At 72.8% G+C, this 230,686-nt stretch carries 176 protein-coding genes and 3 tRNA genes (2 of these 179 running past the window's edge); 85 read left to right on the top strand and 94 right to left on the bottom strand.

Annotated elements, in window-relative coordinates; translation table 11 throughout:
• The 6 genes from mtnP to WME75_RS19630 all read right to left on the bottom strand — a co-directional run.
• Nucleotides 1-827 carry the 5' portion of an S-methyl-5'-thioadenosine phosphorylase gene (gene mtnP, locus WME75_RS19655; protein ID WP_437493033.1) on the bottom strand. 61 nt of this gene lie to the left of the window's left edge, so only the first 827 of its 888 coding nucleotides appear in the window; it begins with the start codon at nt 825-827; its stop codon lies beyond the left edge, outside the window.
• Nucleotides 824-1,462: a guanylate kinase gene (gene gmk / locus WME75_RS19650; RefSeq protein ID WP_437493031.1), complete on the bottom strand. Its 639-nt coding sequence runs from the start codon at nt 1,460-1,462 to the stop codon at nt 824-826. Before gmk ends, mtnP begins: the two co-directional genes overlap by 4 nt.
• A gap of 9 nt (nt 1,463-1,471) precedes the next feature.
• Nucleotides 1,472-2,341: a YicC/YloC family endoribonuclease gene (locus WME75_RS19645; RefSeq protein ID WP_437494872.1), complete on the bottom strand. Its 870-nt coding sequence runs from the start codon at nt 2,339-2,341 to the stop codon at nt 1,472-1,474.
• A 26-nt stretch (nt 2,342-2,367) separates the two neighbouring features.
• A complete protein-coding gene (locus tag WME75_RS19640; RefSeq protein WP_437493029.1) occupies nt 2,368-3,414 on the bottom strand; it encodes an SDR family oxidoreductase in 1,047 nt (348 codons plus the stop codon).
• Nucleotides 3,415-3,436: 22 nt separating this feature from the next.
• Nucleotides 3,437-3,754, bottom strand: coding sequence for a hypothetical protein (locus tag WME75_RS19635; protein ID WP_436618698.1), 318 nt, complete (start codon nt 3,752-3,754; stop codon nt 3,437-3,439).
• A gap of 208 nt (nt 3,755-3,962) precedes the next feature.
• Nucleotides 3,963-4,475, bottom strand: a complete 513-nt coding sequence (locus WME75_RS19630) for a DUF507 family protein (protein ID WP_437493027.1) — start codon at nt 4,473-4,475, stop codon at nt 3,963-3,965.
• Nucleotides 4,476-4,686: 211 nt separating this feature from the next.
• On the opposite strand from WME75_RS19630, the gene WME75_RS19625 reads away from it, so the two are divergent.
• Complete coding sequence (locus tag WME75_RS19625; RefSeq protein WP_437493026.1) at nt 4,687-5,448, top strand: Crp/Fnr family transcriptional regulator; 762 nt, start codon at nt 4,687-4,689, stop codon at nt 5,446-5,448.
• Nucleotides 5,449-5,858: 410 nt separating this feature from the next.
• Here WME75_RS19625 and WME75_RS19620 read toward each other — a convergent pair whose 3' ends face one another.
• From WME75_RS19620 to WME75_RS19600, 5 genes are all read right to left on the bottom strand, one after another.
• Nucleotides 5,859-6,950: a TIGR04552 family protein gene (locus WME75_RS19620; protein WP_437493024.1), complete on the bottom strand. Its 1,092-nt coding sequence runs from the start codon at nt 6,948-6,950 to the stop codon at nt 5,859-5,861.
• A gap of 736 nt (nt 6,951-7,686) precedes the next feature.
• On the bottom strand, nt 7,687-8,151 hold the full coding sequence (locus tag WME75_RS19615) for a hypothetical protein (protein WP_437493022.1): 465 nt from the start codon (nt 8,149-8,151) through the stop codon (nt 7,687-7,689).
• A gap of 6 nt (nt 8,152-8,157) precedes the next feature.
• Nucleotides 8,158-8,601 carry a c-type cytochrome gene (locus WME75_RS19610; protein WP_437493021.1) on the bottom strand — a complete coding sequence of 148 codons (444 nt, stop codon included), beginning with the start codon at nt 8,599-8,601 and terminating at the stop codon, nt 8,158-8,160.
• 214 nt (nt 8,602-8,815) lie between these two features.
• Nucleotides 8,816-9,403 (bottom strand): OmpA family protein, encoded by a 588-nt coding sequence (locus WME75_RS19605; RefSeq protein WP_437493019.1) that lies wholly within the window; start codon nt 9,401-9,403, stop codon nt 8,816-8,818.
• Nucleotides 9,404-9,904: 501 nt separating this feature from the next.
• A complete protein-coding gene (locus tag WME75_RS19600; RefSeq protein ID WP_437493017.1) occupies nt 9,905-10,987 on the bottom strand; it encodes a hypothetical protein in 1,083 nt (360 codons plus the stop codon).
• Nucleotides 10,988-11,220: 233 nt separating this feature from the next.
• Here WME75_RS19600 and dnaE point away from each other — a divergent pair, with 233 nt between their 5' ends.
• A complete protein-coding gene (gene dnaE, locus WME75_RS19595) occupies nt 11,221-14,859 on the top strand; it encodes a DNA polymerase III subunit alpha (protein WP_437493015.1) in 3,639 nt (1,212 codons plus the stop codon).
• Here the strand turns inward: dnaE and WME75_RS19590 are convergent.
• Entirely contained in the window at nt 14,852-15,853 is a 1,002-nt protein-coding gene (locus WME75_RS19590) for an AAA family ATPase (RefSeq protein ID WP_437493013.1), read from the bottom strand. The two genes, dnaE and WME75_RS19590, sit on opposite strands and share 8 nt — an antisense overlap.
• Before the next feature lie 96 nt (nt 15,854-15,949).
• Between WME75_RS19590 and WME75_RS19585 the strand changes: the two genes are divergently transcribed.
• Nucleotides 15,950-17,236 (top strand): DUF4388 domain-containing protein, encoded by a 1,287-nt coding sequence (locus WME75_RS19585; protein ID WP_437493012.1) that lies wholly within the window; start codon nt 15,950-15,952, stop codon nt 17,234-17,236.
• 23 nt (nt 17,237-17,259) lie between these two features.
• Here the strand turns inward: WME75_RS19585 and WME75_RS19580 are convergent, their stop codons facing one another.
• The 4 genes from WME75_RS19580 to WME75_RS19565 form a co-directional block, all read right to left on the bottom strand.
• Nucleotides 17,260-17,871 carry an HAD-IIIA family hydrolase gene (locus tag WME75_RS19580; protein ID WP_437493010.1) on the bottom strand — a complete coding sequence of 204 codons (612 nt, stop codon included), beginning with the start codon at nt 17,869-17,871 and terminating at the stop codon, nt 17,260-17,262.
• Between the two features lie 7 nt (nt 17,872-17,878).
• On the bottom strand, nt 17,879-18,499 hold the full coding sequence (locus WME75_RS19575; RefSeq protein WP_437493008.1) for a D-sedoheptulose-7-phosphate isomerase: 621 nt from the start codon (nt 18,497-18,499) through the stop codon (nt 17,879-17,881).
• A 69-nt stretch (nt 18,500-18,568) separates the two neighbouring features.
• Nucleotides 18,569-19,564 carry a GHMP family kinase ATP-binding protein gene (locus WME75_RS19570; RefSeq protein ID WP_437493006.1) on the bottom strand — a complete coding sequence of 332 codons (996 nt, stop codon included), beginning with the start codon at nt 19,562-19,564 and terminating at the stop codon, nt 18,569-18,571.
• Complete coding sequence (locus WME75_RS19565) at nt 19,561-20,307, bottom strand: nucleotidyltransferase family protein (RefSeq protein WP_437493004.1); 747 nt, start codon at nt 20,305-20,307, stop codon at nt 19,561-19,563. The genes WME75_RS19570 and WME75_RS19565 overlap by 4 nt, the downstream gene beginning before the upstream one ends.
• Before the next feature lie 122 nt (nt 20,308-20,429).
• On the opposite strand from WME75_RS19565, the gene WME75_RS19560 reads away from it, so the two are divergent.
• The 6 genes from WME75_RS19560 to WME75_RS19535 all read left to right on the top strand — a co-directional run bounded on the left by WME75_RS19560 (nt 20,430) and on the right by WME75_RS19535 (nt 25,296).
• Nucleotides 20,430-20,702 carry a hypothetical protein gene (locus tag WME75_RS19560; RefSeq protein WP_437493003.1) on the top strand — a complete coding sequence of 91 codons (273 nt, stop codon included), beginning with the start codon at nt 20,430-20,432 and terminating at the stop codon, nt 20,700-20,702.
• 327 nt (nt 20,703-21,029) lie between these two features.
• Nucleotides 21,030-21,683, top strand: a complete 654-nt coding sequence (locus tag WME75_RS19555; protein WP_437493001.1) for a hypothetical protein — start codon at nt 21,030-21,032, stop codon at nt 21,681-21,683.
• Nucleotides 21,684-21,999: 316 nt separating this feature from the next.
• On the top strand, nt 22,000-22,575 hold the full coding sequence (locus WME75_RS19550; RefSeq protein ID WP_437492999.1) for an ATP-binding protein: 576 nt from the start codon (nt 22,000-22,002) through the stop codon (nt 22,573-22,575).
• Complete coding sequence (locus WME75_RS19545; protein ID WP_437492997.1) at nt 22,572-23,138, top strand: SpoIIE family protein phosphatase; 567 nt, start codon at nt 22,572-22,574, stop codon at nt 23,136-23,138. Before WME75_RS19550 ends, WME75_RS19545 begins: the two co-directional genes overlap by 4 nt.
• A gap of 7 nt (nt 23,139-23,145) precedes the next feature.
• Nucleotides 23,146-23,703, top strand: a complete 558-nt coding sequence (locus WME75_RS19540; RefSeq protein ID WP_437492995.1) for an STAS domain-containing protein — start codon at nt 23,146-23,148, stop codon at nt 23,701-23,703.
• A gap of 87 nt (nt 23,704-23,790) precedes the next feature.
• Nucleotides 23,791-25,296, top strand: coding sequence for an HAD-IG family 5'-nucleotidase (locus tag WME75_RS19535; RefSeq protein ID WP_437492993.1), 1,506 nt, complete (start codon nt 23,791-23,793; stop codon nt 25,294-25,296).
• Nucleotides 25,297-25,305: 9 nt separating this feature from the next.
• Here WME75_RS19535 and dusB read toward each other — a convergent pair whose 3' ends face one another.
• On the bottom strand, nt 25,306-26,292 hold the full coding sequence (dusB, locus tag WME75_RS19530; protein WP_437492991.1) for a tRNA dihydrouridine synthase DusB: 987 nt from the start codon (nt 26,290-26,292) through the stop codon (nt 25,306-25,308).
• Nucleotides 26,293-26,699: 407 nt separating this feature from the next.
• Between dusB and WME75_RS19525 the strand changes: the two genes are divergently transcribed.
• Nucleotides 26,700-28,298: a serine/threonine-protein kinase gene (locus WME75_RS19525; protein ID WP_437492989.1), complete on the top strand. Its 1,599-nt coding sequence runs from the start codon at nt 26,700-26,702 to the stop codon at nt 28,296-28,298.
• A 238-nt stretch (nt 28,299-28,536) separates the two neighbouring features.
• Entirely contained in the window at nt 28,537-29,913 is a 1,377-nt protein-coding gene (locus WME75_RS19520) for an MFS transporter (protein WP_437492987.1), read from the top strand.
• A 245-nt stretch (nt 29,914-30,158) separates the two neighbouring features.
• Here the strand turns inward: WME75_RS19520 and WME75_RS19515 are convergent, their stop codons facing one another.
• Complete coding sequence (locus tag WME75_RS19515) at nt 30,159-30,644, bottom strand: hypothetical protein (protein WP_437492985.1); 486 nt, start codon at nt 30,642-30,644, stop codon at nt 30,159-30,161.
• A 343-nt stretch (nt 30,645-30,987) separates the two neighbouring features.
• Here WME75_RS19515 and WME75_RS19510 point away from each other — a divergent pair, with 343 nt between their 5' ends.
• Entirely contained in the window at nt 30,988-31,179 is a 192-nt protein-coding gene (locus tag WME75_RS19510) for a PAS domain-containing protein (RefSeq protein ID WP_437492983.1), read from the top strand.
• Between the two features lie 144 nt (nt 31,180-31,323).
• Here WME75_RS19510 and leuB read toward each other — a convergent pair whose 3' ends face one another.
• From leuB to WME75_RS19475, 7 genes are all read right to left on the bottom strand, one after another.
• On the bottom strand, nt 31,324-32,388 hold the full coding sequence (leuB, locus tag WME75_RS19505; RefSeq protein ID WP_437492981.1) for a 3-isopropylmalate dehydrogenase: 1,065 nt from the start codon (nt 32,386-32,388) through the stop codon (nt 31,324-31,326).
• The gene (gene cimA, locus WME75_RS19500; protein ID WP_437492979.1) at nt 32,385-34,031 is read right to left on the bottom strand and encodes a citramalate synthase; all 1,647 of its coding nucleotides are present in this window, start codon (nt 34,029-34,031) and stop codon (nt 32,385-32,387) included. The genes leuB and cimA overlap by 4 nt, the downstream gene beginning before the upstream one ends.
• Before the next feature lie 84 nt (nt 34,032-34,115).
• Complete coding sequence (locus WME75_RS19495; protein WP_437492977.1) at nt 34,116-35,819, bottom strand: 2-isopropylmalate synthase; 1,704 nt, start codon at nt 35,817-35,819, stop codon at nt 34,116-34,118.
• Nucleotides 35,820-35,853: 34 nt separating this feature from the next.
• A complete protein-coding gene (gene ilvC, locus WME75_RS19490; RefSeq protein WP_437492975.1) occupies nt 35,854-36,867 on the bottom strand; it encodes a ketol-acid reductoisomerase in 1,014 nt (337 codons plus the stop codon).
• Nucleotides 36,868-36,919: 52 nt separating this feature from the next.
• Nucleotides 36,920-37,468 carry an acetolactate synthase small subunit gene (ilvN, locus tag WME75_RS19485; RefSeq protein ID WP_437492973.1) on the bottom strand — a complete coding sequence of 183 codons (549 nt, stop codon included), beginning with the start codon at nt 37,466-37,468 and terminating at the stop codon, nt 36,920-36,922.
• Nucleotides 37,469-37,605: 137 nt separating this feature from the next.
• Nucleotides 37,606-39,315, bottom strand: coding sequence for a biosynthetic-type acetolactate synthase large subunit (ilvB, locus tag WME75_RS19480; protein WP_437492971.1), 1,710 nt, complete (start codon nt 39,313-39,315; stop codon nt 37,606-37,608).
• Nucleotides 39,316-39,406: 91 nt separating this feature from the next.
• On the bottom strand, nt 39,407-39,835 hold the full coding sequence (locus tag WME75_RS19475) for a hypothetical protein (RefSeq protein WP_437492969.1): 429 nt from the start codon (nt 39,833-39,835) through the stop codon (nt 39,407-39,409).
• Nucleotides 39,836-39,985: 150 nt separating this feature from the next.
• Here WME75_RS19475 and WME75_RS19470 point away from each other — a divergent pair, with 150 nt between their 5' ends.
• The 5 genes from WME75_RS19470 (at nt 39,986) to WME75_RS19450 (ending at nt 47,721) form a co-directional block, all read left to right on the top strand.
• Complete coding sequence (locus WME75_RS19470) at nt 39,986-40,174, top strand: hypothetical protein (protein WP_437492967.1); 189 nt, start codon at nt 39,986-39,988, stop codon at nt 40,172-40,174.
• A gap of 435 nt (nt 40,175-40,609) precedes the next feature.
• Nucleotides 40,610-41,587: a hypothetical protein gene (locus WME75_RS19465; protein WP_437492966.1), complete on the top strand. Its 978-nt coding sequence runs from the start codon at nt 40,610-40,612 to the stop codon at nt 41,585-41,587.
• A 202-nt stretch (nt 41,588-41,789) separates the two neighbouring features.
• Nucleotides 41,790-43,250 (top strand): amidase, encoded by a 1,461-nt coding sequence (locus WME75_RS19460; protein ID WP_437492964.1) that lies wholly within the window; start codon nt 41,790-41,792, stop codon nt 43,248-43,250.
• Nucleotides 43,251-43,288: 38 nt separating this feature from the next.
• Nucleotides 43,289-44,488 carry a saccharopine dehydrogenase family protein gene (locus WME75_RS19455; protein ID WP_437492962.1) on the top strand — a complete coding sequence of 400 codons (1,200 nt, stop codon included), beginning with the start codon at nt 43,289-43,291 and terminating at the stop codon, nt 44,486-44,488.
• Between the two features lie 455 nt (nt 44,489-44,943).
• Entirely contained in the window at nt 44,944-47,721 is a 2,778-nt protein-coding gene (locus WME75_RS19450) for a serine/threonine-protein kinase (protein WP_437494870.1), read from the top strand.
• A gap of 120 nt (nt 47,722-47,841) precedes the next feature.
• Here WME75_RS19450 and gyrA read toward each other — a convergent pair whose 3' ends face one another.
• The 3 genes from gyrA to WME75_RS19435 all read right to left on the bottom strand — a co-directional run bounded on the left by gyrA (nt 47,842) and on the right by WME75_RS19435 (nt 53,076).
• A complete protein-coding gene (gene gyrA, locus WME75_RS19445) occupies nt 47,842-50,472 on the bottom strand; it encodes a DNA gyrase subunit A (protein WP_437492960.1) in 2,631 nt (876 codons plus the stop codon).
• 294 nt (nt 50,473-50,766) lie between these two features.
• Nucleotides 50,767-51,888, bottom strand: coding sequence for a hypothetical protein (locus tag WME75_RS19440; RefSeq protein WP_437492958.1), 1,122 nt, complete (start codon nt 51,886-51,888; stop codon nt 50,767-50,769).
• A 462-nt stretch (nt 51,889-52,350) separates the two neighbouring features.
• Nucleotides 52,351-53,076 carry a hypothetical protein gene (locus WME75_RS19435; protein ID WP_437492957.1) on the bottom strand — a complete coding sequence of 242 codons (726 nt, stop codon included), beginning with the start codon at nt 53,074-53,076 and terminating at the stop codon, nt 52,351-52,353.
• Nucleotides 53,077-53,369: 293 nt separating this feature from the next.
• Here WME75_RS19435 and WME75_RS19430 point away from each other — a divergent pair, with 293 nt between their 5' ends.
• A complete protein-coding gene (locus WME75_RS19430; protein ID WP_437492955.1) occupies nt 53,370-54,893 on the top strand; it encodes a protein kinase domain-containing protein in 1,524 nt (507 codons plus the stop codon).
• Nucleotides 54,894-54,988: 95 nt separating this feature from the next.
• Nucleotides 54,989-55,885, top strand: coding sequence for a sugar phosphate nucleotidyltransferase (locus WME75_RS19425; protein WP_437492953.1), 897 nt, complete (start codon nt 54,989-54,991; stop codon nt 55,883-55,885).
• 56 nt (nt 55,886-55,941) lie between these two features.
• On the opposite strand, the gene WME75_RS19420 is transcribed toward WME75_RS19425, so the two are convergent.
• The gene (locus tag WME75_RS19420; protein ID WP_437492951.1) at nt 55,942-57,519 is read right to left on the bottom strand and encodes a phytoene desaturase family protein; all 1,578 of its coding nucleotides are present in this window, start codon (nt 57,517-57,519) and stop codon (nt 55,942-55,944) included.
• A 175-nt stretch (nt 57,520-57,694) separates the two neighbouring features.
• Nucleotides 57,695-58,777 carry a DUF72 domain-containing protein gene (locus WME75_RS19415; protein WP_437492949.1) on the bottom strand — a complete coding sequence of 361 codons (1,083 nt, stop codon included), beginning with the start codon at nt 58,775-58,777 and terminating at the stop codon, nt 57,695-57,697.
• 82 nt (nt 58,778-58,859) lie between these two features.
• On the opposite strand from WME75_RS19415, the gene WME75_RS19410 reads away from it, so the two are divergent.
• Together WME75_RS19410 and WME75_RS19405 are read left to right on the top strand one after the other, a co-directional pair.
• On the top strand, nt 58,860-60,134 hold the full coding sequence (locus WME75_RS19410; RefSeq protein WP_437492947.1) for a hypothetical protein: 1,275 nt from the start codon (nt 58,860-58,862) through the stop codon (nt 60,132-60,134).
• 17 nt (nt 60,135-60,151) lie between these two features.
• Nucleotides 60,152-60,868: an ABC transporter ATP-binding protein gene (locus tag WME75_RS19405; RefSeq protein WP_437492945.1), complete on the top strand. Its 717-nt coding sequence runs from the start codon at nt 60,152-60,154 to the stop codon at nt 60,866-60,868.
• Between the two features lie 22 nt (nt 60,869-60,890).
• Here WME75_RS19405 and WME75_RS19400 read toward each other — a convergent pair whose 3' ends face one another.
• Genes WME75_RS19400 through folD form a run of 3 tightly spaced genes read right to left on the bottom strand, consistent with a single transcriptional unit; the run spans nt 60,891 to nt 63,253 of the window.
• A complete protein-coding gene (locus WME75_RS19400; RefSeq protein ID WP_437492944.1) occupies nt 60,891-61,634 on the bottom strand; it encodes a hypothetical protein in 744 nt (247 codons plus the stop codon).
• A 9-nt stretch (nt 61,635-61,643) separates the two neighbouring features.
• Nucleotides 61,644-62,387 carry a class I SAM-dependent methyltransferase gene (locus WME75_RS19395; RefSeq protein WP_437492942.1) on the bottom strand — a complete coding sequence of 248 codons (744 nt, stop codon included), beginning with the start codon at nt 62,385-62,387 and terminating at the stop codon, nt 61,644-61,646.
• Nucleotides 62,384-63,253, bottom strand: coding sequence for a bifunctional methylenetetrahydrofolate dehydrogenase/methenyltetrahydrofolate cyclohydrolase FolD (gene folD, locus WME75_RS19390; RefSeq protein WP_437492940.1), 870 nt, complete (start codon nt 63,251-63,253; stop codon nt 62,384-62,386). The genes WME75_RS19395 and folD overlap by 4 nt, the downstream gene beginning before the upstream one ends.
• A 173-nt stretch (nt 63,254-63,426) precedes the next feature.
• On the opposite strand from folD, the gene WME75_RS19385 reads away from it, so the two are divergent.
• Both WME75_RS19385 and WME75_RS19380 read left to right on the top strand, forming a co-directional pair.
• Nucleotides 63,427-64,803, top strand: a complete 1,377-nt coding sequence (locus WME75_RS19385) for a nicotinate phosphoribosyltransferase (RefSeq protein WP_437492938.1) — start codon at nt 63,427-63,429, stop codon at nt 64,801-64,803.
• An 84-nt stretch (nt 64,804-64,887) separates the two neighbouring features.
• The gene (locus tag WME75_RS19380; protein WP_437492937.1) at nt 64,888-65,571 is read left to right on the top strand and encodes a cysteine hydrolase family protein; all 684 of its coding nucleotides are present in this window, start codon (nt 64,888-64,890) and stop codon (nt 65,569-65,571) included.
• Between the two features lie 55 nt (nt 65,572-65,626).
• On the opposite strand, the gene WME75_RS19375 is transcribed toward WME75_RS19380, so the two are convergent.
• The gene (locus tag WME75_RS19375; RefSeq protein WP_437492935.1) at nt 65,627-67,618 is read right to left on the bottom strand and encodes an EAL domain-containing protein; all 1,992 of its coding nucleotides are present in this window, start codon (nt 67,616-67,618) and stop codon (nt 65,627-65,629) included.
• Between the two features lie 320 nt (nt 67,619-67,938).
• Between WME75_RS19375 and coaE the strand changes: the two genes are divergently transcribed.
• The 3 genes from coaE to WME75_RS19360 all read left to right on the top strand — a co-directional run bounded on the left by coaE (nt 67,939) and on the right by WME75_RS19360 (nt 70,807).
• Nucleotides 67,939-68,571 (top strand): dephospho-CoA kinase, encoded by a 633-nt coding sequence (gene coaE, locus WME75_RS19370; protein WP_437492933.1) that lies wholly within the window; start codon nt 67,939-67,941, stop codon nt 68,569-68,571.
• A gap of 42 nt (nt 68,572-68,613) precedes the next feature.
• Nucleotides 68,614-70,053 carry a ribonuclease H-like domain-containing protein gene (locus WME75_RS19365; RefSeq protein ID WP_437492931.1) on the top strand — a complete coding sequence of 480 codons (1,440 nt, stop codon included), beginning with the start codon at nt 68,614-68,616 and terminating at the stop codon, nt 70,051-70,053.
• A gap of 103 nt (nt 70,054-70,156) precedes the next feature.
• A complete protein-coding gene (locus WME75_RS19360) occupies nt 70,157-70,807 on the top strand; it encodes a DUF72 domain-containing protein (RefSeq protein WP_437492929.1) in 651 nt (216 codons plus the stop codon).
• A gap of 84 nt (nt 70,808-70,891) precedes the next feature.
• Here the strand turns inward: WME75_RS19360 and lnt are convergent, their stop codons facing one another.
• Entirely contained in the window at nt 70,892-72,592 is a 1,701-nt protein-coding gene (gene lnt, locus WME75_RS19355) for an apolipoprotein N-acyltransferase (RefSeq protein ID WP_437492927.1), read from the bottom strand.
• Nucleotides 72,593-72,904: 312 nt separating this feature from the next.
• Between lnt and WME75_RS19350 the strand changes: the two genes are divergently transcribed.
• Both WME75_RS19350 and WME75_RS19345 read left to right on the top strand, forming a co-directional pair.
• Entirely contained in the window at nt 72,905-74,167 is a 1,263-nt protein-coding gene (locus WME75_RS19350) for a hybrid sensor histidine kinase/response regulator (protein WP_437492925.1), read from the top strand.
• 37 nt (nt 74,168-74,204) lie between these two features.
• Complete coding sequence (locus WME75_RS19345) at nt 74,205-75,377, top strand: cysteine desulfurase family protein (protein WP_437492923.1); 1,173 nt, start codon at nt 74,205-74,207, stop codon at nt 75,375-75,377.
• Nucleotides 75,378-75,845: 468 nt separating this feature from the next.
• On the opposite strand, the gene WME75_RS19340 is transcribed toward WME75_RS19345, so the two are convergent.
• Genes WME75_RS19340 through WME75_RS19330 form a run of 3 tightly spaced genes read right to left on the bottom strand, consistent with a single transcriptional unit; the run spans nt 75,846 to nt 78,158 of the window.
• Nucleotides 75,846-76,592 carry a TrmH family RNA methyltransferase gene (locus WME75_RS19340; protein WP_437492921.1) on the bottom strand — a complete coding sequence of 249 codons (747 nt, stop codon included), beginning with the start codon at nt 76,590-76,592 and terminating at the stop codon, nt 75,846-75,848.
• Nucleotides 76,589-77,371 (bottom strand): orotidine-5'-phosphate decarboxylase, encoded by a 783-nt coding sequence (pyrF, locus tag WME75_RS19335; RefSeq protein ID WP_437492920.1) that lies wholly within the window; start codon nt 77,369-77,371, stop codon nt 76,589-76,591. Before pyrF ends, WME75_RS19340 begins: the two co-directional genes overlap by 4 nt.
• 19 nt (nt 77,372-77,390) lie before the next feature.
• Entirely contained in the window at nt 77,391-78,158 is a 768-nt protein-coding gene (locus tag WME75_RS19330; RefSeq protein ID WP_437492918.1) for a hypothetical protein, read from the bottom strand.
• 458 nt (nt 78,159-78,616) lie between these two features.
• On the opposite strand from WME75_RS19330, the gene WME75_RS19325 reads away from it, so the two are divergent.
• Nucleotides 78,617-78,832 carry an acetyl-CoA carboxylase biotin carboxyl carrier protein subunit gene (locus tag WME75_RS19325; RefSeq protein ID WP_437492916.1) on the top strand — a complete coding sequence of 72 codons (216 nt, stop codon included), beginning with the start codon at nt 78,617-78,619 and terminating at the stop codon, nt 78,830-78,832.
• Nucleotides 78,833-78,933: 101 nt separating this feature from the next.
• Here the strand turns inward: WME75_RS19325 and WME75_RS19320 are convergent, their stop codons facing one another.
• Entirely contained in the window at nt 78,934-79,956 is a 1,023-nt protein-coding gene (locus WME75_RS19320; protein WP_437492914.1) for an MlaD family protein, read from the bottom strand.
• Nucleotides 79,957-80,102: 146 nt separating this feature from the next.
• Here WME75_RS19320 and WME75_RS19315 point away from each other — a divergent pair, with 146 nt between their 5' ends.
• Nucleotides 80,103-80,843, top strand: coding sequence for an ABC transporter ATP-binding protein (locus WME75_RS19315; protein ID WP_437492912.1), 741 nt, complete (start codon nt 80,103-80,105; stop codon nt 80,841-80,843).
• A 39-nt stretch (nt 80,844-80,882) separates the two neighbouring features.
• On the opposite strand, the gene WME75_RS19310 is transcribed toward WME75_RS19315, so the two are convergent.
• Both WME75_RS19310 and WME75_RS19305 read right to left on the bottom strand, forming a co-directional pair.
• Nucleotides 80,883-81,740 (bottom strand): MlaE family ABC transporter permease, encoded by an 858-nt coding sequence (locus WME75_RS19310; RefSeq protein WP_437492910.1) that lies wholly within the window; start codon nt 81,738-81,740, stop codon nt 80,883-80,885.
• A gap of 15 nt (nt 81,741-81,755) precedes the next feature.
• Nucleotides 81,756-82,631 (bottom strand): MlaE family ABC transporter permease, encoded by an 876-nt coding sequence (locus tag WME75_RS19305; RefSeq protein ID WP_437492908.1) that lies wholly within the window; start codon nt 82,629-82,631, stop codon nt 81,756-81,758.
• Nucleotides 82,632-82,932: 301 nt separating this feature from the next.
• On the opposite strand from WME75_RS19305, the gene WME75_RS19300 reads away from it, so the two are divergent.
• Nucleotides 82,933-83,871 (top strand): DMT family transporter, encoded by a 939-nt coding sequence (locus tag WME75_RS19300; RefSeq protein WP_437494868.1) that lies wholly within the window; start codon nt 82,933-82,935, stop codon nt 83,869-83,871.
• 37 nt (nt 83,872-83,908) lie between these two features.
• On the opposite strand, the gene WME75_RS19295 is transcribed toward WME75_RS19300, so the two are convergent.
• From WME75_RS19295 to WME75_RS19280, 4 genes are all read right to left on the bottom strand, one after another.
• On the bottom strand, nt 83,909-85,657 hold the full coding sequence (locus tag WME75_RS19295; RefSeq protein ID WP_437492906.1) for a cation:proton antiporter: 1,749 nt from the start codon (nt 85,655-85,657) through the stop codon (nt 83,909-83,911).
• A gap of 124 nt (nt 85,658-85,781) precedes the next feature.
• On the bottom strand, nt 85,782-86,453 hold the full coding sequence (locus WME75_RS19290) for a glutathione S-transferase N-terminal domain-containing protein (protein ID WP_437492905.1): 672 nt from the start codon (nt 86,451-86,453) through the stop codon (nt 85,782-85,784).
• A gap of 51 nt (nt 86,454-86,504) precedes the next feature.
• The gene (locus tag WME75_RS19285; protein ID WP_437492903.1) at nt 86,505-87,467 is read right to left on the bottom strand and encodes an NAD-dependent epimerase/dehydratase family protein; all 963 of its coding nucleotides are present in this window, start codon (nt 87,465-87,467) and stop codon (nt 86,505-86,507) included.
• Nucleotides 87,464-88,096: a class I SAM-dependent methyltransferase gene (locus tag WME75_RS19280; protein ID WP_437492901.1), complete on the bottom strand. Its 633-nt coding sequence runs from the start codon at nt 88,094-88,096 to the stop codon at nt 87,464-87,466. The genes WME75_RS19285 and WME75_RS19280 overlap by 4 nt, the downstream gene beginning before the upstream one ends.
• 440 nt (nt 88,097-88,536) lie before the next feature.
• On the opposite strand from WME75_RS19280, the gene WME75_RS19275 reads away from it, so the two are divergent.
• A complete protein-coding gene (locus tag WME75_RS19275; protein ID WP_437492900.1) occupies nt 88,537-91,146 on the top strand; it encodes a S8 family serine peptidase in 2,610 nt (869 codons plus the stop codon).
• A gap of 9 nt (nt 91,147-91,155) precedes the next feature.
• Here the strand turns inward: WME75_RS19275 and WME75_RS19270 are convergent, their stop codons facing one another.
• The 12 genes from WME75_RS19270 to WME75_RS19215 all read right to left on the bottom strand — a co-directional run bounded on the left by WME75_RS19270 (nt 91,156) and on the right by WME75_RS19215 (nt 102,737).
• Complete coding sequence (locus WME75_RS19270) at nt 91,156-92,283, bottom strand: RtcB family protein (RefSeq protein WP_437492898.1); 1,128 nt, start codon at nt 92,281-92,283, stop codon at nt 91,156-91,158.
• Nucleotides 92,280-92,663 (bottom strand): ribosome-binding factor A, encoded by a 384-nt coding sequence (locus WME75_RS19265; protein ID WP_437492896.1) that lies wholly within the window; start codon nt 92,661-92,663, stop codon nt 92,280-92,282. The genes WME75_RS19270 and WME75_RS19265 overlap by 4 nt, the downstream gene beginning before the upstream one ends.
• Nucleotides 92,664-92,931: 268 nt before the next feature.
• Nucleotides 92,932-93,582, bottom strand: a complete 651-nt coding sequence (locus tag WME75_RS19260) for a hypothetical protein (RefSeq protein ID WP_437492895.1) — start codon at nt 93,580-93,582, stop codon at nt 92,932-92,934.
• Between the two features lie 349 nt (nt 93,583-93,931).
• Nucleotides 93,932-95,305 carry a 3-deoxy-7-phosphoheptulonate synthase class II gene (locus WME75_RS19255; RefSeq protein WP_437492893.1) on the bottom strand — a complete coding sequence of 458 codons (1,374 nt, stop codon included), beginning with the start codon at nt 95,303-95,305 and terminating at the stop codon, nt 93,932-93,934.
• A gap of 72 nt (nt 95,306-95,377) precedes the next feature.
• Nucleotides 95,378-96,361 carry a hypothetical protein gene (locus WME75_RS19250; RefSeq protein ID WP_437492891.1) on the bottom strand — a complete coding sequence of 328 codons (984 nt, stop codon included), beginning with the start codon at nt 96,359-96,361 and terminating at the stop codon, nt 95,378-95,380.
• A 66-nt stretch (nt 96,362-96,427) separates the two neighbouring features.
• Nucleotides 96,428-98,098: a serine/threonine-protein kinase gene (locus WME75_RS19245; protein WP_437492889.1), complete on the bottom strand. Its 1,671-nt coding sequence runs from the start codon at nt 98,096-98,098 to the stop codon at nt 96,428-96,430.
• 420 nt (nt 98,099-98,518) lie between these two features.
• The gene (locus WME75_RS19240) at nt 98,519-99,475 is read right to left on the bottom strand and encodes an RNA polymerase sigma factor (protein WP_437492887.1); all 957 of its coding nucleotides are present in this window, start codon (nt 99,473-99,475) and stop codon (nt 98,519-98,521) included.
• Entirely contained in the window at nt 99,472-99,894 is a 423-nt protein-coding gene (locus WME75_RS19235) for a hypothetical protein (RefSeq protein ID WP_437492885.1), read from the bottom strand. The genes WME75_RS19240 and WME75_RS19235 overlap by 4 nt, the downstream gene beginning before the upstream one ends.
• Before the next feature lie 187 nt (nt 99,895-100,081).
• Complete coding sequence (locus WME75_RS19230) at nt 100,082-100,399, bottom strand: PEGA domain-containing protein (protein WP_437492883.1); 318 nt, start codon at nt 100,397-100,399, stop codon at nt 100,082-100,084.
• Between the two features lie 2 nt (nt 100,400-100,401).
• Nucleotides 100,402-101,976 (bottom strand): glutamine-hydrolyzing GMP synthase, encoded by a 1,575-nt coding sequence (gene guaA / locus WME75_RS19225; RefSeq protein WP_437492881.1) that lies wholly within the window; start codon nt 101,974-101,976, stop codon nt 100,402-100,404.
• Between the two features lie 78 nt (nt 101,977-102,054).
• A complete protein-coding gene (locus tag WME75_RS19220; RefSeq protein WP_437492879.1) occupies nt 102,055-102,357 on the bottom strand; it encodes a hypothetical protein in 303 nt (100 codons plus the stop codon).
• A complete protein-coding gene (locus WME75_RS19215) occupies nt 102,354-102,737 on the bottom strand; it encodes a hypothetical protein (RefSeq protein WP_437492877.1) in 384 nt (127 codons plus the stop codon). Before WME75_RS19215 ends, WME75_RS19220 begins: the two co-directional genes overlap by 4 nt.
• A 70-nt stretch (nt 102,738-102,807) precedes the next feature.
• On the opposite strand from WME75_RS19215, the gene WME75_RS19210 reads away from it, so the two are divergent.
• From WME75_RS19210 to WME75_RS19200, 3 genes are read left to right on the top strand one after another with little or no spacing between them, the layout of a single operon-like run.
• Entirely contained in the window at nt 102,808-104,103 is a 1,296-nt protein-coding gene (locus tag WME75_RS19210; protein WP_437492876.1) for a glutamate-5-semialdehyde dehydrogenase, read from the top strand.
• 59 nt (nt 104,104-104,162) lie between these two features.
• Nucleotides 104,163-105,056, top strand: a complete 894-nt coding sequence (gene rsfS / locus WME75_RS19205; protein WP_437492874.1) for a ribosome silencing factor — start codon at nt 104,163-104,165, stop codon at nt 105,054-105,056.
• Nucleotides 105,057-105,064: 8 nt separating this feature from the next.
• Nucleotides 105,065-105,502, top strand: coding sequence for a 23S rRNA (pseudouridine(1915)-N(3))-methyltransferase RlmH (locus WME75_RS19200; protein ID WP_437492872.1), 438 nt, complete (start codon nt 105,065-105,067; stop codon nt 105,500-105,502).
• 81 nt (nt 105,503-105,583) lie between these two features.
• Here WME75_RS19200 and WME75_RS19195 read toward each other — a convergent pair whose 3' ends face one another.
• Nucleotides 105,584-106,537, bottom strand: coding sequence for an SDR family oxidoreductase (locus tag WME75_RS19195; RefSeq protein WP_437492870.1), 954 nt, complete (start codon nt 106,535-106,537; stop codon nt 105,584-105,586).
• A gap of 188 nt (nt 106,538-106,725) precedes the next feature.
• On the opposite strand from WME75_RS19195, the gene WME75_RS19190 reads away from it, so the two are divergent.
• Nucleotides 106,726-107,772: a helix-turn-helix transcriptional regulator gene (locus WME75_RS19190; RefSeq protein ID WP_437492869.1), complete on the top strand. Its 1,047-nt coding sequence runs from the start codon at nt 106,726-106,728 to the stop codon at nt 107,770-107,772.
• Nucleotides 107,773-107,923: 151 nt separating this feature from the next.
• Here the strand turns inward: WME75_RS19190 and WME75_RS19185 are convergent, their stop codons facing one another.
• On the bottom strand, nt 107,924-109,312 hold the full coding sequence (locus WME75_RS19185; RefSeq protein ID WP_437492867.1) for a glucuronyl esterase domain-containing protein: 1,389 nt from the start codon (nt 109,310-109,312) through the stop codon (nt 107,924-107,926).
• 397 nt (nt 109,313-109,709) lie between these two features.
• Between WME75_RS19185 and WME75_RS19180 the strand changes: the two genes are divergently transcribed.
• Nucleotides 109,710-110,255: a HAMP domain-containing protein gene (locus tag WME75_RS19180; RefSeq protein WP_437492865.1), complete on the top strand. Its 546-nt coding sequence runs from the start codon at nt 109,710-109,712 to the stop codon at nt 110,253-110,255.
• On the opposite strand, the gene WME75_RS19175 is transcribed toward WME75_RS19180, so the two are convergent.
• Entirely contained in the window at nt 110,224-110,841 is a 618-nt protein-coding gene (locus WME75_RS19175) for a DUF47 domain-containing protein (protein WP_437492863.1), read from the bottom strand. The two genes, WME75_RS19180 and WME75_RS19175, sit on opposite strands and share 32 nt — an antisense overlap.
• A 722-nt stretch (nt 110,842-111,563) precedes the next feature.
• Here WME75_RS19175 and WME75_RS19170 point away from each other — a divergent pair.
• From WME75_RS19170 to WME75_RS19140, 7 genes are all read left to right on the top strand, one after another.
• On the top strand, nt 111,564-111,833 hold the full coding sequence (locus tag WME75_RS19170; protein ID WP_437492861.1) for a hypothetical protein: 270 nt from the start codon (nt 111,564-111,566) through the stop codon (nt 111,831-111,833).
• A 126-nt stretch (nt 111,834-111,959) separates the two neighbouring features.
• Nucleotides 111,960-113,231, top strand: a complete 1,272-nt coding sequence (locus tag WME75_RS19165; protein ID WP_437492859.1) for a hypothetical protein — start codon at nt 111,960-111,962, stop codon at nt 113,229-113,231.
• A 9-nt stretch (nt 113,232-113,240) separates the two neighbouring features.
• The gene (locus WME75_RS19160; RefSeq protein ID WP_437492857.1) at nt 113,241-115,655 is read left to right on the top strand and encodes a DUF2169 domain-containing protein; all 2,415 of its coding nucleotides are present in this window, start codon (nt 113,241-113,243) and stop codon (nt 115,653-115,655) included.
• Nucleotides 115,652-117,397 (top strand): pentapeptide repeat-containing protein, encoded by a 1,746-nt coding sequence (locus tag WME75_RS19155; RefSeq protein WP_437492856.1) that lies wholly within the window; start codon nt 115,652-115,654, stop codon nt 117,395-117,397. The genes WME75_RS19160 and WME75_RS19155 overlap by 4 nt, the downstream gene beginning before the upstream one ends.
• 11 nt (nt 117,398-117,408) lie before the next feature.
• Complete coding sequence (locus WME75_RS19150) at nt 117,409-117,996, top strand: DUF3540 domain-containing protein (RefSeq protein ID WP_437492854.1); 588 nt, start codon at nt 117,409-117,411, stop codon at nt 117,994-117,996.
• Between the two features lie 5 nt (nt 117,997-118,001).
• Nucleotides 118,002-119,177 carry a S41 family peptidase gene (locus tag WME75_RS19145; protein ID WP_437492852.1) on the top strand — a complete coding sequence of 392 codons (1,176 nt, stop codon included), beginning with the start codon at nt 118,002-118,004 and terminating at the stop codon, nt 119,175-119,177.
• Between the two features lie 6 nt (nt 119,178-119,183).
• Complete coding sequence (locus tag WME75_RS19140; protein WP_437492851.1) at nt 119,184-119,324, top strand: hypothetical protein; 141 nt, start codon at nt 119,184-119,186, stop codon at nt 119,322-119,324.
• A 177-nt stretch (nt 119,325-119,501) separates the two neighbouring features.
• Here WME75_RS19140 and WME75_RS19135 read toward each other — a convergent pair whose 3' ends face one another.
• On the bottom strand, nt 119,502-120,914 hold the full coding sequence (locus WME75_RS19135) for a hypothetical protein (RefSeq protein ID WP_437492849.1): 1,413 nt from the start codon (nt 120,912-120,914) through the stop codon (nt 119,502-119,504).
• A 330-nt stretch (nt 120,915-121,244) separates the two neighbouring features.
• Here WME75_RS19135 and WME75_RS19130 point away from each other — a divergent pair, with 330 nt between their 5' ends.
• Nucleotides 121,245-122,072, top strand: coding sequence for an SPOR domain-containing protein (locus tag WME75_RS19130; RefSeq protein WP_437492847.1), 828 nt, complete (start codon nt 121,245-121,247; stop codon nt 122,070-122,072).
• Between the two features lie 27 nt (nt 122,073-122,099).
• Here WME75_RS19130 and nikR read toward each other — a convergent pair whose 3' ends face one another.
• Together nikR and WME75_RS19120 are read right to left on the bottom strand one after the other, a co-directional pair.
• A complete protein-coding gene (nikR, locus tag WME75_RS19125) occupies nt 122,100-122,531 on the bottom strand; it encodes a nickel-responsive transcriptional regulator NikR (RefSeq protein WP_437492845.1) in 432 nt (143 codons plus the stop codon).
• Nucleotides 122,532-122,666: 135 nt separating this feature from the next.
• A complete protein-coding gene (locus tag WME75_RS19120) occupies nt 122,667-123,788 on the bottom strand; it encodes a hypothetical protein (RefSeq protein ID WP_437492843.1) in 1,122 nt (373 codons plus the stop codon).
• A gap of 340 nt (nt 123,789-124,128) precedes the next feature.
• On the opposite strand from WME75_RS19120, the gene WME75_RS19115 reads away from it, so the two are divergent.
• The 3 genes from WME75_RS19115 (at nt 124,129) to WME75_RS19105 (ending at nt 130,314) form a co-directional block, all read left to right on the top strand.
• The gene (locus WME75_RS19115; protein ID WP_437492842.1) at nt 124,129-125,361 is read left to right on the top strand and encodes an SPFH domain-containing protein; all 1,233 of its coding nucleotides are present in this window, start codon (nt 124,129-124,131) and stop codon (nt 125,359-125,361) included.
• Nucleotides 125,362-125,480: 119 nt separating this feature from the next.
• A complete protein-coding gene (locus tag WME75_RS19110; RefSeq protein ID WP_437492840.1) occupies nt 125,481-127,301 on the top strand; it encodes a protein kinase domain-containing protein in 1,821 nt (606 codons plus the stop codon).
• Nucleotides 127,302-127,482: 181 nt separating this feature from the next.
• Nucleotides 127,483-130,314 carry a response regulator gene (locus WME75_RS19105; RefSeq protein ID WP_437492838.1) on the top strand — a complete coding sequence of 944 codons (2,832 nt, stop codon included), beginning with the start codon at nt 127,483-127,485 and terminating at the stop codon, nt 130,312-130,314.
• Between the two features lie 19 nt (nt 130,315-130,333).
• Here WME75_RS19105 and WME75_RS19100 read toward each other — a convergent pair whose 3' ends face one another.
• The 3 genes from WME75_RS19100 to WME75_RS19090 are packed head-to-tail and all read right to left on the bottom strand — an operon-like array spanning nt 130,334 to nt 135,020.
• Nucleotides 130,334-131,386 carry an ABC transporter permease gene (locus WME75_RS19100; protein WP_437492836.1) on the bottom strand — a complete coding sequence of 351 codons (1,053 nt, stop codon included), beginning with the start codon at nt 131,384-131,386 and terminating at the stop codon, nt 130,334-130,336.
• A gap of 53 nt (nt 131,387-131,439) precedes the next feature.
• A complete protein-coding gene (locus tag WME75_RS19095; protein WP_437492834.1) occupies nt 131,440-134,130 on the bottom strand; it encodes an ABC transporter substrate-binding protein in 2,691 nt (896 codons plus the stop codon).
• Nucleotides 134,127-135,020 (bottom strand): alpha/beta fold hydrolase, encoded by an 894-nt coding sequence (locus WME75_RS19090; RefSeq protein ID WP_437492832.1) that lies wholly within the window; start codon nt 135,018-135,020, stop codon nt 134,127-134,129. Before WME75_RS19090 ends, WME75_RS19095 begins: the two co-directional genes overlap by 4 nt.
• Before the next feature lie 374 nt (nt 135,021-135,394).
• Here WME75_RS19090 and WME75_RS19085 point away from each other — a divergent pair, with 374 nt between their 5' ends.
• Nucleotides 135,395-135,892 (top strand): MerR family transcriptional regulator, encoded by a 498-nt coding sequence (locus WME75_RS19085; protein ID WP_437492830.1) that lies wholly within the window; start codon nt 135,395-135,397, stop codon nt 135,890-135,892.
• 239 nt (nt 135,893-136,131) lie between these two features.
• A complete protein-coding gene (locus tag WME75_RS19080) occupies nt 136,132-136,917 on the top strand; it encodes a sigma factor-like helix-turn-helix DNA-binding protein (RefSeq protein ID WP_437492828.1) in 786 nt (261 codons plus the stop codon).
• Here the strand turns inward: WME75_RS19080 and WME75_RS19075 are convergent, their stop codons facing one another.
• From WME75_RS19075 to WME75_RS19065, 3 genes are all read right to left on the bottom strand, one after another.
• Nucleotides 136,918-139,410, bottom strand: coding sequence for a hypothetical protein (locus WME75_RS19075; RefSeq protein WP_437492826.1), 2,493 nt, complete (start codon nt 139,408-139,410; stop codon nt 136,918-136,920).
• Nucleotides 139,398-140,282, bottom strand: coding sequence for a hypothetical protein (locus WME75_RS19070; protein ID WP_437492824.1), 885 nt, complete (start codon nt 140,280-140,282; stop codon nt 139,398-139,400). The genes WME75_RS19075 and WME75_RS19070 overlap by 13 nt, the downstream gene beginning before the upstream one ends.
• A gap of 61 nt (nt 140,283-140,343) precedes the next feature.
• Nucleotides 140,344-140,985, bottom strand: coding sequence for an RNA polymerase sigma factor (locus WME75_RS19065; RefSeq protein ID WP_437492823.1), 642 nt, complete (start codon nt 140,983-140,985; stop codon nt 140,344-140,346).
• A 362-nt stretch (nt 140,986-141,347) separates the two neighbouring features.
• Between WME75_RS19065 and WME75_RS19060 the strand changes: the two genes are divergently transcribed.
• Both WME75_RS19060 and WME75_RS19055 read left to right on the top strand, forming a co-directional pair.
• On the top strand, nt 141,348-141,893 hold the full coding sequence (locus WME75_RS19060; RefSeq protein ID WP_437492821.1) for a hypothetical protein: 546 nt from the start codon (nt 141,348-141,350) through the stop codon (nt 141,891-141,893).
• Entirely contained in the window at nt 141,893-142,465 is a 573-nt protein-coding gene (locus WME75_RS19055) for a septal ring lytic transglycosylase RlpA family protein (RefSeq protein WP_437492819.1), read from the top strand. Before WME75_RS19060 ends, WME75_RS19055 begins: the two co-directional genes overlap by 1 nt.
• A 45-nt stretch (nt 142,466-142,510) precedes the next feature.
• On the opposite strand, the gene WME75_RS19050 is transcribed toward WME75_RS19055, so the two are convergent.
• Complete coding sequence (locus WME75_RS19050; protein ID WP_437492817.1) at nt 142,511-144,931, bottom strand: PQQ-binding-like beta-propeller repeat protein; 2,421 nt, start codon at nt 144,929-144,931, stop codon at nt 142,511-142,513.
• 231 nt (nt 144,932-145,162) lie between these two features.
• Here WME75_RS19050 and WME75_RS19045 point away from each other — a divergent pair, with 231 nt between their 5' ends.
• From WME75_RS19045 to WME75_RS19035, 3 genes are all read left to right on the top strand, one after another.
• On the top strand, nt 145,163-145,789 hold the full coding sequence (locus tag WME75_RS19045) for a CDP-alcohol phosphatidyltransferase family protein (RefSeq protein ID WP_437492816.1): 627 nt from the start codon (nt 145,163-145,165) through the stop codon (nt 145,787-145,789).
• 171 nt (nt 145,790-145,960) lie between these two features.
• A complete protein-coding gene (locus WME75_RS19040) occupies nt 145,961-146,551 on the top strand; it encodes a Uma2 family endonuclease (protein WP_437492814.1) in 591 nt (196 codons plus the stop codon).
• A gap of 195 nt (nt 146,552-146,746) precedes the next feature.
• On the top strand, nt 146,747-147,802 hold the full coding sequence (locus tag WME75_RS19035) for an outer membrane protein assembly factor BamB family protein (protein WP_437492812.1): 1,056 nt from the start codon (nt 146,747-146,749) through the stop codon (nt 147,800-147,802).
• Between the two features lie 21 nt (nt 147,803-147,823).
• Here WME75_RS19035 and WME75_RS19030 read toward each other — a convergent pair whose 3' ends face one another.
• A complete protein-coding gene (locus WME75_RS19030; RefSeq protein ID WP_437492810.1) occupies nt 147,824-148,558 on the bottom strand; it encodes a hypothetical protein in 735 nt (244 codons plus the stop codon).
• Nucleotides 148,559-148,965: 407 nt separating this feature from the next.
• On the opposite strand from WME75_RS19030, the gene WME75_RS19025 reads away from it, so the two are divergent.
• Complete coding sequence (locus WME75_RS19025) at nt 148,966-150,444, top strand: hypothetical protein (protein ID WP_437492808.1); 1,479 nt, start codon at nt 148,966-148,968, stop codon at nt 150,442-150,444.
• 260 nt (nt 150,445-150,704) lie between these two features.
• Nucleotides 150,705-153,575 carry a serine/threonine-protein kinase gene (locus WME75_RS19020; protein WP_437492806.1) on the top strand — a complete coding sequence of 957 codons (2,871 nt, stop codon included), beginning with the start codon at nt 150,705-150,707 and terminating at the stop codon, nt 153,573-153,575.
• Between the two features lie 527 nt (nt 153,576-154,102).
• Here WME75_RS19020 and WME75_RS19015 read toward each other — a convergent pair.
• On the bottom strand, nt 154,103-154,525 hold the full coding sequence (locus tag WME75_RS19015) for a hypothetical protein (protein ID WP_437492804.1): 423 nt from the start codon (nt 154,523-154,525) through the stop codon (nt 154,103-154,105).
• Nucleotides 154,526-155,452: 927 nt separating this feature from the next.
• Between WME75_RS19015 and WME75_RS19010 the strand changes: the two genes are divergently transcribed.
• On the top strand, nt 155,453-157,219 hold the full coding sequence (locus WME75_RS19010; protein WP_437492803.1) for a hypothetical protein: 1,767 nt from the start codon (nt 155,453-155,455) through the stop codon (nt 157,217-157,219).
• Nucleotides 157,220-157,552: 333 nt separating this feature from the next.
• On the opposite strand, the gene WME75_RS19005 is transcribed toward WME75_RS19010, so the two are convergent.
• The gene (locus WME75_RS19005) at nt 157,553-162,721 is read right to left on the bottom strand and encodes a pentapeptide repeat-containing protein (RefSeq protein WP_437492801.1); all 5,169 of its coding nucleotides are present in this window, start codon (nt 162,719-162,721) and stop codon (nt 157,553-157,555) included.
• 164 nt (nt 162,722-162,885) lie between these two features.
• Between WME75_RS19005 and WME75_RS19000 the strand changes: the two genes are divergently transcribed.
• Nucleotides 162,886-165,633, top strand: coding sequence for a dynamin family protein (locus tag WME75_RS19000; RefSeq protein WP_437492799.1), 2,748 nt, complete (start codon nt 162,886-162,888; stop codon nt 165,631-165,633).
• Nucleotides 165,634-165,661: 28 nt separating this feature from the next.
• On the opposite strand, the gene WME75_RS18995 is transcribed toward WME75_RS19000, so the two are convergent.
• From WME75_RS18995 to WME75_RS18985, 3 genes are all read right to left on the bottom strand, one after another.
• Nucleotides 165,662-167,218 (bottom strand): protein kinase domain-containing protein, encoded by a 1,557-nt coding sequence (locus WME75_RS18995; protein ID WP_437492797.1) that lies wholly within the window; start codon nt 167,216-167,218, stop codon nt 165,662-165,664.
• Between the two features lie 64 nt (nt 167,219-167,282).
• Nucleotides 167,283-168,872, bottom strand: coding sequence for a 3,4-dehydroadipyl-CoA semialdehyde dehydrogenase (locus tag WME75_RS18990; protein WP_437492795.1), 1,590 nt, complete (start codon nt 168,870-168,872; stop codon nt 167,283-167,285).
• Between the two features lie 134 nt (nt 168,873-169,006).
• Complete coding sequence (locus WME75_RS18985) at nt 169,007-170,461, bottom strand: TolC family protein (RefSeq protein WP_437492793.1); 1,455 nt, start codon at nt 170,459-170,461, stop codon at nt 169,007-169,009.
• 324 nt (nt 170,462-170,785) lie between these two features.
• On the opposite strand from WME75_RS18985, the gene WME75_RS18980 reads away from it, so the two are divergent.
• Complete coding sequence (locus WME75_RS18980; protein WP_437492791.1) at nt 170,786-171,664, top strand: hypothetical protein; 879 nt, start codon at nt 170,786-170,788, stop codon at nt 171,662-171,664.
• A gap of 15 nt (nt 171,665-171,679) precedes the next feature.
• Here the strand turns inward: WME75_RS18980 and WME75_RS18975 are convergent, their stop codons facing one another.
• Nucleotides 171,680-173,155: a hypothetical protein gene (locus tag WME75_RS18975; RefSeq protein WP_437494866.1), complete on the bottom strand. Its 1,476-nt coding sequence runs from the start codon at nt 173,153-173,155 to the stop codon at nt 171,680-171,682.
• A 226-nt stretch (nt 173,156-173,381) separates the two neighbouring features.
• Here WME75_RS18975 and WME75_RS18970 point away from each other — a divergent pair, with 226 nt between their 5' ends.
• The 8 genes from WME75_RS18970 to WME75_RS18935 all read left to right on the top strand — a co-directional run bounded on the left by WME75_RS18970 (nt 173,382) and on the right by WME75_RS18935 (nt 181,436).
• Complete coding sequence (locus WME75_RS18970; RefSeq protein WP_437492789.1) at nt 173,382-173,915, top strand: hypothetical protein; 534 nt, start codon at nt 173,382-173,384, stop codon at nt 173,913-173,915.
• Between the two features lie 39 nt (nt 173,916-173,954).
• Nucleotides 173,955-176,402, top strand: a complete 2,448-nt coding sequence (locus WME75_RS18965) for a DEAD/DEAH box helicase (protein ID WP_437492788.1) — start codon at nt 173,955-173,957, stop codon at nt 176,400-176,402.
• Between the two features lie 204 nt (nt 176,403-176,606).
• The gene (locus tag WME75_RS18960; RefSeq protein ID WP_437492786.1) at nt 176,607-177,296 is read left to right on the top strand and encodes a hypothetical protein; all 690 of its coding nucleotides are present in this window, start codon (nt 176,607-176,609) and stop codon (nt 177,294-177,296) included.
• Nucleotides 177,297-177,844: 548 nt separating this feature from the next.
• Nucleotides 177,845-179,194: an STAS domain-containing protein gene (locus WME75_RS18955; RefSeq protein ID WP_437492784.1), complete on the top strand. Its 1,350-nt coding sequence runs from the start codon at nt 177,845-177,847 to the stop codon at nt 179,192-179,194.
• Nucleotides 179,195-179,217: 23 nt separating this feature from the next.
• The gene (locus WME75_RS18950) at nt 179,218-179,613 is read left to right on the top strand and encodes an STAS domain-containing protein (RefSeq protein WP_437492782.1); all 396 of its coding nucleotides are present in this window, start codon (nt 179,218-179,220) and stop codon (nt 179,611-179,613) included.
• A complete protein-coding gene (locus WME75_RS18945; protein WP_437492780.1) occupies nt 179,594-180,379 on the top strand; it encodes an anti-sigma regulatory factor in 786 nt (261 codons plus the stop codon). The genes WME75_RS18950 and WME75_RS18945 overlap by 20 nt, the downstream gene beginning before the upstream one ends.
• Complete coding sequence (locus WME75_RS18940) at nt 180,376-180,960, top strand: SpoIIE family protein phosphatase (protein WP_437492778.1); 585 nt, start codon at nt 180,376-180,378, stop codon at nt 180,958-180,960. Before WME75_RS18945 ends, WME75_RS18940 begins: the two co-directional genes overlap by 4 nt.
• Nucleotides 180,957-181,436 (top strand): ATP-binding protein, encoded by a 480-nt coding sequence (locus WME75_RS18935; protein WP_437492777.1) that lies wholly within the window; start codon nt 180,957-180,959, stop codon nt 181,434-181,436. The genes WME75_RS18940 and WME75_RS18935 overlap by 4 nt, the downstream gene beginning before the upstream one ends.
• Nucleotides 181,437-181,538: 102 nt before the next feature.
• Here the strand turns inward: WME75_RS18935 and WME75_RS18930 are convergent, their stop codons facing one another.
• Complete coding sequence (locus tag WME75_RS18930; protein WP_437492775.1) at nt 181,539-182,564, bottom strand: tetratricopeptide repeat protein; 1,026 nt, start codon at nt 182,562-182,564, stop codon at nt 181,539-181,541.
• Between the two features lie 226 nt (nt 182,565-182,790).
• Complete coding sequence (locus tag WME75_RS18925; protein ID WP_437492773.1) at nt 182,791-184,713, bottom strand: L,D-transpeptidase; 1,923 nt, start codon at nt 184,711-184,713, stop codon at nt 182,791-182,793.
• A 294-nt stretch (nt 184,714-185,007) separates the two neighbouring features.
• Here WME75_RS18925 and WME75_RS18920 point away from each other — a divergent pair, with 294 nt between their 5' ends.
• The 3 genes from WME75_RS18920 (at nt 185,008) to WME75_RS18910 (ending at nt 188,079) form a co-directional block, all read left to right on the top strand.
• The gene (locus WME75_RS18920) at nt 185,008-186,375 is read left to right on the top strand and encodes a hypothetical protein (RefSeq protein ID WP_437492772.1); all 1,368 of its coding nucleotides are present in this window, start codon (nt 185,008-185,010) and stop codon (nt 186,373-186,375) included.
• A gap of 115 nt (nt 186,376-186,490) precedes the next feature.
• Nucleotides 186,491-187,783, top strand: a complete 1,293-nt coding sequence (locus tag WME75_RS18915) for a hypothetical protein (RefSeq protein ID WP_437492770.1) — start codon at nt 186,491-186,493, stop codon at nt 187,781-187,783.
• A 53-nt stretch (nt 187,784-187,836) separates the two neighbouring features.
• Nucleotides 187,837-188,079 carry a hypothetical protein gene (locus tag WME75_RS18910; RefSeq protein ID WP_437492769.1) on the top strand — a complete coding sequence of 81 codons (243 nt, stop codon included), beginning with the start codon at nt 187,837-187,839 and terminating at the stop codon, nt 188,077-188,079.
• Nucleotides 188,080-188,104: 25 nt separating this feature from the next.
• Here WME75_RS18910 and WME75_RS18905 read toward each other — a convergent pair whose 3' ends face one another.
• The 5 genes from WME75_RS18905 to WME75_RS18885 form a co-directional block, all read right to left on the bottom strand.
• A complete protein-coding gene (locus WME75_RS18905; RefSeq protein WP_437492767.1) occupies nt 188,105-189,790 on the bottom strand; it encodes a hypothetical protein in 1,686 nt (561 codons plus the stop codon).
• Nucleotides 189,791-190,025: 235 nt separating this feature from the next.
• On the bottom strand, nt 190,026-194,177 hold the full coding sequence (locus WME75_RS18900; protein WP_437492766.1) for a hypothetical protein: 4,152 nt from the start codon (nt 194,175-194,177) through the stop codon (nt 190,026-190,028).
• Between the two features lie 104 nt (nt 194,178-194,281).
• On the bottom strand, nt 194,282-195,250 hold the full coding sequence (locus tag WME75_RS18895) for a hypothetical protein (protein ID WP_437492764.1): 969 nt from the start codon (nt 195,248-195,250) through the stop codon (nt 194,282-194,284).
• A gap of 195 nt (nt 195,251-195,445) precedes the next feature.
• Complete coding sequence (locus WME75_RS18890; RefSeq protein ID WP_437492762.1) at nt 195,446-196,972, bottom strand: methyltransferase domain-containing protein; 1,527 nt, start codon at nt 196,970-196,972, stop codon at nt 195,446-195,448.
• 39 nt (nt 196,973-197,011) lie between these two features.
• Nucleotides 197,012-197,662, bottom strand: coding sequence for a transaldolase family protein (locus tag WME75_RS18885; RefSeq protein WP_437492760.1), 651 nt, complete (start codon nt 197,660-197,662; stop codon nt 197,012-197,014).
• Nucleotides 197,663-197,886: 224 nt separating this feature from the next.
• Here WME75_RS18885 and WME75_RS18880 point away from each other — a divergent pair, with 224 nt between their 5' ends.
• On the top strand, nt 197,887-199,431 hold the full coding sequence (locus WME75_RS18880) for an ATP-binding protein (protein WP_437492758.1): 1,545 nt from the start codon (nt 197,887-197,889) through the stop codon (nt 199,429-199,431).
• 55 nt (nt 199,432-199,486) lie between these two features.
• Here WME75_RS18880 and WME75_RS18875 read toward each other — a convergent pair whose 3' ends face one another.
• A complete protein-coding gene (locus tag WME75_RS18875; protein WP_437492756.1) occupies nt 199,487-200,995 on the bottom strand; it encodes a sigma-54-dependent transcriptional regulator in 1,509 nt (502 codons plus the stop codon).
• A gap of 117 nt (nt 200,996-201,112) precedes the next feature.
• On the opposite strand from WME75_RS18875, the gene WME75_RS18870 reads away from it, so the two are divergent.
• The 6 genes from WME75_RS18870 to WME75_RS18845 all read left to right on the top strand — a co-directional run bounded on the left by WME75_RS18870 (nt 201,113) and on the right by WME75_RS18845 (nt 208,986).
• A complete protein-coding gene (locus WME75_RS18870) occupies nt 201,113-201,973 on the top strand; it encodes an outer membrane protein assembly factor BamD (protein WP_437492754.1) in 861 nt (286 codons plus the stop codon).
• Nucleotides 201,970-202,284: a hypothetical protein gene (locus tag WME75_RS18865; protein ID WP_437492752.1), complete on the top strand. Its 315-nt coding sequence runs from the start codon at nt 201,970-201,972 to the stop codon at nt 202,282-202,284. Before WME75_RS18870 ends, WME75_RS18865 begins: the two co-directional genes overlap by 4 nt.
• Nucleotides 202,285-202,400: 116 nt before the next feature.
• Nucleotides 202,401-202,877: a transcription elongation factor GreA gene (greA, locus tag WME75_RS18860; protein WP_437492750.1), complete on the top strand. Its 477-nt coding sequence runs from the start codon at nt 202,401-202,403 to the stop codon at nt 202,875-202,877.
• 302 nt (nt 202,878-203,179) lie between these two features.
• Nucleotides 203,180-206,404 carry a sulfatase-like hydrolase/transferase gene (locus WME75_RS18855; RefSeq protein ID WP_437492748.1) on the top strand — a complete coding sequence of 1,075 codons (3,225 nt, stop codon included), beginning with the start codon at nt 203,180-203,182 and terminating at the stop codon, nt 206,402-206,404.
• On the top strand, nt 206,373-207,728 hold the full coding sequence (locus WME75_RS18850; RefSeq protein WP_437492746.1) for a hypothetical protein: 1,356 nt from the start codon (nt 206,373-206,375) through the stop codon (nt 207,726-207,728). Before WME75_RS18855 ends, WME75_RS18850 begins: the two co-directional genes overlap by 32 nt.
• Complete coding sequence (locus WME75_RS18845) at nt 207,715-208,986, top strand: outer membrane protein assembly factor BamB family protein (RefSeq protein ID WP_437492745.1); 1,272 nt, start codon at nt 207,715-207,717, stop codon at nt 208,984-208,986. The genes WME75_RS18850 and WME75_RS18845 overlap by 14 nt, the downstream gene beginning before the upstream one ends.
• Nucleotides 208,987-209,805: 819 nt before the next feature.
• On the opposite strand, the gene WME75_RS18840 is transcribed toward WME75_RS18845, so the two are convergent.
• Nucleotides 209,806-210,399, bottom strand: a complete 594-nt coding sequence (locus tag WME75_RS18840) for a GNAT family N-acetyltransferase (protein ID WP_437492743.1) — start codon at nt 210,397-210,399, stop codon at nt 209,806-209,808.
• 73 nt (nt 210,400-210,472) lie between these two features.
• A complete protein-coding gene (locus WME75_RS18835) occupies nt 210,473-212,113 on the bottom strand; it encodes a hypothetical protein (RefSeq protein WP_437492741.1) in 1,641 nt (546 codons plus the stop codon).
• 502 nt (nt 212,114-212,615) lie between these two features.
• On the opposite strand from WME75_RS18835, the gene WME75_RS18830 reads away from it, so the two are divergent.
• Complete coding sequence (locus tag WME75_RS18830) at nt 212,616-214,043, top strand: serine/threonine protein kinase (protein WP_437492739.1); 1,428 nt, start codon at nt 212,616-212,618, stop codon at nt 214,041-214,043.
• Between the two features lie 42 nt (nt 214,044-214,085).
• Here the strand turns inward: WME75_RS18830 and WME75_RS18825 are convergent, their stop codons facing one another.
• From WME75_RS18825 to WME75_RS18815, 3 genes are read right to left on the bottom strand one after another with little or no spacing between them, the layout of a single operon-like run.
• Nucleotides 214,086-214,889: a hypothetical protein gene (locus WME75_RS18825; RefSeq protein ID WP_437492737.1), complete on the bottom strand. Its 804-nt coding sequence runs from the start codon at nt 214,887-214,889 to the stop codon at nt 214,086-214,088.
• A gap of 43 nt (nt 214,890-214,932) precedes the next feature.
• Nucleotides 214,933-216,060, bottom strand: coding sequence for a carboxylate-amine ligase (locus WME75_RS18820; RefSeq protein ID WP_437492735.1), 1,128 nt, complete (start codon nt 216,058-216,060; stop codon nt 214,933-214,935).
• A complete protein-coding gene (locus WME75_RS18815) occupies nt 216,057-217,040 on the bottom strand; it encodes an ATP-grasp domain-containing protein (RefSeq protein ID WP_437492734.1) in 984 nt (327 codons plus the stop codon). Before WME75_RS18815 ends, WME75_RS18820 begins: the two co-directional genes overlap by 4 nt.
• A 318-nt stretch (nt 217,041-217,358) precedes the next feature.
• Here WME75_RS18815 and WME75_RS18810 point away from each other — a divergent pair.
• The 3 genes from WME75_RS18810 (at nt 217,359) to WME75_RS18800 (ending at nt 217,776) form a co-directional block, all read left to right on the top strand.
• Nucleotides 217,359-217,430, top strand: a tRNA-Val gene (locus WME75_RS18810).
• A gap of 43 nt (nt 217,431-217,473) precedes the next feature.
• A tRNA-Asp gene (locus tag WME75_RS18805) sits at nt 217,474-217,550 on the top strand.
• Nucleotides 217,551-217,699: 149 nt separating this feature from the next.
• Nucleotides 217,700-217,776: transfer RNA gene (locus WME75_RS18800), tRNA-Asp, on the top strand.
• Nucleotides 217,777-217,862: 86 nt separating this feature from the next.
• Here the strand turns inward: WME75_RS18800 and WME75_RS18795 are convergent.
• A complete protein-coding gene (locus WME75_RS18795; RefSeq protein ID WP_437492732.1) occupies nt 217,863-222,197 on the bottom strand; it encodes a PAS domain S-box protein in 4,335 nt (1,444 codons plus the stop codon).
• Nucleotides 222,198-222,530: 333 nt separating this feature from the next.
• Here WME75_RS18795 and WME75_RS18790 point away from each other — a divergent pair, with 333 nt between their 5' ends.
• The gene (locus tag WME75_RS18790; protein WP_437492730.1) at nt 222,531-223,232 is read left to right on the top strand and encodes a PA14 domain-containing protein; all 702 of its coding nucleotides are present in this window, start codon (nt 222,531-222,533) and stop codon (nt 223,230-223,232) included.
• 27 nt (nt 223,233-223,259) lie between these two features.
• Here the strand turns inward: WME75_RS18790 and WME75_RS18785 are convergent, their stop codons facing one another.
• From WME75_RS18785 to WME75_RS18775, 3 genes are all read right to left on the bottom strand, one after another.
• Nucleotides 223,260-224,798, bottom strand: coding sequence for a hypothetical protein (locus tag WME75_RS18785; protein ID WP_437492728.1), 1,539 nt, complete (start codon nt 224,796-224,798; stop codon nt 223,260-223,262).
• A gap of 117 nt (nt 224,799-224,915) precedes the next feature.
• Complete coding sequence (locus WME75_RS18780) at nt 224,916-226,280, bottom strand: TIGR03013 family XrtA/PEP-CTERM system glycosyltransferase (RefSeq protein ID WP_437492726.1); 1,365 nt, start codon at nt 226,278-226,280, stop codon at nt 224,916-224,918.
• Between the two features lie 388 nt (nt 226,281-226,668).
• Entirely contained in the window at nt 226,669-228,132 is a 1,464-nt protein-coding gene (locus WME75_RS18775; protein WP_437492724.1) for a hypothetical protein, read from the bottom strand.
• Nucleotides 228,133-228,398: 266 nt separating this feature from the next.
• Here WME75_RS18775 and WME75_RS18770 point away from each other — a divergent pair, with 266 nt between their 5' ends.
• Together WME75_RS18770 and WME75_RS18765 are read left to right on the top strand one after the other, a co-directional pair.
• The gene (locus tag WME75_RS18770; RefSeq protein WP_437492722.1) at nt 228,399-229,691 is read left to right on the top strand and encodes a glycosyltransferase family 4 protein; all 1,293 of its coding nucleotides are present in this window, start codon (nt 228,399-228,401) and stop codon (nt 229,689-229,691) included.
• 256 nt (nt 229,692-229,947) lie between these two features.
• A protein-coding gene (locus tag WME75_RS18765; protein WP_437492721.1) for a hypothetical protein crosses the window boundary here: on the top strand, nt 229,948-230,686 show its 5' end (the start). Its footprint extends 1,778 nt past the window's final position; 739 of the gene's 2,517 nt are visible here — the first part of the coding sequence; the start codon lies at nt 229,948-229,950; the stop codon falls past the right edge of the window.

Here is a 230,686-nt window from a genome sequence, read left to right as displayed (position 1 = left end):
GTCGCGCCGGCCGAGGTCATGATGGATTTCTGCAGCACGTGGCGGGCCGGGCTCTGCGACACGTCGGGGAGGCTGTGGGCGAGGGCCTTCGCGACGTCCCGCGCGTGCACGATGTTGCGGTTCAACACGGCGATGACCGCCTCGACGCTCACCGCCTCCTCGGTCACGCGCCAGCAGTCGAAGTCGGTCGTGAGCGCGAGCGTGGCGTAGGGGAGCTCTGCCTCGCGCGCGAGCTTCGCCTCGGGCAGGTTGGTCATCCCGATGACGTGCGCGCCGAAGGACCGGAACATGTGGCTCTCGGCCCGCGTCGAGAACTGCGGGCCCTCGATGCAGACGTAGGTGCCGCCGCGGTGGACGCGCGCGGCGGTGGAGCGCGCGGCGTCGTGGACGGCGCTCGCCATGAACGGGCACACCGGATCGGCGAACGGCACGTGGGCGACCACACCGTCGTCGAAGAACGTCGAGGTCCGGCGCTTCGTGAAATCGATGAACTGGTCGACGACGACGAGGTCGCCGGGCTCGATCTCCTCGCGCAGCGAGCCAACGGCGCTCACGCTGAGCACGTGCGTTGCGCCGAGCATCTTCAGCGCGCAGATGTTCGCGCGGTAGTTGATCGTCGAAGGGGAGAAGCGGTGTCCGCGCCCGTGGCGCGGCAGGAAGAGGACGGTCGCGTCGCCGCCCTTGACCTGGCCCCGGAGCACGACGTCGCTCGGCAGACCGAAGGGCGTGGACACCGAGACCTCCTCGACGTCCTCCAGCCACCCCATCTCGTAGAGCCCGCTGCCGCCGATGACGGCGAGCACGTCGTGCGTCGCGCTGGTGCTCATCGCTCGAACCTCCTCTCCGCGAGCAACCGCTCGCAGAGCGACGCGCGCCGCTGGCGGCGGCACCGCTCGGCGAAGACGAGCGACCTCAGCTGCTCGTACGCGCGGTTGATCTCGTCGTTCACGATCACGTAGTCGAAGAAGCCGTAGTGCTCGATCTCCCCCTTCGCGTTGCGGAGGCGCCGGAGCGTCGTCTGCTCGTCCTCGGTGCCGCGGCCGCGCAGGCGCCGCTCGAGCTCGGCGAGCGACGGGGGCAGGATGAACACGGCGACCGCCTCGGGCAGGCTCGCCTTGATCTGCCTCGCGCCCTGGTGGTCGATGTCGAAGAGGACGCCGCGCGCCGTGGCGCGGGCGATCTCGATCTCCTTCAGGCTCGTCCCGTAGAGGTGATCGTGCACGCGGGCCCACTCGGCGAACGCGCCGATGCGGATCATCTGCTCGAACGTGCTCGGGTCGACGAAATGGTACTCGCGGCCGTCGACCTCGTTCGGGCGCGGGCGCCGCGTCGTGTGAGAGACCGAGAAGCGCAGGTCGGGGAACTCGCTGCGCAGCCTCCCGCAGAGCGTCGTCTTCCCGGCGCCGGACGGGGACGACACGATGAGGAGGAGGAAGTCGTCACTGAGTGCTTCGGTCGACATGCTCTCCTGTCACTCGATGTTCTGGACCTGCTCCCGCAGGCGTTCGAGCTCCACCTTCATCGCCACGACGTGATGGGAGATGGCGGCGTCCTGCGCCTTGGAGCCCAGCGTGTTCGCCTCGCGTACCATCTCCTGAAGCAGGAAGTCGAGCCTCCTTCCGCAGGGGTCGCCGCCCGGCGCCGCGAGCGCGCCGCCGAACTGGTCGAGGTGGCTCCGGAGGCGGGTGACCTCCTCGGTGATGTCGCTGCGCTCGGCGAGCAACATCACCTCCGCCTCCATCCGCGTCGCCTCGAAGCCAGCCTCGACCCCCTGGAGCAGGCGCTCGACGCGCTCGCGCAGGCGCCGCCGGAGCGCCTCGCGCGCGTCGTCGGCGCGCGCTACGACCTCCGAGGCGAGCGCGCGGAGCGTCGCCACGCGCCCGCGCATGTCGCAGGCGAGCGTCTCGCCCTCGCGGTGACACATGCCCTCCATCGCGTCGATCGCGCGCTCGATCGCGACCTTGAGCGCGGCGCGGACGGCGGCGATCTCGTGGCCGCCGGCGGGCGCGAAGAGGTCCGGCACGGCGCAGAGCAGCGAGAGCGGCACGTCGGCGCCCGGCGCGAGCTCGTCGCGGAGCTCGGCGAGCGCGAGGAACGCCGCGCGCGCCTTCGACTTATCGAGCGTGCTCGGGGCCAGCACAGCCCCCTCGGTGCGCACGATGATCTCGATGCGGCCCCGGCGCAGCCGCTCGCGCGCCACCTGCTCGGCGAACATTGTCAGATCGACGAGCTCACGCGGGAGCCGCGCGCGCACATCCAGGAAGCGCTGGTTCACCGAGCGGATCTCGGCGACCACGCGCCCTTCGGTGAGCGAAGCGTCACCGAGCCCGAAGCCGGTCATGCTCCGCACGAGCCGCCCCGCTCTACCTAGCTCGCCTGAGGCCCGGTGTCCGAGGCCGCCTGGGCCTTGGGCAGCGGAACCTTGCCACAGGTGACCGTGGCCGACGCGGCCGCGGGGCCCTTCTCACGGAGCGTCCGCAGGTACGTGACGGTGGGGGCGATGCCGTCCTCCCAGCGCACGCGGGGCTCGTACCCGATGAGCTCGGACGCGCGCGAGATGTCGGCGAGCGAGTGGCGGATGTCCCCCGCGCGGGCCGGGAGGTGCTCGATGGCGACGTCTCGCCCGAGGGCCCGCGAGATCTCCTTGCAGAGCTCGTTCAGCCCGATCCGGCGACCGCCGGCGATGTTGATGATCTCGCCCCTGAACTTCTTCGGCGACGTCGCGCCGAGCAGGTTCGCGGAGACGGTGTTCTCGATGAAGCAGAAGTCGCGCGTCTGCTCCCCGTCGCCGAAGATCGGGATCGGCCGGTTCTGCAAGGCGGCGTCGACGAACCGCGGGATCGCCGCGGCGTAGGCGCCGTCCGGCGTCTGGTTCGGCCCGAAGACGTTGAAGTAGCGCAGGCTCAGCGTCTCCAGGCCGTAGATGCCCGCGAAGACCTTCATGTAGTGCTCGCAGGCGAGCTTCGTGACCGCGTACGGCGACAGCGGCATCGGCTCCATGCCCTCGTGCTTCGGGAGGACGGGCGTCTCGCCGTACGCGCTGGAGGACGCGGCGAAGATCACGCGGCGCACGCCCTGCCGGCGCGCGACGTCGAGCACCGTGACCGTGCCGCCGACGTTGACGGCGTTCGACTCGACCGGCGTCTCCACGCTGCGCGGGACCGAGCCGAGCGCGGCCTGGTGGAGGATGACCTCGACCCCCTTTGCCGCCGCCGCGACCGCCGCCGCCTCCCGGATGTCCCCGGTGATGCGCTCGATCAGCGACTGGTGCGGGAGCCCGTCGAGGTTCTCCCACCGGCCCGTCGCGAGGTTATCGAGGACGCGGACCCGCTCCCCGGCGGCGGTCAGCGCCGCGACGAGGTTGCTTCCGATGAACCCGGCACCGCCGGTGACCAAGTAGCGAGGCGTGGACATGTGCGTGCTCCCCAGCGGGCGCCTACTTCTTCTTGAAAAGGTTGTCGAGCTTGGAGCGCGAATCCGCGATGCGCTTCGAGTTATCTTCCGGTACGCCGTTCTTGAACGTGAAGAAAGTACAATAGTTCGCGCTTTCCCGATCCGGGATGTACTCGGCGATGTGCTCTTTGCACTGATTATGCGCGGCCGGGTCCCAGTTCTCGCAGTTCTTGCAGCAGTGGAGGTCGACACCGCAATGGGGGCAGGTGTCCGCGCGCTGGAGCTTCACCTCGAAGATGAGCTCGTTCTTGCATTTATGACAGAAGTGCCGCTTCGCCTCGACCTTGGGAATCCAGCTCATGATGTCCTCCGGTACCACGACGGAGCCCGATCTGGCAGGCGGAACGTTCCACACGGGGAATGGTCGCAGGCAGTGCGCTCCTGTCCTACAGAAGCATTCCTGTGGAACGGGCGCCGCGGCGCGGTTCGGGCGAGGTCTCGCTGGATCCGACGGACGTCAGGGGCGGCCTGCTCGCTCTGCGGCGAGCTCGTCCGCCTGGCGCCGGCGGCTACAGCAGCCCCTTGCGACGCTGGATCTCGCCCATGACCCGCTGGTACTCGACCTCCCAGGTGCGGGAGCCTTCCTGCACGTGGCGGAGCTTGCCGCGCACCTCGGTGTCGAGCGCCTCGTCCATCTCGAGGTACTTCCGCAGGATGGGCCTCATCCGGCGCCGCAGGTCGTGGTCCTCGACGAACACCTCCCCGACGTTGTTCGAGTGCATCAGCATCTCGAGCAGCTGGTCGAGGAGATAATCCATCGTTTCCTCGCCGATCTTGATCCCCTTCTGCTCCGCGGCCAGGCGCTTGACCCGGTTGAACTCGCCCTGGGGCAGCCCGCGTGCCTGAAGGATCTCTTTCGCCCGCTCGGTCGCTTCCCGCTCGGCGTGCAGGTAGCTCGTGAATACCGACTCGACGTCGAGCGCGACCTCTTTTTTCGACTCGACTTCGATGTCACGGTTGTCCACGAGCGCGCGGACGATTTCTTCTGTGAGAGGAGTAATTTTGCCGCTAAAGAGGCGCATCCAACGTCCGTAGCTGGAGGAGCGGTCGAACTGGCTCCCCCGTGCAGGGGTTCATTCACGGGGCGTGCCCGGCTCAAACCGAAAGGTACGGGCCGCGTCTCCGAGATGTCAACGCAAGTGGGAGGTTCCGGCACAAGTCGGCGCCCCCCGGCCGGCGGGGCCCTCAGGGAACAGCAGGACCGCGACACCGCAAACCGCAGGAGCAGCCGCGATGATGATGGGTAAGGATGCGATGGCACGGAGCGTCAGGGTCCAGCCTGGCGCACTCGGGAATGACGGCGGACTCGACCTAGACTCGCGCAAGCGACGGGTGGTCCGGCGTGGGGCGATCGGCAATGCGGCATCCCCGGCCACGCAGGCGGCGCTGGCCGACGGGGGGACGATTCAACGCGTCGCGAAAGGGCGTCACCTCGTGACGCAGGGCGACGCATCGACCGCCCTCGCGATGCTCAGCCTCGGCCGGGTCCGGCTGGTGCGAGGGATGAGCGACGGGCGCAGCCTGTCGCTCGGTTACAGAGGGGCCGGCGACGTGCTCGGCGAGGCCGCGCTCGGGGGCGTCACGGCCCACCGGGAGAGCGCGATCGCCACCGAGGACGTCGAGGCGCTCATCATCCCCCTGACGACGGTGCGCAACCTGATGGCGAGCGACGCCAACTTCGCCGCCGCGATCGTGACAACGCTGGTCGAGCGCCACACGGACACCGAGGAGCGCCTGGCCTCGATGCTCTTCCGCAACGTGGAGGCCCGCCTCTGTGAGTTCCTGCTCAAGGCCGCGACGCGCTGGGGCATCCCCGATCCGCGCGGGGTGCTCATCTCCGCGCCATTCACCCATCAGGAGATGGCGAGCATGATCGGCTCCACGCGCGAGACCGTCACGCTCACCCTCGGCGATCTCCGCCGCAAGGGGGTGATCGAGATCGATCGCCGCCGGATCGTCGTCCTCGATCGCGATGCGCTGAAGGGCCGCATCTGAGCTCGCTCGCACGGCGGCGTCGCTGAGGGACTGCGCGTCTCCTCCTCCACGCACGCCCGTCACTGCCCTGGCTGCTCGCTCGGCGGCTCCTGCTTCGACAGCCCGACTGCTCCCGGCCTCCCGGCGGCGTCCGCCTCCCTGCTCCAAGCGCTGCTTCCTCCAGGGACCCCCCATCCAGAGATCCTGCGGGCCTCTCCCAGCTCTCCGCTGGGCTCTCGCAGCTCCATCCCGCGCCACGTGCCGCGACGACGTCGCGGTCACGCCTGCGGCCAGCGCCTCGCGCGATCGGCTCCGCGTACGATCGCGCCTCGCGCGATCGGCGCATGGTGCGATCCGCGCGCCGTTGCGCACCGCGCGCGCCGATGGCCCTGTCGATCCGGAGCGTGATCCGCGCCCGCGCTGCGGCGCGCCTAGCGGTCGCGCTTGGGCCCGCCGCTCACCGGGTCGCGGGTGGAGCGCACGCCGAGCTTGAGCCTGCGCATGACCGCGTGCTTCTGCCGCTCTTTGTACCTGGCGTGGCTCGCCTCGCCGATCTCGTTCGCCGCCTCGGTCTCGCGGTCGATCAGCTGGAACTCGCAGAGGACGAAGATGATCGGGCCGAGCGCCCAGGCCGCGGGCGGCGCCATGTCGAGGATCTCGGCGGGGAGGCGCACCGGCAGATCGACGACGAAGTGGATCACGCGGTAGCTCCGATCGCTGAAGCTGTTGTCGCCCGCTGTCAGCCCGTCGTCGACGTCCGTCTGCAGCGCCTCGAGCATCGGCTGGAGGAACGGCCGCGCCTCGCAGTAGCTCCGGAACCGCAGGATCGTGTTCGTGCTCTCGCCGGGCACGACGTAGTTGAACGGGAACAGGCGCTCGGAGAGATAGAGAAGGACGGGCAGCAGATCGTCCACGCTGCGGCAGACGATGCGGAAGCGGAGCTTGTCGTAGATGGCCGCCGCGGTCGTGTCCGTCTTTGACAGCAGCTTCGTGTAGAGCGAGTCCTTGTTCTTCCGCCCGCCGATGAACTCGGTGATGGGGAAGCCCGCCGCGAGCATGCCGCCGATCACCCGGTACACCTTCTCCTCGACGAGGTGGAAGACGTCCTGGTCCGACATCGGGATCGAGAAGAGGAGCTCGCGCCCGGCCAGGTGATGGATGATGTGCATCGCCTTGAGGATCGTGCAGGCGCAGAGCTGGCGGTGGCCCTTGCCCGAGGCGAGCATCAGGATCTCCTCCACCGACGCGCGCGCGACAGGGCTCGGGATCGGGAACTCGAAGTGGCGACGCAGGAACGCGATCGCCTCGTTCTTGACGCTCTCGAGGTGGGCGCGATCCCCCGGCTCGTCGGGGCGGAACTCCTGCGCGAGCAGGAGTTCGCGCGCGTCCTGCGCGCTCTGAAGGTTGAGCCTCCGCCAGTCGATGACCGATTCACCGCGCAGGATGAGGTGCACGGACTCCAGGTCCATGAGCGTGAACTCTTCAAGCCGCTTGAGCCGGCCGACGGAGGCGTCGTGCGTCATGACCTCACGCCCCCCGAGCGTAAGCGCCGGCGCGGTCGAGCGCTCGGGAAAGCGTCGCGTCGACGCGCGGCAGGCGGCAATTGGGCGAGAAAGTCAGGAGACAGGGGCGTTCGGCGGGGCAGGGCGAGAGCTCGGAGTACGGCCGAGCGAAAGGGTCCCGAGGAAAATGCCGATCGTCAATGCCACGACGGTGGCGTGGCCGAGGTACGCGCCACTGCAACCAATGGCGGCGAACGGGGCGAGCGCAGCCAGATACCACGGGGTGATCCTCATCGGTTCTCCTTCTCCGCCTCCAGCGGCACTGTAAAGGCCGCATGGTCGCTCGCTCCGGGAGGGCACCACGATGTGTCACGGTTGTCCCGGTCAGAGCGTGTAAGTGGTTGTAGGATAAGGTGCCACGCCCTGCTGCTGCGGGCCAAGAAGTAGCGGTTCCGGGGTGAACGCATCAAGGGAATTCGTTCTCATATTCCATTCCCATCCGAACCGCCGCCGTGCCTTACGCGAAAAACTGAACAAAAACAAATGCTTGTCGCGGAAGTTGAAGCTTTTGCATCAAGGGCTGCGCGCGGCCCGCTGGACGCGAAGTGGTGCCTCAGGGACACGCTTCCAACTCACGGCAGTGCCTGGCTTGTCAGTTTCCGGGAGTCAACGGTCTCGTGCACCCGCCGACAGCGGCCGGCGAGGGGGCGGATCGCCGGTCCTCCGCAGGCTGTCGCGCGCTTCAGGAGGGCGCTGTTCAGCGCACGAAGAGCGTGATCCGGGAGGTGTCCGCCAACGTGACGGTCCGGCTCACGACGTCGTGCCCGCGCTTCCGGCCGACGGCGATCTCGACATGGTAGAGGCCGTCCGGAAGCGACACCTTGGTGAGGACCGTTCTCGGCGCCGTCCCCTCGGCGAACTGCCACGAGCTGTCGATGATCGGCGCGGCGTCGGTCGCAGGCTGACCCGAAGAAGGATCCGTCCAGGTCACCTCGAGCCGCACGACCGTCGCCGCGTCGTCCAGCCGCAGCTCGACCTCGCGTTCCTCGGGTAGGTTCTTGAAAAGGATGCTCCCCGCGAACAGCGCACCCAGGACAAGGATCGCCGGAGCGAGCCGCCGGACCCAGGGCGGGCGCCCCTCCGGCGCGTCCGGCCGTTCTTCCGGCGCGTCCGGCCGTTCTTCCGGCGCCTGATCGAGATCCTCCTGCGAGGGCGAGCTCATCGGGGTTCAGCGCGCTTTGCCGGTGCGGATCCGCTTCACCAGGCCGTCGATCACCTGCTGCGGCAGGTCGAAGGCGGGCATCTTGTTCTTGCCCTTCCGGATCACGTCGGCCACCTGGGCGTCGGTCACCCGCTCCTGCCACGCCGCGTCGGTGAGGTCCGGGGCGCGGACCATCGGACCTTGCGGGCCATCGCCGCGGCCGGCCCTGCCGTGACAGCTGGAGCAGTTCCGCTGCCAGGCGAGCTCGATCAGCCCCGGGTCGGTCTCGTTCGAGGCGACCGGCCGCGCGGCGACCTTGCCGCCCTGCCCCTCGTTGGGGCTCGGCGGATCGTGATCGGCCGGCGTCCACTCGCGGACGTCGCCCGTCCCGGGGTCGCAGCCGAAGAGGCCGAGCGAAAGGACGGCCGTGAAGAGGAGGCGGCCCAGGGGCTTGTCGTGGCGTCTCCGCATGTCGTGGAGGAGTACGGATAGTGAAGATGGTGGGGGAGGCAAGCAAAGAAGGACAACAAGACGACGTCCGCCGCCGGCGCGCCCGGAGGGACGCGGCGCGGCGGCGAGCGGGGCTCCGCCATCAGCTGTCAGCTGTCAGCCCGCCGAGCGCACCTCGGACGCGCGCCGCGGGGAGCGCGGCGCGCCATCCGGAGCGCGCCCGGGCGGAGCGCCGTCACTTGCAGGCATCGCCGGCGACCTTGCCGCCGCCGTCCACGGGCTGCTTGTCGACCGCCTTGCCCTCGATGGCCGCGATGAAGAACCCGGTGCGGCGGTTCTGGGCCTTGCCGTCGGGCGTGTTGTTGTCGGCGATCGGCTTGCTCTCGCCGAAGCCGACCGCCATGAAGCGCTTGCAGTCGTGGCCCTTCGCGACGAGCCAGCGGGCGACCGACATCGAGCGCTTCTCGGACAGCGTCTGGTTCGCGGCGTCCTCGCCGTCGGAGTCGGTGTGGCCCTCGACGCGGAGCAGGGTGACGTCCTTCCGCTGCTTCAGGAAGTCGTCGACGATGTTGAGGACCTCGTCGCTCTCGGGCAGGAGCTTGTCGCTGTTCGTCTCGAAGACCACCGGGCCGGGCAGCTCGACCTGGTTGCCCTTGAGCTTGAAGGTCATCTTGAAGCGCGGGCGGGGCTTCTTCTCCTCCTTCGGCTCGGGCGCCGGCTCCGGCGGGGGCGGGGGCGGGGGCTCGGCCACCGGCTCCTTGCCGGTGTTGAACGAGGCGCTGGCCGTGCAACCCGCCGTCGCGGCGGCAGTGCCAACCATCATCACGGCGCACAGAACGGAAGCGACGTATCTACGCATGGGACGTTGTTCTCCTCTGAGGGACACGAGCCACAGCTCGCGTCGGCAACCCGCCGGGGCTGACGCCCTGGGACGGCAGCTCGCCATGAATCTTCACTGCCATCGGGTATTTGCGTGGTGGACGCTCGAAGCGATGCCGACTTCTAGCGAAAAGTCGGGACAAACGAAACCAGGAAGAGGGCGTCTCTCGGACCCCACGAGCGGGCGGACCGAGAGAGCACGCCGCCGAGGTCTCCCTCGTCTGAGCGCGCACCCTGGACGGGCGGGGTCGCTTCTAGAGACGCTCGCGGGGCGCGCGACGGCTCAACGGCGAGCACGATCTTCGCGCAGGGCGCGGTCAGGCTGAGCTGGCTGCACGTCGCAGGCTGTGTGGAGCTCTGGCGAGAGGGCACCCGGGAGGCGCCCGCGGAGCCCTGAACGAGGGCTCGCCGCGATGGCCGCAGGCGGAGGGGAGCCGCGCCGCGCTCAGCCTTCGTCCGCGGGAGCCGTCTCGCACGGCGCGCCGGTCGTCTCGGCCGGGGGGGCGATCTCGCCCAGCTGGACCTCCTTCGCCGTGAACCCGATGCCGATGGAGATGGCATCGCAGTCCTGGCTCGGGTCCTGGCTACCATCCTTCATGATGTCCGAGGCGTGACGGACCGAGTCGAGGATCGTCTCCAGCGCGGTGCCCTCGCAGACGCCCGGCTGGACAGCGCCGATGACGCCGCGCAGCTCCTCGACGAGGACAGCCGTCTCGAGCACGCCCGCGAGGGTGCCTTTGACCACCGACTTGTGATCGGACGCGAGGTCCATCGCGATCCTCAGGTTGCGGATCGTGAGGCCGATGGTGGTCCCCGAGATCGTCAGGTTCAGCTTGAAGGCGACCTGCGACTCCGGGCCCGAAACCCACGTGTCGTCGACGACGTAGCTCTCCGGGAACACGATCTTGGCGCTCTCGACGTCCTGAGCGTCATCGAGCAGCTCCGGAACGACGGGCCACGCATCGCTGCCATCCCAGGTGGGCGCCGCGCCCAGCGTGGCGCCGCCGTAGAGCTTCGCGGTGAGCGGGTTGTACGACGACTGCGCGCCGAGCCCGTCGACCTTCAGGATCACCGTGAAATCACCGTTGGCGATGGCGTCGGTGACCCTCGTCGAGGGGTCGCTCAGGAGAGTCCCAATGAGGCCGACGAGCTTGCTTCCGAAGGAGTTGTCGATCCCGTCGAGCCCGTCCGGATAGACATCGGAAGGGCTGGCGTTGTCGACCGGCCTGCACAGGTCCTCCGAGAGGGTGCTGGACACCTTGCCGTCGATGTTGAAGCCGTACTGCTTCCAGCTGCCAGCCGCCTTCTTCCCGTCGCGATCGGTGTCGCCGAGGAAGAGGCGGTCGATCGCGAACGCGACCCCCGCGCCGTCGCCGGCCTGCGCCGGGCCCGGCCCGGGGGGCTGGCCGCGGTCGACGTCCTGGTCTTGTTCGGCAGGCGGCGCCGCAGGATCGGAGCCACAACCGGCCACGGACAGGAGCGCCGTCGCCAAATAGACCGCGACGGCGATACGGGAATGACGCATCATCGACCTCACTTTCTGGAAACCCCACCCCAAATCAGGCAAGTGCTCTCAAACGGGCGCATAGGCTAGCGCCGGCTCGAGCGCCTCATCAAGGGCGATCCCCGCTGCGCAATGCGCTATATGTGAGCTCGCCGGCAAGCGACGGTTGGTCGTCCAATTGCCTTCGGATTCCGTTCTCCCTGATTACCTATCTTTCCCGACTCGCACGACGATGAGAAGCCACCTGGAAGCCCGCTGTGACCGCTGAGTTCATCCACCTCCACGTGCACTCGCAGTACTCGCTCCTCGACGGCGCGCTGCGCATCAAGGACCTGGCCGCGCGCGCCAAGTCGCTGGGAATGCGCGCCGTCGCCCTGACGGACCACGGGAACATGTTCGGGGCGATTCAGCACTACAAGGCCTGCAAGGAGCAGGGCATCGGCGCGATCGTCGGCTGCGAGGTGAACGTGGCGCGCAGCTGGGGCGCGGCCGCGGGGCAGGTGTCGCGCTCGGGCGTGGACGAGACGCCCGTCGATCACCTCGTGCTGCTCGCGGCGTCCGAGGAGGGCTACAAGAACCTCGTCCGCATCGTGTCCAAGGGGCACGTCGATCCCGCGAGCGGGCTCGCGCCGAGCGTGCGGCTCGACATGGTGGCGCAGCACAGCGCGGGGCTCATCGGCCTGACCGGCTGCATGGGCGGCGTGGTCGCCCAGCGGATCCTGGAGCAGGGCGAGGAGGAGGGGCGCGAGGCGCTCAGCCGGCTCCGGGACTGCTTCGAGCCGGGGAGCCTCTACGTCGAGCTGCAGGACCACGGGCTCGTCGAGCAGTCGGTGCTCAACGGCATCCTGGCGCGCGCGGCGGGCAACCTGGGACTGCCGCTCGTCGCGACGAACGACGCCCACTTCGGCGCGCGCGAGGACGGCGAGGGGCAGCTCTACCTGTCGTGCATCGCGGCGAACCGCACGTTCGCCGAGGCGAGCGACGCGCACCACGGCAGCTTCGAGATGTTCCTGAAGCCCGCCGACGAGATGTCGCACCTCTTCCGCGACTACCCGGAGGCGGTCCGCTCGACGCTCGAGATCGCCGAGCGGTGCTCGGCGCTCAAGCTCAAGCTCGGCAAGCCGATGCTGCCGACGTTCCCGCTGCCGAGCGGGTTCGCCGACACGGGGTCGTACTTCCGGCACGTGGCGCACGAGGGGCTCACGAAGCGGCTCGCCCAGATCGCGCGCTCGGGCCGGAAGGTGGACGAGGCCGTCTACCGGACGCGGCTCGACATCGAGCTCGGCGTCATCGTGCAGATGGATTTCCCGGGCTACTTCCTCATCGTCTGGGATTTCATCAAGTACGCCAAGGACCACGGCATCCCGGTCGGGCCGGGCCGCGGGTCGGGCGCGGGCTCGCTCGTGGCCTATGCCATGGAGATCACCGATCTCGATCCGCTCCCGTACAACCTGCTGTTCGAGCGCTTCCTGAACCCGGAGCGCGTCAGCATGCCCGACTTCGACGTCGACTTCTGCATGGACCGGCGCGACGAGGTCATCTCGTACGTCACAAAGAAGTACAGCAAGGAGGCCGACAAGCCGTCCGTCGGGCAGATCGCGACGTTCCACGAGCTCAAGGCGCGGAGCGTGATCAAGGACGTCGCCCGGGCGATGGCGTTCCCGGCGATCGAGGCGCAGAAGATCGCGAGCCTCATCCCGCAGAAGTCGCCAGGGATCATGTACACGATCCCCGAGGCGCTCGAGATCGAGCCGAAGCTCAAGGCGCTCAGGGAGAGCGACCCCACGGTCGCGGAGCTCCTGAAGCAGGCGCAGAAGCTCGAGGGCCTGACGCGGCACGCGGGCATGCACGCCGCCGGCGTCGTGATCAGCGAGGGGCCGCTCTGGGACCACGTCCCGTGCTTCAAGAACGGCGAGCAGCTCGTCACCCAGTACTACAAGGACGACGCCGAGCTGGCCGGGCTCGTCAAGTTCGACTTCCTCGGGCTGAAGACGCTCACCGTCATCGACATCGCCGTGCGGCTCGTGAACGCGCGACCGGACGTCGCCGCGAGGGAGGGCGCGCGCTTCGACGTGAGCGCGGTGCCGCTCGACGACACCGCCACCTACGCGCTCCTCCAGTCGGGCGAGACCACCGGGGTGTTCCAGCTCGAGTCGAGCGGCATGCAGCAGCTCTTCAAGGACCTGAAGCCGGACGCCTTCGAGGACATCGTCGCCGCCGTGGCGCTCTACCGGCCCGGGCCGCTCGGCACCGGCATGGTGAAGGACTTCGTCGACTGCAAGCACGGCCGCAAGCCGATCGAGAAGATGCACGCGCTCGTCGACGAGCTCCTCAAGCCGACGTACGGCGTCATCGTCTATCAGGAGCAGGTCATGCAGATCGCGCAGCAGCTCGCGGGCTACACGCTCGGCGGCGCCGATCTGCTCCGGCGCGCCATGGGCAAGAAGAAGCCCGAGGAGATGGCGAAGCAGAAGGCGACGTTCGTCGACGGCGCGCTCAACAACGGGGTCAAGGCGGAGGACGCCGAGCGCATCTTCGGGCTCCTCGAGTACTTCGCGGGATACGGCTTCAACAAGAGCCACTCGGCCGCGTACGCGCTGCTCACTTACCAGACGGCCTACCTGAAGGCGCATTACCCGGTCGAGTTCCTCTGCGCGCTGATGACCGCCGACCGCGACAAGATCGAGAAGGTCGTGCGGATCATCGCGGAGGGGCGCGCGTGGGGGGTCGATATCCTGCCGCCCGAGATCAACGAGTCGAAGATGGACTTCACCGTCGTCTACAGCGCAACGCCGGGGACGAGCGGCAAGCGCGTGACCGGAACCCGGCGCGGAGGCTCGCGGGTGAAGGATCCGTACGACCCGAAGATCCGCTTCGGAATGGGGGCGATCCGCGGCGTCGGCGAGTCGGCGCTCGAGGCGATCCTCGAGGCGCGGGAGGCGGGCGGCGCGTTCTCGGATCTGTTCGACTTTGCCGAGCGCGTCGATCCGCGGCGGGTCAACAAGGGGGTGTTCGAGGCGCTCGTGCAGTGCGGCGCGTTCGACGCGAGCCTCCAGGCGCGGGGCATCTCACGGGCGCGGGCGTTCGCCGGCATCGACAGGGCGCTGGAGCGCTCGCGCTCCGCGAGCAAGGAGCGGAACAGCGCGCAGATCGGCCTGTTCGCGGCGGTCGCGTCCAAGAGCGACGTGAGGCTGGACGATTACCCCATGGCCGAGGACTGGGATCTGCGCGAGACCCTCTCGCGCGAGAAGCAGTCGCTCGGTTTCTACGTCTCGGGGCACCCGCTCGATCGGTACGGCGTGGATCTGAACCGCTTCGACGTGACCGCGGTGAGCGCGCTGGCCGGCATGGATCCCTGGTCCAGGGTGCGCGTCGGCGGGATGGTCGAGGGCTACCGCGAGCGCATCTTCAAGGGGGGCGGCGGCAAGATCGCGTTCTTCGTGCTCGAGGACACGGCGGGCCGGGTCGAGGTCAAGGTGCGCGAGAAGCAGATCGAGGCCTACAGCGAGCTCCTGAACCGGGGAGAGCCGGTCTTGATCTCGGGGAAGGTCAGCTTCCCCATGGTGGAAGAGGGCGCCGAGGAGACCGAGTCCGCGCCGCGCGAGCCGACCCTCCTGCTCGACGAGGTGCAGCCGCTCTCCGACGCGATCCTCGCGCAGACGCGGAGCGTGGCGATCACGCTGAAGTCGCGCAGCGCGAGGCGCGAGCACATCGATCGGCTCGGCGCGCTCCTGCGGGCGAGCCCGGGTGTGTGCCCGGTGCAGCTCGTGATCCAGCTCGACGACGGGGCGGAGGCGGTGCTGTCGCTGGGGCGCGATCTCCGCGTCGAGCCGAACGACGCCATGCTCGGGCGGCTCGAGAAGCTGTTCGGCGAGAAGGTGGCCGAGCTCAGGTAGGCGGCTCGCCCGCGCCCGCGTGCTCGGCCGCCTTCACGAGGGCGCCGAGCTTCGCCTCGGCGTCGCCGCGGTCGCCCTGGTGCTTGAGCAGGACGCCGAGCGTGTCGCGGGCGACCTCCTGGGTGATCGCGCGCTTGCCGAGCAGGAGCAGCGCGCGGGTCCAGTCGATCGTCTCGCTGATGGCGGGGGACTTCCGCAGATCCATGGCCCGTAAGGCGCCGACGAACGCGACGATCTGCGCGGCGAGGCGGGATTCGATGCCCGGGATGGCGACCTTCAGGATGGCGACCTCGCGCGACGGCGGCGGGTAGTCCAGGAACGCGTGCAGGCAGCGGCGGCGCAGGGCCTCGGTCATCTCGCGCGTCGCGTTCGTCGTGAGCAGGACGAGCGGCGGGCGCGCGGCGCGGATCGTGCCGAGCTCGGGGATCGTGACCTGCATGTCGGAGAGCACCTCCAGCATGAACGCCTCGAACTCCGGGTCCGCGCGGTCGACCTCGTCGATGAGGAGGACGACGGGAGCGGGGCTCCGCAGCGCCGCGAGGAGCGGGCGCGCGATCAGGAAGTGCTCGCTGAAGAACGACGCCTCGCTCCCCGCGATCGCCCGCGCGGCGGCGGCGAGGCTCGTCGCGCCGACGATCTCCTTCGCGACCGCGTCGCGCAGGAGCTGCGTGTAGAGCATCTGCTTCGCGTAGTCCCACTCGTACAGCGCCTTCGCCTCGTCGAGGCCCTCGTAGCACTGGAGCCGGATGAGCCCGCGGCCGAGCGCCTCGGCCGCGGCGCGGGCGAGATCGGTCTTGCCGACGCCCGCCGGTCCTTCGAGCAGCAGCGGCCGCTCCATCCGGAGGGCGAGCCAGAGCGCGAGCGAGGTCGCTGGATCGGAGATGTAGCGGGCCGCCGAGAGGCGCGCGTCGAGCGCGTCCGCGGTGGCAGGGATGTCGTCGCGGGCGCTCGGATCGCCGGGCGCGCCGCCGTCGTGATCCGGGGGGGGCGTCACGGCGGGACGGTAGCACGCCGCGCGGCCCCTCCGGATGACGCGGCGCCAGAGGCCGGCCGTGGCCCCCCTCTCGGTGCTGGGTTAGAGATCGCGACGATGACCGAAGAGCAACGCTCGCTCGTGCGCATCGACGCGACTGGCACGGCTCACCCCGTCGACCTGGACGCCAGCAAGCACCTGCGCGCGCGGCAGGGGGTGTTCCAGCTGCTGCCGGCGCCCGACCACCTCGTCGTGATGCGCCACGTGGGGGAGGAGGCGCCGCGCGACGCGGGGACCGGCGCCGCGCTCCGGCTCGCCGGGCAGATCACGGGGCCGGGCGCGCTCTGCGATGTCGTGTCGCTCATCGGGCAGGCGGCGTGGTGCGGCGAGCTCATCGTGATCGACGGCGGGGAGAGCCGGTCCCTGTTCTTCGAGCCCGGCCACGCCGTCGCCGCGCGCTCGACCGTCGAGGGCGAGCGCATCGGCGAGGTGCTCTACCGCTACGGCGCGCTCTCGCGCGCGCAGGTCGAGCAGACGCTCGCCGCCGCTGCGCCGGACGTGCGCTTCGGCGAGGCCGCGGTGAAGCTCGGCTTCGTGCCCCGGGAGCGGCTGTACCAGCTGCTCAGCACGCAGGCGGAGGAGATCGCCTACCGGGTGCTCCTCGCGGGCGAGGGGATGTTCTACTTCCTCGCGGGCTTCGACGAGGAGCAGATCCCGACGCGCCACAACCTCCCGGTCCACGCGCTGCTCCTGGAGGCGGTGCGCCGCATGGACGAGATGCGCTACTTCCGCGAGCGGATCCCGTCGGACCAGCACGTTCCCGCGCGCGTCTCGGATCGCGGCCCGGCGCCGGAGGAGCTCCGCGCGGTGTACGACGCCGTCGACGGCGAGCGCTCGGTGGCGGAGGTGGCGCGCGCGATCGGGCAGGGAGAGTTCGAGACCACCCGGGCGCTCTTCCAGCTGGCGCAGTCCGGACGGGTGGTGATGCGCGCGCCGGGGCCGACGGGCGCCGCCGCCGGCATCGCGCTCTTCAACGAGGCGATCGCGTCGATCCTCTCCGCCGCCGACGGGATCCAGCGGGGCGACGAGGTGCGCTGGCAGCTCGCCGCGTTCGTCGATGGCGCGGGCCTCTACGACGCTCTCTTCCGCGGGGCGGGGCCGGCAGCGGACGGGACGTTCGAGCCCGCGAGGATGATCGAGAACGCGACGATCCTCGCCGGCCCCGAGCAGGCCGAGGCGAGGCTCTCGCAGTGGCTACACGAGTACATCTCGTTCGCCATGTTCGTCGCGGAGCCGTGCCTGCGCCTCTCGCCCGAGGGCATCCCGCTCTCGAGGCGCAGCGACAACCAGCCCCCGCTGTCGAAGCGCGTCGCCGCGCTGGTGGGCCCGCTCGCGCCCAGGTAGCCGCCGACGGCGGCTGTACGGGACTAGCCGCGCGGCTCGGCGAGGATCTCCGCGGCCAGGAGATCGAGCCGCGGCGCCGCGCGATCGGGGCAGGGGAGGTCGGCCTCGCCCCGGAGCGGGCACAGCTCGCAGCGGCGTCGATCCAGGATCAGCCCCGCCCGCATGCCCGCGGCGCGCGCGGCCGCCACGTCGCTCGGCGCGTCGCCGATCATCCAGCTCGCGGCGACGTCGAGATCGAGATCGCGCGCGAGCCCCGTGAGCATGCCCGGCTTCGGTTTCCTGCAGTCGCAGGGGCCGATCAGCGCCGGATCGCCGCCCGGGCCGCCCTCGGGGTGGTGCGGGCACACCGCGAGCGCCGCGATCGCGACGCCCGCCGCGCGCAGGCCGTCGACGAGCGCGCGGTTCGTGCGCTCGATCGCCCCCCACGGGACCTGGCCCTTCGCCGCCCCCGGCTGGTTTGTCGCGATCGCCAGCAAGAACCCCGCGTCCGCGAGGCGCCGCAGGCCCTCGAGCGCGCCGGGGAGGAGGCGGAGCTGGTCCGGGTGGAACGCCGTCACGACGACGCCGAGCTCGGGATCGCGCACCACGTCGATGAGGGTGCCGTCGCGGTCGAGCACGACCCCGCGCCTCGCCACGCGGCGCTCAGCTCTCGGCCACGAGCTGCAGGAGCCGCTCGCAGATCAGGTGGTGGTAGACCTCGTGGAAGCCCTCGACGTGCGGCGTCGACGTGTAGCCGGCCCGCGTCCTCGGCACGATCACGCTGGCGTCGGCCATCTGGCGCAGGGCGCCGCCGTCGTAGCCGACGAGCGCGACCACCTTGGCCCCCGACTTCTTCGCGAAATCTGCGGCGGCCACCAGGTTCTGCGACCACGGGCCGGCCCGATCGGCGCCCGAGCCGCCGTGCACGCTGAGGCACACGAGCACGTCGCCCGCGACGACGCGGCCGTCGAGCTGCTCGAGGAAGATCCGGTTGAAGCCGACGTCGTTGGTCAGGGCGCTGAGGAGGGCCGCGTTGTCGCAGAGCGAGGTGCACTTGAAGCGCGGCTTGCCTTCGACCCACGTGAACTTGGCGATGTCGCACGCGAGGTGGCTCGCGTTGGCCGCCGAGCCGCCGTTGCCGCACGTGTAGATGGTGCGGTCGTTCCGGTACGCCTCGAAGAGGAGCTCGATGACCCGCGTCATGTCGTCCGGGCTCGTCGCGAGGGCGATCTCGGACGTCTCGCGAAGGTATTTTTCAACGAAGTCGTGCGTGCGCTGAGGCATGATCGATTTATAGCCAGAGTCCCGCGGAAATGCCCAGCGGGAGGCGCGCCGATGCGCCGGCGCGCCCGCTCACGATCGGTGCAGGTTCGCGACGATGCGCGCGCCGTCGAGATCGAAGCGGAAGCGCAGCACGCGCAGGCCCTTCGCGGCGAGCGCCTCCAGCACCCGGCGCTTCTCCGCCGGGCGGACGTAGAACATGAAGAACCCGCCCCCGCCGGCCCCCATCAGCTTGCCGCCGAGCGCCCCGGCGCCCCGGGCGACCTCGTAGATCTCGTCGAGGACCTCGTCGGTCATCTTGGAGGCGAGCTTACGCTTCTGGGTCCAGTGGGCGTGCAGGAGCTCGCCATAGTCGTCGAGCCTGCCCGAGACGAGGATGCGGTGCACGTCGCGGCCGATCTCCTTGATGCGATGCATCCGCTCGACCACCGCGGGCTCGAGGTCGTGCAGCCGTCGCCCCTGCTCCGAGAGCACGATCCTGGCCGGTCGCTCGATGCCGCTCCACACGATGAGCAGGTTGCTCTCGAGCTCGTCCAGCACCTCGTCGCGGACCGGCACGGGCTCGACGTGCACCGAGCCGTCCGGCGAGAACGTGAACGCGGTGACGTTGCCGTAAGCGGCGATGTACTGATCCTGCTTGCCGATCGGCTCCCCGAGGCGATCGATCTCGATCGCGCACGCCTCGCGCGCGAGCTGCTCGGACGACACGAAGTCGCGCTTGTACGCGTGCAGCGCGTTGAGGAGCGCGACCGTGAACGAGCTCGACGAGCCGAGGCCCGAGTTCGCGGGGAGATCCGCGACGCTCGTGAGCTCGATCGAGTGCTCGATCCCCATCATCCGGAGCGCCTCCCGGAAGATCGGGTGCTCGATCCTGTCGACCGAGGGCACGATCTCGGTCTTGGAGTAGGCGAGGCGGATGTCGCGGTGGAAGCGCTTGTTGGCCGTGACGTAGATGTACTTGTCGATGGAGGCCGACAGGAGGTAGCCGCCGAAGCGGTCGGAGTAGGCGGGCAGATCGGTCCCGCCGCCGCCGAGGGAGAAGCGGACCGGGGCGCGGGAGACGATCATCCCCGCTCCTCCGCCGTGGCCGATGCCGCCAGCGCGGCCTCGAGATCGCGGAGGCCCCGCTCGGAGCCGATCTCGTGAAAGCGCGCCGCGACCGCGAGGGCCCGCAGGCGGCCGCGCGACGCGAGATCGCGCTGCACCGCATCGAAGCCGAGCGGCGTGTCCGCCGGCAGCGCCTCGACGACCCCGCGGCGGAGCGCGGTCGCGCCGTAGTCGATGTGATCGAGGGCAGGGTCGGGCGGGGCGCCGGCGCGGAGCTTCTCGTAGCGCACCACGAGGTCGCCCGAGATCGCCGCGTTCGACGCGTCGAACCGACCCTCGTTCCGGAACACGGCCATCGTACCGAGGGCGCCCGGGTGAGCGGAAAGGTCCCGGAGCGGCGCGAGGTAGTCGAAGGGGAGATAGGAGTCGCCGTAGGTCATGAGGAACACAGGGGCCAGGTGGGGCAGCGCGCGGCGTAGCGCGCCGGCCGTGCCCAGGAGCTCGGGGCCATCGTCGGCATAACGGAGCGGCAGCCCCGCGAACCGGTCGCCCATCGCCGCTCGGATGGCGTCGCCGAGGTGACCGACGCAGAGGACCACCTCGCCGAAGCCCGCGGCGGCGAGCCGCTCGAGGAGCCACGCCCCGAACGGCCTGCCGACCACCGGCAGGAGGAATTTCGGCGTGCGCTCCGTCCGCGGGCGCATCCGGGTGCCGAGCCCGCCGGCGAGGATCACGGCTTGAAGGGAGGAGGCGTCGGGGCGCACCAGCGGGACGTACCATAGACGACGGCCGCTTTCGGCGCGCCTCGGGCGCTCCCGCCGGCGGCCCAAAGAAATCGTGGCCACAAACTGTACGACCGTTCAGCTACTGAACTAGGTTCGGTCCCATGACGGACAAGGACCTCGTTCCTCATCTTCTCCGGACGCTGGTTGCCCTCCAGAGCGAGGGCAAGACGGTGACCCTTGAAACATTGACCACGGCCCTCGCGGTGCGCCGGACCGACGTCCGCCGGGTGATCAACGCCCTGCACCGCGAGGGTTACCTCGATGCCCTCCGGATGCGGCTGACGTTCCGCGGGCTCGCGCTCGGCGCGGCGTTCGCGGCGGCGCCGCTCCGCCCGCTGCGCCGCCCGTCGCTCCACGCGGTCAAGGCGGCTTGAATCACCCGCCCCGGCAGCCGCCCCCCGGGGAGAGCCGCCGGCGCGGCCGCGAGCGACGAGTCGACCTCTGCTCCACGACGTGGCCCGCGCCCGCGGCCCACGCCGCGGACGGAGGGTCCCGACATGGATTGTCGATGGGTTTCGGATCTTGCCCGCATTTCATTTGATAGAGCGGCAAATTCACACTGGGCTCGCGCCGCGGCCAGCGATCGAGCGCCGGGTCGTGGACGCCGGCCGGCGCGTGATCGTCCGGGTTTCTCCGGTATCTGCGGGCCACTCCGCGCGGAAGACGTTGACATTCCGGGGGATTCGTGAGACGGCGGCTGCGTGATATCCGATGTCGAGATCGAGAATGAGATTCGTTCTTTGGTGGCCAAGTTCCTGGAGGGCATGAGAGCGCTGGCCCGTAAGGATGTTGTCCAGAACGCGGCGCGGTACCTGGAAGTCGACATCAAGGCCGCAGGGATATCGACCGGGCCCGCCGCGACTCCCATGAAGCCGTCCCGCAAGGCCGAGCGCGCTCCGGCGCCGAGCCGCCCGGCGCCGAGCCGCCCGGCGCCGAGCCGCCCGGCCGCGCCGGCCCGCAGCGCGCCGTCGCGCAAGGCCCCCACCCCCAAGCGCGCTGCGCCGCGCAAGAAAGCGGTCGCACCGCGCACCACCGGGGGGGCCGCGCGTCCGGCGGCCGCACCGGCCAGGGCGCGCGCCGCGAGCGCCGGCGCCCTGGCGGCGCCCGCCGGGAAAGGGGCCGAGCAATCCCGTCCGGTGAGCCCGGAGAACCCGCCGTCCGGGATCCCCGGGGACGAGATCGCCGAGGCGCTGCTCGCCCATGTGGAAATTGAGCCGGGCCAGGGCATCGACGACCTTGCGCTGGCGATGGGCACCCCCGCAGCCGAGCTCAAGGAGCCGATCAAGAAGCTTCTCGCGGAAAACAAGATCACCGAGGAGCTGAGCCAGGGGCAGACGTCGTACTACCCGACCTGAGCGACGTCGATGCGCCTGCCATCCGGGCATGAGCGTTGCCAGGAGCCGGACAGATGACGAGCGGCCGTCGCGGACAGGCGCCGGTGCGGCGTTACCGAACAAACCACCAGGCCGCGGGCCGCAGGCGACGAGCCGAGCGAGCCCTGCGGACTCATCTGGCCGGACAGATCTGTGTGTTGGCTGACGTGCCCTGCGAGGCCGTCGCCGCGCACTCGACGCGGACACGGGGCCCCGGTAACCTGCCCTTCCAGGCTCTTCCCGGATGACTCCCGCGCACGAACAGATTCTCAACGTCCTGCTCGGCTATCTCTCGGCGATGAATGCAGAGGGAGTCCTGCTCCGGGCCATGCGGGAGGCGGAGATCCAGCCCGAGAGGTTCTCGCTCGACGACCTCCCGGACATCATTCCCAGCATCGAGCGCCGGGCCCGCCTCTATGTCGATCCGGCGCGGCTCGGGCGGCTCAAGTCGGAAATTTCTGCAATCGGCGGCGATCGACCTTCGCGGCGCTCGAAGGTCATGGTCATCCACGTGGAGGCCGACATCAGCGAGGCGCGCCTGAGCGCGAAGGCCATTTGCGACGCGGCCGGCGCAAAGAGCTTCACCTCGCACAAGGTGGCGACCATCGTCAGCGAGCTCGCCCGGAACATCGTTCATTATACCCCGGGCGGGACGATCGAGATCGCCGTGCAGCGCGACAGCCCGGTCCGCTTCCTCATCGTCGCGGTGGACGAGGGCAGCGGTATCCAGAACCTGCAGGAGATCCTCGCCGGCCGCTACAAGAGCAAGACCGGCATGGGCCGTGGCCTCATCGGCGTCAAGCGGCTGGCCGATCGCTTCCAGATCGACTCGGGACCGAAAGGCACGCGGGTGGAGATCGAGGTCCACCTGTGAAGCTCGCCGTCGAGTACACCATCCTCCCCAAGGACGGAGAGCGCGTCAGCGGCGACGCTGCCTTCGTGCGGGCCGGCGAGGACGGCGTCGTCTTCGCGGTCATCGACGCGCTGGGCCACGGCGAGCACGCGGCGGCCGCGGCGGACGTCGCGCTCAAGGCGCTCGGCGACGCGCCGAGCGGCGAGGACGTCCGTGCCCTCGTCGACCGCCTCCACGCGCGGCTCCGCGGGACCCGCGGCGCCGCCGGGATGATCTGCCGCTTCCGGGAGGGGCGGCTCCAGGGCTGCGGCGTCGGCAACGTCGAGCTGATGTCTCACGGCACGCGCGTGCAGTGGCTCCAGAGCCCGGGCATCCTCGGCGCGTCGCTCGGAAAGGTCCGGATCTTCGACGCGCAGCTCGCGCCGGGCGACCGACTCGTCGTCTTCTCCGACGGGGTCTCCCCTCGCTTCGACCTCTCGCTGTTGCGCGGGACGAAGGCCGCGGAGGCGTGCCGCGTCCTCATGAGCCGACACCGGCGCTCGCACGACGACTCAACGGTCTTGATCGCCGACATCGAACCTTAGGATGACCATGGAGCTCAAGCGCCTTCCGATCATCAACCTGTGGGACCGGATCCTGGTGCCCATCCAGGGGGACGTGACCGACGACCTCGCGGAGCAGCTGAACACCGAGGTGCTGCGGGCCATCCACGAGAGCGGGGCGAAGGGGCTGGTCATCGATCTCACGGCCGTATGGATCATGGATAGCCACCTGTGCGCCGTGCTCTCGAACCTGGCCTCCGCCGCGCGGCTCATGGGCACGCCCACGATCCTGTCCGGGCTGAGCCCGGAGATCGCGATGACGTTGCAGGCCATGGGGGTCGAGCTCGAGGCCGTGAAGACGGCGCTGACGCTCGAGCAGGCGCTCACCATGCTCGGGCTCGAGGTGCGCCGAGCCGAGGCGCGCGACGAGGACGACGACGACGACGACGATCTCTTCGACGACGAGGAGGACGAGGACGACGACGACGGATGGGAGGCGGACGACCGCAGCGACTCGACGCGCGCGCCGGCGGCCGGGCGGTCGCCGCGATCCAGCGCGAGCACCGATCGGCGGGACAACGGCAAGAGCCGGCTCAGGCGCCGCTGATCTTGACGGCCGCGTGACGGCGATGGTCCCGGTGGGCAACGCCGTGGGTCCCTGGTATGCCTCACGACCGCTCTGCGGGCGATCACCATGGACAAGCTGGATTGCCTCTGCGCTCCGCCGCCCAAGCAGCGGGGGATCTTCTGCAACCGGACGCTGAACCTCCGTTCGATCAAGGCGATCGGGTACGACATGGATTACACGCTGATCCACTACCGGGTGGAGGCGTGGGAGCGTCGGGCGTATGAGCACCTCCGCCACCTGCTGGAGAACGAGGGCTGGCCGGTCGGGGAGCTGACCTTCGAGCCGGACCTCGTGATCCGGGGGCTCATCCTGGACACCGAGCTCGGCAACCTGCTCAAGGTCAACCGGTTTGGGTACGTGAAGCGGGCCTACCACGGCACGAAGCCGATCGACTTCGAGGCCCAGCGCGCGACCTACGCGCGGACGATCGTCGACCTCGCGGACGGGCGCTACGTCTTCCTGAACACGCTCTTCTCGCTCTCGGAAGGGTGCATGTATGCGAAGCTCGTCGACCTGCTCGATCAGCGCCGGCTTCCCGAGGTGCTCGGCTACAGCGATCTCTATCGCCGCGTGAAGGATCGCCTCGACGCGACGCACATGGAGGGGCAGCTGAAGGCCGAGATCATCGCGGATCCGGAGCGGTTCGTGCTGCTCGATCCGGAGACCCCGCTCACCGTGCTCGACCAGAAGGAGGCGGGCAAGAAGCTCGTCCTGATCACGAACTCCGAGTGGGTCTACACGCACGCGATGATGAGCTACGCCTTCGATCGCTTCTTGCCGGACGGCATGACGTGGCGCGACCTGTTCGACGTGGTCATCGTGTCCGCGCGGAAGCCGGAGTTCTTCTCGAGCCGCAGCCCGCTCTTCGAGGTGGTCACGGAGGACGGCCTCCTGCGCCCGGCCGGCCGGCTGCGCGAGGGCGGGCACTACCTCGGCGGCAACGCCGGGCTCGTCGAGCATCACCTCAGGCTGTCCGGCGACGAGATCCTCTATATCGGCGATCACATCTATGGAGATGTGCATGTGTCGAAGAGCGCCCTGCGGTGGCGCACGGCGCTCATCATCCGGGAGCTCGAGGACGAGATCCTCGCCATCGAGGAGGCGCGGGGGGCCGAGGCGCGCCTCGATCTCTGGATGCGGGAGAAGGAGGACGCGGAGCGCATCTACGCCAGGCTGCGCCTGGAGCTCCAGCGGATGCGCGCCGGCTACGGGCCGGTCGTCGGGGCGACGGAGGCCGAGGTCCAGGCGAAGATGAACGAGCTCAAGGTGAGCCTCGCGGCGCTCGACGCGCGGATCGCTCCGCTCGCGAAGGCGTCGGCCGAGACGCTGAACCCGCGGTGGGGGCTGCTCCTCCGCGCGGGGAACGACAAGAGCCACCTGGCCCGGCAGATCGAGCGCTCGGCGGACATCTACACGTCCCGCGTCTCCAACTTTCTCCTGGCGACGCCCCACGTGCTGCTCCGCTCGCACCGCGGGAGCCTGCCGCACGACCCCATGGGCGCGCCGCCGGGCGCCGAGCCGCAGAACGGCGAGCCCGCCCCGATCGACGACGCGACCCCGGTGGGGATGTAGGCGGCCGCCTCAGGCCGCGAGCCGCTGCGCGGCGCTGTCGAGGATGTCCAGGCACCCCGCCAGGCTGTCGCAGAAGAGCAGCTCGCGCCGGATGGCGGACGCGCCAGGGAGGCCGCGGAGGTAGCCGGTCAGGTGGCGCCGCGTCACGCGCACGCCGTGCGGCTCGCCGCGCGCCTCGGTGTTCGCGAGGAGGTGCGCGCGGCACAGGGCGAAGCGCTCCTCGGCCGTCGGCGGCGGCAGCCGCGCGCCGTGGTCGAGCAGGGCCCGGGCCTCGCGGAAGACCCAGGGGTGGTCGATCGCGGCGCGGCCGACCATCACGCCGGCGCAGCCCGTCTCCTGGAGCGCGCGGGCGGCGTCGTCGGCGGTCTTGATGTCGCCGTTCACCACCACAGGGATGGACACGCCCTCGCGCGCGCGGGCGGCCCAGCTCCAGTCGGCCGCGCCGCTGTGCCCCATCTGGGCCGTGCGGCAGTGGATCGTGAGCGCGGCGACGCCGGCGTCCTCGAGGCGGCGCGCCAGGTCGACGATCGGCATGTGGGACTCGGGTCCCCAGCCGATGCGCGTCTTCACGGTGACCGGGAGCGCGACCGTGCGCGTCACGAGCCGGGCCATCGTCACCATCGCCTCCGGATCGCGCAGCCAGCCCGCGCCCGCGCCGCGGCCGGCGATCTTCGGCACCCAGCAGCCGCAGTTGACGTCAAGGAACGCCGGCCCTGCCTGCTCGGCGACCTGCGCGGCCTCGGCGAGGCGCTCCGGGTTGGCGCCGTAGATCTGGATCGCCGTCGGCTGATCGTCGGCGGACAGGGTGAGCTTGCGCCGCGCGGTCTTGCACCCGCGCAGCAGCCCCTCGACGTTGACGAACTCCGTCACGCACAGCTCGGCGCCGAGCTCCCGGCAGATGCGGCGGAAGACGGCGTCCGTCACGTCCTCCATGGGCGCGAGGACGACGGGGCGGCTTTCGAACAGCCGGCGAAAGCTTTCAGGCGAGAGCGGCACGATGGCGAGCTTTCAAGCATGGATCCGGCCGGTTGACCAGGGCGACGCCGCGACCTCGGGCGCGCGGCGCGCGGGGGGGCCGCGCGCCGAGCGGCCGGGCCCGCCGAGCTCGATCCCGCGCCGCGACGCGGAGGCGCGGCCGGCATTCATCACCTCGGACCTCGGGGCGTGTATGCGATCAGCGCACGAACACGGCGGGTCGGACGGCGAGTGACCTTGTTGGTATGACATCCTGGGTGCGAGACGGCGAGCGGCGCAGCCCGCCATCGTGACCGAGGAAACCAGCCGCGCCGAAGCCAGCAACGCTCGCTTGACGTTCGGCGCGGCTCTGGCGACCCTCGAGTGTCGCCATGAAGCGTGCGCTGACCAGAGAGGCTCTCCGCGCTGAGCGCTCGGCCTCGTCACGCATGCTCAGGGAGCGCGAGACCCGCCCGATCGGCGCGCCGCGGAGCGCGCTGTCCGCCCACGACACCGAGAGCGTCCGTCGCGCGGTCCGCCGCGCTTTCCGGGTCGCGCTCTGGATCTGGCCCGCGTTCACGCTCGTCGACGTGTTCATGGCGACCGTGCTGTACCCCGGGGCGCCGGTGTGGCGCTGCATCGTCATGCGCATGATCGAGCAGGCGATCGCCATCGCCGTGTACCGGCTCACGGGTCGACCGACGCTCTCGGGGCGCGTCGTGCTGCTCGGGTACGACGCGGCGTTCCTCGTGGCCGCGCTCTTCATCTCGCTCATGGCGCTCGATTTCGGCGGCCTGACCAGCACGTACATGCACGGGCTCTCCATCGTCGTGCTGCTGCGCACGGCGCTCGTGCCGGCGCCGTTCGGCAAGGCGCTCGTCGCCTCCGCGCCGATGTTCCTCGCCTTCCCGGCCGTCATGGGCGTCGCCGCGCTCTTCTCCCCATCGATCCTGGCGGCGTGGCTCGACCCGACGACGCTGCTCACGGCCGCGAGCCATTACATCTTCGTCCCCTCCTCGGGGGTGATCGGGGCCCTGTCGAGCCACGTCGTCTGGGCCGCGCGGCAGCAGGTGTATCAGGCGCGCAAGCTGGGCAGGTATCGGCTCGAGGCGCCGATCGGCAAGGGGGGGATGAGCGAGGTCTGGCTCGCCTGGGACGAGACGCTCCAGCGCGGCGTCGCCCTCAAGCTCCTGAGGACCCGTGACGCGCCGGACACGGCGTTGCTGAAGCGCTTCGAGCAGGAGGCGCACGCGGCCAGCAAGCTCAGCGATCCGCACACCATCCGGATCTTCGACTTCGGCGCGAGCGACGACGGCATCTACTACATCGCGATGGAGCACCTGCGCGGGGCGGATCTCGCCGCGATCGTGCGCAGCTACGGCCCCATGCCCGTGGCGCGCGCCGTGCGCTTCGCCCTGCAGGCCTGCCGCTCGCTCATCGAGGCGCACGAGGCCGGGATCATCCACCGGGACATCAAGCCGCAGAACCTCTTCGTCACCCGCGCTGGCGACGATCACGACTTCGTCAAGCTGCTCGACTTCGGCGTCGCGCGGATGGTCGAGGGCGGCCGGGACGCCGAGCTGACCAACAGCGGCATGCTCTGCGGGACGCCCGCTTACATGGCGCCCGAGGTGTGCCGCGGCGACCGCGCGGATGCGCGCAGCGACGTCTACTCGCTCGGCGGCACGCTCTATTTCCTCCTCACCGGGGAGCTGCCGTTCGAGGGCTCGTCGTCCGGGCAGCTCTTCGTCGCGCACATGACGAAGGCGCCCCTCGCGCCGTCGGTGCGCCGCGGCCCGGTCGTCCCCCGCGCGATCGACCGCCTCGTCCTGCGGTGCCTCGCCAAGGACCCGCGCCACCGCTTCCAGAGCGCGCGCGCCCTGTTCGACGCGCTCCTCCCGCTGCTGGACGAGTCCGCCTGGAGCGCGGCAGACGCGGAGCGCTTCTGGGTGGCCGATCGAGCGGAGAAGCTCGGCCAGATCGAGGCGCCGCCCGAGCGCGTCGCCCCGACGCGCGGGGGCTCGACGCACACCGCCTCAGCTCGATAGAGCCGGGACACCGCGCGGCGTCGTGCGCTGTCGTCGCCGCGCCATCGACCGTCCACGAGATCGACGCCGCGCGGGAAAAATGCGTCGAAACGGTTCGGAAACACACGAGAAACTCCGATTTTGGATCTCCACCGGTATGACGCGAGGGCCGATGCAGAGCAGGAATTGATCGGAGAGCGGCGGCTTCGACTCGCCATGTTTCAAGGCGGCCGCGCACCGGTCTCGGTGAGGAGGACAGATGTCGACTTTGATTACCGAGTGGAATCCCGATGATGATGCGTTCTGGGAGAAGACAGGGAAGCGGATCGCCCGTCGGAACCTCATCTGGTCGATTATCGCCGAGAACATCGGCTTTTCCGTCTGGCTGCTCTGGAGCGTGACGGCCACCCGGCTCCCCAAGGTCGGCTTCAACTACACGCTGGACCAGCTCTTCCTGCTGGTCGCGATCCCGGGCCTCGTCGGCGCGCTGATCCGGTTCCCTTACACGTTCGCCGTCCCGAGGTTCGGCGGGCGCAACTGGACGGTCGTCAGCGCGCTCTTGCTGCTGATTCCCGCGATCTCGCTCTCGGTGCTCGTGACCAGGCCCGACACGCCGTTCTGGCTGATGGCGATCGCGGCGGGGACCGCGGGGCTCGGCGGGGGCAACTTCGCCTCCAGCATGGCGAACATCTCGTTCTTCTATCCGGACAAGAAGAAGGGGCTGGCGCTCGGGCTCAACGCCGCCGGCGGCAACGTCGGCGTCAGCAATGTGCAGCTCATCGTGCCCCTCCTCGTCGGGCCCGGCGCGGTCGCGACGGCGATCGGCGGGTACCACACCGAGTCGGGGATTTACCTGCAGAACGCCGGGCTGATGTGGATCCCGTTCATCCTCATCTCGGCGGCCGGCGCGTATTTCTTCATGAACAACCTGGCGTCGGCGAAGTCGAATTTCAAAGACCAGCTGGCCGCCACAAAGAACAAGCACACCTGGATCATCGCCTGGTTGTACATCGGGACATTCGGCTCGTTCATCGGCTACTCGGCGGCCCTCCCGCTCCTGCTCAAGATGCAGTTCCCCACCGTGACGCTCGAGCTCACGTTCCTGGGCGCGCTCATCGGCTCGGTGGCCCGCCCGCTGGGCGGCTACCTCGCGGACAAGATCGGCGGAGCGCGCATCACGTTCTGCAACTTCGTGGTGATGGGCCTCTCGTCGCTCGGGATCATCCACTTCCTCGACGAGAAGAGCTACGCCGGGGTCGTCACGATGTTCATGGTCATGTTCATCACGACCGGCATCGGCAACGGCTCGACCTTCCGGATGGTCCCCATCCTCTTCCGGCGCGACCATCTCCGCGCGGCACAGGGCAGGGGCGAGGCGGCGCGCGAGGAGGCGCTGGTCACCGCGCGCCGCCAGAGCGCCGCCGTCCTCGGGTTCACCTCGGCGCTCGGGGCGCTCGGCGGCTTCTTCATCCCGCGGAGCTTCGGCGCCTCGATCAAGGCGACGGGCGGGGCCTCGACGGCGCTCATGTATTTCTTCGTCTTCTATCTCACCTGCATGGGGCTCACGTGGTGGTGCTACATGAGGACCCGCTTCCTCGTGAACCGTATCCCGAGCCTCGCCGAGGCCGACGCCTGATCCAGGCGTGTCCCGGGGGGGCGAGGAGCACGCGGGCGCGTCCCGCGGCTGCTGGGCGCCCCTGGAGCCTGAGGCTCCCTCGCGGGGGGACGAGGAGCCTCGGTGAATCCGGACACGCGAGGGCCTTGTCGCGCGGTCGTGAGGGCCCAGGCGCGGCGCCGTGACGAGGACCGAGCCACGGCGCCGCGTTCATCGGCCCCCGGCCGCGCCCCTGGAGCAGAAGCCGCGGCCGGCGGCGCTCCTCGCTAGATGCCGCAGAAGCCGCCGCAGCCGCCGCCCCAGCCGCCCCAGCCGCCGAAGCCCCAGGGCCGGAAGCCCCAGCCGCCGAAGCCCCAGGGCCGGAAGCCAAAGCCGCCGAAGCCCCAGGGCCGGAAGCCCCAGCCGCCGAAGCCCCAGGGCCGGAAGCCCCAGCCGCCACCCCAGAAGCGCGAAGCCGCGTCGGGGTTCTCGCCGACGCTCTCCTCCTCACCGGTGCTCGTCGGGCCGAGGTCCGCCGAGCCGGGGTCCGCTGCGCTCGGGTCCTCCGGGCTCACGCCCGTCGCCGGCGCCGCGCTCGACTCCTGATCTGCGGAGTCCATCTCCTCGCCCTGAGACGCCTGCTTCGCCTCATCGGTCTGGACCGTCGTGTCGTCCGTCGTCGCCTCCGACGCCATCGCCTCGGCCACGCATCCGGCCGCGGAGAGGGCCGTCGCGAGGGCGACGAGCGATGCGAACTTCGTCAATTGGCTCATGTTCCCATTCTCCTGTGCACATCAATTCATGTGGATGGAGTCAACGCCCGTCTCGACGACGAGCGTTGACACGCGGGGACCTGAGCTTCCCCGTCACACGTTCATGTGTGGTGTCCGGGGAGTGATGTCGATTGCCCCAGGAAGGACACCTGAGACACCATGGACGCTTTCGGCGACACCCTCCGCGGCCCATGCTCGAAGGCGGCCCTGGTGGCGCCCTGAAATACAAGCATCTCGGTCAACCGAGATGGCGCGGCGCTCCCGAGGCTCCGGCCCCCGAGCGAGCGCTGTGCGGCAAGCGCGGCGCGCGGAACCTCCTCTCCGCGATCCCGACGCGCTCCCCGTGCTCCGGATGGACGGGTCGATCGAGCGCGTGAACCGCGCGGCCCTGGAGCTCCTGGGCTACGCGAGGGGCGATATCTTGGAGCAGCCGGTGGGACCGGTGCTCGTGGAGGACACGGCGTTTTCGGTGATCGCGCGCCTGCGGCCGACGAACCGGATCACAGGGCCTGGAGCGCCGGACCGGGGGCGGTGAGGGTGTTGACGACGATGAAGATGGCGGATGGCTGGCGGCGCGCCGGAAGGCGGCAACGCGAGGCCCCGGAGGGCCGGCGGTGGACCGGCCCCGGGGCCGGCGGTGGACCCGGCCTTGGGCTGCCAGGCCGCCCCGCGCGGGCGTTCAGGTCGCGAGCTTCGCCCGCACCGCGCCGCCCATCGCCTGGGTCGACAGCTTGCCGCCGAGGTCCGCCGTCCTGGCGCCGCCGGCGATGGCCTGCGCCACGGCGCGCTCCAGCACGGCGGCCTCCTTGTCGAGCCGCAGCGAGTGCCGGAGCAGCATCGCGGCGCTCAGGATCGTGCCGATCGGGTTGGCGATCCCCTTGCCGGCGATGTCGGGCGCCGAGCCGTGGATCGGCTCGTAGACCCCGCGCGTGCCGTCGCCCAGCGACGCGCTCGGACAGAGCCCCAGGGACCCGGCCAGCACGGCGGCCTCGTCGGTCAGGATGTCGCCGAACATGTTCTCGGTGACGATGACGTCGAACGCCGACGCGGACGTGATGAGCCGCATCGCGCACGAGTCGACGAGCTGGTGCTCGACGCGGATCTCCGGGTGACGCGCGGCGACCTCGTTCGCCACCGTCCGCCAGAGCCGCGACGACTCGAGGACGTTCGCCTTGTCGACCGACGTGACGAGGCGCCTGCGCGACGACGCGAGGCGGAAGGCGAGCTCGACGACGCGCTCGATCTCCTCGTCCGTGTACTCGAGCGTGTCGACCGCGCGCCTGCGCCCGTTCACCTCCTCGCGGAGGCGCGGCTTGCCGAAGTAGAGCCCGCCCGTGAGCTCCCGGACGACCAGGATGTCGACGTCCGCGAGCCGCTCCGCCTTGAGCGGGGAGGCCTGGATGAGCTCCGGGAACAGGCGGATCGGCCGCAGGTTCGCGTACAGACCGAGGCCCTGGCGCAGCGCGAGCAGCCCCTGCTCGGGGCGGACATTCGCGCTCGGGTTGTCCCACCTGGGGCCGCCGACCGCGCCGAGGAGGACGGCATCCGCCGCGCGGCACGCGTCGAGCGTCTCCGGCGTGAGCGCGGTGCCGGTGGCGTCGATGGCGCACCCGCCGATGAGGTGCTCCGAGTAGGTGAAGCTGTGGCCGAACTGGGCGGCGACAGCATCGAGGGTGGCGCGGGCTTCGGCGACCACTTCGACGCCGATGCCGTCGCCGGGCAAAAGAACGATATTGGCCTTCATGCGACCTCGCTGGCAGGCAACGTGGATGTGTACTGCTCTGGCTCTCTCGCTGCGAGCGTGAGCCCATACTCGATCCCGTCCGCGAGCGCATGCCAGGAAGCGTCGATGATGTTCATCGAGGCGCCGACGGTGCTCCACTGGCGCTGCGCGTTGCGGCTGTCGATGAGCACGCGCGTCGTCGCCGAGGTGCCGTCGCGCCCGTCGAGGATGCGGACCTTGTAGTCGACGAGCTGGATGTCGCGCACGGCCGGGAACACGGGCGCGAGCGCCTTGCGGAGCGCGCCGTCGAGCGCGTTGACGGGGCCGGACCCCTCGGCCGCCGTGATCACCACCTCGCCGCCGACCGCGATCTTGATCATGGCCTCGGCGAAGGTGCCGACGCCCTCGCGCTGGCCCGCGGTGACCTTGAAATCGAGCAGCCGGAAGGGCGGCTTGTAGCCCTGCGAGCTCCGGTGGAGCAGGAGCGCGACCGACGCCTCGGCCGCCTCGAACGAGGAGCCGCGCGCCTCGCGCTCCTTGATCTGCTCGAGCACCTCCACCTCGGCGCCGATCGGCACCTGGAGCCCGAACTCCTCGGCCTTGCTGAGGAGGTTGCCGCGGCCCGACAGCTCGCTCACCACGGTGCGCATCGCGTTGCCGACGAGCGCCGGGTCGACGTGCTGGTAGGACGCAGGCTCGCGCCGCATGGCCGCGACGTGCACGCCGCCCTTGTGCGCGAAGGCGCTCCGGCCGACGTAGGCCATGTGATCGTCGGGGGCGAGGTTCGCCACCTCGGCGACGTAGTGCGAGAGCTCGGTGATCCCGCCGAGCGCCCCCTCCGGCAGCGCCGGGAGGCCGAGCTTCAGCTCGACGTTCGGGATGATCGCGCAGAGGTTCGCGTTCCCGCAGCGCTCGCCGTAGCCGTTGATCGTGCCCTGGACGTGGCGGGCGCCCGCGCGCACGGCGGCGAGCGAGTTGGCGACCGCGCACTCACCGTCGTTGTGCGCGTGGATGCCGAGCGGGTGGCCGAGCAGCGCCTTGATCTCGGCGACCACCGCCTCGATCTGCCACGGCATCGAGCCGCCGTTCGTGTCGCAGAGCGTGAGCACCTCCGCCCCGCCGCGCACCGCGGCGCGCAGCGTCTCGGTCGCGTACGACCGGTCGAGCGCGAACCCATCGAAGAAGTGCTCGGCGTCGTAGATCACGCGGCGGCCGTGCGCCCGCAGGAAGGCGACGGTCTCCTCGATCATCCGGAGGTTCTCGTCGAGCGTCGTGCGCAGCACCGCCGTCACGTGCTGGGTCGAGCTCTTGCCGAAGATCGTGCAGACGCTCGTCCCGGCGGCGAGGAGCGCGCGCAGCCCGGCGTCGTCCTCGGGCGCGAGCGAGGCCCGGCGCGTCGAGCCGAACGCGGCGATCTTCGCGTGCTTCCACTCGATGTCCTTGGCCTGCTCGAAGAACTGCGCGTCCTTCGGGTTCGAACCGGGCCAGCCGCCCTCGATGAAGGTCAGGCCGAACGCGTCGAGGTGGCGCGCGATCCGCAGCTTGTCCTCGCACGCGAGCGAGATGCCCTCGCGCTGGGTGCCGTCCCGTAGGGTTGTATCGTAGATGTCGACGCGGTCCGTGGGGCGGGCGCCCTGCTCCGCGCCGTTGAGAGGCGGATTCATAAGCTTCAACTTCCTTGTGCAGCGAGAGCAGGCCGCCGAGCTCGTCGGGCCCTCGCGGGGGCCCTCTGCGCTCCGCTCATCGACCTACCTCGCGGTCTCGACGGCGGCGCCGCGGCCGCTCTGGTTGCTCTCGTTGCTCTCGGACGCCGCCGCGTCGTCCCTGGGCTCGACGCCGTAGGTCGCGAGCAGCCGGTTCAGGGCGGTGAGGTACGCCGTCGCGCTCGCGACGAGGATGTCGGTGTCGGCGCCGTGGCCGTGGAAGACCCGCGGCGCGGCGTCGTGCTGCGGGTGCCGCTTGCCCGACGTCGCGTCCGCCCGGACCCGGACGCTCACCTCGCCGAGCGCGTCGATCCCCTCGGTCACCGCGTGCACGGAGAACTCGAGGAGGCTGCTCGGCACGCGGACGATCTCGTCGATCGCCCGATAGGCGGCGTCCACTGGCCCGGTGCCGATCGCGGCGCGGACGTGCAGCGCCCCGTCCGGCCCGCGGAGGCGGACCGTGGCCGTGGGCATCCCGGTGGTCCCGCAGGCGACCTGGAGCGCGTCGAGCGTGTAGAGCTCGGGGCCCTGCGCCCGCGTCGTCGAGACGATCGCCTCGATGTCGGGATCGGTGACGTGCTTCCTCTTGTCGGCGAGCGCCTTGAAGCTGGCGAACGCCGCCGCGAGCTGGGCCTCGTCTAGGTGGTAGCCGAGCTCCTCGAGCCGGTTCCTGAGCGCGTGCCTGCCCGAGTGCTTGCCGAGGACGAGCCGGGTCTGCGCCACCCCGACCATCTCCGGCCGCATGATCTCGTAGGTCTCCTGGTGCTTCAGCATCCCGTCCTGGTGGATGCCCGACTCGTGCGCGAAGGCGTTGGCGCCGACGATCGCCTTGTTCGGCTGGACGTTGAAGCCCGTGGCCGCGCTGACGAGCCGGCTCACGGTGGCGATCTGGGTCGTGTCGATGCCGGTGCGCAGCCCGAAGACGGCCCGGCGCGTCGCGAGCGCCATGACGACCTCCTCGAGCGCGGTGTTGCCGGCGCGCTCGCCGATGCCGTTGATGGTCACCTCGGCCTGGCGCGCGCCCGCGCGGATGCCCTCCAGCGCGTTGGCCGTCGCGAGCCCGAGGTCGTTGTGGCAGTGCACCGAGAGGATGGCGCGGTCGATGCCCGGGACGTTCTGGCGGATCCCGGCGATGAGCGCGCCGAACTCGCTCGGCATGGTGTAGCCGACCGTGTCCGGGATGTTGAGCGTTGTGGCCCCGGCGGCGATCGCGGCCTCGAGCACCTGGTAGAGGAACTCGGGCTCGCTCCGGCCGGCGTCCTCGGGGCTGAACTCCACGTCGGCGCAGAGGTCGCGCGCGTACGCGACCATGGCCCGCACGCGGTCGAGCACCTCGGCCCGGCTCATCCGGAGCTTGTGCTCGAGGTGGATGTCGCTCGTGGCGAGGAAGGTGTGGATCCGCGGGTTCGCGGCCCGCCTGACGCCCTCCCACGCCTTGTCGATGTCGACCTTCGTGGCGCGGGCGAGCGCGCAGATGATCGGCGGGGTCGCGGCGGGGCGGCCGGGGACCGCGGCCGTGCCCACGCGCTCGGCGATCGTCTGGACGGCGAGCAGGTCGTCGGGGGAAGCGGCGGGGAAGCCCGTCTCGATGACGTCGACGCCGAGCTTCGCCAGCGCGAGCGCGATCTCGAGCTTCTCCGAGGACGTCATCGTCGCGCCCGGCGACTGCTCGCCGTCTCGCAGCGTGGTGTCGAAGATGCGCACGTAATCGGACTGGGGCATCGCTTGATTCGCAATCATCTCAGGCATGGTGTCCTCCGCCGCCTCCCACGAGTGGAGAGGCTCAGTCGCCGGGCTTGATGGTGACGGGGTCGATGAACGGCATCATCTTGCGCAGGTTGGCCCCCACGACCTCGAGCCGCTGCTCCCGCTCCTTGGCCCGCGTCGCCTCGAAGTTCGGCCGACCCTCCTCGTTCTCCGCGATCCACTTGCGGGCGAACTCGCCGCTCTGGATCTCGGCGAGGATGCGCTTCATCTCCTCGCGCGTCTTGTCGGTGATGACGCGCGGGCCGGAGACGTAGTCGCCCTGCTCGGCGGTGTCGCTGATCGAGTACCGCATGTAGTTGAGGCCGCCGCGGTACATGAGGTCGACGATCAGCTTGAGCTCGTGCAGACACTCGAAGTAGGCGATCTCCGGCTGGTAGCCGGCGTTCACGAGCGTCTCGAACCCGGCCTTCACGAGCTCGCTCGCGCCGCCGCAGAGCACCGCCTGCTCGCCGAAGAGGTCGGTCTCGGTCTCCTCCGCGAACGTCGTGCAGAGCACCCCGGCGCGCGTCGCGCCGATGCCCTTCGCGTAGGCGAGCGCCTGCGCCTCCGCCTTGCCGCTCGCGTCCTGGTGGACGGCGAGCAGGGCGGGGACGCCGCCGCCGGCCTCGTACGTCTCGCGCACCCGGTGCCCGGGGCCCTTCGGGGCGATCATCGAGACGTCGACCGACGCGGGGGGCGTGATCGTGTTGAAGCGGATGTTGAACCCGTGCGCGAACATGAGCGTTTTGCCCGGGCCGAGGTGCGGCGCGATCTGCTCGTTGTAGATGCGCGCCTGCGACGTGTCGGGCGCGAGGATCATGATGACGTCGGCGGCCTTCGCGGCCTCGGACACCGTGGCCACCTGCAGCCCCGCGGCCTGCGCCTTGGGCCGGCTCTTGCTGCCCTCGGGCAGGGCGACGATCACCGTCACGCCGCTGTCGCGCAGGTTCAGCGCGTGCGCGTGCCCCTGGGAGCCATAGCCTACGATCGCGACCTTCTTGCCCTGGATGAGCGATAGATCCGCGTCGTTATCATAGAAAATTTTAGCCATCTCAATCTCCTTCAACAGGGACCGCACCTCGCGGCTCCCTTCCTTCACGTCGTCAGGCGGCGCCGCTGTCGGCCGGGCGCGCAGGCATCGAGTCGAACCTGGCCTCCGCCTCCTCTGCGCCGCGGGTCATCACGATCATCCCTGTCCGCACCATCTCGATGATCCCGAAGGGGCGGAGCACGTCGAGCAGGCCCTCGATCTTGTCGCCGGTCCCGGTGATCTCGATGGTCAGCGCCTCGGGGGCGACATCGACGGTGCGCGCGCGGAACACCTCGCAGAGCTGGAGCACCTGCGCCCGGGTCGTCGCGTTCGCCTTCACCTTGATCAGCGCGAGATCGCGCGCGACCGAGGCGGTGTGGGTGACGTCCCGGACCCAGAGGGTGTTGACCAGCTTGTACAGGTTCGCCTCGAGGCGGCGCGCCCCGTCCTCGTCGGCCTCGAGGACCAGGGTCAGGCGCGAGATCCCGGCGATGTGGGTGCGCCCGACGCTCAGCGACTCGATGTTGTAGGCGCGGCGCCGGAAGAGGGACGCCACTCGGTTGAGCACGCCGGGGCGGTCTTCGACGTAAGCGATGAACGTGCGCAGGATGGGTCGATCCATGGATGCCTCTCGAAAGTCCCTCTTGTCAGTGGTGCGCGCAGCTATGGCCGCGTCGCGTTCGGACGCGCGCCGCCCGTCCGACGGAGGCGACGGGGGCGCCGGACGGGCGCTCGGGGCGCGCGCCTCTACCGGTGCGTTCACGGGTCCTCCCCGGTCTCCACGATGGGGCTCGGGCGGCGGATCATGTCGTTCAGGTCGGCGCCGGCGGGCACCATCGGATAGACGCTGTCCTCCTGCTCGACGCGGAAGTCGACGACCACGGTGCCCGGCGTCGCCCGGGCGCGCTCCACCGCGCCCGCGATCTCCTCGCGCTTCGTGACGCGGATGCCGGTCAGCCCGTGGGCCTCGGCGAGCTTCACGAAGTCCGGGCTGCGCATCGGGGTCGCCGAGTAGCGCCGGTTGTAGAAGAACTCCTGCCACTGGCGCACCATGCCGAGGTAGCCGTTGTTGATGATGGCCACGTGGACCTTGATGCCCTCCTGCGCGCAGGTCGAGAGCTCGCACGCGGTCATCTGGAAGCCGCCGTCGCCCACGACCACCCAGATCTCGTCGTCCGACTTCGCGAAGCGCGCGCCGATCGCCGCCGGCAGGGCGAAGCCCATCGTGCCGAGCCCGCCGGAGGTGATGAGCTTCCGCGGGTAATCGTGCTTGTAGTACTGCGCTTCCCACATCTGGTGCTGGCCGACGTCGGTTACCACAAGCGCCTTGCCGTCGGTGAGCCGCCAGAGGTCGTGCAGCACGTGCGCGGCGTACAGTTTGTCGTGGTACGGCAATTGTTGAATGTCACGGACCGCCGAGTCGCCCTTCAGCAGGCTGATGCGCTCGATCCACTCGCTCCGGTTGCGCTGCTTGCACCCGGGGATGAGCGACAGGAGCGTGTCCCGGACGTCGCCGACGAGGCCGACGTCGACCTTGACATTCTTGTTGATCTCGGACCGGTCGATCTCGACGTGGATCTTCTTCGCCTTCACGGCGTAGGTCTTGAGGTTGCCGGTCACGCGGTCGTCGAAGCGCATCCCGAGCGCGATGAGGAGGTCGGCCTCCTGGATGGCGTTGTTCACCCACGCCTCGCCGTGCATCCCCATCATGCCGAGGCTGAGGGGGTGCGTCGCCGGGAAGCCGCCGAGGCCGAGCAGCGTGCACGCGACGGGGATGCCCGCCTTCTCCACGAAGGAGAGCAGCTCGCGCGTCGCCTCCGCCCTGACGATGCCCTGACCGGCCAGGATGAGCGGCCGCTGGGCGTCGTCGATGAGCTCGATCGCCTTCTCGATCTCCGTCTGGATGGCTTGCTGCGAGGGGCGGTAGCCGGGCAGCCGGACCTCGCCCTTGGGCGGCTCGAAGTCCATCGACGCCTGCTGGGCGTCCTTGGTGATGTCGACGAGCACCGGGCCCGGGCGGCCCGAGCGCGCGATGTAGAACGCCTCGCGGATGGCGGGGGCGATGTCCTGGACCTCGGTCACGAGGTAGTTGTGCTTGGTGATCGGGAGGGTGACGCCCGTGATGTCGGTCTCCTGGAAGGCGTCGGTCCCGAGCAGCTTCGAGGGGACCTGCCCGGTGATACAGACGATCGGCGAGGAGTCGAGCATCGCCGTCGCGATCCCGGTGACGAGGTTCGTCGCGCCGGGCCCCGAGGTGGCGATCGCCACGCCGACCTTGCCCGAGGCGCGGGCGTAGCCGTCCGCCATGTGCGCCGCGCCCTGCTCGTGCCGGACGAGCACATGGCGGATCGGGTAGCCGAGGATCGTGTCGTAGGCGGGCATGATCGCGCCGCCCGGATAGCCAAAGACCACGTCCACGCCTTCGCGGACGAGGACTTCCCAGATAATCTGTGCACCGGTTCGTTTCATATTCCTGACTCCGATCGAGTCACGCTGGTGAAGGTGGCGCCCGGGGGCGCCTTGGCCGCGGGGTTCTGCCGTCTCTGAGAGGCCCGGCGAGTTAGGCGATCGCGCGCTGCAGGTCCTCCCGGGGGCCGTCGCCGCTCGTCTCCTCGCGGCGGATGGCCTCGAGCACCCTGCGCGCGTCGTCGAGCGAGACGACGCGCGAGGAGCCCGGGGTGCCAGCGTGGAGGTCCGAGCCGGATCGCGCGGAGGGCGGGTCGGAGTGGAACTCGAACGAGGCCTCGTCCGCGCCGTCCGGGCGCGTGCCCTTCAGGTGCGTCGAGGAGCGCTGGGGCGCCCGGGCGGCGCCGCCGCCGGCGCGCGCGCGGATCTGGCCGACGAGCGCCTCGAGCTCCTCGCGCACGGCGCTCGACGCGACGGGCATCCCACAGCCCGCGGCGACGAGCTCCGCGAGCTCCGCGATGCGCTGGCCAACGGCCTCGCTCGAGGCGTCCTCGCGATTCTTCCTCGAATGTTCCTTGCTCACCTGATCCTCCTTGACGACGGCTGCTCTTCGTGAACCCACAGGCCAGAAAAAAGAAAGCCCCCGGACCTTCTCGGTGCGGGGGCCTATCTCCATGCTGCTTCAGCTCAGAGCGGCGGCCCGCACCCGTTCCCGACGCGAATCAGCCCGACGATGTCGGTTAGGCTGACGAGCGCAGGAATGGTTAGGCCCGCTAGGAGCCCGACGGACACGCCGCCCTCGACGACGAGCGAACGGGTCGTCGAGGACGCCGACGAAGCGCGGTGCACCAGCTTCACAGCGGAGGTCCCATCGCCGGAGGCGTGGGCGCTGGCGGTGCATGTCGACTTCTGCATAGCGTGAGGGTCTCTACCTTGCAGAGCTGCTGCGTCGCGTCAAGCTGTTTCTTTACAGATCGCTTGTTTCGACGGCATTTCGAGATGTTTTTTGTTCGAGCAATGCCTGCAAGAAGCGCGCGATGTTCCGCACGAACGGTCGCCGTCCGGGTCGTTCAGTCGTTCAGTCGTTACCCAGGCGCGTCTCTCGAGCGGCGATGTCCGCGACGGAGGCGCGCGCGGTGTGCAGGGAAGCGTCGCTCGATCGCGACGCCGAGCGGGTCGAGCGAGGCGCATCGAGCGCATCGAGCGCATCGCGTGGAACGCGCAGAGGCGAGCGGATCCCGGAGCGCCGGGGGGAGGTGTGCGCAAACGCCGGACCTCGGCTCGTGCGCGCCCGCGGTGCGGAGTGCTGCCTTGAACCGACTGCCGACGGATCGCGCGACGCCACCATGGATCCGCCATGCAAGCGCATCGCGTGGCGCAGGCGTGCCCTGCCAGTCGAACGATCTCGCCCTGCTGCCGCCGACGCCGACGCGCGGCCTCTTCCGCCGCGGTCGGGCTCCTCGCGCTGTGCAGCGCCTCGACCGGCGCCGCCGCGGATCGCGTCGATCCCGCGCGCCGAGCGGACGTCGCGGCGCTCGCGAGCGCGCAGCCCGGGCGGCCGGTGGCGCCTGCGCCCCCGCGCCGCGGGCCGGGGCGCCGTGACGCCGCGGCGCCCCGGACGCAAGCGACGGCGGCCGCCAACCTCAGCACCTTCATCGAGCTCCGGGACGATTACGTCTCGCGCGGCAGCAGCGGCTTCTTCAACGCCGCGGTGCTGCGGGGCGATTACGCCTTCAACAGGAGCTTCTCGCTGCGCGCGGACGTGCCGCTCGCCTACGCGGGCGGGCTCGAGGGACAGCGCGACGTGGGGCTCGGCGACATCCTGATCCGGCCGCTCGTCCGCGCGATCGCCACGCCGCGGTTCGCGCTCGTCCTCGGCTCGGATCTCGTCCTCGACTCGGCGGCGCGCCGCGCGCTGGGCTCGGGCAAGAACCAGGTCGCGCCCCTCGTCCAGGCGTACGTCCGCGTGGCGCGGCCCGCGCGGCTGGGGCTGCAGCTGCAGCATGCGGTGTCGTTCGGCGGCGATCCGCGGCGGAACGACATCCAGACGTCGGTGGTGCGGCCCTTCGCGATCATCGAGCTGCCGCGCGGGTTCTGGGTGGGGCCGGACCAGAGCTTCCAGTTCAACCACCGCGGCGCGCCCCGCGTCGTGTCGACGAGCGTGCTGGAGGTCGGCGCAGAGCTCAGCGACCGCGTGCAGGTGTACGTCGATCCGGGCATCCAGGTCGACAGCCGCGGCGCGGTCGACTGGCTGGTGACCGTGGCCGTGCGGTGGGCCTTCCCGCAGCGAGCGCGGGGGCGCGCGGTCGCAGCGGGGACCGCCGCGGGCGAGTAGGCAGGCGGCGGTCGTCCGCGCGGCTGCGCCCGGCGAGGGGGGCGCGCGGCTGCCCTCGGCGAGGGGTGCGCGGGGCTGCGCCCGGCCAGGGCCCACGCGCGGCTGGCGTTCAGGAGGGCGGGTGGGCCATTGTCGGGCCCCGGGAGGCGGACCCTTGACCTGGGCCGCCGTCCCGAGCCTGATCCCTTATCCCACCCCGCCCATGCTTTCACGAGATCCGCTGCTCCTGCTCTCTGCCACGCGGCTGGCTGCGCTGATCCGCGCCCGAGCCGTGACGTCGGCCGAGGTCGTGGACGTCCATATCCGGCACATCGAGCACGTGAACCCGAGGCTCAACGCGATGGTGGCGAGCCGGTTCGACGCCGCCCGCGCCGAGGCGCGCGCCGCCGACGGGCTCCTCGATCGCGGTGAGGCCGCCGGCGCGCCGCCGTTCCTCGGGGTCCCGTGCTCCATCAAGGAGAGCTTCGCCGTCTCGGGCATGCCGAACTCCGCGGGGCTCGTCGCCCGCGCCGGCGTGCGCGCGAAGGAGGACGCGGTGACGGTCGCGCGCATGCGCGCCGCCGGCTTCATCCCGCTCGGCGTCACAAACGTCTCGGAGCTCTGCATGTGGATGGAGACGAACAACCGGCTCTACGGCCGGACGAACAACCCCTACGACCCGACGCGCACCGCGGGCGGCAGCTCGGGCGGCGAGGCCGCCGTGGTCGGCGCGGGCGGCGCGCCGGTCGGGCTCGGCTCGGACATCGGCGGATCCATCCGGATGCCTGCGTTCTTCAACGGCGTCTTCGGCCACAAGCCGACCGGCGGGCTCGTGCCGACCTCGGGCCAGTTTCCGCTGCCCGGCGAGCGAGGGCTCCGCTTCATGACGACCGGCCCGATCGCGCGACGCGCCGAGGATCTCATGCCGGTGCTCCGCATCCTCGCGGGCCCCGACGCGGGCGATCCGAGCTGCGCGCCGCTGCCCCTCGGGGACCCGGCCTCGGTCGACCTCGGTGGGCTGACGGTGCTCTCGGTCGAGGACGACGGCGTGCACCGGGTGAGCGACGATCTCCAGGCCGCGCAGCGGAGGGCGGAGGAGGCGCTCGCCGCGCGCGGGGCGACGGTCCGCAAGGCGCGCGTCGAGCTCCTCGCGCGGGCGCTCGACATCTGGACCGCGATGCTGGGCGTGGCCGGGGGCGTCACGTTCCGGGCGCTGCTCGGGGGCGGCCGTCCGATCAGCCTGCCGCGCGAGCTCGCGCGCTGGTCGATCCGCCGCTCGCCGCACACGCTGCCCGCGCTCGGGCTCACCTTGCTGGAGGACGTCGGCAGGCTGGTCCCCTCGCGCATCGCGCGCGCCCTGGAGCTCGGCGAGGCGCTCCGCGCCGAGCTCGTGTCGCGCATCGGCGAGCGGGGCGTGATGCTCTACCCGTCGTATCCGACGCCCGCGCCGCGGCACTACGCGCCTCTCCTGCCGCCCTTCCAGTGGACGTACACGGCGGTGCTCAACGTGATGGAGATGCCGGCGACGCAGGTCCCGCTGGGCCTCAACGCCGAGGGGCTGCCGCTCGGCGTCCAGGTGGCGGCGATCCACGGCAACGATCACGTGACGATCGCCGTGGCGCAGCACCTGGAGCGCTCGTTCGGCGGCTGGGTCCCGCCGTCTCTGTCGTGGTGCCGACGGTGACGTTCCCGCCCGCGGTCGTGGTATCAAGGCTCCCCCCCATGACCATCGACCGCACGTACGACGTGATCGTCTTCGGCGCGACCGGCTTCACCGGTCGCCTCGTCGCCGAGTATCTCGCCACCCAGGGCAAGGAGGCCTCGGCCCGGGACGACGCTGCAGGACGATCCATCCGCTGGGCGATCGCCGGCCGGAACGCGGGGCGCCTCGCCGAGGTGAAGGCGGCGCTGGAGGCGATCGATCCGGCCTGCTCCTCGGTGGGCGTCGTCGAGGCGACCTCGGAGGACGCGGCGTCGCTCGATCGCATGGCCAGCCAGGCGCGCGTGGTCATCACGACGGTCGGCCCGTACTCGACCCGCGGCGAGCCGCTCGTCGAGGCGTGCATCCGCGCGGGCACCGACTACGCGGATCTCACCGGCGAGCCCGAGTTCGTCGACCGCCTCGTCGAGCGCCACCACGAGGCCGCCCGCGCGCGCGGCGTGCGGATCGTCAACTGCTGCGGCTTCGACAGCATCCCGCACGACCTCGGGGCGCTCTTCACGGTGACGAGGCTCCCCGCGGGCGAGCCGATCGTGGTGGAGGGCATCGTGCGCGCGCACGCCAGCTTCTCCGGCGGTACCTGGCAGTCGCTGCTCGAGATCATGGCGCGCGGCGGCCGCGAGAAGCGCGAAGCGCGCTCCGAGGGGGCGCCCGGCGCGCGGAAGGTGCAGGGGCTCAAGGCGCGCATCCGCTACGAGAAGGGGCTGCGCGCCTGGGTCTGTCCGATGCCGAGCATCGATCCGCAGGTCGTGCTGCGGAGCGCGCGGGAGCTCGACGTTTACGGCCCTGACTTCCAGTACGGGCACTACATGCAGGTCAAATCCGGGCTGCAGCTCGTGGTCGGGATCGCCGGCTTCGGCGCCGTCGCGGCGCTCGCCAAGGTCGGGCCGGCGCGGGAGCTGCTCCGCAAGGTGCGCAGCCCGGGGGAGGGGCCGAGCGCCGAGGAGCGGGCGCGCAGCTGGTTCCAGGTGACCTTCCAGGGCAAGAGCGCGTCGCGCAGGGTGGTGACGCGGGTGAGCGGCGGCGATCCGGGCTACTCGGAGACGGCGAAGATGGTGGCGGAGTCGGCGCTCTGCATGGCGTTCGACCGCGAGCGGCTGCCGGCGCGCGCCGGGGTCCTCACGCCGGCCGTCGCGATGGGGGAGCGGCTCATCGAGCGGCTGCAGGCGGCGGGGATCCGGTTCGAGCTGCTCGAGGGGTGAGCTGCGGCGGGGATCCGTTGGAGATGGGAGCCACTCCCAACGTACAAGGCCGCACTGCCCATCTCGGGGTGGTGGGGGTTCTGTCCAGAGAGATGTCCCATGAAGGCGGGAAGATCCTTGATCTTTTCTTCCCGCCTTCCCGCCTTCATGTTCAAATGACCCCACCCTCTGACATTGTGAAGGGCTGAGTCCCTGGAGTATCCTCGGGGGAAGTGACCGGCACGGAGGAGACCCGCCTTGGCGGGGAGGAGACGGCGCCCCTGTCGCTCGGGCCCGGGGCCGGCAGCCGTGTGCTGACGAGCTCCTTGCCGGCGGAATCCGCGGTCGCCGGCGCGTCGCTCGTCACGTTGCCTGTGGGGTCGCCCGACCCCGCGCAGCGCCCGGAGGAGAGCTTAGCGAGCAGGACGGCCCCTCTGCGGCGATCCTCGGTGGCCCAGGAGCCCGGCGGCCCGCCCATGTCGAGCCGGCAGGCCGCCGGTCCGGCCATCCGCGCCGGGACCCTCATCGGGCATTATGAGCTCATCCGCGAGCTCGGCCGAGGGGGCATGGGCACCGTCTTCCTCGCCCGCGACGTTCGCCTGGGGCGTCTGGTGGGCATCAAGGTCGTCACCACCCTGACCGGCGCCAGACTCCAGCGGTTCCTTGTCGAGGCCCGCGCCACCGCGCTCTGCAAGCACGAGAACATCGTGACGATCCACGATGTGAACGAGCACGACGGATACCCGTACATGGTGCTCGAATACATCGAGGGCCAGAGCCTCCGCGCCTGGATGGATCAGCGCAGGCCCGCCGACGCGGACGAGGCGGTCGCGACCGCGCCGGTGTCCGCGAGCGCGGCCGTGGAGATGATGGTGCCGGTGGTGCGCGCCCTCTCCTGCGCCCACAAGCTCGGCATCGTCCACCGCGATCTCAAGCCCGAGAACATCATGCTGGAGGCGTCCGGCGCCATCAAGGTGCTCGACTTCGGCATCGCCAAGCTCCTCGACACGGACGTCGCCAGCTCGATCGAGCGGCCTCCTATCTCGCTCCGGACGACCTTGACGCGCGAGGGCGCGATGATGGGGACGATACCGTACATGTCCCCGGAGCAGTGGCTCGGGGAGGGGATCGATCACGAGAGCGACATCTGGGCCATGGGCATCATGCTCTACGAGCTCGTCACCGGCGCGCACCCGCTCGCGCCGGTGACGGTGCACAGCCTCATGCAGGTCGCCCTGCTCGACCAGCCCATGCCCGAGCTCGACGGCGAGCGCCCGGAGCTCGGCGCGATCGGCGCGATCGTCGATCGCTGCCTGCGCAAGCGGAAGGCCGAGCGCACCGCCTCGGCGCAGCAGCTCCTCTCCGAGCTCCTGCCGCTCTTGCCCGGGCGTCACGAGATCGTCCTCGGGGCCGACGAGAGCCCGTTCGCGGGCCTGTCGGCGTTCCAGGAGGCCGACGCGGACCGCTTCTTCGGCCGCGCGGAGGACGTCGCCAGGATGGTGACGCGCCTCCGCAGCCAGCCGCTCCTCGCCATCGTCGGCGCGTCGGGCGTCGGGAAGTCGTCGCTCGTCCGGGCGGGGATCGTCCCGGCGCTCAAGCGGTCCGGAGGAGGGTGGGAGTCGCTCATCCTCCGGCCGGGGCGCGAGCCCATGGCGGCGCTCGCCGAGCTGCTCAACCATCCCTCCTTGCTGTCGAGGGGCGGCTCGGAGCGGCCGGAGTCGCTCGACATCGAGGCCTCGCGCGGGCGCGTGTTGCGCGAGAGGCTGCGCGCCGAGCCAGGCTACCTCGGGGCCGAGCTGCGCGCGTGGTCGGCCCGGAAGCAGCGCCGCGTCGTGCTCTTCGTCGATCAGTTCGAGGAGCTCTACACGCTCTCGTGCGACGCCGGAGAGCGCGCCGCGTTCCTCTCGTGCCTCGGCGGCGTCGCGGACGACGCCTCGTCGCCCCTGCGCGTCCTCCTGTCGATCCGGTCGGACTTCATCGAGCGGGTGGCCGAGGACAGGCATTTCATGACGGCGGTGACGCGCGGGCTCGTGGTCCTGCCGCCCATCGGCCGCGCCGGGCTGCGTGAGGCGCTGACCCGGCCTGTCCAGGCGGCGCGGTACGAGATCGACGAGCCGGCGCTCGTCGAGGAGATCCTCGACGTGCTGGAGACCACCCGCGGCGCGCTGCCGCTCTTGCAGTTCATGGCGGCGCGGTGGTGGGATCTGCGCGATCGCGGGCGCCGGCTCCTGACGCGGGCGAGCTACGAGGCGATCGGCGGCGTGGCCGGCACGCTCGCGAGCCACGCCGACACGGTGCTGGCCGGGATGAGCGGGCGCCAGGCGAAGCTCTGCCGGGCCGTGTTCGAGCGCCTTGTCACGCCCGAGCGCACGAGGGCCATCGCCAGCCTGCGGGAGATCCGCGAGCTGCCGGGGGAGCCGGACGAGCTCGAGGGGGTCGTCCACGTCCTCTCGGATGCGCGGCTGCTCGCGGTCGAGACGGGCCGCGACGACGCCGGCAACCGGGTGGAGATCGTGCACGAGTCGCTCATCGAGCGCTGGCCGACGCTGCTGCGCTGGCTCGACGAGAACCAGAAGGACGCGGCGTTCCTCGACAAGCTGCGCGTGGCGGCGAGGCAGTGGGAGTCGAGCGGCTGCGCCGACGACACCCTCTGGCGCGGCAAGATCGCCCAGGAGGCGCGCCTCTTTCGCGACAGGGTTTATTATCAAGGCCAGTTGCCCGCGCGGGAGCAGCGGTATCTCGACGCGGTGCTCCGGCTGGCGAGCCAGGCGCAGCGCAGGCGGCGCACGCTGATCATCGGCATCATGACGGGGCTCTCCCTGCTCGTCGCCCTGGCCGCCCTGGGGATCATCAAGGTGGTCCGTCAGAACCAGGTCATCACCGCGCAGCTCGAGGAGATCCGCCAGACCGAGTACAACCTCGAGCAGGCGCTCGCCAACGAGCGCGCGGCCCGCGAGGCGGCCGAGCGGGCCCGGAAGAACACGGAGGACGAGCGGCTGCGGGCCGAGGTCCTGCAGAAGGAGGCCGAGGAGGCGCGGTACAGGGCCGAGGACGCGGCCGAGCGAGCGCGCAAGGCGGCCCGGGAGGCCCGGACGGCGCGCGACATGGCGCGGGCGTCCGCGACCGGGGCCCGCGACGCCGAGGCCCGGGCCGGCGCCGAGGAGCGGCGGGCCAGGGAGGCGGCCGAGCACGAGCGCCGCAGCAAGGAGGCGCTGGAGCAGCTCATCCAGCGCACCGTGGGCAACATCCGGTAGCGGGCGTTCCTCGGGGCCATCGAACCCGGGAACCACCGCAGGCCCCGAGGGGGGTCGCGCGCGCGGGGCCGGGCTGCCCGGGATCCCCGCGCTCGCCTCGGCCCCCTGCTCGGTCAGCCGCTAGTTGACCTCGCTGCCGCCGTTGCCGCCCGTGTGATCTGCGACCCCGTTGGTCCCGTCCGCCCCCGCCGCCGGCGGCGTCGACCCGCCGCCCTCCTCGGCCTCGGCCACGGCCGCATCCGCCGCGAACGCCTCGACCGCGACCACCCGCTCGTCCTGGCCGACGTGCATGATCCGCACGCCCTGCGCGTTGCGCCCCGTCTCGCGGATCTCGCTCGCCTTCGTGCGGATCATCTGCCCGCGGTCGGTCACGATCAGCACCTCGTCGCTCGGGCTCACCATGGCGACGCCCACCACCGGCCCGTTTCGATCGCTCGCGTCGATCAGGATCACGCCCTTGCCGCCGCGGCTCTGGAGGCGGAACTCCTCGAGCGGCGTCTGCTTGCCGTACCCGCGCTCGCACACGGCGAGCACCCGGTCGCGCCCGTCGCCGCTCACGCCGAGGCCCACCACGACGTCGCCGTCGTCGAGCTCGATGCCCTTCACGCCCATCGTCGCGCGGCCGGTCGGGCGCACCTGATCCTCGGGGAAGCGGATGCTCATCCCGCTCCGCGTCGCGATCACGAGCTCGCGCTTGCCGTCGGTGAGCGCCGCCGTGAAGAGCTGGTCGCTCTCCTCGATCCGGACCCCGATGATCCCCTTGTCCCGGTAGTTCTCGTACTCGTTGAGCGCCGTCTTCTTGATCTGCCCGCGGCGGGTCAAGGTCACGACGAACGTCTCGCCGTCGAAGCTCGGCACCGGCGTGATCGCCGCGACCTTCTCGCCCGGCTCCATCCCGACGAAGTTCACGATCGCCCGGCCCTTCGCGTTCCGCGGCGCCTGCGGGATCTCGTAGACCTTCTTGACGTAGACCTTGCCCTTGTCGCTGAAGAAGAAGACGTACGAGTGCGTCGACGCCACGAAGAGCTGGCTCACCCAGTCCTCCTCGCGCGCCTCCATCCCCACCATCCCCTTGCCGCCGCGGCGCTGCGCCCGGTACGTCGAGGTCGGCGTCCGCTTCAGGTAGCCGGCGTGCGAGATGGTCACGACCATGTCCTCTTCCTGGATCAGGTCCTCCATCTGGATCTCGGCCTCGGCCGGCACGATCTCGGTGCGCCGCTTGTCGTTGAAGCGCGCCTTGATCTCCTCGAGCTCCATCACGATCACGTTCATGAGCAGCTCCATGTCCGCGAGGATCGCCCGGAGCCGCTCGATCGTCTGCGACAGCTCGCCGTACTCCTTCGCGAGCTTCTCCCGCTCGAGGCCGGTCAGGCGCGACAGCCGCATCTCGAGGATCGCCTTGGCCTGCCGCTCGGACAGGAAGTAGTCGCCGCGCCCGTCGGCCTCGGCGCACTCGGGCTCCGGACGGCCGGCGCGCCGGAGGAACTCGCCGAGCCCGCGGAGCGCCAGCTTCTGCAGGTTCTCCCGCGCCTCCTCTGGATCGCTCGAGGCCCGGATCGTCGCGACGATGCGATCGATGTCGCTCGTCGCCATCCCGAGCCCCTCGATGAGCTCGCGCTGCGACTCGGCCTGCCGGAGCTCGAAGCGACAGCGCCGCGTCACGACCTCGCGCCGGTGCTCGATGAAGTGCGAGAGCGTGTCCTTCAGGCTCAGCACCGCCGGGCGCCCGTTCGCGATCGACAGGTTGATGACGCCGAACGTCGCCTGGAGATCCGTCAGCCGGAAGAGCTGGTTCAGGACCACCTGCGGGAAAATGTCCTTCTTCAGCTCGACGACGACGCGCATCCCCTCGCGGTCGCTCTCGTCGCGCACCTCGCTGATCCCCTCGATGCGCTTCTCCTTCATGCACTCGGCGATCTTCGCGACCATCCGGGCCTTGTTCACCTGGTAGGGGATCTCGGTGATCACGAGCTGCTCGCGGTCGCCCTTCATCGTCTTCTCGACGTGGCTGCGCCCGCGCATCGTGATCGAGCCGCGGCCGGTCGTGTACGCCTGCACGATCCCGCTCTTGCCGTAGATGAGGCCGCCCGTCGGAAAATCGGGGCCCGGGACCAGGTGGAGCAGCTCCTCCAGCGTGATGTCAGGGTTGCGGATGATGGCGATCGTCGCGTCGATGATCTCGCCGAGGTTGTGCGGCGGGATGTTCGTCGCCATGCCGACGGCGATGCCGCCGGAGCCGTTGACGAGCAGCTGCGGGAACTTCGCCGGCAGGACGCTCGGCTCGAGCTCCGAGTCGTCGTAGTTGGGGACGAAGTCGACCGTGTCCTTGTCGAGGTCGGCGAGCAGCTCGACCGCCATGCGGGACAGGCGCGACTCCGTGTACCGCATGGCCGCGGGCGAGTCGCCGTCGACCGAGCCGTAGTTGCCCTGCCCGTCGATGAGCGGATAGCGCAGGCTGAAGGTCTGCCCCATGCGGACGAGCGCGTCGTAGACCGCGAGATCGCCGTGGGGGTGGTACTTGCCGAGGACGTCTCCGACGACGCGCGCGCACTTCTTGTGCGAGCCGCCGGGGCCGATCTTCTGCTCGTTCATCGAGTAGAGGATCCGGCGGTGCACCGGCTTCAGGCCGTCGCGCACGTCCGGGATCGCGCGGCCGATGATCACGCTCATCGCGTAGTCGAGGTAGCTCGTCCGGAGCTCGTCCTGGATGCTGACCGGGATCTTCTGCTGGATGTTCGACGTCTCTTCCATGGGATCTGCACCCGAGGCACGGGGGCGAGCGCGGCGCGCACGGCCCCGTCGTAGAGGCCCATCCCAGCGCGGCTCGAGCGTCGAGCGGATCGGTGGAGGCATCTCGCGGCCTCGATCGACGATCGATGAGGTCGAGTCTGGCCTCCGCCGAGCGCCCTTGACCCGCGCTGTTCAGGGGATGCGACGGATGCGTTCAGGTACTCCAAGGGGCAGGCCGGCGCAAAGGGTTTGCCGGCCTGAAGACGTCGCGGCGTCAGGCTCACCGGGCAGCGCCGGGAGGCGCGGCGGAAGGGGTCAGCGGGGCGCGCGGGACGCGCTGGGCGCGCACGTGGCGCGGGTGGTCGCGCCGGGGCGGACCTCACCGGCGCAGCTGGCGGAGAGCACCGACGTTCCCGTCGCGTCGAGCACCTCGACGGACGTCTCGTACGTGCCCGGGGAGAGGGCCGACAGGAGCGCGCGCTGGCCGCAGGGCACGGGGCCGACGTAGGGCGCCGTCCCGGACTGCTCGCCGTCGGGCAGCGGCTCGGTCGCCGTGTAGGTCGCCGTGTAGGTGGACGCGCCCGCGCCGCAGGCGAGCTGCTCGGCCGCGAGGAGCGCGTCGAGGTCGAGCTCGAGCGCTCCTGTGTCGGACAGCGGGGCGCAGGTCGCCGTCACCGTGATGCCCGCGCTCGCCGTCGCGAAGCAGCTCGAACCGAACAGGAGGTCACCCGCGGCGTTCTTCGCCTCCAGGCGGAAGAAGTGGGCTCGGCCCGGGGCGGCGCCGAGGTCGTAGACGACCGGCTCGGCCGGCGGACAGCCGACCCCGAGCACCGGCGCGAGCGCGCTGCCCTCGGGGAGGACATCGAACGACGCGACCTCGCGGTCGTCGGCCCCGCAGCGCAGCGCGCCGAGCGCGCTCGCCGGGTCGAGCACGATGGCCGCGCTCGGCGCGTCGTCGGGGCCGGCGACCGAGGCGCACCCCTGGACGACGACGTTGACGCCCGTCTTCGCCACGAGCTTGCCGGCGTCGTCCGTGGCGTCGGGGCCGGGGCAGGCCCACGTCCAGCGCGGCGCGACCGGGGCTCCGTCGACGAGCATGTGGGGGCTCCCGGAGGTCTCGTCGCCGACGGGCGCGAGCTCCTCGGCGCGCTGCGCGTAGCCGTCGATCCTCGCCGTGTACTCGTGCCCTTCGACGACGTAGGTGAACGACACGCGCGACGAGCAGGGGATCGGCGGCGACGAGGCGAGGGTGAACGGCCCGCCCTCCGCGCTCTCGTCCGTGAGCGTGGCGACGTAGCTGCGGATCGCCCCCGGCTCGCTCGAGCACCGCACGTCGCCCAGGAAGGCGAGCGGGTCGATGGTGAGCGACGTCTGGATCCGCCCGTCGTCGTCGTCGTCGTCGCTGCTCCCGCTGGTGCAGGCCGCGATCGCGAGCACGGCGAGCGCCAGGGCGTGCCGGCCGTACCGTGGCCGCGGGGGGAGCCCGCCGCCGCGATCCGCACCGAACGAGGTTCCAACACCAGCACGAGCTCGGCCCATCGGCAGGGGGCACTAGTCCAAGCCGGGGAATGGCGCCACATGAAACGCGGCCCGCTCGGGCGGCGAGGCGGCGCAGCGACCCTGCGTGGACGTGGGGCCCCGGCCGTTGCAAGGCTTGAAGCAAGCGTTGAAACGGGCGACTCGGGAGGCGAGTGGGCCGTTTCAAGGCTCGAGATGGCCCACTCGGAGACCGAGGAGGCCATCTCGAGCGTTGAGAGCGCCGGCTCGGGTCGCCAGGAGGGCGTTTCAAGCGTTGAAATGGGCGACTCGGGAGGCGAGTGGGCCGTTTCAAGCCTTGAAACGGGCGACTCGAGGAGATCCTCGAGCGCGACGAGCGATGCAGGCGCTCAGATCCGGGGATCAGCCGTCAGCGCCGCCGCCGCCGCCCGCACCAGCGCCGCCGGTACCACCAGCGCCGCCGGTACCACCAGCGCCGCCGGCACCACCAGCGCCGCCGGCACCACCAGCGCCGCCGGTACCACCGGCGCCGCCGGCACCGCTGGCGCTTCCGCCGCCCTCACCAGCGCCGCCGGCACCGCTGGCGCTTCCGCCGCCCTCACCAGCGCCGCCGCTCCCGCCGGTCGGGGCGACCACGAACGCGCAGGCCGCGAGCTCATGCGCCTTCTCGGTGATCACCTCGCAGGGGCTGATCGCGCGATCGACGCCCTCCGCGAGCGGCGCAGCGGAGCACTCCGCCATGGAAGCGACCTTGTCGCCGGCGCACTTGCGCGCGGCGCCGACGGCGTCGACACAGGCCTTCACCTGGCCGTCCGTCGGCTCCGCCGCGGCGCGGTTGTCGCCGCCGGTGCCGTCGTTCTCGATGCCGTGGAGGCACTGATCCCAGTAGAACTCGACGCAGGTCTTCACCCGCTCGTCGGCGTCGGCCGAGCCGACCCACCCCGGGCACGCGGCGGCGGCCTCGCACCGGGCCGCCTCGATCTGCCGGCAGGCGTCGATGCCCACGGCGTCGTTGCCGCAGCTCTGCGTTGCGAGGGTCACGGCCCCGAGGCCGAGCAACCCGGCCGCGGCCCAGGTTGCGGAGCTCCGCCTCGCGGCGGAGAGGACGGCGAGCGCAGAGGAACCCACCCGGCGGAGCTACCACGTGGCCGCCGGTGGCGTCGAATTTTCAGCCGCCCACCACCTCGCAGCGCGCACGCAGGGCGGCCGGCGCGCCCGCAGCGGAGCAGCCGTCCGCAGGCCGGCGCGCGTCCAGGATGCAACCGGCAGGGTGCAACCGAGCCGGCGCAGCCGCAGCGCCGGGCGTGTCGCGCCGACGCAGCGCTCTCGGAGGTCGCGCCGCGCCCCGGCGCCGCGCTCGTCGCGAACGGTGACCGGCCCAGGCTCTGTCCGATCTATGCTCCCAGCGCCTCGATCCCCCGATGGAGCCGCCGAGCCTCGCACAGCTCAGACCCGATACGCTTTTCCATGGGCGATACCGCGTCATCCGGTCGCTCAAGGCGGGCGGGATGGGGGCGGTGTACGAGGTCGTGGACGAGGTCACGGACCGCCGCCGCGCGCTCAAGGTGATGCTCCCGGGATCCATCCAGGACCCCGCCATGCGCGCCCGGTTCGCGCAGGAGGCCAGGATCACCGGCGGGATCGAGAGCGATCACATCGTCCCTGTCTCCGACGCCGGCATCGACGCCGAGTCCGGGATGCCGTTCCTCGTCATGGACCTGCTCCAGGGCGAGGAGCTCGCGAGCCTGTCGGCGCGCCGCGGCCCGCTGCCGCCGGTCGAGGTGGTGCTCTACCTGGGCCAGGTCGCGCGCGCGCTCGACAAGATGCACGCGGCGGCGATCGTCCATCGCGACCTCAAGCCGGCGAACCTCTTCTTGACGCGGCGGGACGACGGTTCGCCGTGCGTCAAGGTCCTCGATTTCGGCCTGGCGAAGGTCGCGGCGCAGAGCAGCATGGCGGACCGCACGGCGATGGTCGGGACGCCGCTCTACATGGCGACCGAGCAGATCCGCGGCGACGGCGCCGTCGGGCCGAAGGCCGACATCCACGCGCTCGCGCACGTCGCCTTCACGCTGCTCGTGGGCAGCCCGTACTGGCTGACCGAGGCCAACGTCCTGCCCTCGATCTTCGCGCTCCTGCAGCGGATGGCGGCGGGGCTGCCCGAGCCGGCGAGCGTCCGCGCCGCCGCGCGGCGCCGCAACGTCCGGCTGCCGCCGGCCTTCGACGCCTGGTTCCAGCAGGCGACGGCGATCGATCCGAAGGACCGGTTCGACCGCGCGACAGCGGCCGTCACGCTGATGGCGGAGGCCCTCGGCGCGCCCGCGCCGTCGAGCCCGCCCCCCGCGCCCGTTCCGCCCTCGAACCCCCCGCCGTCGTCGCGCCGCAGCCGCGAGCCCGACGACCGGCGCGCCGCCGCCCCGCCGGACCCCGGACCGAAGTCGCAGGATGCCGGGTCGAAGCCCGCGGGAGACACGCGGCACCGCGACGAGGACCTCGCCGCGGTCGTCCACGAGGAGCGGCTCCGGGCCTTCCTGAAGAAGGAGATCCAGCGCGCCAGGGAGCAGCGGACGAGGAGGCTCTCCTTGCTGCTGCTCGGCGTGAACGGCCTCCAGGAGATCGAGGAGAAGCACGGGCGGGCGGCGGTCGATCGCATCCTGGGCGACCTCGCGCGCGTCGTCCGGATCTACGTGCCGGAGGACGGGCTGCTCGGGCGCTACCGCCGCGACATCCTCGCCATCGTCCGCCCCGGGATCGGACGGACGCGGGCGTCCGCGTTCGCGAAGGTGCTCGGCGAGAAGGTGCGCCAGCACCGCTTCCGGCGCATCCCGTCGATGCCCTTCCCGATGACCCTCCGCATCGGCGTCGCCCACCTCGAGGAGGACGACACGACAGGGCACGACCTGCTCGAGCGCGCGGCGCGGGAGCTGCTCGAGCGGGGCGAGTGAGCGCCCGGCGGCTTCCGGCCTCGGCCTGCGGCCACGCGCTCGAGCTTCTTGGACGTTCCTCGCGGAGGGGCGATCCTCGGCGCATGGTCTCTGCCATGATCCTGGCAGCGGGGCTCGGGACGCGGCTCCGCCCGCTCACCGACGAGCTGCCGAAGCCGCTCCTGTGGCTCGGCGATCGCCCGCTCATCGCGCACATCGCCGATCAGCTCGCCGCGGGCGGTGTCCTTCGCGCCGCGCTGAACAAGTCCCACCTCGCCGAGCGCTTCACGCGGGAGCTGCTCGCGGCGTTCCCGGTGCCGGTCGAGGTCCTGCACGAGCCGGAGCCGTTCGGCACCGCGGGGGGACTCGCGAACGCGGCGGGCGCGCTCGGCGACGGGGACGTGGTCCTCTGGAACGGCGACATCCTGATCGACCTCGACGTGGCGGCGCTCCACGCGGCGCACGCCGGGCGCGGCGCGGCCGCGACGCTCGCGGTGGCGCCGCGGCCGGTCGGGAAGGGGACAGTGGGCGTCGGCGGCCGGGGCGAGGTGGTCCGGCTGCGCGGGGAGCGCTTCGGCGAGGAGGTCGCGGGGGGCGACTTCGTGGGCGTGCAGGTCGTCGGCGAGGCGCTCCGGCGGCGGCTGCCGCCGCGCGGCTGCATGGTCGGGGACGTGTACCTGCCGTGGCTGCGCGAGGGGCGCGCGCTCGCGACGTTCGCGGCGCCCGCCGTGTGGCATGACATCGGCACGATCGCCGCGTACCTCGCGGCCAGCGCGCGCTGGCTCTCGCAGCGCGGCCTGCCGAGCTACGTCGGCCCGGGGGCGTCCGTGGCCGAGGGCGTGGACGTGACGGGCAGCGTCGTCGGCGCCGGAGCGCGGGTCGAGGGGGCCGGGGCGCTGCGCGGGTGCGTGGTGTGGCCGGGGGCGCGGGTCGCCGTCGGGGTGGACGTCGGCGCGCCGTGCGAGCGCGCGGTGGTGACGACGCAGGGACGGGTCGTGCGCGCGGCCGGGTGATCGCTCGGCCGGGGGCGGCCCACGACCGGGAGCGCTCGCACGGCGCGCCGCTCGAATCACTCCTCGAATTGCTTGCCGAGGTCGGCGAGCGCGGCCCTGGCGGCGTTGTGCCCGGCCGCGCCGATCACCGACCCGGCCGGGTGCGTGCCGGCGCTGCACGAGTAGAGCCCGGCGAGCCCGAACCGGTAGGGAACGCGATCGGCGAAGCCGAAGCCGTTGTCGATGTGGTGGATGTGCCCCCGCGTGATCCCGAAGTGCCGCTCGATGTCCGGCGGCGCCAGCGTGAACGTGTCCAGCACGAGGTCGCTCATCCCCGGCGCGAAGCGATCGCAGATCGAGAGGAGGTGCTTCACGTAGCGCGGCGCGGCCTCGCCCCACGTCTCGCCGTCCGCGAGCGCGTAGGGCACCCACTGCACGAAGAGCGCGGCGTTGTGGTGCCCCTCGGCGTCGCGCAGGCTCGGGTCGATCGGCGTGTGGAAGTACCACTCGATCGCGGGGAACTCGGGGAGACGACCGCTCATCGCGTCGCGGTGGGCCTGGCGCAGCACGTCCATCACGACGTCCTCGTCCGGCAGGAGGTGGATGGTCGGACCGAACTGCCCGCGATCCTCCGGGAGGCACGTGAACCTGGGCAGGCCGGTCAGCGCCATGTTGACCTTGAGCGTCGAGCCGTCCCTCGCGAGCGCGTCGAGCCGAGTCGACAGCGCCGCCCCGATCGCGGCGCTGCCGGCCAGCGCGCGGGTGCGGAACGGATCGGCGTTCGAGACGACCGCCCCGGCGGCGATCCGCGTGCCGTCCTCGAGGAGCACGCCGGAGACGGCGCCCCCGGACGACTCGATCTGCGCGACGCGGGCGCCCGTCACGATCCTCGCGCCCTCGGCCCGCGCCTTCTCGGCGAAGAGGCGGGTGACGGTGCCCATGCCGCCCTCGACGATCATCCAGGTCCCGTCCGCGCCGGGGAGGCGGCACATGTTGTGGACGAGGAAGTTCATCCCGGTGCCGGGCGTGTCGAAGCCGCCCGCGAGCCCCGAGAAGGCGTCGGTCGCGGCGTACATCGCCTGGAGGAGATCGCTCTTCCAGGGGAACCGCGCGAGGTAGTCCGAGATCGTGCCCCGGCAGAGCGCCACGAACGTCGGCCGGAGGGCGGGCCGCACGTAGCGCTCCGCGGTCTCCTCGATGGAGAGCGGCTCCTCGAGCCACGTCGGGGCGATGTCGTCCCGGAGCGCGGCGAGCTCGGCCTGGAGGGCGCTGTTCGCGTCCCAGTCTTCCTGGGAGAAGAACTCGAGGAACTGCCGCTTCATCGCGGCCTCGTCCGAGCCGAAGAGCAGGTAGCGCCTGTCGGTCGTCGGGAGGAAGTAGTGCGGATCGCGCCTTCTCAGGGGAAGGGTGACGCCGACCTCGCGGAGCAGCTCGGGCGGAGCGAGCCCGAGCAGGTAGGCGCCGCTCGAGACGCCGAGGGACGGCGCCTTCTTGAAGGGGTGCTCGGTCTTCACCGCGCCGCCCACGGCGTCCTTCTCCTCGAGCACGACAACGTCGAGCCCGCGGCGGGCGAGGAGGACGGCGGCGACGAGTCCGTTGTGGCCGGCGCCGACGATGACGACGTCGGCGCGGGCCGGAGCTTCACTGCGTTTCACTGGGCACCTCCAAGCGCTGTGCGCGTCCGCTGCCGCGGCCGGCGCTGGGGCCGCCGCGCGCGAGGTGTTGCACGGATGGCGCGACGAGGAGAGGCCTTTTCGCGCGCCGGAATCCGGAGGAGCACGCCGCGCCGGCCTCGAGGCCGCCCGCACGGGGACCCTTTCCAGCCTGTCCTCACCGCGTCTCGCGCGCGGTGGGCCCCTGCCACGCCGCGGCGACCTCCTCGGCGATGGCGCGCACGGTCAGGGGGGCAGAGCCCTCGGCCTTGTTGTTCACGAGCACGAAGCTCTCGATGCGCAGCGCCGCGGCCTCGCACAGGATCCGCGCGACCTCCGCGCGCATGGCGGGATCGGGCTCGACGATCCGGTTGAACGGGTGGAACCGCCGCAGCTCTGCCTCGTAGCGGCGGCCGGGCTTGAGCGAGAGCCGGACGAGCGCGAACGGCGCGTTCGAGACGGGCACCACGTCCGCCTGGGCGCCGGGAGACGGCATGTTGCGCCAGTAGCTGTAGGCGTGGGCGACGCCGTGCGCGCCGAGGATCTCCCGGTACTCGCCGGTGAAATAGGCGCGCTCCCTGAGCTCGACGGCGCAGGCGAGCTCGCGCGGCAGCGCGCCGAGGAAGGCGTCGAGCCGCTCGAAGAAGGCGCGCGGCGGGAGCCGGTCGGGCGGGGCGATCGGGGGCAGCTCGAGCAGCACCGGCCCCGCGTGCGCCCGGAAGACCGAGAGCAGCGGCGCGGCGACGCGCGACAGGAAGAGCGGGACCGACAGGAAGTCCGGGTTCGGCTCGACGCGCGCGCGGTGCGCGCCGCGACCTTCGCCCTCGTCCGGCGGCGTCTGCGCGCGCTGGAGCGTCTGGGACACGACGGCGTGCAGCGCCTTGGACACGCAGCGGAAGCCGTCCGGCAGCTGCGCTCGATAACGAAGGAAGTCGCTGTCGGGGATGGGGGCGTAGAAGCTCCTGTCGATGCCGACGGTCGTGAGCAGCGGGTGCCGCGCATACTCGGCGAGGCCGTCGCGCGCGAGCTCCTCCGTGCTCCGCCGCCGGGCGTAGACGAGGCCCTGCCAGCCCGGGAAGCTCCACGAGCTCGTGCCGAGGTGCAGCCCTGCCGGCAGCCGCGCCGCGAGGCGGGCGGCGTCGTCGTGGACCGCCGCCATCGCGTCGAGCTCGAGCGCCTCGGCGGCGGCGGGCTCCGGCGCTGGAGCGAACAGCGAGAGCTGCGAGGGGACGGGGCCACGGCGCCCGGGAGACCGGCTCACCCGGGCGAGTCTACCGCTTCCGGCGCTCTCCGCGACACAGGCTGCGCCGGACGGCGCTGCCCGGTTGTACCCTGCACCCGACGTGCTGCGCCGCTTCGCCCTCGTTCTGCGCGTCCTTGTCTCGACGGCCGGCAAGGACGCCTTCGCCCGCGCCATGCCGCTGTACATGGGGCTGGGCCTCGTCGGGGCGGTCGTGTTCGGCGGCAACGGGATGGACCCTGCGCGGCTCACCGGCCTCGCGGGCGAGTCGCTCCCGTTCCGGCTCGCGCTGTGGGCGGCGTGGCTGCTCGTCGGGATGTCGGCGGCGCGCGCGCTGCTCCGCGCTCCGGCGACCTTCTTCCTCCGCGCGCTGCCGGTCCCGCGCCCCCTGCTGCTGTCGGCGCATGCGCTGCTCCTCGCCGTCGCCGAGCTCCCGTGGGTGGCGCTCTGGGCGTTCGGCGCCGGCGCGCTCGCCGCGAGCGCCGCCTGCGTCGCCGCGCTCGCGGCCCATTGCATGCTCCTCGCCCGGCCGCGCGGCGCGCGCGAGCTCGCGGCCCTCTCGCTGCTCGCCGGCGCGATCCTGCTCGGGGCGCCGGCGTCGATCCTGCTCGCGTGCGCCGCGCCCGCGCTCGCCCTCGGGCTGCGCGCGGCCGTCGTCCGCGCGCCGGAGGTCCCGCTCGGCCGCGAGCGCCCGCTGATCCCGTCGGCCGTGCCCGTCCTCGGCGGCGGGCTCGTCGCGCTCTCGCTCGCCTACCTGGCGGCGCTCCTGCGCGGCCATCGCGCGGTGCTGGTGCGCGGCCTCGCGCTCACCGCCCTCGGCGCGCTCGCCATGGCGGCCTGGGCCCGCACCCACGGACCGCTCGGGGCCGCGCCGCTCGCCGAGGGATCGCTCGTCGCGCTGGCGCCGGTCGCGCTCTGCCTGGGCGCCGGCCTCTCCGGTCCCGTGCTGCGCGAGGAGCGGCGGATCACGTGGCTCCTCGACGCGTGCGGCGCGGCGGCCCCGCTCCGGGCGATCGCAGCGGCGGCGGCGGTCGCCGCGCCGCTCGTCGCCCTCGCGCTCGCGCACGGGGCGGCGGTCGGCGCGCTCACCCGCGCGGCGCCCCTCGCGGCGCTGCGCCTGCTCGGCGGCGCGGGCCTCGCGGGGCTGCTCCTGGCCGGGGTTGCGCTCGGCTGCGTGCGCTGGTCCGTGCGGCAGGACGGCCGCGACAGCAGCCGGGTGCTCCTCTCGGTGCTCGCCGCCGTCGTGGTGGCGACCGCGTCGGTGTGGACGTGGGGCGAGCTCGCGCTCGCGGCCTGGGCTCCGGGGGCCGCGCTGCTCGCGGGGCCCGCCGGCGCGCGCTGGATCTCGTCGCGCCGCGAGCGCGGCGCCGCGGTATGAGAGAGGAGGGTGGGGGGATGCTGGAAGGGGGGATGCTGGAAGCGACGGGGATCCACAAGCGGCTCGCGGGCAGGGACGTGCTCTCGGGCGTCGACCTCCGCTGCGGACCTTCGAACGTGGTGGTCGTGATGGGCGGCAACGGCGCCGGCAAATCGACCTTGCTGCGGATCGTCGCCGGGCTGCTGGAGCCCGATCGCGGCGCCGTCGTCCTCTGCGGCGATCCCCTCCACGGCGGCGGCGTCGCGGCGCGGCGCCGCCTCGGGTATGCGCCCGACGCCACCGAGGCGCTGCCGGACCTGCAGGTCTGCGAGCTCGTCGCCCTCGTGCGGGCGCTCAAGCAAGCGCCGCCGCTCGATCGCGCGTGGATCGACCGGGTCGGCGCGGGGTCGTTCTGGCGACAGCGTCTCTCCGGGCTCTCGTTCGGGCAGCGCAAGCGCGCGCTCCTGCTCACCGCGCTGGTGGGCGACCCGTGGCTGCTCGTCCTCGACGAGCCGACGAACGGGCTCGACGCCGATGGCGCGCGCGTGGTGCTGGGCCTCATCGAGGAGCGCCGCGCCGAGGGGAAGGCGACCCTGCTCACGACGAACGACCCGGCGCTCGCGCCGGCGCTCGGGGGGCGGCCGCGCTGGCTCAGCGCGGGTCGGCTCGGCGTGGACGGGGCCGCTCCTGGCCCCGAGGTCGCCGGCGGCGTGGCCATCGAGCGGAGGGCGACGCACGGCGTTCGCGACCCGTGAGGGCCGCGCCGCCGGACGTGGCCTACCCGCCGGTCTGCCGGGGCGGCTGCGGGCAGAGCAGCTTCTTCAGCTCGTCGATCGCCTCTGCGCCCCGCAGCGCGACCGAGGCGATTCGCTGGACCTTGGGCGCGAAGGAGCAGTCGACACGCTCGTTCGGCGCCTCGTGCAGCAGGGATTCGACCTTGTCGGGGGGGCCCTGCACGCTCTTCTTCAGGCAGAGGATCGGGCTGCCCTGGTGGTAGTAGTACCGGCGCTGCAGAAGGCGGAGCTCCGTGAGCCCGCCGAACGGCTCGGCGTCGTTCAGGGCGAAGATGAGCTGTCCGTTGTCGTAATAGAAGAGGTAGGTGGACCCGGCGTCTCCCGCGGCGTGGTCCTTCAGCTCCGCTCTCAAGACATCCTTGTTCTTCCGGTGCAGCCGGAGCTCGGCGCTCCCCTCGCGACCCGGGCAGGCCATGCGGACCTCGCTCGTGCTGAGCCCCTTGTCCGCCTGGATCTCCTCGTATCTCTTCCGGATCTCATCGATGCGAGGGTCGCCCGACGCCTCCCTGGCGGCCCCGGGGCTTCCGGCGTCGGCCGCTGCGTCGGGGGCCGCCGTGCGCGGCGCAGGCTGGCCGGAGGCCGGGGCGGCGGGCGGGGGCGGCTGAGCTCCGTCCTCGCCGCGGGACACCGCCGCGGTCCTCGATGCGGAGGAGGCGGGGGCCACGTCGCCGCGCCCGCAGCCGGTGACGAGCAGGACGCCCGTGAAGACCATCGCCGATCGACTCATGAAACGCCCCTATTCGCCATCGTGGGTTGCGTCCAGCTCGGCGGCCCGGGGGAGCGGCAGCAGCCGCAGCACCCGCGCCTCGCGCACCTCGCGCCCCTCCAGATCGAGCGACGTGGGGACGAGGCAACGCGCGAGCTCCTCGACGCCTTCCGAGGGGCAGTAGGCGCGCCCCGGATCCCCGACGAGCACGGCCGCAGTCCAGGCGGCCTGACGCCGCAGCCAGGGGAGCATCCGGTCGACCATCGCGCGCTCGTAGAAGATGTCGCCCGCCACGATGACGTCCCACGCGCCGCGCGCGGCGCTCGCCGTGAGATCCTCCGTGATGACGTCGACGGCGACGCCGTTGAGGGCCGCGTTCAGCTGGAGCGCGGCGGCGGCGAACGGATCGATGTCGGCGGCGCTGACGTGCGCCGCGCCGGCGCGGACCGCGGCGATCGCGACGACGCCGCCGCCGGCGGCGAGGTCGAGCACGCGCTTGCCCGAGACCGCGGCGGGGTGATCGAGCAGGTACCGCGCGAGCGCCTGCCCGCCGGCCCACGCGAACGCCCAGTACGGCGGCGGCACGCCCGCGCGCGCGAGCGTCGCCTCGGTCGCGTGCCAGAGCGGCGTGACCTCGGTCGCGAGGTGGAGCCTCACCTCGGGGACGAGCGGCGGGCTGGCCACGGCGGTCTCGCGCGCCACGAACGCCGCGGCGCCCGCGGCAGGGGCGAGGGCCTCGACGGGCCCGTAGGGCTCCGGCGCCCGAGCGGTCACGGCCGCTGCTGCGCGACCCGCGCTTCCGCCGCGCGCAGCGTCGCCTCGAGCAGCGAGGCGATCGTCATGGGGCCGACGCCGCCCGGCACCGGCGTGATCCAGGCAGCGCGCTCCCTGGCGGCCTCGAAATCGACGTCGCCCACCAGCTTGCCCGCGTCGTCGCGGTTGATGCCGACGTCGATCACCGTGGCCCCTTCCTTGATCCAGTCGCCCCCGATGAGCTTCGCCTTGCCGGCGGCGGCGACGAGGACGTCGGCCTCGCGGCAGATCGCCCGCAGATCGCGCGTGCGTGAGTGGGCGATCGCGACCGTCGCGTGCTGCGCGAGCAGCAGCTGCGCCATCGGCCTGCCGACGAGGTGGCTCCGCCCGACCACCACCGCGCGGGCGCCGGCGAGCTCGACGCCCGCCTCGGCGAGCAGGCGCATGCAGCCGACCGGCGTGCACGGCGCGAGGCCGCCTGGGCGGCCCAGCGCGAGCAGGCCTGCGTTCACCGGGTGGAGGCCGTCGACGTCCTTCGCGGGAGCGATGGCGTCGAGCACGGCGTGCTCCCGGAGGTGCTCCGGCAGCGGCAGCTGGACGAGGATCCCGTCGACCGCGTCGTCCGCGTTGAGCTCCGCGATGAGCGCGAGCAGCTCGGCCTCGGTCGTCCCGGCCGGGAGCGCGCGGAGCCGGCCCCGGATGCCGACCTCGTTCGACACCCGCTCCTTGCTCCGCGTGTGGGTCACGCTGGCCGGGTCCTCGCCGACGAGCACCACCTCGAGGCCGGGGGGCCGGCCGTGGGCGGCCGCGAAGCGCGCCACCCCCTCCCGCACCTCGTCGCGGACCTTCTGAGCGATCGCCTTGCCGTCCAGGATCTTGGCTGCCACGGCCGCGGAGCTTAGACCAGCCGCGGCCGTCGCGGGAGCGCGGCCCGCTCGGCCTGCCCGGGGGTCGCGTCGACCCGCGACGAACGGCCGCGGGCCGCGGCGTGAGGCGACCGCCACGTCGGCGGCGCGATCTTCAGGTTGACCCTTCCGTCCAGCGTCTCTAGCCATGAGCGGTGGACGCGCTGCACACCGATCTCTACCAGTTGACGATGGCGGCGGGGTACTTCCACCGCGGCATGGCCTCGCGCGTCGCGACGTGCGAGCTCTTCGTGCGGCGGCTGCCCAGGCACCGGCGCTTCCTCGTCGCGATGGGCCTCGAGCGCGTCCTGCGCTACCTCGAGCAGCTCCGCTTCACCGACGAGCAGATCGCCTACCTGAGCGCGCTCCCCGCCCTCGCGGACGCGATGACGCCGGCGTTCTGCAGCTACCTGCGGGACTTCCGCTTTCACGGCGACGTGTGGGCCGTCCCCGAGGGGACGGTGTTCTTCCCGAACGAGCCGCTCCTGCGCGTCACCGCGCCGATCATCGAGGCGCAGCTCATCGAGACGTTCGCCCTGTCCGCCGTCAACCACGCCACCACGATCGCGTCGAAGGCCGCGCGCATCGTCCTGGCCGCCGGCGACGCGGGGGTCATGGAGTTCGGCACCCGGAGGGCTCACCCGGAGGCGGCGCTCGACGCGGCGCGGGCCGCGTACGCGGTCGGCTGCGTCGGCACCTCCAACGTGGAGGCCGGCATGCGCTTCGGCATCCCGGTGCACGGGACGGCCGCGCACATGTGGACCATGGCCCACCCATCGGAGGAGGCCGCGTTCGAGGGCTACGTCGCCGTCTTCCCGAACGCGGCGATCCTGCTCATCGACACGTACGACACGCTCGTCGGCGCCGCGCGCGCGGCGGCGATCGCGCGCGACAAGCTGAAGGGGGTCCGGCTCGACTCCGGCGACCTCGGCGCGCTCAGCGTGGCCGTGCGGAGGATCCTCGACGCCGCCGGGTGCGCGTCGGCGAAGATCGTCGCCTCGGGCGATCTCAACGAGCACCGGATCGCCGAGCTGAGGCGCGCCGGGGCGCCCATCGACCTCTACGGCGTCGGGACGGACCTCGTGACGTCGATCGATTCCCCCGCGCTGGGCGGCGTGTACAAGCTCGTGGAGATTGGAGGCGTCGAGCCGGGCTCCGGAGCAGCGCGCACGCCCATCGCGAAGTTCTCGGAGGGCAAGGCGACGCTGCCCGGAGCGCACCAGGTGCACCGCTTCCGCGACCCGGCCGGGAGGCTCGCCCGCGACGTCATCGCGCTCGACGGCGAGCCCGCGGGCCCCGGGGCCGAGCCGCTGCTCGCGCCCGTGATGAGGCAGGGTGCCCGTGTCGCGCCGCCCGAGGGGCTCGACGCGGTCCGGGCGCGTGTGCGCGCCGAGATCGCCGGGCTGCCGGAGGCGCTGCGGCGCATCGACGACGACCCCTCGCCGGGCGCGCCCTTCCCGGTCGAGGTGTCACCCAAGCTCGGCGCGCTCGTGGAGACGGTGCGCGCCCGCGTCGTCTCCGGCGTAGGATAGCGAGATCGAGCGAGGCGCCGCGCGCGCGGCCGCGGTGGCGCGGCGGCGCGCCCCACGTGAGCGGCGCGCGAGAGGAGAGAGCACATGGCGAGTGGCAACGTGACCCGGCAACCTCCGCCCCCGAGGGTGTTCGTCGACGTGGACGTGCAGCGAGACTTCTGCGAGGAGGCCGGCGCGCTCTACGTGAAGGGCTCGCCGAACGCGCTGTTCCGGAGGCTCACGGAGCACGCCGTCGCGCACGGGATCCCGATCGTCGGCTCGGTCGACTCGCACGCGTGGGACGCGTGGGAGTTCGCGTCGAACGACGTCCCGGCCCCGGAGGGCGACAAACCGGGCTTCCCGGACCACTGCGTGAAGGGGACGCCGGGCTGGCTGAAGGTCGAGGGGACGCTGCCGCCGCGCTTCCGCTTTCTCCCGAACGTCGAGCGCGCGCCCATCGACGCGGCGGTGCGCGAGCTCGCGACGGGCACGATCCACGCGGTCTACTTCGAGAAGGAGGTCTACAGCCTCTTCGCGAACCCCCTCGCCGAGGGGTTCCTGCGCGAGCTCGCCGCGGCGCTCGGCGGCGCGCCGGAGCTCGTCGTGTACGGCGTGGCGACCGACTACTGCGTCCGCTCCGCCGCCCTCGGGCTGGCGCGGCGCGGCTACCGCACGACGCTCCTGACCGACGCCGTCGCCGGCATCACCGAGGCCGGCGTCGCCGCCGCGCTCTCCGAGATGCAGGCCGCCGGCGTCACGCTCACCACGTCGTCCGCCCTGCTTCGCTAGCGAGCCCGGCGGGGTCCCCGCGCCGCGATCACCCGGGCGCGCCCGCGAGGCGTCGTCAGCGGCCCTCCGGAGAGCCCGTCGCGCCGGGATCGCTCGGCTCGCCCTGGACGCGCAGCGACGCGCAGAGGTCGACGAGCGGCTGCGGCTTGTCGAAGTGCCACCCCTGCGCGTAGTGGATGCCCATCGTCGTGAGCAGATCGGCGATCTCCTTGTTCTCCACCTGCTCGGCGACGGTCTTGATGCCGAGCGTGTCGCCGATCCGCTGCACCGACTCGACGATCGCGCGGTGGAGCGTGTTGTCCTGCAGATCGCGCACGAACATGCCGTCGATCTTCACGTAGTCGACCGGCAGGCTCTCCAGGTAGCCGTACGACGCGTGCCCGCTGCCGAAGTCGTCGATCGCGAACCGGCACCCCATGGCGCCGAGCTCCTGCATGAACCACAGCACCTCGCCGAGGTTGGCGAGCGCCGCCGTCTCGGTGATCTCGAAGCAGATCTTGCTCGGCGGCACCTGCGCCCGGTGCAGCTGCTCGACGAGGAAGTCGAGCAGGCCCTCGCGCAGGAGAGACACGCCCGACAGGTTGATCGAGCACGTGTCGAGGCGCCGGAGCGCGTGCTGCGGCATCGCGCCGATCAGCCGGAACGCCTGCCGCGCGACGTAGCGATCGATGACGTGGATCAGGCCGCTCTGCTCCGCCGCCTGGATGATGCCCACGGGCGAGTAGAGCCGGCCGTCCTCGCCGAGCTGCCGCACGAGCACCTCGAAGTGCGCGCCGTGGGGGCGGGGCGCCGCGCCCGGCATGACGAGCGGGTGGATGCCCTGCGAGTAGAGCCGCAGCCGCCCCTCGGCGAGGTGGCGCTGCAGGCTCGCCACCCACTGCATCGAGCGCCGGCTCGTCGTCATCTGCTGGTCGTCGAGGTAGACCTGCAGCCGCCCGCGCCCGTTCTCCTTCGCGATCCGGCACGCGTGATCGGCGGCGCCGAGCACGTCGACCGCCCGCTCGAAGTGGGGCGTCAGCACCACGAGCCCGATGCTGGCGCCGATCGAGAACGTCTTCTCCGCCCACCCGAACCGGAACTCGAGCAAGCAGATCTGCAGATCGCGCGCGATCCGCTCCGCCTCTCGCTCGCTCTTGCCCGCGAGCAGCAGCACGAACTCGTCGCCGCCGATGCGCCCGGCCGCGTCCTGCGGGCCGACGATCTCGTGCACGCGCGTCGCGACCCACTGGAGCAGATCGTCCCCCGCCTCGTGCCCGCAGGTCGCGTTGACGAGGCGGAAGCGATCCAGGTCGATGTAACAGAGCGCGTACGGCGTCCCCGTCTTCCTGCAGTCGTTGAGCGCCTCCTCGATGCGATCGATGATCGCGTACCGGTCGAGGAGGCGCGTCAGCGCGTCGTAGCGGGGCTTGGCCGGGTGGATCGGCAGGGGCCCCGGCGCGCCGAGCTCGCGGAAGAGCACGATCTGCCCGGGAGGAGGCGGCGGCTTCGAGTCGCGCTGGCCATCGCGCGAGGGCCGCCCCGCGATCGCGCCGATCGTGTGGAGGATCGGGATGACGGAGCCGTCGCGGCGCTCGAGCAGCGCGGTGTACCGCGCCGGCGGCCGGGTCGCCTCGGGGGCGGCGAGCGGCGCGCCCGGCGTGCGCAGCGCGCCCTCGTCGATGATCACCGGCGAGATCGGCACCGCGGGCTCGCGCCGCGGCGTGAGCGCCGGCGGCGGCGCGGGCTTCGCGGGCGCGCCGTCGTCGAACAGCTCGTTCATCTCTCCGACGTCGATGTCCGGATCTCCGCTCGTCGTCCCCGCCGCCGGGATCAGGCGGAGCACGCGATCGAGCAGCGCGCCGCGCGCCTCGACGATCGACCAGCCGGTCAGCCGCTCGGCCGCGCCGTTGCAGCGCACCACGCGCTGCTCGGCGTCGATCTCGATCAGCCCGACGTCGACCTCGGACAGCCACGCAGCGAGGTGTTTGTCCGGCGAGCCACGGTGCGCGTCCGAGCGATCGAACGCGGCGTGCAGGCTCGACTCCGGCCGGTCATCGATCTTTGCCACCACCCCGTTATGGTAGTTGCATTCCCGGAGAAGCGGACTTCTTAAGCGCCGGCGGCGAGGAAACTCGACGGCCACGACCCACCGCTGGGGTAGGCTCGGGTCATGGGTGGTCACGAGGAGAGCAGGCGCTCCGGGCCGGGGCTCGGGGCGCCTGCGCGCCGTGCTTTCGCCGGCGCCGCGGCGATTTGTCGAGCTTCAGCGAAAAACGCCTGGCCACAGGCCGACGAAGGACTGGGCTAACGCGATGCGTTGTGGTGACGTGTCGGGATCGGGGGACGGTGTGGGAGCGCGGACCGCGCTCGGTGCGGGCTGAGGCATCGATGGGGCTTGTCCTGTTCGGGCTCACCGGCGGCCTGGGATCCGGCAAGAGCACGGTGGCGGCGCGCTTTCGCGCGCAGGGGCTTCCGGTCATCGACGCCGATGCGCTCGCCCGCGACGTGGTGGCGGAGGGGACCGAGGGGCTCGGCGAGGTGGTCCGCGCCTTCGGTCCGGAGGTGTTGCTGCCGGACGGCTCGCTCGATCGCGCGCGCGTCGCCGCGAGGGTGTTCGACGACCCGGGCAAGCGCCGGCAGCTGAACGCGATCGTGCACCCGCGCATCGCGGCGCTCCTGCTGGAGCGCGCCGCGGCGCTCGCGGCGCGAGGCGAGCCGCTGGCGTGCTACGAGGCGGCGCTCCTCGTCGAGAACGGGGTCGCCGACGCGTTCCGTCCGCTCGTGGTCGTCGCGGTGCCCGAGGCCGTCCAGATCGCGCGCGCGATGGCGCGGGACGGCGCGACCGCGGAGCAGGTGCGCGCCCGGCTCGACGCGCAGCTCCCGCTCGCGAGCAAGGTCGCGGTCGCCGACTACGTCATCGACAACGCCGGCGATCGCGCCGCGACCGAGCGCCAGGCCGACGAGGTGCTCGCCTCGATCCGGGCGAAGCTCGGCGGCCGCGCTGAACGGGCGGGACGCTGACTTGATGCGCAGTGCCCGGCGTGGAAGTCTCGCGACCGGCCGATGACGTCGTTCAAGTCGAAGCTCGCGCGGCTCGGGCCGCTCCCGACGGAGCCACGCGCCGGCGCGGTCCCGGGCGCGAGCGCACAGGGCGAGGCGTCGCGGCCGCCGGTCGCGGCGGCGGGAGCGCCCGCCGCGGTCGGCGCTCGACCGTCGCTGGACGAGCTGCGCGAGCGCATCTCTCGCATCGTCGCGCGCGGCGCGCCGCCGACGCCCAGGGCCGATCCGGCGCGCGGCGAGCTGCCCTTTTATGTCGAGCAGACGCCCGGGGGGCCGCTCTACGTGAGCCGCACCCGCTCGCTCGCGGCGGCCCGCGTCGGCCGCGCGCCGCTCGTCGCCGCGCGCGACGCCGACCCGGCGATGCTCGCGCTCCTGGCGCTCGACCCGGCGCTCGCCGGCTGCGACCTGCGGAGGGCGCTGTTCCTCGACACGGAGACGACGGGCCTCGCCGGCGGCACGGGCACCGTGCCGTTCCTGATCGGCCTCGCCTGGTTCGACCCCGGGGCCGCCGGCGCGGGGCCGCTCGGCGAGCCGTCGTCCGACGCCTTCGTCATGGAGCAGCTCCTCCTGCGCCGCCTCGGCGAGGAGGAGCCCATCCTGCGCCGCCTCGCCGAGCGCCTCGCCGACGCCTCGATGATCGTCACGTACAACGGCAAGGCGTTCGACATGCCGCTCCTGCGCACGCGCTACGTGATGAACCGCCTGCCGCCGCCGCCGGAGCTGCCGCACCTCGATCTCGTCCACGTCGCGCGCCGCATCCACAAGGCGCGCCTGAAGACCTGCACGCTCATCGCCCTGGAGCACGACGTGCTCGGCCGGGTGCGCGTCGGGGACGTGCCCGGCGGCGAGATCGTCGCGTGCTACGCCCACTTTCTGCGCACCGGCGACGAGGACGCGCTGCTCGGCGTCGTCGAGCACAACGCGGCCGACGTGCTCGCGATGGTCGCGCTGGTCGGCCTCTACGGCGAGCCGCTCGGCGGCCTCGCCGCCGGCGATCTCGCCGGGGCGGCGGCGACGCTGCGGCGGGCGGGCGCGCTCGAGCGCGCGGCGGAGCTCGCGGACGCGGCCGTCGAGCGCGGCGGGGGCGCGGTCGCGCGCCGCGCGCGCGGCGACATCGCGAAGGCGCGCGGGGACAAGGCGCGGGCGCTCTCGGACTACGAGGCGCTCGCCGCCGAGATCGACGATCCCGCGGTGCGCCTCGCGCTGGCGAAGCTCTACGAGCACCACGTCCGCGCCTTCGCCCGCGCCCTCGACCTGGCCGACCAGGGCACCGCCGAGCCCGAGCCCGCGCAGGCCCGCCGCAGAGCCCGCCTGCGGCGCAAGCTCGATCGCAGCGCCGCCGGCGCCGCGCTCGCGCTGCCGTTCGAGCGCGCCGAGGCCGCCGCCGGAGCGCGGCCTTGCCCCCTGCCCGCCGCCGCGCCGCGACGCAAGGGCGGAGCGTGAGCGGGCACCCCGCAGTCCCGCGGTTCGGGGGTCCGGACGGTCCGATCGAGAAATCCATCCGTCTGGCTTCTCGCCGGGGCGTGCGTGGGCTAGGGTGGGGGCGATGATTACCGTCGGCTGCGCCGGTTTCCCCGTCCCAGCGACGCGCTATTTCCGCGAGTTTATGTTCGTGGAGGTGCAGGAGACCCATGTGTCCCTTCCGGGACCTGGAACGATCCGGCGCTGGCGGCGCGAAGCTCCGGTCGGCTTTCGATTTGCCCTGCTCGGTCCGCGTGAGATCGGGCAGGAGGGGTTCAGGGACGGCAAGGTGATCGAGACGGCTCTCAAGAGCATCGAGGCCGTCGCCGACGAGCTCGAGGCGAAGAGCGCCGTCTTCGTCGGTCCCCCGGAGTTCACGCCGACGCGCGCGAACAAGGCCATCCTGCGCGAGTTCCTTGCCAGCGTGAAGAAGCGCTTCGAGCGCGTCGTCTTCGAGCCGCCGCCGGGGTGGGCTCCGGACGAGAGCGACGAGCTCACCCAGGAGGTCGGCGCCCTCGCCGCGCGCGATCCGCTGATCGCGGGGCTCTCGCGGCTGAAGGTCGCCTACTACCGCCTGCACGGCCCGGCGGGGCACAAGTCGCGCTACGAGGACCCGGCGATCGAGCGGCTCGCCGAGATCGCGCGCGGCGCGAAGCACGACGACGCGACGTACGTGTTCACGAACGTCGACATGTTCGCCGACGCGAAGCGCTTCAAGAAGGCGATGAAGATCTGACGCGGGCGCGCCGCGCGGGCGGCGCGCCCCGGCGGCGAGGCTCAGCGTCCGGCGCGCCGGGGAGCGGCGCTCCGGACGCGTGGCTCAGCGCTCGGCGCGCCGGAGGCGCAGGCGCTCCGGACGCGTGAACAGCGCCATGGCGACGCTCACGACCGCGGCGACGTACCACGGGATGTCCTTCACGGTCCCGTAGACAGTCTGCGCGCGCATGAACCGCGCCTCGCCGAGGAGCGATTGCTCCTTGAACGTGTCGCTCTGCACGACGACCCGGCCGACCGGGTCGACGATCGCCGAGACGCCGCTGTTCGTGGCGCGCACGAGGTAGCGGCGGTGCTCGATGGCGCGCATCTTCGCGAGCGCGAGGTGGATCCACGGCTCCGTCGAGTCGCCGAACCAGGCGTCGTTCGTGAGGTTGACGAGGAGGTCGGGGTCGCCCTCGGCGACCAGCTTGTTCACGAAGTGCGGCAGGATGTCCTCGTAGCAGATCATCGTCGCGATCCTGTGGCCGTCCCACTCGAGCGGGGCGAGCGACGTGCCGGGGCTGAACCGGCCCGAGTTCGGCGACAGCGTGTAGAGGTACGGGATCGTGTCGCCGAGCGGGAGGTACTCGCCGAACGCGAGCAGGTACTGCTTGTCGTACCGTCCGAGGATCTCGCCGTCCTTGCCGGCCATCAGCGCCGTGTTGAAGCTCACGCCGCGCTCGTTCCGGTCGGCCGGGAGCCGGTGGATGACCGTGCCGACCACGGTGGGCACGCCGAGGCGGCCCGTGAGCGACCGCTGGACCTCGGTCTTGTAGGCCGACTCGCGGAACGCCTGCGGCACGCCCGCCTCGCTCCACACGACGAGCCCAGCGCCCTGCTTCGCGAGCTCCTGGGTCCTCTTCAGGTGGATCTTGACCGCGTTCCGGCGGTCGAAGAGCGCGAGGTTCGGCTGGACGATGCCGATCTTGATCGGCTCGGCCGCGGCGACGGCCGCGTCCACGGCGCGCATCCGGACGAGGCCGTACACGGCGGCGAGGGCGGGGGCCGCGACGCCCACCGCGACGACCGCGCGGTTCAGCGGGCGGCCGGGCCGCGACGGGCCGGCGTCGCCGCCCGCCTCGCGCGGCGCGCGATCCAGCCAGAGCTTCACCATCTCGGCGATCGCGAGGTTCGCGGCGACAAGCACCAGCCCGACGAGGTAGGGGCCGCCGAGATCCGCGACCTGGCCCATCACCGGGGCGTTGTGGACCGAGGCGCCGTAGTACCAGGGGAAGAGCAGCGGATAGACGAGCTCGCTCGTCACGAACGCGAGCGCGAACGCCACGGCGCCCGGCCAGCCGCGCGCCTCGGCCCGCCCGTAGAGCCAGCCGCACAGGGCGATCCGTCCCGCCTGGTAGGCGCAGAGGATGGCCATGAAGACCGTGCAGAGGATCGTGGGGAAGCCGCTGAACACCCGCAGCATCTCGAGCAGCCAGTAGAAGCCGGTCATCGTCATGACGAAGCCGGCGATCCAGCCGAGCAGCGCCGCGCGCCGCGGCGTCTGTCCGCGCAGCGCCACGATCAGCGGGACGAGGCCGAAGAACGAGATCGGCCAGAGATCCATCCCCGGAAACCCGAGGAAGTAGAGGAAGCCGGAGAGCGCCGCGAGCCCGTAGGAGAGGCGCGCGGGCAGCGGCCGCGCCGCGCCGTCGGCGCTCGCGCGCGGGGCGCTCGCGCTGCCCGGCGCTTCCGGCCGAGGAAGGTGCTCGGCCGCTCCGCCTCCGACGTCGGCGGCCTCGCTCTCTTGCTGGTGCGCGGTCGTCATCGGGAGCGCCGGGGGAAGGGGAAGCAGCGCGCCGCGGCGAAGGCGCGGTGGAACCTGAAGGGGCCGGGCATGGCGCCCCCGTATTGGATGGGCGCCGCCGGTCGTCAACCCGCTCGGCGCTCGCCTGGCAACCCGCTCGGCGCGCGCGGGGACGAGCTCAGCACGACCGCAGGAACGAGCGCGGCGCAAGCGCGCGCTCCAAGCGGACGACCCGGGCACCGGCCGGGCCGGCGGACCCGGTCAGGCGGTGGAAAGTAACGCAGAACGTGCCTGACCCCCGTCGATCGCGACTACTATGCGCACGCAGAGCCCATGTCGAAGATACTTCACATCGAGGATGATCCCGCGAACCGCCTGCTCGTCCGCAAGCTGCTCCAGAGCGCCGGCTACGAGGTCGTCGAGGCCGCCGACGGGCTCGAAGGGGTGCGCCTTGCCTGCACGCTTCGCCCGGACCTCGTCCTCGTCGATCTGAACATCCCCGGCCTCGACGGGTTCGAGGTCACCCTGCGCCTGCGCGGCGAGGCGTCGCTCGCCGGCGTCCCCATCGTCGCGATCACCGCCGAGGGGGATCGGGACACGAGCCTCGCCGTCGGCTGCGACGGCTTCCTCCAGAAGCCGATCGACGCGCGCTCCTTCTCGGCGGTCATCGCCCGCTACCTCAGCGGCGCGCGCGAGGAGCTCCCCGCGTCGCAGGGGCCGCTCCGGCTGCGCGAGCAGAGCCAGCGCATCGTCGCCCACCTCGAGCAGAAGGTGGCCGAGCTCTCGCGCGCCAACGCCCGGCTCCGCGAGCTCGACGCCGCGCGCACCGAGTTCTACCGCAACATCTCGCACGAGCTCGCGACCCCGATGACCCCGATCGTCGGGTACGTGAAGCTGCTCGCCGACGAGGAGCTCGGCCCGCTCAACAAGGCGCAGAAGAAGGCGCTGCTCGCGATGGAGGACTGCGTTCGCAGGCTCCGGTCGCTCATCGACAACCTGCTCGACGTGACCGGCATCGAGACGGGCCGGATGCGCTTCATGCACTCGGAGTACGATTTCCTCGACACCACGCGGCGCGCCCTCGCGCAGGTGGCCGACCGCTTCGCCGAGGGGAAGGTGCAGCTCGTCGAGGACCTGCCGCGCGGCCCGCTCCCCGCCTGGGGCGACGCGGGCCGGCTGCAGCGGGCGATGATCCAGCTGTTCGAGAACGCCGCGAAGTTCACGCCGGCCGGCGGCACCGCGGGCGTGCGCGTCAGCGTGCTCCAGTCGGGGCACTACGAGCTCTGCGTCGCCGACACGGGGCCCGGGGTCAAGGCGGACCGCCTGCAGCGCATCTTCGAGCCGTTCTACCAGGTCGACGGCTCGGCCACGCGCGCCTACGGCGGCGTCGGCGTCGGGCTCGCGATCGCGCGGCGCACCGCCCGCGGGCTCGGCGGCGACCTGCGCGTCGTGTCGCCCAGCAACGAGGTGATCGAGGGCGAGACGCTCACCGGATCGGCGTTCTACCTGACCGTCGCCCGGCGCGCGCCCCTCCAGGACGACGGCAGCTCGCCGGGCCGGCTCGGCCCGCCCTCGTCGCCGCCCGCCGATCCGTAGTCGTCCTGATGCGCCCTGCCTCTCCGTCGCCGTCCTGATGCGCCCTGCCTCCAGCGTCATCTATCTCGACTGGAACGCCACGACGCCGCCGCACCCCGAGGTCCTGGCGGCGATGCAGGCCGCCGCCGAGGTGGCCTGGGCCAACCCGGCGAGCGTGCATGGACCGGGGCGGCGGGCGCGCGCGTTCGTCGAGCAGGCGCGGGAGGCGGTCGCCCGGCTGACCGGGTTCGACGCGCGCGACGTGACCTTCACCTCGGGCGGGACCGAGGCCAACAACCTCGCGCTCGGGCACGCCTTCGGGGACGAGGCCGGCGCGCTCGTGGTCTCGCGGATCGAGCACCCCTCGGTGACCCGCGCCGCGGAGGGGCTCGCCGCCCGCGGCGTGCACGTCGCCTGGGTCGATCCCGAGCCGTCCGGCCGGGTCGCGCCGGAGGCGATCGCCGACGCCATCGATCGGGCGGCAGCGGTCGCGCCCGTGCGGCTCGTGAGCCTCCAGGCGGTCAACCACGAGACGGGGGTCGTCCAGCCGGTCGCCGAGGCGGCGGCGATCGTCCACGCCCGCCGGGCGCGGCTCCACGTGGACGCCGTCCAGGCGGTGGGACGCCTCCCGCCGGAGGCGTGGGCCGGGGCGGATCTCGTGTCGGTTGCGGCCCACAAGATCCGGGGCCCGAAGGGGATCGGAGCGCTCGCGGGGCGGCCGGGCCTCCGGCTCCGGCCCGTCCTGCTCGGCGGCGCCCAGGAGCGCGGGATGCGGCCCGGGACACAGGACCCGCTCGCCGCGGCCGGCTTCGCCGTGGCCGCCGGGCGAGCGATCGACGCGCCCGCCCGGTACGCGGCGCTCGCCCCGCTCCGCGATCGCCTCGAGGCCGCGCTCACCCAGGTTGGGCGCGCGGCCGGCGCGGCGCCCCTCCGCAACGGGGACGGCGCGCGCGCCCCCCACGTCACGAACCTGTCCTGGCCCGGCTGGCGCGGCGACGAGCTCTGCGCCGCGCTCGACCTGGAGGGCGTCGCCGCGTCCAGCGGCGCGGCCTGCAGCGCCGGGACCGCCGAGCCGTCCCCGGTCCTCACCGCGATGCTCGGCCCCGAGCGCGCAGCCTCCGCCGTGCGCTTCTCGATCGGCGAGGACACGACCGAGACCGACCTGGCCGAGGCCGCGCTCCGGATGGCCCGCGTGCTCTCCCGCCTGCGGTCACTTCCAGCCCGAAGCTGAGCCGATCCAGCCGCTTACCGGGACCCCCCCGATTCTTGAACCATCCCTCGAGCCATTCCGGATAACCGCGCAGAGAAGGGTGAGTCCACAGGGGTAACCCTCCGCAGTGACTGAGCTTTTCGAGGGGGGTGTGGATTCTTTTTGTCGATCCATTGAATGGATCGAATCGGTCGTCTTCCTGCGAGCCTGTTCAGCAATGGAGGCGCTGCTCGAACCCACATCACACATCACGCGTATCCACGCAAATTTGTTACAAATTTTGCCTGGCTAAGGGTTTGACCTACGGCGTTCCCGGACGACCTCGCAGCGCGCGGTCGCACCGAGCCCAGACCGATTGCGCGCGCTCAAACGAGCGATATTCCCGTGAGGCTACGGGAATGCCTACGGCGCTGGTCGTACGGGCGCATGGCGCGCGGATCGCCGTGGTCGCCGGGCGGCTGGCGTCGCGGGGCGAGGGCTGCTGCCGGACTACGCGCGCGACGTGCGGCGCTGCCGGACGACTTCGTAGAGCGCGATCGCCCCGGCGACCGAGGCGTTCAGCGAGGAGATCGGGCCGGTCATCGGGAGCCGGGCCACGTGCTGGCAGACGCGGCGGACCGAGCGGCGCGTGCCCTTGTCCTCGGCGCCGATGACGATGCAGACAGGGCCGGTCAGGGGCAGATCGCCGAGCTCCACCGGGCCCTGGGCGTCGAGCGCGATCGCGGCGACGCCGCGGGCGGCGAGGGACTCCAGGGCGTCGGGCAAGGAGCGGACACGGCAGAGCCTCGCGTGCTCGATCGCGCCGGCGGAGGCGCGGAACGTCGCCGGCGTGAGCGGCGCCGAGCTGTGCTCGGGCCACAGGATGGCCCGCGCGCCGAGGGCGACGGCGCTGCGGATCACCGCGCCGAAGTTCTGCGGATCCATCACGCCGTCGAGCGCCACCGTGATCGTGCCGGCGCCGGGCTCGCCCTCCTCGACGACCGGGATCGCGTCGACCCCGACGATCTGGAGCTCGGGCGCCGACGCGACGGCGCCCTGGTGGCGGCCGCCGGCGCTGCGGCGATCGAGCTCGTTGCGGGGCGCGCGCTCGGTCGGGATGCCCTGGCCCTCCGCGAGGCGCGCGAGCGCGTCGAGCTTCGGGCCGCCGTCGCGCTGGACGAGGGCCCAGCTGACCCGCGCGCCGTGCGCGCGGATCGCCTCCCGGACCGGCTGAAGACCGTAGACGAGGCGGCTCACGTGCGCGGCGGGTGGAGCGTGTGCGCGATCTCCTGGACGATGGAGCGCGCGGTGGCGAGTGGATCGGCGGCGTCCCGGATCGGCCGGCCGACGACGAGGAGATCGGCGCCGGCCGAGATCGCGGCCGACGGCGTGGCGATGCGCTTCTGATCGTCGGCGCGCGCGCCGGCCGGGCCGGGGCCGAGGCGGATGCCCGGCGTCACGAGGAGCTCGCCCCGCCCGAGCGCCTGCCGCAGCGCCGGCACCTCCTGCGGGGAGGCGACGAACCCGTGGATGCCGGCGCCGCGCGCGAGCTGCGCCAGCCGGACCACGTGCTCCGAAGCGCTCCCCTGGACGCCCTGCGCGGCGAGATCGCCGTCGTCCAGCGACGTGAGCACGGTGACGGCGAGGAGGATCAGCTCCTGGGAGCGCGCCGCCTCCTGGGCCGCGCGCTTCAGCATCTCGGCGCCGCCGGCCGCGTGCACCGTCAGGTAACGGACCCCGTGCGCGGCGGCGCTCGCCACCGCGCGCGCCACCGTCTCGGGGATGTCGTGCAGCTTCAGATCGAGGAAGACGTCGAGGCCGAGCGACCTGCCGATCTCGATCGCGGCCGGCCCCTCGCGGACGAACAGCTCCAGGCCGACCTTGAGCACGCCGACCGAGGGAGCGACGCGGGTCGCCGCCGCCCTCGCCTCGTCCAGGGTCGCAAAATCGAGCGGGAAGACGAGCCTGCGGCGCGCCTCGTCGAGCGAGCTGCCGCCGAGGCTCGTCCGCTGCCTGACGGAGCCGGTGTTCGCCATTCGGTGTTCCCGTTCCGCGTCAGAGGCAGCTGCAGAGCGGATCGCCAGGGGCGCAGTTGCAGGGGGCCTTGGTGCCGCCGCCGCTCGCCGGCTGGCCGCCCGCGGCCGGACGCCCGCTGCCGCCGCCGCGGCGCAGCTGCTCCTGCTTCTGCTGCTCGGCCTCGAGCTGCTTCTGCAGGGCGAGGCGCGTCGCCTCGTCCTTGGCGCTCGAGAGCTGGTCGCGCAGCCCGGACATCTTGGACTCGGACTCCTTGAACTGCGCCTCGAGCCGCTTGTTCGCCTCCTCGAGATCGCGGGCCCGCGCGGCCTCGGCGGCGATGCGCGCCTCGTTGTCCTGGGACGACTTGACGGCGGCGACGGTGACGATGCCGATCACCAGCGCGCTGGCGATGGCGCCGCCGATGAGGAGCTTGCGCAGCTTGTTCTTCGACTCGTCCTGCTGCAGCGCCGCGAGCGAGCGCTCGTGGTGCTGCTGCGCGGCCATCGCCTCGAGCCGCGCCCGCTGCTCGGCCTCGACGCGCGCCTTCTCGATCTCGGCCTGCCGGATCGCCTCGAGCCGCGCCGTCTCCTCGCGGGAGCGACGCTCCTCGTTGCGACGGCGCTCCTCCTCGGTGCGAATGCGCAGCTCCTCGGCCTCGCGCGCGGCGCGCTCCGCCTCGACGCGCGCCTTCTCGGCGGCGGCGGCGGCGGCGGCCTTCTGGGCCTCTTCGGTCTTGATGCGATCCTCCTCGAGGTTCATCAGCTCCTTGAGCGAGAACAGGACCGAGCTTTCCTTCTGTTCCGACATGACCTCGTGGCTCCTTCGATCGAGCGCGTGCGGTTGGGCTACCAAGGGGCGGCGCGGAGAACCTGCAGGTCGCCCTGGGTGGGGCCACCGAGCAAGACGATTCTGACCCGCAGAGCGGCTTTCACGCAATTATTCGCGATCACCGCGACCCTCGCGATGTCGAGGAACCGCGGAACCGCCAGCCAGATTATCGCCGTGGTGCACCGCAGGTACCAGCGGAAATCGCAGCGCTCCGTCCCTTCCACGTCTCCACGTCCCCTCCACGTCCCTTCCACGTCCCCACGTCCGTTGCGCGCGCACCTGCCCACCGGCGCCGTCCTGCGTGTCCGCGCCACCGGGCGACCTCGACCGTCCAGAGAGGGTGCCTGGGGGACGCCCGAGCACGGACCGCCCGAGGCCGCGCCGCGCGCCACGGTCCCGTTGGATTCTCGGTGGCTCTCCGGTAGGTTCGCGCGCCCATGGCAAACGTCATCAAGGCGCACATCACCGGTACGGTCTGGAAGATCGAGGTCAAGCCGGGCGACAAGGTCGAAGAGGGGACCGTTGTCGTCATCCTCGAGTCGATGAAGATGGAGATGCCCGTCGAGGCCGAGGAGGAGGGGACCGTCGAGGAGGTCCTCGTCACCGAGGGGGCCTCGGTCACCGAAGGTGCCCCGCTGATCAGGCTGGCCTGACCGCCCGGGCCGACCCGCGTCCGCGTTTTCACGGACTTGCCCCGCGCCGGCGCGCGGCCGCCCCTCGCAAGGGCGGCCGCGGGGCTCGGCCACGGCGCCGATCACTCGCGCCAGAAGAATTTCCAGGGGTTGTGCTTGAGGTCGCGGGCGAGCTCCTGCAGGTCGTCGAACAGCTGCTCATCCATCACCAGCGCGCCCACCGTCCCTTTGCCGCGCTTGACGTGGGCGAGGACCGCCTGAGCGTCGGCGGTCGCCGACCTCGCTCTGCCCGCGATCTCGGCGATGTCGTCGAGCGTCTTCTTGATCTTCGCCTGCTCCGTCTCGCCGCCCACCGTGGTCGACAGCCGGCGCGCGTTGGCCAGCGTCTCGCGCGCGTCCGTCATGAGCGGCGGCAGATCGCGCGCGGCCGTGCTGCTCACCTGATCGGCGTTCGCGAGGATCCGGTCGATCTGCGGGTTGTGCACGTACTTCTGCCGGGCGTCCTTCACGAGATCCGTGCCGTCGAGGCTCATCTGCTCGACGTTCTCGGCGATGCGATCGAGCCGGTCCTGGTTCCGGTGCATGAACTCGCCGGTGCCCTTCAGCGTCTTCCGGAGCCCGTCGAACGCCTCGCCGACCTCCTCGCGGTGCTCGCGCATCGCCGTGACGGTCGCGTGCAGGAGCTCGTAGCCCTCGGCGAGGAGCATGTCGAGGCGCGGCGGATCCAGCCCCCGGACGACCGCGTTCGCGGGGAGCACCGGCCGATCGGTCGAGCCGGGCTCGATCGCGAGGAACTGCTCGCCGAGCACGCCCTGCGTCGTGACGTAGAACGTGGCGTTGTCGTGGATGCTCTGCTGGTAGCGCTCCTCGACGCGCAGCTGGATCCGCACGAGCGGCTCGCGCCTGCCGTCCTTGCCGAGCTGGCCGCCGCGGAAGTGGATCTCGCTGAGCTTGCCGACCTCCACCCCGGCGATCTTCACCGGCGCCCCGGTCTGCAGGCCGCCCGGGTTATCGAACTCGACGTAGAGGGAGTACTTCGGCTGAAAGTTGACTCCGCCCATCACGAGGATGAACGTGGCGAGGAGCCCGAGCGCCGTGAGTATGAGGATCCCGACCTTGACCTCGATCGATCGCGGGCTTGCCATGGGGTCTTCATCTTCTCCGATCTGCGGCGGGGAGGTGAGGGAAATAGGCCAGGATCCAGCTGCCCTGACGCATTGTTCTCGGCGCGCGTCGTGACGCTTCGCGCTGCCTTTGCCCTGACGCAACCGTACTTGCCTCCCAGGCCGCGATGATTTCGTTCCGAAATGTCAGAAAATCCTTTGGGCCCAAAGAGGTCCTCAAGGACGTCTCGTTCGACGTCGAGGACGGCGAGGTGTTCTTCATCATCGGGCAGTCGGGCGTCGGGAAGAGCGTGCTCATCAAGCACCTCGTCGGCCTGCTCTACCCGGACGGCGGAGAGATCTGGCTGGACGGCGAGGAGGTGAGCCGCTTCGACGAGGCCCGGATGTACCCGGTCCGGATGAAGTGCGCGATGGTGTTCCAGCACTCGACGCTGTTCGACTCGATGACGTGCGCCGAGAACGTCGCGCTCCCGCTCCGCAAGCACAAGGGGCTCAAGCCGAAGGAGGCGCTCGCGGAGGCGCGGCGGCGGCTCGAGCAGGTGCACATGCGCGAGTTCGGGGACCGCTTCCCGCCGGAGCTCGGCGACGGGATGCGCAAGCGCGTCGCCATCGCCCGCGCGCTCACGCTCGACCCGCGCTACGTGCTCTTCGACGAGCCGACCACGAGCCTCGACCCGGTGAGCGCGCGGCGCGTCGACAAGCTGATCCGCGAGCTGAGCGACACGCTCGGCGTGACGAGCATCGTCGTGAGCCATGATCTCGTGAGCATCTTCACGATCGCCGACCGCATCGTCATGCTCTATCAAGGGCTCGTCCGCCTGCTCGGAGATCGCGGGGGGTTCCAGGGCTCGCAGGACGCGATCGTCCAGCAGTTCATCACCGGGAGCGCCGAGGGGCCGATCGAGTGAGGCGCCGGGCGCCGCGCGGCGACGCGGGAGGCGGCCTGGCTAGCGGAAGATCAGGAAGGCAGCCGCCGAGATCAGCATGTTGAGGATGATGACGGCGAGCGAGGAGTTCACGACCGCGCGCGTCGTCGCCCAGCCCACGCCCTCGCTGCCGCCGAAGGTCGAGAGGCCGGAGTGGCCCGAGACGATCGGAATCGCGGCGCCGTAAGCCAGGCACTTGGCGAGGCCGGTCGCGAGATCGCCCGCGTCGACGAGGCTCACGTTCATGAACGTCTCGGGGCTCACGTCGAACATGCTGTAGGCGGTGACCATCCCCGTGGTGAACGCGACCGCGGCGCTCCAGACGATGAGGCACGTGGTCATGAGGAGGCTCGCGATGAACCGCGGCTTGATGAGGTAGTCGATCGGATCGGCCGCGCACATGCGGAGCGCGTCGACCTGCTCGGTCACCACCATCGAGCCGATCTCGGCGGCGATGCCCGCGCCGACCCGCGTGGCGAGCATCAGCGCGCCGATCGAGGCGGCGAGATCGCGGATGAGCAGCTCGAGGTAGGTCGCGCCCAGCATGGTCAGATCCGGGATGACCCGCTTCGCCTGCTGGCCGGCCTGGAAGACCATGATCATCCCGATGAAGCCCATCACGACCGTCAGGAAGAACAGCGATTTGTTGCCGATCTCGTACATCTGGACGAGCACGGCGCCCGGCTCGTGACGGCCCCTCGCGCAGTAGTAAAGTGTCCTTACAAATAACGAGTAGAGCTCGCGCGCCGACGCGAAGAGGGACAGCGCGGCGCTGCCGACCGCGGCGACGCCGGACGGCTCGGGCGCGAGATCCCGGAGCTCGCTCGAGGGGGGGCCCGCGCTCGCGCGGTCCGGGATGCTCGGGTGGGAGGGGGGCATGCGCGGCGCCGTCGATCAGTCGAGCGTGAACGAGACGAAGTAGTCGAGGATGAAGATGCCGGCGGCCGAGGCGACGACGGTCGCGTTGACGGCGCGGCCGACGCCGGGGGCGCCGCCGGTCACGCCGAGGCCGTACTGGCAGCTCGAGAGCGCGAGGACGACGCCGAAGACGACGCTCTTGACGAGGCCGCTCATGACGTCGCCGATGCCGAGGAGCCCGCTCGTGAGGCCGTTGTAGAAGACGGCCGGGGCGACGCCGAGCAGGAGATCGCCGGTGAAGGCGGCGCCGATCAGCGCGAGCGCGTCGGCGAAGATCACCGAGAGGAACAGCGTCAGCACCATCGCGAGGAAGCGCGGGGCGATGAGGAAGCTCACCGGGTCGATCGCGAGGACGCGGAGGGCGTCGATCTGCTCGGTGACGACCATGGTGCCGAGCTCGGCGGTGTTGTTGGCGCCGACGCGGCCGTTGATCATGAGCGCGGTGAGCAGCGGGGCGATCTCGCGGAGCGTGCCGAAGCCCGCGCCCCAGCCGAGCAGGCCGTGCGCGCCGAAGCGCTCGACCAGCGGCGCCGCCTGGATGACCATGATCGCGCCGGTGAAGAGCGCCGTCACGGCGACGATGGGCATCGACTTGACGCCCATCTTGTAGAGGTTGCGCATGAACTCGGCGCCGTCGACGCGGAGCGTGGCCACGCGCGTCGCGATCTGCCCCGCGAGCACGGCCATGCCGCCCACCGTGGCGGCGATCTGCAGGAACGTGGCGCCGACCTGGTGCACGCCGGTGGGCTCCTGCGCGATCGGCGCGCGCAGCCGCCTCGCGGGCGGCCCGCCGGGCGCGGGGAGCGCACCCGGGCCGCGCGCGGCGGTGCCTGGGCCAGCGGGAGACGTCATCGGAACAGGGAGCTTAGCCCAAGGCCCCCGGGGAGCGCGGCCCGATCCGCTGTGATCCGGCGTGCGCAGCGGCCCGGGCAGCTACCCAAGCAGGAGATCGTCCTCTATCTGAAAAGCGCATGCCTCGCTTCGAAGCCGTCCTGTGCGATGGCAAACGCGGACTTCCGCGCGTAATGCTGGCTCGTCTCACGCCGGAGGCCGCCGGAGGCCGCCGGAGGAGCGCCGGCCGAGGCGGGCGCCGCTGGTGACGACGTCCGGTCAACAGCGGATCGAGCCCGTGACGAAAAGAAAAACGGATCCCATGTCCGATCGCGCGCGCGCGCGCACCATGACAGGCGAGCTCCCGACTGGCCTGCTCGACGATGGCCGGACGTTCGCCGTCCTCTCCGCCGCGACGTTCGCGCTGAAGGCGATCTTCGTGAAGCTCGCCTACGCCGCGCACCCTATCGACGCGGTGTCGCTGCTCGCGCTGCGGATGGGCATCGCGCTGCCGTTCTTCCTGTGGCTCGCCCGGAGGGAGCGCGGAGAGGCCGCCGAGCCCATGACGCCCCGCCTCTGGGGGGGCGTGCTGCTCGTCGGGTTCCTCGGGTACTACTTGTCCAGCCTGTTCGACTTCATCGGGCTCACGTACATCAGCACCGGCCTCGAGCGCCTGATCCTGTTCGTGTATCCGACGCTCGTCCTCCTGATCGGCGCGGTGTGGCTGAAGCAGCCGGTGCGCGCCAAGGCCTGGGGCGCGCTCGCCGTGTGCTACCTCGGCCTCGCGGCGGCCGTCTGGCACGATCTCGTGCAAACCGGGGACACGCGGACCGTCGCCGTCGGCGGAGCGTGGGTGTTCGCGAGCTCGGTGACCTACGCGCTTTACTACATCGGAGTCGGCAAGCTCGCCTCCAGGGTCGGCTCGACGCGCCTCGCCGCGTACTGCGGGGCGACCTCGTGCCTGATGGTGCTGGCGCACTACGCGGCGACGGGGAGCCCCGCCAGGCTGGGGGAGATCCCGGCCTCGGTGTGGGGGTACGCGGCGGCGATGGCGACGATCAGCACGGTGCTCCCCATCGTCCTGCTCGCGGAGGCGATCCGGCGGCTCGGCGCGGGCCGGGCCGCGACGTTCTCGACGCTCGGCCCGGTGCTCACGATCGCCTTCTCATGGGTCATCCTGGGGGAGCCGTTCGCGTGGCAGCAGGTCGTCGGGCTCGCGCTCGTCGTGGGCGGCGTGACCTGGCTCGGCAAATCGCGCTGAGCTCGAGCCCGGCGCCCGCCGGCGCTCGCCCGTGAGGTCACCCGGCCGGCGTCGCGGGGTGAGGCTCCGGCGTGCCGGTGCCGAAGAACTCGCTCCGGACGCGCTCGCGCTCGCGCTCCACCTGCTCGGCCGTCGCGCCGAGCCGCACGAGGAGGCGCTCGGTCATCGAGAACGCGACCTCCGCCTCGCCGGTCACGACGACGTCCGCGCCCGCCTTCTTCAGCGCGGCCACCTCGCGCAGATAAAAGGCGCGGGCGAGGACGAACAGCCGCGGATTGATGCCCTTCGCCTGCTCGATCACCCCGTCTCCGGGCGCGCCCGCCGACGTGAACAGCAGGCTGTCGGCCTTCCCGACCCCGGCGCGATCGAGGATCTCCCGCTGCGTCGCGTCGCCGTAGATCGCGCGGATGCCCTGGTCCTGCAGCTGCTTCACCGTGTCGAGGTTGAGCTCGACGACCGTGGGCTCGATGCCGTTCTCCCGGAGCAGCCGCGTCAGCGTCCGCCCGACCGGGCCGTAGCCCACCACGACCGTGCGGTGCGCGGGCTCGTCCACCGGAGCGGCCTCGGCGACGGCGTCCGCCGCGGCGCCGCGCCGCAGGAAGAGCGCCGACGTCGACCGCGCAAGGCGATCCCGGATGCTGAAGAGCAGAGGATTCAGGGTGATCGACACGATCGACGCGACGACGAGCGCCTGCGAGGCCTCGTCCGGCACGATGCCAAGCTGCCGGCCGAGCGTCGCCAGGATGAACGAGAACTCCCCGATTTGCGCGAGCGAGAGCGCGACGGCGAAGGCGGTCTGGAGGGGGCGGCGGAGCACCACCACCACGAGGAGCGCGGCGAGGGGCTTGCCGATCAGCACGACCCCGAGCGTCGCCACGGCGACCGGCCAGCTCGCGACGAACTGCGTGGGGTCGAAGAGCATGCCGACCGAGACGAAGAACAGCACGGCGAACGCGTCGCGCATCGGGAGCGCCTCCGAGGCGGCGCGCGAGCTGAAGTCGGACTGGCCGACGACCAGGCCGCCCAGGAAGGCGCCGAGCGCCATCGACGAGCCGAAGAGCTTCGCCGAGCCGACGGCGACGCCGAGCGCGACGACGAGCACCGTCAGCGTGAAGAGCTCCCGCGAGCCGGTCTTCGCCACATACCCGAGCAGCGCGGGGATGACGCGCTGTCCGACGATGAAGACGAAGGCCACGAGCCCGGCGAGCTTCAGGACCGCGAGGCCCACGGATAGGGCGATCCCCGTCGCGCCCGCGTCGCCGCCCCCGCCCACCAGGGCGGGGAGCAGCACGAGCACGAGCACGGTGAAGACGTCCTCGAGCACGAGCCAGCCGATGGCGAGGTGGCCAGCGGGGGTGTGCAGGACGTGGCTGTCGCTGAGGACGCGCGTGAGCACGACGGTGCTCGCCACCGAGATGGCGATGCCGAAGACGACCGACGCGGCCCACGTCCAGCCCGCGGCGCGGCCGACCACGACCCCGAGCGCGGTGGCGACGGCGATCTGGATGAGGGCGCCTGGCACAGCGACCTTCCGCACGGCGAGGAGCTCGCGAACGTGGAACTGCATGCCGACGCCGAACATCAGCAGGATGACCCCGATCTCCGCGAGCTGGTCGGCGAGCCCCTTGTCCGCCACGAACCCCGGCGTGAACGGGCCGACGAGGATCCCGGCCAGCAGATAGCCGACGATGGGCGACAGCCTCAGGCGCTGGGTGATGAAACCGAACGCGAGCGCGGCGGTGAAGCCGCCCGTGAGCGTGAGGATGAGGTCGAGTTCGTGCGGCATTTCGGCACTAGTAGCGCTTCTCTTCACCGACCGCAGCCGCTACCGCGTGACGGGGCGCCGAAGGCCGTGCGACCTCGTCGGCCGCGCCGCGCGCGCCGAGCTCGCGCCCGCGCCGTGCTCGCCCCTACCCGACGACGCCGATCGCCTCGTACGCCTTGATGACGTGCGGCTCCTCCCTGGCCTTCGCGATCCACTCCTGCATCGCGGGGAGCCCCAGGATCGACGCCACGTAGCCGCGGGAGACCGGGTCGAGCTCGATCCCGTACGTGTCGAACCGCGTCGCGACCGGCGCGTACATCGCGTCGGCGATGCTGAAGCGGCCAAACAGGAACTCGCCCCCCTGGCCGAAGCGAGATCGACAGTCGCTCCAGATCGATTGAATGCGCGCGATGTCCTGCGACGCGGCCTCGGTGAGCGCCACGCCCTGGATCTTCCGCCGCACGTTCATCGGCAGCGCGGTGCGGAGGGCGGCGAAGCTGCTCACCATCTCGGCGCTCACCGCCCGCGCGACGGCGCGCGCGTCGCGCGCCTCCGGCCAGAGCTTCGCCTCGGGGAAGCTCTCCGCCACGTACTCGGCGATCGCGAGCGACTCCCAGATCGTGAGCGCACCGTGCTTCAAGGCCGGCACCTTGCCCGAGGGCGAGTGGCGCTGGATCTCCAGCGTGCGGACGCCGGGCGCCCTGAGCGGGATCAGCACCTCGTCGAGCTCGACACCGGCGTGCTTCAGGACGAGCCAGGGCCGGAGCGACCACGACGAATAGGACCTGTTTCCAATATAGAGAGTGAGCTCAGCCATGTGCAGAGCCTACCACCGTCGCCCCCCCCGGGCGGCAGCGCGCCCGGCGCATCACCCCGCCGGCTCGTCCCCGAACACCTCGCTCGCCAGCGCCTCCACCGCCATGCGCACCGCCTCGTCGCTCGTGTGGCGCACCCGGAAGCCCAGCGCCGCCAGCTTGCCCGGATCCATCCGCGAGACCGGCACGTCGCCGGGCCACCCGCGCTCGCCGCCCTGATAGCGGATCACCGCGTCGGGATAGGGCGACGCCGCCACGCACAGCTCCGCGATGCGGGAGACGCGGGTCGCGTCCTCGGGCGCGAGGTTGAAGAGGTTCAGCCGCTCTCCGGCCCGGTCGAAGCCGAACAGGATGCCCTCCGCGCAGTCCCGGACATCGAGGTACGGCTTCGACTGGCGCCCGTCGCCGAGCACCTCGAGCTCCGTCCGAAGGGCGCGCAGCTTCTTCAGGAAATCGAGCGCCGCGCCGTGCGTCCCGCGCGGCCCGACCACGTTGCCGAAGCGGTAGATCCACGCGGTGAGGCCGAAGCACTCGACATAGGCGCTGATGAGCGCCTCGCCCGCGAGCTTGCTCGCGCCGTAGAGCGAGATCGGCAAGGCGCCGAGATCGCCCTCGGCGCACCGCCGCGCCGTGTCGCCGTAGACCGTCCCGGAGGACGAGAAGATCAGCCGGCCCACCCCCGCGCGGCGCATCGCCTCGAGCACGTTGTACGTCGCGATCGTCCCCTGATCGAGGTCGAGCCGCGTCCGCGCGAGCCCCCAGCGCGCCTCCGGGTTCGCCGCGAGGTGCACGACGAGGTCGTGGCCCGCCATGGCCTCGGTGAGGCGATCCAGATCGAGGGCGTCCGCCTCGACGAGCGTCGCGCGCCCGGAGGCGAGGTGCGAGGCGACGAACGCGCGGCGCCCGACCGAGAGGTTGTCGTACAGCGTCACGGGGCCGCGCTCGACAAGGCGATCCGTGAGGTGGCTCCCGATGAACCCGGCGCCGCCGACGACGAACGACCTGAGCCCGGTCATCGCCCGCCTCCCGCGGCCAGGCGCTCGACCCGCGCCGCGAACTGCAGACGATCCTGCGTCACGAGACGGAACGGCATGTCGTGGATCCTGAGCGGCCAGTCGAGGCCGGTGATGCGCCCGCCAGCGCCGCGCACGAGCTCGGCGAGCTCGCCCGGCGTGAAGTAGGTGCCGCGCACCTCGACGCCCGGCGCGGCGTTCCCGACGAGATCCATCCAGAGCAGGACCTTCTCCGAGACCGGGCCGAACCGGAAGTGATCCTTGAGCGCGACGACGCGCGACGCGACCCGGAGCGCCTCCGCGAGCAGCGCGCCGGGGCGCGCGCAGTGGTGCAGCACGTCGGCGAGGAGCACCGCCTCGAACGCCCCGTCGGGGAAGGGGAGGCGCTCGCCGTCGTACGCGACGACCGGCAGCGCCGCCCCGGGGCGCGCCTTCACGTCCACGCCGACGACGCGCTGCGCGCCCACCCGGCGCGCGACCTCGAGCGCGACCGTGCCGTCGCCCGCGCCCACGTCGAGCAGCGACGCCGCGCGGCCCACCTGCGCGGCCAGCGCCCGCGCGACGCGGCCCACGCGAGGCACGTGGACCAGGCGATGATGCAAGGAGAACAAGCCGCGCGCGAGGACCGTCATTCCACATCCGAGCCCCCGCGCCGCACGCGCCGGAGAGCCGCGCCACGCTAGTCGAGCGCGCGAGGACCGGCAACGCCCGGGGCCACGCCGCGCTCGACGAGCGTGACACGGGCCGCCTCTAGCGCGCGGGGGAGCCGGGAGGCCGTGGCCAGACAGGACAGCGGTAAGATCGCGAAAACAACACCTCTCCAGGACGACCGGCAAGGTGCCCTGGACTCCGGGGCTGGCGCGCTCCCGCGGCGGCGACAGAGGCCGACGGCGCGTATCTCGTTATGCCCGAACCGAAAGGAGAGCTGCCGTGAAACAGCCACTCTTCCAGGGTCTACGATAATGACGTTGTGAGGCTCGCTCCCAGAGCCGTTCTCGCCCCGCTCGCGCTTGACCGATTCGCGCCATCGAACATAGCTGACTCGATGATCGGCACGCGCGGAAAAGGGCTCATGAAAGCTGGTGTGCGCTGGTTCGGTCTGGCCTCCATCTACATCGCTCTTTCAGGGTGCAGCGGAGAGTCTGGAGGCGAGGCGACGGGCCAGAACACCGCCCCTCCGGACGGCGCAGAGGCGGGCGAGGCGACGTTCGCGCCGGATGAGCCGACGGAGCTCTGGTTCGTGGAGCTCGAGCGCGCGCCGGCCGCGAGGAGCGGCGGGGGGGCGCGCGTCAAAGGCCTCGCGGGCGAGGAGCGGGAGCGCTTCCGGCGCGCGGCCGAAGAGCGCGGGCTCCGGTACAGAGTACGATTCTCGTTCGAGGAGCTCTGGAACGGCCTCTCCGTCCGCGTCGCGCGCGGGGGCTCCGCCGCGCTCTCCGAGATGCCCGGGGTCAAGGCCATCTACCCCGTCGTGCCGGTGGAGCTCGACACGACGCGCGCCGTGACCTCGGTCGACCCGGACCTCGCCGTCGCGAGCGACATGTCGGGCGCGGACCTCGTGCGCCGTGACCTCGGCGTGACCGGCGCGGACATCCGCGTCGGCGTGATCGACAGCGGCGTCGACTACCATCACCCCGATCTCGGCGGCTGCTTCGGGCCGGGCTGCCGCGTGGCGTTCGGCCACGATTTCGTCGGCGACGACTTCGTCGCCGGCGACGCGAGCAAGCAGCCGGCGCCCGACGGCGACCCCGACGATTGCCTGGGCCACGGCACGCACGTCGCCGGCATCATCGGGGCGAACGGGATCGTGCAGGGCGTGGCGCCGGACGTGACCTTCGGCGCCTACCGCGTGTTCGGCTGCCGCGGCGGCTCGCGCTCCGACATCATCGTCAAGGCCATGGAGCGGGCCGCCGACGACGGGATGCACGTCGTCAACATCAGCATCGGAACGCCGTTCCAGTGGCCGGACTACCCGACGGCGATCGCGGCGAACGCGCTCGTCGCGCGCGGCGTCGTGGTCGTCGCGTCGATCGGCAACAGCGGCGAGAAGGGGCTCTGGGCCGCGGGCGCGCCCGGCGTGGGCGAGGCGGTCATCGGCACCGCGTCCGTCGACGGCACCCGCGTGACCCGCCTGTCGTTCACCGTGGCGCCTGGCGGCGCGGCGATCGGCTATGCGCGCGCGGTCGGGAGCCCGCCCCCGCCGCTCTCGGGGAGCGCCCCGCTGGAGCGCACCGGGACGCCCACCAGCGCGCGCGACGCCTGCGACGAGCTCCCCGCGGGCAGCCTCGCAGGCAAGATCGCGCTCGTCCGGCGCGGCGGCTGCCCCTTCCACCAGAAGGCCGCGCGCGCGCAGGCCGCAGGCGCGGCCGGCGTCGTGATCTACGACGACAGGGCCGGGGTGATGAGCCCGTCGGTCGAGGCGGGCGGCTCGATCACCATCCCTGTCGTGGGGATCGCGCAGGCCGACGGCGAGCTGCTCAACGCGCGCCTCGACGCGGGGCCGCTGACCCACAGCTGGACCGACCGGGCCGTGGCCGCGGAGAGCAGCACCGCGGGCCTCATCTCCGGCTTCAGCTCGCACGGCCTGAGCGCGACGCTCTCCTTCAAGCCGGACCTCGCCGCGCCCGGCGGGGCGATCTACTCGACGATCCCGGTCGAGCAAGGCTCGTACGACACGCTCAGCGGCACGTCGATGGCGGCGCCGCACGTGGCGGGAGCCGTCGCGCTCCTGCTCGACGCGCGCCCGGAGCTCTCCGCGCCGCGCGTGCGCGACGTCCTGCAGAACAGCGCCGTCCCCGCGCCGTGGAGCGGCGATCTGAGCGCCGGGGTGCCCGAGAGCGCGCACCGGCAGGGGGCGGGGGTGATCCGCGTCGACCGGTCGATCCGCGCGAGCACCGTGATCAGCCCCGGCAAGCTCGCGCTCGGCGAGAGCGAGGCCGGCCCCGCAGCGCGCACGCTGACGCTCGAGAACGCGAGCGGGCACGACGTCACTTACGACCTGTCGCACGCGCCGGCTGCGTGCGCGACCGGGCGCGATCACTGGAGGCCGGCGAGCGCGACGACCGGCGCCGCGCGCGTCGACTTCGGCGCCCAGAGCGTCACCGTGCCGGCCCGCGGGAAGGCGACCGTCTCCGCCACCATCAAGGCGAGCGACGCGCTCCCGGACGGCAGCCTGTTCGGCGGCTACCTCGTGTTCACCCCGCGGGGCGGCGCGACCGACGGCGCGCTGCGGGTGCCGTACGCGGGCTTCAAGGGCGATTACCAGAGCGTGCCCGTCCTCAAGCCGTCGGGCCAGGAGGCGCCGTGGCTCGGCCAGCTGAGCGGGACGCGCATGACCCCGCAGCGGAGCGGCGCGACCTTCACGCTGGCGTCCGGCGACATCCCGTACGTGATGGTCCACCTCGATCACGGCGCCGAGCGTCTGACCCTGGACATCATCGAGGCCGCGACCGCGAAGCCGTGGGGGCGCGCGCTTTCGCTCTCGCGCGTCGGTCAGAGCGCGTCGACGACCGCGTTCACGCGGTACGGGTGGAAGGGCACGACGAAGCTGAACGGGCGGGCGACGGTCGTGCCGGACGGGGGCTATCGGATCAAGCTCCGCGCGCTCAGGGCGCTCGGGGATCCGGGCAACGAGGCGCACTGGGACACGTGGACGTCGCCTGTCGTCACCCTCGACCGGCCATGAGGGGCGCGCTCACGGCGCCTTGTAGACGAGCACCGGCCAGAGCCGACGAACGACGCGCACGAGCTCGCGCTGCGCCCGCATGACCGCGCCGATGTCCTTGTAGGCCGAGGGCGCCTCCTCGCGCAGCTGGTCGGCGAGGCGATGATCGAACCACACGCCATCGGCCTCTCGCAGGAGCTGCCGCGCGCCGATCCGGCGGCGAGCCTCGCCCCGCGGCAGCGCGCGCCCGGCGCCGTGCGCTGACGAGCCGAGCGCCTCGGGGTGGCCGCGCCCCTCCACGTGGAAGGTCGGGCTCCCCATCGAGCCGGGCACGACGCCTAGATCTCCCGCGAGGAGCCCCATGGCGCCCTTGCGGTGCACCCAGAGCGCGCGTCCGCCGTGCTCCTCGCGCCGGACGTGGTTGTGATCGACCTCCATGCGCGACGGCGCGTCGGCCTCGACGCCGAACAGCTCGGCGAAGAGCGCCGCGGCCGCGGCCACCATCCGGCCGCGGCTCGCCCGCGCGTACGCCGCGGCCCAGGCCGCGTCGGCGAGGTACGCGCGCCCGGCCTCGCTGTCGGCCTCGAGGAAGCGAACCCCCGAGGGATCGCGCGCCGCGAGCGCCTCGTGGTGCTGCCGGATCGCCGGCCCCATAGCGCGCGAGCCGCTGTGGAGGAGCAGCCACAGCGCCCCCTCCTCGTCGCGCTGCACCTCCAGGAAATGGTTGCCCCGGCCGAGCGTGCCGAGCTCCATCCGGCCGTCGCGGCGCTTCATCGCCTCGAGCCGAGGCGCGCCGAGCCGCGCCTCGGCGAGCTCGTCCGGCAGCGACGGGGCGCTGGCGGCCGCGTGCAGGACGTGCGGGACGCGGCGGTACAGCGCCGAGAGGAGCCGCGCCGCGCGGTCGCGATCCGCGAGCAGATCGGCGTCCGCGTGGAGCCGCAACGCGACCATGCCGCACCCGATGTCGCCGCCGACCGCCGCCGGCAGGAGGCGGCGGGTCGTGGCGGTCACCGTGCCGACGCACACGTCGTCGGCCACGTGCGCGTCGGGCATGACCGCGATGTGCGCGACGTCCTCGGTGCGCGCGAGCCGCGCGAGCGGCGCGTCGAGCGCCGCGTCCGCGCCGTCCGGGAGCCACGCGGCGATGCGCGCGCTCACAGCTCTCCCTCCGGCGGCAGCACCTGGAAGGCGAGCGTCGGCGCGCGCTTGCGCGTGATCGCTCCCGCCACCTCCGCGCGCACGTAGCCGGCCACCCGCTCCAGCCGCGCCGCCGCCACGTCCGGCGGCGTGCCCGGCCTGACCTGCACGACCACCGCGAGCCGGCTCGCGTCGGGCGCCGGCTCCACCTCCACCACCCAGACGTCCTGCAGGACGTCATCGTGGAGCGCGGCGAGCGCGTCGCTCACCGCCTCCTGCACCTGACGGCAGAGCTGGCGCTCCTTGCGCTGCGCCTTCCGCGCCGCCGTCCCACCGAACAACGAACCTGCATCCACGACGGAGCGCGCGCCTTCGCCGCTCCGCGATCGATCTTTGCCCATGCCATGCTCCCGAGGGCGCGGCGACACACCAACGCGTCGGCCGCGCTGTTTCCAGCGACACGCGAGATGAGCTCGGGGATGTGAGCCTCGCTGGCGCGCTCAGCGGCGCGTCAGACCGAGGCTCGTCGACGCAATCGGGTGCATGGCGGGCCTCCTTCGCCGCGCAGGGTGCACGAGCGAGGGCAGGCGCGCAAGGCGCGCCGTGCGCGCCTGCCTCTCCGGCGCTCGGAGGTCCGGCCGTCCCTGGCCGGACCTCTGGCGGGCGGAGCTAGGTGGCCTGGCGATAGGTCTGCGCGGCGCACTGACGCTCGGCGACCTTCGCGGCGTAGCCGAGCAGCCGGCGCGTGATGACCCGCGTGAGCGGCGCCGTCAGGGCGTCCCAGAGGAACAGCTGCCGCCGCGTCCGCGTGTCGGTCGCGCGGATCCGCACCTCGTACGAGAGCATCGTCCGGCGCTGGCCGTAGGGCGTCACGACGAAGCTGGCCGCCGCCTTGATGTGCCCGGGGCAGTCGAACGCCTTGAACTCGGCGGCGCTCCGCCTCGCGTACAGGCTCTCCGTGCTCATCGGGCGCGCGATGGCGCCGACGGCGATCTCGGAGCCTTCCTTCTCGGCGAGCTTGATCTGGCCGTAGTCCTCGACGTTCTGGAGCGACACGCGCGCGGGCGCGGGCAGCGGCGCGAGGCGGAGCCTGCTCCGGGCGCGGCGCGCTCCGGCCACGCGGAGCGCGAGGGCCGCGCGCAGCAGGAGAGAGCGGCTCCTCGCGAAATCCAACCTCTTCAGCGCGGCGTACGTGACCTCCGGCGTCGCCATGATCACGATTTCCTCGTTCACGACGATGTCGGCCTCTGGCAGGAAAGACTCGAGCAGCGTCGGGCCGGCGGCGCAGCGCAGCTGGCCTTCGAACGAGCCCTCCGTCACGGTCTGTCCCTCCCCCTGTCGGATCACACCCTGTTCTGTCGAGATGTTCTGCATGGCGAGCTACCCCCTGCGACGATTCATTGGGGTAGCCTCGACGGATCGCCAGCAGGCGCCTCCTGCTCCCGGCGATGGGCGGGCGGAGCACGTCCTGCGGCGAAACCCGACGAGAGACATTGACGCTACGATGGGAATCACGACAAAATCCCTGTGCTCTCGATGAAAGAAGAGCCGCCAGGACACCGAGGACGCCAGGAGAGTTGAGAGTTCTCATTCTCTCTCCTGGCGTCACTGGCGCCCTGGCGGCGCATCTCCTTCTTGACCGAGCACCGCTCGTGGGCGGAGCCGGGGCTCAGCCCCTCGCGCGCCGGGAGGACTCCGCCATGCGGTGGGCGATGCGGAAGGCCATCTCCAGCGACTGGCGGTAATTCAGCCTCGGATCGCACAGGCTCGCGTAGCGCAGGTCGAGATCGGACTCCGTGAGGCCCGCCCCGATGCACTCGGTGACATCCTCGCCCGTGAGCTCGAAGTGGACGCCGCCGAGGTGGGACCCGAGCGCCTCGTGCACCTCGAAGCTCGCCTCGATCTCGGTGAGGATGTCCTCGAAACTTCGTGTCTTGATCCCGCCGGCCGTCGTCTGGGTGTTGCCGTGCATCGGGTCGGACATCCAGAGCACCTTGCGCCCTGCCGAGCGCACCGCCTCGATGAGCGCCGGGAGCCCCTCGCGCACGCGGCCCGCGCCCATGCGCACGATGAGCATGATCTTGCCCGGCTCGTCCGCCGGGTTCAGCCGGTCGAGGAGGCGGATCAGCTCGCCGGGGAGCGTCTTCGGGCCGAGCTTGATGCCCACCGGGTTCTGGATCCCGCTGAAGAACTCGACGTGCGCGCCGTCAGGCTGCCGCGTGCGCTCGCCGATCCAGGGCAGGTGGGTCGTCAGGTCGTAGTAGCCGGGACGGCGCGCGACCTTCCGCGTCTGCGCCGACTCGTAGTGCAGGTTGAGCCCCTCGTGGCTCGTGAAGAACTCGACCCGCGACAGCTCCCCGACAGGCACCTCGGCGAGCGCCTCCATGAACCGGAGAGCCTCCCCGACCTGATCGGTCATCCGCTGGTAACGCTCGCGCAGCTCGCCGGGCAGATCGGCCCGCTCGAGGAAGCTCAGATCCCAGTACTCCGGGTGGTGCAGATCGGCGAAGCCACCCTCCGACAGGGAACGGATGAAATTCAGGGTGAGCCCCGCATGCTGGTATCCCGCGATCATCAGGCCCGGATCCGGGCGGCGGGCGGCGGCCTCGAAGGGAGCACGGTTGATGAGATCCCCGAAATAGCTCGGCAAGCTCACGCCGTCGCGCGTCTCGACCTGGCTGGATCGCGGCTTGGCGTACTGCCCGGCGAAGCGCCCGAGGCGAACGACCGGCCGGCGGGCGCCGTGCACCAGCACGAGCGACATTTGCAGCAGGATTTTCAGCTTGTTCGTGACGATGTTCGGGCGGCAGTCGTCGAGCGTCTCCGCGCAGTCGCCCCCCTGCAGCACGAACCGGTGGCCGAGCTGCGCCTGGGCCAGATGGCCTTTGAGCCGCTCGACCTCCCACGAGGTCACGAGCGGCGGCAGCCCCCGGAGCCTCTCGACGACCGCCTCGACAGCGTCGGAATCGTCATAAGGGAGCGGCGCTGCGTTGGGACGCTCACGCCATGAATCTGGCGACCAGGATTGAGCAGGAACGTACATGAGTTGAGCCCTGATATGGCAAGGCTCCCACCCGCGCAACCCTCGGTCAACGGGATCGGCCCGCCGGCGCGATCACCGGCTCGCCGGCGCGTCGGCCGCCCCGGGCGATGGCCCGGTGCGCGCCTCGATCGCCTGGATCGTCGCCTTGATCTCCTTCGCGATCGAGGCGCACGGCGCCGCGCAGCGGCTCATTCCCAGGAAGCCGCACCCCTTGCTCTTGCCGGAGGTGAGCGGCGTGAGGACGTCGATCGCGCGCCGATCGCCGTCGGCCGCCGCGCGCTCCAGGAGCGCCTGCCTCGCCTTGCAGGAGGTGGCGACGCGGAGCTCGTGCGCGATGCGCAGCGCGGGCGTCGCCCGCTCCAGGACCGCGGCCTCCGCGAGCCGCCGCGCGGCGCGCTCCTTCAGCGCAGGGGTGCCCACCGAGAGCTCGTAAAGGAGATCCGCCCCGTGGCTCCCCATGCTGCTCGCCATCAACTCGAGCGCGGCCGACGCCTCATCGGGAAGTCCGCCGGCGGCGCTCGAGACGACGCGCTTCACGTCATCGTCCGACGCCGCCCCCCGATCGAGCTCCAGGAGCCGCTTCGCCGCGGCGAGCGCGGCGGCGTGGTAGGACGGCGGGAGGGCGTAGCGCAGCATGAGGGCGCGGAAGATCGCCGGATCCTTGGGGTAGCGCGCGGCGAGCGCCTCGAGCGGGAGCACGCCGCCCGCGGTCGCAGCGGCGAGCTCGTCGGCGGGGACCGCATCGCTCGGCCGCGGGACCACTGGACGCCGGAGCGTCGAGGCCGCGGGCGCCGCGCGCTCGGCGCTCGCGGCCGCCTCGAGCCGCTCGAGCGAGTCGCCGCCGCGCAGCAGGGCGGCGGCGAGCACGACGGCCACGAGGGCGACCGCGCCGGCGACAAGCCACTGCGCCGCGGCCGGCGCCCGCGTCAGCAGGGCGGCGCGCGATCCCGGGGCGCTGCCGCCCGCGGCGAGCACGGTGGTTGTCCCGGGGAGCGAGCCCGGCCGGTCGGGGGGGCTGGCCCGGCTGGCGCTCGTCCCGGGTGCCTGCGGTGCCATGCTCGCTCCCCTAACACAGGCGCTGGCCGAGGCCCATGGGCGGCGTCGCGCAGCCCGGCCGCGGGCTCATCGCCGCTGCGCTCGCCACTGGAACAGGGCGGCCGCGAGCGCGGCGCCCACGCTGATCAGGAAGAGCAGCGCGTCCCAGACCGGCCACGCGATGCCGATGGCGCGCTGCAGGAACACGGCCTCGAGCAGCCGCACCAGCAGCGACGCGACCCCGTAGGCCACGAGGGCGAGCACGACGGGCGTCGTGAGTCGCGGCGCGAGCGTGCTGAGCCTCGTGTCGTCGCGCCAGATGTGGCGGAAGACGTAGAAGCCGCCGAGCAGCCCGACGCCGAACAGGGCGCACAGGATCCCGAGCGTGAGCAGCGTGGCGCCCTGGCTCGATAGCGCGGCGGCGTCGCTCCGCGCCGCGCGCGCGAGGCCGGCAAGGCAGCTGACGAGGCCGGCGCCGAGCCACCCGAGGCCCAGGCTCGCCGAGAGGAAGACCATCTGCCGCATCAGGTACGCCTCGGACGCGGCCGAGCCGGGCAGACCGAAGGCGTGCGAGAGCGTATACGGCTTCCCGAGCACCACGGACGAGCGCGCGAGCGACGCGCGCGCGCTGGACGGGCCCCCGGGCGGGGTCGCCTCCTCGAACGGCGCGAGCGCGCCGGCGAGCTCGCTCATCGAGGCGTGGCGCGCCTCCTTCTCCTTCGCCATGGCGCGCTGGACGACGAGCTCCAGGGCCGGCGGGATCTCCGGGTTCAGCGTCCGCAGCCCCGGCGGCTCCTCGGTCATGACGGCGAGCAGCATCGCCGTCGGGTCGCTGCGCTCGAAGGGGCGCTGCCCGGTCAGCGCGTGGTAGAGGACCGCGCCGACGGCGTAGATGTCGGCCCGGGCGTCGATCTCGTCCCCCTTCGCCTGCTCCGGGGCCATGTAGGCCGGCGTTCCGAGCACCATGCCGGTCCTCGTGAGCGCGGACGGCGCGGAGGTCTTCGAGATGCCGAAATCGAGGACCTTCACGGTGGGACACGCAGGGTCGCCCGTCAGGAAGATGTTCTCTGGCTTGATGTCCCGGTGCACGACGCCCGCGGCGTGCGCGGCCGCGATGCCGTCGCAGACCTCGCGCGCGAGCCGCACCGCCGCGCCGACCGGCAACCGTCCCCCGGACGCCGCGAGGAGCTCGCCGAGCCCCTGGCCGTCCAGGTACTCGGCGACGATGCACGGCCGGCCGTCGTCCAGCCGGTTCACGTCGAAGATCTCGACGATGTGCGGGCTCCGGACCGACGCCGCCGCCTCGGCCTCGCGCTGGAACCGCGCGAGGACGGTGGCGTGCTGGGCGAGGTCGGGGTGGAGCGTCTTCAGGGCGAAGCGCTTGCCCGGGATGCGGGTGTGGTGCGTCTCGTAGACGCGGCCCATGCCGCCCTCTCCGAGGAGGCGGATGATGCGGTACGCGCCCGCCACGGTGGTGCCGACGAGCGGGTCCGCCTCGACCGACGGCTCGCCCGACGGGGAGGGAGGCGGTGGACGGACCGTGTCGGCGGTCGCGTAGTGCGCCGCCGCCGCGGGCCCCATGGAGACGGCATGCGGTCGCACCGTCACCGGGGCCAGGTCGTCTTCCGCCGCGTTCCCCGCGGGAGGAGGAGGAGGACGGACCGTCTCCGCGGTCGTGGAGGGGGATGCAGCCGCGGCGGCCTGGGCCTGCGCTGCGCGGACGGCGGCCAGAGCGGCTTGCCGCTCCGTGTCGCTCATGACGCGGGTGGGTCCATCGCCCTCCTCGGACGCCGATGAGGGCGCGCCTCCGGCCGAGCGGGATGAGGGTACGGCAGGGCTGCCCGAGCGACCGGGCGAAAAGCTCGAATCCGACACGCTCAGGGCCTCGCTCCCATGGATCCGGGTCGATCCTCGCCGGAGGCGGGGACCGACGATTCGTCGCCAACGCGCGGGCGAACACCGCACAGCGACGCTACCATGGATCGCGCCGCGCGAGGGCGCCGACATGCCGGACCGTGATCGGCACGCGATGTCGAGGCGTTGGCGCGGCCGGTCCGGTTATCGCCGCACGGTGGTCGGATGGTCAGCCCGTGGACTGCTCCGCCGGGGCCGGCTTCTGCTTGGCAGCCTTGCGCTTCTCCGCGTCGAGAAGGCCGATCCGCGCCTTCTGGCAGCGCTTCAGGCGCTTCTTCTTGAGCGGGGTGGCGAGCCATTCGTGACGCAGACGGACATTCCACTTCGGGGTATTGGCCATGATCGTAGGACTTTCTCTGCGAGGGGGGCGGAGACTACACAAACGTGCGGGGGCGTCAAGCTGTCAGTAGGGTCGCCCGCTGCGTATTTCCCGCGCTTGTTGGCGTCGGTACGTCGGTCGCTCGCGATCCGCTGCTGGAGGCGAAGCCAGAGCGCGCGCGCGGTGAGCGCGGGGACGGGCGGAAACGCGCGCGCGGCGCGGAGCAGGGACGCGGTCGCGGCGTGGTGGGGGCGCTCCGACGCGGTGAGGGCGCGCAGGGCGCTCCGGCGCTCGGACGACTGGCGCGCGACCGCCGCGCGGAAGTCCTCGCGGGCGAGGCGCAGGCGGGAGCGGACCGTGTTCTCCTTGAGCTCGAGCTCGCGGGCGATGTCGGCCACCGCGACGCCGAGGAGGTCGTACATCACGAGGATCACGCGCCGCTCGGGCGCGACCTTCAGGAGCAGCGCCGTCACGATCTCGGCGCGGTCGGCGCTCGCGAGCGATTGCTCCGGCGTCGGCGTCGGGTCGCGCCCGTCGAATGGCCAGGACGCGCCGGCCCCGGACGGGATCTCGCGGCGCCGGTGAGCGCGCGCGTGATAGTGGCTCGTCTTTCGCCACGCGATGCCGAACAGCCACCGCTGCAGCGCCGCCTCGGGCGTGATGCGCAGGGGGGGCGGCCCGTCCGTGGGGGGCCCGGGCGCAGGCGCCGCGTGATAGCGCCACGGCTCGTAGCTCGGCAGGCCCCGGTGCGCCGCGAGGAAGACCTCCTGGAGCACGTCGTCGAGATCGTTCGCCTCGACGCCCAGCCAGCGGAGCGAGCGGTGCAGGAACGGAAGGCCCACGGCATAGACCGTCTCGAACGACGGCCGCGCCGGCGGGGAAGGCGGGGCGGGCGGCGTCATCCGTCGCCCCGTACCGCCGGGAATTCCGCGCCGGCGCCGGTGGGGTAGGGGCGCGGCGCGGGCCGGCCGGCGGATGGATCGAACGCCGACGGCGGGCGGAGCCAGCGCTCGATCGGCTCGAGCTCGACGAGCATGTCGAGGGAGGTCCGGAGAGAGAGGCGGAAGTCGTCGTCCTCGGCCGCTCGAGCGCTGTGGAAGGCGACATAGAACAACACGGTGCCGAGCTGCATCGCCCGCGGATCTCCCCGGCGCTGCAGGAAGCGATCGGCGAGATCGCACAGGGCATGAAACAGGCGGCCTCCCGGGCGACAGCTCCCCGGACCGCACACATCGAGGGTGGCGCACCGGCGGGCGCGCCGGGCCATGTTCTTCGTGGAAGACGCGCACGACAGCGCCTTCGGAGGGCTCCGATTCGGCATGTTCCTGTCCATCATCAGCCTGGGGTTGACGATGAATGCGTGCTGCGCGCATCCATCTCCCTGGATTACGGAGAGCGCCCGGAGATGATTTCGTCTTGTGCTGTCGCGCGCCCGCGAGGCAGTGGAGCGGCGGGCGGTGGTGGCGATGACGGCGGGATGGACCGGCCGGTGTCCGTCCGCGAGATCGTCAATCCGGCACGGGCGTCAGCTGCACCTGGAGGTGGATTGGCTGGGCGCCATTCCTTGCCTCGACGAGGCGATCCCAGGTGAAGTAGCCGGCCTTCTCCACGGTGATGCGGTGCGTGCCGGGCGGCAGCGCGACGCCGTGGGCGGCGACGTAGGCGAGCGCGCCGATGTACTGGTCGTCGATCGTGACCGACGCGTCGGGCATGTTCCCCTTCATCCGCAGCGAGACCGTCGCCGGGGTCCGCGCGACGCACGAGGAGAGTCCGAGCAGGACGAGCGCCAGAGCGACGCGCGTCCGCCTCGTGTTCCCGGCGGCCATCGTCACTCCCACTCGATGGTCGAGGGCGGCTTCGACGACACGTCGAGCACCACGCGGTTCACGCCGCGCACCTCGTTGATGATGCGCGAGCTCGCGCGCGCGATGAGGTCGTAGGGCAGCCGCGCCCAGTCGGCGGTCATGCCGTCGGTCGAGTGCACCGCGCGGAGCGCGATCGCCTCGTCGTAGGTGCGCTCGTCGCCCATCACGCCCACCGAGCGGACCGGGAGGAGCACGCAGAAGCTCTGCCAGAGCGACTCGTAGAGCCCGGCGGCGCGGATCTCCTGGTCGAAGATCGTGTCGGCCTCCCTGAGCACGCGGAGCTTCTCCGGCGTCACCTCGCCGAGGCAACGCACCGCGAGGCCCGGGCCGGGGAACGGCTGGCGGTAGAGGATCTCGCGCGGCATGCCGAGCGCCTCGCCGGCGGCCCGCACCTCGTCCTTGAAGAGCTCCCGCAGCGGCTCGATCAGGCCAAGGTTCATCCGCTCGGGCAGGCCGCCGACGTTGTGGTGGCTCTTGATGACGGCGCTCGGCCCCTTGAACGAGACGCTCTCGATCACGTCGGGGTAGAGGGTGCCCTGGACGAGCCACTTCGCGCCCTGGACGCGCTTCGCCTCCTCCTCGAAGACCTCGATGAAGAGGCGGCCGATCACCTTGCGCTTCTGCTCGGGATCCACGACGCCGCGCAGCCCCTCGAGGAACCGCGCCGACGCGTTGACGGCGTCGAGGTTCATGTGGAAGTGGTCGCGGAACGTGCGCTCGACGGCCTCGGCCTCGCCCTCGCGCAGGAGGCCGTTGTCGACGAAGATGCACGTCAGCCGGTCGCCGAGGGCGCGCTGGCAGAGGACCGCGGCGACCGAGGAGTCGACGCCGCCCGAGAGGCCCAGGATGACGCGATCGTGCTGGCCGGCCTTCTCGCGGACCGCGGCGATCGCCTCCTCCACGAACGACGCGGGCGTCCAGGTCGGGGAGAGGCCGGCGACGTCGAAGAGGAAGGCGTGGAGGATCTCCTTGCCGCGCGGGGTGTGGACGACCTCGGGGTGGAACTGGAGGCCGTAGAGCTTGTCGCGCTCGCGGGCGACGGCGCAGAGCGGGCTGCCGGCCGTGGTGCCGAGCGCGACGAACCCCTCGGGCATCGCCGTGAGGCGATCGCCGTGGCTCATCCAGACGTCGATGGAGTCGCCCTCGGCGAGGCGGGAGAAGATGCCCGCCGAGCGCTCGACCCGCACCGTGGCGGGGCCGTACTCGCCGCCCGTGTGCGCGCGCTCGACCTTGCCGCCGAGGTGGTGCGCCATCAGCTGGAGCCCGTAGCAGATGCCCAGCGTCGGGACGCCGAGCTCCAGCACCTCGCGGGAGCAGTGGGGCGCGTTGTCTCCATACACGCTGGCGGGGCCGCCGGAGAGGATGAGCGCGCGCGGGGCGAGCCGGCGCAGCTCGGCGACGGGCACATCGAAGCGGTGGATCTCGCAGTAGACGCCAGACTCGCGCACGCGCCGGGCGATGAGCTGCGTGTACTGAGAGCCGAAATCGAGGATGACGACGAAGTCCCGCCGGGGTGAGAGCATGGCTGCCGCTAGCATGGCGGGGCTGGATCCGCCAGAGTCGGACGGGCGAGGCGCTGCGAGGCGCTGAACGCGCGCTCGCCCGCCGCGCCGGCATCACGGCTGCGTGGGCGGCGGCGGCGGGGTGGGCGGCGGCGGCGCGCCCGTCGGCGGCGCGGCCGGTGACGGGGCGAGCAGCGGCGCGCCCGGCGTCGCCGCCGGCTCGTCCGGCGGAGCAACGGGCGTCGCCGGCGCGCCGTCGGCGGGCGCGCCACCGTCGAACGCGCGCGGGCGCTCGTACTCGGGCGGCGGACCGGCCGGGAGCGGCCTGGGTGCGGAAGACGAGCACGCCGCGGCGAGGAGCGCGGCGAAGGCCGCGGCGATCGCGGCGATCTGCGAGGCGTGGTGAGGGCGTTTCATAGCTCCACTCCGCTCCCCCCGGCGTTCCCGGAAGGAGCTGGATCCGGCGGTATTTCGGGAACACGGAACGGATCGGGCGGTATCTGGAGGCCCTCCGGATCGGCGAACGGCGAGGAGGGGATGGAGGGTGCCGGCGGCGCCGCCTCGAGCGGCGCGCCGCGCGCGTTCGGCGCCGCGAGCGGGATGCCCGTGCTCGGCGGGGCGGGCGCGTCCTCGGCGGCGTCCGCGCCGCCGCACGCCGCGGGCGCGAGCGCCGCGAGGAGCGCCCCCGCGAAGAGCGCCGCCCTGCGCCGCGCAGGCGCCGCGCGCGGCGTGCGACAGGCCGGGCGGGAGCGGGGTGCGAACGACGCCTGGCTCGAGCTTCGGAGATCGCCGGACACGGCGGGTACGCTAGCACGGAGGCGAAGGAGAACGGTTGGCCCGCGCAGGGAGGCGAGCTAGGTTCCCGCTGTGGAACAGAGCAACGTCGATCTCGGCAACGTCGATCTGGAGAGCACGCTGCGCGCCCTCTGCGTGCGCGCCCGGGCGGCTGCCCGGGCCCTCGCCCCGCTGGACCGGGCTCAGAAGGACCGCGCGCTGCGCGCCGTCGCCGAGCGGCTGCGCGCCGAGGCCGGCGAGGGCAAGCGCTCCGCCGTGCTGGCCGCGAACGCCGAGGACGTGGCCGCGGCGCGCGCCGCAGGCCTCTCCGAGGCGCTCGTCGACCGGCTCGTGCTCGACGAGGCGCGGCTCGCGTCGATCGCCGGCGCGGTGCTCGAGGTCGCCGCCGCGAGCGATCCGGTCGGGCAGGTCGTCGGGATGGAGCGGCGGCCGAACGGGCTCCTCGTCGGGCAGGTGCGCGTCCCGCTCGGCGTGATCGCCATGATCTACGAGTCGCGCCCCAACGTGACGGTCGACGCCGCGGTGCTCTGCCTGAAGAGCGGCAACGCCGCGATCCTCCGCGGCGGCAAGGAGGCGTCGCGCTCGAATGCGGCGCTCGGCGCGCTGCTCTCGGACGCGCTGCGCTCGGTCGGGCTGCCGGCCGACGCGGTGCAGATCGTCCCCTCGCTCGACCGCGCGGCCACGCGCATCCTGCTCGGCATGACCGGCATGATCGATCTGGCCATCCCGCGCGGCGGCGAGGGGCTCATCCGGTTCGTGGCCGAGAACGCGCGCGTCCCCGTGATCCAGCACTACAAGGGCGTGAACCACCTCTACGCCGACGCCGGGTGCGACGTCGAGATGGCCTGCCGCCTCGTCGAGAACGGCAAGCTCCAGCGCCCCGGCGTCTGCAACGCGCTCGAGTGCCTGCTCGTGCACGAGAGCGTCGCCGCGCCGCTGCTCGGGCGCGTCGCCGCGCTCGCCGAGCGCGGGCTCGAGCTGCGCGGCGACGAGGCCACCTGCGCGCTCGTGCCGTCGGCGCGCAGGGCCTCGGAGGACGACTACGGGCAGGAGTTCCTCGCGCCCGTCCTCGCGGTGCGGGTGGTGCGGTCGCTCGACGAGGCGATCGAGCACATCGGCCGCTACGGGTCGCTGCACACCGAGGTCATCTGCACGCCGCGCTACGATCACGCGCAGCGGTTCCTGCGCGAGGTCGACGCGAGCTGCGTGCTCGTGAACGCGTCGTCCCGGTTCAACGACGGCGGCGAGCTCGGTCTCGGCGCGGAGATCGGCATCTCCACGACGAAGCTCCACGCCTATGGCCCGATGGGGCTCGCGAGCCTGACGGCGCTCAAGTGGATTGCATACGGCGACGGCCAGACCCGCTGACGCGGGCGAGACGAGGGGCGCCCGGCGACCGAGCGGGCGCAGAAGAAAGCGAGAGAACGTTGGCGACGAAGAAGGACGCAGGCAAGGCGAGCACCAAGCCGCGGGCGAAGTCAGGGTCGAAGGCGGGCGAGAGCGCGGAGCCTCGCCCTCCGGCGCGGAAGAAGGCGAGCACGGCCAAGGCGGGCGCGGCCGGGCGCGCGTCGTCCGCGGCGAAGACGAAGCGGCCGGCGTCGCCCCGGATCCGCGCCTCGCACGCGGGTGTCGGGGACGCCGCCGCGAAGAAGGCGGCGCGCGTGCGCCGCGCGGCGGGCGCGGGCGACGAGGTCGAGCCGCTGGAGCGCCGGGCGCGGCCGATCCCGGCGGATCGGCCGGCGGCGCGGGCGCGGCGTCCGGCGCGGGACCAGGGCGACGCGCCGCGGCCCGCGCGAGGCGGCGAGGGCGGCGCGAAGGCGACGCTGCCCCTCGCGGGACCGTCGCCGGCGCGGGGCAAGTCGCCGCTCGCCGGCCCGAAGCGCTCCGGCCCGCGCCGGAGCGCGCCGCCGCCGGCCCCCGAGCCGTCGGCGGCGGCGCGCGAGCTCGCGCTGGCGCTGGCCGCGGCGGGGCTCGACAAGAAGGCGATCGGCGTCGAGATCCTGGAGGTCGTCGGGCGCGTCGACTACGCGGACTACCTGGTGATCATGACCGGCCGCTCCGACCGGCACGTCCACGCGATCGCGACGGGCCTGGAGGAGGCGGTGCGCAAGGAGAAGCTCGCGCCGCTGTCGATGGAGGGCCTCGCCGCGGCGACCTGGGTGCTGATCGATTTCGGCGACGTGGTGGTGCACGTGTTCCAGGAGGAGACGCGCCGCCTGTACGACATCGAGGGCCTCTGGATCGACGCGGGCCGCGTCCCGGTCCCGGAGGAGAGCCTGCCGCCGGGGGCGCAGCCCGCCCCTCGGTTCGATCCGGACTGAGCGCGCCCGTGCGCCTGGTCGTCGCCGCCGTCGGGCGGGTGAAGGACAAGCCGCTGCGCGCGGCGATGGACGAGTACCTCGGCCGCATCCGCCGCTACGTGGCGTGCGACGAGATCGAGATCCCGGACGGCCCGCCGGCGAAGGTCGGGCCGCTGCTCGCGCGCGCGTCGGCGGGGGCGAGCGTCATCGCCATGGAGGTGAACGGCAAGGCGCTCGGCAGCGAGGCGTTCGCGGCCGGGGTGGAGCGGTGGGGCTCGCGCGGCAAGGGGGTGGTCACGTTCCTGATCGGCGGCGCGGATGGGCTGCCGGCCGACGTGTCCGCCGCGGCCGACGACCGGTGGAGCCTGTCACCGCTCACGTTCCCGCACCGCCTCGCGCGGCTCGTGCTGATCGAGCAGCTCTACCGCGCGATGACGCTGCTGCGCGGCGAGCCGTACGCCCACTGACGCGCGGTTGTCGGGCGGCCCGCGCGGCCCGCGCGTCCGCCGGCGACGAGGGCCGCGCGCGCGCCGCGGCCCTCGGGCCGGTCACTCCCTGGGCCAGTCGGGGGACGCGAGGTCCATCGGACCGTTGAACCAGGTCGCGTAGGCGGCCTCGTCGGCCTTCTTGTACTCGCCGAAGGTCTCCTCGAAGTACTCGCCCCAGTGGGGCTTTCGGCCGTCGACGTCGGTGAAGCCGTACTCCCGGGCGAGATCCCACGAGCTGAAGACGCGGCCGGCCTTCGCCGCGACGTTCGGGTCGGCGGCGAGCGCCGCGACGGCGCGGCCCACGTAAAACGGGGTCTCCGAGGCGATGAAGTGCGGGTCCCTGGCGGTCGCGTCGCGCCAGTTCTCCTCGGTCACGCCGAAGCCGTCGAGCATGGCCTCCGAGCGCAGGAAGCCGGGCGTGATCGCGAGCGCCGTCATCGCGGGGTGGCGGCGCAGCTCCCAGGCCATGGCGAAGGCGAGGCGGATGACCGACATCTTCGCCAGATCGTAGAAGAGGTTGCCGCGGTAGCCGAAGTTGTCGCCGTCGGTGACCTCGACGAGGAGGCCGCGGTCGCGCTCGAGCATGAGCGGCACCGCGTGGCGGCTCGTGATGATGTGCGAGGTGACGGCCCGCTCGAGCAGGATCTTGCCCTTGACCAGCGAGAGCCTCCAGAACGGCTGGCCGAACTCGGTGAGCTCGTCGCCGCCCCAGACGTCGTTGACCAGGACGTCGAGCCTCCTCTGCTCGCGCCGGATCCGGGCGCAGAGCGCCTCGACCTGCTCCTCGGCGGTGTGGTCGACCTGCACGGCGATGCCGCGTCCTCCGCGCGCGCTCACGAGCTCGGCGGTCTCCTCGATGGTCTCCGGGCGCTGCCCCGTGGCGGGGCGGCCGCGGACGCTGCGGCCGGTGCAGTAGACCGTCGCGCCGGCCTCGCCGAGCGCGCACGCGATGGCACGCCCCGCGCCGCGCGTGGCGCCGGCGACGAGGGCGACCTGTCCTTCAAGCGGTCTCATACGCTGTCTCCTCCTTGACCACCCGGGCCTCGCGGCGGCGCGGGATCCTTGCGGTGCGGCGCTGCGGCTCCGGTCGTCCGGGGACGCTACGGGACGATTCCTGACACCTCCTGTCATGAATTGCGCGTAGCCTCGGTGCCGGGTCGGATCGGGTTCCGGCGCCACGCAGGGGCCACGGAAGGTCAGTCATGCGCGCGGATCGGCTGCTCAGCTTGCTCTTGCTCCTCCAGCAGGCGAAGAGCCGGCAGCTGACGGCCGAGGAGCTCGCGCGCCGCCTGCAGGTCTCGGCGCGGACGATCTACCGGGACCTCGACGCGCTGTCGTCCGCGGGCGTGCCTGTCTATGCGCACCGCGGCCCGAACGGCGGGATCGCGCTGCTGGAAGGGTGGCAGACGAGCCTGACGGGGTTGACGCAGCCCGAGGTGCAGGCGCTCTCCGCGATCGCCGCGCCGGGGGCCCTGGCGGACATCGGGCTGTCGGCGGCGCTGCAGAGCGGGCTGATCAAGCTGTCGGCGGCGCTGCCGGTGGTGCAGCGATCGGTGGCCGAGCACGCGCGGCAGCGGCTCCACGTCGATTCGTCGGGGTGGTTCCAGGGGAGGGAGGTGGTGCCGCACCTAGAGGTCCTGCGGGAGGGGGTCTGGCAGGACCGCAAGGTGTGGCTCGCGTACCGGGATTTCGACGGGGTGGCGAGCGAGCGGGTGGTCGACCCGTACGGGCTCGTGATCAAGGCCGACCGCTGGTACCTCGTCGCCGGGACGGAGCGGGGGCCGAGCGTGTTCCGTGGGGCGCGCGTCGAGGGGGCCCGGCTCCTGGACGAGGGGTTTGCGCGGCCGGAGGGGTTCGATCTGGCGGGGTGCTGGACGGCGTGGTGCCAGCGCTTCGCGGAGCGCAGGGCGAGCTACGTGGCGACGTTGCGCGTGACCGAGGAGGGGGAAGCGGCGCTCCGGCGGATCCGGCCCAGCGGCGAGCACGAGCGGTGGGGGCAGGAGAGGTGCGGGCGCGACGGGGCGAGGACCGTGACGGTCGACTTCGAGCGGGAGTCGATCGCGGTCTCGCAGGTCGTGGGGCTGGGCCGGGGCGTCGAGGTGGTCGAGCCGGCGGCGCTGCGGGCGCGGCTCGAGGCGATCGTGGCGGACCTCGGCGCGGTGTACGGGGCGCGCGACGCGGCGCGGTCGAACGCCGGGGCGGCGGCGGCGCCCCGGCGGAGACGAGGCCGGCGGAAGGCGGCCTCGTAGCGATCGGCGCGGGGGCGGGAGCGGAGCGCCAGCGGGCGTCGCTGCGGGCGGAGCTACATGCAGAGGTTGATCAGCACGCCCAGGGTGCCGTGCCAGCCCGGGATGCCAGGAGCTGACGGCCTCGGCGTTCAGGCCCGAGGCAGGACCCGACCTAGTCCAGCGTGGGGATATCGCCGTCCTGCCACTTGGCCGCGTCGAAGGTGAAGCTGTCCGTGAACAGGTCAGCCGTGCTCACGGATTCTCCCTTGAGGAACCGGTTGACGAACGCGCTGTAGTACTCCGTCGCGAAGGTCCCCGCCTGCGCGCAGTGGCCATGGTTCGGGTGGGGGAAGCCCAGGTAGTCCTTGGCGCCCAGCGCCTCGTAGATCAGCTGGGTGTACTTCATCGTCGTGTAGACGCATTTCGGGCAGTTCCACCCGTCGTTCGTACCCTCCATGATGATGAGCGGCCTCGGCCAGGCCAGCGCGAGCACCTCGTGCTGGTCGATGGGCAGCTTGTTCACATTTCTGTTGCCGAACGCCTCGAAGGCGTCGCCCATCCAGTTCTCTTCACCATAGATCTGGGAGGCGGTCTGGACGTTCGCCCCGGCGCTCTTCTCCGCCTCGGCGGGGCGCCAGCCGCTCGCCAACCCGGAGCCGGGCGATTGCGCTGCGACCAGGGCGATCCGCTCGTCGAACAGGCCGATGATCCCGGCTTCCTTGCCGTTCCGCGAGCAGCCGAGCGCGGAGAGCTTCGTCGTATCGATGTTGTGCCCCGTCGTCTTTTCCAGGGCATCGATGACGCGGCTGGCCCCCCAGGCCCACGCCATGAGCGAGCCGGTCGACCTGTAGTCGGGGTAGAGATCGTAGAACAACCCCGAAGGCGCGCGGCGACCCTGGCTCCCGGTCGACTTCGCGAGCGTCTCACCGACGCTCCCATAGTCGATGGTCGCCACGCCGGCGGGCGCCGATGCGCCGATGCTGAAGATCGCCGGAGTGGGCCCGCCGCCTCCACCGCTGGCCGCTTTGATGTTCACCGAGAGCTCGATCGATCTCCCGCCGTTCGAAACGGTGATGTTCAATTTCCCCCCGCTGTAGGTGGCCTCGATGGACTCGGGGGGTCCAGGGTTTTTGCCATAGATGAACTCCTGGGCGAGCAGGCTGATCTCCTTCCTGCGGCAAGCCCAGTCGGCCTTCGAGGTCACCCTGGTGCCGTCGAGGAAAGTGAACGGATCCGGCATCTTCGGATTCTCCTCCAGCTCGGCCATGGTCGGGATCTGGATGTCCCGCGAGCAGCCCTCCCCGGACGAGCCGCCGCTCCCCCCGGAGCCGCTGCTGGCCGCCGGGCCGCCGCTCCCCGCAGATGTGCCGCTCGTGGCCGTGGAACCACCGCCCGTCGTGGAGCCCGCAGGAGGCTCGCCGGTTCCGCTCGAGACGCCTACCTGCTCAGAGCCGCCCGCGCCGCCAGAACCGCCGGTGTTGTCCGACCCACCGGACGTCGAGCTCGAACACGCGGCGAGAGGAACGAGGAGAAGACAACCGACGATCGCGCGATGCATCATGGTTCAGCAACCTTTCCAGGAACTGGTCATAGGACCCGCTTCTGACGAACCATCGGCATGCTCGGAGCCAGTCACTTCGCAGCGACTCCGAGCGACACGATGGAGTAACAGGGCCGCGCTGCGGCACGAGCGGGCACCTTCGACGTGATGAATTCCCATGAGCGGTGAAGCTGATCCCACTGGAAGAGTAAAATCGTTGGGCAGGGAAATTCTCGGTCGAAGGGAACTCTGGCGGTATGGCGCGAATTTCTTAACTCCACGGCCCTCAACGCCATCTCCTCGAGGCACGGGCGCCCGCGCCCCTGGGAGCCGTACACAGGCCCGGCGCGCGCAAGAAATAAAAACTTAACCGGTTCAGTTTGCTTCTCAGCCATCTCCCCGGTCTGGCTCGTCGCTCGTGCAGAAATCGATCGCATCGCTGCTGGAATTCGTGTCGCCGCCGCCGTTGAGACAGCATCGCCTGGTGATCAGCTGCCACCCGGCACCCTTCAGGCCGTCGTGGCGCCCGCCTCGAGGACGACCCGAAGCGCCCGCGCGCGCCTGCTCAACGCCGAGCAGGCCGCGCGCCCGAGCCGTGGCGCACCCCATCGAGCGCCTGCGCGCGGTGGCCCGGGCCCTCGGCGCGGGCCGGATCGAGGCGCGCTCGGCGATCGCGCGGCAGGACGAGATCGGCGATCTTGCGCGCTCCTTCGACGAGATGGCCGATCGCCTGGTCGCGCTGCACCGCGCCGAGAAGGAGCTGCCTCCGCCCCTCCTTCCGCGCCGACAGGAGCCGCACCCGCGCGACCGGCGGCATGGGGCTCGGCCCGGCGCTGGCGAAGAGGATCGTCGACGCCCACGGGGGCCGGATCAAGTCGTGAGCGCCCCGAACGAGGGGACGCGCGCGCGTGTGCTGCGCATGACGTACGTCGTCAGGCGTGCTCGAGCACCACGCCCTCGATGATGTTGGCGACGTCCTCGCAGCGGTCGCTGGCGTTCTCGAGCTGATCGTAGATGTCACGCCACTTCAGCACGAGCAGCGGGTCGGTGCCCTGCTTGAAGAGCGCCGCCAGCGCCCCGCGGTAGTGCGTGTCGGCGGCGTTCTCATGGCGGTTGATCTCGACGCAGAGCTCGAGCAGCCGGGCGCCGTCCTTCACGTCGCGGAGCGAGCTCGTGGCCGCGCTCATGGTGACGCACGCCGCCACCACCGACTCCGCGAGGGGGCGCGCCTCCGCCATCGCAGTCTCGATCTCGAAGAGGACGATTCGCTCGCTGGCGGCCTCGATGCAATCGAGCACGTCGTCGAGCCGGGTGATCAGCGCGTGGATCTCCTCGCGATCGAGGGGGGTGATCCAGGTCTTGTGCAGCGCGGCGAGGCAGCGGTGCGTGATCCGGTCCCCCTCGTGCTCGATCTCCTTGATCTTCGTGGCGATGGTCCGGGCGTCCTCCAGCCGGTCGAGCATGTCCAGGAGGAGCTTGCTCGCGATGACGCTCTTCTGGGCGTGCTCGGCGAGGGCGTCGAAGAAGAAGGCGTCCTGGGTCAATCCCATGCCGTGTGATACTCCGGCGTCGCCGGGCTCGTCAATGCGGGCAGACGAACAAGACATCTCGTGAATAAATGTAAAACGTGGGAGTCGCCTCCGCCTCTGGCGCGGTCCACCTCCGGTTCTTGCGATCAGGCACGTTGACGATGCGCCGCACCGGTCGCGCCCCCGTTTCCGCTCTGGAAAGCATTTTTGAGCACCACGAGTACGAGTCCCCGGTCCCGGAGCGGCTCCTCCCGACGATCCGGGCCACGGCGCGGACGACCTCGCGGTTCGAAAAGTAGGCCGGGCCCCACGGGACGTACCGCACCCGGCGACGGCGCGCTCGGCGCCGGCCACGCCAGCCGGCGCGTAGCACGCGGCGAGCCCGAGGTCACGACGGGCTCCGGGTGGACGGCGCCGGTCGTGGAGGAGACCTAGGTCCAGCTGCTCCAGCGCGCGCAGGAGGCGCTCGCCGCCGACCCGGGTTCGGCCCTCGCGCTCACGGGTGAACATGCGCGGCGCTTCCCCGCCGGCGCGCTCGGTCAGGAGCGCGAGCTCATCGCCATCCGCGCCCTGCTCGCCCTCGGCCGCGCGGCCGAGGCGCGCGCCCGCGCCGCAAGCCTGCTCGAGCGGTTCCCCGGCTCGGCGTACCGCGGCAGGCTCGAGTCGCTCGGCCTCGCGAATACAGCCCAAAAGACGAGCCGATATCTCCACGTACCCAGTCACCGCCGGATGCGGTCCTTTCGATGGAGAATTTGAAACGCTTCTCCTCGCGCGCCTCGCTCCCGTGGCGCGCCGCGGACCTCTTCATTCTCGCTTCGCTTGCGGCGACTTCGCTGATCGTGGGCGGCTGCTCGATGGATCTCCAGATCCTCGCCGAAGGGATGGGCAACGGCGGGGGAGGGGAGCGGCGCCTCACCGAGGGCACGATCGAGGTCCTGAGCATCGATGACGCGGCCATCACCGTGCTCCTCGAGGACTCGGGCCCGGACCACGTGGTCCCGCGTTGCCCCTGATCCGCGCTGGCCGCGCTCGGAGCCGTCTGGATGCACGCGAGCGAATGTGCCCTTGACGGTGCGCGCGCCGCGCCCGCATCATCGCGCCTTCCACCCGGTTCACCCGGCACGCGAACGGAGCCAGAGATGAGCGGAGACGACATCCAGTCGAATGGCAAGTACTTTCGCGTCGTGGTTCCGAATTTCGGCACCGAGAGCCTGCTCGGGGACACGATCGCGTCGCGCCAGCTGTCGAGCTACATCCGCCTCGGGGCCGTGCCCACCGCTCCGGGCTCCGACCCGCCGCAGATCGTCGCCGAGCCCGGCGACGATCTCGCCAAGCTCGTCCACGATTTCGTCGATGACACGCGCCCGCGCGACCCTGCCGCCCACGCGGTCGCGGACCGCCAGGCCGAGAGCGCCAAGCTGCACACCCGCGGCGGATGGCTCGACCACTCGGACGGAAATCGCATCTCCACCACCCGTGGCGACAAGATCGAAGTGATCCGCGGCAACTACAAGATGGTTGTGCTCGGTCGATACCCGGTGACCGGTGATCCGACCACCGTCGACGGCGCCACGGGCGGCACGACGTCGTACGAATCGGGGGGCGGTCACGTCCAGGACTGGCGCGTCACCCCCGGCGCCGTGACCGAGATCACGTGGGTCGAGAGCCGCGGCACGTGGAAGGTCCACGAGAAGACCGAGAAGGGGGATGTGCACGCGATCTACAACGGCGAGGTCAAGGAGGAGTTCTACGGTCCTCTCAAGGAGAGCATCACCGGCACCGAGAGCCCGGGCAGCCTCGCCCCGGAGACGAACCCGAGCCCGCTCAACGACTTCACCGTCACCCGTGAAAACCCGGTGTTGATCGAGAAGACGTGGGCCCAGAGCATCGACTCGCAGACCGGCTCCGAGAAGGTGCCCATCCCCACGATCACCGAGAAGACATGGGCCGACAGCATCGACTCGCAGACCGGCTCCGCGGCCAAGCCCGTCCCCACGATCCACGAGTCGACGGTCGCGGGGGCGATCTCCAGCGAGACCATCGCGGGTATCATCAACGAGAGCACCATCGGTAACACGGTCAGCGAGCAGATCGGCACGTCGTCGTCCATGCAGATCGGAAACGACTTCAGCTTCCTCCTCGGCCCCAGCGAGAGCATCCAGATCGGCGCCGCGCTCGACCTGTTCCTCGGCCTCAAGAAGCTCGGGATCGACATCTCGGCGGCCGGCATCACCGGCATGCGCATCGCGCCGCTCATCCTCGACCTCAACGTCGCCAAGGCCATCAACGACATCCGCGTGGGCTACAAGTTCGAGGTCACCATGGGGGACTCGGACTCGGCCGTCATCGGCATGGACATGTCCGCGAGCCTCGTCATGAAGCGCCTCGCCATGGCCATCTTCCTCGGCTGATCGCGGGCGATGCGCACGAAGAACACGACCGACCTGCTCTTCGGGGCGAAGGTCACCTCGCGCAGGCCGCCCCGGCCCGAGATGACGCTCGTCGTGCGCGGCACGTTCGCGCTCCGGCACGGCGCCGTGGCCGCGCCGCTCGACGGCATTCCGCAGATCGTCCAGGGCCCTCTCCAGGCCGAGACCTTCCGCGACGGCGACGACGAGCGTCTCGGGGACTGCCTGTATCCTGGGGATTTCGCCGATTTCAAGCTGCGCGCCGACGTGCTCCTCGCCGGGAAGTGCCACGCGCCCGGGGGCAGGCCGGTCCGCGCGATGGACGTGCGCTTCTCCGTGGGCTCGTGGTCGAAGGCGCTCCGCGTCACCGGCAGGCGCGTCTGGACCGAGCATGTCCTCGGCCCCGCCATGAGTGAGCCCGCACCCTTCGTCGAGATGCCGATCGACTGGACAGGCGCCTTCGGCGGTCCTGGATACGCGAAGAATCCGGCCGGGAGAGGGATCGGGCCCGGGGAGCTGCCCACCGTTGAGGACCCGCGCTTCCTCGTTCGATCGAGGGACGACCGGCCGGAGCCCGCGGGCTTCGGCCCCATCAACCCCGCCTGGCCGCAGCGCGCCGGCAAGATGGGGAAGGAATACGGCGCCTCCTACCGCAGGAACCGCGCCCCCTACTTCGCCGAGGACTTCGACTGGTCCTTCTTCAATGCCGCCCTCGCGGACCAGCAGCTCCCGTACCTGCGCGGCGACGAGGAGGTCTCGTTCCACGGCCTGCACCCGGCCCACGCGGTGTACACGTCTCGCTTGCCAGGGCTGCGCGTGCGCGCCTTCGTCAAGGACAGGGACGGAGCTTTCCGCGAGGTGAAGATGGTGCTCGACACCCTCTTCGCCGAGATGGAGGCGGAGCGCATCGTCCTCTCGTGGCGCGGGCTCACCGAGGTGCGCGATGACGATCTGAGCGACATCACCTTCGCGCTCGTCGCCGCGGAGCCTCTGGCCGAGCGTCCCCTCCCCGAGGACCATTATCGCGCCCAGCTCGAGGCCTTTGAGGCCGATCCGCTGGGATTCAAGGACATGTCTCCCCAGCTCGCCGAGGCCGTCGCGCGCGGCCGCGAGATCGAGGCCGCGCAGAAGAGGGCGGTCGAGCCCGGAGCCGACCCGCTGGACGCCCTCCTCGAGCAGAAGCTCGCCCCTCTCGCGCCCGACATCCGGGCGCAGATCCGCAAGCGAATCGACGACGCGATCGCGAACGCGCCCCCGGGCACCGACATGCGCGCCAGGATCCTCGAGCTCCTGTCCGGCGCGCCGGACGACAAGACGCCGCCGCCGGTGATGCCGGCCATCCCGGGCGCAAAGCCGCGCATCTCGCTGCGCGACGCCCTGAAGAGCGTGCGGGAAGCGGTGGCCAAGGCCCGGACGCGCGCCCAGCAGAACCACGCCACGCCCGAAGATCTGAGCCTCCTCGCCCAGGCCGAGGCCCTGTGGGGCGACGCGCGCCTTCGAGAGCTCGATCCCACCCTCCGGGAGCCGTCGCCGGAGGAGCCCGGCCCTGGCCGCGACCTCTCCGGGCAGGATCTGGCGGGCCGCGACCTCCGCGGCCGCGACCTCCGCGGCGCGAAGCTCGACGGGGCCATCCTCACCGGCGCGAGCCTGCAAGGCGCCCGGCTGACCGGCGCGAGCCTCAAGGGCGCCGTGCTCTTCGAGGCCAACCTGCTCGGCGCGGATCTCACGCAGTGCAATCTCGAGCTCTGCAATGGGACCCACGCCCTGCTCGAAGGTGCCATTCTCGAGGGCGCGTCGCTCGAGCAGGCGTGCTTCAAGGGGGCCATCCTGCGGGAAGCGGACCTGCGGCGTGCACACGGGCAGTTCGTCTGTCTCCCAGGCGCCGATCTCACCAGGGCCAGGCTCGGCGGCGCGCGCATCTCCAGGGCCGACTTCGAGGGCGCCGTCCTCGAGGCCGCGGACCTCACCGAGGCCGAGATCACCCGGTCGGTTTTCCGCGATTGCCGCGCCGCCCGCTCGTTCTGGGCCCGCGCGTGCCTCGGCGGATCGAGCTTCATGGGATCGTCGCTGGAGGAGGCCAACCTCATCGGCATCCGGGCCGACGGCTCGATCTGGACCGGCGCCCTCTTGCGCCGCGCCGATTTCCGCCTTGCCCACCTCCGGGCCGCTCATTTCACCGAGGCCATCGCCGACGAGGCGCGCTTCTACGGCGCCGATCTGGCCGAGGCGCGCTTCTACAGGACGAGCCTCCTCCGCGCCGGGTTCGCGCGCGCCAACCTCTCCGGCGCGGAGCTCAACAAGGCGCGGCTCGACGGCGCGCGCCTGCCGGGCGCCAACCTCTACGACGCCAAGCTCCTCGGCGCCGCCGTCCGCGGGTGTGACTGGAGCGGCGCCAACCTGGAGCGCGCGAGGTTCGAGCACGCATGACACGCGCCGACGAGATCGAGGCCGCGGTCCGGGCGGGGCGCTCCCTGGAGGGGGCGCTCGTCGCGAACGTGGATCTCGCGGGCCGCGACCTCCCCGCGGCGCGCCTCGCCGGCGCGAGGCTCGTGCGCGCCACGTTCCGCGGCGCGAGCCTGGAGCGGGCGGACCTGCGCGGCGCGCAGCTCATGGGCGTCGTCCTCCACGGCGCCCGGCTGGAAGGTGCCTGTCTCCAGGACGCGAAGGGGATCCTGGTCGATTTCACCCGGGCGCGCCTCGCGGGGGCCAAGCTCGAAGGCCTCGCGCTCGCGCGCTCCACGCTCGAGGCGGCGGATTTGCGGGGCGCGAACCTGCGCGGTGCCGCGCTGCCCGGGGCGAACCTCCGCGGCGCGGATCTCTCGGGCGCCGATCTCGAAGGCGCCTCTCTCGACGGCGCCGATCTGCAAGGCGCCAATCTCTCGGGCGCACGGCTGGGTCGCACGACGTGGAGCCGGGCGAACCTCACGGAGGCGCGCCTCTCGGACTGCCACATCGAACAGGCAGTCTTCACGTCCGCCGTGCTCGCGCGCGCCGATCTCTCCGGCTCGACGGTGGACACGGCGGTCTTCCTCCGGGCCGACCTCCGCGAGGCGCGGCTCCCCCGGGTGATGAGCCGAGCCATCTTCGACGAGGCCACGCTCGCCGGCACGGATCTCCGCGGCCGGGAGCTCGAAGGGGCCGAGCTGTCGGGCCACGATCTGCGCGGCGCCGACCTCGAGGGCATGCGCCTGGTCGAGTCGTCGCTCCGCGGCACCGATCTGCGCGGCGCCCGGCTGCGCGGCGCGCACCTGGAGAAGACGAGCCTCGCCGGCTGTGATCTCCGCGGCGCTGATCTGACCGGTACGGTGCTGCGGCTCTGTGTCCTCTCCAGCGCGGATCTGCGCGGCGTGGATCTCTCCGGCAAGGACCTGGAGATGACCATGATGACCGGCGCCAACCTCGAGGGCGCCAACCTGAGCGGCGCGCTCCTCGTGCGGGTGCTCCTGTCTCAGGCGAACCTCGCGGGAGCCAACCTCTCGCGCGCGCTCGTCCGCCAGACGGTGCTCGACGGCGCCGCGCTCGACGGCGCCGTCCTCGAAAAGGCCACGTTCCACGGGGTGGACTTCTCCGACAGGGACCTTCGCTCGCTCTCGATCCGGGGCCTGTCCATGGTGCAGTGTTGCTTCGCCGGCGCCAACCTCGAGGGCATGGACCTGCGCGGCGCCGATTTCACGAGCAGCGATTTCACCCGTGCGAAGCTCGGGGCCGCCCGGCTCGACGACTGCGTGATCCAGCAGGCCAATTTCATGGAGGCCGATCTGCGCGCCGCGCGCCTCGAGGGCATCGCCGCCAAGGGCGCGTTCTTCGGCCAGGCCGATCTCGAGGGCGCGCGCCTCGCCCGCACCATGTTGCGGTTCTCGACCTTCACGAAGGCGAGGCTCCGGCGCGCCGATCTCTCGGGCTGTGATCTGCGCGAGTCCATCATGACCGGGGCCAGGGCCGAGGGCGCGAGCTTCGCCGGCGCGCGGCTGCATTTCGCGGACCTGTCGCACGCGGACCTGCGAGGCTCGGATTTCACGCGGACCGATCTCGGCCGGGCGAACCTTCACGGCGTGCTCGACGAGGGCGTGATCTGGGACCGCGCGAGCACGGCGCTCGCGCGGCGCACGGACAGAAAGAGGCTCGAGGCCGAGTCCTGGCAGATGCCGGAGCGGCTCGACGACGAGTGAGGGAGAGGGATATGAAGGGCAGCAGTTTCCTCCAGGCGGGTGCGCCGCAGACAGGTCCGGATCTCGCCGGGATCTTCGCCTCGGCCGGCGGCGCCGTCTCGTTCCTCGGCCCGGCGGAGGTCACCGCGCTCGGCCCGGACAGCGCGACCGTGCTGCTCGCGACCGGCACCACCGAGCGCGCGTTCTTCGCGTTCGCGCTCCCGTACGAGCCGTCGCTCGGCGACGTGCTGCTGGTCATCGGCGGATCGGGCGCAACTTACGCGATCGGCGTCCTCTCCGGGCGCGGCCGCGTCTCGATCGCGTTCCCGGGCGACGTCGATGTCCGCGCGGTGGGCGGGAAGCTGCGCCTCGCGGGCGACGACGGCGTCGAGATCTCGGGCAAGGGGCTGGAGGTGATGGTTGACAAGGTGAAGATCACGGCCGGCGAGGTCATGGAGCGGTGCGCCTCATTCTACCAGCGCGTGACCAGCCTGTTCAGCGCGCACCACAAGCAGGCGCACACGGTCGTCGACGACGAGTCGCACACCCGCGCCAGGCGCGCCACCCTCCTGACCGAGGAGACGGTGACCATCAACGGCAAGCAGATCCACCTGGGATAAGGGCGATGCTCACCGCCTCCAACCGCGGCGCCGGGATGAACATCGGTTTTCCCGACGTGTGCAACACGCCGGTCGGCCCCGCCGTCGTGCCGATCCCGTATCCCAACTTCGCGCTCAACGCGCAGGCCGTCCCGTTCTCGCCGGTCGTGCGCCTCTCCATGGTCAACGCGCTCAACCTGGGCTCGAAGATCCCGGTCACGTTCGGCGACGACCCGGGCGTCGCGCACCCGAGCGTCAAGGGGACGGGGCAATACACGATGGGCAATCCCGTCGTGTACGTCGACAACCTCCCCGCGATCAACCTGCTCTGCCCGACCACGGGCAACAACATGAACGACGGTGTCGGCGCGGTGGTGGTGCCCAGCGCCACGAACGTATTCTACACCCTCGCCGGCCCGCCGGCCGGGGCGATGCTCGACGCAGAATCCCTCACGTCGCTCGCGGAGACCTTGACGGAGCCGCTGTGCGGGCCGGGGGAGATCGTCGCGGAGGGGCTGGCGGAGCCGGGCTCTGCCGCGATCGGCGTGCTCCGCGTCCGCGTCTTCTCGTGCGCGCTGCCCACGCTCGTCCACAACGAGATCCGGCGGCTGACCGGTGAGGGAATTCTGGCGCTCGTGATCGATCTCCGGGGCTGCCCTGGAGGTGATTTGGACGCCAGCGTGCGCTTGGCCGGCGATTTCCTCGATCGGGGCCTGGAGATCGTGCGTGTCGTCGACGCGGACGGCGACGAGCTCGTGCACCGGTCCCGCCACGACGATCCGTGCACGCTCCCGCTGGCGCTCCTGGTCGACCGGCGGACGGCATCGGCTGCGGAGGTCTTCGCCGCGTGCCTGCAGGTCCACGGCCGTGCCCTGGTGGTGGGCGAGGCCACGTGGCGTAAGGGCACCGCACAGCGTGTGATCTCGACCGAAGAGGGCGCGCTCCACGCGACCGTGGGGCGGTGTGCACGCCCAGGCGGTGAGCCGATTGACGGGGTGGGGGTCGTCCCCGACCTCCCTGTGGAGCCGGAGGCCGCCAGGGCGGCGGCCCTCCGCGCGCTGGGCTCGGGGCAATCCCGTCCGTCGCTCTCCCTCCAGGATCACCCGAGTCCAGCCGAGCCCACGTCGCGCCAGAGCTTCTCCGCGTGCACAGAACGCTCGATCTCGGAGACGAGCAGCGCGCGCCCGGTCGGTTCGATGTAGCGCTCGGTGAACTCCCGCGGGCCCATCTGCTCGAGCTCCGTCCACCCGTACTCGGCCAAGAACGTCGGCACGGCGGCGGGGGCCATGCCGAAGCGCCAGACCTTCTCCTTCACCTTGAAGCGCTCGTACCAGTCCTCGGCTCCGTAGAAATTCTCGCGAAGATCACGTGGGCCACACGGATCCGTCCGGTGCCCGGGCGTCCGGGTCGCGGCCTCCACCGTAGGCTCACGTAAGTCTGTGACGCTGTTCTCCTTCACCGCGGGGAGGGCCGACATCTGAGTCCGACGCCGCTGCGCCGTCCCGGCGAATCCGCCGGTCCCCCGCTCACTCCGGAAAGAACGTCTCGACCGTGAGCGCCGGCGTCCCCTCCGCGTGGACCCCGCCGAGCAGCGCGAGCGTCCCGTTCGGCGCGGGCACCACGGTCGCGCCGCGCCGCGGCTCCCGCAGCGGCAGCTCCTCGACGTGCGCCGCGGCGAGGTCGACCACGAAGCTCCTGGTCAGCCCGCCCGCGCCGGCCTCGGAGCCCACGGCGAGGAGGCGCCCGCCGGGCAGCGCGAACGCCGCGACGTCCACGACCGCCGCCGGCAGCGCGGCGCCCGCGATCTCCACGGCGGCACACGCGCCGACGCACCCCGGCGCGAGCCGGCGGGTCGGCGCCGCAGCGCCGTCGAGCACCCCGCCGACCAGCACGATCTCCCCGGGCGCCGTCACCGCGGCGCCGGCGCCCCGAGCGGCGTCCGGCGGGAACGGGCGCGGCTGGAACGCGGTCGCGCCGTCGCCGAGCACCTCCAGCCCGGCGACGTCCGCGCCCCCGGCGCCCCCGCCCGCGACGACCAGGCCCACGCCCTCCACCCACACGGCCGCCGCGCCGGCCCGCGCGTACCGGAGCCTCGCCACCGAGAGCGCCTGGTCCGCGCCGACGACGAGCACCGCGTCCGAGGGCTCGCCCGGCGCCCCCGCGGTCTGACCCGCGCGCGCCGTGCCCACCACGAACGAGCGCCCGTCCGCGGCCTCGACGGTCCGGCCGCCCGCCACCTCCGCGAACGAGCCGAGCCCCGCGGGCAGCGACGCCTCGGCGCTCTGCCCCGACGCCACGTCGGTCCAGGTCGCGCCCTCGTCGTCCAGGGTGAGCAGCAGGTTCGCCCGGGCGACGAGCGATCGCGCCGCCCGCGGGAGCGCGCCGCCGGAGGCGCTCCCGCCCCACGCCGCGAGGTCGTACCCGTCGATCCGCGCCGGGTCGACGTCATCCGCCGCGGCGCCCCCCGCGACGGCGCCGCCGGTGAGCATCAGGTAACGCTCCGCCAGCGCCGCGCCGGGCGCGCCGACGCGCGACGCCGCGAGCTCGCCCGGCGGCCGCGCCCAGCTTCCGGTGCGCTGGGCGAAGAGCGGCAGCACCTCGCCCGCCAGCCCGGCGAGGTAGATGCCCGACGCGGAGCGCCCACGCACAACGGTCGCCCCGCCCGCGTCGACGCCGCGCACCTCGAACGTGTACGCCCGCTCCGCCGGGATCTCGCCGAAATCGAGCTCCCCGCCCGGCGCCGCCGCCGCGGACACGGTCACGTCCCCCTCGACCGCCGTCGCGGTCACCTCGATCCGGGTGACGGGCGGGTCGTCCTGGAAGGCGGCCGCCTCGTGCCCCGGCACGACCTCGATCGTGAGCGTCCGCGGCCCTTCGGCGCAGCTCGGGAGCAGCAGGCCGATCGCGGGCAGGACACGGCCCATGCGCAGGGTCTTCATTGAAGGCGGAGTCTTAGCGCCTCGGCCGCGCGAAAGGCCAGCGGAGGCGCCGGACGGCCCCGCAGGCGCGCGCAAGTGAGGCGACCGTGGGCACCCGACGCCCGCGGCGCCGGCCGGTCACGCGCGCCCCGTCGCCGGCCGAGAATTTTTCCCGCGGCCGCCGCGCGTGCGAGGCTGCCCGGCCCGAGCCGAGGCGCGGGCTCGCCGCCGAGCGCTCCATCCAGCGCGCGCTCGTGCAGCGATCGGACCCCTACGGCAGATGTAGGATAAAGTAAGACACGAAAGTTGTCGCGTCTCGGCCGGGCAGGGTAGACGGGTTGAGGAGGAAGCATGAGGCGCAGCAAAGGCGAGAGCATGGACACCGGGGCGGTGCGGAACCTCGAGGAGATCCAGGAAGAGGATCCCGGGGCTCGCCCGTCGCGCGCGGGCGCCCTCGTGCTGGCCTCGCTCGGCGGGGCGTGCATCGTCTTCGCGGCGGTGGCGCTCCTGCGCGCGCCGCACCGCGAGAAGCCGGTCAGCGCCGATCCGCTCGGCGATCTTGTCGCGCGCGCTCATCCGGCCGGCGTGAAGCCGGCCCCGCGCCGTGCCACGATCGGGGCGGACGTGACCTTTCCCGCGATCCTGTCGGACGCGGAGCACCCGACGACGGCGCTCGAGGCCGTGCGCGACCCGCGGGCGGCCAAGGCGGCCGCCGCTGATCGGCCGCCGGCCGCTGACGCCGGTCCGCCGCTCGCCGCGGACCGGCTCCCCGTGGTCTCGCTGCCGGCGCAGCACGTCCTCGGGCCCGCGGGGGGCGAGGTCGCTCCGAACGACACGCTCACCGCGATGGCCCGCCACGTCTCGCGCGAGGAGGGGCCCGAGATCGAGCGCGGCGGGCCGGGCAGCTACCAGCTGCAGGTGAGCTCGTTCAAGGAGCCCGCCGACGCGGAGGGCTTCGCGGCGGCGCTGCGCCGCCGCGGGCACAAGGCGTACGTGGAGCCGGCGTACGTGAAGGGCCGCGGCCTCTGGCACCGCGTGCGGATCGGTCCCTTCAAGTACAAGCGCTCGGCCGTGATCTACCGGCAGGAGTTCGAGGCCAAGGAGCGCCTCGTGACGTTCATCGTGGATCCGCCGAAGACCACGGTGAAAGTGGCCGAGAGCCCCGGCGACGACGCGTGAACCAGGGGACGGCCGGCGCCCGCCGCGTCAGCCCCGCGGCCGGCGCGCCGCCTCCGAGAGCGCCGCGGCCGGCGTGAGCGCGCAGGACAGCACCCCCTTGGCCCCGGCGAGCTGCCCGGCGAGCCCGGACAGCGCCGCGCCGCGGCCCTTCAGCACCATGACCTGGAGCACCCGGCCCTCATCGAGGCGGACCAGCAGGCTGGAGACCACCGACCCCGCGTGCTGCTCCTCCAGCGCGGAGATGCGCTGCACGAGCTCCCGCACCTCGGGCGCGTAGACGACGGTCAGCGTCGCCGCCACCTCGGCGCCCTCGTCCCAGGCGGCGCGCGTCAGGTCCGCGCGGACCAGATCCCGCAGCGCCTCCGAGCGGTTCTCGTATCCCTGCGCGGTGATGCGCCGATCGAACTCGGCCAGCAGCGCTCGATCCATCGCCACGCCGAAGCGGACCAGGTCGCTCATCGTGGGCGCAGGCTAGCGGGGCATGGGTCCGGGCGGGAAGGGGGCTCGCCACCCGGAGAGCGCTCCGCCGGCGTCAGGGCGAGCGCCGCGCCGCAGCGGCCGAGCGCTCGGCCGCCCGCTCAGCCCTTGCGCCGCTCAGCTCTTGCGCCGATCGAGGTGCCGCCTCGCGGCGTCCTTCACCGGCGAGGTCACGTTCTTGCTCTTCGAGACGCCCCGGAGGTCCGACTCGCGCAGGTGCTGGACCAGCCGCGTCGCGACGAGCACCGGCGTCCTCGGGTTCTCGACGAGGTTCCGCTTCACCGTGTAGCTCTTCATCCACTCCGGCGTGGTCGCGATGATCCGCAGCACCTCGTCCGAGATGTTCCGGTTGCGGGTGATGAGGACGACCTCTTCCTCCTGCATCTGCGGGCTGCGCACGGCGGCGCTGGCCACGAGGCGGTTCGAGTCGCGCACGAGCAGCATGCGCTCCTCGCGCGAGCCGAGCATCGCCCGCCGGATGCGCTGCGACATGGTCATGTCGGCGAGCCGCTTGGAGAGCGGGACGTACCGCTCCTTGATCTCCTCTTTCCCTTCCTCGTCCTCGACGTGGGTGTCGACCGTCTCCTCGGCCGCGAGCGCCTCCGCGAGCGCCTGCGTCTCGGCGAACAGCACGTCGTCCGGCGTGGGCTCCGGCGAGGGCTCCGCGATGAGCTCGTCCTTGATCGCGATGCTGACCTCGCGCCACGCCGGGATGCCCGTGAGCTCGACCCCGTTGCGGGCGGCGAGGTCGACGAGGCGATCGGCCGTCGACATCCGCGTGTGCTTGTTGAGGTAGAGCCGCTCGATGATGCGCGGGCTCGTGAGCAGCCGCTCCTCGTTGACGGCGATGAGCTCGGTCACCGCCTCGCCCCCGGTCCGCGCGAGCTCCTCGAGCGTGTCGGCGGCGATGCCCGGCATCGCGCAGAGCCGCTCGACGACCGGGAGGCGGTCCGCGTACAGGCGGGCCAGCCGGTCGATGACGAGCGGCTGCAGCAGCTCCCCGCCGAGCGCGCCCTGGAGGAGCGGGTCGGGGAGCGCCGACAGCGTCTTCTCCGCGGCCGCGCGGGAGGGCTCCTCCTCGCGCGACGCGAGCAGGACGAGCAGCGTCACCACCTCGCCCGGCTTGAGCCCGGGGGCGATGCCGCGCGCCGCCATGTCGCGGAGCTTCTGCGGCGCCCCCGGCTGCGCCAGCTTCTGCGCGGGCGCCGAGAGGACGCCGAGGTCGATCGGCGCGATCATCGCGGGGTCCTCCCCGGCGCGGCCGTGCGGCGGCGGGGCGAGCGCGTCGTCTGTCGGGCGGCGGCGCTCGGGATCTCGGACGGCGCCCGCGGCGCGGGTTTCCTCGGTTGCGCCGGTGACGCGAGCGAAGCGACGGACATGCGGTCCTCCCCGGCGGGCATTGCTGCCCTGCGATCTGCGGATTATCCTGAGGCCGCTGTGTGCCTGAAAGGCGCGGCGATCGTCAACGTAGAACGAACAGCGCAGGCCGAGTGCGCCATCTGCCGAAATGAGCCCGAGGTCCCGGGGGGCAGGGTACCGGCAGGCCCGTCACATCCAGCACACCGAAGAGGAGCGCGACATGGGGATTTTCGATTTCGTGAAGAGCGGCGTCCGCGAGATGATGATCGCGCGCCCGGACGCAGCGAAGCATCTCATCGTCTACAAGCACCCGGACCAGAACGTCCCCTTCTGGTCGCAGCTGACCGTCGACAGCGATGAGTGTGCCCTCTTCTTCAAGGACGGGCGGTATGTGGGCTACCTGCCGACGGGGCGCCACACCCTCCAGACGCAGAACATCCCGTTCCTGAACAACCTCGTCAACAAGTTCACGGGCGGGGACGTCTTCATCGCCGAGATCTTCTTCGTCAAGACGCAGCCGGTCCGCGGCGTGCCCTTCGGCGGGCCGCTGGAGTCGATGGAGGATCCCACCCTCTACGAGTTCGTGACGCCGCGCATCTTCGGTGAGTTCTCGCTGGTCGTGGTCGATCCGGTGCGGTTCGTGGTCGGTTACCACGGCCAGTGCGGCGGCAGCGGCGACAACGACGTCGTCCTGAGCTGGATCAAGGGCAAGTTCTTCATGAGCGTGAAGACCGTGATCGGCCAGGTCTGCGCGCAGCAGCAGAAGAGCCTGCTCAACCTCGGCGGCATGAGCATGGAGCTCGGCGCCCGCATCGTGCAGTCCGCGCCGAACCTCGAGGAGATCGGCTGCAAGATCCTCGAGATCGGCAACTTCAACATCAACTTCTCGGCCGAGGACCAGAAGCTCCTCCGCGAGGCGAACAAGGCGCGCGGCGAGGCGCGCCGGGGGATCGGCGTCGCGCAGGACTCCGCCCGCGCGAAGCAGTTCGAGCTCGATCAGCGGTTCCAGCAGGACGCGCGGTACGTGCAGCAGCTGGCGGGCAACTGGCAGAACTACGCCGCCGGCCAGGCGATGATGGGCGCCGGCCAGGGCATGGCGCAGGGCGGCGACGGCGGCGGGGTCGCGGGGCTGGGCGCCCAGGTGGCGATCGGCGCCGGCCTGGCGCAGGCGATGAACCCCGCGCTCGCGGCGCAGGGGCAGCCCCAGTTCGTGCCGCCGCACATGCAGCAGCCGGGCCACCCGGGCGCGCCGCAGCAGGGCTACCCGGGCGCGCCGCAGCAAGGCTACCCGGGCGCGCCGCAGCAGGGCTACCCGGGCGCGCCGCAGGCCGCCCCGGCCGCGGGGCCGTCCATCGAGCAGCGCCTGGAGCGCCTCGCGGAGCTCAAGAACAAGGGCCTCATCACGGACGAGGAGTTCCAGGCCCGCAAGACGAAGATTCTGGAGGAGATCTGAGTCCTTCCGGGCGCTCCGCCCGCCGCGCCCGGCGACCCGTGGGGGGGCGCCCCCCGCGTTCGCCATCTGACGCCATCTGATCCGAAACACCGCACGCGCTTTCGGCTAGACTCGCCGAGGTGCCCGTCACGCTCCGCATGGCCGGGGATGCTCAGCCTGAGATGACCGCCGGCGAGTCCGAAGCTGCCGAGCTGTTCCATCGGGACGACATCCCGCGGCCGCACGGAGACACCCTGGCCTCGCAGCCGCCACCGCGCAGCGATGCGCCGTCCGTCCACAGATCGGCGCCCCCTGCGCGCAGCGAGGCGCCCCCTGCGCGCAGCGAGGCGCCCCCTGCGCGCGGCTCGGCGCCCCCTGCGCGCGGCTCGGCGCCCCCTGCGCGCGGCTCGGCGCCCCCTGCGCGCGGCGAGGCACACATGGCGCTGCCGCCGCTGCCGGCGCGCAGTGACGGGTTCGCGGCGCGCCGGGGGAAGGTGAAGCAGGTCCCGCGCGCGCGGCGCTGCCCGACCTGCAAGCTGACCTTCTCCGGCGACTCCCGGTTCTGCCCGTTCGACGGCGACCCGCTCGCCGACGCGCCCGACTGGAACCCGTCGGCCGATCCGCTGCTCGGGCGCACGATCGACGGCCGCTACGAGGTGCAGGCGGTGGTCGGTGAGGGAGGGATGGGGACGGTGTACGAGGTGCGCCACAAGTCGCTCGGCCGCCTCTTCGCCCTGAAGGTGCTCCGGCGCGACATCGCGCAGGACGCCGAGCTCGTCGCCCGCTTCATCCAGGAGGCCAAGGCGGCGGCGGCCATCGGTCACCCCAACATCGTCGCGGTGAGCGACTTCGGCGCGATCGAGGTCGAGCCGGGGCAGCCGGAGCTGCCCTTCTTCGTCATGGAGTTCCTCACCGGGACCTCCCTCGCGTCGCTGCTGCGCACCGAGCGGACGCTGCCGTCCGAGCGGGTCGGCCAGATCATGCTCCAGTGCGCCGCGGCGCTCGGGGCCGCGCACGCGGCGGGCGTCATCCACCGCGACCTCAAGCCCGACAACGTCTACCTCGTGCGCAACGGCGATCAGGAGTTCGTCAAGCTGCTCGACTTCGGCGTCGCGAAGGTCACAGGCGGCAAGCGGCTCACGCGCATCGGCATGGTGTTCGGGACGCCGCACTACATGAGCCCGGAGCAGGCCGAGGGGAAGCGCATCGACGCGCGCGCCGACATCTATGCGCTCGGCGTCCTCATGTACGAGTGCTTCGCGGGGCGCGTCCCCTTCGAGGCCGACACGTACATGGGCGTGCTCACCAAGCACATGTACATGTCGCCCGAGCCGCTCGAGCAGGTGATGCCCGACGCCTCCGCGCTCGGCGCGTTCGGCCCGATCGTCATGCGCTGCCTCGCGAAGAACCCCGAGGAGCGCTTCGCCTCGATGGCCGATCTCGCCGCGGCCATCGAGCTCGCCGTCGAGGCGCCGGGGCGCGCGACCGTCACCATGCTCCAGGACGAGCACCCGCGCCGCGAGCCGCTGAAGCTGCGCGAGCGCGACGAGATGCTCGGCCCCGTCCAGGTGCCCAGGGAGGCGTCGGAGCCGCTCTCGATGGGCGCGCGCGTCGCGATCGCGCTCGCGGCGATCCTCGTGCCGATCGCGATCGCCCTCGGCTTTCGCGCGCTCCGCGCCTCGGCCAGCGCGGCGCCGCCCGAGGCCGCCGCCGCCGGCGCCCTCCACGCGACGACGGCGGTCGACGAGCCGCCCGACGAGCCGCCCGCGGCGGCGGCCCCGGCCCCGAGCGCGGCGACCGCGCCGCCCGCGCAGGAGCCATCCCGCCCGCACGGGGCGCCCGCCGCGAGCCCGGCGAAGCCGGCCGCAGCGACGGCCCGCCCGGCGGCGACCGCCGCGCCTGCCGCTTCCCCCGAGAGGCCGCAGGCGACCGGCGATATCATCGATCCCTGGAAGCACTGATCGCGCGGGCGGCCCACGACGAAACCTGGCCTTTGCAGGCGTCCTGTGCGCACCATGGGCGCCGTCGATCGCCGGGACCACGGCGGCGGGACGAGCGATCGACGGCAGCGGCGACGCTCCGGGCGGAGCGCTTGACAGCGTCCGCTCGGGCTCGCCATCCTTCGCGAGGCGGAACCCTCTAGTGGCCAAGCAACAGCTCCTCCTGGTCGACGCGGATCCACGCAGCGTTCGGGTCCTCGAGGTCAGCCTGAAGAAGGCCGGTTACAGCGTGACCACCGCGACGGACGGCGCGGACGCCCTCGCGAAGCTCGAGGTCTCGACGCCGGACCTCGTCCTCAGCGACACCCGCCTGCCCCACGTGGACGGCTACGCGCTCGTCCGCAAGATGAAAGAGCACGCCGACTGGGCGTCGATCCCGGTTGTCTTCCTCACGAGCCAGCGGTCGATCGAGGACAAGATCCGCGGGCTCGAGCTCGGGGTCGAGGACTACCTGACCAAGCCGATCTTCGTGCGCGAGCTCATCGCGCGGGTGACGCTGCTGCTCGCGCGGCGGACGCGCGAGGGGATCACGACGCGCCATTTCTCGACCACCGGGCGGACGAGGTTCTCCGGGTCGATCCTCGACATGAACGTCGTCGATCTTCTGCAGACGTTCGAGGTGAGCCGGAAGAGCGGGATCGTCCACCTGTCGCACGGGGACAACGAGGCGCAGGTCTACTTCCGCGAGGGCAAGGTCGTCGACGCGACGCTCGGCCGGCTCTGCGGCGAGGAGGCCGTCTACCGCGCGCTCCTGTGGAACGAGGGGACGTTCGAGGTCGAGTTCTGCAAGGTCGACAACCCCGACGTGATCGAGACGTCGACCCAGGGCCTGCTCATGGAGGGCATGCGCCGGGTCGACGAGTGGGGCCGGCTCCTCGAGGTGCTGCCGTCGCTCGCCACCGTCTTCGAGGTCGACAGCGAGGAGCTCCTGGAGCGGCTGAACGAGATCCCCGACGAGCTGAACGGGATCCTGCGCCTGTTCGACGGGAAGCGGACGCTGATGCAGGTGGTCGACGCGTCCCCGTTCGAGGATCTCTCGACGCTCTCCACCATCTCGAAGCTCTACTTCGAGGGGCTGCTGGTCCCCGCCGCGGCGCTCCCGCCCGATGACGTGGTGCCGAGCGAACCGGAGGCGGCGTTCCACGACGAGTTCTCGCCGCTCTCGTCGCCGTCGGGGGCGCGGCGCTCCAACTTCCCGGACGGCGTGCCGGGGAACGCCGGCTCCGACGATTTCGAGGATGCCGCCGTGGTTCCGGCGCCTCTCTCGACCCGGCTGTCGCCGGCGATGCTCCCGCGCTCCCGGCCCGGATACGAGCTGCCCGCGCCGGCGGCGGACCCCGACGCGGAGTCCGCCGGGCGTCCGGTGACGGCCCGCAGCGCGGTCCACGGGGCCCCGGCGGTCGGCCGGGCGAACGCCGCGGCGGGGCGCTCGGGCACGGCGGGGCGCGCGCCGTCGGAGCCTCCGCGCACGGCGGGGCGCGCGCCGTCGGAGCCTCCGCGCACGGCGGGGCGCGCGCCGTCGGAGCCTCCGCGCACGGCGGGGCGCGTGCCGTCGGAGCCTCCGTGGAGCGCCGCAGCGAGCGCCGCGCGGCGCTCGGGCGGCGCAGCACTGGGCCGCGTGCCGTCGGAGCCTCCGCGGGGCGTCGCACCGGGCGCCGAGGCCGTCCCGGCTTTGCGCGCGCGTGCCGAGATCGACATCGACAAGGACACCACGCTCAGCAGCAGCGACGAGGCCCCGCTCACGCGACCGCTGGTGACGCCGCGCAGCTTCGCGCAGAAGCACCGCGCCGCGAGGAGCGACAGGCCCGCGGCCGCGACCGCTCCCGCCGAGCAGCGCCCCCGATCCAAGCCGCCCGAGCCGCCCGCGGCGACGCCGCCCGAGCCCGCGGCGGAGCCGGCCGCCGCGCCGCCGACCGCCGGCGACGAGCGCGCCGCCGCTGGGCCTCCGCCGACGACCCCCACGCTCCGGCCCCGCCCGCCGAGCGACGCGCCGCCGGCCGTCACCATCCCACGCGAGGCGCTGCGCGGCGAAGCGACGGCCGCGGAGGCGCGCTCGTTCGACGCTGCCGCGGCGCCGCCGGCGGGCCTCGCGGCGGCGCTGGACCACGCGCCACCGAGCGACCCCGGGCCGATCAGCGAGAGCGAGCGCTTCTTCCTCGGCGGAGGGGTGGACGCGCCCGAGCGGATCCTGACGCAGGAGCATCCCTCCGCCGAGGACACCGACACAACCGCCGGCGCGGTCGAGGCCACGCTCTGGCGATCCCGCCCGGAGGAGCGCCGGGCGCGCATCACGCGGATCGTCGCCGGCCTGGTCACGGCGCTCGCGATCGGAGCCGCCAGCGTCTGGCTGATCAGCCAGACGCGGCACCCCGTACCCTCGGCTCCGGTCGATGCGCCCCTGCAGGCGGAGCAGCAGAGCTCCGGCGCCGCGATCGAAGCGGCTCCGGCCGCGCCGGAGGCGGAGCCGACCGCCGCCGCGGGGCTCTCCACGGCGACCCCGGCCGACACCTCGGCCAGCGAGCCGGCCGACCTCGCGTCGGCCGCGACGGCCGGGCCAGCCGCGGCGAGCCCCGCCGCGCCGACCGGAGCGCCCGTCCAGCAGGGCTCGCCCGCGCCCGCCGTCCCGGCGCCGCCGCCGGGCGCATCGTCGACCGCGGGCCACGCCGCCGCACCGGCGCGGGCGGCCTCGCCGAGCGCCCCGGCGTCACCGCCCGCTGCGCCGGACGAGGAGGGCGGGTCCCTCTCGGCCCGCGTGATGCGCGCCCTGGAGTCGGGGCAGGCCGGCAAGGCGGTGCAGCTCGCGCAGCAGCTCACCGCCGCCTCGCCTGGGAGCGCCGCGGCGTGGCACCTGCGCGGCGCCGCGGAGCAGGCCGCGGGGCGCGGCGGCCGGGCCTCGTTCCGCAAGTGCGCCGAGCTCTCCTCGGCCGACTCCCCGCTCGGCGCCGAGTGCCGCGCGCTCGCCGGCATGCCCTGATCGCCCGGGCCGCGCGCGCTCAGCGCGATCGCGACCTGAGCCGGGGATCCAGGGCCAGGGCCGCGAGGTCGAGCGCCACGGTGGCGAGCACGATGGCGGCCGCGGCGAAGAGCACCGTCCCGACGATGAGCGGGCCGTCCCGGTTCTGCAGCGCCTCGACCGCCATGCTCCCGACGCCCGGCCAGCGGAAGAGCTTCTCCGTGACGATCGCGCCGCCCGCGAGCGCCCCGAAGTCGAGCGCAGCGAGCGTGGCGAGCGGCAGCAGCGCGTTGCGCAGCGCGTGGACGACGAGCGCGCGCAGGCGAGAGGCGCCCTTGGCCCGCGCGGTCCGGATGAAGTCCTGACGGAGCAGCGTCCGGAGCTCCTCGCGGACGATGCGCGCGTAGAGGGCGCTGCCGAAGATGCCGAGCGTCAGCGCCGGCAGGACGAGCGAGCGCAGGTGATCGGCCGCCGTGGCGCCGTACCCGTCGTACGGCAAGAGCCGGAGCTTGTAGGCGAGCACGTACTGCAGCGCCGGGCCGATCACGAAGGTCGGCGCGCTGGCGCCGAGCAGGGTGGCGCCGAGCGCCGCGTCCTCCCAGGCCGTCCCGCGGCGGGCCGCCGCGACGATCCCGAGCGCGAGGCCAAGCGCCAGCTGCACCACCAGCGCGGCCAGCGCGAGCTCGACGGAGCGCGGCACCTTCGCCTCCAGCAGATCGACGACCGGCTTGCGGTAGTGGAAGCTGTAGCCGAGATCGAGGTGCACGCCGAGCGGCCCGGCCGCGCAGCTCCGGTGCTCCGGATCGCCGCGCGCGCCCTCGGGCGGGACAGCGGCGCCGCCGTCGCCCCGCGCGGGGCCGAGGTGGACGAGCCGGCGGACGAAGCGCGCGAACTGCACGTGGACCGGCCGGTCCAGCGCGTAGATCGTCCGCACGCGATCGAGATCCGCCGCCGAGGCCTGCGGCCCGACGAGCATCCGCGCCGGGTCGCCGGGCAGGAGGTACGCGATCCCGAACGAGACGGCGGTGACCCCGGCGATCAGGATCGCCGCCCACGCGAGGCGCCGGAGCAGGTGCGCGAGCGCGGCGCCCATCGCGGGAGCGCGGCCCGATCGAGGCGAGGAGGTGCGGCGCGTGGGCGGGGGGCTCATCGCGGAAGGGCGGCGCGCGCGAGCAGCGCGCGGAGCGGTCGGGCGGTGGGGGACGTGCCCGCGCGCGGCCCTCCGCCGGCCGCGGGCCGGGCGGACGGGTCGAGCCAGACCTCGTGGAAGTGCCACGGGATCACGGCGGAGCGCTCGTAGCCGCGCAGGTAGGGATGCCAGAGCTCGAGCTGGCGCATCGTGTACGTGGGCACCCAGGGCGCGAGATCGCGGACGACGCGCTCGGCGCGGGCGTAGAGCGCGAGGCGACGCGCGCGGTCCTGCTCCGCGTGGGCGGCGTCGAGCGTGCCATCGAGCTCCTCGCTGCTGAAGAAGGCGTAGTTCTGCGAGCCCTCGTCGCGGATGGCGCGCGTGGAGAGCGTCGGCTCGAAGACGCTCGCCGGGTCGGGGAAATCGGCCTGCCATCCGACCCAGCCCATGGGGACGGCGCGGCGCCGCGACGCCTCGGCGAGGTAGGTCGCCCAGCTGACGAGCCGCAGGCGGACGCGGAGGCCGATCGTCGCGAGCTGCTGCTGGACGATCTCGCCGATCGCCTGCTCCAGGGTGTCAGGGATCGCGATGTAGTCGACGACGCCCGGGTAGCCGCCCTTCCCGGTCGCCGGGTCGTACGGATAGCCGGCCGCGGCCATCTGCGCGAGGGCGCGCGCGGGGTCGTGCCGCCGCATCGGCTCATCGCGCGGGGGGCCCGGGATCGACGGCGGCAGCACCCGGTCGAGGGCGACGAGATCGGGGCGCACCTTCTCGAGCACGGAGGGGTCGAGGGCGAACGCGACCGCGCGCCGCACGGCGAGCTGGTCGAACGGCGCGAGCTCGGTGTTGAGGAAGACGGCGTTGGTCCGGTTCCGGTTCACCCAGCGCATGCGCCCCTGCCACCGGGGATCGGCGCGGTAGGTCGCCGCGTCGATCGCCGTCAGATCGCGCAGGTAGTCGAGCTCGCCCTCCTCGAACTTGTAGCGCTGGGTCGTCGCGCGCATCCCTGTCTGCCACTCGATCGCGTCGAGGTACGGCAGGCCCGGGCGGAAGTACCCCTCGTGCCGGGCGAGCCCGATGCTGCCGTCCTGGTCCCACCGCGCGACGCGGAACGGGCCCGCGCCGCACGGCGGCGGGGGGCGCGCAGCGTCGACCACGGCGCCGGACGAGGGGCACACCGGCGCCATGAACGCGAGCGTCATGCGGGGCAGGAACGTCGCGTCCGGCGCGCGCAGATCGATCGCGACGGTGTGATCGCCGAGCACCCGCACGCCCGCGAGGTGCGGCGCCGCGCCCGCGTGGAACTCGGCGAACCCCTCGATCATGTCGTACTGGCTCGCGCCCGGGCTCGGCGTCCCCGGGTGGAGCGTCCGCTCGATCGAGCGCTTCACGTCGGCGGCGCGGAGCTCCGCGCCGTCGTGGAACCGCACGCCCTCGCGCAGCGTGAAGACGTACGTCCGGCCGCCGCGCTCGACCGCGATCGCGCGCGCGAGCTCGGGCGTGAGGCGGCCGTCCCGGTCCCACGTGACGAGGCGGGCGAAGACGAGCTCGGCGACGGCGCTCGAGAGCTCGTCGTAGGCGATCGACGGGTCGAGCGTGCGGGCGTTGACCGTGGTCGCGAGGCGCAGGGTCCCGCCCCGCACCGGCGCGCCGGAGGCCGCCTCGTCGCCGAGGGGAGGGCGCACGCGGCGCGGCGAGCCGCCCGAGAGCAGGAGCAGCGCCGCGCCCGCGACGAGCAGATCGACCGGCAGGCGCCGGCCGCGCGGGAGCTCGGCGCCGGCGGGATCGAGCGCGTCGCGGAGCCCCTCGCTCGCGCGGTGGAAGCCGAGCACAGCGAGCAGGATGGCGAAGCCCGGCGCCGCGACCAGGAGCGGCTTCACCCCGAGGTACGGCTCCGCCTCGTGCAGCATGCGGCCCCAGGTCGCGGTCGGCGGCTGCACGCCGACGCCGAGGTAGCTGAGGGCGGCCTCGGCGAGGATCATCTGCCCGGCGTTGATCGTCGCGAGCGCGAGCAGCGTCCCGCCGACGTTCGGCAGGACGTGCCGCCGGACGACGTGCAGCGGCCCCGCGCCGAGCGCGCGCGCGGAGGCCACGAAGTCGCGTTGCGCGAGCTCCACCGTCTTGGCCCGGACGACCCGCGCCGCCCCGGTCCACCCCGTGAGGCCGAGGACGAGCAGGATCGTCCCCGCGTCCGCGCGCCCCACCGCGACGCCGATCGCGGTCACGAACAGGAGGTAGGGCAGGGCGAGGATCACGTCGACGAGCCGCATGAGCGCGCCGTCGAGGGCGTCCGCCCGCGTGCCCGCGGCCATGCCGGCGGCGACGCCGACGAGCGCGCCGAGCCCCGTGGCGAGGGCCGTGGACGAGAGCGCGATGGCGAGCGAGAGCCGCGCGCCGTGGGCGAGGCGCGCGAGGAGGTCGCGGAAGAGCGGGTCCGTCCCGAGCCAGTGGGCGGCCGACGGCCCGGGCGGCGCGCCGAAGGCGTCGCGGGACAGGCCGAAGTCGCTCGCGTTCGGGTCGTGGCCGACGACGGCCGGCCCCGCCGCGGCGAACAGCGCGAGCAGCGCGACGATCCCGAGGCCGAGCAGCGCCGACCGGTCGCTCAGGAAGCGCCGCGCCACGTCCTCGCCGAGGAGGGCCCGGCCCGCGCGCTCGCCCGCCCGCGCCGCGTCGCGAGCGAGCCGGGTCCAGCGCGCCGCCGCCGTCACCGCTTCCCTTCGAGGAACTGCGTCACGAGCGCGACGAACTCCTCGGGCCGCTCCTCGTGGGGCGAGTGCCCGGCGTCCATGATCTCGAGCATCGCGCCCGAGATCTCGCGCGCCAGCCGCTGCGCGCCCGCGGCCGGGAAGATGCGGTCGTCGCGCCCCCACACGACGAGCGTCGGCGCCGTGATCCGCGTGAGGCGCGCGACGACGGGGCGCGCGTCGAGCACCGCGCGCATGACCGCGTGGGCGCTCTCGCGCGCCGAGGGGGCGTTGAAGAGGTCGTAGTGCCGGTCGACGCGCGACAGCGGCACCGCCGCGTCCGCGCGGAACACGTTGTCGCGGAAGAACGACCGGAACATCCCGCGGCCGTGGAGCTGCTTGAAGACGATGCCGCCGACGATCGGCAGGAGCGGGAGCTTCATCCGGAAGCTCATCGGGAACGGGTAACAGAGCGCGTCCTCCAGGACGAGCCGCTGCACGAGCTCCGGGTGGTCGGCCGCGAGCGTGATGGCGACGGCCGCGCCCATGGCGTGGCCGACGAGGTGCGCCCGGCCCACGCCGAAGGCGGCGATGAGATCGGCCACCGCCTCGGCGAACGTCTCGATCCCGTAGGCGTACCGCGCTGGGCTCGGCTTCTCGCTCTCGCCGAACCCCGGCAGGTCCGGGACGATGACGTGGAAGCGCTGGGCCAGCGCGTCGATCACGTCGTCGAACTCCAGGTGGCTGACGAGGAAGCTGTGGATCAAGAGGAGCGCCGGGCCGTTGCCGGCCCCGGCGACCAGGACCCGCATCCTGACACCCCGGGCGGTGACATCCCTGATGACGCGCTCGACGGGTCGGGGGGCGGCGGGCGAGGCCGCGCCCCGACCCTCGCTGGCAAGGGCCTTGGCCATGGTGGCGACGAGACTATCAGCCCTTTTGTCTGAAAGGACCGATGTGTGTCAGGGTAAGGGCCATGCCGCTCCACGAGCCCCGCTGCGGGACGGGCGCCTCCTCGCTCCCACCCATTGCGCTCCGCGTCGCAATTTTCCCGCCTCGCCCCCGGCTTCCCGATGTGCGGAGCGGATCGAGCCCCGGTGCCGACGGACGAAAAATGTCCGAGGCATGTCAAGAACCCCGGGAAAGCACCGCGTCCCGCGACAGCCACACAATAATCGTGGTCGCGTCAATTGACTGTATTCCATTCAGTGGAATAGAGTCGCCCGCGTCGGTTGGGTAGGGCCTCCGGCAATCGATGGGAGGACCGGTGCAAAGGATCCCCGAGGACGTGCTGAATCGCATCGAGCGGGAGCACGCCCAAGGGATTACCTCGAGCGATATCCTCGAGCTGTTCGCGGCGCATGGCATCAAGTTCAGCGAGGCGACGCTCCGGAAATATGTGCAGCTCGGCCTCCTCCCGCGCAGCGTGCGGGTGGGGCGCAAGGGCAAGCATCAGGGCTCACAGGGGATGTATCCGGCCACGGTAGTCCGCCAGGTTCAGCGCATCAAAGAGATGATGGCCCAGGACTACACCATCGAAGAGATCCAGCGTGAATTCCTGTTCGTGAGAGGTGATATCGAGGAGCTCGAGCGCACGATGACCAAGGTCTTCAATGCGCTCAGGGACGCCGCCAAGGAGAGGCGGAGCGAGACGAGCGGCAGGGCGATCGCCCTGGACCTCGCGAGCGCGGAGACGCTCGCGCGGGAGCTCGTCGCGAAGCTGTCGTTGATAGAAGAGCGCTTGATGGCGCAAGCGCGGCTCACGAAACAGGCGGCATCCTCTTGAGGGGCCGAGTCGCAGGATCTCTCGTCTTCGTGAAGTGAATGGGGCCGCGAGCGCGGCCCCGCCTGGGTTTGACGCGATCGACGGGACGAGCACGGCTCGTTTCGTCGCGATTTTTTAGGGACGGCATCCGGCGTTACGTCGGGCAAGGAGCGGGATCTCTTTGCGCTCGAGCTGGGACTCGGGCGCGTGGGGAGACGCGCGCGCTTGAGAGCGGAGACGCTACCAAACGGAGGCAGCGCATGGCGACGGTGTCTGACAGCGAGCTCGAGATCTTCGGCCTGGACGGAGCGGATGCGGCGGGGGGTGACTGCGAACCGGCGGGCTCCAGTGAGCCAGTCGTGGAGGGCGCTCTCGCGCTCCAGGTCGACCCCGCGGCGCCGGGAAACCCCATCACGCGCGAGCAGCGCAGGTCCCGGAGGAAGCGCGAGATCCGGGCGCGGACGATCAGCGTCAAGCGCATGACCAAGCGCGAGCTAGAGATCGGCCGGATGCTGTACCCGGAGACCGATTACTACAAGCCGCGGACCCGCGCCGAGTGCGTCGACGGCCCGAGGCCGTGCCCGTACGTCTCGTGCCAGCACCACCTCTATCTCGACGTGTCGGCCAGGACGGGCGCCATCAAGCTCAACTTCCCCGATCTCGAGGTCTGGGACATGAACGAGACGTGCGCGCTCGACGTCGCGGATCGCGGCGGCACCACGCTCGAGGACGTGGGGGCGATCATGAACCTGACGCGCGAGCGGATCCGCCAGGTCGAGGTCAAGGCGCTCGCGAAGCTCGAGGCGCTGAAGGACATGTCGGCGCTGCGCGAGTTCGTCGACGAGGGCCCGGTCGGCAAGCGCCGGCTCCCGGTGCTGACCCAGCCCGAAGAGGACGAGGACGAGGACGAGGACGAGGTCGCGCTCGACGAGGATGAGGACGAAGACGAGGTCGCGGCCGACGCGGAGGACGAGGTCGTCGAGGCGGCGCCCCCCGAGCGGACGGCGGAGATCGAGGACGCCGGCGACTTCGACAGCGGGGAGTGATCAGTCGGGCCGGGCCTCCACGGTCACGATCGCGTCCGCGCCGAGCGCGCCCGCCAGGAAGGCGCGCCACGCGGCCAGCGTGGCCTTCGCCGGCGGCGTGCGGGGGGCGCGGCCGTTGAACAGGTGGATGAGCCGGCGCCGGGGCTCCGCGAGCGCGTCGCGCTCTCGCCGGGTGACGTGGGTCTCGGCGCGGCCGAGGTCGGCGTCGGTCACCCGCTGCGCGAGGCCGGCGAGGAGCTCCTTCACGCGGGCCGAGGCCTCGTCGAGCTCCGCGCTCGGCGCCCGGATCTCGACCGCGAGCGCCGCCGCGCGCGTGCCGCCGAGGACGCGCGCGCTCGCGCGGGCCGTGAGCTGCCGCCTCGGGGCCGCGGCGTCCGCCGCGGGAAGGGCCGCCGCGCCGAGGGCGGCCGCGAGCAGGCCGCCTTCGCCGTTGAGGGCGGCGACCGTGAGCTCCGCGAGCTCGCGGGCCGTGGTCGTGGCCTCGCGCGCGGCCGGGAGCCGCGCGCCGACGACGGCCTGCGACAGCGGCGTCCCGGCCGGGAGGCGGGCGTCGTGGTGACCGAGCCGGGGCACCACCGCGCCGTCCGGTGAGGCGCACCTGCGCGACGCGAGCCGCGGCGAGAGCCAGCGCTCGGCGGCCTCCTCCGCGGCGGCCGCCTGCGACGCGTCGGCGTTCGCGAGGACGGCGAGCCGGAGCGGGCCGGTCGCGAGCGCCTGCCAGCGGAGCTGCACGGTCTCGAGCGCGCCGCTCGCCACCCGGTCCCAGACGCCGAACGGCTCGATCCAGGACGGGTGGTCGGGCGCGATCGCGGAGGCGAAGGCCTCGAGCGCCGCGGCCCGCCCGCCGGAGAGGCGCTCCAGGTGCTCGAGCGCCGCGGCGCGCGCCAGCGTGAGCGCCTCGGGGCCGGGCGTCGTCGCCGCGACCGTGCGCGCGGCGGCGCTCGCGACGCGGCGCCCGAGCTCGGCCGCGGTCTCGCGGTCGTCGCGGAACGGCGCGTGCGCGATGACCCCGACCGCGTCCGCCGTGACCCAGGGCTCGATCGTCACGTCGAGCTCGCGCCGCCGGGTCTGCACGGCGGCGAGCGCGGCGAGCGCCGTCGCGCCCGCGTCGTACACCCCTTCCTCCGCGACGCCGCACGGGCTCGCGAGCAGGACCCAGACCTCGCCCTGCCCGCGCTCGACCAGCGTGCGCCGCTCCAGGGCGGGCTGGGCCCCCGCCGCCAGCGCGCGCCCGAGCTCCGTCTCGAAGCGCCGCTCGCCGGCCTCGCCCGGCGCGGCGGGCCTCGGCGGCTCGGCGCTCGGGGGGAGGCCGAGCGCCGTCGCCCACCGCTCGGCCGGCGCGTTCGGGGCGGTGCCCGAGAGCGCCCACCAGGCGGCGCGCGCGCCGGCGTCGCGCGGGTCCTGCGCGGTGAGGATCTGCCGCGAGGCGGTGGCGGGGCTCGGCGGCGCCGCGAGGCCGCGGCGGATCTCCTGCCGCGCCACCGCGACCGCGAGCGCCGCCGAGGTCTCGACGGGCGGCGCCGCCGGCAGATCGGAGGCCTCGAGGGTCACGCTGACGCAGCCGCCGCGCGGGCGGGCGACACCGAGCACCTCGACGGTGCGGAACGGGGAGGGGAGCGCCGAGAGCCGCGCCCGGAGCGGCGACCCCGGCGCGCCGAGCCGCTCGGCCGTGGCGACCGCGGCCTGCGGGCTCGCGACGCGCACGGCCACGGTGACGCGGGCGGCCCGCCGCTCCAGCTGGTTCGTCGTGTACACGCCGATCGTGTCCGCCGCCGGCCACGCGTCCGCGGGCGGGCCGCCCGCGGGCCAGCGGTCGACGCCCTCCGCCGCGCGGGCCGCCTCCGCGCAGAACGCGGCGGGGCCGACCGCGGCGATCGAGGTGCGCCCGGCGTGCAGCGCCGCGGTCCGCCACCCCTCGAGCTCCCGCACGCCCGCGGGCGTCGCCAGGTCGACCACGGGCTCGGCGCCCGCGAGGCCCAGCCGGCCGGTGCACGCCGCGACCGGCGAGAGCTCCGGCGCGTCGAGCGGGCTCGATCGGAGCGCCTGGAGCCGCTCCATGGCCCGGGCGACCTCCGGGCTGCCGGCCACGAGGGGCTGAGCGAACGCCGCCGCGAGCGCGCGCAGGAACGGCGCGACGCGCGCCGCGTCCCGGACGAGCAAGCGCACGCGGAAGGCGCTGCGGTCGATGCGCGCGTCCACGTCGAAGCCGGCGGCGACGAGCCGCGCCTCGACCACGCTGGCGAGCGCCGTCGTGGCGACCGAGCCGAGATCGGTCGCGACCGAGACGACGAGCGCGGGCGCGGGGTCGCCGTCGCGGGAGACGAGCGTGAGCCGCGGCCGGGCGTCGAGGTTGCGCACCTCGATGCGGCCGACGCTGCCCTCGGGCGTCGAGACGAGCGCGCGCCCCGGCGCCGTCGGGCCGCCGGGCGCCGCGCCGCTGCAGGCGGCAAGCAGGACGAGCGGCAGCGGGAGCGCGGGCCTCAGGGAGCGCATGCGTCGTCGGCCGGCAGGGGGGCGCCTTCCAGCTGGAAGTCGGCCGGGCATCGCGGGGCGATCTTGAAGCCGTAGAAGTAGGTGAGCACGCCGGTGACCGAGCCGAAGGACGCGCCGCCTCCGAGGGGCGGCCCGTCGGCTTCGAGATCGTAGAGCTCGTTCGAGACGCTCGGGACGTCGGCGGCGGGCACGCCGGCGCCCACGTTGAGCCGCGCCGTGTACCGGCCGCCGCTCCTCGAGGGGTCGCCGACGGTCTGGACCCCCTCGATCCGCACGAGCATGCCGAGGTAGCTGCGCGCGGTCGCGTAGCTCGTCAGCTCGTCGAGCGGCACGCGGATCGGCTTCGCGGGGCCGTCCTCGAACCGGAAGCTCATGGTCCCGCCGATCTCGGGCAGGGTGCGGCAGCCGGGGAACCGGCCGGAGGAGGGGCCGCGGAACTCGGTGAGCACGCCGAGCAGGTCGACGACGTCGCCGGGGAAGAGCCGCAGGTCCGGGGGGCTGAACGCGGGCTGGAAGACCGTCATGCCCGAGTAGGCGACCGGCTCGTCGGCGCTGTCTTGCACGTAGTAGTTGCCGTGCGCCCCCTCGCCGGTCTCGTCGAAGCGGTCGATCGCGAGGAGCGTCGCGGCCGTGACGCTGACGCGGCGATCGGCCGGCACGCCCTCGCAGTCCTCGCTGTCCTGCGTCCTGGGATCGGCGTTGAACCACGCGGCCTTGCCGACGAGATCCACGATGCGGGCGCCGCCGCCGCGCTCGTCGGCGAGGGGGATCGAGGGGGCGTCTCCGTTGCCGCCGCCGCACCCGGCGAGCAGCGGGACGGCGGCCACGGCGGCGGCCGCGAGCGCGGTGGTGATGCGGAGCGGGGGGGCCATCCTCTCCGGCTCATACCACAGGGCCGACGGCCGCCGAGCCCCCTTCGGGGGAGGGGGTGGCTCAGGCCGCGAGGCTCGCGCCGGACAGCATCGCCTCGAGGCGGCTCTGGATCTTGTGCCGCTTCGAGTACACCGTCTTCACGCTGATGTGCATCCGCTCCGCGATCTGCTCCGGGGGCAGGCCCTCGCCGAAGTAGAGCGCGACGAACTCGCGGTCCTTGTCGGAGAAATCGTGGAGCACCTGCCCCACGATCGCGGCGCGCTCGCGGCGCTCGGCGTGCTCCTGCGGGGAGGGGCGCTCGCAGGGGAGCTCGACCGCCGCGTCGTCGAGCGGGGCGCAGCGCGGCGCGCGCCGGGCTCCGCGAAGGTGGTCGTAGGCGCAGTGGACGGCGAGCGTGCCGATCCAGGAGCTCAGCCGCGTGCCGCGGTCCGCGTCGAAGGTCCGCAGCTTGCGCATGTCGTTCGAGAGCAGCTGCATGAGCAGCGTCGCGTGGATGTCGCGGATGTCGTCCTGCGCCACCACCGCGGAGAAGCGGGCGATCACGCCGCGGATGCAGCGGTGGACCAGCCGGTCGTACCGGGCGTGGAAGACGCGCCAGGCGCGCTCGTTCCCCGTGATCATCTCCTTCACCAGCACCCCTTCGGCGATGTCGCCGAGGTCTTCCGAGCATCCCTTACCGCCAAGAGGCAAGTCGTTGGGCATGCCGGGCCCAGTGCACCCGACGTGCCAGCGCCGTCAGCGGTGGATAGCAGGGAGGCTCGTCGGCGGCGTGCGACCGTGGCCCTGTGACCGTACCTCGCGAGCTGTTAACGAGGGTTCACTGCACGCCGGGGACAGCGCGCCGGCGCGGCTTTCAATCGCATCTCCGCGGGTGCGAGCGACGTTCCGCGATCGTGCGCCGCGCGGCGGGACGAGGTGCGCCGCGCGGCGCCCCCGCCGCGAGGAGGTGACCCCCGCTACCAGGATGGAAAGATCCAGCCGCGCGCCCCGGGCCGGCGCCGCTCCGGCGACGCCGGCGCGCATCGGGGTCTGCGCGCGGCCCTGTTTCGGGTTATGGACCGATCGTGCTTTCCGGCCGTGCTCTAGCCCTTGCGGTCCTCGCGTGGTCGCTCCTCAAGGTCGTGGTGCGCCGTCTCTTCGACGGGCCGAGCGGGCTTGCGCTCTTCCGCGAGAACTACGACGCCGACGGCCTGCCGCCGCTCTCGCCCGCCGAGCGCGCGGCGCTGCCCGGCTTCTCCCGTTGCATCGCGTGCGGGCGCTGCGATCTCGGCGAGGCCGAGCGCATCGCCGCCTCCAGGGGGGCCTACCCCGGGCTCATGACCGTGGTGCTCGCGTCCTCGCGGAGCATGCCGGACTTCGACGCCGCGGCGCTCGCGCTGGCGCACGTGCCGGAGGAGGTGCTCGCCGAGAAGGAGCAGGCCTGCCCGACCGGGGTGCCGTTCCGCGAGCTGGCCAGGTTCGTGCGGTCCAACGCCAGGGCCCAGGCGGCGCTGTCCGCGGACGGGGCGGGGAACGCGCCCGCCGAGCTGGCCCTCGTCGCTGCGGTGATCCCGCCCGCGGCCGCCCTCGACCCCTCGTCGGCCGACCGCGCCGCGCCCGAGGCGACGTGATGACGTTGGCGGGACGTCGCGCCGCGGCGAGGGCGCTCGGCTTCCTCTTTCTCCTCTGCACCCCGGCCTGCTCCGCGCACCAGCCGATCCCGGCCCGGACGAGCGGCGACGCGCCGCCCCTGTCCACCGACGTCTCCCGCCCGCCTGGCCCCGTGGCCGGGCCCGGGCCGGGCCGGGCCGGAGACGACGACCTGGACGAGGAGGACGGCCGCATCTCCACGCCGATCGCGCCCGCGAGCGCCCGGGGCGCGGCGAAGGGGGTCCCGATCCAGCGCGGGCGCGCCACCTATTACGCCGACAAATTCAAGGGCCGCGCCACCGCGTGCGGCGAGCCCTACAACCCCCGCGCGCTCACCGCCGCCCACCGCACGCTCCCCTTCGGCACGCTCGTCGATGTGATCCGCCGGGACGGCCGCCGCGTGCGCGTGCGGATCAACGACCGCGGCCCGTTCAAGCGCGGCAGGATCATCGACCTGTCGCGCAGGGCCGCCGAGCGGATCGGGCTCATCAAGGACGGGGTCACCGACGTGTCGCTCGAGCTCATCTGGAAGCCGGCGCGGCGATCGCGCTGATCGCGCCGCGGCGCCGGCCGTCCAGGGGCTTCGACCCGCGGGCTGCTACTGGACGAGGCTGAGCCGCGGGGCCGCGGCGAAGGCGGCGAGGTGGCCGCTCTCCTCGGCGACGTAGACGTCGCACCGCTCGTCGACCCGCAGGAGATCCGGGATGAGGTCGGTCGGCACCTTGCCGAGCAGCGCGCCGTCGCGTGGCCGCACGACGTGCACCTCGCTCTGCGGCACGAAGAGCGCCCCCGAGCGGAGCACCGGCTCGAGGCGCCGCGGCCGGTCCCCCTCGACGCCGCCCGCGAGGACGTGCCGGTAACGGACCGCGCCGTCGTGCGCGCCGACCCCGACGAGCTCGCCCGTCTCGCTGTTCACCACGACCACGTCGTCGACCATGAGGCACGAGGCCGTCGCCGCGCACGCGGTGAGATCGAAGCGCGTCGCCCCGGTGCGGCGATCGATCCCCACGAGCCCGGTGCCGCGCCGCCCGTGGGTCACCACGCACACCGTCTCGGGCCCGAGCAGCGGCGCGCCGACCGGCGCCACGTGCTTCGGCAGGTCGACCGTCCACCGCGCCTCGCCCGACCACGGGTCGAGGTGGTGCAGCCGCGCCCCGCCGCGGCCGACGAACGCCCCGTCGCCGGCCAGCGCGAAGAGCGCGTCGTGATCGACCGCCACCGGCGACGCGAACGGCAGTCGATCGCAGAAGCGCCAGACGACCTCGCCGCTCAGCACGTCGAGCGCCGCGAGCGCAGGCTCGCCGCTGCCGACCACGACGAGCTTGCCCGCGCGGCGCAGCCGGAAGTTCTCGCCGCGCCGCGCCGCATAGCGCCAGCGCACCTCGCCGGAGTAGAGGTCCACCGCCGCGAGGTGGCGCGTCCCCTCGCTCACGATGAGCATCCGGGGCAGCCCCGGCGCGCTCACCACCGCGCCCGAGGCGTTCGCGCCGACGCGCGGCGAGAGCCGCGCCGACCAGGCCACCTCGCCGGTCGACAGCTCGTGCAGCTGCAGCGTGCCGTCGGGCAGGAGCCGCCCGAGGCCGACCGGCGTCATCACCGAGACCGCGCGCGGCGCCTGCTTGCGCCACAGGCACTCGCCGGTGCGCCGATCGATGCAGGTGAGCTCGCGCGTCGAGCCCACGACGAGCACGTCGCCGCAGAGAAAGGTGGCGCGGAGATCCAGCGAGGGGATCGCCGCGACCCACCGGGACGTGAAGCGCAGCCGCGTCCGCCCGAACGTGTCCTCGGTCGCGGCCTGCGGGCGCGCGGCCGCCGCGAAGGCGCGGTACGTCTCCGGGGCCACGTTGATCTTCGCGTCGTTGCGCGTCAGCTCGCGGAGCCGCTCGGCGAGCTCGCGCACGCGCGCCCGGAACTCGAACAGGCGCAGGTTCGACGTCTGCCCGCGATCGCGGCGCACGAGGCTGCGCGCGAGCGCCCTCCCAAACGCGACGACGCCCTGGGCGAGCGCGGCCACGTCGACGGCGGGGAACGTCCAGGTCTGCGCCCGCTCCTCGGCGCCCGCGAACGGCGAGCCGCGGCCGAGCGCGCGCGGATCGGCGGGCGGGACGCGGCCCACGCGGGGCACGCCGAGCGTGAGCGAGAGCGCCCCCTCGCTGTGCAGCCGCACGCCGAGGATCGCGCCGCCGACGGTCAGCCGCCGGTGGTAGGGCTGCCGGCGCGCCCACGCGTCGAGCGACTCGAGCGACAGCGACGCGAGCTGCTCGGCGAACGGGAAGATGAAGACGTCGGGCAGCTCGCGCGCCTCCTCGCCCACGAGCACGCGGATCTTGCCGCGGAAGAGGAGCGAGAAGAGGTCGGCCCGGAGCACGGCCGGCTGCGCGAGCGCCGCGCCAGGGGACGTGCGCAGGAGCGCCTCGGCCGCGATGGCGATCGGGATCTCGCCGGTCGGCTCGACGCCCACGATGGCGGGCTCGCCGCCCGCCTCGTCGGGCGAGAACGGCAGGGCGGCGGCGAGGCACCTCCGCGCGGTCTGGAGCCGGTGCTCGCCGAGCCCGCCGTGGTCCGCGTCGTTGCGGGGGAAGGAGGCGTCGCGGCGCGCGCCCGAGCCCCTCCGCGAGGCGAACCGATCGACGGCCGCGAGGACGCGCGCGCAGAGCGCTTCGCCCTCGAAGCGCCGCTCGTGCAGGGCGACCTCGGGCACGTCGCCGCCCTGGAAGACGGTGACGAGGAGGTCGCGGCCCACGCGCTCCAGCCCGAGCTCCCAGGGGTCGGGCTCGAGGCACAGCCGCACGACGGCGCGTGCGCGGCGTCCGGAGGCGAGCTCCGCCGCGGCCTCGGCGAGATCGCAGAGCAGCGGCAGCGCCTCGGCCTCGGCGCGTAGCGGCAGCGCCGCTTCATCGAGTGGAGGAGGCGCGTTGCGCGCCCCCTCCAAGACGAAGCCGAGCACATCGTGCAGCGACGTGCGCTCGAGCTCCGGTGAGCATCGGGTGGTGTCGGCGACAAGGGACAGTCCGGGCATCCGTCGAGGGATGCTAGGCATCGTGGGGCCGGGTCCTAAGTTTTGTGCGCGGATAGCCGCGGAGTGGACAAGCACGTGGCACCTGACTAGACAGCGCCGGCGCCTGGCGCCCCCGCCGCTGCTGCCGCTCGACGAGCCCCGCGGCGCGAGGACGGCCCGAGGTCGCGACGGGCGGCGCGCAGACTGGTTGGAAATCCAACCGGACGTGCAACAATCCGCCCCCCGACCGCCATGCCTCCCGAAAGACCGCCCCACTTCTCGATGCTCCGGTCGTTCGCGCTGGCCGATTTCTTCACGCTGGCGAACGCGGCGAGCGGCACCCTCAGCATCCTGCTCTGCCTGCACTACGTGGCCGAGCGCGAGCGCATCTATATCTGGGTGGTCTTCGGGCTCCTGCCGCTCGCGCTCGCGTGCGACGTCCTCGACGGCACGATCGCGCGGTGGCGTCGCCGGCACTCGCCGCTCGGGGCCGATCTCGATTCGCTGGCCGACGTGGTCTCGTTCGGCGTCGCGCCCGCGGTGCTCGGCTACGCGCTCGGCCTGCGCGGTCCGTGGGACGCCGCCGCGCTCGTCTACTTCGTCGCCTGCGGGATCAGCCGCCTCGCGCGGTACAACGTGACCGCGGCCGAGCTGTCGGACGATCGCGGGAAGGTGCGCTACTACGAGGGCACGCCCATTCCCACGAGCCTGCTCATCGTGCTGCTCTTCGGGGTGCTCTTCGCGCTCGGGCGCGTGCACGAGCAGCTCTGGCTCGGGTCCATCGCGCTCGGTCCCTGGGCGTTCCACCCGCTCAGCCTTGTCTACGTCGTGAGCGGCAGCGCGATGGTCAGCGGCACGCTGCGCATCCCGAAGCCATAGCGGCGAGGCTCACCACGATGCTGGCGAGCCCACCGCCGGCCCCGCACGCCCTCGGGCTGGCCTTGGCGCTCACCGTCGTCGCCCTGCGCCGGTGAGCGCTCCAGCGGACGCCGACCCGGCCCTGCTCCTCACCGCCTTGCCTGGCCGCGCGCCCCCGGGCAGGCTTCGCCCATGGGCCAGCCCGCCGAGAAGCCGCGTCGCGCCACGTACGCCGACCTCGAAGCCGTGCCGCCGAACAAGGTGGCGGAGCTCATCGCCGGCGTGCTCCACGTCATGCCCCGCCCGGCGCCGCGCTACGCGCGCGCGTCCTCCCGGCTCGGCATCAAGCTGGGTGGGCCGTTCGACCTGGGCGACGGTGGGCCCGGCGGCTGGCAAATCCTGGACGAGCCCGAGCTACACTTCTCCGACCCAGACGCGCCCGGCGAGATCGACGCGCTCGTCCCCGACCTCGCCGGCTGGCGCCGAGAGCGCATGCCGGAGCTGCCCGAGACCGCCTATTTCTCGCTCGCCCCGGACTGGATCTGCGAGGTCCTGAGCGCATCCACGGAGGGCGTCGACCGCGACGAGAAGATGCCCGTCTACGCGCGCGAGGGCGTGCTCCACGCGTGGCTTGTCGACCCCATCCAGCGGACGCTGGAGGCCTTCTCCCTCATCCCGGGCCGGGGCTGGGGGCCCGCGGTGGTCCACCGCGACGCCGCGCGCGTGCGCGTCGAGCCGTTCGACGCCATCGAGCTCGATCTCTCCCTGCTGTGGGCAAAGTAGCCGCAGCGGGTCACGGCTCCGGCTGAACGCGGCCTGGCCGCGCGCTCACCGGCGCATCGAGCGCCGTCGCTCTCGATCGCGGGCCCCCCGCGGCGATAGACTGGCGCGATGCGGCCCTGCAGGAGCTGTGGTGCCTCCCTGGAGGCAAGCGGTCGTGGGATCACGTGTCCGCGCTGCGGCGCCGAGAACCTCGTGGTGGCAGGCGCGGCGGCCGCTCAGCCGGGCGCCCCGGTTGCCGCGCCGGCGTCGGGGCCGCCCCGGGCGGTGAAGGTGCTCCTCGCCGTGGCGATGGTCGCGGTGGGGGTCGGCTTCGCGGTGATGTTCTTCGCGCGCGTCGAGCCGCCGCGGGATCCCGCGCCGCAAGCGCGCCACCTCTCGACACAGCTCGACGCGCTCTGCTTCGTGGACGCGAACGGCGACGACGCGCCCGACCCGGTCCTGTGGCAGGACGGCAAGACGCGCGGGCGGGTGGTCGCCGTCGATGGACGCAGCGGGCAGTGGCTCTGGGCCTCGCAGGAGCTCGAGAAGCCGGACGCGCTCGCCTGCCCGGACCAGAGCACGGTGCTCGCGGGCGGCACGGTGCTCGCGGGCGGGGAGAACACCACGCTGCATGCGCTCGACGCCCGCACGGGCAAGGCGCGCTGGGCGGCGAGCCTGCCCGGGGTCCCCGACGAGGTCGCCGGAGGCGAGGGCTGCGCGACCGTCGTGATGAAGGACGGCTCGGCGACCGGCATCCAGCTCGAAGGGGGCGCGGTGGCCGACTGCCCGACGGCGCCGCAGCCGTCGGCGATCACGGGGCAATTTTGGGAGCGCAAGAAGAACCCCCAGGTGGTCCACGTCGGCGACGTGGAGGTCGTGCTCACGACGCCGGCCGAGGGGCCGCCGCGCCTCATCGCCGAGGGGCGGCGCGGCGGCGCGTCGCTCTGGAAGAGAGAGCTCCCGGCGCGCGCGCCGCGCTCCGGCGGGCGCCCGGATCTCTTCCTTGTCGCGAGCGGCGGCGCCGCCATCGTCCTCGGCGTCGACGTCGTGGGGGGCACCGATCTGCGGATCCTCGCCCTCGATGCCGCGTCCGGGGCCAGCCGGTACGAGCGCGCGGCGGGCTACCTCGGCGACCGGCTCGTTGCGGCGAAGGCCGCGGGCCCCTACGTGTACGTCGTGAGCGGCGCCGCGGTGAGCGGCGCCGCGCTGCGCGCGATCGACCCGGCGAAAGGAGCCACCGTGTGGCGCGCGACCGCGCCGCCGCCCCCGTGAGCCGGCCCGGCCTCCGCGCGCTCAGCAGAGACAGCCGACGAAGGTGCCAGAGAACAGCGGCCGCTCCATGACGGCGGCGCCGCACGTCGGGCACGTGTCGCCGAGCTTGAGCTCGCGGGGCGGAGGCGCCGGCTTCGCCGGCTGCGCGCCCGCGGAGACGCCGGCGACGGAGAGCGGCTGGAACTCCAGGATCGACACGCGCGAGAACCCCTGCCTCGGCGTGGCGCTGCGCTGCGGCGACGCCAGGAGATCCTGCTTGCTGCAGACCGGCAGGATGGGCCGCGACATGTTGATGTAGGCGAGCTCGGCCGTGTAGAGCGCCGGATCGAGCATGCGCGGGTCCTCGGGCTGGACGATGCCGTGCTGGAAGGCCTCGATCAGCATATCGACGTCGGTGCGCGCGTTGCGGTTGCGCGCGGCGTCGACGAGGAAGAGGCCGTTGCCGTAGTAGGCGGCGTTGAGCCAGAAGCCGGTGCCCGCGGTGTGGTAGCCGCCGGTCGCCCATCTGTACCCGCGCAGCGATCGGACGTGGGCCGTCAGCGCGTTCGCCAGCGCGTACGACGTCATGCCGAGCGGCAGGAGGCTCACGAGCGCCGCCGGGTGGAAGTTCAGGCAATCGCTGCAACAGACAGGCACCGTCGGCACGAGCGCCTGCGTGGGATCGATGCAGACCTGGACCTCCGATTCGCTGCGATAGCAGCCGGTGAAACAGGAGTGCCGCTCGACGGCGGCCAGGAGCGCGGCGGGAAGTGCCATGCGCGCAACTATACCGTCCACGAGGGCGCATGGCTGCCACGAGGCGCCGTGTCGTCGTCGCCGTCCACGGCGCGAGCGGCACGGCGGACCCGGGCGTTCGCGACGTCCGCGCGCCCGGGCCCGTACGTCCGTGGTTCCTCGTGGCGCGTGCCCGCGGCGACGCGTGCCCGCGGTGACGCATGCCCGCTTGCCCGCGCGTCCATGCGGTCGCGGATGCACGAGCGCAATTGCGTCCCTCGTGCGCCTGCCACACGATCGCCGGGCGTGGTGATGGCCGTGCAACCCGAGCGCCTGCTCCTCCGCCGATGCGTCCTCGATGGAGCGCGCGCGGCGGAGCCTGGGAGTCGGTCCAGGGCGCGCGTCCGGTCCTCCTGCACATTCCAGTGCCGCGCGGACGCACGGATCGCGTGACGGGGCGGAGGCGCTCGCTGCTCGTCGCGCTCGCCGGCGCCCTCTCGGCGCTGCTCCCGGCGCTCGCGCTCTCGGGGTTCACGGTCGACGACGCGCTGATCACGGCGCGCTACGCGCACCACCTCGCGCGGGGGCTGGGCTACCGCTTCAACGCGGCGGGGCCGGTGACCGACGGCGTGACGCCGCTCGGGTGGGCGTTCGTGCTGGCGCCGTTCGCGGCCGCAGGCCCGCTCGCCGCGCTCGCGGCCGCGAAGGCGCTCGGCGTCGTCGCGTGGACGCTCGCCGCCGGAGCGCTGGCGCTCGCGATCGATCGGGCGTCCGACCGGCCCGTGCGGTTCGCGGCGCTCGCGCTCGTGCCGGCGTCGGCGCCGCTCGCGGCGTGGTCCGCGGCGGGAATGGAGACGGGCGTCGTCGCGGCGCTCGGGGCCCTCTCCGTCGCGCTGCCCGCGCTCGGCAGCGCGCTCGCCGGCGCGGCCTGCGCCGGGGCGGCGGCGGCGCTCCGGCCGGAGCTCCTGCCGTTCGCGCTCGTCGTGGCGCTCGCGGCCCAGGCGGCCCCGCGCGCCGAAGGCGCAGGCGGCGTGCCGCCTCGACCGGAGCGGCCCGCGTGGGCCCGCGCGCTCGCCGCGCTCGCGCTCGCGGGCGGGCCCTTCGCCGTGGTGGCCGTCACGCGGCTCGCGATCTTCGGGCGGGCGGCGCCGCTCGCCGCCCTCGCGAAGGCGCCGGACGTCGCGCTCGGGGCCCGGTACGCGCTCGCGTGCTTCCTCCTGACCGGCCCGGTGGCGCTGATCGCGCCGGTCGCGTGGCGGGCGCTGCCGGCGTGGCCACGCGGGCTGATCGCGGCGATCGCCGTGCACTTCCTCGCGGTCGCGGCGGTCGGCGGCGACTGGATGCCGCTGTCGCGCCTCGTCGTGCCGGCGCTGCCCGCGGTGGCGCTCGCGGCGGCCCACGTCGCCTCGGCGGCGGACGCGCGCGCCACCGCGCTCCGGATCGCGCTCGCGCTCGCGGGGCAGCTCTTCGTGATGATCCGGGTCGGCCCCACCGCCGCGCGCGTCGGCGGCGACCGCCTGCGCGTCGTCGAGGAGCTCCGCGGCGCGCTCGCCGGGGCCGAGGTCGTCGCGGCGCTCGACATCGGCTGGCTCGGGGCCGCGACCGGCGCGACGCTCGTGGATCTCGCGGGGGTCACGGATCCGGCCATCGCGGCGCTGCCCGGCGGGCACACAACGAAGCGGATCCCCGGCGCGCTGCTGGACGCGCGCGGGGTGGACGCGCTCGTGCTGCTGCTCGCCGAGGGGCAGGCGCTCGCGTCGCCCTGGACCGCGTCGCGGTTCGCGCGCGGGGTGGAGCAGCACCTCGCGCGCCTGCCCGGCGCCGGCGAGGCGTTCGCGCCGGCGGCGGTGAGCGGCGTGCCGCACCTCCGGTACGTGGTGCTGCGGCGGCGCGCCGGGGAGGAGGGCGCGGGCGTCGCGCCGCGCTGACGCGGTCGCCTTGGCGGTGCGCCAGCGTGCATGCGGCGCTGACGTGGGCGCGGCCGAGGTGCGCCGGCGTGCTCGCGACACCGACGCGGGCGCCATGTGAGCCGCGCCAGCGAGCCGCGCCAGCGAGCCGCGACGGTGAGCCGGCATGCGCGCCGCGCCACGTCGCGCGGCGTCGCCGCAGGCGACAGTGGACGCCGGACGCGCGCAGCTGGCAGGCTGTGTAGAAGCGGCAGAGCGCCCGGAAGGAGCGCGTCAGGTCGATGCAGTCAGGAGAGGTCGTCGACGACCGGTTCGAGATCGAGGAGCACGCTGCCTCGGGCGCGACGGCGCGGGTGTACCGCGCGCGCGACCGGAGGTCCGGCGCGCCGGTGGCGCTCAAGCTCCTCCAGACGGCCGCGACCCCGTCGCTGAGCGCCCTCGCGCGCGAGGCGCTCGCCCTCGCGACGCTCGCGATCCCCGGCGTCGTTCGCTACGTCGCGCATGGCGTGACCGCGGGAGGCCGGCTCTACCTCGCGACGGAGTGGCTCGAGGGCGAGACCCTCTCGGCGCGGCTCGATCGCGCGCCGCTCACGATCGCCGAGAGCCTGACGCTCGCCGCGCGCGTGGCCGAGACGCTCGCCGCCGTCCACCGGCTCGGGTTCGTGCACTGCGACGTGAAGCCGGGCAACCTCCTCCTCGAGGGCGGCGACCTCCAGCGCGCCAGGCTGATCGACTTCGGCGCCGCGCGCTTCTCCGGGGACGACGACGAGTTCCCGACGCTCGGCGAGATCCGCGGCACGCCGCAGTACATGGCCCCGGAGCAGGCCCGCGGCGAGCCTCGGATCGACGCCCGCGCCGACGTCTTCGCGCTCGGCAGCGTGCTCTTCGAGTGCCTGACCGGGCGCGCCGCGTTCGCCGGCGGCGACCCGCTCTCGGTGCTCATGAAGGTCCTCCTCGAGGAGCCGCCGCGGCTCAGGGAGCTCCGCGGCGACCTCCCGGCCGGGCTCGATCGGCTCGTCGCGCGGATGCTGTCGAAGGCCCGCGAGGCCCGGCCGCGCGACGGCGGCGCGGTCGCGGCGGCGCTCGCCTCGGAGGCGCTCGAACAGCGGCTCGACGCGGGTTCGACGCCCCCGCCGCAGCCCTCGTCGTCCCACCCGCCGCCGCGCCGCGCGCGCGAGATCACGACCAGCGAGCGGAGGGTCATGTGCCTCATCCTCGCCCGCGAGGACGAGGCCGACGCCGAGGCGACCCTCTCCGATACAGCGGACGAGGTCCGGTCGCGGGCGATCCGCGGGATCGTCGAGCGCCATCGCGGCCGGGTCGAGCTCCTGGAGGCGCGGTGGCAGCTCGTCACGCTCTCGGGGTCGGCCGCGCCCACCGATCTCGCGGCGCAGGCGGCCCGCTGCGCGCTCGCGCTCCGCGAGCTGCTCGGCGGCGCGCGGCTCTCCCTGGTCACCGGCCGGGCCGAGGTCGCGGCGCGGCTGCCGGTCGGCGCGGTGATCGATCGTCTTGTGCAGCTCGTCCAGGGCTGCCGCGAGCCGCTCCGCCCGGCGGCCATCCGCATCGACGACATGACCGCGGGCCTGCTCGGCGCGCGGTTCGATGCGACCCGGGACGCGTCGGGGTGCTGGCTGCACGGCCCCCGCGAGGAGCCCGAGGCGCCGCCCGCGCTCCTCGGCCGGCCGACCCCGTACGTCGGGCGCGAGCGCGAGCTCGGGCTGATCGTGGCCGAGCTCGACGCCTGCCTCCGCGGGAGGGCCCCGGGCGCGGTGCTCGTGACCGGCGCGGTCGGGGCGGGCAAGTCGCGGCTCGGCTACGAGCTCGTCCGCGCGCTCAGGGCGCGCTGCGAGCCCCTGGAGGTGTGGATCGGCCAGGCCGACCCGATGAGCGCGGGCTCCGCCTTCGGTCTGCTCCAGCGCGCGCTCCGCCGCGGGCTCGGCCTGCTCGACGCCGCGCCGATCGCGTCGAGGCGCCGCGAGATCCGCGCGCGCGTCGAGCGTCGCTGCGGCGCCGCCGCCGGCGCGCGCATCGCGCCCTTCCTCGTCGAGCTCGCGGGCGCGTCGTCCCCGGACGACGGCGACGCGCAGCTCGGGGCGGCGCGGCGGCGCCCGCCCCTTGTGAGCGAAGCGCTCCGCCTCGCCTGGGAGGGCTTCCTCGATGCCGAGTGCGCCGCGCAGCCGGTGCTCCTCGTGCTCGACGACCTGCACTGGGGCGATCTGCCGACCGTGGCGCTTGTCGAGGCGGCGCTGCGCCGCCTGAGGGGCAGGCCGTTCGCGGTGCTCGCGCTGGCCCGGCCCGGCGTGCGCGAGCGCTTTCCGGGGCTCTGGGAGCCGCATCTGCTGCGCGAGATCTGCCTCCCGCCGCTGCCGCCGGCGGGCGGCGAGCAGCTCGTGCGGGAGGCGCTCGGCGCCCGGGCGAGCGCGGACCTCGTGAGGACGCTCGTGGAGCGCGCCGACGGCAATGCGTTCTATCTGGAGGAGCAGATCCGCGCCGCTGCCCGCGGCAGGACCTCGTCGCCGCCGGAGACGGTGCTCGCGATGGTGCAGGCCGGGCTCGACGCGCTCGATCCGGAGGCGCGGCGGGTGCTCCGCGCCGCGAGCGTCTTCGGCGAGGCGTTCTCCGAGGCGGGGGTCGCCGCGCTCGTGGGCCGCGCGGAGGTCGCGCGCGAGCTCGACGAGCTCGTGGGGCGCGAGGCGATCGTGCGGCTTGGCGTGCGGAGCGCGGACGGCGACGCCGCGTACCGCTTCCGCCACGCGCTCCTCCGGGAGGCCGCCTACGGCATGCTGACCGAGGGCGACCGGCGGCTCGGCCACGCGCTCGCGGGCGGCTTCCTCGCGGAGCGCGGCGAGGCCGACCCCATGGCGCTGGCCGAGCACTTCGAGCGCGGCGGCGAGCTTGCGCGCGCGGCCACGGCGCACCTCGCGGCGGCGCGGCAGGCGCTGCGGGGCAACGACCCCGGCGCGGCGCTCGCGCGGGCGGCGCGCGGCATCGCCTGCGATCCGGCGCCCGCCGTCGTGGACGAGCTCCGTCGCGTCGAGAGCGAGGCGCGCTTGCTCGAGCGCGCCGCGGACGACGCCTGCCTCGAGCGTGTGGCGGACGATGCCCGCACGATCGAGCTCGCGCGGGCGTGGCTGAGCGGGGCGGCCGAGTAGGCGAGGTCGCGCGCATCTCCTGTCGGTTGGCCAATCGACTTCTGTGGCATGGCCGGCGGCTGGTCGGCGAGGCAGGCGGGTAGGTCGCCACATGGCCGGCGGCTGGTCGGCGAGGCAAGCGGGTAGGTCGCCACATGGCCGGCGGCTGGTCGGCGAGGCAAGCGGGTAGGTCGCCACATGGCCGGCGGCTGGCCGGCGAGGCAGGCGGGTAGGTCGCCACATGGCCGGCGGCTGGTCGGCGAGGCAGGCGGGTAGGTCGCCACATGGCCGGCGGCTGGTCGGCGAGGCAGGCGGGTAGGTCGCCACATGGCCGGCGGCTGGTCGGCGAGGCAGGCGGGTAGGTCGCCACATGGCCCGGGGTGTGCGTACGCCCGGCGAAGGGCCTGGGGAGCTAGTCGGCGCGCCCTCGGAGCACCTCGACCGCGCGCCGGACGCCCAGCACGACGTCAGTCCAGGCTTCTCTCGCCACGACGCCAGTCCAACAGACGATCTCCTCCTGCCTCTGCTTGGGCGGCGGAGCTGCGGCCCTACCGTCCGATGCGCGCGCGGATGGCGGCGCGCGTCTCCTCCGAGAGCGTATCGAGGTAGGAATCGGACAGGGCCTGGAGCACTTCATCCGGCAACGCAAGCAACACCTGCTCGGGGGGCAGGCCCGCCATGCGCTGCTCGGGGGGCAGGCCCGCCATGCGCTGCTCGGGGGGCAGGCCCGCCATGCGCTGCTCGGGGGGCAGGCCCGCCATGCGCTGCTCGGGGGGCAGGCCCGCCATGCGCTGCTCGGGGGGCAGGCCCGCCATGCGCTGCTCGGGGGGCAGGCCCGCCATGCGCTGCTCGGGGGGCAGGCCCGCCATGCGCTGCTCGGGAGCGTACGCCGACAGCACCCGCTCGGGCGGGAGGGCGGCCACGAGCTTCCGGACCACCTCGTCGAAGCCTTCCAAATCGTGCATTTCCATGGCGATCTCCTCGGCTCCAAGCTGCTGCGAAAGCCACCGGCGGGCCTCGACGGTCCGGGCCTCGCCGTGCCCGAACAAGCGTAGCAGATCGTCGTCCTCCGCCTCGGCCGCCGCGTCGATCGTCGACGACGAACAGCGCGAAGGCTCCGCCGCTGAGCTGCCAGTAGCCGCCTCCGAGGTCGCTCCATCCGAGGCCGAGGTCCGCGACATCCGCATCGAGAGACCGGGTGCGCGACGGGACGAGCAGCACGCCGCACAGATCGCTCCGCTGCTCCATCCGTTCCGGCTCGTCGGCGAAGTACAGATGCAGGTAGCTGTACAGCCGGTCGAAGTTGCGCCGGCGGTAGGGCCGACCGCTGCTCTTGAACTCCACGATCGTGTCCCTGGGGAGCAGGTCCCAGAGTCTCTTGAGCGTGCCGGCCGACTCGCTCGACCCCGCGCCCCTGCGCAGCAGCAGGTAGTCTGCGCGGAGCGGCTCCGTCGAGAGCGGCACCTCGCTGCGCACCTCGAACCCACGCGAGCCGCGCTGGCTGAGCAGCGCGACAAGCAGCACGTGCCAGGCCGTCCGGGTCGAGCCCATCGGGCGCCCTCTACTCGCCTGTCCAGGTCGGGGTCAACAATCGGTGCCCTCCGGCGGGTCGGACCGGGCATCCAGCCCGCGTCGAGATCGTCGACGCACAGCGCTCGTCGGCCGGCGATCCCCGCGCAATCACGGCGCGCTGGACAGGGCGCGCGACGGTCCGGGGAGGCGGTGATCGAGGCGCGGCGCGCGATGAAACGGCTCGCGCCGGCGCTGTTCGCGACGTACATGGCGCGGGGCGGAGGGGCGTTGCAGGGTGGGTAGGGCGGGGGCGTTGTCGTCCGCCGAGCGGCTGAGCGGCAGGGCTCCTCCGCCGGATGGCGGTCGGTTACGCTCGGAGGTTGGTCATGAGGAGCCGCCCTCTCATCCGAATGCAGGTGCCCAGGGTCGTGTTCCCGGGCGAGACGATCGATGTCGGGCTCTCGCTCGACAGCGCAACGGAGACGCCGATCGACTTCGTGCGCGTGACCCTGGAGCACACGCAGAAGATAGGGAGCCAGGGGAGCCAGACGTTCCCCGTCTCCCGCGACCTGCTGCTCCTCAGCGAGGACGTTGCCGGGAAGGGGCGGCTCGGCGAGGGGGTTCACCGCTACCGGGTCTCGTTCGCGCTGCCGGTGGATCTCCCGCCGTCGCACGCCGGTTCTCTCGCGAGCTGCCGGTGCCGGGTCAGCGCGCTTGTCTCCATTCCGTGGTGGCTCAACGCCGAGGAGAGCGAGGTGATCCTCGTCGGGCGTCCGACCGTTCCGGCGCCGAAAGACGAGCCGTTCACCAGCGCGAGCTCCCGGGAGCACGGCGCCTTCGTCGAGGTGTCGCTGCCGCGCCGGACCTTCGCCCCGGGCGAGCCCCTGGCCGGCGCCATCGCCTTCGGCGATCTCGGCGGGCGCCGCCCTTTCACGCTCGATGTCTCCCTGATCGCCGTCGAGCTGGCCCAGCTGAGCCAGCACACCCTTTCCAGCGAGGGCCGTCAGCTCTCATTTTTCAAAGATCTCGCGGGGGTAGCCGGGACCGAGGTGCCATTCCGCATCGCTCTGCCGCGTGAGCTCGCGTTTTCTTACAGCGCCGCGGAAGTTTCCCTGGAGTACCGGCTGGAGGTGACGCTCGAGCACGTAGGGGGCCGGGTGCTGCACTCCGTGCCGGTGGTGATCGACCGGTTCGAGCCGCGGACCGGGCGCGAGGGCAAGCGGCCCCCGGTCGGCGCGGATCGTTGGCGCGCGGTCTGGGCGAGCGTGGGGCAGCGGGTCGGGCTCTCCCCGGGGGGACGGGGGCTGCGACTCCGCGGTGTGCGTGCGGGGTGCGCCGTGGAGGTGGCGCCCGCCGAGAAGGAGTCGAGCGCCGGCCTGAGCGCGACGGTGCGGTTCGCGGAGCCCTGGGGGCTGCGTCTTGGCGTGCGGCCACGGGGCGCGCTGGATCTCGGCGGGATGGCGACCGGGGAGGGTGGCGTCGAGGAGGGGGGATTCGACCGGCGCTTCCGGGCGCGGGGGCGGGAGGAGGCGCAGGTGCTGGCGGCGCTCACGCCCGCGCTGCGGGGAGCGCTGAGCGCGTTCCACCTGGCCGACGTGGACGACGCGGAGGCGCGGGTGTGGAGCGCCGCGGGGGCGTCGGACGGGCCGGAGCTGGAGGCCTTCCTGGCACAGGTCGACGCGCTCGCGCGGGCGATCGCGAAGGCCGGCGCGGCGCTGCCGCCGCCGGCGGCCATGGCGGCGTGGTTGCCCGCGTGGCGCCGCTTCGCGGAGGAGAATGCCGGGGCGCTCGGGGTCGGGTCGATGCGGCTGGCGTGGACCTTCGAGGGGGGGCGGTTCGAGCTGGAGACGCTGTTCAAGGGGGCTGCGCCGACGGGCACACGGCTCGTGTTGCGGCTGGATCCGCCGATCGCGGGCGCGGGCGGGACAATGAAGGCGGCGGAGCAGCGGATCGCGGCGGCGATCCTGGAGCAGGCGGCGCGCCTCGGGCGCGTCGCGGACGCGGAGGAGGGGGTCGCGGTGGCGCCGGGAAAGATCTCCGTGGTGATGGCGGCGCCGCTCGCGGATCCGGCGGCGGCGCAGGAGGTGCTGCGGCCCATGCTGGCGCTCGCGCGCGAGATGCGGGGGGAACGGCGGGGCGGGCCCTACCGGTGAGGGGCGGCGAGGGCGGGGCGGGCGTGGCGATCCATCGCCGGGGGCTGGTCGGCGCGGCAGGCGGGCGTGTCGCGAGTTGGCCGGCGGTGTGCAGGAGACGGGACGGCTCGCGATCCAGCGGTCGATCGGACGTGGAGCGCTCAATCGCCTTCGAGATCGAGGTCCTCCCACCAGAGGGAGAGCTCGATCTCCACCTCGTCGAAGGGCTCGGCGCGCACCCGCTCCGTCGGGCCGTGGACGGCAGCCGACGACGTCCCTGGGCTGCGGATCCGGACGGCGTACGTGCCTCCGTCGGGATTTGCTGGAGCGGCCGACCTCTCGACAACCCTGCGCTCAGTCCCGGCCCAGCGCAGGCGGTGCGGGGAGCAGCGGCTCGTCGTCCGGTATGCGGAGGCCGGGCACTACCGCGTCGAGCTCGCCTGGCTCGAAGCGGCAAAGGTTGGCGGCGTGCCAGAAGGCACCCGCGATGTTGCCGCCGAGCTTGTAGCGACCGTCGGGGCGGAAGCCGACCCAGCCCTCGGGGAGCTTGAGGAGCACGGCGAGGCAGGCGCCGGTGCGGACGTCCCAGAAGCGGATCGTACTGTCCATGGAGCTGGAGAGGAGCGTGCCGCCGTCAGGGGTGAAGGCTAGGCTCGAGACCGAATCGGAGTGCCCTTCCAGCACGCGCGCGAGGTTTCCTGTCGCCACCTCCCACAGGTGGACGCGCCGGTCATCGGACGCCGAGGCGAGCACGGTCCCATCCGGGGTGAAGGCGACATCGTTCACCCGGCCGGTATGGCCGCGCAGCGCGCGCGGAACACCGCGCTCGACGAGCGGCCAGAGCCGCACGGTCGAGTCGTCGGATCCAGAGGCGAGCGTCGCGCTATCCGGGCTGAAGGCCACGCACCTGACGACATCGTCATGGCCCGTGAGCACGCGCGCTGCTTCTTCGCCGTCCACCTGCCAGAGTCGAACGGTTCGATCGACCGATCCCGAGGCGAGCGTCGCGCCATCCGGGCTGAAGGCCACGCACCTGACAACATCGTCGTGACCCGCGAGCACGCGAAGCGGCTCCGCCGTCTCGGCGCCCCAGATCCGCACCGTCCTGTCGAACGACCCTGACGCGATCATTCGCCCGTCACGACTGAACGCAATATCCGTGATGCTGTTGAAATGCCCTTTCAGCGCGCGCTTCGTGCAATTTGCGTCGAGCTCCGCGAGCTGGACCGTGTGGTCGTACGCGGCGAAGGCCAGCGTTGCGCCGTCAGGGCTGAAGGCGGGCCTCGCCGAGGGGCAGCTTATCTCCATCAACGGCGGCAGCGCGCTCCATGGCGACATTCGCCAGAGGCGAATGCCGAAATCGCCGGAGCTGAGCGCGAGCGTCGCGCCATCGCGGCTCAAGGCCATCGCCATGGATGCCCTCGACTGTCCTTCGAGCACGCGCAGCGCGCCGCCGGTCGACACCTGCCACAGCCGCACCGTCCTATCTTTCGAGCCCGAGGCGAGCGTCGCGCCGTCAGGGCTGAACGCGACGCTCGTCACGCCGGCCGAATGGCCCTCGAGCACGTGCGACGCGACGCGGAGCTGGCGCCACAGCTGCACCGATCCGTCGCCCGAGCCCGAGGCGAGCGTCGTGCCATCCGGGCTGAACGCGACGCTCCTCACGTGCCGAGTGTGGCCCTTCAGCATGTGCAGCGCCTCGCCCGTCGATACCTGCCAGAGGCCAATGTCGTAGTCCAGGGAACCGGAGGCCAGCATCTCGCCATCCGGGCTGAAGGCGACGCTGAGCACGCCACCCCGGTGGCCGCTCAACATGCGAAGCATGTCGCCTGTCGAGAGCTCCCAGAGCCGGACGGTGGCATCGTGAGCGCCGGAGGCCAGCACCTCGCCGTCGGGGCTGAACATCACCGACGTCACCCCGTCCAGATGACCCTGGAGCACGCTGAGCTGCCTGAAGGTGCCCACCTGCCAGAGCCGGACGGTGGCGTCGTGAGCGCCGGAAGCCAACCACTCACCGTCAGGGCTGAACGCGACGGTGGTCACGTCACGCGAGTGCCCCTTGAGCACGCCGAGCACGTTGCCGGTCGATACGTCCCAGAGCCGGACGCTGCAATCGTCCGAGCCGGAGGCGAGGGTGTCGCCGTCAGGGCTGAAAGCGATGCTCGTAATCCAAGCGGAATGGCCTGTCAGGACGCGCAGCGCCGTGCCGGTTGCCAACTCCCGCAGCACGATCCAGCCAGCATGACCGGATGCGAGCAGGGTTCCATCGGGGCTGATCGCCACGGTGTTGCATCGACTGCCTTGCACCCAGGTCGGCTCGAACCGCGCCGTCGCCGGCATCGCCGCGCCGAATGTGTCGCCCCCGTCGAGATGCGCGCCCCGCGCCCCCACGAGCTTCGCCCCGCGCAGCTTCATCGAGGCGAGTCTCGCCCCGGTCAGGTCCGCGCCCACGAGCCGCCCCCGCACCGCCGTCGCCCCGGTCAGGTCCGCCCCGCAGAGCGCCGCCCCCGAGAGGTCCGCCCCGTCGAGCTGCGCCCCCGCCATCTGCGCCCCGCTCAGGTTGGCCCCCACGAGCATCGCCTCCCTCAGGTCCGCTCCCCGCAGATCGCACCCGCTGAGGTCCTTCCCCGAGAGGTCCTGCCCCCGCAGATCCGCCCCCGCGAGGTTCATCCGCTCGCTCACGCCGAGCCGCATCCGCCCGTCGATCCGCAGCGCGTTCCCCGCCGCCACCGCCCCGAACGCCCCGCCGAGCGCCCTCCGCGCCCACGCCGCCGCCGCCTCGCGCCCCGCGAGCGCCCCGAAGAAATCGGCCATCAGGTCGCTCACCTCCCGCTGCGCGAGCGCCGCCGCCTCGCCGGCGCGCTGCGCCTCCTCGGCCGCCTCCCGCGCCACGAGCCACTCGAGCACCGACTGGTGGATGAACCGGAAGTTCTCCTGGTCGTCCCACACGAGCAGCGTCCCCGAGCCGATCTGGTGCCTCGTCACGTCCAGATCGAGCTCGTGCCGCCCGAGCGCCTGCAGCGCCGCGATGAGCTCCGCCGGCAGCTCGCGGATGCTCACGCTCTGCTCCGTCCGCTGCCACAGCCGCGTCGCGAGCTCCGTCACCGCCCGCCACCGCTGCGCCACCGACAGCCCCGGCTGCGCGCCCTTCGGGTGCGCGCGCTCGTACTCCCAGACGATCCACCGATCCAGGAGCAGCCGGTACAGCCCCGCCGACGTGATCTCCCCGTCGCCCGCCCGCGCCTGCCGGAGCTGCGCCTCCTCGATCTCGGCGATGAACCCCAGCATCCGCGGGTTCGCCGACAGGCCGAGCAGGTCCTTCACGTCCGCGAGCTGCCGCATGCGCTCGTCGGCCACCTCCTCGGTGCCGAGCCGGTTCACGAGGAACCTGCGGATCTGCGCCCCGGTGAACGGCAAGAGCCGCGCGAGACGGTAGCCGGGCAGCAAGGCGGCCCGCTCCGCGAGCGCCGACCTCACCTGCTGCTCCGAGATGAAGTGCTGGCTCCGGCTCGTGACCACCACCTTCGCCGCCTTGCCCTGCGCCGCCTGGATCAGCGTGTCGAAGTGCTCGACCGCGCGGTCGTACGTCACGCGGAAGGCGAGCTCGTCGAAGCCGTCGAACAGGAGCGCGATCCGCCCCTCGGCGAGCATGTGCCGGAACGCAGGGAGATCGATCTTGCCGAGCCCCGCGAGCGCGAGGTGCTGCGCGATGAGCGCGTTCAGATCGCGCGCCTTCTCCAGCGCGCGCATCTCGATGAGCACCGGCGTCAGCGGGCCGCCCGACTTGCCCATCCGCCGCGCGAGCTCGTGCAAGAGGAACGTCTTGCCCGTGCCGAAATCGCCGAGCACCAGCACGAACCGGCTGTGCTCCGCGTCGAGCAGCTCGGCGAACGCGTCGAGCGCGCGCTCGCGCAGCGCCTCCTCCTGGCCCATCGTGAGCGCGATGCGCTGATCGACGTAGAGCGCCGGCGGATAGGTGGGGTCCCGCTCGAGCCGCGCGCTCTGCCACGCCAGGTAGCCGCGGAAGTCGATGAGCCCCTGGTACTCCAGGAACCGCACGACGCGCACGCGCCGCGCGCTCGCGTAACGGACGAGCTCCTCCGGCGCGGGCTCACCGCCGTAGACCAGCGTGGACACGAGGCCGGGATCCTCGCGCCGGTACGAGGCGTCGATGCTCTCCAGGAACGCGGAGACCGCCTCGGTCGAGATGCCGCTCTCGAGCGCCGCGAGCGGCGCGATCCGGACGATGCCGCCCTCGTTGACCGAGACGCGCAGGTAGCAGCCGAAGGGGAGGGGCGCGTCGAACCACTCGATGTCCACGCCCTCGGGCTCGCGCAGCCTGCACACGCGCTCGACGCGCGAGAGGAAGTCGTCGCTGCGCCCCTCGCCCGGCAAGAGGATGTCGTCGCCGTGCGGATCCGCGTGGCCGCCCGCCGCGCGCGCCGGGAAGCGGCGCAGCCTCCGGCCTCGCCCGGCCTGCTCGCGGAGCGCGGGCTCCTGGTAGCGCCGCAGGAAAGCGAAGAGGAACTCCGCCGAAGCGCGGCACGCGAACGCGCGGAAGCTGTCGTCCTTGTCGCGGTCGCCGTGATCCGAGACCGCCTTCGCGATGATCGACCGCCGCCCGAGGCGCTCCGCGACGTAGCCGATCGCGGCGGCCTCCATCTCGACGCCGAGCAGCTTCCGCCCGATCGGCTTCAGCCGCTCGAACAGCCCGGCGTCCTCCTGCACCGCCTTGCCGGTGGCGATCGGGCCGATGTGCACGCGGAACGGCCGGGCCTGCGGCGGTCCGTCCGGGTAGATCAGGCGATCCCGCCGGATCTGCGCCATGCCGGCCTCGGTGAGCTCGAGGCCGCCGTCGCCGATGCGGAGCACGCCCTCCGCCTCCAGCTCGCCGATGCGCTCGGCCCAGCCCGGGCATCGCTGCGCGCGTTCCGGCCGCGCGACCGGCGGCGGCCCCCCCTCGACCTGGCTCGCGTAGAGCGCGTGCCGGAGCCACCACGCCTGCGACGCCTTCGACGGCGGGCGCTCGGCCGCGAGCGCCGCCTGCCGCTCGAACTCGCGCGCGAAGAGCGCGGCGTCCATGTTCCACGTCCGCTCGAGGTTGTACGTCTCGATGTCGTGGAAGAACTCGCCGGCGCCGCCCCCGGCGGACGCTGCGACGCGCTTGCCCTCGTCGTAGCTGTAGACCCGATCCGCGACGATGACGTCGCCGAGCGACACCTCGCCGCGCTTGCCGGCGCAGATGCCGCACATCGCGAGGCACCCCGGATCGAGCTCCTCGATGAGCCCCTGCGCCCTCGCCGCCGCCGCGCTCTCGCCCATCCGCCCCGACCACGCCGCGGCGACGCGGAGCGGCTGGCCGCGGTCGTTCGGGAGCTCGCGGACGTAGTACGGGAAGCCGGCCGCATCCCGCGCCTCCCGCCAGCCGTCCCGGCCGCCCTGCGCGAGCACCGCCTCGAGCTCGTCCTGCAGCGCGGTCACGACAAGCGCGTCGACGCGCCCTGTGGGGAGGTTCGGCGGCACCGGGCCACTCTAACAAACAAGCGCGCGCGCCATCGCGCGGGCGAGGCCTCATCCCTCCCGGCACGACGGGCGACCCGAGCTGCACCCCGAACGCCCCCCCGCCCGGGCCGCGACCTGGCCGATTTTCTTGGACGAGCGCCCTCCCGCAAGGCTTTCATCCCGCCATGGCGAGGCTCGTCGAGGCGCTGAATCGATTCTTCGGGCGGGTCGAGATCCTCGCCCTCGGCCTCGAGAACGAGCGCAGCGCCGCCGAGGCCGCGCTCGCGAAGGGCATGCCGCTCGAGGCCCGCGAGCACGCCCGCAGCATCCTCTCCGTCCTGCCCGACTCGGCCGTCGGGCTCGCGCTCTGGGCCGACGCCGCGGAGGACGCGTGGCTCGACCAGGAGGTCGTCACCGCGCTCACCGACCTCGCGAAGCGCGTGCCCTGGCGCGCCGACGTGTGGCTCCGCCTCGGGCGCGCAGGGCAGCGCGTCGGCTGGGACGGCGCGCGCAACGCGCTCGAGCGGGCCACCGCCGCGCCCGAGGAGCGCGACGCGGCGCGGCTCGCGCTGCTCGACCTCTGCGACCTCGACCTCGCCGCCGGCGATCCGGCCCGCGCGCAGCGCTGGCTCGACCGCATCCCGGCGCCGCTCTCCACCGTGCCCGACCGCGACGCCGCCCTCCGCCGCGCCGAGTGCGCGCTCGCGCACGGTGACCTCGACGCGGCGCGCGCCGCCGCGGAGATCCTGGGCGAGCCCACCGCGATCGAGGGGCGCGCCGCCCTCGTGCTGGCCCGGCTCGCGCTGGCCGAGGCGGGCGCCGCGCCGGGCGCCTCCGCGGCCGCGCTGCCGCCCGCCGAGGTGACGCGGGCGCTCGACCTCGGGCTGCGGGCGCTCGTGCTCGACGTCCCCGGCGCGGCGGAGCTCTGCGCCTCGCTCGTCGCCGCCTCCCGCGACGTGCTCGTCGTCGACCGCGTGCGCCGCGTCGTCCGCGCCGCGGGCGCGCTCGACGAGCCGACCTGGGCCGCCGCGTTCGCCTTCGCCGAGGGGCGGCGCGACGACGCGCGGCGAGCGCTCGCGCGCGGGCTCTCCGCCGGCGATCGCACGGCCGCGGCGGCGCTGCTCCGCATGGCCGTCGAGACCCGCGACCTCGGCGCGCTCGACGCGCTCGCGGCGCGGGCGGCCGGCGTGGACATGCGCGGCGCGACGGCGCCGCCGCTCCCGCCCGACCTCGTCCGGCTGCGCGACGCCGCGGCCATGGCGTCCGAAGGGCAGGGGAGCGAGGCGCTCGACGCGCTCGACGCGGTGACCGGCGAGGGCGCGGCGTGGGCCGACGACATGCGCCGCGCGATCGTGCGCGCGTGGATCTTCCCCGCGGAGGGCGCGGCCGGGTCCCGCGCCGCCGCCGCCGCCGCCGCGTGGGGCGACGTGCTGCGCGAGCTCGCGCGCACGGCCAAGCGCCTCGATCGGCTCGACCTGCTCGCGGCGACCGAGGCCCTCGCGGTGGAGCGCGAGCGCCCGCTCCGCGCCGCCGTGCTGGGCGAGTTCAACGCCGGCAAGAGCACGTTCCTGAACGCGCTGCTCGGCGAGGACGTGGCGCCGACGGGCGTCCTGCCGACGACCGCGGCGCTCCACTGGGTCGCCTGGGCGCCCGATCCGTTCGCGCGCATCGTCGTGCGCGGCGGCCAGGACCGCGTCGTGCCGCACGCGGCGGTGAAGGACACGCTGCGCGCGCTCGGCGCCTCCGGCGCGAAGGTCGCGCGGGTCTTCATCTACGCGCCGATCGAGCGGCTCAAGCGCGTCGAGATCCTCGACACGCCCGGCTTCAACGCGCCGGAGCCGGACCACATCGCGGAGGCGCGGCGGGCGTTCGACGAGGCCCACGTCGTCATCTGGCTGCTCGACGCGCCCCAGGCGATGAAGGAGTCGGAGCGGCGGGTGCTCTCCGAGATCAGCGCGCTCGGCGTGCCCGTGCAGATCCTCGCGAACAAGGCCGACCGGCTCAAGCCCGACGCCCTGGAGACGGTGCTCGCGCACGTGCGCGACAGCCTGGCGGCGAGCGCCATCACCTCGCTCACGCCGCCGATCGCCTTCTCGGCGCGGCTCTCGCTGAAGGGGCGGCTCGGCGACGAGGCGGCGCTCGCGGCCTCGGGCTGGGCCGAGGTCGAGGCGCTCTTCGCCGAGCAGATCGTCGACGCGAGCGACGCGCTCCGCGAGCGCGCGCTCCGGCGCAAGGCGGGCCGGATCGCGGCCGAGCTCGCGCAGGCGGCCTCGGCGCGCGCCGCGGAGGACCGCGAGGCCGGGCGAAGAGCGCGCGCCGAGGCCGACCGGCTCCGCGCGAGCGCGGCCTACCTGCGCCGCGAGCGGCGGACGATCGCCGCGGCGATCGACAAGGCGCTCGAGCCCGCGCGCCGGGAGCTCGCGGCCGACCTGCGCCCGATCGCGGCGCTGCCCGAGGAGCGCAAGCGCACGGACGCCAGCGTCCGCGCTTACGTGCAGGAGCGGCTCGTGACGCGGCTGAGCTGGCCGCTGTCGGCCGAGATCGCGCGGGCGGCCCACGCGGGCGTGGAGCCGGGGGCGCGCCGCGCGCGGGGCGTCAGCGACGACAGCGAGGGCGGCGTGGAAGAAGCGGGCGCCGCGCCGTCGCCGCGGGCGGCGGCCCACGTGCGCGCGGTCGTGATGGGCATGGTGGCGGTGCACGACGCCCCCGATGAGCTCGCGGCGCGCTCGATCGAGGGCGTGGTCGAGGCCGCGATCGACGCCTTCGCGATGGCGCTGTCGGCCGAGGCGGAGGCGCCCGTGCCGCCGCCGGCCTCGGCGGCGGTCGAGCTGCGCGCGCAGGCGCTCCGCGCCGCCTTCGAGGCGCACGGGGCGTCGATCGACGCCTCGCACGCCTCGCACGCCTCGCACGCCTCGCACGCCTCGCACGCCTGAGCGCGGCCGGGCCCGAGGGGGCGCCGCGTCAGCGGCTCAGGAAGAACGCGAGCACCCCGAGCGCCAGCCCGATCACGAGCGCCAGCGGCACCGCGAGCCGGACCATCCACAGGTCCGTCGGCCGCGGGGGCGGACGGCGATCCCGCCGGGCGACGAGCGGCGTGACCTCGATGACGTGCTCGGCCGCGGGCCGCCCGGGGTGCCGCGGCGGCGCGGCGGCGACGGGCGCCCCGGGGCCGCGCGGCGCCTCCGGCCGGGGGGACGGAGTGCGGGCGCCCGACGGGGAGAAGAGCGGAGCGAAATCCTTGCGATCGTGGATCACGACGTCGCTCGCCGGCGGATCGCTCGACGGGGTGCCGATCCGCCGCGCCTGCGGGAGCGTGCGCGAGAGGTCCTCGGACGTCGGCCCGGCGAGCGGGTCGTGCCGGAGGACGCCGCCCGGCAGCGTCGCGGCGCGCGACGAGATCGCGCTCGACGCCGGCCCCTCCGTGAGCGCGGCCTCGCGGAACATGGCCTTCGCCAGCACCTCGCCCCGCTGCGCCGGCGGCGGCAGATCGACCTCGCGCAGCGGCTGCGCGGCCGTCATCGTGCTCCGGATCGACACCGGCATCGCCGACTCGACGGTCGGCGCGTCCGCGAGCGCGCTCGCCTGGGCGGCGGGGAGCAGCGCGTCCGACAGGTGGGGCAGGAGCCGCTCGAGCTCCTCGCTCAGCTCGCGCGCGCCCTGCTGGCGCTGGCTCGGCCACTTCGCGAGCGCGGTGAGGATGATCGCCTCCAGCGCGGGGTGGATCTGCGGCAGGAACAGGCTCGGCGCGGGCGGCTGCTTCCGGAGGTGATCCATGGCCACCTCCCAGACGAGGGACGTGGGCGGGAAGGGGAGCCGGCCGGTGACGAGCAGGAACAGGAGGATCCCGCACGCGTACACGTCGCTGCGCCCGTCGACGGCGTCGCCGCGGCACTGCTCCGGGGACATGTACGCCGGCGTGCCGACGACCATGCCGACCGTGGTGACCGAGCCCCAGACGCTGATCGGCGCGCTGTTCGGCCCGTCGTCGCCGGCCCGGGTGCCGCCCTCGACCATCTTCGCGATCCCGAAGTCGAGCACCTTCACGCGCTCGACCGACGGATCCGCCGGATCCCGCAGGATCATCACGTTCTCGGGCTTGAGGTCGCGGTGCACGATGGCCCGCGCGTGCGCGGCGGCCAGGGCGTCGGCGATGCCGATCAGGATCCGCACGGCGCGGGCCTCGGAGAGGCGGCGCTCGGCGAGCAGGACCTCGAACAGATCCTGCCCCGAGACGAGCTCCATCACGATGTAGGGCAGGTGGCCTTCCACCCCCGAGTCGAGGATCTGCACCGTGTTCGGGTGGCGAAGGCGCGACGCTGCCTTCGCCTCCCGGTAGAAGCGGGTCATGAAGGTCTCGTCGCCGAGGAGCTGCGGGTGCATGATCTTGATGGCGACGTCGCGCGGCTCGCCGTCCTGGACGCCGCGGTAGACCGCCGCCATCGCACCCTCGCCGATGAAGCCCGTGACGCGGAAGCGCCCCGCGATGGTTCGGCCGATGAGTTCCGGGCCCGCGCTCATGAGCGAGACTGCACCATAGAGTCCTCTGCGTCCTTCTAGAAGGGTTACCCCCGGCGTTCGCGATCTACGGCCTCGCCGGCGCGGGCCGGGGGTCACCCTTCGTCCCGAGGATCGCCTCGAGGATCGGCCGCGATCCCTGCACCGCCGTGCGCTGCGAGTAGAGGTGGAGCCCGCGCAGACCGCCGAGCTCCTCGCCGCCGCCCGCGCGGCCCGGGCCGCCGTGGATCGTCTGGGGGAGCACGGTGCCGGGGCCGGGCGCCTGATCGGCGACCTTCTCGCTGCCGAGCAGGACGCGGCCGTGGTACGGCGCGACGCCGAGCAGCACCTCCGCCGCGAAGGCGCGGTCGTCGCTGTAGACGGCGCAGACGAGGCTCCCGCGGCCCCGGCGCAGCAGGGCGACGGCGTGCGCCGCGCCGCCGTCGTAAGGAAAGAGCGTCGCGACCGGGCCGAAGACCTCGTGCTCGTGCGCCGCGGGCGCGCCGTCGGGGCCGCTCGCGACGAGCAGCGTCGGCGGCACGAAGTACCCCTTGCCGTCGGGAACGCCGAGCTTCTCGAACGGCCCGGTCCCACCGAGCGCCACCGACGCCCCCGCCGCGAGGCGCTCGATGCCCGCACGCACACCGCGGAGCTGCTCGGCCGTGGTGAGCGGACCCACGGTGACGCCGTCCTGCGCGGGATCGCCGACCCGCGCGTCGCGGAGGCGGTCGACGAGGTCGTCGCGCACCGCGTCGACGACGGCCGCGGGCGCGAAGATGCGCCGGATCGCCGTGCACTTCTGGCCGGCCTTCTGGGTGATGTCGCGCGCGACGTCGCGGAGGAACATCGCGTACGTCTCGGAGCCGGGGGCGGCGTCGGGGCCGAGGACCGCGCCGTTCAGGCTGTCGGCCTCCACGTTCACGCGGACGCTCTCCCGCGCGAGGCCCGGCAGGAGCCGGAGCGCCGCGCCGGTGGCGCTCGATCCGGTGAACGCGAGGACGTCCTCGCCGCCGAGGTGCGCGAGGAGGTCGCCCGGCGGGCCGGCGACGAAGGAGAGCGCGCCGCGCGGGAGCGGGGCGCCCTCGGTGAAGATCTTCATCAGCCGGAAGGCGACGAGCGCCGTGCTCGTCGCGGGCTTCGTGAGGACGGGCATGCCCGCGAGGAGCGCGCAGGCGGCCTTCTCCGCGAGCCCCCACGCGGGGAAGTTGAAGGCGTTGATGTGCACCGCGACGCCGGGGCGCGGGACGAGGATGTGCTGGCCGAAGAACCGCGGCGAGCGCCCGAGCTGCACGCCCTCGCCGTCCGCGAGCAGCCGCGCGTCGCCGAGCTGGGCGCCGAGGTCGGCGTAGTAGGCGAGCGTCCCGATCGCGCCGTCGACGTCGAACTTGGCGTCGCCGCGGGTGTTGCCGCCGTTCTGGATGGCGACGTCGATGAGCGCGTCGCGGTGCGCGTGCGCGGCGCGCGACATGGCGCGGAGCAGCTCGCCGCGCTCGGCGAACGTGAGCGCGCGGAGGGAAGGCCCGCCCTGCGCGCGCGCGAACGCCACCGCGGCCGCGAGGTCGAGCCCGTCCGTGCTCGTCTCGGCGAGCGGCTCCTCGGTCGCGGGGTTGACGAGCGCGTGCGGCGCTCCCTGACCGGCGATCCACTGCCCTTCGACGTAGCTCTCGAGCCGCTCCATGGGGCGCGTAGCCTACTCGCGCGGTCGCTCGGCACAACCCCCACGCGGGACGGATCGCCGCCTCGCCGGTCGCGCGGAGCACGCGCGCGGCCGCGTCGCGCGTCCCCTCGCGTCGCTTCGTTCCATGCGCGAGGTTACTTGCACGAGGCGGACGCGAGCAGCGCCGAGATCTTGGCCTTCACCACCTCGAACTCCCGCACCGCCAGGTCGATCTCGGCCTGGCGCTGCCTGCGGCCGGACTCGACGAGATCGAAGCTCGTGACGGTGCCGGCCTCGAACGCGACCTGCGTGAGGCGCGCGGTCTCGCGCGCGAGGTCGCGCGACTGCTCGGCGACCGCGCGCGCCTGCTCGGCGACGACGACGCTCCGGACCGCCTGCGCCGAATCGAGCTCGGCCGCGCGCTCCGCCAGGCCGATGCGCGCCCGCTGCTGCTCGACGAGCGCCCGGTTCACCCGGAGATCGCCGTAGCGCGCGCCGCCGTCCCAGATGGGGATGGTGAGCACGGCGCTGATGGACCAGTCCCACGACCGCCGGCTGATGCCCAGATCGTTCCCGAACTGGGTCTGGGCCTGCAGCGTGCTCGACAGCTCGGCGTACGGGGCGAACGCGAGCTTCGCGTCGGTGAGGTTGCGCTCGGCGATCTCCAGCTCGGCCCGGGCCGCGCGGACGTCGGCGCGCTGATCCGAGCGCCCCTGGGCGCACTGCGCCTGCATCTCCGCCGCGATCCCGTTGAGCGAGAAGGTCTGCGGGACGCCGACCTCGCCGCGCTCGCCCAGCACGACCCCGAGCGCCTCGCGCGACCTGCGCAGCGACTCGTCGCCGGTGACGAGCGTCGCGCGGGCGAGCGCGACGTCCTGCTCGGCGCGGACCACGTCGAGCTTGGTGCCGGTGCCGAGGCGCTCCCGGCGTCGCGTGAGCTCGAGCAGCTCGAGCGCGCTGCGCAGCCCGACGCGGTTGACCTCGCTGACCCGCTCGGCCGTGACGATCGAGACGACGGCGTCCGCGACCGCGCCGACCATGACGCGGCGGCGATCCTCCAGGCTCAGCTTGGCGACCTCGACCGACAGGTTGGCGGTGCCGATGCCGTACCACGCGCGCGGGGCGAGGATCGGCTGGCTGAGCCTCAGCGACGCCGAGGCGCTGGTCGGAAAGTCATAGGAGAGCGAGGGGCCCGTGGGCGTCGGGCCCGCCGGTGCACCCACGATCGTCTCGTCGCCCGCGAGGCGGTGGTTCAGGTTGCCCGTCGCGTCGAGGCTCGGCAGCGCCGCGGCGAGCGCCCGCCGCGCGATGCCCTCGGCGCGGGCGACCTCCTGCACGGCGATGACGAGATCGACCGAGCGCTGGTCGATGATCGCGCGCGCCTCGTTCCAGCTCGCGAGGGTGCGCGCCGGCGGCGGGACGGGCGCGAGCGCCGGGTCGTTCACCTCGATGCGCCGCAGCGCCGGCGTCGCCGCGGGGGCCGCCGCCGCCGGGGTCTGCTGGCCCGGTCGCCCCGGGGGAGGCGCCGGCTGCGCGAGGGCGACGGATTGATGAAGGGCGAGGAAGGCGAGGGTGCGGACAGCGACCATGCGGAGCCGGCGACGGGGCATGCGCGACTCGATGCGCTGTCCATCGCGCGACGACAAGCCCGAAGCGGACGGGGCCCGGTCCGGGCCTGCGCGCGTGTGCGAAACCGTAGGTGAGGGCCCGGGGGCAGGCCAAGTGATGGCGACGGAACACGGATGCGCCACTATTCTGGATCACCGATGCCAAGCCGGTTGCCCCCGAATGACATCTGTCTCGGCTGCGGAGAGAGGCGGCGAGGCGGCGCCGCGGCTCCCTGCGCCCGCTGCGGCGAGCCTCCGCAGCGCGCCGTGTGGCGACGGTCCGAACAGCGCGGCGCCTCGCCGAGGATCGAGCTGTTCCTGAGCGCGATGACGAGCGGCCTGCTGCTTGCGTACACGGCGCTCTACCTGCTGCTCCTGACCGGTCTCGCCGAGTCCGCGGACAGCTCCGTCGCCTCCGCGACGCTGTTCGTCGCGATCCTGGCGGTCGGCACGAAGCTCTCGCGGTGGATCGTGCGCTCGCTGTTCGAGCTCTGGGGCACCACGTGGTCGTACTGCTCCGCCGACGGCGCCCGCTGGGGCACCGTGAGCACGCTCTTCGGATGGTACGGCGCCGGCGAGGGCGTGAACCTGACGGAGTTCCGCCCCACGAGCGCGGGCTCGACGCTCTTCTGCTCCTCGGACGCCATCGACGCGGGGCTCCCGGTCGTCGCCGCGAACCTCTCGCGCCTCGCCGGCGCGCAGGGCCGCGACGCGTTCTCGCCGTTCGAGGTGCTGATGCTCAGCGCCTTCACGGGCCTCGTCGCGCGCGGCGAGGCGACCATCAGCAGGGCCACGGCGGTGCGGTGGCGCAAGGACTGGCTCGGCGGCGCGCGGCGCGGCGCGCCCCACGCGATCTTCACCATCGAGCGCTCCAGCGATCGCGAGGAGGGCGGCGCGATCGAGCGCGAGATCCTCTCGGCCATGCAGGCCAAGGCGGACGGCCTCGCGTCGGTCGTGGAGCCCGCGCGGCCGGGGGCTTACCGCGACGCCGCGTGGCGGCCTCCGCCCGTGCGGCTCTGCATCGACGAGGTGCTGCGCCCGCGCGCGCTCGCGCTGGCGGCGCGGGCGCTCCGGAAGGAGCCCCGCGGCGGCGCGCCGGTCGCGGTCGCCGCGGCGCTCGACGAGTTCGGCAAGCGCGACCCCGCCCGGATGAGCCACCTCCGCGTGCTCCTCGCGGAGCACCGCCAGCGCGCGCTCTCGGCGTGAGCCGCCGCGCGGCGCTCAGTGCCAGACGCCGATGCCTGCGCTCACGCTGTCGTAGCGGGGCGCGAAGTCCATCGACGCCTGCAGCGTGTAGGCGACCTCGGGGAGCAGCCCCCAGAGGGTCGTCGACAGCACGCGGAGGTCGGCGCCGAAGGTGAAGTGCTGCCGTCCCAGGCGCCCGCTCCCCAGGCGGCCGTAGCGGTTCGGCTCGTAGTAGCTCCCGAACCGCGTGTGCACGCGGCCCGGGATCGGCTCCGTCTCGATCCCGAACCGCGGCGAGAAGCTCACGTGCGCGCCCGAGGTGCCCACCACCGAGGCGTCGTTCTCCCGCTCCGGCTGGTGCTGCGCCAGAAAATGCTCGAGGCTCACCCCGTTCGACACCGCGCCCGTGACGAGGAGCTCCGCGGTGATGAGCAGGTGCTCGCGCGGCCAGTTCCAGTAGCGGGCGCGCCGCTCCCTCTCGAGGACGTCTGGCCCCGCGGCGAGCTCGCGCTCGTCGGCTTCGCGCTCGCGCGCGCGCTCCAGCGCGAAGATCCGCTCCCGCCGGGCGCGCTCCTCCGGCTCGGCGATCGCGGCGAGCTCGCGCTCCCGCTGCGCCTCCCGCGCGGCCCGCCTGCGCGCGATCGCGTCGCGGAGCTCCCGCTCCTGATCGCGCGGGTCGATCCACGCCGGGTTGAGCGGGCGCGGTCCGACCTGCACGGCGAGCCCGATCTCGAGCTCCCACGGGAGGACGACCTCGTCCGGCAGGATCAGCCCGCCGGCGCGCCAGACCTGCCCGTCCACGACCACGTCCTCGCCGAGCAGCCGGCCCGCGTTCACCGGAAAGCGAAACGTGGCGCCGAGCCGGTAGGACGCCCAGTCGGGGCGGAGGAGCATCCCGAGCTCCGGAGAGATGCCCGCGATCGTCAGGTCGCTCTGCTCCGCGCCGAGGCTGAGCGTCACCGCGCGGGCGCCGGCGCCCAGCACGAGCGCGTCGCCGAGCAGGCGGACTCCGCCGAGGAAATGGTACTTGCCGGTCACGACCGTGGTCTCGATCCCGTCGGCGTCGCTCAACGAGTACCGCTGCAGCTCGGCGTTGACCCCGACGCCGAAGTCGCCCGCCTGGACCTGGCCGCCGAGGGTCAGGTACACGAAGTTCGAGTAGTCGAGGTCGATGTCGCCGCTGTTATCGAAGTCGTTGTTCTCGAAGAGCTCGATGGGTATCGAGATCGACGCGGCGACGTCGGCCTCGAGCCATTTCACGCTGAAGGGCTCGCGGACCGCGGGCGCGGCGGCGTTGGCCACCATACCGGCGATCCCCTCGGCGTAACCGGCGTAAGCGCCGGCGATCCCGGTCACACGCAGCGGCGCCAGGATCGGCCCCTGGAAGAGGTCGATGGTGTAGGCGTTGTCCCGAAGCGGCTGGGCCGGCGCGGCCTGCGGCGGGCCGAGGACGAGGGCCACCGCAGCGAGCGCCGCAGCGGGGCGGCGGGCGGCACGGCGCGCCGCGGTCATCTCGGTCACCTCGCGCTGCTCCGGTCCAACAGCATCTCGTCGCGCCCGCGGCGAGGTGATAGCACTGGCCCGCACGGAAGGGACCGCGGAAGCGAGCCCGACCTGCGGTGGCCGAGCCCGGCTCCAGGGCTCCCCGGCTCACAACCCAAACGAAATCATGAAGAGCGGCCCGCGCGCCTGGCCGCGCGCCACCCGCGCACCACTCGCCCAAGGAATCGCAGCTCTCATGCCCGCCCAAGCTCCCGCGCCCATCGCTCCTGCCCCGGCCGTGCCAGGGACCGAGGCGCGATCGCCCGGCGGGCGGCGGCGCCCCGGCGGGCCTCGCGCCCGCGGCCGGCGCATCGCCCTGGTCGCCTACTACAGCTTCGCCGCGCTCATCATCGTCTCGTGCACCCTCCAGCTGATCCGGCAGGTCTTCTTCCTGCCGGGCGCGCCGTCGCCCTACGGGAGCTGCGAGGAGGGCCTCTTGGCGCTGGTCCGGGCCGTCGAGCGCGCCAGGGAGGCCGCCCCCGGGACCGACGGGGAGGACGCCGCCCTCGCCCGGTTCCGGAGCACGCTCGCTCCGGAGTGGACCTACCGGGACGGAGTCGCCGTCTCGTGCCGGGGCTCCGCGGAGAATGAGCGCGCTCTCGACGCCATCGAGCGGCTCCGCTATGCGGAGGAGCACGCAGCGCGGCGCGAGGCAGGCGATCTGGCTCCGCTACGGCGTCGGGTCCGGGCGATCGTCGATGGCCAGCTTGGGCCCGTGTCCCCGAGATAATACCCCGACGCGGCGATCACGCAGGACGATATGACCGACATGACCGTTCCTTCTCCCCCTGCCGCACTGGCGGGTGAAGCGCCGACCGGCGAAAAGCCCCAGCCGCTTCCGACATTCGATGTGCTGCCCCTGTCGTCCGAGCTGCGCGAGACGCTCGCGGAGATTGGCTACGTCCACCCGACGCCGGTGCAGCTCGCCGTGTGGGAGCCGGTCACGCGCGGGCGCGACGCGGTGGTGCAGGCGCGCACCGGCACCGGCAAGACGGCGGCCTTCGGGCTCCCGATCGTCGACCACGCCGTGAAGCGCTCGCTCGCGCAGGCGCAGGTGCTCGCGCTGTGCCCGACGCGAGAGCTCGCGGTCCAGGTCTCCGCGGAGGTCGAGCGCCTCGGCAAGCGCAAGGGCATCAAGGTGGTCGCCGTGTACGGCGGCGCGCCGATGCAGCGGCAGATCGACGCGCTCGCCGCCGGCGCGCAGGTCATCGTCGGCACGCCGGGCCGCGTGCTCGATCACCTGCGCCGCGGGACCATCGTCGCCAAGCACATCCGGCTGCTCGTGCTCGACGAGTGCGACGAGATGCTCTCGATGGGCTTCGAGCGCGAGCTCACCGCGATCCTCGCCGAGCTGCCGCCGGAGCGGCAGACGCTCCTGTTCTCGGCGACGCTCCCGCCCGACATCGAGCGCATCGCGCGCAGCAAGCTGCGCTCGCCCGAGTTCATCACCCTCTCGGGCGACGCGGTCGGCGCGCTCCAGATCCAGCACTACGTCTACCTCATCACGGGCGACAAGCTGACGTCGCTGATCCGCATCATCGAGGTCGAGAACCCCGAGAACGCGGTCGTCTTCTGCAACACAAAGGACGAGACGGAGGCCGTCGCCGGGGCGCTGAAGCGCCAGGGTTACGACGCCGACTGGCTGAACGGCGATCTGCCGCAGTCGGATCGAGAGAAGGTGATGAGCGCGACGCGCGAGGGGCGCCTGCGCTTCCTCGTCGCCACCGACGTGGCGGCCCGCGGCATCGACATCTCGCACCTCACGCACGTCATCAACTACGACTTCCCGCAGGACGCCGAGGCGTACGTGCACCGCACCGGCCGCACCGGCCGCGCGGGGCGCACCGGCACGGCGATCGCGCTGATCACGCCGCAGGACGTCGGGCCGCTCTACATCCTCCGGCTGACGTACAAGATCCGGCCGCTCGAGAAGCAGCTCCCCACGGAGGGAGAGCTCAAGACGCGCGCCGAGGCCGATCTCGTCGCGATGCTCGCCGAGGCGTTCCTGCCGAAGGGCACGCACCCCGCCGATCTCTCGCTCGCGCGCCGGCTGCTCACGCACGACCAGGCCGAGGCGATCGTGGCGGGCCTCCTGCGCGACCACCTCGGCGCGCGGCCGACGGCGCAGGAGGAAGCGAGCGCGGCGCGGCGCGCCCAGCCGCCGCAGCGCGCGGCGGCGCGCGAGGGCGCCGAGCCCTCGACCAGGCCCGAGCCAGCGGCGCGCGCGAGCGCGCGGGGCGAGGGGCGCGCGCCGCGCGACGCGATCCCGCGCGCGGCCGACTCCGCCGATCCGCGTCCGCCGGAGACGGAGCGCAGCAGCGAGCGTGATCTCGCGCGCGAGGGCGAGCGGGACCGCGCGCGGGAGCGCGATCGCAGATCGCTGCGCCCCCGGCGGGACGAGGGGCGGCGCGGGCCGCGCGGCGCGGACGCGCCGGCCGGGGACGATCTGCGGCTCGAGCCGCGCCGGCCCGAGGTGACGAGGGCGCGCGACGAGGGTCCCGTCTCGGTCGAGCCGCTCACGCGGCCGGAGCCGCTGATGCGGCTCGAGTCGCCGCGGGGCGAGGGCGCGCCGGGTCGCGGCCCGGCGGAGCGCCTGCGCGACCGTCCCGGCACCGCGACGCTGCTGTCGGCGCGCCGAGGCCCCGCCGTGGCCGGCGTCGCCGCCGCACCTGGCCGGCCTCAGGGCGGTGCGCCGGGCCAGCCGTTCTCCCGCCATGCCGACTTCACCATGTGGCAGCCGCCGGAGGAGGAGGGCGACGACGAGCCGATCCTCGGCGAGCCGCCGTCCCCGCCGCCCGGCTCGCCCGCGTCGCGCGGCGGCGATCGCGAGCGCGTGAGCAGCGCTGCGCCCTCGCCCCCCGGCGAGTCCGCGGTCGAGATCGAGAGCGGCGAGCCCGGCGGCGAGGCGCCGCGCGCCGAGCCCTCGCGCGACGAGGCGGACGGCGAGTTCGTCGAGGTCTTCATCAACCTGGGTCGCCGCGACGGCGCGCGCGCGGCCGATTTCCAGCGCGTGCTCATCGAGCAGGCCGGGATGTCCAAGGGCGACATCCGGCGCATCCGGGTGCGCGAGCGCAACGCGTTCGTCAGCGTCCCGAAGGCCGAGCTCGCGCGGGTCGTGGCGGCGCTGAACGGCGCGACGATCGCGGGCAAGGAGGCGCGCGCGGAGCAGGCTCGGGAGCGCACGTCAAGCGCCGAAGAGGTGGCGGAGGACGCCTGAGCGCGGGCGCGCGCCGGCGTGTCGGTCCGCCGCGACGAGGCGGCGGACCGGGCTCCGCGCAGGCGTTCCCCGCTGTCCCCGCGCGCGCCAGACGCCGCCCGCCGGCGTACGTCGGTGGGCGCTCGCGTGCGACGCCGTCCAGGCGGCGCCTCCAGGCGCGCAACGCGCTAGCCAAGCTCGCCCACTGGTCGTATCACGGAAGGGATGGCGCGCAGTGGAGCGGAGGATATCGACCGGCTTCGACGGGACATCGATCGAGCGCTTGCTGACAAGCTCGACGCGGACAGGGTCCTCCCGTTGCTCGCGCGCCTGGCCCGCGCGACGGCGCCCGGCAGCGACCCGTGGCTCTATGCGCACCGCCACCTCGCGGAGATGGGCGTCGAGCACGACCCGTGGCGCGCCGCGCTCTTCGCGCGCCGCGTGCTGCAGTTCCACGAGGAGGACGACGGCGCGTGGGCGGTGCTCGGCCTGGCGCAGTCGCTGCTCGGCAACTACCGCTACGCCGCGCGCGCCTACGAGCGCGCCCTGGCGATCGCGCCCGAGAACCCGTGGTACGCCCACAACCTGGGCCACCTCTACGACGTCGCCCTGAACCGCCCCCAGGACGCCTTGCCGCTCCTGGCGCAGGCCACCGAGGCGCAGACGGGCGAGGCCGACATCGCCGCGAGCTACGCCCACGCGCTCGCCCGGTGCGGCAAGCTGGTGCTCGCGAAGAAGATCTTGAAGCGCGCCATCCGCCACGGGGCGACGGCCGACCAGATGGCGCTGTGGCGCTGGCTCGACGCCGGCGCGCCGACCACCGGCGAGAGCGGGCCGGACCCGCAGCGCCCGGTCGACTCGAAGCGCAAGGCAAAGCGCCGGCGCGCCCGCGAGCGCCAGAGCCTGGGCGACTGATCGGCCCGCGCGCTCCTACGCGCACCCACGCAGAGCGCCCCACGCGAGGAACCTCACGTGCGTTCGGACCTTCCATCCGCTCATCCGGAGCGGAAGCCAAGGTGCCTGGCGACCGGGCTCGGCCTCGCTGCGGCGCGGCAGACGACGTCCGTCGTGACGCAGAGCACGGCGAGGTTGTGTGGGCACGGGCTACCTCGTCTGGGCAACGGCGGATGCCGTCGCCACAAGCGACACGCACGGCCGACGCGAAGCTTGACGGTAGGTTGCCCGGTTAGCGATAAGCTGTGTTTCTCGACTGGTGCTGGACACGGTCCCCGTTCGGGCGAGGGCACCCTGCGAGGAGAAGACATGAGCGTTACGAGCGTGCAAAGGACGGACAGGACGGCGGAGCGCCAGGCGCCCTCCGCGGCCGTCTCGTCCGGCCCGCGCGGCTCATCCTCCCGGTGCGCAGATCTCGAGCGAGCCTGCAAGGCGGCTCGTCGCGGCGCGCATCGGAGAGACGCGCTCGCTGTGCACGGCGAGCGCGGGCTCAGGACGGAGAGTTCGCGATGAGCGAAGAAGCTCTGCGGCAGGAGGTTACGAGGCTCACGGAGCGCATCGTGACGCTCGAGCAGCAGATCGAGGGGCACGAGCGCGCGGCGAAGGAGCAGGCCGCGCAGCTCGACCGGGCGATGCGCGAGGCGCGCGAGCGCAGCGAGCAGCTGGCCCGCTCGGAGGACGAGCTGCGGCGGCAGGCTGGCATCTTCAAGCTCGTGCTCGACAGCATGGCGGACGGCGTCGCCGTGGTGGACGACAAGGGCGAGCTCCTGATGCGCAACCCGGCCGCGGAGCACATGCTCGGCCGCGCGCCGCTCGACCTCGCGTCGGACGACGACCCGGGTCCCGGCGACGCCACGCTGTTCTTCCCGGACCAGGCGACGCCCTGGCCTGCGTCCGAGCACCCGCTCGCGCGCGCGCTGCGCGGCGACACGGTCGATCAGGTGGAGCTCTTCGCGCGGAGGTCCGCCGAGCACGACGCGCGGGTCGCCCGCCGGCATCAGGGCATGCCGGGCAACGCCATGCCGACCCTCGCCCCCGCCTCGGGGCCGCAGGGCGAGGACGCCGAGCCGCGCTCGGTCCGCTTGCCGCCGGTGTTCGCCGACCCGCGCATCGAGGCCGGCCCCGCGACGGGGCTGTTCCTGACGGTCAGCGCGAGCCCGATGCGGGGCAAGGACGGCTCGATCTCCGGCGCCGTCGCCGTCTTCCGCGACGCGACCGAGAAGAAGCGCCTCATCGAGGATCTCGAGGGGAAGAACCGCGATCTTGTCGAGAGCGAGAGCGCCAAGAGCGAGCTCGTCGAGCGGCTCCGCTACGCCATCGACGAGATCTCGACGCCCATCCTCGAGCTCTGGGACGACGTCCTCGCGCTGCCGATCATCGGCGTCGTCGACTCGCGCAGGAGCGCGCAGATCATGGAGCGGCTGCTCGACGAGATCGTCCGTCGCCAGTCGCGCTACGTCATCATCGACGTGACGGGCGTCGAGGTGATCGACACGCAGACGGCCGACCACTTCATGAAGCTGATGAAGGCGGTCGAGCTGCTCGGCGCGCGGTGTCGCATCACCGGGGTCAGGCCCGCGGTCGCGCAGACGATGGTGGAGCTCGGCATCAACCTCGGCACCATCCGCGCCGCGCGCAACCTGAAGCACGCGCTGCGCGAGAGCCTGGCGCTCGCCGGCCAGAAGCCGACGCTCTCGTCCCTCATGGGCGGCCGTCGCGGCGCGGCCAACGGCGACGAGAAGCAGGCAGGACAGCCGTTCACCTCTGGTGGCACGCAGGCCGCATTCGATCCCTCGGGCAGCGGTCCGATGACCACGTCACAGCTGCAGCTCAGCGCGAGGAAGGAGACGTCCACTTGATGCAAGCGGGTAGGGTCCCCATCGTGGGCCTCTTCGGGAATTTAATCGTCTCGGTGCAGGGCGGGCTCACCGACGGCCAGGTCGAGCAGCTGCGCGACGACGTGACGGGGGCGATCGAAGCGCGCTCACCCCGCGGTCTCATCGTCGACCTCTCCGGCGTCGAGATTCTCGACAGCTATCTCACCCGCGCCATCCGTGACATCGCGCTCACGGCCCGGCTGATGGGTGTCCGGACGGCGGTGTGCGGCCTGCGTCCCGCGGTCGCGATCGCCCTGGTGGAGATGGATCTCGAGATCCCTGGCGTCGTGACCGCGCTGAACCTGGAGCGCGCCGTCGAGATGCTCGCGCCGTCCGCCGAGGACGACATGATGCCGCCGGAGCTCACGAACGAGGTGTCGCATGAAGATCCCTCCTCGTGACGGACCGCCCTCCAGCGGCGGCGCCACGGGGCCGCCGTCGAGCCGGTCCGGTGGACCGGTGTCGACGCGCTTGCCGAGTTCGCCGCAGTCGGCGCGCGGCCCTGTGCCGTCGTCGCCGCAGATCGTCGGCCGCTCGATCACGGATCAGATCGAGCTGGTGCTGGCGCAATTCCTCTCGCCCGCGGTGAGGAAGAGCGTGATCGACTGCGGCATTCGGCAGGCGAAGGTCGACCCGCTCTACGCGCGCGAGGGCGATCTGCGGCGGCTGCTCGTCGAGGTCAAGCGCGGGGTGAAGCTGTTCGTCCGCGACCAGGCGCAGCTCGATCGGTGCATCACCGAGCTCGGCGAGCTCGATCACGCGGCCCCGGCGCCGCGCGAGATCACCATCGAGGTGCGCAACGAGGAGGACGTGCTGCGCGCGCGGTCTGCGGGCCGCGAGCTCTGCATCGAGCACCTCGTCGGCGATGTCCTGCAGACGAAGATCGTCACCGCGATCTCCGAGCTCGGGCGCAACATCGTCAGGTACGCGGGCAACGGGCAGATCGTCGTCCGCTCGCTCACCTCGCCGATGCGGGCGATCGAGATCATCGCGCAGGACCACGGGCCCGGGATCTCGAACCTGCAGGAGATCCTGAGCGGCAAGTACCGCTCGCGCCACGGCATGGGCGCGGGTCTCCGCGGCACGAAGGCGCTCATGGATGCGTTCGATGTCAAGACGGCGCCCGGTGCGGGGACGACCGTGACGGTCAGGAAGTACCTCGGATGACGATCGCGATCGGGACCGCGTGCTGCGTCGCGGCCGGCGAAGAGGTTGCCGGCGACGAGGTGGTGGTGGTCCGGCAGGCACCCTGGGTGCTGATCGGCCTCGCGGACGGGCTCGGCCACGGTCCTCATGCGGCGCAGGCGGCCTCCGCCTTCTGTCGCTACGTGGAGGACCACGCCTCGATGCCGCTCGAGGATCTCCTGACAGGGGCAGGGGAGCACATCGCGGCGACGCGCGGCGCGGCGGCGGCGCTCCTGCGCATCGACGAGAGCGTGGGCGAGCTCGAGTTCTCGGGCGTCGGCAACATCGCGATGAAGGCGATCACGCGCACGGCCATGCCGATCTTCTGCTCCGCCGGGATCCTCGGGCGGCGCGTGCGGCGGCTCCGCAGCTTTCGCTTCCCTGTGGCCACGGGCGATGTCGTCCTGCTGCACTCGGACGGCATCGCCAGCGGCTTCGATCTCGGCGCGTTCCGCGACCTCGATCCGGAGGAGATGGCGCGCCGGATCGTGGAGACCCACAAGAAGTCGTTCGACGACGCGACGTGCGTCGTCGCCGTGCTCCGCGACAGGGGCGCGGCGTGACGCAGCGGACCCCGCCAGCCTTCAGCATCCCCGTCACGCGCGAGGAGGATCGCTTCGCCTGCGCGGCCGAGGGTGCGCAGATCGCGCGCTGGGCGGGGCTCTCGGAGCGCGCGCAGCACGAGCTCGCGATCGCGATCGCCGAGCTCGTGTCGAACGCCGTGCGCCACGGCGGCGGCGGCAGCATCAGCATCCGCGCGATCCACGAGGACGCGCAGGCGGGGAGCGGCCGCTGGGGCGTCGAGGTGATCGTGCGCGACTCCGGCCCCGGCCTGGATCCGAAGATCGCGATGCTGGAGGACGTGGGGCCGAAGAGCGATCGCAGCCCGTCCTCGTCGAGCTCCGCGCGGCTTGTGCCGAGGATGCCCGGTCAGGGGCTCGGCCTCGGGCTCGGCGCCGTGCACCGGCTGATGAGCTCCGTGGTCATCCGCTCGTCGCCGGGCATCAGCACCGAGGTGACCGCCATCAAGTGGAAGTGAGCGGCGACGCCGGTCGTCCTGACGCCATGGCCCGGCAGGCGCCCGCAGCCTTTTCGCGAGCGGACGAGCGGACGTGCGAGCGTCAGCTGACGGCCGCCGACGTCAGTTGAGCTCTTTCTCGGTCCGCTCGTTCTGCTCGGCTTCGAGGAACGTCGCGGTGATCTCGCGCTCGAGCGCGAGGTTGATCTCGCGGTCGAGCGCCTCGATGCTGCCCGCGAGGCGCGCGACGTTGAGCGCGTAGACGAAGACCCGCGCGCACGGGTGGACCTCGACGTTGCCGCGGAGGCCGCGCTCGCGCTCGTCGGCGTTGAGGCCGTCGAGGAGGACCAGCGCGCGCGGATCGACCCCCTCGGCCACGAGCTCCATCCCGGGCACGTCGGAGATGTAGAGCTCCGCCCCCTCGACGTAGCGCCGGAGCACGGGGTTGAGCGCGGCGATCGTCTTCTCGGCGAGCGCCATGAAGCCGTCGCGGCTCGGCGCCCAGGGGGGCATGCCGAGCTCGACGTCGAGCTCGCGCGAGCGCAGGAAGGCCTGCGTCGCCCCGCGGACGTCGCCCCGCTCGTCGCGGATGAGCCCGAGGTAGTAGTGGGCCTCGGCGTGCCGCGGATCCTTGAGCGCTGCCTCCTCGATGAGCGCGGCGGCCTTGTCGGCCTGGCCGATCTCGTAGAAGGCGCGACCCACGAGGAACGTGTGGTTCGGGTTGTCGTAGGGGCCCTCGGGGATCCTGGCGGCGACCTGAGCGGCCTCGTCGAGATCGCCCTTGCCGAGGAGCGCGTCGAACTTGAGGAGGAGCGCGTCGATGATCTCCTCATCGACCTCGGCCAGATCGAGCGCCTGGTCGCACATCTCGATCGCCTGATCGAAATCGCCGAGCGGGTGGATGTACACCTCGGCGGCGTTGAGCATCGCCTCCAGGTAGGTGTCATCGAGGGCGATCGCCTGGCGGTACGCCTCGATGGCCTCCTCGCCTTCGCCCTCGAGGGCCGCGACGAAGCCGAGCAGGTTGTGAGCCTCCGGCGAGTTCGGATCGAGCTCGATCGCCCGTCGGGCCGACGCCTCTGCTCCGCGCGTGTCGCCGCGCTGGACAAGATCCCACCCGCGATCGAGGTGCGCCGAGAACTGGTCCATGGCGGCTCCACAAGTGTGCGAAGGGGGCTCCAGAGTCAAGAGGGAGCCCTGTCAAAGCGACCGTTCAAGCTGTTCTGAGAACGACCTACCCGGATTTCCAGCGACGAGCCCGGCGCTCGCTGGGTGGCAGGCGGCCGGTCGTCCGGGCGAGGCGAGGGACCGCCGCCGCTCACTCGTGGCCCGCTCACTCGTGGCGAGGGATCGCCGCCGCTCACTCGTGGCCCGCTCACTCGTGGATGGACACGAGCGTCCCGCGGTTCTCCGGCGTCGCCCAGACCCCGTGCCAGCCGCGAGGCAGGCTGGGCTCGCTCCAGAAGAAGACCTTCTTCGCGTCGAGCGGCGAGAGGTTCACGCAGCCGTGGCTCATCTCCCGGCCGAAGTTGGAGTGCCAGAAGGCGCCGTGGAACGCGTACGACCCGTCGTAGTACGCGACGAACGGCACGTCCTCGATGCTGTACGGCAGGTCGCCCGCGACCGTCCCGTCGCCGTCCATCGTGGTCGCGATGTGCTTCTCGCGGATGCGGAACACCCCCGTGAGCGTCGGGTGGTCCTTCTTCTTGTCCTTCGAGCGCCTCCCCGGGGAGATGAGCGCCGCGAAGACGGGCCTGTCGCCCTCGACCGCGATCAGCGTCTTGCGCGACACGTTCACGTCGATCCACTTCTCACCCGGCGCGAGGTCGGGCGGCGGGGCGCCGAGCTCGGTGTACGTCCCGTCGGCGCCCTTCATCCACCAGCCCTCGGTGGTCTTCCGGTAGACGACCGACCTGTGCTTGTGGGACTCCCCCGTGAGGCCGAACGCCGCGAAGCGCTCCAGCGAGCCGGCCACGGAGACCGACTTCATCTCGTCGTCGAACTGATACTTGCTCGCCGACTTCGCGAGGATGAAGCCGACCGACTTCGCGCCCTCGGGGAAGTCGATGCCCTGCGAGGACGGCGGCTTGATGACGTACATGCGGTCGCTCGGCGCGACGAGCCCCGCGGTCGTCTTGTACCAGCTGCGGCCGTTCCAGCCGAAGGTCTTGTCGACCGCGACGAAGAAGCCCTTCACCATCCGCTTCGCGACCGTCGAGTCGGCGTCCTTGTCGAGATCGGCGAGCGTGACGTTGAGCGGCCTGCCCTTGTCGTCGACGTTCTCCCACCACGGCTTCTCGGGCTCCTCCTCGACCGGCGCCGGGGCGATGCCGAGCGACGCGGCCGCGGCGACGGCTGCCGCCTTGTCCCCCGTCGCAGAGGCCTCCGAGGTGACCGCGGCCACGGGGGTCGCGCCCGCCTCGGGGGGGCTCGCCGAGGGGCGAGCGGCGGCGGCTGCGGCCGCGGCGGCGACCTCCTTCTCGGTCTCCTCGTAGAGCTCCTCGGCGCGCTGCTTCTCCTCTTCCTTCTTCTTGCGCTTCGATGACTCGAGGTACGGCTCGTAGCGCGTCATCTCGTCCTTCGAGGGGACGGAGCGGTAGAGCGGCGTGCCGTGCGTCGTGTTGAACGCGTACTTGTACGGGAGGACCTCCTCGAGGTTCGGCGGCGTGATGCCGAGGCGGACCTGCGGGTTCGACAGATCGGTCGTGGCCGACCTCCCGCAGACGTAGCCGCCGTCGAGGAGGCGGTACCAGCCCTTGGCGCAGCTCCCGCCCTTGATCGGCTTCGGATCGACAGGCACCTTGCTGCCGAGCCGGATGTAGCCGAGCCGCTGCTTGGAGAACTCCATCGTCGGGTAGACCGACGCCTGCGGCACGATCGAGCCGAGCAGCGGCCCCGTGTAGGGCTTGTCGGGCGCGGGCGGCTCCGGGGCCGCCGAGGGCTCGGCGCTCGGGCTCGGGGCCTCGGCGGACGCGTGCGCGCGGGCGGCGGACGTGGGCGACGGGCGGGGGAGGGACGACGTTCGCTCGGGCGGCGACTTGCCTTCGGTGGAGGGGCCCGGAGGCGCCTCGCCCTGGCAGCCGCTCGCCCACCACACCGCCGTGCCGGCGAAGGCCGCCGCGGCGATGAACCCGAGCGCGCTCGAGACGAACGAGGTTCGCCCTGCGCCGCCCCCGGAGCGACCGGGGTCCGGCGCAGGTTGCGGCTTCCGCGCGCCGCCGGTGCGGACGTTGCCGCTGCCGTGCGATCGTGCGGGGTCGTTCTGCCCGCGGGGTCGGGGCGCCTGAGAGCGGTTCATCGCATTCACAGCGTTGGGCGAGGACTGGCCTTCCCGGTCCTCGCGGTCTGGTGATCGACCCGTAGGGTCGGGTCGGCTCGGCGGTCTTAGTACCTGGTCACTCACGTGTCGATCCACTTCTCTGCGGAGCGCGCGTCCCTCGGTTCACCGCGGCGGGCGCCGGGGCAGGCGGCATCGCATGACCGTCGTCAGAGCGAACGACATGCCACGCAGCCGCGACGCGCGGCGCGCGCGCGGGCGGCGCGCCGTCCGCAGCGCGGATGCCGTTCGAGCGGCTGCTGCTAGGGTACCGCCGTGGCGGAACGGACCCCGGGGCGTGGCTTGAACAACACGACTGCGGCCCGGCGCGCGGGCCTGGGCACCGGGGTCATCCCGCTCGTCCGCGCCGCATCGAGGCGCGCGCTGGCGACCGCGGCGGCCGTCGCGTTGCTCCTGCACCTGCCCCTGCTCCCGACCCCGCTGTTCTCGTGGCTCGAGGCCATGTTCGCGCTACGGGGCGAGCTGACCGACTACGACGCCGGCGAGACGATCGTCCCGATCGACCTCGACCTGCTCGCGGACGACCCCAGCGCGGTCGCCGCGGCGCCCTCCGCGACCGGCGGCGAGGCGACGCCCGGCGGGGCGGGCGCCGCGGCGAGCGCGACGCCGCCGCCCGCGCCATCTCCTCCCGCGGCGTCGGCCAGCGCCGCGCCCGAGGCGCCGGACGCCGGCGCGCCCGAGCCGCCGCGCCGCCGGCCGCCGGGCGACGCGGGCCCGGACGCGGCGGGGGATGGGGGCACGGGCGACGACAGCGATCAACCGAACCTGCGCACCCCGCTGAGCGTCGCAGGCGCGCCGGGCAAGCTCGCGTCGAAGGACCCGAACGTGCAGGTGCTCATCGCCGGCGACCGGCTGCGCAGCCACGAGCTCGGCGATTGGTTCGGCCGGATCCTGACGACCATCCCCCAGTGGCAGTCCTTCTTTCAGGACACCACCATCGACCCGATCCGGGACATCGACCACCTCCTCATTGCCGGGCCGCAGCTCCGCGACTCCAGCAAGGTCGTCGCCGTCATGGACTACCGGGCGCCCGAGGCGGCCATGCGCGCGGCCGTCGACGTCGTCGTCCAGCGATCGAACGGGTCGTGGATCGAGGACGCCCCCGTCCCCGCCGCCCGGGCCACCGCCGACCGCAGCGAGCGCATCTTCGCGATGGTCCCGAACCGGCGGCTGCTCGTGGTCCTTCCTGCTGAAGAAGAAGATCAATTATCCAAGTTGAAGTCCATGAAAGGCTTCAATAAATCGTCGACGGCGGGCATCGTTATCTCGATGCTCACGCCGGCGAACGCCTTCCGCGGGGTCCAGGCGCTGCCGCGCAGCATCGCGTGGATGCGGCTCACCGTCACGCCGACCCGGGACGGGGGCGCCGACCTGGCCCTCACGGCGGGCGACGAATCCCCTGAAGATGCGCTGGCTCACGCGCAGGACCTCACGAGGACCTTGAACGCGATCCGGAGCATCAACCTGGGGATCACGAAGATCGACGTGGTGGATGAGGTCACCTTCAACACCGACGGGAAGGTCATCTGGTCGAAGCTCCACGTCACGAACCGGCAGCTCAAGCTGATCATGGGCTTCGTGGAGCAGGCGCTGCGGGACCAGGCCGCAGCGCGGAGGAAGTAGCGCGCGGGCCGCGGAATGAGGCGGCGCGCGGGGCGGAGCGCCGGCCGCGGCGCCGGGGCCGCGCGGAACACTAGCCAAAGGGGCGGCGTTCAGTTAATCCGACCAGCCCGCGCCGATGACGCCCGAACACTCTCCGCACGCCGCGCTCGATGAGCTTGCCGGACACCCCCATGGCGACGACCTCGCACGGGTCGTCCACACGGCGGCCTTTGCCGCCGCGGACGAGCGGCGGACCACCCTGGAGGGCGGCCTCGCGGAGCTCGTGGACCGCGCGGGCCTGTCGGTCGCCGACGCGGAAACCCGGTTCGGCAACGTGATCCGGGCGCTCGAGCGCGGCACCAGCGAGGGCGCGGGGAGCGCCACCCGGGTGCTCCTCGCCACGCTGCTCGCCCGCGGGGTCGCTCTCTCGCCGCCCGAGGGGCCGGAGGCGGAGGGGCGCGTCGCCGAAGCGCTTGTCTGGCTGGCGACGTACACCTCGGTCGACGCGCTGACCGCCCTGGACGCCGCGCTGGGCGAGCGCGCCGCGGGGCTCTGGCGGGCGGTCGCCGCGCTGGTGCGGCGCGCCGACCAGGGCGCGCTGCCGCAGCTCGGCCGGGCGGGCGCGCTGATCGCCGCGGCCGCGCTGCGGGGGAGCGCCTCGCCGGACGCGCGCGCCGAGGCCACGGCGCTGGTGGACGAGGTGCGCGATCCGATCGTGCGCTCGCTGCTGCGCGACGCGGTGTCGCCCGGGAGACGGCCGAGCCGCGCGCCGGGCACCTCGGCCGCAGACGGCGAGGCCGCGCTGGGCGGCGCCGGGGCGACCGGGGACGAGGGCTGGGCGGCCGGCGGGCCGGATGCCGACGGCCGGGCGCCGGGGCGGCTCGCGGGCGAGCTGTCGCCGCCGCCGCGCGGGCCGGTGGCGCTCGTGCTGCTGGCCGCGACCGGGATCCTGCTGGTGGCGCACGTCGCCCGGCTCGCCGGGCGGCTCCTCCTGCGGTACCGACGGCCCGCCTCGGTGGAGATCGGCCCGAGAGGCGTGACCGTCCGCAGCCGGACCGAGCTGTTCGGCCGGACGCTGCGGGAGCAGGAGACGTACATCCCGGTCGAGGCGCTCCTCCGCGCGACGCGCGAGGTGCGCTACCCGCGGCTCGGCCTCTACGCGGGGCTCGTCGCGCTGGGGCTGGGGACATACCTCGGCGTCTCGCTGCTCGTCGACGGCGCGCGGGCGGGGTCGCCCGAGCTGCTCGGCATGGGCGCGCTCGTCTTCGCCATCGGCGCGGCGCTCGATTTCGGGCTGTCCCACGCGGAGACGGCGACCCGCGGCCGCTGCCGTGTGGTCCTCGTCCCGCGGAAGGGGCCGGAGATCGCGCTCGCGGGGATCGAGCGCGCCGCCGCGGATCTCGCGCTGAGCCGGCTGCCGCGCGCCTGAAACTTGGCCGGATCGCGCCGCCTTCGCTAGGCCGATCGGGCGAGGTGATGGCGATGCGCTCGAAGACCGAGGCGATGACGGGGCTCAGGCGGATGCTGCACGACATGCTGACCGCGCGGGAGGGCGGGGAGAGCGCTCCCCGCCTGGCGCGCACGAAGGGCTACGTGGACGGCGCCATGCGCGAGCTGCTCGACAGCGGGCAAGCGACCCGGCAGGAGCTCCTGGAGCTCGTGGCCGCCGAGCGCGCGCGCGTGAGCGGCCCGGCGACGGCGGAGCTCCGCTCGGCGTCCGTGTGAGCACGTGACGGCGCCGCTGCGCGGCTCACTGCGGCGCGCAGCTCGTGTTCGTGGCGAAGTCCCAGCATGCGCCGGTCACCCCGGGCGCGCCGGCGTTGACCTCCGCGCCGCTGAACCCGGGGGGACCGCCGTCTCCGGCCGGGCCTCCCTCGAACGGCATCTCGGCGGGCGCGGAGGTCGGCGTGACCTTGTAGGCGATGCTCACCGCGTGGCCGCCTCGGCCGCCGCCGCCGGGGCCGCCGTCGCCGCCCGCGCCGCCGGGGCCACCGTCGCAGCCCTTCCGGGCGCCCGGGCCCGTATCGGCATCGACGGAGCCGCCCGCAGCGCCGTTGCCGCCGTTGCCGCCGCGCTTTCCGTCGCCTCCGGTCCCTCCGTGGCCCGCTGCGCCGACCGCGATGTTCACCTCGGTCAACACCAGCCGGGTCCCGAGGCTGAGGATCCCGAGGCTCGACCCGCCGGCCTTGCCGCCGCCCCCTCCTTTCCCCCCGCAGCCTCCGGCCCCGCCCCCGCCGCCGCTGGCGCCCACGCCGTCGTCGTACCTACCTTCGCCGGCCGCGCAGAACTGCCCCGCCTTCGCGCCGCCGCCGCCCCCTCCACCTTGGCCGCGCGCCCCGCTCGTGCCGCTTCTGCCGTCGCCCCCGCTGACGCTGGCGAGCGTCAGCAGGGTGTCGCTGCCACGGTCGCCGGTCTGGCCATGGGCGCCCGGCGCGCCTTCTTCGCCGCGCGTGCAGTTGTTCAGCGCATCCGGCTGTCCGTATCCGATGCCGCCGAGGCCGGCCCTCGCGGGGTCCTCTCCCGGTAGCGGCGTGCCGTCCGTGCCGTTCTGCCCGCGCCCCTCGTCTTCCGCGGTCTTTCCACCGAGCCCCCCGATGCCGCCGCGTGTCTCGCCATCATCGCAGCTCGTCACGCCGGGCACGCCGCCGTAGACGGTTCCGACGCACGTATCCGAGACGTCATCCGGCGCGCTCACGCCGTCCTGCGCCACCGCCGGCGTCTCGCCCCTCGCGCCATCCATCCCGTCGCCCGCGATCACGTCGACGCGCACGAGCTCCGCCTCGATGTCCGCGACCGCCACGCCGATCGACGAGCCGCCCGGCTCGGTCGCGTCGGCCGCGCGGATCGCGAAGCTCTGCAGCTTCACCCCGCTCGCGTCCTCCGCCAGCGTGAGCGCCACCTTGTCCGCGGGGCCCTCGATCGCGCTCCGCGCCTGATCGCTCCACGTCCAGCCCGCGGTGCAGTCGAACCCGCCGATCACCTCGACGGCCGCCTTGATCGTGACGCTCTCCTCGAACGCCTCGCTCGAGCACGCCAGCACCCGCTTGCCGTTCGCGTTCGCGATCGCCTCCGCGAGCGACGCGTACGGCCTCCCCTTCGTCCCGTCCCCTCCGGACGCCGCGCCCGCGCGCGCGAACACAGCGCACTGGTCCGTCACCGTGCTCGCATTCTGGGTCGGATCCGCGTCGCAGGTGGGCTCGGGCGTGTCGGTGCCGCCGGTCCCGGCGGGGGGGCAGTACCTGGAGTCGTCCTCGCAGTCCTCCGAGTAAGACAGCGGCCAGCATCCGGCGAGCTGCAACGCCACGGCCGCCGACGCGGCGGGGAGCATCCACAAGGAGAAGGGAATGCCGGCCCTCCGCCAGCGCGCGGCGCGCCGCGCCGGCGCGCCGACCCTGTCCTGCGCTCCGCCGGAGGGGAGAGGGGATGCGTTGCTCACCGCCTTGCTGCTCGTCCGTTCCGTCGCTCTCATCGTCTCAAGCCTTTCCTGTGACGCTTCGCTCTGCCTGCACATCGTTGCAGAAGACGCACCGCGCCCTGGTCGCGCCGACCGAAGCATACTCAGTCGGCGGATCGCCGGATCAAGGGCGATCGGCCGACGGAGCGCTCGCGGCGGGCTCCGCGCGCGGCGCCCCGCGCCCTCGCGGGACAGCGCGGCAACCCGGGCGGGCGCCTCACGGGGCGACGAGCGCCACGTCGCCCTTCGTGGTCTGGCCGCCGACGCGCCACCAGTTCGCGATGAGCAGCTGCCCGTCCACCTCGACGATCCGCGAGAACGCGCCCGCGAACCCCTCCTGCTCGATCTCCTGCACGAGCCAGCTGTGGCCGTCGCCGCTCTTCGTCCCGATCGCGAGCCTCAGGGTCCCGCTCGTCGCGTCCTGGTAGCTGATGCGCACCTCCCCGGCCGCCGTCACGAACACGCTCGCGTCGTCGCCGACGAGGTGCTGCCCGTCCTCGAAGGGGACGCCCTCGATCCCGAGCCCGTCGTCCGCCACCTCGGGCGGCTCGACGTCCGCGCCGCCCTTCACCCGCGCGTACCGCAGCCCCTCCGAGCGGCCGTCCGCGTAGGCGAGGTGCCAGTCCCCGGCGCGATCGATGAACAGCGACGCCCCCATGCCCACGTCGCCCGTGTCGGTCCCGTCGGGCGCCGCGCCGTCCACGATCCGGGTCTCCCACGCCCCCGTCGATCGCGACGCGATCACCACGTCGCCTTGGATGCGATCGTAGAACGCCAGGCCGAACCCGCCCGCGTTGTCCGGCGCCATCGCGATGTAGTCGCCGATCGCCTCGGGGTACGTGTCGGTCCGGTTCCCGTCGGAGATCGCGGCGCACGCCGGCGAGCCGCCCTCGTCGATGCACACCTGCCCCGAGGGGCACGCCGGCGCGCAGTCGCCGCTCGCGAGCGGCTTCACGCAGCGCCCCGTGGCCCGGATGCACTTCGTCCCCTCGTCGCAGAGGAACTCCCGGCACGGCGTCGCCTCGTCCGTCGCCACGTCCTCGAACCGCCACGCGCCCTCCCCGGGCGTGGCGCTCTCCCCGGTCGCGAGCCGGACGCTCGACGTGACCGCGCCGTCCTCGCCAGGCTCCATCGCGAGGTAGGCGATGACGGGCAGCCCCTTCACGAAGAGGAGCTTCGCGTAGCGGCCGATGTCGCTGTTCGGCGCCTGCTGCACGGAGCTCACGGCCCACGTGTCGCCCTGCCTCTGCGCGAGCTTCAGCCCGCGGTGGGTCCGGTCGTGGTAGGCCACCGCCGGCTCGCCGTCCGGACCTATCGCGATCGAGGTCCAGAGGCCGACGTCGTCGCCCGGATCCGTCTGGCCTCCGCGGAACCCGCTCGCGTCGAACCTGGCCGGGTCGACCGGAGGCTCCGCGGGCACGCCGTCGATCGCTTCCCACGCGACCGACTCGCCGTCCCACGTGCCGACCACGAGGTCGCCCCACTGGAACGCGTTGTGCCAGTCGGCCTCCGCGTATCCGGCGACCCAGACCGTGCGCTTGTCGGCGGCGACCGCGACCGACGTGTAGGCCCCGATGAGCCCGTGCTCCAGCGTCATGCAGCCGGGCGCGACGCACCCCGGGTCCTCCACGACCGGCTCATCGCTGCACGAGCAGCCCGCGTGCGAGCCGAGGAGCGCGGTGACGGCGACGCCGGCCAGCGCGCCGCGCACGCCCCGCACGCCCCGCCGGGCGCGCGACGGCGCATCGCCCCGGGCAGGCGCGGCGCGTCGGGAGCCGCCGCGCCGCGCGAGCCGCACGGCCGCCGCGGCGGCCGCGAGGCCGAGCCAGAGGCCGCCCGACGGGCCCTCGCCCGGGCCGCCGGCCACGACGCAGCCGCAGCCGGCCGATGGGTCGATGGGGACGCGGCCGCGGAGGATCGCCTGCCGCGCCGCGCCGAGGTTCCCCTCCTCGTCCACGGCCTCGACCTCGATGTCGGCGGCGTCTCCGACGTCAACGGACCGCATCTCCGCCGCCGTCGACCAAGGCGACCACGCCCCGCCGTCGAGCCGCACGCGCACCTTCGCGCGCTCGGCGTCCGACACCCGGTCGCGCACCTCGAGCGGCACCCAGCCGTCCACCGCCGCGCCGACCGAGATGACCGGCGGATCGACGTCGACCACCATCTCCACGGTCGCCGGCGTGGGATCGAGCGATAGCGGGTCGCCCGCGATCCGCGATCGCACCGAGATCACGTGACGCCCCGGGAGCCGCAGCCAGTCGTCGCGCAGGTCGACGATGCGCTCGCGCGTGAACGGGCGCCACACGCCGCTGTCGACACGGTACGAGTACTCGACGACCCGGGTGCCGTCGTCGAGCGGCGAGCCCATGACGAGCCGGGCCGTGGGCCCGTTGTCGCGGGTCATCGTCGGCAGGCGGAGCCCCTCGGCCCGCACCTCCTTGCGGCTCAGCTCGGCCTGCGTCTCGCTCCGCATCGAGCGCTGCTGCGCCGCGGTGCCGAACGACGCGAAGATGCCAAGGTAGTTGTCCTGACCCTTCGTGAGCTTCCGCAGGCCGGGGGAGCCCGCCCCCTCGGCCGACTCCGGGACGACCAGGGAGAGCCCGAGCCCCGCGAGCGGCCCGTCGAGGTCGATCGCCGGGAGGCCGCTGCCGATCAGCTGTCCGACCTGACTGCCGATGAGGCTGCCGAGCGCGTCCGCGATCGACTCGGGGTTTTCCCGGAGCAGCCCGCTGTTCGTCACCTCGCCGTTCGTGACCCCGAGCGTCTCGATCACCGGCGTCAGCCCCTCGGGGGTGACCGCGAGGTTCATGGGCACATCGAGATCGAACGTCGCCGTCATGAACCGGATGAACCGGTCGAGCGACCAGATGTAGAAATCGAAGCTCGCCCGGTCGAGCCGGATGCGGATCAGCGGATCGTCGCTGGCGTTCGTGCCATTCCCGAAGGTGAGCCGCGGCGGGGCCTGCGGGCGGATGACGAGCGCGACCTGCTGCGACTCGCGCTGCAGCGCGAGGTCCTTCGACGACGAGGCCAGCAGCCCCAGCGTGCCGGAGTTAAGGAGAGGCACCGTCTCCGTGGAGATCCCGAGGCAGAGCAGTCCACTGTTGTAGAGACCGTTCATGGCGTAATTCGCGAAGCGCTCGGAGATCGCGAGACCGATGTGTGGGCCGGAGAGGTCGGCGGGCCAACCGGAGAGGGTGTTTGCGACGAGCTCATCGGGAATCGGGATGCCCGCTGGCAGCTTGATGTCCGACAGCGGCACACATTTCGATGTCGGCAGCGGCTCGGCGCCGCCGTAGAGGCCGAGGGTGACCCCGTTGCCGACGGGGTTGAGGTCGCCCCACGCGAGATCGGAGCCGTCGTCGCGCTCGCTCATGCCGCCGCCGGCGAGCAGGAGGTCGAACCCGCCCTGGGTGCCGGGGGAGATGCCCGCGAGCAGCCGGCCGAGGTCGAGGTGCCCCTCGACGCCGAGCAGGATCGAGGCGCACTCGTCGGTCGCCTGCGTGCCGTAGCGACAGACGCCGCCGATGTCGTTCGTTCCGTCCGGGCAGGCCGGATCCAGCGCCGGATCGGCCTTCTGACAGAGCTGCTGATCGAGCTGGGCCTTCAGCGTGTTGGACATCGATCCCATGAAGCTCGTGATGATCGGCTTCACGAAATCCAGGGCATCGCCGACCCACGTGCCCCCGCAGTCGAGGTGCAGGCTCGACTCCAGCTGATCTTCGTCGATCGAGAGCCGGACGACCTTGACGCGCGAGTAGCCTTGCCTCGAGTGCTGCGGGTTGACGTCGATCTCGATCGAGAGATCGACCTCGACATCGATGTTCGTGAAGGTCTGCTCGTCGGGCGGGCACGCGCCGTTGCCGTTGAGGGTGACGTACTGGGTGCTCTCTCCGAGGATGCCGCCGTCCAGAAAGATGGGCAGGCTCTGCATTCGCACTGGCAGAGGCCCTCGGATGACCAGGTTGTGCGGCGCCTTGGGCTGGATCTGCAGCGCCGCGCGCCCCACGTCGATCTCGGCCGTGCAGGCCGGGGGCGTCGCCGCCGCATCGGCCCCGCCGGGACAGAGCGTGTAATCGATGATGCCACCGAGAACGGAGCCCGGGGTCCGGGGGACGGAGAACGTGATCACGCCGCTGTCCCCGCCGCCGAGCAGCGCGCGCCCGAGGACACCCAGGTTCTGCTCGAGGAACTCGATGCCCGACTGCGTGAGCCGCGCCGAGCCGGCGTTCTCGACGCGGTCCGCGGGCTTGAAGCCGGCGGGGAGGGGGGTCATTCCACAGCCGGAGCACCCGCCGCCCGAAGCGGCACATCCGGCGATGACAAGGAGCACAAGGATGGAGGAGAAGTGCTTGATGACGCGGGGCATAAGGAACCCTCCGAGGAGCGCGACCCGCAGCGCCGAGCCCGCTGAACGCGGGCATCAGGACGCCACGACAGAGCGTACGCTCCCCGGAGAGCCGCCCGCAAGCGCTACTGGGGGCAGAGACCGTTGATCTTGACGGCGCTCGCCGCGTACTCGCCGCCGAGCGCATAGGCGTCTGCGCAGTCGTCCGTCGCAGGCGAGTTCGTCGCGCTGCACCAGTCGCCCTTCAGCACGATCTGGTCGTTCTCGTCGCGCTTGCAGGTATTGGGCTCCTCACCGGTCCCGTATTTTACGATATCGCCCGAGAGCACGACACAGAGGCTCTGTTCGACAGTGTCGACGATCACCCGGTCGACCTCCTCCAGCGTGATGAAGGCGGCGAGCTTGCCGCCGTTGATGAACGCCGGCGGATCGCCGTCCTGGCCGGGAAGGCAGGCGTTCTGCGGATCGAGCCCCTTGACGTTGTACCGGCCGATACAATTGTTGTCCGCCGACACCTTCGCGTCGGTGAGCCGCACCTGGTGCAGGGGTAGGATGATCGGCTCCGGGCTCGTTGCCAGGAAGATCGGGACGTTGAGCGTCTCGGCCTCCCCGCTCCACGCGCCGTCGCTCAGGGGGGCGTCGATCTCCGTCGGCGCGATCTCGAACTCGCCGGCGGTCATGTTGGCGAAGCAGTAGCCCTCGCGCGGGTCCTCCGTGGGCATCGCGCCGCCGGTGCGCAGCTTGCCGGTCGTCGTGTCGAACTCGAGCAGCCAGGAGAAGGTGCCCGTGCCGTTCAGATTGCACTGGGGCAGATTCATCGTCAGGCCCTGGGTGACGAGGCCGGCGACATAGCCACTCGCGAGCACGTCGGGCTTCGTGATCGTGAGCTGCGCCATGCGCAGCCCGAGCGTGGTCGCGCCTTGATTGTCGTGGACGGCGACGCAGTCCGAGGTGACCGCCGTGCAGACCGGATGTTTCAGCGAGCAGTCGCGCTCGGCCCCGCCGCTGGTCGCCCCCGGAGAATTCGAGCTCGTCCCGCCGGCGTCATCGCCCCCGCAGCCCGCCATCGCGGCCGCGCCCGTCAGCGCGGACACACCTAGTACGTAAACTACCTTCAGAAACCGCATCTCTTGCCTCCTCTGGAGTCAAAGATGCGGAGTATAGGCGACCGCAATGCGATGACCACGCGGGAGCGGTGACGCCGCACCGCGTCGCCACCGCTTCATGGCCGTTGATCTCCGAAGCGGCGATGCCTGACGGCGCGCGCCGTGACGCGCGCGCCGTGACGCCTAGCGGCGCTCGTAGCGATCGCCGAGGCGGTCGCCGACGGGGAGCGCGCGCAGGAGGCGAATCATGGTCCACACGGTGCCAGCCAGCTTGCGCAGCTTCGAGGTGCCGACGCGCTCGTTGTACTCGATGGGCATCTCCACCACGCGATAGCCGCACTTGGCCGGGAAGAGCAGCGTGTCGATGGGCAGCGCGTCCCCCTCGCCGTCGAAGTCGAACGCGCGAATCACCGAGCACCGGTAAGCGCGCATGCCGCTGTGGACGTCCGAGGTGGGAATGCCGTGCATCGCGTGCGCCATGGCGGCGAAGGCGCGGTTGGCGAGGTAGTTCGGGACCGGCATGGCCGCGGGCCTCGTGCGGGTGCGGGCGCAGTTCACCACGTCGGCGCCCTCCTCCTCGACGAGCCGCCGGAGCACCGGGATGTTCTCGGCAGGATAGGTGAAGTCGCAATCGAGGTAGATGAGCAGCTCGCTCCGGGCAGCGGCGCTGTACATGAGGAGCTCCATCGCCGGGCCGTGGCCGCGGGGCGGCACCTGGCGGAGCACGCGCGCGCCGAGGCCGGCCGCGATCTCGGCGGTCCTGTCCCGCGTGGAGCTGTCGACGCACAGGATCTCCGCGTCGGGCGCGGCCTTCCTGATCTCGCCGATCATGGCGCCGACGCTCTCCTCTTCATCCATCGTGAGCATGCCGACGGTGAGCCGCATCCGGCGGGGGCGCGGCGGCTTCCTGGCGACGATCACGTGCTGGAACGCGAGGAGGCCGGGCGCGCGGTCGGCCACGACGTCCTCCAGCGGGCGGACGAGCGCCTGGTAGGCCTTGTAGGGGAGCGAGCGGGCGAGATCGGCCGGGTCTTCGCCGGCGCCGAGGCCGCTCAGGATGAGCCCCTTGGCGGCGCGGACGAGCATCGGGTTCTGCTCGACGCGGAGCACCTCGAGCCCGGCCCGCTCGACGAGCCGGAGCGCCGACGCGCGCGTGAAGAAGCGGAGGTGCGAGTCGTCGAGGATGCCGCTCGGCGCATAGTCGAACCGACCGGCGAGCAGGCCGAGGCGCACCGGCCACGCCGCGACGTTGGGGAGCGAGACGATGACGTGACCGTCCTCCTCGAGGTGCGGCAGGAAGCGGCAGAGCACCGCGAGCGGGTCGGCGGTGTGCTCGAGGACGTCCGCGAACAGGAGCAGGTCGAAGCGCCGGTCGCCGAGCGCCTCGCGCACGGCGGCGTCGCTCGTGATGTCGGCGGCGAGGACCTCGTCGAGCACCTCCCCGGCGCGCGCGCGCGACCCGGGCGCGATCTCGATCCCGGTCACGCGCGCGCCCGTGCGCTTGACGGCGGCGCCGTTGAGCCCGATCCCGCAGCCGACGTCGAGCACCGTCCGGGGCCGGCCGGCGACGGCGACGAGGGCCCGGTTCACCTCCTCGACCGCGTACTTGCGCCCGGCGTGGGCCTCCTCCGGGGCGTGGAGCGGCGCGCGGCGGCCGGGGTGGTCCTCGTCTCTCAGGTCTCCGGGGGGACGCGGCCCTCGAGCTTCCACTTCTCCTCGCGCGCGGCCGGGCTCGGCGTTCACGCGCGGCTACTTAGCACGCTTCTCCCAGGCGGCGTTGAATTCGCGGATCGTCTCCTCGGTCTTCGGATTGTGGAGCATCTTCCGCAGGATGACCGGCGGCACGGTCACGATGTGCGCGCCGGCGTCGAGCGCCTCGTTCACGTCCATGAGGTGGCGGATCGAGCCGACGATGATCTCGGCGCCCAGCCGCTCGCGCTCGAGCCGCACGCGCGTGCGCTCGATGACCGGGGTCGCGGCGTAGCCCATGTCGCGGATGCGCCCGCTGAAGATCGAGACGTACGCGCCGCCGGCGAGCGCCGCGAGGTACGCCTGGTTGAAGCTCATCACGCACGTGACGTTGGTGCGCACGCCGCGCTTCGCGAGGGCGTGCGTCACCTTGAGGCCGACGTCGCTGAACGGCACCTTGATGCAGATCCGCTCGGGCGCCCACGCGTGGTAGCCGCGGGCCTCCTCGAGCATCGCCGCCTCGGTCTCGCTCGTCAGCTCGACCGACACCGGACCGGCCGACGCCGAGAGCACCTCGCGGATGCGCTGCTCGAGATCGACGCAGCCCGCGTCGCGCGAGAGGATGAGGGGGTTCGTGGTGACGCCCGCGAGCACGCCCCACGAGAACATCTCCTTGATCTCGGCCGGGTTCGAGCTGTCGAGGAAGAACATGCCGTGCTCCTGAGGGCTCGCCCGAGCCCCGGCGGGGTCTAGGCCAGTTTGCCGGGATGGAGAAGCAGAAACCGTCCACGCGGCGCGGCTCGCCGGCCCGTCCCGCCCGCGACGCATGCGTGTTGCCGGTGTGAACAGCGTTGCAGTCGAGGGGAGTCCGCGCTTCAGTTCGGGTAGTCGGGGATCTCCCTCCGACTGAACGTTTCCGCACGGACAGCGCGTCGATGAGCAGCGGACGATCGTCGAGAGACCCGGTGGAGCACAGCCCGCTGCTCGCGTCCTGCTCGCCGGCCGGGCTCTACGTCGCCTCGCTCGATGGCCGCCTCGTCGACTGCAACGAGGTGCTCGCCCGGCTGCTCGGCTACGGCTCGCGGGAGGACGCGCTCGCGGCGGCCGAGCTCGCCCTCGGGGGGTGCGTGGCGGGCGGCGCGAGCGCGAAGCCGCCGCCGGCGAGCGCGATCGAGACCTGCCTCACGCGTCGCGACGGGTCGACCGTCCGGGTGCTGCGGACCGAGGCGCTCACCGAGGGGCGCGGGGAGCGGCTCGTGGTCGGGGCGATCGTCGATCTCTCGTCCTCGCGCTGCACCGAGGAGCGCCGGCGCGAGCTCTCGGAGCAGCTCCGCCAGGCGCAGAAGATGGAGGCGGTGGGGCGGCTCGCGGGCGGGATCGCCCACGATTACAACAACCTGCTCGCGATCATCCTGAACTACACGAGCCTCGTGATGGAGGAGCTCGACGAGCAGAGCCCGGTGCAGAAGGACCTCGCCGAGATCAAGAGCGCCGCGCAGCGGGCGGCGTCGCTCACGCGCCAGCTGCTCACGGTGAGCCGGCGGGGGCTCGCGCAGCCGGTCGTGCTCGATCTGCGGGACGTCGTGCGCGGCATGGAGGGCGCGCTCCGCGCCGTCGTCGGGGGCGGCGTCGATCTCGCGATCGCGCTCGGCCGCTCGGGCTGCCGGGTGCTGGCGGACGCGGGGCAGATCGAGCAGGTGGTCATGAACCTCGCGCTGAACGCGCGCGACGCGATGCAGGACGGCGGCCGGCTGTCGATCGAGGCGCGCGCGGTCCGCGTCGGCGCCGCGGGGAGCCTGCACGACGCGCACCCGGCGATCCCGCCCGGCCGGTACGCGCGCCTCGTGGTGGGCGACACCGGCAGCGGGATGAGCGACGACGTGCGGACGCGCGCCTTCGAGCCGTTCTTCACGACGAAGCCGAGGGGGAAGGGGACCGGCCTCGGGCTCGCCACCGTGTACGGGATCGTCAAGCAGTGGCGGGGCTTCATCGAGCTCGCGTCCCAGCCCGGGGAGGGCACGCGCGTCGAGATCTACCTGCCGCTCTCGGCGCGGGCGGCGGCCTCGCGGCGCGGGCGCGCGCCCCACGCCGCGCCGCGCCGGGGCGAGGGCGGGACGGTGCTCGTCACTGACGACGAGGACGCGGTGGTCACGCTCGCGAGCCGGATCCTCGCGCAGCACGGCTACACCACGCTGACGGCGCGCGGGCCGGGCGAGGCCCTGCGCGTCTGCGAGGCGCAGCGCGGGCGCGTCGACCTCCTGCTCACCGACGTGCTGATGCCCGAGATGTCCGGCGGCGAGCTCGCCGAGCGCCTCGTGAAGCTCAGGCCGGACCTGCGGGTGCTCTTCATGTCCGGCTACACGGGCGACGCGCTCGACGGCCCGCTCGCCGCCCGGCCGGACGCCGCGGTGCTGGGGAAGCCGTTCACGGCCGAGTCGCTCCTCCGCGCCGTCCGCAGGGCGCTCGGGGGGGCCGCGTAGCGCGGCAGGGCCGCGGGGGCCTGCTGCAAGCCGCGCGCGCGGCTCGTCGGCGCTACTACGGCGCCTCGCCCCGCTTGATGCCGTACGCGCGGATCTTCTTGTGGAGGTTCGTGCGCTCGACGCCGAGCAGAACGGCCGCGCGCGAGATGTTCCAGTCGAGGCTGGCCAGCACCTCGACGATGTAGCGGCGCTCGGCCCGATCGCGGAACTCGCGCAGCGTGAGGCGAGGGCGCTCCGGCTCGTGGCGGGCCGCGCCCGCGTGCGGCTCGGCCGCGCCGGGGGCGGGGGGCGCGATCGAGCCCTCCCCGGCGGCCCCCTGTGCGTCGTCCTCGAACGGGTTCTCGTGCGGATCCTCCGGGAGATCCGCGATGGTGACGACATCGCTCGAGAGGATCGCGGCGCGCTCGATCACGTTCTTGAGCTCGCGCACGTTGCCCGGCCAGCTCCGGCGCTCGAGCGCGGCGTAGACCACCGGATCGATCGCCTTCTGCTTCAGGCCGTTCTCGTTGCAGAACGCCGCCATGAACGCGTCGGCGAGCGCTCGCAGATCGTCCATGCGGTCGCGAAGCGCCGGGCTCTTGATCGGGAACACCGCGAGGCGGAAGAAGAGGTCCTCGCGGAAGCGCAGCGAGGCGACCTCGCGCGAGAGGTCCTTGTTCGTCGCGGCGAGCACGCGGACGTCGACGTGCCGGCTGTGCTCGCCGCCGACGCGGCAGATCTCGCCCGACTGAAGCGCGCGCAGCACCTTGGCCTGGGCGGCGAGGTCCATGTCGCCGATCTCGTCGAGGAACAGCGTGCCTCCGTGGGCCTGCTCGAAGAGGCCTCGCTTCGGCCCGCTCGCCCCGGTGAACGCGCCGCGCTCGTGGCCGAAGAGCTCGCTCTCGATGAGCTCGCGCGGGATCGCGGCGCAGTTGACCCGGACGAAGGGCCCCCGCGCCCGCAGCGAGAGCCGGTGGATGGCGCGGCTGATGAGCTCCTTGCCCGTGCCGCTCTCGCCGGTGATGAGCACGCTCGCCTTCGTGGGCGCGACGCGATCAATCTCCTTGAACAGCCGCTGCATCGCGGCGCTCTGGCCGATCATCTCGTAACGCGACTGCACCTGCGCCTTCAGATCCTCGACCTCCCGCGCGAGCCGCGAGTTCTGCAGCGCGTTCTTGACGCCCACGAGGACGCGCTCGCGGTTGAGCGGCTTCTCGAAGAAGTCGCAGGCGCCGAGCTTGACCGCCTTCACCGCGTCGTTGACGGTCGCGTGGCCGCTGATCACGATGACCGGCAGCTCGCGGGTGGCGTCGTCCTGGCGCACGCGCTGGAGGAGATCGAGGCCGTTCATGCCGGGCAGGAGCAGGTCCACCAGGGCGAGGTCGACGGGGCTGTCGCCGTGCGCGAGCAGCTCCAGCGCCGCCTCGGCGCTCGGGGCCTCGGCGACCCTGTAGCCCTCGCCCTGCAGCACGAGCGCGAGGGTGCGGCGGATGTTGCGCTCGTCGTCCACGATGAGGACCGTGGGCGAGGCGGCGCCTCCCGGGTGCAGCGTCGGGGTGGGGGGCGCTGGAGGGGAAGCGGGCATGGGCCGACCATACCCCAGCTCACCCGTGCGCCACGACGCGGGAGCAGGGGCGCGGAGGCGCGGCCCGCGGCGGAAGCCCTGGCGCGCCGGCGCCGGATTGGGTACGAGGCGTGCCCGATGAGACCTTCCGCCGCTGTCCTCGCCCTTGCCGGGTGCCTCGCTGCCCTGGGCGGGCTCGTGGGCTGCGACTTCGAATTCAACGACGGCCGCACCGCCACCCTCACGTATACCGAGGACGCGCGCGCCGCGTACAACGAGGCGATGGCCGCCTTCGAGGCCAAGGACTGGGAGGACGCGCGCGCCCTCTTCTCCGAGGTGAAGCGGCGCTTCGCGTACAGCCGCTACGCCCGGCTCGCCGATCTCCGGATCGCCGACCTCGAGTTCGAGCAGGGCAAGTACCCCGAGGCGATCTCGGCGTACCGCGCGTTCATCCAGGAGCACCGGACGGATCGGAACGTCGAGTACGCGAAGTACCGGATGGCCAAGGCGCTCTACCTGGACATCGACGACACGGTCTTCCTGCCGCCGGCCGAGGAGCGCGACCAGGCGACCACGATCGAGGCCCACAGGGAGATCCGCACGTTCCTCCGGCAGTTCCCGCGCAGCCGTTACCGCGAGGACGCGGCCTACATGCTCGAGGTCGTGACGGGGCGGCTCGTGCGCCACGAGCTCTACGTGGCGCGCTACTACCTCAAGGAGGACGTGTTCGACGCGGCCCTCGCGCGGATCGACTACGCGCTGCGGACCTTCCCGGGCTCCGGGCTCGACCCGGAGGCGCTCGTCCTCAAGGGCGAGACGCTCCTCAAGATGAAGAAGCCGGACGAGGCGCGCGCCGTGTTCGAGTCGGTCATCCGGGACTGGGGCGGCCCGTTCGCCGTGACCGCGCGGCGCTTCCTCGACGAGATGGGCCCCGGCGGGCAGCGCCGCGCGCCCGCCAAGGCGGCGTCGGCCCCGGCCCGCTCGGGGCCGCGGCTGTGACGCAGGCCGTCGGGCGGCCGTCCTCCGGCGCTCGCTACGTGCTGGAGCAGACCGACGCCGGCGACTCGCCGGGCGAGCTCGTCTACCGCGGCCTCGTGCGGCTCCCGGACGCGGACGTCCCGGTCGAGGTGCGGGTCGCCGAGGCGACCGGCGCGGCCACGGCGGCGGTGGACGTCGCTGCCGTCCCGCACGGCGGGCCGCACCCCGAGGAGCTCTCCCGGACCGCGGCGGCCCTCGTCCGGAGCGCGACGAAGTCAGCGGACGCCCACGCGCGGCAGCCCCCGCGGAAGATCGTGCGCTGGCGGGGGTAGGCCGGCGGGGGCAGGGCGGAGCGCGCGCTGCGGCTCGGGCGTCCGGCGCTTTGAACGATCGGCGCGTCTCGCGCCGTCGTCGACCGGCCGGGAGCCATGCTAAAAGCGTCCCCACCATGTCCGAGAAAGTACCGATGACGCCCGAGGGACAAGCGCGGCTCCGCGAAGAGATGCGACGGCTGAAAGAGAGCGACCTGCCGCAGGTCGTCAAGGACATCGGAACGGCCCGGGAGCACGGTGATCTCTCCGAGAACGCCGAGTACCACGCCGCCAAGGAGCGGCAGGGCATGATCGTCGCCCGCATCAGCTACCTCGAGCAGACGCTCTCGCGCGCCGAGGTGATCGATCCCTCCAAGCTGAGCGGGAGCAAGGTCCAGTTCGGTGCCAAGGTCAAGCTCACGAACGTGGACACGGACGAGGAGCAGAGCTTCCGGATCGTCGGGCCCGATGAGGCCGATCTCAAGATTGGGCGCATCTCCATCGCCTCGCCGCTCGCGCGCGCGCTGCTGGGCCATGAGGTCGGTGAGGAGGTCCGCGTGATGATGCCGGCCGGGCCGCGCACCTACGAGATCCTCGAAGTCTCCTACGCATGACCGATCGCAACGGGGCGGCTCCGATGCGCCCGCGGGGCCATGGGGGCTCCGGCCGGCCTCCCGGGGGGTCCGTGCCCCCCGGTCGATCCGCCCACGGGAGCCGGCCTGACACGACCGCCGCCGCGGACGGGCTCGCGGGCGCCGCGCCGGGAGCGCCGGGGCACCGGGCTCCCTCGGCGCCGCGCCTTCAGTCCGGACCGGCGCGCCCGTCCACGCCGGCGCCGGCGCCGAGCCGCGCGACGTTCCCGAGCGGGAGCTCCGACGCTCCTCCGCGCAAGCTGGAGACCGAGATCGGATGGCGCATGGCGGACGCCTACCTCGCGGTCGCGGCGCTCGCGTTCGCCGAGCTCCTGGTCGTCGGGGCGTTGCGGTGGCGTGAGCTCCTCGGGCTCCACGAGCTCGGCCGCGCCGTGCGCGACCTCCTGCCGCTCGCGCTCGCGGCCGCGGCGCCGTGCGCCGCCCTCCTCGGCGCGGTGCTCGAGATCGTCACGCGCTCCGAGCGCACGGGGTTCCGCGCCGCGGCGGCGCTGCTCGCCGGGGCGTTCGGCGGCGCGGTGGCCTTCGGTGTCTCGGCCGGGCGCATGCTCGAGGGCGGCCGGCGCGCGCCCTTCGTCGCGGCGCTTTCGCTCCTCGCCGCCGGCGTGACCTTCGCGGCGGCACCGTCTGTGGCCCGCGCCCTGAAGCGAGCGCGCGCCGCGGCCGCCGGCAGGTGGCTCGTCCTCGCGGCGGCCTGCGCGGTCGTCCTGCTCGAGGTCGCGAACGTGCGCATCCTGCCGCGCCTCTATCTCGCCTTCCACCTCGGGCTCGCGGCGCTCACGCTCGCGGCGGCGACCTTCGCCACGCCGGCGCTGCCCACGCGGGCGGCCCGCCAGGGCGACGGGCGCGAGCGGCGCTCGCCGAGGCTCGTGCGCGCGGCGCTCGCCCTCGTCCTCTTCGCGTTCGGCGCCGCGCTCGCGCCCGGCGCGGCGGATCGGCTCGCGCTCGCGGACAACATCCGGCTGATCTACGCGACGCACGGCCCGCTGCTCGGCCACGTGGTCGAGCTCGCCGCCGTGCTGTCGCCGCCCGAGCCGCTCGACGCCGCGCCGCTCGACGAGCGCGCGAGCGGTCACGCGATCGATCTGCGGGGGCGCGACATCGTGCTGATCAGCATCGACGCCCTGCGCGCCGATCACGTGGGGGCGTACGGCTACGACAGGAAGATCACGCCGAACCTCGATCGCCTCGCGGCCGACGGCGTGCGCTTCGAGGCGGCGTACACGCCGACGCCGCACACGTCGTACGCGGTCTCGTCGCTCATGACGGGCAAGTACATCCGCCCGCTCGTGCTGCAGGGGCTCGGGGACGACTCCGAGACGTTCGCGCAGCACCTCCGCCGCTACGGCTACAAGACGGCGGGCTTCTACCCGCCGGCGGTGTTCTTCATCGACGGCGAGCGCTTCGGCGCGCTGCGCGATCGGGCGCTCGATTTCGAGTACCAGAAGATCGAGTTCGCGAGCGCGCAGCTCAGGCTGGAGCAGGTGCGGAGCTACCTCGCCGGGCTCGGGCCGGAGCAGCGCTCGTTCATGTGGGTGCACCTCTTCGAGCCGCACGAGCCGTACGAGGCGCACCCGGAGCACCCGCTCGGCGACCGCGACATCGACCGCTACGACGCCGAGATCGCCGTGGCGGACGCGGGCGTGGGCGCGATCGTGGACGAGGTCCGCAAGGAGCGGCCGAACGCGGTCGTGATCGTCACGGCCGATCACGGCGAGGAGTTCGGCGAGCACGGCGGGCGCTACCACGGCACGACGGTGTACGAGGAGCAGGCGCGCGTGCCGCTCATCGTGAGCGCGCCCGGCCTGCTCTCGCCCCGCGTGGTGCGGGCGCCGGTGCAGCTCGTCGATCTGCTGCCGACGGTGCTCGCGGGGCTCGGCATCCCGAGGCCCGCGCGCGTGCGCGGCGCCGATCTCGGGCCGCTGCTCGCCTCCGGCGACGCGGCGGCCGAGCAGGGCGAGGCGTCGCCGGGCGGGCCTCCTTCGCTCCCGGGCTTCGCGTTCGCCGAGACCGACACGCAGACGCTGCTCGCCAAGGGCACGCTGCGGCTCGTCTGCGCGCGCAAGATCGGCGCGTGCGCGCTCTACGACGTGGCGACCGATCCGCGCCAGCAGCAGGACATCTCCGCGCTGCGCCCGGCGGAGCTCGGCGCGATGCGATCGGAGCTGCGCGCCGTCGAGGCGTCACACGGGCGCTACGAGGTCCGCGGCCTCCGGAGGGAGGGCAAGGGCTGGCCCGACGCGCTCCGCCGCGGCATGGCGGGCGACGCCGACGCGGTGGTGGAGGTCGCGGCGCTGCTCGACGACGCCGACGTGGCGATCCGCCGCAAGGCGGGCGAGGTGCTCTTCGATCTGCGCCGCTCCGAGGCGGCGCCGTCGCTCCGGCTCGCGCTCGTGCGCGACGAGGACGACGAGGTGCGGCGGTGGGCGGCGCTCACGCTCACGCGGCTCGGCGAGGGCGCGCCGCTCACGCGCGATCTCCTCGTCGATCGCGACCGCAAGTGGCGGCGCCTCGCGGCGCTCGCGCTGGCCGAGGCGGGCGATCGCCGCGGCGACGACGTGCTCGTGGCGTGGCTCAGGCAGGTGGTCCGGGGCCCGGAGCAGGACGGCGGCGCCGACGCGGCCGAGGCGACGTCGTTCGAGCGGACGCGCGAGATCGTCGACGCGCTCGCCAAGATCCGGGTGAAGGCCGCGCTGCCGCCGCTCATCGCGGCGCTCGGCGACGTGCGGCTCCGCCCGTACGCCGCCGCCGCGCTCGCGGCGATCGGCGAGGACGCTGCGCGGCCGGCGCTCGCCGAGCGGCTCAGCCAGGAGCCTTACCAGACCGCGCGCGTCGCGATCGCGGAGGCGCTGGTGAAGCTCGGCGCCGGCCCGGAGCTGTGGACGCCGCTCCTGCGCATGCTCGGCACGCCGGATCCCCTGCCTGGAGGGGTTGGTTTCGCGCTCCGGGCCGACATCCTCGACCTGCTCGGCGGGCCGCGCGAGCGCGATCTCGACCGCCTGCGCCGCTTCGCGAAGAGCGGGGTGGGGCTCGGCGTCGTGATCCCGAAGGCGGGAAACGGCAAGGGCGTGCGCGTCCTCTGCCGCGCGCGGACCGACGACGGCCGCCCCGGCGAGGTGCGGTTCGGCAGCCCCAGGCGCGGCGCGCGCCCGCCGAAGCGGGACGGCGCGTCGCTCGTCCCGGCGAGCGCGCCGGAGCTCGATCCGGAGCGCGCGGTCACGCTCGCGATCCCGCCGGGGAGCGAGCCGACCGAGGCGTTCGCGACGCTGCCGCCCGCGGTGGGCGCGCGGCCGGGCGCTTACGCCGATTTCGTGGTGTACGCGACCCAAAACGTCGAGGTGTCCGCGTGCGCCGTCGTCCCGTTGAGCGACGAGATCCCGCCCCCGCCGCCTGCGCCCTGGTCGCCCGGCGGCGCCCGCGACGCCCGCGATCAGCGAGCGCCGCCGCCGCGCTCGGGGGATGAAGCGCCTGCCGCTCACCGGCCAGATTGACGCCGCAGGCCGCGAGACTAGAGTCCGCCGCGTGTCGGACAAGGACCGAGAGCAGGCCGAAGAGAAATCCGCGGGGAGTGACAAGGACGAAGCCACGCGGAGCGATGGCGACGAGGGCGGGGCTGCGGAGGCGGCCCCGGCGCGGCCACCGCGCGGCGCTCCGGTGAAGGAGGCCGGCGGCGAGGGCGACGACGATGCCGCGCAGCGCATCGCCGATGCGCTTGGCGTCGGCGAGCCGGACGAGGCGCCGCCGGCGGAGGCTGCGGGCGACGCGGCGGTCGAGGCGGCGCCGAACCGCGCGGCCCGTCGCCGCGACGAGGCCACCGTGCGCCGGCGCAAGAAGAAGGCGGCCGGCGACGAGCTGCCCAAGGACAAGAACGCCCGCGCGAAGGAGCTGCTCGCGCGCCGCAAGGAGCAGGCTGCGGGGCGTCGCCCGGTCCAGCTGCTGCCGGGCGAGATGGTCGAGGACGCGCTCAGCCGCATGACGAGCGGCGCCGGCCGGTGGCTCAAGAGCAACTTCCACATCGTCCAGTGGGGCGCGCTGGCGGCGCTGGTCGCGACCGGCGGCGTGCTGTTCTACCTGTCGCGGGCCGAGAAGAAGGACGCCGTGTCGTCGTCGGCGCTCGTGGCGGCCGTCGCTGCGGATCGGGGCAGGGTGGTCGCCGAGGACACGCGCAGCGAGGAGGAGAAGGAGCTCGACGCCACGAGGACCTTCAAGACCGCGGAGGAGCGGTCGGACACCGCGCTCGCCGCGTACAACAAGGTCATCGACGAGCACGGCGGCACCGGTGCGGCGATCCTGGCGAAGCTCGGGCAGGCCGGGGTGTTGCTCGACAAGAAGGACTACGCGCACGCGCTCGACGCGTACAGCGCCGTGGTCTCGTCGCCGCTCGCGGGGGCCGATCCCGACGTGAAGGGGCGCGCCATCGAGGGCATCGCGTTCGCGCGGGAGGGCAAGGGCGATCTCGACGGCGCGCTCGCGTCGTTCAAGGAGCTCGAGGCGATCGACATGAGGGGCTACAAGGAGCTCGCGCTGTACCATCAGGCGCGGATCCAGCTGGCCAAGGGCGACAGCGACAAGGCGAAGGAGCTGCTCAAGAGCGCGCACGAGAAGCTCCAGGCGCCGTCGGCCGAGGGCCGCTCGTTCCAGTTCCTCGAGGCCGTCGTCGAGGAGATGCTGCGCAAGATCGATCCGGCCGCCGTGCCGCCCCGCGCCGCGTTCGGCGGCCCGAAGGGCCAGACGATGACGCCGGAGGAGATCGAGCAGCTGATCCGCCGGGCGCGTGAGAACGCGGAGAAGAAGGCGGGCGATGCGCCGCACTAGTCGCGCCGCGGGCGCTGCGCTCCTCGGGCTGGCCCTCGCGTCGCTCGGCGGCTGCGGCAACCTGGGCGTCGCCGCGGCGCCCGACGCGCCGCTCTGGCTGCACCATCCGGGGAGCGCGCTGGGCATCACGATGCGCCGCGACCTCACGGCCGAGACGCGCAAGGTCGGCGAGGCCTACGAGCGCGGCCGCCCCGAGATCGACGCGGCGCACCGGCGTGTCTTCGTCGGATCGAGCGATCACGGCCTGTACGCGGTGCGCGCCGACACGAGCGACGTCATCTGGCGGTTCGAGACGCTCGGCCCGGTGCAGAGCGAGCCGCTCTACGACGCGGAGTCGGACGCGGTCTACTTCGGCTCGAACGACGGCGCGCTCTACAAGGTGCGCGCCTCGGACGGCCAGCTGCTCTACCGCTTCATGACCAACGCCAAGGTCTCGCGGCGGCCGGTGCTGCGCGACGGCGTGCTCTACGTGACGAACTCGAACGACACGTTGATCGCGCTCGACGCGGCGACGGGCGCGATGCGCTGGCACCAGCACCGGACGCCGGCGTTCGGGATGGAGATCTCCGGGCACGCCGGCCCGGCGCTCGGGCGGGACAAGGTGTACACCGCGTTCTCCGACGGGGTCGTGATGGCCTACGACCTCAAGAACGGGTCCGAGCAGTGGGCGCTCGTCGACCTGGCTGCCGAGGCCGAGCAGAGCGCGGGTGGCCAGACGCCGAAGTACCTCGACACGGACACCACGCCGGTCTTCGGCCAGATCGCCTCGGGCGATGTGGTCTTCGTGGCGGGCTATGCGGGCGGTATCTTCGCGCTCGACGCCGAGAACGGTACCCGGGCCTGGGCGAACGAGGCGGCGGTCGGCGTCACCGAGCTTGTGCTGTGGCATCAGCCTGCGCACCAGCCTCGCAGCGGAGGCGGCCCGATCGTGCCCGAGCGGAAGGTGCTCCTCGCGTCCTCGGGCCTGACCGGCCTGTGGGCCTTGGATCCGGAGGACGGCCGGACGATCTGGCGCCGGGATCTGCCGGACGGTGGCATCTCGGCTCCGGTGCCGTTCGCGGGGGCGCTGCTGGTGACGACCACGCGCTACGGGATCTTCCTGTTCTCACCGCTGGACGGGGCCGTGATCGACGGCATCGAGACCGGCGGCGGCATCGCGATGACGCCGGCGGCCTACGGTCGGCGCGCGTTCGTGCTGACGAACGGCGGCGCGCTGCTCAGCCTCGACGTCGAGACACCGCCGGTTCCGAAGGGCTGATCGTCCGTTCAGCTTCGGGGACGGTGTTCTGAAGCCGGCGCGCTGAGGGCGTCCTGGCGTCGTCGGAAGGGCCTACGGTCGGCGCGGTACGGGGGGCTCCGGGCGGCGCGACGATCTGAGGACGCGCCTCGCGATTCCGGCGCGGCGCCAGCGGGGGGCCGCGCCGGCGAGCAGTGCGACATGTGCCTACTTTGTACGCCAAAGGCGAACTAGGCCCACATATAACGGACTCTGGTTGGGTCCAGGCCAGCGCCGACCGGGGTTGGGTTGCCAAGCCGAGATCGACTCGGGTTGAGATGGCGGGGCGGCGGCGAAGCCGACCCGGGTTGGGCGGCGATGCGGGACGAAGCCGACCCGGGTTGAGGGCGGCGGTGCGAAGCCGACCCGTGCGAAACCGACCCGGGTTGAGGGCGGCGGCGACCGCCGCCGATCCGGCGAAATAGATGCCAACATCATGGAATTACTCGTGAAACCAAGGTCTGGTCCCCCTGCCCCTGGACCGGCCTTGGATCGCATAAGAAACATTATGTCAACTCGCGCCGTCGAGCGTCTAGGCTGAGCTTCGGCCAGAGCCAAACCCGTCCGAGCGAACCCCGTCGGCGAACCTGGGTCGGTCCACGGCGCCGTCGGCAGACCCGCGCCGGTCCACGGCGCCCCCGCCGCCCAGGTCAGCGCCGCCCAGCGGACCCAGCCGGCGGACGCGGACGCACGCTCCGCAACGCGGCGAACCCGGTCGACCGCCGACGCTCCCCGCCGCGCACCTTCCCATCGGGCGCACGCCGCCCCACGGCGGCGCGCCACCGGCCTCCTCCGGCAGGCTCAGCCGTCGGCCAGCGCTTCGCCCTCGTCCTCGTCCTGCGCATCAGCCGCCTTCGGCGCGATGGCCGCCCACAGGACAACCTCGCCGCTTCGCGTCAGCGGCCTCCCGGCGGCCTCCTGCTCGCCCCGCCACGCGCGGACCTTCGCGGGCGCGTCGTCGCCGAGCGGCGCGAAGCCCGCCTTCTTGTAGAAAGCCTGCGCCCAGCTCGCCCTCTCCCAAGATCGCAGCACGATCTGCTCCATGCCGAGCTCTCGCGCCCGCTCCTCCAGCTCCGCGAGCAGCCGCGTGGCGATGCCTCGCCGCTGGTGGTCCGGATGCACCGAGAGCTCCTCCACGTACGCGACCCCGGGCGCCTCGTCGCGCCACGCCAGGTAGCCGGCCACCTCCTCGTCCGCCTCCGCCACGCGCACGTCGTGCTGCCGCGTCAGCGCGATGATGTCGGAGTGCGTCCGCGCCGGGACCTCCGCCGCGTCAACGCCGATCTCGTTGTACATCGCCGTGCAGGCCTGCTCCGTCGCGACAAGCGCCGGCAGCTGGGCCTCCTGCAGTCCTGTCACGCGGATGCGCTTCGGGGCGGTCCGTTCGTCATGCATCCCCCGAGGCTACCGCCATTGCGCGGGATGCCCCACTTCTTGCCGATCCCGCGCGTCGCAGCGCCGCGACGCCTCAGCCGCGCAGCTGGAGCAACCGCGCGATCGTCTCGCCGTCCCCGGGGCTCAGCGGGACGAGGATCCCGAGCGCCGCGCCCCGCGGCGGAGCGTTCCTTCCATCCATCGGGACGAGCCGGAGCTCCCCCGTGCTGGAGATGCCGATCACCGCGATCCGAAGCGCCGGCAGCGGCTCGATCTGCGACGCGGGCAGCCGTGGCGGCGGCGCCTGCCATTCGCCCTCGTAGGGCGGATCGCTCCACGCCGAATCCACCGCCGGCCCCTCGGACGGCCGCGCCTGCAGCGCCCCCGAGGGCGCCGCCGCCAGCGTCATGTCTCCCTGCTGCTCCGCAGAGGCGACGCCCGCATCGTCGTCGTCCGGCTCGGCCTCGGTCCAGTCGGCGCGGTCGTCGGAGGCGTGGGCCCCCACCGGCGCCTCCGCTGAAGCCGCGGCGGACGGCTCGTCGTCGCCCGCCTGCTCCAGGCCGAGCGTCGGCGTCTCCTCGTCCAGGTCCTCGAGCCGGTGCTCCATGAGCACTCGCTGCTCCTGCGCGGTCAGCGGCCGGCGCATGGTGCCCTCGTCATCCGGCCAGAGCCGCGGGCGCCGCTCGGTCGCCTCCTGCGACGAGCTCGCGCCGAGCGGGACCGCCTGCCGCCGCGTCGATGCCACGGCGATGGCCGTCGGCACCGTCTCGCGCTGATCGGGCGGGGGGTCCCCGTCCGCCGGGAGCTGCTCGCCGGTCGCGCTCTGGGGCGCAGCGCCGGACGCGCCCTGCCCCGGCTCCTGGCCCGCGAGCGCGCCCGGGAGCTTGACCGCTGGGACCTCCTCGGTCACCGCCGTTGTCGACGACACCCTCGTGTGGGTCGCCGTGAAGCTGGCGATCGGGCGCGCCTTTGCCGGGACAGCGCGGCCGGCCGCCTCGGTCGCCTGCGGTCCGGCGGCGGGCCGCGTCGGGAGCCCCGGCGCGGGGCCGGCCATGCGCGCGGCCGGCGACAGCTGCGTGGGGGTCACCTCGCGAACGGCCACGAACCTCGCCGGCGCGGGCGCGCGCCCCGGCGCGAGCGGCACCGCGCGGCCCAGCCCTCCGACGGGCTTGGACGCACCGGCGTCGCGGGACGACGCCATCGCCGAGGTCATCGGCCCCGCCGACGCGTCGCCGGCAGGCGCGCGGACCGAGGGCGCCCGCGTCGCGGCGGCCGGCGGCGCGCTCGTGCCCGCGCCGCCGCGCTCGGCCCGGCCTGCCTCCGCGCCCGGCGGCCGCGACGGCGTCGCGTGGGACCCGGCCCCCGACGCGCCCGGCCTGGGCGGCGGCGCGCTCGCCGTGGCAGGAGCCGCGCCGGGCGCCTGGGGAGGCGCGCTCAAGGGCGTCTTCGGCGGCGCGCTCGCGATCGCCGGCGGCGACTCCGTCGCCGTGGCCGAGCCCGGATCCGCGTCGGTCGCCGCGATCTTCTGCGCGACCTCCGCGGCGGCCTTGAAGAGCTCGAGTGCGCGCAGGTCGGCGTTGGCATCCGAGGCCTGCTCCGCGGCGCGGCGCAGCCATCTCAGCGCTTCATCACGCTCGCCGCGCCCCCACAGGGCCGTCGCGGTCGACAGCGCCCAGTGCACATCTTCGTCGTCTTCGTCGTGCGGCGGCGGGATCGGGCGCAAATTGGCTTCCATGAGGCCTCGTCGAGCGGGTCGCTCCCCGTGTATCACGACTCCAGCGCCCGCGTCTCCAGCGCGATCTGGCGCACTCTTCGCTACGAATCATTCCCTTTCGCGCGGTTCGCTTCTCCTCGATCCGCCCCATCGATCGCTCCGGCAGCGCTCGCTGCATTCTTCCTGTCCGACGGTGCTCGCGTAGTATCCGCTGCGATGAGCCGCTCTCGCGCCGCGCACCTGCCGCCGCCGTTCCGCGCGGCCGCCGCGCGCCTCCTCGGCGCCTGCGCTCCTGTCCGCCGGGCGCCGGAGATCCTTCCCCTCGGGCGCTGGCGCCCCCGAACTTGAGGTCGGTGTCCCCTTCGTGGCACCCTGGCTTCGCGGGACCTCCTTCGTGACGTGCGAGCGCGATGGCGCTGCGTCGCTCCGGCAGCAGACGTCGAGGCTGCGTGCCTCCACGAACGTAACGGCGGCACTCGAGCCCCACCCCTCCCAACTCCGCCTCCCCCTCTAGGATCACCGCGTGCAGCTCTTGTCGGACCTCAAGCCTGGAGACACGCTGGGCCGCTACGAGATCCTCATGCCGGTCGCCCGTGGAGGGATGGCGGCCGTCTGGGCGGCGCGCCTCGTGGGCTCCCGCGGCTTCCAGAAGATCGTCGCCATCAAGACGATGCTGCCGGAGTTCGGCGACGACCCGGCCTTCGAGGCCATGTTCCTCGACGAAGCGCGCCTCGCGTCGCGCATCCGGCACCCCCACGCGGTCGAGATCGTCGAGCTCGGCGACGAGAACGGCGTGCTCTACATCGTGATGGAGTGGGTCGACGGCGACACGATCTCCTCGCTGAACAAGCAGGTCAAATCGGCCGGGGGCGTCCCCCTGCCGATCCTCCTGCGCATCGCCTCGAGCATCTGCGCCGGCCTCCACGCCGCGCACGAGCTCCGCGACGACGACGGGAAGCTCGTCGACCTCGTGCACCGCGACATCTCGCCGCAGAACGTCATGGTGTCGTTCGACGGCATCGTAAAAATCGTCGACTTCGGCGTCGCCAAGGCCACGGGCCGGCTGCACGAGACGCGCGTCGCCGGCCAGCTCAAGGGCAAGATCCCGTACCTCTCGCCGGAGCAGCTCACGTCGGGCAAGGTCGATCGCCGCTCCGACATCTTCTCGCTCGGTGTCCTCCTCTACACGACCCTCAGCGGCTACCACCCGTTCCGCGGCCGGAGCGACGCCAAGACGATGGAGAACATCCTGCGGTTCGCCCCGGTCCCCCTCCGGGAGCTCGTGCCGGACGTCCCGTTCGATCTCGCGGTGGCCATCGAGCGCGCGCTGGCCAAGGATCCGGCGGACCGCTGGAACGACTGCGCCTCGTTCCAGCGCACGATCGACCAGATCGCGATCTCGCTCGGCATCGCGGTCTCGGACGGCGACGTCGGCCACTTCGTCCGCGACACGCTCGGGGACATCGTGTCCGAGCGGCGGAAGAAGCTCGCGACGGCGATCCAGCTCGCGGACAGCCGCATGTCGTCGCGCGGGGAGAGCCGCACCGCGTCCTCGGTGAGGGGCGAGCGGCGCTCCAAGCGGGCGCCGGCCGGGAACACGCCCCTCCCCGCCACCTTCGCCGGCATCCTCCCCGTCTCCCTCGACGAGCCTTCCTCCAAGCCCTCGTCGCAGTCGCCGCCCGGTAGCCGCGCCCTGCCCGTCGCGTCCGCGCCGCCGTCCCTGGTCACCCCGGCGCCCCGCGCCCGGCGGAAGTGGCGCCGCCGCGTCTTTCTGACCCTGCTCGTGATCCTGCTGCTCCTCACGGGCGCGGCGTTCGCCGCCCGCGCGGGCCTCCTGCCCGTACCCAGCGAGGTGCAGGACGTCCTGCGCGACGGGCGCTTGCTCCTGCGCGGCGCGCGCGACCTGCTCCGCGGCGTGCTCGAGCGGCTGAGCGCCCTCCTGGCCGACTAGCCCCGCCCCGCCGGGCCTTCGGTCAGCGCCGGCCGGCGGCCGTCACTTGATGCCGGCGGACGGCTCGGGCAGGCAGACCCCGAGCGTGCAGAGCAGCAGGTTGACGTCGCCGGCCGCGCAATACACCTGCCGCGCGCAGTAATCGTCGTAGCCGCAGAGCTGATGGCAGGACGCCTCGTTCCCGAGCGCGCCGGTGAACGTCATGCACGACCAGCCGCTCGAGAGCCACAGCCCCTCGGGCCGCTTCGTGTCGAAGAGGCACGCGTCACCGCGCGTCTCGGGGTCGAACACCTCGGCGGTGCAGGCCTCGCCCCCGGACAGCTTGCTCCGCGCCGCGGACATCGTGTTGAGCAGGTAGGTCACGTCGCACGCCTGCCCGTCGGCCGACTCCCGCACGATCCGGGCGCGCAGCTCGTCCTTCCTCGCCGCGTAGGCCCGCACGGCGCGGATCGCGCTCGTGACCTGGTTGTTGCCGTCTTCGGGCTTCGTCCCCTCGGCGAGCGCCGTGAGCACCCGCTCGACAAGCTGCTCCGCCTCCGGGTCGGCGCCCGCCGCGCCGTCCTTCGCGTAGCCGAGGCGGATGTACGAGGCGGGCGTGCGCGGCGTGCACGGCTTCGTGTGCGCCCAGAGCTCCTCGCTCACGATGGGCGGCCGCTTCGTCTGCGGCTGCTTGCAGACGCCCGTCGAGCCGGGCGGCAGCGTGCCGGAGGCCCGCGGCGTCGGCTGCCCCGGACCTTCGTTGACGTACTCGGTCGACGCGCAGCCCGCGGCGCCCGCGGTGACAGACAGCGCGACAAGGCAGCCCACCGAGAGAGCGAAGGCGCAGCGATGCGGAGCGATTCCCACGGCCGCACGGTAGCAGAGCCGGCGCGCGAGCAGAAATTCTCGTCTAGAGGCCGAGGCTCGACTGCTCGATCAGGTCGTCGACGACGGCCTCGAAGCGCGGTGTCCGGGCGTAGACCGCGAGCTGGCGATCCGCGCTCGTCCCCTCGTCGAGGATCGCCCGGATCCGCTCGAGCTCGTCCTGCGACCTGAAGATCTCGGCCGACTCCTGCACGAACTCGAGCAGCTCGCCGACGAGGAGGCGGACGGGGACCTGCTCCTGCTTGCCGAAATCGATGAGCTGCCCGTCGATGCCGTAGCGCACCGCGCGCCACTTGTTCTCCTCGATGAGCTCCTGCCGGTACTCGCGGAACCCGAGGTTGCGCCGGTAGAGCAGGTAGAGCTTGCCCATGACGGCCTGGATGAGCGCCGCCAGCGCCACGGTGTCGTCGAGGCGCGTGGTCATGTCGCAGATCCGGATCTCGACCGTGTCGAAGAACGGGTGGGCGCGCACGTCCCACCAGATCTTCTTCGCGTTGTCGATGCAGCCCGTCTTCACGAGCAGGTCGACGAAGCGCTGGAAGTGACCGTACGACTCGAAGCGCCCCGGGATGCCGGTGCGCGGGAAGCGCTTGAAGATCTCGCTCCGCGTGCTCTTCAGGCCCGAGGACCGCCCGAGCCAGAACGGCGAGCTCGTCGACAGCGCGAGGATGTGCGGGAGGAAGTAGCGGACCTGGTTCGCGAGGGCCATCGCCACCTCGCGGTCCTTGACGCCAACGTGCACGTGCAGCCCGAAGATCAGGTTGGCCCGGGCGACGTCCTGCAGGTCCTCCACGATGCACCGGTAGCGCTCGCCGTCGGTGATCTCCTGCTCCTTCCAGTCGCTGAACGGGTGCGTCCCCGCCGCGACGATGCGCATCCCGCCTTGCCGCGCGAGCGCGCTCAGGCTGCCGCGCAGCTCGGTCAGCTCTCCCCTCGCCTGCCGGACGTCGTGGCAAATGCCGGTGCCCGTCTCGACGACCGACTGGTGCATCTCGGCGCGGACGCGCTCGCGCAGGAGCTTGTGGCCCTGCCCCCCCTCGAGCAGCTGGCTCACGTACGACTTGAGCTCGCGCGTCTTGGCGTCCACGATCTGGAACTCCTCCTCGATGCCCAGCGTGAACTGGCCGTCGAGGAGCCCCAGGGCCGCGGTCACGACGAGGCCCCGAGCCGCACCTTCTGCACGGAAGGCCGGACCAGCCTCGACCACGCGTAGTCGTCGCGCGTCCGCCGGTCGCCGCGCGCGCACCCCACGGCGAACGTGACCATCCAGTCGACCGCGATGTTGAAGTAGCGCTCCCGCAGGTGCTCGATGTGCATGTCGGGCGCCGGGTTCGTGAAGTCGATCGCGTACGGGACCCCGTCCCGGATCGCGAACTCGATCGAGTTCATGTCGTAGCCGAGCGCCCTGTTGATCTTGATCGCGTCCTCGATGATGCGATCGTGCAGCCGCTTCGGGAGCCACCGCTCGTCCTCGTGCTGCACGTAGCAGCCGCGGAGCCCGGTCGGGCCGATCGCCTTCGGGTCGTACTGGATCGGGAGGACGCGATCCTTGCCGACGCAGATGCAGCGGACGTAGTCGTCGAAGTCGATGAACTCCTGCAGGGTCATGACGTTCTGCCCCGAGGCGTTGTAGGCGGCGAGCAGCTCCTCCTGGTTCCGCACCACCGACACGTCCTTCCAGCCGCCGCCGTCCGCGGGCTTGAGGATGGCCGGGAAGCGCACGTAGTCGATGATCGCATCCCAGTTGAGCGGGTACTCGAGGTTGCGGAGGCTGCGCTCCTTGACGATCCCCGGGATGTAGTCGTGCTGGGGCAGCATGACGGTGCGCGGCGTCGCGATCCCGATCTGCGACGCCAGCGAGTAGCCGAAGAACTTGTCGTCCGCGCTCCACCAGAACGGGTCGTTGATCACGAACGCCCCGCCGAGCGCCGCCGCTTTCAGGTGGAAGCGGTAGTGCTTCACCTCCTGGCTGATCCGGTCGATGAGCACCCGGTAGGGGCTCTCGAAGCGCTCGGGCGTCCCGCCGATCGTCGCGATCTCCGCCCGGATGCCCGGCACCTTGTTGCACCTCTCGAGGAAGGCCTGCGGGAACGATTGCTCCCAGCCGACGAGGATGCCGATCTTGTCCGCCATACGCTGCTGTCTCCTCCCACCACACATGCTCGCGACCCCCGCGATTGACGCGCAGCGTAGCGCGGATACTCAGGAAATTTATGTTATAATTGTATCGATGAGTCGGCCGCGCGAGCGGACCAACGGCTCTGTCCGCCGGTCCGTCCGGTGCGTCGCGATGGATCTCGCAGGGCCGCGCGCAGGCGCTCAGCCCCGCGCGGCAAACCCAGGCCAAATTCGCCAGGGGATTCGCCATGGGATTCGCCATGGACGGAGCTCGTCTCAAAATAGATCTTGACGGAACCCGTTCGGCAAGTAGAGTCGCGCACCTCTCCGACGGGGCGGGTAGCTCAGCGGCAGAGCGTCGGCCTTACAAGCCGATGGTCGCAGGTTCGACCCCTGTCCCGCCCACCCCAGGGCTAGGGCCCTGGGTCAGCTGTGATGAGTTCAGTCTGGGGTGGTAGTTAAGTTGGTTATAACGCCGGCCTGTCACGCCGGAGGCCGCGGGTTCGAGTCCCGTCCACCCCGCCAACTTTCTTCCGTATTTCCGAGCTGCCGTTCACCTGAGCTTCCTCGGTCGCCCTGCATCGCTCGATGCAGGGCAGCGACGAGATCTGGCTCGTGGGCAGCGCGTACCGAGCAGCGCCGGTGCTCGCTGGGCGATCGGCTCACTGACATCTGGGGTGGTAGTTAAGTTGGTTATAACGCCGGCCTGTCACGCCGGAGGCCGCGGGTTCGAGTCCCGTCCACCCCGCCAGCACGTCTCGGATCTCTGACGCTCGACCGTCAGGCCGCCTTCCGCTGGGCCGCAGGCGCGGGCTCACGCGTCCCAGCGCGCGGAGCTCACCGCGCCATCACGCGCTGGATGGCCGCATCGAGGTCGCGGAAGCTCACCGGCTTGATGAGGTGCTCCACGAAACCGGCGCGTATCGTCTTGCGGCGATCCTCCTCCATCCCGTAGCCGCTCAGCGCGATGGCCTTGAGCTCGTTGCCGGCGGACCGGATCGACGCGATCAGCTCCGTGCCGCTGCCGTCGGGGAGCCCGAGGTCGCTCACGAGCAGATCGAACGCCTCCGCCCCGACCAGGTCGAGCGCCGAGCGCACGCTCCGGGCGATGCGCACCGTGTGGCCGGTCAGCGTGAGCAGCTCGCTCATCATCTCCGCCGTGTCCTCGTGGTCCTCCACGAGCAGGATGCGCAGCGCGCGCCTCGGCGCGGCCGTCCCGGCGGCCTTCGCCTGCGCCGGCGTCACGGCCGCAGGCGGCCTCGCGGAGGGCAGCAGGACGCGGAAGGTCGCCCCGGCCCCCCGCCCCGGGCTCGACGCCGTGATCGTGCCGCCGTGCAGCTGCACGATGGCGCGCGAGATCGCGAGCCCGAGGCCGAGCCCGCCGAAGTGCCGCGTCGTGTCCGCGTTGCCCTGCTCGAACGCGTCGAAGATCCGCGGCAGGACCTCGGGCTCGATGCCGACGCCCTGATCCCGCACCTCGATGACCACCTGCGCGCCCTCGTGGTAGCAGCGCAGCTCGATCTGCGACCCGGGATAGCTGAACTTCACCGCGTTCTTCAGCAGGTTCCAGACCACCTGCTCCAGCCGGGCGACGTCCGCCGAGACCCAGTGCTCGCCCGGAGCGACGTCGAGCGTCAGCCGGATGCTCTTGGCGTCGACCTCATCGGCGCAGATCTCCATCGCGTGCTCGATCACCGTGCGCGCCGCGACCGCCTGCGTGATGAGCTCGAGCTTGCCTCGCACCACCCGCGTCAGGTCCAGGAGATCGTCGATGAGGCGCGCCTCGAGCTCGGCGTTGCGCTGGATCATCTCGACGCTCCGGCGGACATCGTCGACCAGATCGTCGCGGCGGAGCAGCCGCGACGCGGCGGTGACGACCGGCGTGAGCGGCGTCCTGAGCTCGTGCGACAGGACGGCCAGGAACTGATCCTTCGTGCGGTTCGCGTGCTCCGCGGCCTCGCGCGCCGTGATCAGATCGGCCTCGACCTGCTTGCGGCGCGTGATGTCCTGCACCACCGCCATCGTGTGGGCGATGCGGCCGCCCGCGTCCCGTATCGCCGTCACCGTGGTGCTCGCCCAGAGGCGCCTCGCGTCCCTCGTCACGTAGCGGTTCTCGATCGCGAAGTCGCTGATCTCGCCGCGCAGGAGCCGCTCGTACAGCTCGGCGACGGCGCTCGCGTCCTCCGGGGCCGTGACGTCGAGGAGCGCCTTCCCGAGCAGATCCGCCGCCTCGTGGCCGAGCATGGCGGCGAACCTCCGGTTCACCCGCACGAAGCGGCCCGCGCCGGGCTCGCACTGGACCTTGCCGACCACCGCGCTCTCGAAGATCGTGCGGAAGTCCTCCTCGCTCGCGCGGAGCGCCTCCTCCGCGCGCTTGCGGCGGGTGATGTCGGTCAGCATCGCCGACGCGCCGATGATCTTGCCGCCGGCGTCGTGGATGGGCGCGACGCTGATCGAGACGTCGACGCGGGCGCCGCCGCGCGCGATCCCCACCGTCTCCACCGGCTCGAGGCGCTCGCCGGCGAGCACCCGATCGAGGACGGCGCGCATCTCGTCGGCGCGCTCGGGCGCGACGATGAGGTGCGCGGGGCGGCCGGTCACCTCCTTCTCGCCGTAGCCGAACATCCGCTCCGCGGCCGCGTTCCAGCTCGTGATGGCCCCGTCGACCGTCGCGCCGAGGATCGCCTGCTCGGCCGACTCGACGATCGCGGCGAGCTGGCCCCGCTGCACCTCGGCCTCCTTCACGCGGGTCACGTCCACGAGCGTGATGACCACGCCCGAGATGACGTTCGTCAGCGTGCGGTACGGCAGGACCCGCATCACGTAGCAGCAGCGGCCGTCGTCGAGCTGCACCTCCCGCTCCTTCGGGGCGAGCGTCCGCAGGACGTCGCGCGCGTCCGAGGCGAGCGACGAGGCGTCGAAGCGCGCCGCGATGTCGAGGATGGGCCTGCCGACGTCGCCCTCGATCAGCCGGAAGACCTCCGTCGCCGCGGGCGTGAACCGCCGGATCCGGAGCTCGTCGTCGAGGAACACCGTCGGGATCTGCGTGCTGAGCAGGAGGTTCTGGAGGTCGTCGTTCGTCGCGTCGAGCGCCTCGATCTTCGCCTTGAGCTCGCTGTTCAGCGTCTCGAACTCCTCGTTCAGGCTCTGGAGCTCCTCGTTCATGCTGAGGAGCTCCTCGTTCGAGCTCTTGAGCTCCTCGTTCGACGTCTCGAGCTCCTCGATCGTCGTCTGGAGGTGCTCCCGCGTGGCCTTGAGCTCGTGCTCGAGCTGGTCGAGGAGCGGCGCGCTCTCCCGCCGCGGGCCGAGCGGCGGGGTCTCGCCCCGCGCCGCCGGCAGGAGCTCGTCGAACAGGACGACGAACAGGCCGAGATCGTCATCGAGGCCGCCGAGGGGCCGCACGACGAGGTTGAGGCGCTGCGTGCCCCCGAGGGTCTCGACCGCGATGTTCTCGTGGACCACCTGCTCGCGCATCCGGACGGCGCGGTGCACGGCCGACCGCACCTCGGGGCGCAGCGCCCGCAGGACCATGTTCGAGACGTTGACGTCGAGCGCCCCCGTCGACGGCTCGAGGTACTTCCCCGTCTGGCCGGACAGGTACACGATGTCGCCCTGCTCGTTCACGACGACGCACGGCGGCCCGTAGCGCTCGAGGAGGCACCGCTCGATGGTGCGCTCGATGCTCTGCTCCGGCGACCAGGCGCTGCGGCGCACGAGCTCGCTGGCGCGCCGGGTCGCCCCGGTCCGCTCGCCGAGCGGGAGCCGCGGCAGCGCGTGCCCGACGACGCGCTTCTTCTGGAAGAGGCGCCGCTTGCCGTCGACCGCGCGGAACAGCTCGGTCCGCTGCGACACGCTCTCCGAGGGGCCGAGGAGCAGGTAGCCGCCCTCGACGAGCGCGTAATGGAAGAGGCCGAGCACGCGCTTCTGGAACTCGCCCTCGAGGTAAATGAGGACGTTGCGGCACGAGATCAGATCGATCCGCGAGAACGGCGGGTCCTTGGTGAGATCGTGCCGGGAGAAGACGCAGACGTCGCGGATCGCCTTGGCGACCGAGCAGGTGCCGCCCTCCTCGGCGACGACGAAGCGCGCGAGGCGGTCCGAGGAGATGAGCCGCGTCGCCTCCCTGGAGTAGCGGCCCTGCCGGGCGATCTCGATGGCCTGGTCGTCCAGGTCGGTGCCGAAGATCTGCACGCGCGGCGCCGCGGGGAGCGCCTCGATGTGCTCCATGAAGAGCATCGCGATCGAGTAGACCTCCTCGCCGGTGGCGCAGCCCGGCACCCAGACGCGGAGCGGGCTGTCCGCCCCGCGATCCGCGAAGAGCGCCGGCACGAGCTCCGCCCGCACCGCCTCGAAGGTGTCCGGGTCGCGGAAGAAGTCGGTCACGCCGATGAGGAGATCGCGGACGAGCTGCATCGGCTCGTCCGCCTCTCGCCGGAGCTGCGTCATGTAGTCGGCGATCGAGGTCGCCCGCACCACCTGGGCCCGGTGCTGCACCCGCCGGAGCAGCGTGGTTCGCTTGTACTGGCGGAAGTCGTGCCCCGTGCGCTCGATGATCAGGGCGCAGATCTCGGGCAGCCGCGCGGCGATCTCCTCGACGAGGTTCGCGCGATCCTCCTCCGCGGGGAGGCGCCGCGCGTACTCGAGCAGCGCGGCGGGCATGTCGCGGATGGCGAGCACGCAATTGACGAGCCCCGCCTCGATCGCGTGCCGCGGCATCTCCGGGTGGGCGGCCGTCGCGGGGTGCTGCGCGATCGTGAGCCCGCCGTGCTCCCGGACGACCTTGAGCCCGGTCACGCTGTCGTGCCCCGACCCGGAGAGCACCACCGCCACGGCCCGCTGCTTCCCCTCCTCGCCGAGCGACCGGAGCAGCGCGTCGATCGCCGTGCGGGGCCCGCGCGGATCCACGAGCCGGCTCAGCCGAAAGACGCCGTCCTGGATCGTCGGCGTGGCGTTCGAGGGGGTGACGTAGACGTGGTTGGGCTCGATCGGCAGCCCGTCCGCCGCCTCCAGCACGCGCATGGCCGTGTGGGCCCCGAGCAGCTGCGACATCACGACCGCGCTGTGCGGCTCGAGGTGCACGAGCACGAACACGAACCCGCTGTCGGGCGGCATCGCCGAGAGGAAGCTCCTGAAGGCCTCCAGGCCGCCCGCCGACGCTCCGAGAGCGACCATGAGGCTGTCGGCCAACTGCGGTCGCTGGGGCGACGGGGCGCCCGTCGCGGTATTGCGGCTCTCTCCGTCACTTCGCATCAAAGCGCTCCGACGTTTAGTACACGTCCGGGACAACAGCCAGAGAGCGTCGGCACAAAGCGCGCCAGGGGAGCTTCATAAGGATCTACCCGACCGTCATCTCCTGTGGCACGACCACCTGACAGCGCCTGTGACTCGAACAGCCTCAGTCCATTTCGCGGGCGCGAATGCGACGCTTCTCCTTGACAAATCACATCATCTTCGCATGCATGGCCGCCGAGCGGCCGGCTCGGCCGCGGAGATACGGAGCGCTTGATGAGTCGATCTCTTATCTGGTGGAAGGCGACATCCGTCACGGTGAAGGCCGCGGCGGCGTGCGTCGTGGTGGTCACCCTGGGCGCCGCGGTGCTCGTCGGGCGCTGCGCTGTGACGCAGCCGCAGCGGACCGAGCCGGTCCTCGTGAGCGGCGCGGTGATCACGATCGACGCGGTGCCCGCCGCGCCGCCGGGGGTCGTCGTGGTCGGTCAGCCGACGGACTTCGGCGGGCCGCATGCCTCCGGGGTGAACGCGCTGCGCGGCCTCGTGTACTTCGTGCCGAACGGCACGTCGCACCTCCTGAACACCGCCTCGCTGAGCCCGGTCGCGGTCCTCTACACGTCGCGGCTCGATATCTCGCCGCGCTCCTGGCAGAGCGGCTTCCCGGGCGTGCCCGGCGGCCGCAACGAGTGGTTCCAGATCTCGTACGAGGGAGAGTTCGTGACCGCGCGCAGCGGAGCGCACCAGTTCGAGCTGCTCTCGGACGACGGCTCCAGGCTCTTCATCGACGATCACCTCGTGGTCGAGAACGACGGCCGGCACGAGCCGCAGGGCGCGCAGGGCTCGGTGATGCTCCAGCCTGGCAAGCACCGGATCCGGGTCGGCTACTTCCAGGGGCCGCGCTTCGAGATCGCGCTGCAGCTCTTCGTGACGCCCCCGCAGAGCGCGCGGCAGATCCTCGACATCTCCCGGGTGCTCTGAGCCCCTCGCGGGCGGGGCCGCGCCCCCTCAGCCGCCGCGCTGCGCGAGCGTGAGCAGCGCCTTGACCTTCGCGTACGAGATGTAGGGGTTGTCCTCCTCGCCCCCGAGATCGTCGGTGTCCTCGCCCGCGCCCTGGGCCCGGATCGGCATCCACAGGTAATCCGGGTGGAGCTCCCTGCCGTTGATCCCGTTGACGATCGACGGGTTCTTGATCCACTCACCCCCGAGGATCGTGAGGTCGTTGTCGAGCTCGAGCACGTAGTGCAGCTCCGAGACGGAGAGCGGGACGTCGCGCTGAGCGGGCGGGCGGAGGAGCGTCTCGCCGGTGACCGAATCGGAGATCATCCAGAAGCGCGCGGCCACGCGGACGAAGCGCCTCGCGCCCGGGTTGAACCGGTAGTTGTAACAGTCAGCGCCCATATAGGCACCGCCGCACATGAGCCGCGCGACCTCCTGTGGGTTCACCTCCTCGATGGTGTCGATCGCGAACTGCTTGACGGGGAAGCTCCACACCTCCAGGTCCCAGGTGTGGTCGACGATGAACATGAGCCGCTTCTTCTGGGTCGACTCGCCGGCGAGCGGCTTCGCGCCGACCCCGAGCAGCCCGGTCATGGCGACGTGCATCGTGGCGGGGTTGAGGTCGCGGCAGGCGGGGTCGATCGGCCTGCCGTAGACGTCGCGCGCCGTCCGATCCGCCCGCGTCTCGCAGCGGCGCCCCGAGAAGGTCACCGCGTCGCTGAAGTAGAGCTCGCTCATGAGCGCCTCGATGTCCGCCATGCGAAACAGGACGCAGTCGGTCTCCGCCGCGGCGCACTCGGTCACCTTGGAGCCGACGAGCTTCACGCGGACGTCGCGGCGCGGCACGGCGTCCTCGGCGGCGACGTAGGCTGACCACCCGTTGCAGTGTCCCCACCAGTACTCCGGATAGACGCCCTGGTAGAGCCCGTGATGCTGCAGCTCCCAGCGCGTGGCCGGACCGGCCACGACCACCGCCGGCTGGATATAAGGAGGGTTGCGCAGGTACTGGGGCCTCCGGAGATCGTCCGTGCTCCACGTGGCGATGCTCGCGAGCGACTCAGTCTGCCCCGAGTGAAAGAGGACGTCGTATTTCTCGACGGGAGAGAGGTTGTCCGGGTCGGAGGTCCGATCCGAGTAGTTCTTGATGGTCGAGTTCCAGCGGTCGGCGATGCCGTTCTGCCGCTGGGGCCACCAGTTCGAGGCGAACGCGTTCGTCTGCGCCTCGCCGCCCAGCAGCGTCGAGTCGAGCCGGAGCCGGGCGCCCTGGAGCTCGGGGTGCAGGTGCAAGGGCAGGTTGGCGCCGTCGATCGCCTCGCGGGCGCCGCGCCCGGGGAGGAGGAGCTGGTGGGAGCCGCCGAGGATCTGGCCGGTCTCGGGCGAGTAACCCAGCACGTAGGGCACGGGCCCACCCTCGATGAACCGGAAGGTCGCGCCGTTCAGGCTGCTCGCCGCGACGGCGACGCTCTCCTCCGGCGCGCGGTCGAGCTCCGCGCAGCCCAGGACCAGGAATACCGAGCTCACGAGGCTCGCCTTCATCTGCGTCTTCATCGCTGATCCCCCCGCAGATCGACGCTCGCCGATCCCGCGAGTGTTCTCTGCAGAGGCCGCGCCACCGGCCTCGGCGGTAAAGAGCGCAGCCATTGCACGCGGCGGCAGCCCGAGCATTCACCGCGCGCCGATGCGCCAGAGCACGACCTTCACGGTGTCGATGAGGATGGAGATATCGAACCAGAGCGAGAAGCTCTTCATGTAATAGAGATCGTACTGGAGCTTCTCCAGCGCGTCCTCGGCGGACGCGCCGTAACGGCAGCGCACCTGCGCGTGCCCCGTCACTCCCGGCTTCACGCAGAGCCGCTGCCGGAAAAAGGGGATCTGCTTCTCCAGCGCCTCGATGAACTCGGGGCGCTCGGGCCGCGGCCCCACCATGCTCATCTCCCCGACGAGCACGTTCCAGAGCTGCGGCAGCTCGTCGAGCCGCGTCCTCCGGATGAACCGCCCGACGCGGGTCACGCGCGGATCGTTCTCGATGGCCCACGCGGCCCCGTTCTTCTCGGCGTCAGTGCGCATCGACCGGAACTTGTGGATCCTGAACGGCTTCCCGAGGGCGCCTGTCCGGATCTGCGAATAGAGCGCCGGACCGGTGGAATCGAGCTTCACCGCGATGACCGTGAGCGCCATCAGCGGCAATGCGATCACGAGCCCGGCGGTCGCGCACACGACGTCGAAGATCCGCTTCGCGACGAGCGTCCGCCGCCGCACGCTGAACCCGTGAGAGAAGATGATCTGGCTCGGCTTCAGCTCGCGCACGCAGATCTTGCCGGTCACGCGCTCGTAGAAGTCCATGCCCTCCTCGATCTGGACCCCACGGAACTTCAGATCGAGCAGCTCCTCCAGCGGGAACGCCGCGCGGCGCTCGGAGGTCGCCACGATCACGGCCGCGACGCCGCGCTGCTCGACGAGGCGCAGGAGATCCCGGTACCTTCCCGCGATCTCGGGCTCGTCGATCGGCTCCTCGTCCCTGACCACCCGGCCGGCGAGGCGCAGCCCGAGGACGTCTCCGTCCTTCCGGATGAGGGCCGCGCAGGCGCGGGCGAGCTCGCCTGACCCCAGCACGACCGCGACCTTGGAGAAGCTCTCGCTGCTCAGCACCCGATTGCACGCCGCGCGCCACGCCGGGAGCACGATCGCCGCCGCCCCGAGCGAGGTCAGGAGCACCCGATCGCCGACCTCGGCGTCCGGCACGAGCCAGAACGCGAGCCACAGCACCGCCGCCGCCAGGCCGAGCGCCCGGAACGTCGTCAGGAACAGCGCGCGTGCCCTGGGCGGCTCGGGCCCATAGAGGCCGTGATAGTAGAGCGACGTCAGCGCGACGAGCGAGATGCTCAACGTCTGTCCGAAGCGCGCTCCGTCGAGCGCGTGCTCCCAGCCCACGAGCACGCCCGGCGCGCAACACACCAGAAGCGAGAGCAGGCTGGCCTCGACAAACCACACCATGGCCCGGCGCGGCGACCGGAACAGCTCCAGCATCATCCCTCCACTCTCGTCGGCCCCGGGCGGTCGCGCGTCACAGCGCATCGCCTCCGGCGGGGCACACACGGTTGTAGTTGAGCCCACACTAGAGCAGACCGGGGCAGATCGCCAGATGCCTCCGACGAATCTCGTTCATCGGCGGCGGACTGAGCCGCCCCGCGCGAAGCTGAGCGCGGCGCAATTGACCTCATCGCGATCGATTGCGCTGGTGATGTACAGGCAGTCGAGAGGGGTTGCGACGGAAGAACACCGTCGACGGACTGCATACGTCGCGTCCAGGGTGCGCGCTAAGGGCTCTGGCGGATCCGCCGCGCGGCGGGCGCGTCGCTCCGGGCCGGGAGCGCGCTGGGCTCGGGGGTGTGGAAGCGTGTCGACGTGTCGAGGCGGCTTATCGCGCTTCGCGCGTCGCGGGCGTGCCGGATTCACCGGCGCGCGCGGGCGGCGTCTCGCCCGGGGTCTCGCCGGGGGCGCCGTCGCGGTCGTCGCGCTCTCGGCCCGGCTCGGGCGGCTGCCAGCGGCCGGACGGCATCCCCTGGATCATCGCGGTGCGGCGCTCGTCGTCCCCTGCGCTGTCGGGATCGCGGCGCACCGTCCGGTGGCGATCCGTCGACAGCGTCCCCGAGATCCCGGCCATGACGATGCTCCTCAGCGAGCCGCCGGCCTCGCCCGCGCTCGGGGCCGGGTCGAGCGCGGCGCGCACGTACTCCAGATCGACGCCGCCGCGCAGCGCGATCCCGCGCGCCAAGGGGTAGGCGATCTCCGCGCCGGCGAGCGCCGTCGTCGTGGACAGCGACCCTTCCCTGGAGGGCGCCGGCGCGCCGGGGGCGAGGTGGAGCGGCGGATTCGCGGCGACCGGGGCGCTGCCGGTCGAGAAGCGGGCGACGCCGGTCACGATGAGGTCGCGGGTCGCGCCGCCCCGCGCGGGCCGGAAGCTCGCTTCGAGGGACGCCTCGTGCTCGTGACCGAATCCGATCCTCGGCCCGAGCGACGTGTAGGCATAGGCATAGCCCGCTGTCAGCCGGTAGCGCTCCTGCACGTAGGTGAGCCCGACACGCGCCGTCGGCGCGACCACCGCGTCGCGCGACGACAGCACGGGCGGCGGGCTCGCGACGGTCACGCCGCCTTCGATGCGCGTCGAGGCGTTCCGCGTGAGCTCGTGAGACGCGGAGAGGAGCGCGACGCCGGCGTGGACGCGGGCCTCGCCGCGCGTGAGCTCGGTGTCGAGCAGCGCGTGGTGGTACTGGGTGAACTCGTACCGGAGCTCGGGGGTCAGCGTGTCGAGCGCGCCGAGCTCGATCGCTGTGCTCACCTGGGCGCGCCCCGTGTGCGCGTCGATCCCGACCGCGGCGGGGTCGTCGGCCGAGAGCGCGCCCGCCTGCTCGTACCCGACGTCGAGGCGCACCGCGGATCGCCGCGACGTGGTGATCGACAGGGTCGGTCCGCCGGAGAGCGTGTATTGCAGGCGATTGCCGGACAGGAACGGATCGCGCGTGGCGAGCGCATCGGCGGCGCGCACGCCGAGGCGGGTCGCGAGGTAGCCGGCCGTCGCCATCGAGAGATCTGCGCGCGGCGAGAGCGCCCAGCCCGCTCCGCCGCCGAGGCGCGCCGAGGCGCTGTCGGACGGCGAGGCTCGCGCCGCGTCGAGCGAGATCTGAAAGACCCGCTCGTAGCTCCCGTCGACGCTGAATCCGTAGCGCGAGCTCTCGCCGCGCAGCGCGCCCTCGACCGAGCCCCCGACGCCCGCCATCAGCGCGCCGGAGCCCACGTCCCCGACGTTCGACGCCACGCTCTGCTCCACCGCGGCCCGCGCCGTCACGTCGGAGTCCCACATCGGCAAGACGAACGAGAACACGCGCCCCCTCGCTGTCGAGCGGCAGGCCCCGCGGCGCGGAGCGACCCGAATCGGTCGCCCGCCCCTCCCCGGCAGCACGCCCGGCGCCCGGAGCGTCCCACGTTCGTCGATGTTTGCAACATTACAAATCTGGCCTCGACAGGTCGCGGCCGCGGCGCGGGGCGCGCTCTCGCGGTGTGGACGTGCGCAGGCAGGGCGGCACGTACCTCGGAGTCCTCCCCTGCCCCGCTGAGGGCGGAAGCGTGATGTGTAATACATATTACATCATGAAGTCTGGCGCGGAAGCGGGCGTGGGGGAGGAAGTCAGGTCGAGGTCGCTGCGCGTTCTCTGGGTGACGCGCATCTTTCCGAACCGGGTTGAGCCGCTGTCGTGCGCGTTCCAGCGGCAGCAGCTCGCGGCGCTGTCGCGGCGCTGCGTGGTGGAGGTGCTCGCGGCGATCCCGTACCACCCGGGCGTATCGCTCCTGGGCGAGCGCACGCGTCCGGGCCGCCTGACGGCGGTGCCTGAGCGCGACGAGATCGACGGCGTCTCGGTGGTGCACCCGCGCGCGCCGTACCTCCCGGGGGCGGGCCGCGTGCTGGCGCCCGTGAACGCGCCGCTTTACCTGGCGGGGCTCCTGCCGCACGTCCCGGGGCTCCGCGGGCGGTTCGACGTCGTGCTGGGGGCGTGGCTCTACCCCGACGCCTGCGCCGCGGCGCTGCTCGCCCGGATGCTCGGCCTCCCCTATGTGGTGAAGGCCCATGGAACGGACGTGAACGTCGTCGCCCGCTGGCGCTCGGTGCGCCCGCTCGTCGCCAGCGCGCTCCGGTCCGCCGCGTACGCCATCGGCGTGAGCCGGCCGATGGTCGAGGCGCTCGTGGCGCTCGGCGCCCCGAAGGCGCGCGCGGTCCTCGTCCGCAACGGGGTCGACCGCGCGCTCTTCCACCCGGCCGACCGGGGCGCCGCCCGGCGCGAGCTCGGGCTCCCGGAGCGCGGGCGCGTCGTGACGTTCGTCGGGAACGTCAGCCGGGAGAAGGGCATCCACGAGCTGCTGCGCGCATTCGAGGCGCTCGGCAGGGACGGCTGCGACGGAGGCGAGCCGGTCCACCTCGTGGTCGTCGGCGACGGCCCGGAGCGGGAGGCGGTCGAGCAGGCCGCGCTGCGGCGCGAGCGCGGGCCGGCGGATCTGCGCGACGGGCGCGGCCGGATCCTCGCGGTCGGGGCGCGGCCGCTCTCCCAGGTTGCCCGCCACCTCGCCGCGACGGATCTGCTGGCGCTCCCGAGCTGGGCGGAGGGCACCCCGAACGTGGTGCTCGAGGCGCTCGCGGCCGCGCGGCCCGTGGTGGCGACGCGCGTGGGGGGCATCCCGGACGTGGTGACGCCGGGGCGCACCGGATTGCTCGTCCCGCCGCGCGACGCCGGAGCGCTCGCCCGGGCGCTCCGCGACGCGCTCGCGCGGACCTGGGACGACGGCGCGTTCGCCGACGCGGCGCCCCCGTCCTGGGAGGAGAGCGCGGAGGCGCTGCGGCGGCTGCTCGCGCGGGCGGCGTTCGGGGAAGGCGGGCGGGTCGCCGCCTGAAGCGGAGGGCGCCGGCGCCGGCACCGGCCCGGCGTCGTGCTCGACGGCGAGCCCCCCAGCGCCATCTACAAAAAGCGCTCCCATCTTCTCGTGGCATAGCGGCAGATCCGCTCCGATGTGCGACGGATCCGCGTCGCGCGCCGTCTTTCCGGGTGACGCGCGGCGTGCACGCTTGTACCCGGCATGACGCGTGCTGTTCGGTGTTGATCAACGCTGGCCGGCGCGGCGGTTCGCGCCGAGCAACACCGAGGAGCGCATGCGACCGATTCACCACATCCTCACCGCCGCGGTGCTCTCTTTGTGCCTTGTCGGCGGCGCGGCGCGCGCCGACGCGGCGCCCGTCGCCGGTCACCCGCGACTCTGGCTCACGAAAGACCACCTCCCCAGGCTGCGCGGGTGGGCGGCCGACAGCCGCAACCGCATGTACAAGGAGGCCCTGCTGCCCGCGCTCCAGGGCGCGATCGCATGTTACGAGGGCCGCTTCTACCCGAACGGTCGGCCGAACCCGGCGTGGCCGGACGGCGGCACAAACGCCTACGTGCAATACCCGACCGAGGCGTATGCGGAGTTCTTCGCCTTCATGTCGCTCATCGATCCGGACGTCGCCGCCCGTCCGGTGCACGCCGTCAGGGCGCGCAACCTGCTGATGTACGCCATCGAGGAGGCGAGCAAGGGGCGAGCCGCCGGCAAGCCCTTCCGCGCCCCGGGGTTCGCGACCGGCGACCGCTCGCGCTGGTGGGGTGAAGGGTTCCCGCTGACGGTGGACTGGATCTACGGCGCGACCGACGCGGGCGGCCGCCCCCTGCTCACCGCCGGGGACAAGGCCAAGATACGGCAGGTCTTCCTCAGGTGGGCTGACGACAACCTCCACGCCGCCACGGCGGGCAACGAGCACCCCCACCCGGTCGGCGTCATGAACGATCCGGCGCTGCTCCGCGATCGGCTCCAGCTGCGGTGGGCGGCGAACAACTTCTATCTCGGCCACCTGCGCCAGG

It is taken from the genome of Sorangium sp. So ce1014 (assembly GCF_051521505.1).
Lineage (GTDB): Bacteria > Myxococcota_A > Polyangia > Polyangiales > Polyangiaceae > Sorangium.
The sequence above is the reverse complement of the archived record's forward strand: the minus strand, read 5'-3'. Positions and strand labels throughout refer to the sequence as shown.

Bases quoted from the DNA above. Each gene is read 5' to 3' on its own strand.
- WME75_RS19185 (WP_437492867.1), bottom strand. From the start codon at position 109,312: ATGATGCATCGCGCGATCGTCGGTTGTCTTCTCCTCGTTCCTCTCGCC.
- WME75_RS19220 (WP_437492879.1), bottom strand. From the start codon at position 102,357: ATGAAACGCCCTCACCACGCCTCGCAGATCGCCGCGATCGCCGCGGCC.
- WME75_RS18915 (WP_437492770.1), top strand. From the start codon at position 186,491: ATGACGCCCGAACACTCTCCGCACGCCGCGCTCGATGAGCTTGCCGGA.
- WME75_RS19630 (WP_437493027.1), bottom strand. From the start codon at position 4,475: ATGCGCCTCTTTAGCGGCAAAATTACTCCTCTCACAGAAGAAATCGTC.
- pyrF (WP_437492920.1), bottom strand. From the start codon at position 77,371: ATGGCGAACACCGGCTCCGTCAGGCAGCGGACGAGCCTCGGCGGCAGC.
- WME75_RS19170 (WP_437492861.1), top strand. From the start codon at position 111,564: ATGGAGAATTTGAAACGCTTCTCCTCGCGCGCCTCGCTCCCGTGGCGC.
- WME75_RS18900 (WP_437492766.1), bottom strand. From the start codon at position 194,177: ATGCCCCGCGTCATCAAGCACTTCTCCTCCATCCTTGTGCTCCTTGTC.
- WME75_RS19030 (WP_437492810.1), bottom strand. From the start codon at position 148,558: ATGGCACTTCCCGCCGCGCTCCTGGCCGCCGTCGAGCGGCACTCCTGT.
- WME75_RS19570 (WP_437493006.1), bottom strand. From the start codon at position 19,564: ATGATCGTCTCCCGCGCCCCGGTCCGCTTCTCCCTCGGCGGCGGCGGG.
- WME75_RS18930 (WP_437492775.1), bottom strand. From the start codon at position 182,564: ATGGACCAGTTCTCGGCGCACCTCGATCGCGGGTGGGATCTTGTCCAG.
- WME75_RS19155 (WP_437492856.1), top strand. From the start codon at position 115,652: ATGACACGCGCCGACGAGATCGAGGCCGCGGTCCGGGCGGGGCGCTCC.
- WME75_RS19350 (WP_437492925.1), top strand. From the start codon at position 72,905: ATGTCGAAGATACTTCACATCGAGGATGATCCCGCGAACCGCCTGCTC.
- WME75_RS19160 (WP_437492857.1), top strand. From the start codon at position 113,241: ATGCGCACGAAGAACACGACCGACCTGCTCTTCGGGGCGAAGGTCACC.
- WME75_RS19145 (WP_437492852.1), top strand. From the start codon at position 118,002: ATGCTCACCGCCTCCAACCGCGGCGCCGGGATGAACATCGGTTTTCCC.
- WME75_RS18870 (WP_437492754.1), top strand. From the start codon at position 201,113: ATGAGACCTTCCGCCGCTGTCCTCGCCCTTGCCGGGTGCCTCGCTGCC.
- WME75_RS19425 (WP_437492953.1), top strand. From the start codon at position 54,989: ATGATCCTGGCAGCGGGGCTCGGGACGCGGCTCCGCCCGCTCACCGAC.
- WME75_RS19020 (WP_437492806.1), top strand. From the start codon at position 150,705: ATGCAGTCAGGAGAGGTCGTCGACGACCGGTTCGAGATCGAGGAGCAC.
- WME75_RS19615 (WP_437493022.1), bottom strand. From the start codon at position 8,151: ATGAGCTCGCCCTCGCAGGAGGATCTCGATCAGGCGCCGGAAGAACGG.
- WME75_RS18770 (WP_437492722.1), top strand. From the start codon at position 228,399: ATGAAGTCTGGCGCGGAAGCGGGCGTGGGGGAGGAAGTCAGGTCGAGG.
- WME75_RS19055 (WP_437492819.1), top strand. From the start codon at position 141,893: ATGACGTTGGCGGGACGTCGCGCCGCGGCGAGGGCGCTCGGCTTCCTC.
- WME75_RS19050 (WP_437492817.1), bottom strand. From the start codon at position 144,931: ATGCCCGGACTGTCCCTTGTCGCCGACACCACCCGATGCTCACCGGAG.
- WME75_RS19310 (WP_437492910.1), bottom strand. From the start codon at position 81,740: ATGCCCCCCTCCCACCCGAGCATCCCGGACCGCGCGAGCGCGGGCCCC.
- WME75_RS19645 (WP_437494872.1), bottom strand. From the start codon at position 2,341: ATGACCGGCTTCGGGCTCGGTGACGCTTCGCTCACCGAAGGGCGCGTG.
- leuB (WP_437492981.1), bottom strand. From the start codon at position 32,388: ATGAAGGCCAATATCGTTCTTTTGCCCGGCGACGGCATCGGCGTCGAA.
- WME75_RS18970 (WP_437492789.1), top strand. From the start codon at position 173,382: ATGCCCGCCCAAGCTCCCGCGCCCATCGCTCCTGCCCCGGCCGTGCCA.
- WME75_RS18940 (WP_437492778.1), top strand. From the start codon at position 180,376: ATGACGATCGCGATCGGGACCGCGTGCTGCGTCGCGGCCGGCGAAGAG.
- greA (WP_437492750.1), top strand. From the start codon at position 202,401: ATGTCCGAGAAAGTACCGATGACGCCCGAGGGACAAGCGCGGCTCCGC.
- WME75_RS18955 (WP_437492784.1), top strand. From the start codon at position 177,845: ATGAGCGAAGAAGCTCTGCGGCAGGAGGTTACGAGGCTCACGGAGCGC.
- WME75_RS19320 (WP_437492914.1), bottom strand. From the start codon at position 79,956: ATGGCAAGCCCGCGATCGATCGAGGTCAAGGTCGGGATCCTCATACTC.
- WME75_RS18785 (WP_437492728.1), bottom strand. From the start codon at position 224,798: ATGAAGACGCAGATGAAGGCGAGCCTCGTGAGCTCGGTATTCCTGGTC.
- WME75_RS19515 (WP_437492985.1), bottom strand. From the start codon at position 30,644: ATGAGCCAATTGACGAAGTTCGCATCGCTCGTCGCCCTCGCGACGGCC.
- WME75_RS19380 (WP_437492937.1), top strand. From the start codon at position 64,888: ATGGCGAGTGGCAACGTGACCCGGCAACCTCCGCCCCCGAGGGTGTTC.
- WME75_RS19540 (WP_437492995.1), top strand. From the start codon at position 23,146: ATGGAGCTCAAGCGCCTTCCGATCATCAACCTGTGGGACCGGATCCTG.
- WME75_RS19460 (WP_437492964.1), top strand. From the start codon at position 41,790: ATGCTTTCACGAGATCCGCTGCTCCTGCTCTCTGCCACGCGGCTGGCT.
- WME75_RS18855 (WP_437492748.1), top strand. From the start codon at position 203,180: ATGGCGGACGCCTACCTCGCGGTCGCGGCGCTCGCGTTCGCCGAGCTC.
- WME75_RS18980 (WP_437492791.1), top strand. From the start codon at position 170,786: ATGACGAGCGGCCTGCTGCTTGCGTACACGGCGCTCTACCTGCTGCTC.
- ilvB (WP_437492971.1), bottom strand. From the start codon at position 39,315: ATGAAACGAACCGGTGCACAGATTATCTGGGAAGTCCTCGTCCGCGAA.
- WME75_RS19130 (WP_437492847.1), top strand. From the start codon at position 121,245: ATGAGGCGCAGCAAAGGCGAGAGCATGGACACCGGGGCGGTGCGGAAC.
- WME75_RS19065 (WP_437492823.1), bottom strand. From the start codon at position 140,985: ATGCCCAACGACTTGCCTCTTGGCGGTAAGGGATGCTCGGAAGACCTC.
- WME75_RS19290 (WP_437492905.1), bottom strand. From the start codon at position 86,453: ATGGCTGAGCTCACTCTCTATATTGGAAACAGGTCCTATTCGTCGTGG.
- WME75_RS19585 (WP_437493012.1), top strand. From the start codon at position 15,950: ATGACCGAAGAGCAACGCTCGCTCGTGCGCATCGACGCGACTGGCACG.
- WME75_RS19610 (WP_437493021.1), bottom strand. From the start codon at position 8,601: ATGCGGAGACGCCACGACAAGCCCCTGGGCCGCCTCCTCTTCACGGCC.
- WME75_RS19010 (WP_437492803.1), top strand. From the start codon at position 155,453: ATGAGGAGCCGCCCTCTCATCCGAATGCAGGTGCCCAGGGTCGTGTTC.
- WME75_RS19635 (WP_436618698.1), bottom strand. From the start codon at position 3,754: ATGAGCTGGATTCCCAAGGTCGAGGCGAAGCGGCACTTCTGTCATAAA.
- cimA (WP_437492979.1), bottom strand. From the start codon at position 34,031: ATGAATCCGCCTCTCAACGGCGCGGAGCAGGGCGCCCGCCCCACGGAC.
- ilvN (WP_437492973.1), bottom strand. From the start codon at position 37,468: ATGGATCGACCCATCCTGCGCACGTTCATCGCTTACGTCGAAGACCGC.
- WME75_RS19525 (WP_437492989.1), top strand. From the start codon at position 26,700: ATGCTCAGGGAGCGCGAGACCCGCCCGATCGGCGCGCCGCGGAGCGCG.
- WME75_RS19255 (WP_437492893.1), bottom strand. From the start codon at position 95,305: ATGTACGTTCCTGCTCAATCCTGGTCGCCAGATTCATGGCGTGAGCGT.
- ilvC (WP_437492975.1), bottom strand. From the start codon at position 36,867: ATGGCTAAAATTTTCTATGATAACGACGCGGATCTATCGCTCATCCAG.
- WME75_RS19175 (WP_437492863.1), bottom strand. From the start codon at position 110,841: ATGGGATTGACCCAGGACGCCTTCTTCTTCGACGCCCTCGCCGAGCAC.
- WME75_RS18780 (WP_437492726.1), bottom strand. From the start codon at position 226,280: ATGATGCTGGAGCTGTTCCGGTCGCCGCGCCGGGCCATGGTGTGGTTT.
- WME75_RS18925 (WP_437492773.1), bottom strand. From the start codon at position 184,713: ATGAACCGCTCTCAGGCGCCCCGACCCCGCGGGCAGAACGACCCCGCA.
- WME75_RS19040 (WP_437492814.1), top strand. From the start codon at position 145,961: ATGGGCCAGCCCGCCGAGAAGCCGCGTCGCGCCACGTACGCCGACCTC.
- WME75_RS18960 (WP_437492786.1), top strand. From the start codon at position 176,607: ATGGCGCGCAGTGGAGCGGAGGATATCGACCGGCTTCGACGGGACATC.
- gyrA (WP_437492960.1), bottom strand. From the start codon at position 50,472: ATGGAAGAGACGTCGAACATCCAGCAGAAGATCCCGGTCAGCATCCAG.
- WME75_RS19575 (WP_437493008.1), bottom strand. From the start codon at position 18,499: ATGCCTCAGCGCACGCACGACTTCGTTGAAAAATACCTTCGCGAGACG.
- WME75_RS19240 (WP_437492887.1), bottom strand. From the start codon at position 99,475: ATGACGCCGCCCGCCCCGCCTTCCCCGCCGGCGCGGCCGTCGTTCGAG.
- WME75_RS19535 (WP_437492993.1), top strand. From the start codon at position 23,791: ATGGACAAGCTGGATTGCCTCTGCGCTCCGCCGCCCAAGCAGCGGGGG.
- WME75_RS19100 (WP_437492836.1), bottom strand. From the start codon at position 131,386: ATGGGCGCCGCGCTCGCGCACCTGCTCCGGCGCCTCGCGTGGGCGGCG.
- WME75_RS18885 (WP_437492760.1), bottom strand. From the start codon at position 197,662: ATGTTCTTCCTCGACAGCTCGAACCCGGCCGAGATCAAGGAGATGTTC.
- WME75_RS19120 (WP_437492843.1), bottom strand. From the start codon at position 123,788: ATGATCGCGCCGATCGACCTCGGCGTCCTCTCGGCGCCCGCGCAGAAG.
- WME75_RS19470 (WP_437492967.1), top strand. From the start codon at position 39,986: ATGTCGGTTAGGCTGACGAGCGCAGGAATGGTTAGGCCCGCTAGGAGC.
- WME75_RS19090 (WP_437492832.1), bottom strand. From the start codon at position 135,020: ATGGCCAAGGCCCTTGCCAGCGAGGGTCGGGGCGCGGCCTCGCCCGCC.
- WME75_RS19015 (WP_437492804.1), bottom strand. From the start codon at position 154,525: ATGGAAATGCACGATTTGGAAGGCTTCGACGAGGTGGTCCGGAAGCTC.
- WME75_RS19625 (WP_437493026.1), top strand. From the start codon at position 4,687: ATGATGATGGGTAAGGATGCGATGGCACGGAGCGTCAGGGTCCAGCCT.
- WME75_RS19150 (WP_437492854.1), top strand. From the start codon at position 117,409: ATGAAGGGCAGCAGTTTCCTCCAGGCGGGTGCGCCGCAGACAGGTCCG.
- WME75_RS19195 (WP_437492870.1), bottom strand. From the start codon at position 106,537: ATGAGACCGCTTGAAGGACAGGTCGCCCTCGTCGCCGGCGCCACGCGC.
- WME75_RS19190 (WP_437492869.1), top strand. From the start codon at position 106,726: ATGCGCGCGGATCGGCTGCTCAGCTTGCTCTTGCTCCTCCAGCAGGCG.
- WME75_RS19245 (WP_437492889.1), bottom strand. From the start codon at position 98,098: ATGAGCGACACGGAGCGGCAAGCCGCTCTGGCCGCCGTCCGCGCAGCG.
- WME75_RS19115 (WP_437492842.1), top strand. From the start codon at position 124,129: ATGGGGATTTTCGATTTCGTGAAGAGCGGCGTCCGCGAGATGATGATC.
- WME75_RS19275 (WP_437492900.1), top strand. From the start codon at position 88,537: ATGAAAGCTGGTGTGCGCTGGTTCGGTCTGGCCTCCATCTACATCGCT.
- gmk (WP_437493031.1), bottom strand. From the start codon at position 1,462: ATGTCGACCGAAGCACTCAGTGACGACTTCCTCCTCCTCATCGTGTCG.
- WME75_RS19330 (WP_437492918.1), bottom strand. From the start codon at position 78,158: ATGTCGGAACAGAAGGAAAGCTCGGTCCTGTTCTCGCTCAAGGAGCTG.
- WME75_RS19600 (WP_437493017.1), bottom strand. From the start codon at position 10,987: ATGATGCGTCATTCCCGTATCGCCGTCGCGGTCTATTTGGCGACGGCG.
- WME75_RS18965 (WP_437492788.1), top strand. From the start codon at position 173,955: ATGACCGTTCCTTCTCCCCCTGCCGCACTGGCGGGTGAAGCGCCGACC.
- WME75_RS19325 (WP_437492916.1), top strand. From the start codon at position 78,617: ATGGCAAACGTCATCAAGGCGCACATCACCGGTACGGTCTGGAAGATC.
- WME75_RS19465 (WP_437492966.1), top strand. From the start codon at position 40,610: ATGCAAGCGCATCGCGTGGCGCAGGCGTGCCCTGCCAGTCGAACGATC.
- WME75_RS19550 (WP_437492999.1), top strand. From the start codon at position 22,000: ATGAATGCAGAGGGAGTCCTGCTCCGGGCCATGCGGGAGGCGGAGATC.
- WME75_RS19075 (WP_437492826.1), bottom strand. From the start codon at position 139,410: ATGCGCTCCCTGAGGCCCGCGCTCCCGCTGCCGCTCGTCCTGCTTGCC.
- nikR (WP_437492845.1), bottom strand. From the start codon at position 122,531: ATGAGCGACCTGGTCCGCTTCGGCGTGGCGATGGATCGAGCGCTGCTG.
- WME75_RS18995 (WP_437492797.1), bottom strand. From the start codon at position 167,218: ATGAGCGCGGGCCCGGAACTCATCGGCCGAACCATCGCGGGGCGCTTC.
- WME75_RS19165 (WP_437492859.1), top strand. From the start codon at position 111,960: ATGAGCGGAGACGACATCCAGTCGAATGGCAAGTACTTTCGCGTCGTG.
- WME75_RS18945 (WP_437492780.1), top strand. From the start codon at position 179,594: ATGAAGATCCCTCCTCGTGACGGACCGCCCTCCAGCGGCGGCGCCACG.
- WME75_RS19605 (WP_437493019.1), bottom strand. From the start codon at position 9,403: ATGATGGTTGGCACTGCCGCCGCGACGGCGGGTTGCACGGCCAGCGCC.
- WME75_RS19000 (WP_437492799.1), top strand. From the start codon at position 162,886: ATGGCGAGGCTCGTCGAGGCGCTGAATCGATTCTTCGGGCGGGTCGAG.
- WME75_RS18795 (WP_437492732.1), bottom strand. From the start codon at position 222,197: ATGGTCGCTCTCGGAGCGTCGGCGGGCGGCCTGGAGGCCTTCAGGAGC.
- WME75_RS18850 (WP_437492746.1), top strand. From the start codon at position 206,373: ATGAAGCGCCTGCCGCTCACCGGCCAGATTGACGCCGCAGGCCGCGAG.
- guaA (WP_437492881.1), bottom strand. From the start codon at position 101,976: ATGCTAGCGGCAGCCATGCTCTCACCCCGGCGGGACTTCGTCGTCATC.
- WME75_RS19520 (WP_437492987.1), top strand. From the start codon at position 28,537: ATGTCGACTTTGATTACCGAGTGGAATCCCGATGATGATGCGTTCTGG.
- WME75_RS19315 (WP_437492912.1), top strand. From the start codon at position 80,103: ATGATTTCGTTCCGAAATGTCAGAAAATCCTTTGGGCCCAAAGAGGTC.
- WME75_RS19360 (WP_437492929.1), top strand. From the start codon at position 70,157: ATGATTACCGTCGGCTGCGCCGGTTTCCCCGTCCCAGCGACGCGCTAT.
- WME75_RS19295 (WP_437492906.1), bottom strand. From the start codon at position 85,657: ATGCCGCACGAACTCGACCTCATCCTCACGCTCACGGGCGGCTTCACC.
- WME75_RS19280 (WP_437492901.1), bottom strand. From the start codon at position 88,096: ATGACGGTCCTCGCGCGCGGCTTGTTCTCCTTGCATCATCGCCTGGTC.
- WME75_RS19495 (WP_437492977.1), bottom strand. From the start codon at position 35,819: ATGCCTGAGATGATTGCGAATCAAGCGATGCCCCAGTCCGATTACGTG.
- WME75_RS18880 (WP_437492758.1), top strand. From the start codon at position 197,887: ATGAGCAGCGGACGATCGTCGAGAGACCCGGTGGAGCACAGCCCGCTG.
- WME75_RS19405 (WP_437492945.1), top strand. From the start codon at position 60,152: ATGCTGGAAGGGGGGATGCTGGAAGCGACGGGGATCCACAAGCGGCTC.
- WME75_RS19250 (WP_437492891.1), bottom strand. From the start codon at position 96,361: ATGGCACCGCAGGCACCCGGGACGAGCGCCAGCCGGGCCAGCCCCCCC.
- WME75_RS19455 (WP_437492962.1), top strand. From the start codon at position 43,289: ATGACCATCGACCGCACGTACGACGTGATCGTCTTCGGCGCGACCGGC.
- WME75_RS18815 (WP_437492734.1), bottom strand. From the start codon at position 217,040: ATGGCGGACAAGATCGGCATCCTCGTCGGCTGGGAGCAATCGTTCCCG.
- WME75_RS19080 (WP_437492828.1), top strand. From the start codon at position 136,132: ATGGCGACGGTGTCTGACAGCGAGCTCGAGATCTTCGGCCTGGACGGA.
- WME75_RS18790 (WP_437492730.1), top strand. From the start codon at position 222,531: ATGAGTCGATCTCTTATCTGGTGGAAGGCGACATCCGTCACGGTGAAG.
- WME75_RS19450 (WP_437494870.1), top strand. From the start codon at position 44,944: ATGTCGAGCCGGCAGGCCGCCGGTCCGGCCATCCGCGCCGGGACCCTC.
- WME75_RS18990 (WP_437492795.1), bottom strand. From the start codon at position 168,872: ATGGAGCGGCTCGAGAGCTACGTCGAAGGGCAGTGGATCGCCGGTCAG.
- WME75_RS19560 (WP_437493003.1), top strand. From the start codon at position 20,430: ATGACGGACAAGGACCTCGTTCCTCATCTTCTCCGGACGCTGGTTGCC.
- WME75_RS19230 (WP_437492883.1), bottom strand. From the start codon at position 100,399: ATGGCCGCCGGGAACACGAGGCGGACGCGCGTCGCTCTGGCGCTCGTC.
- lnt (WP_437492927.1), bottom strand. From the start codon at position 72,592: ATGACGACCGCGCACCAGCAAGAGAGCGAGGCCGCCGACGTCGGAGGC.
- WME75_RS19620 (WP_437493024.1), bottom strand. From the start codon at position 6,950: ATGACGCACGACGCCTCCGTCGGCCGGCTCAAGCGGCTTGAAGAGTTC.
- WME75_RS18875 (WP_437492756.1), bottom strand. From the start codon at position 200,995: ATGCCCGCTTCCCCTCCAGCGCCCCCCACCCCGACGCTGCACCCGGGA.
- WME75_RS18975 (WP_437494866.1), bottom strand. From the start codon at position 173,155: ATGACCGCGGCGCGCCGTGCCGCCCGCCGCCCCGCTGCGGCGCTCGCT.
- WME75_RS19070 (WP_437492824.1), bottom strand. From the start codon at position 140,282: ATGGCCCCCCCGCTCCGCATCACCACCGCGCTCGCGGCCGCCGCCGTG.
- WME75_RS19400 (WP_437492944.1), bottom strand. From the start codon at position 61,634: ATGAGTCGATCGGCGATGGTCTTCACGGGCGTCCTGCTCGTCACCGGC.
- WME75_RS19430 (WP_437492955.1), top strand. From the start codon at position 53,370: ATGGAGCCGCCGAGCCTCGCACAGCTCAGACCCGATACGCTTTTCCAT.
- WME75_RS18840 (WP_437492743.1), bottom strand. From the start codon at position 210,399: ATGCATGACGAACGGACCGCCCCGAAGCGCATCCGCGTGACAGGACTG.
- WME75_RS19640 (WP_437493029.1), bottom strand. From the start codon at position 3,414: ATGTCCACGCCTCGCTACTTGGTCACCGGCGGTGCCGGGTTCATCGGA.
- WME75_RS19300 (WP_437494868.1), top strand. From the start codon at position 82,933: ATGTCCGATCGCGCGCGCGCGCGCACCATGACAGGCGAGCTCCCGACT.
- coaE (WP_437492933.1), top strand. From the start codon at position 67,939: ATGGGGCTTGTCCTGTTCGGGCTCACCGGCGGCCTGGGATCCGGCAAG.
- WME75_RS19045 (WP_437492816.1), top strand. From the start codon at position 145,163: ATGCCTCCCGAAAGACCGCCCCACTTCTCGATGCTCCGGTCGTTCGCG.
- WME75_RS19305 (WP_437492908.1), bottom strand. From the start codon at position 82,631: ATGACGTCTCCCGCTGGCCCAGGCACCGCCGCGCGCGGCCCGGGTGCG.
- WME75_RS19235 (WP_437492885.1), bottom strand. From the start codon at position 99,894: ATGCCGAATCGGAGCCCTCCGAAGGCGCTGTCGTGCGCGTCTTCCACG.
- WME75_RS18910 (WP_437492769.1), top strand. From the start codon at position 187,837: ATGCGCTCGAAGACCGAGGCGATGACGGGGCTCAGGCGGATGCTGCAC.
- WME75_RS19265 (WP_437492896.1), bottom strand. From the start codon at position 92,663: ATGGGCAAAGATCGATCGCGGAGCGGCGAAGGCGCGCGCTCCGTCGTG.
- WME75_RS18835 (WP_437492741.1), bottom strand. From the start codon at position 212,113: ATGGAAGCCAATTTGCGCCCGATCCCGCCGCCGCACGACGAAGACGAC.
- WME75_RS19135 (WP_437492849.1), bottom strand. From the start codon at position 120,914: ATGAAGACCCTGCGCATGGGCCGTGTCCTGCCCGCGATCGGCCTGCTG.
- WME75_RS18845 (WP_437492745.1), top strand. From the start codon at position 207,715: ATGCGCCGCACTAGTCGCGCCGCGGGCGCTGCGCTCCTCGGGCTGGCC.
- WME75_RS18985 (WP_437492793.1), bottom strand. From the start codon at position 170,461: ATGCCCCGTCGCCGGCTCCGCATGGTCGCTGTCCGCACCCTCGCCTTC.
- WME75_RS19285 (WP_437492903.1), bottom strand. From the start codon at position 87,467: ATGACCGGGCTCAGGTCGTTCGTCGTCGGCGGCGCCGGGTTCATCGGG.
- WME75_RS19365 (WP_437492931.1), top strand. From the start codon at position 68,614: ATGACGTCGTTCAAGTCGAAGCTCGCGCGGCTCGGGCCGCTCCCGACG.
- WME75_RS19345 (WP_437492923.1), top strand. From the start codon at position 74,205: ATGCGCCCTGCCTCCAGCGTCATCTATCTCGACTGGAACGCCACGACG.